The following is a 230,686-nucleotide window of genomic DNA, read 5'->3' on the forward strand; positions in this document are numbered from 1 at the left end:
CAGTGCACCTTGAATTTGGGTCAGGAGGACAAAATGAAGGGAAATTTAATCATGAGTTTACAAAACAAAAGAATATTAACCGTCGCGTGCACTGGTGCATGGCCGAAGAAAGAGATGTTTCCTGACGTCCCTGTGACACCACGTGAACAAGCCGACGAGATCATCGCTTGCCATGCTGCTGGGGCATCCATTGCGCATATTCATGTGCGTGATACACAGCAAAATGCATCGATGGATATCAATGCGTTTCGTGAAACCGTTCAATATATCCGAGAAGCTAAATGCGACATCGTCATCAACTTGACCACATCTGGAGGGCTGGGTCTTGAAGATGAAGTGCGTATGCTACCTTTCCAGGAATTACGCCCTGAAATCGCCACCTTTGATGCGGGTACCATGAATTGGGCTCACAGCTGTATTTTTGAAAATAATCCGGTTTTTCTAGGTAAACTCGCACAACAAATGCCTTTAGTTCAGGTCACCCCTGAAATAGAAATTTTCGACATTGGCATGATCCATAACGTGTTGTTTTATCGCAACAGCATCAACAAACAAAACCAAAAAGCCCAACAGGAAGGTCAACCGGAAGTACACAACCCATTTTTAACACCTCACTTTCAATTTGTGCTCGGAGCGCCTGGTGGCTCACCTGCCGAAGTGCACATCTTACTGCAAATGCTCGATGAAGTACGTCGTCACTGGGGAAGCAACTTCACTTGGGGCGGATTAGGTATTGGACGAGGCCATTTGCCAATTATCAACGCTTGTATTGCACTTGGCGGTCACATACGAGTCGGTATGGAAGACAACGTGTACTACCGTAAAGGCCAATTGGCAAAATCGAATGTTGAATTTGTTGAGCGCACTCAGCGCATGCTTGCCTGTAACGACTTACAAATTGCGACTCCTGATGAAGCGCGACAGATCCTTAAGTTAAACAAAGCTAACTTCCCAAGCTGGAAAAACTATTCGTCTTAAGTCACTCGATTTATACGATGCCTATTGGGGAGGTATTTTAATTAAACTCCCCATTTTTAGAGCTAGAGCTCAATAATGAACATGGATGATTAAGTACAACAGTTAAGTTCAATAAGATACGTCTAACCATTTAATAACTCGAGAACATTATGTTAGATGAAAACTTCAAAAAAGGCTGCACACACAACCAAGCAAATAACATTGACCCACAACAACTTGTAAGAATGTTATTTTTTATTGAACTGATAAATGCTGGTTCCATCACCAAAGCAGCTGAAACACTAAATATATCAACCAGTACCGGTTCGCGTTGGTTGAATGACTTAGAATTAGATCTAGGTATTAGTTTATACCAACGAAATAATCCCAATGAACGATTAACCGAAGCCGGCAATTTTCTATACAGTAAATTTTCTGAAATTACCGATGATATTAATTTAATGATCAACGAACTAACCCATTTCACCACCGAAACACGAGGCAATATACGTGTCTGTTGTACCCCAATTTATGCTGAAAATGTGGTGATGCCAATCGTCAGCGAATTTTTGGAAGATAACCCTTTGGTGAATGTACAACTCACAGTCACGCCCCGCGGCATGGAACATTACAAAGATCACGATTTTATTATTTCGGCCATATCAGGCAACGCCAAAAGCAAAGATGCCGATCTTCTATTAGTTCGGCGAAACTTACTCACTCAAAAATTTATTACGGTAGCCTCGCCAGAGTATATTCGAAAAAATGGAGAACCATTGGTTCTTAACGAATTAAGAAATCACCGTTGCCTTTATTCTAAGGCACTGCAAAACCAAAACATTTGGATCTATAAAGACAATAATGAGGCGGTTCCAATCAAGCTAGAAAAATATGTCGAATTGTCTGACGCAAAAATGATGCTATCGGCCTGCCTACGCTCCTCTGGGATTACCTACCTTCCCGAATTCATCGTCACCAGGCACATTAATGAAGGACGCTTAGTTCGTTTACTTCCCGATTATGACACTGATGATTGGTTTTTAAACATTTATTATTTACCACAACGATTCATGACCCATTCAACTAAGTTATTTAAAGACTTCCTACTCTCTAGAAACAGAGAAAAAATAAATGAAATGAAGTAGCGATCACCACCCATGAAAAAACCATTCCCATGGATGAAATAAAACAATTTTATAAAAGTGATCATCTTAAAAAACTATTTATATGAATAGTTGATAATAAAAAAAACATTATAAACGTGAAACAAGGGGTAAGAAATGAATACCGTTTTAATCATGGTAATAATCTACAATGTGGTCGTTATCGGTGGCATAGGATTATACCTGAATAAACAAGAAAGACAGTCTGGTGTGGTAATGGATATGGCAAACGGCGGACGAGATGCAAATCTTGCGATGTTTTCTATAACCTTGGCCATTACTTACTTGGGCTCTGCGCATGTCTACGGTTTAATGGAAATGTCGTTTAGCGTTGGGGCTGTAGCGCTGTGGTTCAGCTTTGCGCACACCATTCTGATGTGTGTAATCTGCCTTGGCACTGGCCGCTGGGTGCGTCGCCTAGGCTGCTCTACCATTCCCGAACTGATTGGTACCATGTACGGCAAACAACTACGAACGATTACCGCTTGTGTTGGAGCAATGGTGGTGTTTGGTTTGGTGACCTTAGAAACACAAACAATGGGCATAGGTATTTCCGCCATTAGTGGTTGGTCTCTCGGCTGGTCGGCGGTTGTTGGTGCGGCAATTGGCACAGCGTATGTGATGATGGGTGGCATCAAACAAACCATGTGGGTGAACTTAGTCAACGCGGTGATCATGTATGGCTCAATCATCTTAGCTGGCTGTTACCTTACATTTGCCCTTCCAGGGGGGTGGGAAGGCGTACAGCAATACTATGTAGAACACGGTGAAACATTTAAATTAAGCATCTTTGCGACCCCCGATCTATTGTTTGGCTTTGCTTTAGCCGCGATTTTCTCTGTGGTTTTCGCTCAATCGGTTAATCAGCAAGGGATGGCAGCGGCGATGTCGGCCAAAGATGAGCGTACCATTCGTCGCTCATTATGGATAGCCGCCCCCATTAACGGGTTGTTTGGGGTGTTCCCTGTATTATGCGGTTTAGCTGCAGCCACCATTCCAGAGTTTTCCGAATTAGGACCTAAACTTGCGGGGGCAACCATGGTGGTAAAGTTACTGCCAACGTGGTTAGTGGTATTAGTACAAGCAGGATTTTTAGGAGCCTTATTATCCACCTTTGCCATGTCTGCGCTCGCACCCGCAACTATTTTTGCCAAAGATATTGTTGGCGCCAATAGTAAAAAACCACTGAGCCCGTTAAAAGAAAAGCAGATGATCCAAGCTATCATCCTGATTATTGGAATCATTTCTGCTGGACTCACTTTATTCAACCAACCCAATGTGATTAAGGCGATTACTTGGTTATTTGCTTGGTTAGTCCCGTTATTCTTTATTATCTTGGCCGGTTTGTTTTGGAAACGTAATGCTTCTGCAGCCTTTACCGTTGTCGTATGGTCTTGGGCGGTTAACTGCGCATGGTCTATTACACCGCTAAAAAACGCCATTGTTGAACTCTTCCCAGCAATGGGCGTTCTCGAAAACGCTCACCTGGTAGCCATTGTTGCCTCACTAAGCACCCTGATTTTATTTGGTTTAGTCAAACACAGCGACAAACCGCTCTTTGCCAAATCTGATGTCCCTACGATTATCGAAGGAGAAGTACTATGAATATCGCCACCACACTGACCTTAAACGCATTTTGCGTCATCATGATCATCGTGATTTGTTCGGTCACCATCACCAAAGTTTTTAACATGTTCAAGGGAGATTAAAGCATGGATCAAACGACCTATTGGATGTTAGGCGTTATCGCCGTTGGGCTTGTGTTTTACTGTTTTTCCGTCTATTTCGCCAATCAAGCTGAGTAGATTTTTCTCAAAGAGTAACCATCCGGTTACTCTTTTCTATGCCTGTCGCTCAGTTCGCCAATACTTTGAACATCTTCAGATTAATACACTTATGTTCTGTCATTTCAATTAGTTAAAAGATAAATATTGAGCAGGACAGCACCAAATAAGCTATGCTTTGATATCTCTCCTAGCAGCACGGAATTCATTTTGAAGCAGAGTATCGTTCATATCGCCTTGGTCGTGAAAGACTATGACGAAGCCATCGATTTTTACGTCAACAAACTAAAATTTGAGTTACTCGAAGATAGCTATCAAGCCGAACAAGATAAACGTTGGGTGGTGGTTGCGCCGCCAAACTCTCAGGGAGTAAGCTTGTTACTGGCCAAAGCCTCAAAGCCGGAGCAACAGGATTTTATCGGCAATCAGGCCGGTGGACGAGTATTCTTATTTTTAAATACCGATGATTTTTGGCGAGATTATCAGCGTATGCTCGGTGATGGTATTCAGTTTATACGTCAACCCAAGCAGCAAGATTATGGCTTAGTCGCTGTGTTTGAAGATCTATATGGAAACCGTTGGGATCTATTACAACTCAAACCAGATCATCCCATCGCAATACGAACCGCTTAATCGCATCGACTGGCAATGCTTTAGAGCTAAATAAAAGGGATCAGGGATGAAGAAACAAGTGTTCTGCCTACTGCCAAGCCTATGGCTACTCACTGCCTGCTCGGGTAGCGCACCAATGCTTGGCGTGCATCAACAACTGCTGCAAGCCTGTCCCGATTCGCCTAACTGCGTAATCAGCCAAGCGGCAAACGATGGCAACTATATTCAGCCTTTAGTTTACCAAGGAACGATGCTGCAGGCACAACAGCGTTTACTACAGATCCTCAAAGCCGAGAAGCGTAGCCATATAGTGACTCAACAAATCAACTACCTGCGAGTAGAATTTCACTCCGCATTATTTGGCTTTGTTGATGATGTTGAGTTCTATCTGCTTGCTCAACAAAACGAACACATCCTAATCCATGTTCGCTCCGCAGCGCGCCTCGGATATTATGATTTTGGAGTAAATCGCCAACGCATCGAACATATTCGCAGTGAATTAAGCAATCAAACAAAATAGACTGACAACAGCGTCATCATTATCGTGAAATCAACAGAATCCTTAAGTGGCTTGCAATTTAATTAGCAATGCACACTATGACCCATGATTGCCATCAATCTATCGAGTTGTTGCTTTAGGTTTTGATCTAGTGGCCAACCCATATTAAGCCTTAAGCAGTCTTGATAACGTTGCGATGCAGTAAACAGCTGGCCGACGCGAATATCCAATTGAGCACCTTGAGCAAGCTTTATTAGTTTCTGAGGATCTAACCCCGGGATCTGCAACCATAATACTAAGCCACCATCAGGAGCGGTGATGCGACTCGACGGAGGTAAGTGCTGAGTCAGGTAGGCAAGGTAGTGCTGTTTTTGTTGCTGAAGCTGATAACGTACTCGCTTCATATGTTTAGCGTAATCCCCTTTGTCAATGAAATCAGCTAACGCAAATTGGAGTATGGTCGACACCCCAAAACTTCGTTCGATAAACGCCTGTCGATAACGACCAGGACGGCACCATCCAACACGAAGACTGGCTGACAAGGTTTTTGAAACCGAACCACACCAGAGCATATAACCCGATTGATCATAATAGCTGGCTGGCAGTGGCATTTGAGTTTGGTGAGACAGCTCCAAGTATATGTCATCTTCAATCATAGGGGTTTTATAATCTGCAGCAAGCCTCGCCAAGCGTTGCTTCTGCTCAACAGACATGGTGATCCCCTGCGGGTTCATATGGCTAGTACAGAATAAACCCGCTTGCACTGTCCCCTGTTGTAAATGCGCTTCTAATTGGGCTAAATCAATCCCCTCTTTGAGTGAAGGAAGCTCAACAATTTGTAGCCCCAGCACTGACAATAAGTCCAGCAAGCCGTCATAACAGGGCGAGCTTATCGCCACCGAATCGCCCGGCTGAGTACAAACTTCCAAAGCTCGGCGCACCGCATCCATACAACCGTGCGTAATCACCAACTCTTCGGCCTTCAGTAGCAAGCCATTTTGAGTAAAATGTTCGGCCAAAACCTGCCTTAACACCGGCTCACCTTGTCGCGCTGGATAATCACCAAACAACGCACTGGTTTGTCGAATCGCGGCTCGAAGACTTTTATTCACCAATTGCTGCGTACTGTCATCTATCGCCAATTGCGCTCTTCCCAAAGGACCATCTGGCACCTGCGAGCGATGCGCTTGAACTCTAGGTTTAGCCACCTTGCTCGTAAATCCTTGCCAATCTGGTTGCCGCAAATTTTGGCTTCGGGCACTCACAAAAAAGCCAGCTTGGGGACGAGCTACTAACCAGCCTAGAGCTTCCAGCTCTTGATAACAACTCACCGCGGTGGTCATACTAATGCTTTGCTGATTGGCCAACCGGCGTAGCGAGGGCATTTTCACTCCAGCACTCAACTTGCCTGCTTCAATATCATCAATAAATTGTCGAGCGATTTGCTTATATTTTGCCATAGCCAGCCTAACTGTACCCTATATATGATAAATAATTGTATCTGTACTTGTTTTATTCAACAAGTGACACTAGCGATAAATATCGATAAGGGATAAAGCCAGATGAAACTAAGGGATTTATTGTTAAGCCTAAGCGTGATGGCCATATGGGGATTTAATTTCTCGATGATCAAACTGGGGGTCAGCGAGATCGATCCGCTATTGGTTGCTGCAATGCGCTTCTTGTGTGCAACTTTCCCGCTGATTTTATTTATTAAAAGGCCTGAGGTTGCTTGGCGCCATTTAATCGCCTATGGCCTGGTTTTTGGCACTGGTGTCTGGGGTATGGCTTCTTGCGCCATCACCTTTGGCTTATCTTCAGGGATGGCCTCTGTGCTATTGCAAACCGATGTGCTGACTAGCGTATTCGCTGGCGTTTGGTTTTACAAAGAACGAATCTCTTCACGAATGAAGTTGGGCATTGGCATTTCCCTGCTCGGATTAATCGTATCGCTCCTCTACACCAATGGCAATGTCACACCACTCGGCATTCTATTGATCTCAATATCGGCTATTTGCTGGCCGCTCGCCGGGGTGATTATGAAACAATCGGGGACGACTGCACCTTTTGCGTTTAACATTTGGGGAATATTGTTTGCGCCACTACCACTACTCGCTTTAAGCGTGCTCATTAATGGGGTTGATGTGCTCGCAACCAGCTATCAACATTGGACCAGCAAGGCATGGTTATCGGTACTATTTCAAGCCTACCCCACTACCGTATTTGGTTATTGGGTCTGGAACAAAATGTTACTCAAATATCCTATGAGTCTTATGGCACCGTTTACGCTACTGGTCTCTGTATTTGCCTTATTTAGCGGCTACTTAGTCTATGGGGAACAACTTAATCCTACGCAATGGGTGGCTTGCAGCGCCTTCTTACTTGGGATCGCCTTGGTGGTTTACCGCGGTCCCTTGGGTATTACGATAAAATCAGCCTCAACCAAGCCATTATAAAACACAACAACATTGCCCCCCTTGTAAAAAGGGGGCCCGGAACGGCACGCTAGATTCGACAAATGGCTCTCAGCTTAACCATGATCTGGTATCAGTTTTCAGCTCCTTCATTAAATAAAAAAGTATAGGATATATAAGTCATTAGCTTATGATCACACTAACAAATTAGTGGATTAGACATGTCATTTATCTGGTTAGAGACTACAATAACATTTGTCATATCGCAGCTTTGTTCCGCAAGACTTATTGCGTGGTTGAGGGCACAGTACAATTAAGTTAAATTGGTAAAATTATCACTTAATTTAATTGCCAAGCGGTCGATAACTAAGTTGTTGAAAAGAATCGAAAGGAGAGTCAATTCATGTCGATAGCCCCTGTAGGCGGAGCCAATAACGCATATCTAGTGAATGCGGCCATGCAAGCAAAACAGAACAACAACATGGAATCTGCTAAACCACAGCTGTCAGTCGCCAACGATGGGCCAGCCAAGCTTGAACAAAATAAAGTTGAGACCAAGAGCAGCGATTCAGAACCTAGTACTATCACATCTTTTGGTTATGGCGTGTTAGGTATGGATAAACCTAACGAAGTAGAAGAGACAGAAGATGGTGCCTATACCGCTGGGCAAGTGCTGAAAGCCATCGGTACCGTCGGTAGCATTATCGCCATCTTGGTGTAGCAGATAAAGCATCGCGTATGAAGGCATAAAGCCACTTAAGTTTTCTTAAATAGAGCACCAAGTTAAGCGAAGTATTAACGATTAAGAGTATGCGACGACGGGACCTTAACCGCCATCAAGCACCAAAATCATATCTATTTCGCTTTTAAACAGAATTCTTGAATCACATATTTAGCATCTAAGTTCGCAAGATCAATCACTTCAATATTCTTGGTTAATTCTTCCACATCTAATATCACGGTGCAGTTTCTTCCAGCCCGTTTGGCCTCATATAAAGCCAAATCGGCACACTTAATCGAATCTTTAATATCATAATACGGGCTGAGCTGAGTCACTCCAAACGAGGCTGTCACCCCAAGCTCTCGCCCCTGATGTACAATCGACGACTCCGCCAATTTCAACCTAATTCTTTCAATCACTTGCGTCGCCTCTTCAAGCTTCATTTCAGGCATCATAAATAGAAACTCTTCACCACCAAATCGGGCGACGGTATCATGGCGTCGAATTGACTCGCGAAATAACGAAGCGGTATGTGCTAAAACCAAGTCACCAACATCATGTCCATAAGTGTCATTGAAATCTTTAAACTTATCGATATCGGCCAATACAATGCAACAATTTGAGCCGATGACACGTTGCATACGATGCTTTTCATTAGTCAGCACAATATCAAGAGTGCGTCGGTTCATTAGCTTGGTGGTGTCGTCAAACTGGTGCTTATGAATCACCGAAAACTCAAAAATCATCAGCACCATATCCACAAACTCGTTTTGAATTTGAAAGAAGCACTCTAGATCGGCAGGAGAAATTTCCCCTCGTTTAGCCAAATTACTCAACAATACTTTAGCGCAATCATGTAACTGTTGGTGAACGTCATCAATATTAAAAAATGCCTGTTGATGAAATTGCTCATCTTCCAAGACATGTTTCATCCAGCGACCAAAGGAACAATGTGAGTGCGCATCATCGGCGACAAAGTCTTGCTCGTGCATCGGTTGACGTAATACCAAGGCCATACCAATTTTATGGGACCATTTACGATGCTCTAACAGCGCATACTTAATGTCATGAGATAGAACCTCGAACTCTTCTTGGTTTATTCGTTCCAATAAGTGCTCTAGCATTATTTAGATCCCTATCAACTTTATTATCGACACCAACAACCCTAAGCTCACAATTGCGTTACTCACTAACCACTGAATGCTTCACTTTAGCAATCAGTAAGGTTTCGTATTCGGGTGTGGGATGGCGAGGCACCAATAAAGCAAACATCAGCGATAAAATCGCAATCACGGCACCACACCAAAACACCATAGAAGGTGAATATAACCAAATAAATCCTAACAAGGCGGGTAATACCACCGCTGCAATATGATTAATCGTAAAACTCACCCCAGCAGTACTCGCGATATCGGCGGGCGCTGCAATTTTTTGAAAATAACTTTTTATCGCAATCGCCATAGCAAAGAATAGATGGTCAATCACATATAACGTTGCGGCCCATTCGGCTTGCTCAACCAAGGCATAGCCTGCAAACACAAAGAATAACCCACTGTACTCTATGATGAGTGCTTTACGTTCGCCTACACGCCCAATTAAACGACCGATTTTCCCTGCAAAAAAGATATTTAAGACTTGATTGACCAAATACAACAGCGCGATATCGGATACCGAATAACCAAACTTTTCGACCATTAAAAAGCCCGCAAATACCACAAATATTTGGCGGCGCGCACCGCTCAGAAACACCAAGGTATAAAACAGCCAGTAGCGAGAACGCAAAATCAGCGTTTTATGTTGTTCGTGCTCGGCGGTGTAATGTGGAAAACGTAAAGCAATCAATAAGATCGCCAAAATTGTAAGTCCACCAAACATGGCATATAAACTGGAATAGGCAAGGTCACTATATTCCAATAAACTCCATAATAGACTATAAGCAAGCACTGCCGCCGCGCCTCGCACCGCAATTGCTTTTCCCATGAATTCGGGGGTTTCAGATTTTGGGACCCATTGTAAGGTAAGTGATTGGTTCACTGTTTCGAAATAATGAAACCCGACCGACATCAGCACCGTGGTAAAGTACAAACCGTACACACTTGGGAAAAAGCCAGTTAAGCTAATCCCAATCGCCAAGATCAATAAACTTAACAAGGCAAAGGTTTGCTCTTTAAGTAACAACAAAACAAAGATGGCGGTAAAGGATAGGAAACCAGGTACTTCACGTAAGCTTTGTAAGATCCCAATTTCGCGTCCACTAAACTGAGCCACTTCAATCGCAAAATTATTCAGTAAAACCATCCAAATGGAAAAACTAAAAGGCATTAAAAATGCCATCATTAACAACAATTGCTTTTTAGAACGATGCATATACTTCCTTGAATACAAACCAAACGGCTTGCATTAACTAACTGATTTTAGCGAGCGCTAGACGGATCCCAAACCACATAAATAAACCGCCAAGGCAACGATTAAGCCAGTCTCTAAACTGGTCACTCACCCCTACCTTGTCACGAATCACCACACTGCACCAAGCCAGTAAATGACACCAAATCATTCCATTGAGATTGAACACTAAACCCAGAACCAAAAATGCCAAGGCTTTATTGTCGGCGTTAGAGGCAATAAACTGGGGGACAAAAGCCAAGAAAAACAAGGCCACTTTAGGGTTCAAACTGTTACTTAAAAAACCCATGCGGAAAATTTTCAAATAACCGCTGTCTGGTAACGCACATTCCTTGGTGACAATATTAGCTTTGGTGAATATCATGGTTAAGCCCATCAACAATAGATAAAGACAACCAAGTATTTTTATCAGCGTAAAGGCTGTAGCTGAGCTGGCTAATATAGCAGACAAACCAAAAGCCGCAGCAAAAATGTGTACAAAAGTCCCACAACCAATTCCCAAGGCCGCCACTGATCCCGCTTTCAAGCCTTGGCTTGACGCTCGAGCCACAACATAAAGAGAATCCGGTCCGGGAAGCATATTTAGCAAAATCCCAGATCCCACAAACAACCAAAAATCGGTGATCCCTAACATGGTCGTAGAACTCTAATAGTCACCTGCACCTCAAAAAAAAATCAAGCGTAACATAACTGGTATGACAAGTGTTAATGTTAAATCTACCAGCAAAATGCGCAATTTAATTAACACGCGTAAAAACAAAGTATTATTTGAAAAAATATTTCATAAAAATTATCGAGAACCAGCTAAAACAGGAATAAAACAAATAATAAAATTGCTATATGTATCAATCTCATAGACTTAGATGTGATGTTTTATCGCTGTCGCTTATCGCTCCTCTCGTGAAGCCCGGCCATCAAGCAAGTAATATGTCTTGGCAAGCAATTGCACATCCGGCCACGCTTGAATCAAACAATTATTTAACAGCCAAAATTCAATAAGCTTTAAGCTCCGCAATCACGATGACAAGCAATGACAAATTGGCACTATCGAAGCGCATCAAAACCAAGCTGCCTTTACTTCATCTGACTCAAGTCTAATTCGACACCTTACTATACGTAGAAACGACTATACGTAGACACCCAAAAAACATAGGTTAACTATTTAAATAATTAAAGTTATTTCGCAGATAAGTATGGGGCCGACTTGTTAGTGAGCACTACATTCAGAAATGAAATCATCGCCGCAATCGACTTACTGGGAACAAGCATGTCAGAGCTGACTCACCAACAACTCAGTTTTTGCAGGCTCTTTTAGCAAAACCACGACAAGCGTTACGTGCTTAAAATACCACCCTCATATCAACATGACTCAAATCAGCACAAGCGGTAAAAAATTACCCAAGCGATTGAAAATTGAACTCATGATAGAATTTACGCGCAAAAACACCCAACTTTTATGTCCCCCAGCTAAACCAGACTCTTAACCGTTGATTTGCCTAAAACCTGAGTTTAATCATCGCCTTTTAAAAGCTTGTAAGACTAAAAACCGCCATTTAGGAAGCGATGTAAGGCTTAACTGGGAGCATAGGAGCGGTGCTTGCAGTCATCGGTGTGTCCATACATCTGTTGTTTATTTCTATTATGTTTTAGGCATTAAACCTGAACGACACCCAAAACAAATAGAAATGAGAACTACTTTTGTTTGAGTCTATTTTGATGAATAATGAGATCCCCTTTTATCATGGGTTAACCAAGTGGAACGTATTGTCATTGGTCATCAAGATGTAGAACCATTATTTCATCATCAAAGTACTGGTTTAAAATTTAAGGTTTGTAATCCCGCTGGTGCCTTGAGTTTTTACTCTAAGCACTTGTCCGACGATGTCGCATTTAGTCGCAATCAGGTCTTTTTTAAGCAATTTACTCGTATTGAAAGAAGCAGTCTGTTAGGGGCATTTTATGTGTCTATTTTCTTTATGCAAAAAGGAATATCACACTCTAAAATGCAGAGTTGGAAACACCCCGAACATTTTTTCGCGGGTAAATTTTGTTTAAGTTTTTCACCGGAATCATGTGGCTTTTCAGAGTATGCTGCTCATCAACTAAATCTCAGCTATGGGCTTCATATTAAACTACCTTATTGGCGTAATTTTGTTTTACAAGATGAGCGCTTAGGTTTGCACAAGTTGTTTCAAAATATTCTTAACCCTAGCCCTGAACCAATATTGTTGTCTGGAACGATTAACTCACATATCACGCAATTACTCACTTATTGTAATCAAACTCAAGATCTTACTCGTGACCATGATGAACTGATTCAAGACTTGCTTAGTGCTGTATTAGATGAGATTGCAATTCGCTATTGTATCGATGAAAGTCGACTTGTGCTTAATTCACAGGACATACAAAAATTACAAATGGTGAAATACATATTAGAGCAAGAAATGCAGGAGCCACCTTCATTAAAAAACTTAGCTCATCGTGTTGGCTTAAATGACTTTAAACTTAAAAAAGGTTTCAAAACCATCACCCAACAAACGGTTGGTCAGTATTTACTTAGTCTGAGAATGCGCAAAGCAGCGCGCCTTATGCTCGAATCTAATCACCCCATTATTGATATCGCGGGACAAGTTGGATGCAACAATCATGGGCATTTTTCAGTGGCTTTTAAAAAATACTTTGGTCAAAGCCCTCGGTCTTATCGCGCTTAAACGTGGTCGATTGAGAATAGAGTATCATTCCCCCTCCGATAATCCCTTTTTGAGTAGTTCGGTCTTCTGCCCTTGTTTACCATTTAATTCGATTAAATCAATTTCGAGGTAGACTGTGAATAAACAAATCAAACTTTTCCCTTTATTGTTAGCTAGCATGCTATGCGCCGCGACCATGCAAATTTTTGCCGTGGTGATCGGCCCTATCAGTCGAGCGCTGTCTATGCCTGAGTGGCAAAGCGGCCTGATGGTCACAATGGCCGGTTTTGTTTGGTTAATGACTTCGCGAGCATGGGGAATAAAAAGTGATCGTTTAGGCCGAAAGAAAATTCTACTCTGGGGCTCTTTAGGTTTAACTCTAAGTTACCTTGGTTTGGCCATTTTTACGGAATATTCGTTGCAAAATCACAACGAAATTTGGGTGATGTTACTGATTTTTATTGTATTAAGAGGCATGATGGGGGGATTTTTTGCAGCCATTCCGGTTGCGAATAGCGCACTCATCGCCGATCACTATGAACCAGCAACTCGAGGGCCCAAAATGGCATTGCTGGGTGCATCCAACGGCTTTGGTTTGGTTCTTGGCCCACTCATGGCGAGTTTTATTGTTGGCGATGGTTTAACTCACCCCTTATTTCTCGGTGGGTTTCTAGCAATGTTAGCCTTACTCATCGTTTATTTTGGCCTCCCTCAGACACAAGTGATAAGCGCAGCCCCCAAAGCGACCGTTCGCTTGTTTGATCCTCGTTTACGCTTACCCATGTTAAGTGCATTTATTAGTATGAGTTGTGTGATCACTTGCCAAATCGTAGTGGGATTCTTTTGTCTTGATGTGTTGCACCTAGACAATCAATCTGCGGCTAAAGTATCGGCACAAGCGATGGCCTCTGTAGGAGTTGCACTTATATTCACCCAAATAGTCATTACAAAGTTAGTTTATATTCAGCCGAAAACGTGGTTAAGCACTGGGACATTAATCGCTGCGATAGCCATGGTATTGATGTTTTGGGTCTCGACTCCCATTCACCTTATGGCCGTGTATGCCCTTATTGCAGTGGGGCTAGGCATGGTATTTCCTTCTATACAAACTTTAGCGGCTAATGCAGTGACGAATTCAGAGCAAGGGGTTGCGGCAGGAAGCCTAGGTGCGGCGCAAGCGATGGGGACTTGCCTTGCGCCACTCGCTGCGACTCTCATTTATACACTCTCTCCTTCTCTGCCCTATTTGCTATTTGGCTTGAGCTTAGCGGTATTAAGTGTGTTTTCGTTTTATTCCGCAACAGATACTTCTGCAAAGGAGATGTTAGAAAATTAATGACGAATCGTTCATCCATCCCTTTCATTCGCTTTTCTTCGCGACTCAAAACGCAAAATGATGGCTATATTTTTAGTAAACCGTGCCAGCTGCTATACGCTGGCTTCGATTGACCAATGATACAGCCGACCAAATCCCTACTCGATGAGAACAGCCAGCGCTCACTAAATCAGGATGGATGATTCATGGTTTTACGATGCTGGGGAGAGTCTAGCTTTCAAGCTATCTGAACAGGCATCATGAATTCTTAATAAAGAGGGTTTCGCTAATTGCCATATTGCGGCTCAGTTAATCTTCAATGACTCTGAATTATCGGGTGATTACTGAAACTCATCACCTTGGTTTGCGAGCGTTTTACGACCACACTTCTGGCAAACCAAATAACGGTCTATGAGATCCAGTGAAGCACCAACAGGGCTGGCTTGGCCAGCAAAAAAACCTTCGATAAAGGCTTTTATTTGTTCTTTTTTAGTCGTGCCATATTTGGAAGGTTTTTGTTTAAGTAACGGTTGATGCTCAGTTTGTTCACCACATGCCTGACAAAATTGGGTTAACATCTATACACTCCTAGCAGCATATCCCCCCTTAAGCTATGAACGGACATTCATAGCAAAGGCGCAAACCACCGAGGGGAACCAATGATTAATTATGAATTAATCATTAGAAGCTCATGACAGATAAAAAGCAAGATAATACCTTTAATCATCAAATATATAGAATTTTTTTATAGGTTTGCTCATCCCCTCAAGCGCAAGCAATAAGGCGCTCACATCACTAGGGTCATGCCAAGCTTAGCCAGCGTTTAGTCAAATGATTGAAAATAAGTCCTAAATCCATCAGCCAGAGCCTCAAATACCCGCACACATGGCTGGCTGTTACGCAGGTCTTCATGCATGGTGACCCATACATCCATCTTTAGCTGAAAGGCTTCGGCTAAAACAGGCACCAATTTATCATCACCTTTTGCCAAAATCGCCTGACAGATCCCGATGCCAGCTCCTGCACGAATCAACGCTAATTGTGCGAGATCACTGTCACAACTAAAAGCGAAGTTTTCTCGGTCAAGCTCTGGCGGTAAACTTTTAGTCAATTTACGAATAAAATCACTCAATGAATCAAAACCAATAATGGCATGTTGGGCAAGCGCCTCAACACTCTCCGGGTAGCCAAAGTGCTCAAGATAGGCAGGGCTTGCATGTAAAGCTAATACAGAGTGGCCCACTCTACGAGCAACCAGTTGAGTTTGCTTTGGTCGAAACATACGAATCGCAATATCAGCTTCGCGATGCAGTAAGTCTTGTGCTTGGCTCGATAATACCAACTCCAATTTTAAGCCTGGGTACTGCTGCTGTAGTGGTGTAATAATATCCGGCAATAAGGCAACCCCCACCACCTCACTGGCGGTAATTCGAACCACGCCACCTAGCTCCTGCTGTTGACCTGTAGCAACTCGCTCTATTGCTGCAGCGGTGCTCGCCATCACTTCCACCTGGCCGCGTAGTGCTTTGGCTGCATCGGTAGCCAATAATCCGCCCGGAGAACGGATAAACAAGCTAAGTTCCAGTGCCTTCTCAAGAGCGGCAATATGCCGACCGATGGTGGGTTGAGTGGAGTTTAATGCTCTCGCTGCTGCCGATAAGGAGCCCTGCTGTAATACAGCGAGAAATGAACGATAGAGTTCCCAGTCAATATTGCCACTATACATAAATGCATACCTGATCGTTTGTTTTGCTCAATTTCATTTAGCTAACAATAATACTATGCTCTCCCCATCAAATGAATAGAGGTTCAAAACAATGACAAATCAAGCAAAAGTATTAGTGCTCGGCGCAACCGGGGGGATTGGTGGGGAGCTCACTCGACAACTACTTCACGCAAACTGGCAAGTGTGTGCCATGACCAGAAACTTAAGCCGCGCCAAGCAATCACAAGCAGGTGTCCAGTGGATGAAAGGTGACGCACTGAATGCAAGCCAAGTCGAAACTGCAGCCCAAGGCTGTGACGTGATCATTCATGCGGTAAACCCTCCTGGTTATAAAAACTGGGAAAAATGGGTACTCCCAATGTTAGACAATACCATTGCCGCAGCAAGAAAAGTTGGCGCAACCATCGTATTGCCCGGCACCGTTTATAATTTTGGCCCAGAAGTATCTTTACAAATTGATGAAAACACACCGCAGCACCCGCAAACGCGTAAGGGGCGGATCAGAGTCCAACTAGAACAGCGTTTATTCAACTATGCACAAAATGGCGGTCGAGTCATCATTGTTCGCGCTGGAGATTTTTTTGGTGGCCAGCCGGGTAACAACTGGTTTTCCCAAGGACTCATCAAACCTGGCCAAGCGGTAAGCACAATCAATAATCCAAGCCAAAAGGGAACTGGCCATCAATGGTCTTATATACCTGATGTTGCCCAAGTGATGCGACAACTATTAGAACGTCGTCACCAACTTGAAGCCTTCGCGGAATATCATATGGCTGGACACTGGGACGCCAACGGCCGCCAAATGGTGGAGGCCATTCGCGATGTAGTTCTTCAACATAGTGGTAAAACAGCCAATATCCGCAGCTTTCCTTGGGGAGTAGTCAAGCTTATTAGTCCTTTTAATGCCACCATGAGAGAACTACTAGAAATGCGCTATTTATGGCAACGGCCACTTCAGATGAATAATAGCAAACTGCTCGCAGAGCTCGGTGAAGAAGCTCATACACCACTAGCCTTAGCGGTAGAACAGACTCTCATTGGCCTACAATGTTTACCTGCCGCCGCTCCAACTTAAGGAATGTTCATTGAACAAGGCTGTCAAAGTTATCCGAGACCGAGTTATTCGAGACAGCCATCTTAAGGCTTAGCCATCTTAAGGCTTATATTCATCCGCCACCATCAAGCGATATAAATCATCTCTCATCCGCATAAAAGCAGCCTGATGCTGAAAATTGCAATCTTAATACACGTTTTTACGACGAAAATCTGCAACAAGCGAGACGGAAGACACAGCTAGCCTAGATAACCTGAATCACTCGCGAGTCAATGAAATTTAACCTGTAAGTTCTTAACCTAGATCCAGCCAGCGCTTGGCAGCTGCCATGCCTTTAATTCGTTGTTGATTGTGCTCTCGCTTATAGCGTTCTAGTGAATGCCCAGCCCCAACCACGCTGGCGAAGTGATGCTCTAAACCAGTGCTCAAGGCTAACCAGCTTTCTTCATCGATTTGTAAGCGCTGTAAAATGGGCGCTTGTGCATCATCGATATAACCGCGTTTATCTTCTCTGATAACGCGGCCGGTAAGTTCCACCAGTTGCAGGTAGTCTTGTAACTCGAAAGGCAAGCCATTAGGCATGGTTTCTCTGGGGTTACCGACAAAAGGCATTAGCTGCTTGGGTTGCTGACCTTGTTTGGCTTGCTGAATGCGCTGTTTGATACTGGTGTGGTCCGAGGTTTCAGGCGTGCTCGCTATATTTGAGCGAACCGGGTTTAAATCCACATAGGCCATACACGCTGCTAGGGCTGCTTCATCTAAAAGCGCTTGAGATTTAAAACGCCCCTCCCAAAAACGACCGGTACATTGGTCTTCTTTATTGGCAGCTCGAGCAATGTATTCATTCAAATGGCGCATAAACCAGCTTAAATCAAAAAGGCGAGTCCGATAGACTTCTACTGTTGCACTGATAGCCTGTAGTTGCACCTCACTTAACTTCGGACGTAACTCAGAATTAAGATACATTTGAGTCAGTAAGGTGCCTTGGTGCAAACAATGCCAGCGTTCTAAGACTTCATCCATGGACCAGGCTTCGGCTTTGGCCTTATCGATGTGCAATACCACATGGGTATGATTGCTCATAACTGCATAAGCACAGACATCAATGGCAAACACCGCAGTAAGTTGCAATAAATAGTCTTCCACCCACTGGCGTCGGTGCTCATAACTCTTGCCCGTTTGCTTATCTTCGCCACATAAAAAAGCCCGCCGAACACAGCGGGAAACACAGTGATAATAAGATGTATCCGATAAGCTCACTTGCGACTGTCTTGACCGAGGCATGGCAATAACTCCAAAAAAAACACTATTGATAGTTTAGGCTATTACCGAGATCTGGCTAGTTGAGATGGCTGTCTAGTTATTTGCTCCAAGACTTCATCCATGGACCAGGCTTCGGCTTTGGCCTTATCGATGTGCAATACCACATGGGTATGATTGCTCATGACAGCATAGGCACAGACATCAATGGCAAAAACCGCAGTAAGTTGCAATAAATAGTCTTCCACCCACTGGCGTCGGTGCTCATAACTCTTGCCCGTTTGCTTATCTTCGCCACATAAAAAAGCCCGCCGAACACAGCGGGAAACACAGTGATAATAAGATGTATCCGATAAGCTCACTTGCGACTGTCTTGACCGAGGCATGGCAATAACTCCAAAAAAAACACTATTGATAGTTTAGGCTATTACCGAGATCTGGCTAGTTGAGATGGCTGTCTAGTTATTTTCTTCTAGTTATTTGCTCCGATCGCCGGATATATGTCAGCGAACCGATCTTCAATCAGGAGTTGCAAAACATGGGGTGTCCATAAATGTCTCAATAATTCTTTTAACTGGCTATTACTCAAGAACTTTTACGCCTTCCATTTGTGAAATAGTAATATATATGCTCGGCTCTAAAGCCAATACCGAATGATCTGTACTCGCGCTAATAAGAACAAAATCATTTGCGGCATAAATTTCTGAGTTGATTTGTAAACGGCCTTCAAGAACATATATTTGTTCCCAGCCAGGATGATTGTGCAACGGCAGCTCTGCATGAGCTTCAAATTTGAGTATTGCCGTTCTACCATTTTCAGTTTTCTCTGATAACCAAAAAAATTCAACACCAGAAAATGGAGTTTTTGACCATTTTATATTTTCGTTCATACGAGGGCATATCATATATTTTCCTTACATAATTATTAGTGGATATAAGAGGATGGTAAGACAGAAAAAATTCCTAGAATTTATAAAATTTGATTGCCTTTGAAGGCTTTGTAAGTTAACGCTGAATTCTAACGAACCCCTCAGAATTTCTAGTAAATTCAATATATTAGACGCACACCCGTTGTTTGATCTAATTAATTTCGTCAAAACAAATTCTATCTAAACCTACACGGAGGCAGTCAGGATGCGCGAAATTCAAATCCTACACCAAATGCTTATTGAGCTAGGTCGGAATAGTGTGGTAACTCGATACAGCAGCCAACAAACGATGAGGCATTAGAGCAATCTGTCGGTTCGGTCCACAACCAGATGTAAGCACTGACAGGCTAAGTGCTGAGGAATCCACTTAATCACTAAAAGGCAAGCTCAACTGTGCCGACTCTGTTTGCTGCTCGTAAGCTAAACCAATATGTAAGCCAACTAAACGCACCGCTTTGCCCTTACCGCGCGCAAAGGCTTGATGAAACAGCTCCACTAAGGTTGATTCATCAATCTGTTGGCACTGCTGCTCCTTGGTAGTTTGCTGAAAATCGGCGAATTTTACTTTTACCCCTAACTTATTCATCTTAGCCTGTCGTAAATGTTGCTCGCTACGCCGCCGTAACTCGGGTAACAAAGCCAGTAAACGCTCAACTACTAAGCTTTTATCTCGCTCATCTTGGGCAAAAGTTCGTTCTACCGCCACCGACTTACGTTTACGGTCATTACTTACGGCTCGCTCATCGATCCCTTGACAACGCAACCATAACATCTCACCAAACTTACCAAATAAAGTCTGCAGTTTATCGCGTTTGGCACGACGAATATCTCCGCCAGTATATAAGCCATGGTGATGCAGCTTTTCAATACTCACCTTACCAACACCCGATATTTTCTCTAGGGCGAGTGTTTCAATAAATGCCGAAATCTGCTCGGGTTTAATCACATATAGTCCGTTAGGCTTATTCAGGTCGGACGCAATTTTTGCCAAAAATTTGACCGGCGCTACACCAGCCGAAGCGGTTAATCCGGTGCAGTTATAGATATCTTGGCGAATTTGCTCAGCAATTAGAGTCGCCGAACCATGACAAGCCTCACACGCACTCACATCAAGATAAGCTTCATCGAGGGATAAAGGTTCGATCACTTGAGTATAAGTGGCAAAAATAGCCTGTACTTGCCGGCTGACCTCTCGGTACAAACTCAGCCGCGGCGGCACTAAAACCAATTGGGGACACAGTTGTAGCGCTCTATGGGTTGGCATTGCAGAGCGAATACCATATTGACGGGCCAGATAATTACAGGTTGTTAATACGCCTCGACCGCTACTCAAGCCACCTACGGCTAAAGGAAGGTTCGCGAATTCGGGTTGCTCACGCATTTCTACCGCAGCATAGAAACAATCCATATCCACATGAATGATTTTACGATTCATTAAAGTCATAAGTAAGCAAATACGCCACAACAACTGTATATAAAAACAGTATAGTTATGCGTTTACCAAATACAAGCCTTTCCTCATAAGAAATCGCTCATCAGGGTAATTTGAGCTAGCCTCGATGCACCACCTTAAGTAAGATTAAAATTATGAGCAAAGAATAATAAGGCATTATTGTGAGTCAAGCGCAGATCAGCCAGTTAAGCATTTACCCCATAAAATCAACCTTAGGGATTGATTTAAATCACGCTTACGTAGAAGAACATGGCCTAGCATTCGACCGACGTTTTGTGGTTTGCTTACCCGATGGCAAACAACTAACCGCCAGAACTCACCCCAAGTTAGCGCAAATCCACAGTGTTTTACGGCCTGAAGGCTTATATCTGGAAGCTCCTAACATGGCAGGGGTAAACATTAAATACACCGATTTTTCAGATCATTATATTCCAGTAAAGCTTTGGCAGGATACGGTTCAAGCACAACATTGCCATAACGATTACGATCATTGGTTTAGCCAATATTTAGGGGAAAACTGCCACCTAGTATTTTTTGGGGAACAATCTCAGCGTATGGTCAAAAAGCGGGATAGTCAGGTCGCGTTCGCCGACGCCTATCCCCTATTGTTAGTGTCTGAAGCCTCATTAGAAGATCTCAATTCACGCAGCCCAACGCAACACAATATGGCTCAATTTAGACCCAACCTAGTGGTCACAAACACTGCTGCATTTGCCGAAGATGGCTGGAAACGTTTTCGTATTGGAGAAGTGGAATTTGAGGTGCAAAACCCTTGTTCGCGCTGTATTTTTACAACCCTCGATCAAGCCCGTGGAGAGTTTCATCCGCAAAAAGAACCACTATCAACACTCGCTAAGTATCGTAAGGGTAACGATGGAAACGTTTATTTTGGACAAAATGTGGTGGCACTCAATCATGGTAAGATCAGTCTGTATGACACCATAGAAGTACTAGAAACCAAGACGCCAGAACATTATCCCGAGCAAATCAAAAAAACACAATCCAGCCCAACAGTGACTACAAATTGGCAAGCGGGACAAAGCCGCTTACTCAAGTGTATTGCAATACGCGAAGAAACTCATGATGTAAAAACTTTCATTTTGGAGGCTCCAGAGGGCAACATCTGCCATTATCAAGCAGGCCAATATATAGGCATTGAGCTGGAGATAGACGGCAGCCCAGTACACCGAAATTATACGCTGTCGAGTTCTCCTAGTCGCCCCTTAAGCTTAGCAATAACCGTTAAGCGGGTTTCCAACGGACTGGCATCAAATTGGTTACATGACAACTTGAAGCCAGGTATGCAACTCAAAGCCTTAGCCCCTACGGGCGACTTTCATTTACCCGCCAGCCCAAGCAACAAATTATTACTGCTGTCAGCTGGCAGCGGCATCACCCCGATGCTGTCGATGCTGCGCTACCTGAGTGACATCAACAGCCAGCTAGATGTGGTGTTCCTACACAGTGCACATAGCGAACAAGATCTGATCGCTCGAGCCGAACTAGAAGTGCTCGCTCAACAAATGCCACACTGCAGTATTCGTTATAGTTTAAGCCAATCCGTTCAAGGCACTTGGCAAGGCTATCAGGGCAGACTCAATCGCGGGATGTTACTCGATATTGAAGATTTAGAACTACGCTCGGTATTTGTCTGTGGTCCACAGGGCTTTATGGACAGCGCAAAACAGCAGTTGCTCGCCTTAGGGGTGCATCCCGACGATTATTTGTCTGAAAGCTTTGGCCACCAGATCAGCGACTCGGTGGTGAGTAAGAACATTAATATTCTGTTTGATAGTTGGGATAGTCACGTTCAAGGTAATAATCAACAAAGTATCTTAGAACAAGCGGAACAGGCCGGGCTAAATTTGAACTATTCCTGCCGCGGTGGATTTTGTGGTGCCTGTAAAGTCAAACTAGAAAGTGGTGAAGTAAGCATCCTCGAAGACAGTGGTTTAAACGATGAAGAGAAGCAACAAGGCTACATCCTGAGCTGTAGTTGTATTCCACAAACAGACTTATGTATTACCCAAGCGTAATGTTACGCTAGTTTAGATTTATTTAATTTGTAGTCATTAATAATAGGAAGAATAAATGAAGTTTCTACACACCATGGTAAGAGTAAAAGATCTCGATCAATCCATGAATTTTTACTGCAATTTATTGGGCATGAGCGAAGTCCGCCGTTATGAGAGTGACCAAGGCAGATTCAGTTTAATCTATCTCAGTTGTGATGAAGATATTGAACGAGTCAAAACCGAAGATTCCCCATGTTTGGAACTCACTTATAACTGGCCTGATGAAAATGGCCAATCAGAAACCTACACCGGCGGACGTAATTTCGGACACATTGCCGTATCGGTAGAAAATATCTATGCGCTATGCGACAAGTTACAAAAAGCTGGCGTCATCATCAATCGTCCACCTCGTGATGGTCACATGGCCTTTGTCGTATCTCCCGATGGTATTTCGGTGGAGTTACTACAACAAGGTGAATCACTAGCCGTGCAAGAACCTTGGGCTTCGATGGGCAATACCGGAAGCTGGTAAGCCTGCAAAAAAGTGAGTTTTTTACTCAACATATTTAGTGAGGGGAACGGCCATGCTAAGCCATTTCCCGCACTAAATTATTCAGCGAATAAATAAGCGATAGCTATAATGTACAAGGTGTTGATAAAATAAGCACAAATGGTTTACAAATTAATAAAACACTAACTATGGATGATAGTGACCCGAAAATTGTCGAATTACGTCGGCAAAACCAGCAATTGCGTGAGCAACTCAACGAGAACATCAATTTACTTAATATTGTATTGAACGATAGTGGCTTAGTGCTTTGGGAACAACACATTCCCAGTGGGCGGCTCAGTCTGTATAACTCCGAATACGGTAAAATTTGTGGTCTTTCCGCCAATGAGCAAAAAGCCTACTATAAAAATTGGCAATCCAACCTACATCCCGATGATAAAGATTTTGCGATCAAGGCTTTTGAAGCCTTGATCGCAGGCGAAACAGACGAATACGATGTCGAGTATAAAATGCTGCATAAAGACGGTTCAATTCGCTGGGTGAAAGATCGAGGAACCATTCAAGACTATGATGAAAACGGCCACCCCCTGCGTGTTCTGGGGACACACAGCGATATTACTCAACAACGAATCGCTCACCAACGCTTGGCCAAACTGGCTCATCATGATCCCTTAACCGGACTTCTCAATCGGCATGCCTTTCGAAATCAATTCGAACAATATTGTCAAAACATCGGAGCTGAAGGCGGCACTTTGATGTTCATTGATTTAGATAAGTTTAAACCGGTTAATGACCGCTATGGGCATACTGTCGGTGACCGGATCTTAAAATGCTGCGCCGAACGGATCCAACAACATTGCCCAGAACAAGGGCAATGTGGACGAATTGGAGGTGATGAATTTGCCCTACTGATCCCCTTCAGTGAAGTGAGCCAACTGAAACAATTATCTAAGCGTTTACTCGACGCTTTTACACCAGCCATTGACTACCAACAGATCTCGGTCGCGGTGACCATCAGTATTGGAATGTGTCGCTTTCACCGCCACGATGAACAATTTGAACAAACCCTGCATCGCGCCGACCAAGCCATGTATCAAGTCAAAGATGAGGGTAAAAACAACTTTCACTTATGGGGGTTTAATTCTGAGGCGTAAAGCTTTTTATCCATCGTCGTAAGGGAACCCTGCGCATAGACAACAAAACAAAGGTCAAACCTAAATATATAATGGGCTCAATCCATCCAGACTTCAAAGACCACCAAAAATGAATGATTATCGCCAATGTAACGGGATAGATAAATCCGTGAAGTTGCAACCAGACTCGGCCCAGTTTTTGTTGTATGCGCTTAAATGAGGTCAGGCTTTGAGCCAACAATAATATAAAGGCAAACATACCAAACCATATATAGGGCCGATCCAATACTTCTTGTCCAAACAAGGCCCAATCTAAGCCTAAGTCAAACACCAAATAAGCGAGCATGTGTAACAGCGAATAAAAGAATACATATAGGCCCACTAAACGCCTAAAAGCAAACAACACGGGTAAACGAAAACGCCGAGCAAAGGGGGCTAAACACAGCGTAATCAGGAGTATATTCAGCGCTACATTAGCCAAATAGTGGATCAGGGCTTTGACCGGATCGCCCCCCCACCAGCCATCACTAACCGCTAAAAAACAATAAAGCAGTGGGCTTAACAACAATAAATGTAATAGCACCCGCACTTGCCATTGATGCTTAGCTAAATACTGATTAATTTTTTTACTCACACGTCTCTCACTAAAAATACTTATTTAAGTCCATGCCTTGATAAAGATGAGCGACCTGCTCACTATAACCATTAAACATTTCTGTTTTTATTCGTTTACGCCCTAACAAGCCCGTTGAATCAATCCGCCGTTCTGAAGCTTGACTCCAGCGCGGGTGGTCGGCCAGCGGATTCACATTGGCATAAAAACCATACTCATGAGGTGCGAGTCGATTCCAAGTGGTTGGTGGTTGAGTCTCAAGTAAATGGATTTTAACAATCGACTTAATACTCTTAAAACCGTATTTCCATGGCACAACCAAACGTAATGGCGCACCATTTTGTGCGGGTAGGGTTTTGCCGTACATACCTACAGCCATAAACGTGAGTGGATTCGTCGCTTCGTCAATCCGCAAACCTTCAACGTAGGGATAACGGATCCCTCCGCCTGTAAACGAATTTTTCTGTCCCGGCATTTGCTCCGGATCATAAAGCGTTTCAAAGGCAACATAGCGAGCCGACGACAAGGGCTTCACCATTTTCAGCAGATCGGCCAACGAAAACCCCACCCAAGGGATGACCATCGACCAAGCTTCGACACAACGTAAGCGGTAAATCCGTTGTTCTAAAGCCATTTTTGCCATCAATTTATCTAAATCAAGCGTGAGTTCTTGCTCTACCTCTCCGGTAATTTTAATCGTCCATGGCGAAGGATTAAAGCTGCGGCTATTCTTCGCCGGATCATTTTTACCAGTACCAAACTCATAAAAATTATTATGGCTAGTGGCAGTCGACTCTGGGGTTAGCACATCTTGATGGATCGGTGGAATGTCAATTTTGTTCAATGCTCGACGAACCAATGCCACTGGCTCGGGGTCGTCAGCACTAAACCAAGATGCGCCTGCTACACTCGTAGGCAAGGCCGCACCAGCGCCAATAAAACCTAAACCTTTCATAATATTACGGCGCTGTTTAAATAAAGACTCGGGCGTCACCGCCGACTCTGCTTCTTCCCAGTCACGCTTCATTTTAAACCACATAGCATCTCCTTTTTCTATCAGACCTCGCTTGCGGTAAAAAAATTTCACGAGGCTTAATTTTTACTGGCGATCCGCTTGATGTGCTGATATTCCCCGAACACGGGTAAATCAGTGAGGTAACGGCGCAACATGTCCATCGCAACCGCAGTCGCCATCACCCGCACCACCGAGCGACTCCGATTACTAAGCAATAGTTGCTGGCTAATACAACGGTCGCCCTCCGCGAGGCTAAAACAAACGGTACCGACCGGTTTTTGCTCACTACCACCATCCGGACCCGCGATCCCAGTAATTGATAAGGCAATATTGGCGGCACTATTGGCGAGCGCACCGAAAGCCATCGCTTGACTGGTTTCCATGGACACCGCGCCATATTGTTCAAGTAGTGCCTCGGGAACCCCAATGCTTTGTTGCTTCGCTAGATTGCTATAGGTCACAAAGCCACGATCTAAGTAAGCTGAACTCCCCGCTACAGCCACTAGTTCGGCAGCTAACATGCCACCTGTGCAAGATTCAGCTAAAACTAACTTTTTCCCCGCTGCAACCATCAATTGCTGAAGATGCAGGGCCCAATTGCCTTGATCTTCAGTAAAAATATGTGCTGCAAGTTGCGCTCGCAATAATTGGCTCAAGCGCTCAAATTCAGCGTCTTGGCGAGGATAAAACAGCTTCACCTCAATACTGGGTCGTGATGAACGGTAGCCTAAACGTGCTTCGGACGGTAACTCTAGGGGATCAAAACGGTCACTCAATGAAGACTCTGATAAACCGAAAGTATAAAAACGTTTCACTTCACCATTCGATTCTGGCACCGCAGCTTGCAAACGCGGAAACCACTGCTGCTTGACCATTTTCTTGAATTCACTCGGCACGCCAGGTGTAAACAGCAACTGAGCACCAGCATGTTGTACGATAAAACCACAGGCGGTCCCAATGGGGTTATCGACTAATTCCGCCCCTTCCGGCAACATCGCTTGTTTAACATTACTTTCTGGCATCGCTATGTTTTGTAGTTGATACCACGCTTGCAACTGACTTAACCAGTGCTGATTTAACTGTAAGGGCTTACCGATCAGTTGCGCTGCAGCCTCGGCACTTAAATCGTCAGAAGTCGGTCCCAATCCCCCATTCACCAATACCCAATCACTGCGCAGGGCCGCCTGATGGAGGGCATCGACGATATCTTCAAGCTTATCCGCTACCGTTTGCCGACGGCTAAAACTCAAACCGATATCATTCAGCTCTTGACCACACCATGCAGCGTTAGTATCCGCGATATCGCCTTGGAGAACTTCATCGCCGGTACTGAGCATTTCTATTTTCATGATGACTTCCTTAATTAATTCATTGGCCTAGCGGTATTGTTGCTTATCACAGCCGCTGATTCAGCGTAAAAGGCTTTAATCGCGCCAATGAGTTGTTTTATATCTTGTTGATTCACATCAAGATGGGTCAAGAAACGGATCGGCGTCCCGGCGGTAACAAATATCCCCCGTTCGGCTAAATACTCTGCTAAGGCAAAGGATTGTTGGTGACGACAACGCGCATAAACCACATTGGTTTGCACCGAGTGTGCGTCACATTCTAATTCCTCAATTTGCGCCAGTTGTTCCGCCAACAATTGTGCATTAGCGTGATCCTCGGCTAAACGAGCGACATGATGCTCCAAAGCGTATTGGCCAGCGGCTGCAATAATGCCCGCTTGACGCATGCCACCCCCTAACATTTTTCGCAATCGCTTGGCGCGCTCGATTAAGCGTTTATCGCCAAGCAGTAACGAACCAATCGGCGCTCCCAAACCCTTCGATAAACAAATGGTAAAACTGTCGAAAGGCGCTACCAGCAGACGTTCATCGACACCGCTTTGAACCACGGCATTAAACAATCGAGCACCATCCAGGTGCAGCGCCAGCTGATGCTCTGCCACGAAGGAAGGTAAGCTAGCCAAATAATCCATCGGTAATACCCGCCCGCCAATGGTATTTTCCAAAGATAACAGGCGAGTTTGGGCAAAGTGAAAATCATCTTCTTTAATTGCCGCCTGAACCTTGTTGAGACACAGGCTTCCATCAGCACTATTTTCTATTGGCTGTGGCTGCACACTCCCAAGTACTGCGGCACCACCAGCTTCATATCTATAATTATGTGCACTCTGACCACAAATATACTCATCCCCTCGCTGGCAGTGCGCCATAATGGCTAACAGGTTGGCTTGAGTCCCCGAACTACAGAACAAGGCGGCTTCGGTTCCCATTCTCTCGGCAGCATAATCCTGCAAACGATTGACCGTAGGATCATCACCATATACGTCATCCCCCACTTCCGCTTGACTCATTAATAAACGCATTGCTTGCGTAGGACGGGTGACAGTATCACTTCTAAAATCACTCATGACTCAGCCTCTTGTTGATGTTCGATTAACCATTGCATCGGATCGGGGTAGCTAAATTGATAATTCAATACAGCCTTAATTCTATGGTTGTCGATCCGTTTATTACTGACTTCACCGGCGGTAAACGTGGGCGCAACCAGTCCCAACTGCTCAGCCGCTAGCTCATAAAACTCTTGTTTAGTTGGATGTAAATCACTACAGGCATTGAACTGCTCGCCCCAAATATCCCGCTGAATTAAAGCACCAATCAACGCGATACAGTCCTGACGATGGATCACATTCACCGGACTCTTTGCGCCACTCACAGTTTTCCCCGATAAAAATCGTCCAGGTTTACGCTGTCCGCCCAGTAAGCCAGAAAAACGCAGTACACTCGCTTGATAAGCGCGACTAGCGAATAACTTATCTTCAATATGGCTTAAGGCAATACCAGAACGGGTGGTCGGATGACGAGCCGTGTATTCATCTACGATTCCCTGTTGAGGCCCATAAACCGAAGTAGACGAGATAAAGAGGATCTTTTTAACGCCATGCTCTGTAGCGGCATCAAGTAACGCGGTGATTTGGGCGATATGGTAGTCTGCGGTATTTGTTTTACGCCCTGGAGGAATATTTACAATCAGCAAGTCACATGCAAGCAACGCTGCAATATTATTTGACTGTAACTGCGGCGCTAAATCCAACTGATATGCTTCTATGCCTAGATGACCAAGTGATTCCAGCTCTTCAAGCTTACGCCGAGACCCCAATACCCGATAGCCTTCGGCCAACAAAAACTGCGCTAAAGGTAAACCCAACCAACCGCAGCCCACTATACTAATTCGTTTGATCACTCACTGTCCTTTTAAGTTTAGCGGCAATTACACCCCATTCGCGAATGGAGGATCTATTTAGACCGAGGGGAAATAGATGAGAGCAAGCCGTTGATTGCTGGAATACTTTATTAAAAATAGAAAATAAACAACAAAACTAACATTCATTTTAACCAGCGTAAATCAATCGATAATGAATAGAGTTGCTATTCTATCAACCGAGCACAATATCTGAACAATCGATAGCGATTCAAATCATGTTAGACAAGGGGGATGATTGAGTGCGTTTATGCTAATTCTAAAGCAAAAACACTTAGGCCGAAGATTTCATTAAAATGGCCACGGAGTAAACTTGCGTCTTCGCTGTCATAAAAGTGATCTTGAGTTGTATTCGCCAACCGTAAAACGAAGGCAAAAAAAAACGACCCAAAAATTTAGGTCGTAACAGCAAGTTCTTAGAATTGTAGATAGCTAGAAATGCTAGTTAAATCAATCAATTCTATACAGCGGGAAAGTTTCAATTAAGTCATCTCAAACTCAATCTTCAAATGCGGCTAACAATTGCATCCGATGTGAAAACGATACCAGAAAAGCCTTTCATAGCAAAATAAAAAAAGGGCTAAGAACAGCCCTTGCTTAGAATGTTTGATTTAGATCACAGTTTATTGATTACGGAATCACGCACAATCAACTCTGGAATAAATTTAAGCCCGATAATATTAGGCTCAATTTCCTTGCCTTTCTTTTCCAAAATATCGATAGCTAACTGAGCGGCACGCTTGCCCATATCCTCAATAGGATAACGAACGGTGGTGAGCTTAGGATGAACAAAACGCGCATAGTGATTATCATCATAACCCACAACAGAGATTTGCCCGGGAATATCGAAGCCTTTATCACGTAAAGCCGATACGGCTCCAGCAACCATCGAGTCGTTATACCCCACGATGGCAGTAAAACTCATTCCTCGCTCTAATAATTGACTTACTGCTTGGCTCCCCCCAACTTCATCGGGGTAAGCTCGAGCAATCAGCTGCTCATCAATAGGTGCGGATATTTGTTCCATCGCTTGACGATAACCTGATAAACGCTCAACGCCATCGGTGAATGACAGATCATCGGTAGTAATAAAGGCAATATCTTTATGGCCTTTTTCTTGTAAATGGCGAGTCGACTTATACGTCCCCTCACTATTGTCCAAGTACACACAACGATTCTCGAAGCCCGGAACTAAACGGTTAATAAAAATAAACGGGGTCTTACAATCCGCAATTTCTCTTAACTCCTCATTACTTAATGCCATCGAATGAACAATAACTGCATCACACTGACGCTGTAATAATATATCGATCGCATGACGCTCTTTCTCTGCACTATGATGGCCCGACATAACAATGGTATATTTACCGGCCATATCAACAATTTCTTCTATACCCTTCATCATCTGCACAAAGAACGGGCCACCACCGAGATCACCCACCACTAAACCAATACAGTCGGAACGTTTGCTAACCAAGGCTTGGGCAAAACTATTTGGGCGATAATGAAGCTCTTCCATCGCTCGGAGAACGGCCTCTCGTTTCTCTGGTGCTACCTGAGCAGTATCGTTAATCACGCGAGATACGGTTGATATCGACACATTTGCCAACTGAGAAACATCTTTAATTGTGGCCAAATTACTTACCCTCTTATCGTCTGCAAAGCAGAATTAAACTTGAAAAACGATCTGGGTAAAACTATACCAAGACAGAGCAAAACTTGATAGTGAAACCGCGCCACAGAGTGTAAACTATAGTTTAAATTTAGATATCCGTTGCGGCTTCATGCAATGAGTTTTTTTACTTGTTGCATCAACTAATTAAGTAAGTTAATTATGTCATTTGTTAGTAAGTTACGTTGTGCCTTAACCTTGGGTCAAGGAGTGTTGGTCTCGCTTCCTGAGCCGACTGGCAAAGAAGATCCCATAGAGCTATTTGGGGAATGGTTTAAACAAGCCAAAAAATCAGGAATTGTACTGCCTGAGTCAATGACAGTTTCGTCGGTAGGCGCTGATGGTCGTCCTTCGGCTAGAGTCGTATTGTTAAAAGAATTTGACGCAGAGGGCTTTGTTTTTTACACCAATTATTCGAGTAGAAAAGGACAGGAGTTAGAGCTTCATCCTCTCGCTTGTTTAACCTTTCATTGGAATATTTTACAACGCCAAGTTCGCATTGAAGGGCGTGTTGAAAGAGTCAGTCAACAACAGTCCGAGCACTACTTCCATAGCCGCGGACGAGGCAGCCAAATTGGTGCTTGGGCCAGCCACCAAAGCCAAGTCATCGCAAACCGTAGTATTCTTGAAAAACAAGTCAGCAATTGCAAACAAGAGTTTGCAGATAAAGAGGTGCCACTGCCTGAGTTTTGGGGTGGCTACCGAGTCATTCCCGATACAATTGAGTTTTGGCAAGGTAAAGCCGATCGTCTGCATGACCGCTTCCGTTATAGTTGCGACGCCAAGGGCTGGAAAGCGGACCGCCTTAGCCCTTAGGCACACCATAAGAGTAACTTAACTCCTGTGGAGTAAGTAAAGATTGAAGCGGTTGCTTACGCCGATATTGATATACGACTTGATACGCCAATACGCTCTGTACGTAATGGCGTGTTTCTTTAAACGGAATCGACTCTATCCATACATCGGCAGGTACCTTGCCTGACTTGGCAAGCCAACGACTAACCCGCGTCGGGCCAGCATTATAAGCAGCGGCAGCCAAGATACGATTGCCTTGATAACGGTCAAGTAAACTATCTAAATAGGCACTCCCCAAACGAATATTATCTTCCGGTTCAAATAGTTGACTTCGTGAACGATACTTAAAACCAATTTTTTTCGCGGTGTGTTTCGCAGTCGCTGGCATTAACTGCATCAAGCCACGTGCGCCAACCGAACTTTGTGCCAAAGGATACATCGCACTTTCTTGACGCGCTAAGGCGTACAATAAACTAGCTTCTACTTGGCGCTTATTCGCAAAATACTCAAACTCTTGAGCAAAACTCAAAGGAAAACGCATTTGCAGTTGATCCCATTGCTTTGCAATGATTGACGCCTGTACCGCCATGTCTTGCCAGTTATGACTAAGGGCCAGGGCCCCTAAATCTAACTGGCGCGATAACTTGGAGCGCCTTAATAAATGATCCCATTCGGAACGCGCCGAATAATACTCTTCTAGGGCCAATAGCTCTTTGACTTTGAGCACCACGGGATGCTGGTCGATTTGCTTAAGTTCAGCAGCGCTCATACGATGTTGCTGCTCTTGGAGTTGAAATGGCCTGTTTAAATATTGAGCAGCAAGAAAACCATGGTAACTTCGTTCTACGGAAAGTTTATCGAAGCTGGCCTTAGCAAGCTCGGTTTGTCCCAAAGCAAGCATCGAGCGAGCCTGCCAGTAACGCCAACGTTCCTGCCGCTGAATCGCTTCAGGTAATCGCGCTAACCATAGACTAATCTGCGCCCACTGTTGCTGCGCAATCGCTAAACGAACCCGCTGCTCAATACTATGGCTATCAGGATGTAAACGAAGCTGGCGGTCGGCCCACTTCAGCAAAACCGGAGTTGGCTGACCAATCACCTTGCGGACCAAACTTCGCTCACAGTTTAAATACAACTGATTTGACTGACTTAAGGGCTTCGCCCAACGCGTCAAATACCCCACCGCTGCAGCTAAATCACGCCTCGCCAACCTTTTTATTGCTAATAAGGCAATTTGCTGATGAGACCTCGATTGACTAATTTTAAGTTGTCCGGAGCTCAAAACAACAGCCGGCTGAGTATAGGCTTTCACCAATAACTTCACCTCTGGTTGATGTATTTTGGACTGAGATTTACCGAGATATTTTAATAAACTAATCTGCCGCGCTTGAAAAGCCAACAGCATCCGTTGCCAACGTAATTGATCGCTGATTTTAACCGCTTTTTGCCAATGGGTGAATAAAACGTCACAGGCCTTCGGTCTAGAGCGACCGTGCAACCACAGTTTTTTGGCACCTTGCCATGCTTGAGGAGCATCTCCGGTCTTGTATAAGGCATAATAATAATGACATTGTAAGTCGATGCTATTCGGCAACTGAGGGTAAAATTCTAAATAACTTTGCCATTCTCCCCTTCTGGCAAGCTCTAACATAAAACGACGCTGCATCGCATTACTTAAATAAGACAATGAATTCGCGCCGATAAATTGTTCTACTTCGGCGCGACTAACAGTGCGGATCTGTCCTCGTAGCTGGTAATAACGTAGGTAATCAAACAAGGGGTAGTCTTTAAGTTGATTTAAAGATTGCTCTGCTTGTGTCCACTTCGCTGCGCGTTGCAATTGCCGCACGTCTTTATAGGCTTGCTGCTGCGGCGTTAATTGCCCTGCCTGAGCGAAGCCTAAGCCACTACAGAGCAGAAAAACACATAGTTGCCAAAACCACTGTGGCATAGTCTGTCACGCCTAATTGTTGCTACCATCAATCTTTAGATTAACGCAGCATCAATTAATCGGCGAGTATATTCTTGCTGAGGTTGGCAAAAAACTGCTTCAGTTGCGCCCTGCTCCACCACCTGTCCATATTGCATGACCATCACCCGATGACTTAGCGTACGAATAACCGCTAAGTCATGGCTAATAAATAAATAACTTAAGTTGTATTTAAACTGTAACTGACGCAGCAATTCAAGCAATTGCTTTTGTACGGTTCGGTCGAGAGCAGATGTGGGTTCATCCAAAATTAGGACTTCTGGTTTCAGTACCAAAGCACGAGCCAAAGAAATACGTTGACGCTGCCCACCGGAAAATTCGTGAGGATAACGGTGCATCACATCTGGCGTGAGACCAACATCGAGCAACACTTCCGCAACGGCTTGCTTTAATTGCTGTTTGCTCAGGTCAAAATGCAAACTTAAACCTTCACCAATAATTTGCGCTACCGTCATTCGTGGACTCAAACTAGAGAACGGATCTTGAAAGACTATTTGCATAAAACGACGCAGCGGCTGCATCTGTTTGACACCATAAGCTTGAATGGCTTGCTGTTTGAAATAAATTTCACCTTGGCTGTCAATCAGACGCAGTACCGCCTGCGCTAAGGTACTTTTCCCTGAACCGCTTTCCCCAACAATACCTAAGGTTTCACCTCGCTTTAATTCAAAATCAACTAAGTTGACCGCTTTAATATGGTCGACGGTTCGCTGCCAAAAACCCTGTTTAATGGGAAACCATACCTTCAGTTGCTCAACCTTCAGTAAAGTTTCCGCCTGTGCATCACAGAGGCTTTGGCGAACCGGCTCAGAATCGAGCAAAGTTTTAGTATAGGTATGCTGAGGCGCCGCAAACAGCGCCGCGCAATCATTCACTTCAACCAGTTGGCCGGCTTGCATTACTGCCACACGATCGGCGTAACCACGGACCACATTTAAATCATGAGTGATCAGTAAAATCGCCATCCCTAGCTGTTGTTGCAACTGTTTAAGCAAATTTAAAATTTGCTGCTGAATAGTGACATCTAAGGCTGTTGTCGGCTCATCAGCGATTAACAGTTTTGGCTCGGTGGCCAGGGCCATTGCAATCATCACCCGCTGACGTTGCCCTCCCGACAATTGATGAGGAAAGCTAGCCAAACGTTTTTCTGGTTGTTCGATCCCCACTAAGTCGAGTAACTCTAAGACACGCTGCTGCGCCTGCGGCTTATCCATACCACGATGAACATAGAGTACTTCACTAATTTGCTTCTCTACGCTATGCAAGGGGTTGAGCGAGGTTAAAGGTTCCTGAAAAATCATCGCAATTTGGTTACCTCGCAGCGCTTGCAGCGTCTTGCTTGGTTGATTTAACAAGGCTTGCTGCTGCAACCAAATTTGACCACTCACTTTGGCATTCCCGCCCAGTAAAGACAGAATCGACAAGGCGGTTACCGATTTACCCGAGCCACTCTCACCGACCAGAGCTAAGGTTTCACCCTGCATCAACTCCAAGCTGACATCTTTAACCACTGGGTCAGGCAAACCAAAGCACACCGATAGCTGGTTAATTTCTAATAGTTTTTTCACAAGCCGCTACCTAAATACGCTTTCTGGGATCGAAGGCGTCACGCGCCGCTTCGCCAATAAACACCAACAAAATTAAAATAATCGACATCGATAGGAAAGCAGTAATACCGAGCCAAGGTGCCTGTAAGTTGTTTTTACCTTGGGCAACCATCTCTCCCAATGAAGGGGAACCTGGCGGTAAACCAAAACCTAGATAATCTAAACCAGTTAAGGCTGTCAGACCCCCAATGAAAATAAAAGGTAAAAATGTCAAAGTTGCAATCATCGCATTAGGTAAAATATGCCGTGCCATAATCGCTGGATCGCTTACCCCTAAGGCTCGAGCAGCTTTCACATATTCGAGGTTACGACCTCGAAGAAATTCAGCTCGAACCACGTCAACCAGACTCATCCAGCTAAATAACAACAAGATTGTAAGTAGCCACCAAAAACTCGGTTGAATGATGCTCGATAAAATAATGAGTAAAAACAACTGCGGCATCCCCGACCATATTTCGATAAAACGTTGACCCCAAAGGTCAACCCGCCCACCAAAATAACCTTGTATGGCACCAACCGCGACGCCAATCACAGAGCTAGTAACTGCCAATACCAGCGCAAATAATACCGACAAGCGAAAACCGTAAAGTAAGCGAGCAAATACATCGCGTCCTTGATCGTCGGTGCCTAACCAGTTGTCAAATGTAGGGGGTGAGGGGGAAGGCTCCGTCAAATTAAAATTAATGCTGTCGTAAGAAAACTTCACTGGAGGCCATAGCAACCATCCCCCTTGCTGCTCGATTAAACCTTGAATATAAGGATCGGAGTAATCCGCCTCAATATCTAAGTCTCCGCCAAACTGCAGCTCGCTATATTCGGTGATGATCGGCATCATCCACTGTTGCTGATAGGAAATCAGCAACGGTTTATCATTGGCAATAAACTCGGCGAACAAACTAATGAAGAACAGCAACAAAAATAAATAAAAACTCCAATAACCACGTCGATTCGCTTTAAATTGCAACCAACGGCGTTGGGTAATCGGGCTGGCCTTTACTCGCAGCCACTGCGCGACTAAGCCCATGGTTAACGCCTCCCCTCGAAATTAATCCGTGGATCAATCATGGTATAGGTCACATCACTGATTAACTTGAGCAACAAAGCGATAAGGGTTGAGATATACAGAGTACCAAATACCACCGGGTAATCTCGATTAACTACCGACTCAAAACCCAACAGACCAAGACCATCTAAGGAGAAAATCACCTCTATCATGAAAGAACCCGTTAGAAAAATGCTAATCAAGGTAGCTGGTAAACTCGAAATCACCAACAACATCGCATTACGAAATACATGACCATACAACACGCGATTTTCGCTAAGCCCTTTGGCTCTTGCGGTTAATACATATTGCTTATTAATTTCATCAAGGAAGGAGTTTTTAGTCAACATGGTAAGAGTCGCAAAACTACTAATCACCATCGCGGTGACGGGCAAGGCTAGATGCCAAAAGTAATCGCCCACTTTAGCCAACCAGCTTAACTCCTGCCAATTAGCTGAGGTAAGCCCTCGCAGTGGAAACCAATCCCAATAACTGCCCCCTGCAAACAGTACGATCAACATAATCGCAAACAGGAAATTAGGAATAGCAAAACCAACCGTGACCACAGTTGAGCTCCACACATCGAAACGGCTACCGTGTTGCACCGCTTTACGGATCCCAAGCGGGATCGAAATCCCATAAACCAATAGCGAGGTCCACAAGCCTAAGGAGATCGACACCGGCATTTTTTCAATAATGAGGTCAACCACCGAGCTATCCCGATAGAAACTATCCCCAAAATCAAACCGCAAGTAATTCCCCAACATATCAAAATAACGTTCATATAAGGGTCTATCAAAACCGTAGAGCTGTTCTAACTCCGCCACCAGTTCTGGGGGTAAACCTTGCGCGCCACGATATGAACTAGAACTTGCACCAGCGTTAGATTGGATAACTTCGCTATCGACCCCCGAATCTACCCGACGAGTCGCTGAAGTATCAATCCCTTGGATCTTGGCGATAGCTTGCTCAACAGGACCACCGGGGGCTGACTGGATGATCACAAAATTAAGCGTCATAATCCCCAATAAAGTAGGGATCATCAGTAACAGGCGTCGCAGAATATAACTAGTCATGGTCGTTTATTCGACCCACCAAGTATCCAAACCAGGCGAGAATTTGGGGTTACGTGTCGGTCGCTTTAACTTATCCCAGTAGGCGATACGCCAAGTATTAAGGTGCCACTGAGGGACCACATAATAAGACCACAACAAAACCCGATCGAGAGCGCGAGTGGCATCCACCAACGCGGCTCGACTATCAGCAGCAATCACTGCATCAACCAACTCATCAATCACCGAACTTTTCACCCCAATGTAATTGCGTGAACCAAAATGATCAGCAGCTGCACTGCCCCAGTAACCGCGCTGCTCATTACCCGGTGAAGAAGACTGTCCAAAACTACCCACTATCATATCAAAATCAAATTTCTGTACGCGGTTGATATATTGCGAAACATCCACCACCCGAACTTCAGTACTAATCCCAATTTTTTGTAAATTGCGTGTATAGGGCAAAACAATTCGCTCAAAATTCTTCTGATAAATCAAAATTTCGATATGCATTTGTTTACCATGAACATCCACTAACTTACCTTTGCTCAAAGTCCATCCTGCCTTTTTAAGCAAGGCTAAAGCTTCGCGCATTTGCGGGCGAATATTCCCATCGCCTCGGGTGCGTTCGAGCTGAAATGGCTGATTAAATACCTCAGGCGGAAGCTGCGCTTTAAATGGCGTCAGTAAGGCTAACTCGCCCCCTTTAGGTAACCCGGTTGCCGCCAATTCGGAGGCAGCAAAATAGCTCTCTGTACGGGTATAAGCACCATAAAATAACTGCTCGTTAGTCCATTCAAAATCAAACAATAAACCAATAGCCTTGCGCACGCCTCGCTGACTAAACACACTTCGCCGAGTATTAAAGACAAAACCCTGCATCCCCTGCGGATTTTCATTTCTCAGATTATCGGTATGAATTTTACCTTCTGCGAACAACGGACCGTTGTATGCGGTGGCCCAATCTTTGGCGCTGGTTTCTAAGCGAAAATCAATCCGTCCCGATTTAAAGGCTTCTAAAGCCACCGAAGAGTCACGATAATATTCATATGCGATGGTTTGAATATTATGACGACCGCGATTAATCGCTAAGTCTTTGCCCCAATAATCATCGACCAAGCGGTAGCTCACCGCACGCCCAATATCAAACTTATCCAACTGATAAGGCCCTGAACCCAAAGGGGGGGGTAAATCGGCTTTACTAAAGTCATGCTGCTGCCAATAATGCTTGGGTAACACTGGTAACTCACCAAGAATCAGCGGTAATTCGCGATTATTGCCATTAACAAAACTAAATTTCACACTCAGCGGCGACTCTGCCACCACATCTTTCACGCTGGCATAATAGGCCCGATAATGAGGCGCACCCTTTTCCATCAGTAAATGAAAGGTAAAGACCACATCTTCCGCGGTGACTGGGTGACCATCGTGAAAACGAGCTTGTGGGCGTAAATTAAAGCGTACCCAAGAGCGATCGGCTGGTAAATCGACGGTTTCGGCGAGCAGACCATAGCGAGAAAATGCTTCATCATCGTTAGAGGCCATCAAGGTATCGTATATTTGACCAATCCCTGCGGCGGGATTTCCCTTCACAATAAAGGGATTGAAAGTATCAAAGGTTCCCAATGCATCGTAAGTGATACGCCCTTGTTTCGGAGCATCACTGTTCACATAAGGTAAATGAGAAAAATCAGCAGCTAAGGCTGGCTCGCCATGCATCACCAGCGCGTGAGAACGACTAAATTCCTCGGCGTGAGCAAAACCAATAAGCAAAATACAAAGTGCCGATAGCAGTCGTGTCATGATAAGCGCGTCCTCACAAATAAAAATAGAATGTTCAACTTAAGCAGAATCGGTTGAACTGTCCTGGTGAAATAGGCTCAAGTTCACCACAATACTCACTATAAAGGCCATGAATGCAACGAAAAACATCGTGACAAACTTAGCCTGTATAAAAATCCACCCCAGCTGGCAACAGACCCTATGGCTGTAGTTATAACCGACTAGAAACTAAAAGATAAAGAGCTTTTAAGCAAATTTACGCTGAAAACGTTGAATATATCGTTCCATCGCATCGGCAGGGATCGCTTTACTGGATAGAAAACCTTGATAAAAGGTGCAACCTTGTTGCTTCAGAAATTCTAATTGCTGACGCGTTTCCACGCCTTCAGCTGTCACCGTAAAACCAAGATGACGGGCAATTGCTAATACTGCATCAACGATCGCCATATCACGGCTATCACGAGGAATATCACGAATAAAGGAGCGGTCGATTTTCAGCTCATCCACAGGTAAGCGTTTCAGGTAACTTAATGAAGAATAGCCCGCGCCGAAATCATCGATAGCAAAACGCAGCCCTAATTCCTTTAGCTGTTCCATTCTACGAATCGTATCCTCGGCATGCCCGAGCACCACCGACTCGGTCACTTCCAAATTTAACATCGCATTATCGATATCATAACGCATCATCAAATCTTCAACTTTCTCAACAAATTCAGGATGATGGAATTGCTTGGCACTCACATTAACTGAAAGCTCTGGCAGCGTTAAGCCCATCGCTTGCCATTTAGCCATGTGTTTACAGCTTTGTTCAAGTACCCACATGCCAATATCGATTATCAAATCGGATTCTTCAGCGATGGGGATAAATTCGGTCGGCGACACCAAACTCTTCCCCAAAGGCTGCCAACGTACTAAGGCCTCCGCCCCAACTAACTCACCCGTAGCGACCATATGTTGTGGCTGGTAATAAACCAATAATTCTTCATTGGCTAAAGCGCTACGCAATGCATTGTGCATTTGCAAACGTTTATCCGCTTGCCGCTGCATACCATCTTCAAAAAAGATCACGGTACGTCGCCCCGCCGATTTCGCCTGATACATCGCTGTATCAGCTTGCTTGAGCAGATCCTCTGCTGTCTGCCCCTTTCCCGGAAATAAAGTAATCCCCACACTGGCACCAATATGCAACGATTGACCATCGAAGGGATAAGGTGCAGAGATGGTTTTAATAAGACGTTTTCCAACTAAGTGCGCTTGTTGTTCTGCATGAGGCGGACTTCCGCCGAGATCAGCCAGTAACAGGACAAACTCATCGCCACCTAAACGAGCCAATACATCGCCTTGGCGGATCAAACCTTGTAAACGTTGCGCGACCTGCTGTAATACCCAGTCGCCTGCGGCATGCCCTAAAGAATCATTAATATTTTTAAAATGATCTAAATCGATAAACAGCAAGGCTCCAATCACATGGCTCTTTTTAGCGCGGTTAAAACAACTGTCTAACTCTTCACGTAATTTTCGCCGATTTGGTAAACCCGTTAGCTCGTCAAAATAGGCTAAATGTTGAATTTGTTTTTCCGATGCAATATTGGCCGAGATATCTTGAATATTCACCACATAATGACTCTGTCCCGTGTCGGCATTCGTTACCGCGGTAATGGTCTCTGATTGAGTATAACTTTGACCATTTTTTCTCAAGCGCTCGACTTCACCTTTACGCCGAACGGAACCATCCACAGCGTCAATAAACACTGGGTTTGGACTACCAAAAACCTCCGTCAACTCGGCACCTAATACTTCCGATTGGCGATAACCAGTAATTTGCGAGAACGCGGTGTTAACTTTCACGATGCGATAGTCTGCATCGGTAATCAATAAGCCGTCATTACTTTCAAACGCCACCGCTGAGAGCGCCAACGCTTCGCTCTCTTGTAACAAAGAGCATTCGGTCCCAATCCGCTCCATAAATGGCAAACAGAGTTGTTTAACAAATTCCGAATCAAATTCCGAAGCCACAAAAGTTAGCGCTAAATAAGCCACCAGCTTTGCATCATCAACAATTTGTAATGCTAAAAAGCCTGAGGGCTTACGCGCTAGCTCGGAGGGAAGGAAGGCATAATCGGGATACTGCTCTGCTAAATCGCTTGAGAGAGTCATAGCCTGATATCGAATATCAGCCAATAACTGAGGCGTGACAGGGCTTAAGGTTCTAGAAAACAATTGACCATCACGACAATAAGCAATACAGGGTACATTCGCCAAACGAGAATCAAAACGGGCAACATAAACTTCGCAAGCACCACAGCGCTCTGCCAATTGACGAACCAATTCAGAAAAGAAATGTTGACTGGGCTGACGAGCTAATACAAGAGCGAACTCAGATATTGAAACCGCTAACTCGGAAGGACCAGAAGATGAATTCAGCAAAGGTGTAGTATCTATGACGCCATCCATATCGATTAAAATTACAACGACTTTCTTTTTCGGTTACGAACTTAGCGTGACCGACGGGTTAACACCAACTGCTTGTTATCCCATCCAATGTGCCGAATTACCCAACAATATTCAAGCATTATTCAGCAATTTATAATACTTTTCACTAACAAGTCACAATCATACTCGAACAAATTCAAGCGCTAAAAAAATGTGACGAATGTCTGTTTTTTTATTTTTAAAGATCGTATGCTGAAAGTGAAATAATTACTAGATAGTCTTTGGGAGGCTTATGATTATTGATATTACCAGCAAAACAATCTCCATTACCCCAACCATTCGTGAGCATATTGCCACGCGCTTTGAAAAGTTAGAAAAAAACCAAATCCCATTAATCTCACCAAAAGTTATTATTATTAGCGATAACAAGAAGGTTAAGGTAGAAGCTAAAATTAACTTACCCAATGGACAACTATTTGCCAGTGATGAGCATCAGGACCTCATCACCGCCATCAATAATCTTGGACACAAGCTAGAGCGACAATTACATCGCTTCCAAGAGAAGCCAAATGCACATCGAGCGAGTCGCTCAGGAAAAGAATTCCTAAGAGAGCCTGCCGAGATTGATGATGGCGAGCCGAATAACGATGATGAAGAAGCCGCATAGGCTTTCGATAATACAGTAATACCAGGCATCAATTTGCTTGGTATTACTTGACTTTAAGATGATTGCTTTTTAGTCTGGTCGCATGAAAATATTTACAATCCGATTTTTGTTTGGTTTCTTTTTTACTCCACCCTTTTAGGGAGGCGGACGGAATTGGTGTAAAAACGAAAACACACAGATCCATAAAGCCTCCTACCGGGAGGCTTTTTTTTTACAGGGAATAATAAATGGCAGACTTAGAGCAGATCCGAACAAAAATCACCGAGCTCGACCAAAACTTATTAAGCTTATTGACTGAGCGTCGCCAACTCAGCGTTGAAGTGGCTAAAAGTAAAATTGAATCCCCAAAGGCGATTCGCGATCAAGAACGTGAACAACAACTACTGGTTAAACTGATCACCAAAGGGCGCGAACTTGGCCTTGATGCGCACTATGTCACCCAGCTTTATCACACCATCATCGAAGATTCGGTTCTATCACAGCAAGCATTTCTGCAAGGGATAACCAACCCCGATAAACTTGCACCAGCGGTACGTGTCGCCTTCCTGGGCAACAAAGGCTCATATAGCAATATCGCCACCCATCAATACTTCTCACGTTACAAAAAGCAAATTGTTGAATTTGGCTGTAGTGGTTTTCAGGATATTGTCGATACCGTCGAGTCTGGTCAAGCGGATTACGGCATGTTACCGATAGAGAACACCAGTTCTGGTAGTATTAACGAAGTTTATGATGTGCTGCAACACACGAGCCTCTCAATTGTTGGAGAACTATCGATTGCCATTGACCATTGTATTCTTGCAAACCCTGAGGCAAAGTTAGAACAGGTAACCACCTTGTATGCGCATCCCCAACCCTACCAGCAATGCAGTCTATACCTGCGAACACTGCCCGGAACCCGAGTTGATTTTGTCGATAGTTCCTCTAAAGCGATGGAAATGGTCGCCGCCAGTGATGATCTGAGTATCGGCGCGATCGGCAGTAAACTTGGTGGAGAGATGTATGGTCTGCGAGCCTTCAAAACAGATATTGCCAATCAACAACAAAACTATACTCGTTTTATCGTCGTTTCACGCAAGCCGATTGAAGTTGCAGATCAAGTCCCTGCTCGCACGACCTTTATTATGTCAACAGCCCAACAGCCAGGTTCACTGGTTGAAGCCTTGCTGGTATTGCGTGAGCACAGCATTAATATGAGTAAGTTAGAATCTCGCCCGGTACAAGGTAATCCATGGGAAGAAATGTTTTATGTCGATGTATCGGCCAACGTTAATTCCCCACAAATGCAAGCGGCTCTTGCAGAGTTAACCCGCCTAACCCGCTATATTAAGGTGTTAGGCTGTTATCCCAGCGAAAATGTTGATCCAACCCAGATCCCGCTGGCGATACTCGCTCACCAACAAAACTCAGGAACAGAAACACCGAGCTTAATTAAAACCATTCAGGCTGATGGCGCGCTTTCGAGTCGCAGTCATAAACAAGTGAATACCGTGGTACGAGTCGGTGATGTGAAAATAGGAGGGGGAGACTTTATTACTTTTGCTGGCCCCGGAGCAGTTGAGTCGGAGCAACAAATCATCAACTGTGCAGCAACGGTAAAAGAAACAGGAGCCGCTATTCTCGCCGCAGGTTGCTTTAAACCACGCAGTTCACCCTATAGCTTTCAGGGACTAGGAGAAGAAGGTTTAAATTATCTCAATACCGCAGGCAAAAAATATCGGCTCCCCATCATGACGGAAGTGAGTTACGTCGACCAAGTTGCCGCCCTTGCCGCCAAATCAGATATTTTGCATGTTCGTTCACGCCATATGAAAAACTTCCATTTGCTGAAGGAATTAGGCAAGTCGACTCGTCCAATTGTGTTGGAACGTAACAATATGTGCTCCCTAGAGGAATGGTTACATGCTGCTGACTATATTCTAGCGCAGGGCAATCAACAGGTGATTCTGTGTGAAGCCGGCGTTCGAACGCTAGAAGGCAAAACCAAGACCACCCTCGATTTAGGCGCCATCAGCCTGTTACGCGAAAAAACTCACTTACCCATCGTGGTCAATCCAGGAGAAGTAGTAGAGAACATCGAGTCTATCGCCCCCTTGGCCAAGGCCGCAAAATTACTTGGTGCAGACGGAGTAATTTTATGTACTCACCCGGCCCCTAGTGAAGCGAGTGTTGATACCGATAAATCACTGGATTTTAATCAATTCAAACAACTTATGGCGGAGCTTTATTAAACACTTCGCTGGTCATTTATCTTGCTTCAATCAAGCCAGCGCTAAGGCGCTGGCTAATTCAACTCTCCTTTCCAAAGACCAACCTCGCCCTTAGTTGACCCGTTATTTTCCTTCCTATCACCCATTTAGGTGATGCGTGAAAATGGCCTCTTTTATATCTTGAGGTCGCCAAATCTATCACTTTGGCAGATCAACTCATAAAGGGACAATCATGAAAAAACTACATCCTTTAGCCTTAGCAGTTGGGATGGCGATAAGCTTAAGTGGCTGCGGCGGAGGTGAAGATAAACCACCGATTGGCCAGTTAACACTCGAAGCGACCGCCATCGACGGCTATCTACAAAACGCTTCAGTTTGGCTGGATATCAATGGCGATTATATATGGAACAATCGAGAACCAATTGCGACATCAGGAGAAGGCGGCAAAGCGATTCTCATTGTTAGCGACTACCCCGATTACGCAAAATACCCCATTGTAGTCAAGGCAATTGCAGGACAAACTATCGACCAAGACGCGCCAGAGCAAACCATTAGTTTTAGTTATCTCATGGCTGCTCCGGCAGGACAAACCAAGATATCGCCGCTCTCAACCTTAGTGCATCTCGCAATGCAAAATGATAGCGAATTAAGCGTAGAACAAGCCAAGCAGGCAATTGCGAGTGACTTGCATATTGATCCTGAAAGTATCCTCGGTGACTTTATCAGTCAACAAAACAGTGAAACAGCACGCTATGCGCAACTACTCGTTGAAGCGCAATTAATGCCGATTGATAGCCAGTCGGCGGGTGCGGCCAGTCAAATCGTCGAAAGCTATCAACAAAATAAACAATTGCTTGCAAGCGTCACTGAAGAGGAAACCATCATCATTAACAACGGTGAACTGGCAAAGGTGATTGACGACGACGATGACGATAACGATGGCGTATTAGATAAACAAGATCGTTATCCGAATAATGCCAATGAAACAAGCGATAGTGACAACGATGGCATCGGCGATAATGCTGATAAATTCCCCAACAATGCCAGTGAAACCCAAGATGCAGACAACGATGGTGTCGGTGACAACCATGATAATTGTAAAAATGTCGCCAATAGCCAGCAGACCGATAGCAACGACAACGGCATAGGGGATGCTTGTGAGCCCAAGCCAGCCGCAACTTTTGATAAGGCCGTATTTGACCAAGCTACATGGCAATAATTTAAAAATATCTAAAGGACCAGATAATGAAAAAGTTTAATAATTCACTCTCAATGCTCACCTGCTACATCGTACTAAGCACTGGAATAGCTGCCGCCGATACAAGCCCCACAACTTTAACCACGTTTAAAGCAGGAGAGACCATTAAAGCCAATGAGATGAACGGCAATTTTAGCTACCTAGAGCGCTTGGCAAACTCAAGTACCACCCCAAACAATCAGGCCATTACGCTCGATATTGACTGTGCTAGCAATGCCGATGCGCTCAACGATTACTTTGCCAACCCTGGCTCGGAGCGTTTTGTAAGTTTAACGCTAACAGGAACCTGCGCCGGTGATGGCAATGCCGAACTCGTGATCAGTCGTGACAACATTAAAATCACCGGTGGTAGCATTGATAGCTTAATCAAAGTCGTTGGTAAGCAGGATGTGAATATCATCGGCACCAGCATTTTAGGCAACACCGATAGTAATCGTGCAGCCTTCATCGATGCAGGAAGCGCCGTCTATTTTGAAAATAACACTTACCCTGCGGGCAGTGAATTACTGGCGACAGGAACATCATCGATCGTATATAACGATGATGTCGACGGTTTAAAGTTTGTTGCAACTTTATCATCTCGTTTATTCTTTTTTTCTCCCGAAGGTAAAGCGCAACTGATCCTACTTGATACCGCAAGCAGCATGGAATATACCAATTTAAGCAGTGCTGAATTAACCGCAAGTAACGCATCTGGATTCAAGCACCTTGGCGAAGGTTCCTTGCTGGTTGATAACTTGCGAATACGCACCAATGCAGGCGGTACCGTATATAATGCCAGCATGGCAAACGAGTTAGACCTATTTAATAATGGTGGTCTATTAATCGAAGGCGATCTAAGAGCGGACACAGTTTATATCGGTAGCTCTTCCTCTTTGGGCGGAAACACAATGACTGCCAACAATATCGAATTGGAAGGTAATGCCTCGATCGACGTAGATGCTATCGGTACACTCAATGACCCCGTTGCAGAACTCACGCTTCGCTCAGGCTCTAGCCTATGGACCAAGCAAGTCTACGCAGACAAAGTGGAACTTCAATCTGCGAAAGTCGATGCCGCCAATTTCACCATAAACAGTGCTTTGTTTGTACGTAACGCTAGCGTCATTTCAAATGAAAGCTTTGTACTTGGTAGCACCGCGAGCAGCAATAGTGACTTCGGCGGATTTAGCTATTTTGAACTTGCCTACCCGATTGATGCTATGTGTAACAATTTTAACCGCTATGCCAATGTAGATGGCTGGTCATTCGCCAGCAATAAAGGCTTTCCCAACGATTGTCCAAATATGAACTAAATCATGATCAATTGATCTAGATGCTAACTTTTTACAGTTAGCATCTAATTTTACTTTATCTTTGTCGTCGGTCTAGTTAACGTGATTTTCATTTCCGTAGACGAAAGCATCGAATGAAAGGGTATTATGCACAACACGGAGCCACTATCTGAAAACCTTATCGCTAAGATTTATGATACCTCACTAAACCCTGCATTATGGCCTGAATTATTAGAACAAATTGTTGAACTACTGCCCCGATTATCATCTCAACAGCAAGTCAGCGAGCAGACAATGCTGAGTATGGGGGCTGGACAACTGCACACGATAAGCCCCATCTCACCAACTGCGTCATTCGAACACTTAGTCGACCACTTACAACGCAGTGCTCAAATTTGCCAACAACTCACCAAAGAACAAGATCAACAAGCCTTACAGCAACAACTATTTGAGCAACTTCCCTTACCCGCTTTGCTTTTATCCGCAGCGGGTGAAGTATTGCAACTCAATCAACAAGCGCGACATGCCTTAGAAAAAACCACCGCAATAAATTTATACAATAATCGTCTGCAATTAGCCGAACACCATCTTCAGCGACAATTCAATCAAGCGATTGAGCAGCTATCCGCCGCCAACCCTCAACACCACTCATTAACTCTGCAACTCCGTGAAAGTTTCCAAGCGCAACCGATTAGCTTAAACCTCTCAAGAGTCATGGATAGATGGCAACAGACTGGACAAGTACTGGCATTAATCGCCTGCGCGGAAGCACAGGTGGAGCTTGATCTTGAAGGTTTTGCTTTAAGCTACAACATCAGTCCTGCGGAATTACGAATTGTGGCACTACTGCTTGAAGAACGCACTCTGCATCAAATTGCCGAAAAAAATAAAGTCTCAATCAATACCGTACGCAGCCAATTGAAAGCTATTTTTGCGAAAACTGGCTGCCATAGGCAAAGCGAACTGATCAAACTTGCGCTTACAAGTAGCGCCACCAACAAAACATCAGTATCCACTGTCACCAGTTTATTACAACAGCAACACCTGAACGCGCCTTGTTACCACCATCAACTGAAACTCGGCGAACGCCAGCTTGGCTATAGCGATATTGGTCGAAGCAGTGACCTGCCGCTTATCATGTTCCATCCGAGCACGGGTTCAAGGCTGCAACAACACCCCAATAAAAACTTGATATATGAGCAAGGGCTGCGATTAATCACTGCTGATCGCGCTGGGTTTGGCCTCACAACAGCAAGCGATAAACCTTGCTTGGAGCAATCGGCCCAAGACGCTCTACAACTCGCGGACCGATTACAACTGGAAAAGTTTTGCGTCGCGGGGTTCTGCGGCGGCGGACCATTTGCTTTAGCTCTCACAGCACTGGCCCCTGAACGTATCATTCACACAACATTGATTAGTAGCGTGACGCCTTATCAACCAATCAAACTACTACATGGGGTAAAAACCAGTAATAAACTATTGGCTTATATCGCACTCAATGCCCCCAGTATTATCCACCCACTATTTACATTTATTGCGCGTAATGTAATGGACAATCCTGAACGTTACTTCGATCAAGTTTACCAATTTTTATGTGAAAGTGATGCCAATGCCCTTTCAGAGCCAGAGCTGATGAATAACTTTTTATTAGCTTTTCGAGAAGCGATGCGCCAAGGACCGACTGCATTTTCTCATGAACTGACTTTATTAAGTCAAGACTGGTCAATCGACTTTTCAGCCATAGAAACCCCCATCAGCATGTGGCATGGTAGCCAAGACCAGCACGTCCCTGTTCAACTCGCTCGTTTATTGTGTAACGCGCTACCCAATACCAAACTATATGAATTGAAACCACATGGTCATCTGCTGATTTATCATTGCTGGGACAAAATACTCAAGCATATAAAAGAAAGCCACCACATGGCTGAGCAATGCGTCGTGTAGATAGTTCACCTAACGGTCTGCGAGGACAGGTTCATTGCGACGTGACACGCCCCTGAATTTGCCTCTGTTATACATCTAGGTCGCACCTATATTTAACAAAAGCATCCGCTAAAAAGCAAAAACCCAGCAAGGCGCTGGGTTTTAGTCTCAAGGGTCACGACTAAAAACGACCGGGGCCTCTGCCACCGCCGAAGCCGCCCATCCCACCTGGAGGCATCATCCCTTTCATTTGGCCCATCATTTTACGCATGCCACCTTTACCCGACATCTTCTTCATCATTTTCTGCATTTGAGTAAACTGTTTTAATAACTTGTTTACATCTTGAATTTGAGTCCCAGAACCAGCAGCGATTCGACGCTTACGCGAGCCCTTAATGATCTCCGGTTGCTTACGCTCACCCGGCGTCATCGAGTTAATGATAGCTTCCATTTGATTGGTCAACTTATCATTCATTTGATCTTTCACGTTAGCGGGGACTTGTCCCATACCGGGCAACTTATCCAGCATGCCCATCATGCCACCCATATTCTTCATTTGAACCAACTGCTCGCGGAAGTCTTCTAGATCAAACCCCTTACCCTTTTGTACTTTTTTGGCAAGTTTTTGCGCTTGATCTTTATCAACCTTACGCTCAACTTCTTCAATCAACGATAAAACATCACCCATCCCTAAAATACGTGACGCAATACGATCTGGATGGAAGGGTTCTAGAGCGTCGGTTTTTTCACCAACCCCCATAAATTTAATCGGCTTACCAGTGATATGACGGATCGACAGCGCCGCGCCACCACGCGCATCACCATCGGTCTTGGTTAAGATCACACCGGTAAGCGGCAATGCCTGATTAAAGGCTTGAGCCGTATTTGCAGCATCTTGGCCGGTCATCGCATCCACCACAAATAAGGTTTCGACTGGGTCAACCGCTTGATGCAAGGCCTTAATTTCGTCCATCATGTCTTCATCAACATGTAAACGACCAGCGGTATCGACGATTAATACGTCAGCAAACTGTTTTCTCGCTTCTACAATGGCTGCGTTGACAATATCCACCGGGTTTTGTTTTTCGTGACTCGGGTAGAAAATTGCGTCCACTTCTGTGGCGAGGGTTTCTAACTGTTTGATCGCCGCCGGACGATAAACGTCGGCACTGACCACCATCACTTTTTTCTTTTCACGTTCTTTCAGATACTTAGCAAGTTTGGCGACACTGGTGGTTTTACCCGCCCCTTGTAAACCCGCCATCATCACCACGGCTGGCGGTTGTACCGCCAAATTGAGGCTTTCGTTAGAATCCCCCATCGCCGCTTCAAGCTCTTGCTGTACGATTTTAACAAATACCTGGCCTGGGCTAAGGCTCTTGTTAACTTCTTGACCTAAGGCACGTTCTTTTACTTTTTTTACAAACTCACGAACCACAGGTAAAGCAACGTCGGCTTCCAATAAAGCCATCCGAACTTCGCGTAGCGTATCTTTGATATTGTCTTCGGTTAAACGGCCACGGCCACTAATATTTTTTAAGGTTTTCGAGAGTCGATCAGATAAGTTTTCAAACATGCTTTTTCCTGTTGATCATATAACGAGCATCGTTCAGCGCTGGCATTATACCCTAGGGCTTGTTTATCTTTCGAGATTATTTTTGCAGCTGTTTATCGGATCTTGCGAAAAGGTGGAGCCTACACCGCTGAGCCAGTCGACAAAAGCAAGCAATAGCGCGTCGAAAATGGTGAGATATGCCGCATGGAGGCTTCAAGCCAAAGCTTTCAATTAAATTTTTCTCGCTTTAAGGAGAACCTATCACCATGATTTAACGCCTTTTCTCACCGAAAAACACCCATCACCAAAGATCAATGGTTAGCAAGCAACATTTTCTAAACGCTAATTCTAGCTCTGATTGGATAGGCCGAGTATACTGATTTCAAACAATTAGTTAGTTAGCTTTAAATCATGAATGTATTGGTACTCCCTACCACCATATTTTATCTATTAGCATCCTATGTATGCATTTCTGGGCTGCAGAATAAACAGGCTGGCGCCAATAAGTGGCTGTGGCTAAGTGCCGCTTGTGGCATGGCTCTGCATGGCATCTGGGAATTTCAGCATTTATTTTTAGCCCAAGGCCAAGACCTTAGTCTATTCAATGTCGCGGCCTTAGTGAGCCTATTAATTTCCTTGAGTGTCACCGTACTGGCCAAGCCCTTTAAGCTTTGGTTTATCCTTCCAGTTACTTACCTATTTTCGATTATTAGCATATTTTTAGCGGTATTAATTCCAAGTGATTACATTCTTCATCTAGAATTGAAACCACAGGTGCTGATCCATATTTGCGTCGCGCTGGCAGCATTCACGGTGTTAATGATTGCCAGCCTTTATGCCCTGCAAATGGCCTACCTAGATTGGACGTTGAAGCGGCATAAGCCTGGCGCAATCCACCCTGCGTTACCTTCATTAATGAGAATTGAGAAACAACTATTTACTCTAATTCGACTAGGTTTTGTATTACTCAGTATCTCGCTACTCAGCGGCTTCATTTTCTTAAATCAGTTTTTTGCCCATGGGCAGGCTCATAAGGCACTGTTTAGCCTATTGGCCTGGATAATTTACGCTAGTTTATTATGGGGACAACATTATCGGGGATGGCGAGGTAAAACAGTGGTTGTGATGACTGTCAGTGGCTCAATCTTGCTCACTCTCGCCTATTTTGGCTCACGCTTTGTTAAAGAAATCATCATCGGCTCATAAACATCACTTGACAGCCCTTAAACTCAACATATAAATTAGTCCCTTATATTTACCAAGGATTTTCCTGTTTGAACGACATCTCAACGAGTAGCTTATTAATACTGCTCGTGTTCCTCATAGTTTGTTCTGCTTTTTTCTCTAGCTCCGAAACTGGCATGATGTCGCTTAATCGATATCGGCTTCGGCACTTAGTCAATACCAAACATAAAGCGGCAAAACGGGTCGACAAGCTATTACAGCGTCCTGATCGGCTGATCGGTTTGATCCTTATTGGCAATAACTTAGTTAATATTTTGGCATCAGCAATTGCCACCATTATTGGCTTACGCCTATTCGGCGATGTCGGTGTAGCGATCGCAACACTGGCACTAACCTTCGCCATTTTGATTTTTGCTGAAGTCACACCAAAAACCATGGCGGCACTCTACCCTGAACGGATTGCCTTTCCAGCCTCACTGTTACTTCGCCCACTCATGAAATTGCTATTCCCTGTGATTTGGGCCACCAATGCAGTGACGAATGGAATATTACGCCTGTTGGGTGTGAATCCGAATAGTAAGGGCGATGAGGCTTTAAATCCTGATGAATTACGCACCGTAGTCGATGAAGCGGGGACGATGATCCCGAAACGCCACCAAGACATGCTACTCAGTATTCTCGATCTAGAAAAAGTCACCGTTGATGACATTATGATCCCCCGCAACGAAATTGCAGCGATCGACATCAATGACGATTGGGATAGCATTCTTCGGCAACTCACTCAAAGTACGCATACTAAAATCTTGCTATTTCGCGACTCTATCGATGACTCGGTTGGTTTTGTCCACTCTAGGGATGCGCTGAGGCTGCTATCTCGTGAACAATTTGATAAGACCTCAATGTTACGCGCGGCCAAGGAAATTTATTTCATCCCAGAAGGCACCCCACTTAATGTACAGTTATTAAAGTTTCAACGCCGCAAAGAGCGGATTGGGCTAATTGTTGATGAGTATGGTGATATTCAAGGCTTGGTGACGCTTGAAGATATTCTGGAAGAAATTGTGGGTGACTTTACCACGAGCATGGCACCAGCCCCCAGCGATGAAATTCATCCACAAATTGATGGAAGCTACTTAATTGAAGGTACGGTTAACATTCGCGACCTCAATAAAGAAATGGCGTGGTCTTTTCCTATCGATGGTCCTAAAACCTTAAATGGTTTGATCATCGAGTATTTAGAAGATATCCCTGAAGCCAACCTATGCTTGAGACTGAGTGGCTATCCCATAGAAATTGTTGAAATTGAAAATAATACGGTGAGCCTAGCGCGAGTTATGCCTGCTTTTTATAACAAACCCAAATCAAATTAAAGCAACTAAAAAGCCAGCATTTTGCTGGCTTTTTAGTTTTATAAGCGCCTATTGATACCAATCTAACTCATTAGCTATTCATTCTTACGGGTCTAAATCACCGCTAACTGCGTGATGTATCTTGTAATTAAAACCACGAGTTACTTCACTTCATAGCTTGTTATCAGCAGATTTATTCTGCGCAATAAGTTGATCATATAATGAATCAGATTTGGTATTAAAGGGTTCCCAAAATATCTTTAGATAAGGCTAATTGTTCGTTTTTGTTCACACTAATACCACGTTCAATGATCTGACTCGCGATAGCTTTGGCTTCATCCAAAGAGTGCATGGTATAAGTTCCACATTGATACTCATTTAGCTCAGGAATATCATTTTGATTTTTCACCGCCAATACATCATGCATCGAAGCTAACCAAGCTTCAGCCACCTGCTGCTCGGAAGGGCTTCCAATCAAGCTCATATAAAAACCAGTACGACAGCCCATAGGAGAAATGTCGATAATTTCAACCTGCTCAGAATTCAAATGCTCACGCATGAAGCCTGCATACAAGTGCTCTAGCGTGTGAATACCACGCTCTGACAATATCTCTTCATTAGGCACACAATAGCGAAGGTCAAAAACGGTAATCGTATCATTGCTAGGGGTAGCCATGGTTTTGGCGACTCGAACCGCAGGTGCATGCATACGGGTATGATCAACAGTAAAACTATCTAATAAAGGCATGATTATCTCTCTCGGATATACTCAGCTAAGCGGAGTTTAATTTATAGGGTATTCAAGCAAAAAATAGCCGCCATAGCCAGCTACTATCTAGATCTTCTTTACATTTACTATATTGCGCGGCATAACGCTTAGACCGTTGGTCAACCCTATTGGCAACCTTGACGAGCCACTGCTTTTGTTTATAAGAGCCCCGTTTATATCCCCCCCAACCTTCATGGTAGTTAAGATATTGATTGCGAGCATCCCACTTGGAAACACCATTAATTTTATGAGTCTTATAAGTAAACCAGCCCATAAAATCGATGGCATCATCAAAATTACTCCGCGAAGACCATGAGTTACCCGTTTCTCTAACATAGTCTTCCCAAGTCATAGTCTTTGCTTGGCTATAACCATAGGCCGAACTCGCACGCCCCACCGGAATAAAGCCAAACCAATACTCCATCGGTGGTCGAGCATTATGTTTAAAGCTCGACTCTTGGTACATCATTGCCAAAGGAACATGGACCGGCGTTCCCCACTTCTTATTCATTTTTTTGGCCGACTGATACCAATCACTTTTTTCCTCAAAAATACTACATATATTTTCGGGATCTCTCGGCGGGGCACTACTACACCCCGCCAGCATTGCCAGCCCAAGCGAGGCTAATAAACAGCGTGTCATCCGCGTCAGGTTTACAGGTTTATTGATTCGCATTTTCAAAATACTTTATTAAAAATTGGTCAAAATCCATATCATCCGCTGCTTCTATCGACTGCTGCTCGATAAAGCTCCGCTTAGCCATGGCCGCAAAATCTTTTTCTTGCCAGTTAGTCGGTTGATGATTCAGCATCTGTTGACGATATTCTGCCGCCCACCGCAAGCCCAAATGACTATTATCTGCAGCTTGTGTAGTTAACAAGCGTAAAAAATATGCTGAATAGCTATTATCGTTGCTCACATCTTGAATAGCTTCTGCTAAAGCCATCGCAAAATCAGGCTGACTACGCTTGATATCGAGTAGCTCGGCAGCTTGTTTCATATAAAAAAACAGTTCTTCAATATGCTGCGGCAATGGCTGCTGTTTACCTGCAATATTGAGTTCAAGAGAAGGGTTACGCCCTTGAATAGCGACTTGGTTAAAGTTGTCTCGACAAGCTTGTAGTTCGGCATGACTCATCGCCGGTGAGTCCATTAAGGTACAAGCCAATAACAAACAATCAATCACCCTCACTTGTGCTTCGGTGACACCAACCGCACTGTAGGGATTGACATCTAAAGCGCGAATTTCAATGTATTCAATACCGTCTGCTGCCAACGCTTGTGAAGGAGTTTGACCCGGTTTGGCCACTCTCTTAGCTCGGATAGGAGCATATAGCTCATTCTCAATTTGTAAGATATTCGCATTCAGCTGACGATATTCACCATCGACCTTTACCCCTATATCAGCAAAGCCATCAGAGTGAGTACTCACCGCTTCCCGAACACTATGCACGTATTCCTCAACGCTATTATAGTTAATCTCTAACTGGTTTTGATCCGCGCTGGTATAACCCAAATCACTCAAACGTAAGGAGGTTGCAAAGGGAAGGTACAAAGTACCTTTCCCCATGTGCTGAAAGTCTAACTGACTTTCAGCTGCATTCATGAAGGAACCACAAAGAGCTGGAGATGCACCATACAAATACGCAACCATCCAGCCAAAACGGTAGAAATTGCGGATTAATCCCATATAACGTTGCGAGATAAACGCCGATAAATCTTGGCTATCCCCTTCAACTTTTTGCAAAGCTTGCCAAAAACTCGAAGGCAACGAAAAGTTATAATGAACCCCCGAGATCACCTGCATCGCACTCCCATAGCGATGACGTAATCCCTGTCGATAAACATGCTTCATTTTGCCGATATTTGACTGACCATAGTCAGCCAAAATGATATCTTGCTCATTCCCAATATAACAAGGCATGCTAAGCGGCCATAGACACTGTCCATCGAGTTTTTTTAATGCTTGATGATGTATATCAGTTAAACGCGATAACAACTGCTCTACACTATCAGAAACTGGGGTAATAAATTCCAGCAAGTTTTCAGCATAATCGGTGGTAATCAAAGGGTGAGTTAAAGCCGCACCAAGTTCCTTTGGATGACCATTGCTAGCCAACTTACCTTGCTCACCTATTCGCAAAGCTTCTCGCTCGATACCACGTTGAATACCCTGTACGCCGGTATCCGCCATTGCTGCGCTTAATTGCGCAAGCCGTCTAGAAAACTGTTGAGTCAAATTCAAACTCACTATTTGTTAAAGCGCTTGGTGCAGCAAAGCATAACGAGCTTAGCATCCTTTTACCACCCTAAGCGCGGGTCCATTTACAATGCAAGTTGTTGAACAGGCATACCTAATTTGTTTAACTGTGGCAACAACTGTTGCTTGTCACCCACCACAACGATGATCATCTGTTGTGGTGATAAATATTTTGACGCGAACTTTTTCAAGGTCTCACGACTAATTGTCGCGGCAATCTGATTCTGCTGGGCAACAAAGCTGGGATCCAGTTGATGTACCTGCATCTGCATCAAAAATGACGCTTTTTGGGAAGGCGTTGCGTAAGCCAGCGCTTCTTGTTGAGACACCGCACTACGCATATAGGCGAGTTCTTTATCTGTCGGCCCGGTGGTTGAGTAATGTTCCAGCTCGGCAAGTAATTCTTTAATTGCATCAGCGCTTGCATCTTGACGAACATCGGTAGAAATCACAAAACTACCGCCGTCTTCAAAACCGGAGAAGCCACTGCTCACCCCATAGGTGTAGCCCTTATCTTCGCGCAAATTCATATTGATCCGGCTGTTAAAATTGCCACCAAAGTTAAAATTCATTAAGTTGGCTTTGAAGTACTCACCCGTTGCATCATAGGGCATCGCCAAACGACCAATACGGATTACCGATTGCACCGCACCAGGCTTATCAATCAAATAAATCGTCGGCTTACTGACTGATTCGGTAATGCGAAGATGACCACTAGGACTCGCTTGACCACGCCATTTCTGTTGCAAGGGCTGTAAGGCTTGCTCCATTTGAGCTTGCCCCAAGTTACTCACCACAACCAATTGACTTCCCATCGGCTGGTAATGACGCTGCCAAAATTGCTTCACATCCTCGAGACTAAGCGCGCTAACACTCTGCCTCGTCCCGGCACTGGATGTTGCAAGCCGGCTGCTTTCACCAAAAATCAGGCCCTGACTCGCAATACTCGCCAACCAACTAGGTCGGTTATAATTCTGCTCAATGCTTTGCAAATGACGGGCTTTCTCACGTACAAACTCTTGCTCATCGAAGGCCGGCGTTAACAAACGTTGCTGTAAGATATCCAGCACTTGAGGCAGGGTTTCGGTCAGTGAACTCAAACTGATACTTTGACTATACAAACCAGAACCAAAACTAATTGAGGCCCCCAACTCATCTAATTGGTCTGCTAACTCTGCGGCGCTATGGCCTTGAGTGCTTTGCATTAACATTCTTGCGGTTAACTTGGCCAATCCTTCTTGACCAGGCGCTTCGGCGAGACTACCTCCGGGTAAGCGAAACTGTAAGGTGACCGTTGGTGTTGCTTGCGCAGAGGTGCCTAATAGCTGTAAACCATTACGGAGCTGACCGTGCCACAAGGGTGGCAATTTTACCGTTAGCGCCGGTCCCGCACTGGGTTCAATACTTCGGTCAAAACTATCGACGACTTTAGCCTGCTTCAATTGCTGTTCATCGATATGTTGATACACAGGCAGTTGGCGCGCTTTTGGCTGATAATTATCAGGCCCAGCCAATAACTGTCTTTGGCCCTTAGGAACCACACTCATCACGACCCGCGGTTTATCCAAAATATACTGCCGATATGCCTGTTGCACTTGTTGATCATCGACATGGTCAAATTGTTCTAGTACTTTGCTCACATAAAGCGGTTGGCCAAAAAAAGTTTCACCATAAGCCAATTGGCTGACCACATCAGAGACGCTTTCTAAGCTATAAATAGTAGAAGCCTTGAGTGAACCGCGAACTCTTTGTAAGTCAGCCGCATCCATCCCACGCGCAGCCACTTTACTAATGGCTCGGTCAACTTCTTGCTCTAGCTGAGCTAAGCTCAGACCCGCCTGCGGATTAGCCCGAACAGCGATCGACAAGGTACAAGCCATTTCTCGACAATAATGAGAACTATATGCCGATAGTGCTTTACCGCTTTCAACCAATGATTGATACAATAATGAACTTTTTCCACCGCCTAATATCTCAGAAAACATATCCAAGGCGACTTCGTCTTTTGCTCCCGCGAACACCGTTGGGTAGCTGATGTAGAGTAAAGGGATATGCACCCGATCTTCTAAAGAAATATAACGAGTCTCACTCAATTGAGCCGGCCGCGGTTTAATTTTAGGAACTTCTGGTCCGGTCGGGATCGTCGCAAAGTACTTATTAACCCAAGTCAGCGTTTGTTCAATGTTGATGTCACCACCAATACTAAGCACCGCGTTATTCGGACCATACCAACGTAAGAAAAAAGCTTTAAGATCGTTTACATCCACTCGATTTAAATCTTCGATATAACCAATTGGCTGCCAAGAATATGGATGATCTCGAGGATATAAGGCTTCATCGACCCGCTCCGACAATAAACCATAAGGCGCATTATCAACCCGTTGAGCGCGCTCATTTTTAACCGTAGCACGCTGGATTTCGAATTTCTTTTGACTGACCGCATCAAGTAAAAATCCCATCCGGTCGGCTTCCAACCACAACACTTTTTCAAGTTGATTCGCCGGCACGGTTTCATAATAATTAGTACGGTCTTTGGTGGTCGATCCATTCATCGTACCACCAGCCTCATTGATGATCCGAAAGTGCTCCTGATCTCCGACGTGTTTTGAGCCTTGGAACATCATGTGTTCAAAAAAATGAGCAAATCCTGATTTCCCGACCACTTCGCGATTCGAACCGACATGATAAGTCACATCAACATGTGCTAAAGGCGCGGAATCATCTTGATATAAAATGACGGTTAGACCGTTTGCCAAACGATATTTTTTATAGGCAATCTGGAGTGCTCCGTCACTTGCGGGCGAAGCTTCAACTAAGGTCACACCTGCTGGCAACGTTGGCAACTGTTGCGTGTCAAACTGCGAGCATCCAACAACTAAGTAAAGAATGCTAAAAACACTCAACCATCTAAGCACTATTGTTTCCTCATTTATAACAATTTAAATCGACGCGAGTGACGCGCCGAAGGCTAATATCAAACCGTAGCGAGCCGTTTTACCAATCAACATCGCGATCGCGCATTGCCAGACCGACAACTTAGCGGCCCCAGCCAATAAACACAAAAGATCACCCACCAGCGGCAACCAGCTCAACAGTAAGCTCCAAGGGCCGTATTTATTCAACCAGAATTTAACCTTCGCTTGCCGAGCTAAATTCGGAGGGCCAACCAAACGCCGTTTGAGCGAAGCCATTAAGCCCCACCCCATAGCGAAACTGAATAAGCTACCCAAGGTATTGCCAACACTCGCCACAACTAGCAGACTTAACCAACGCTGTGGATATTGTAACAACAATGTACTAAACAACAGTTCCGAGCTTCCTGGCAGCAAAGTCGCCGAACTAAAAGCGCTAAAAAACAGTAAACTTAACAAAATAATGACCGAGCAGCGACCGACTTTTTTTGGACGCCCCTGCAATTTCGTGGACAACACCGACTAGAGCTCTCGCCGCTTTCAGCAGGCAGAGCACTTAAGCAGGCGATGAAAACAGTACTTTCTGCAAGCAACACCAATGCTATTGAACCAACTTAGAGTGAGGCTGTAACTGTTTCAAGCCTTGCAAGACGAGAGCTGCGACAACTTTTGCACCTTCGGGTTGAAAATGAGTATTGTCACTTTTACCCTCTGGGTATGCTTGGTAAATCCCTGCAGGAAGATTCATAAAATAGTGTTCAGTGACATAATCACGCCCCTGCTGTGAAAAATATTTAGCCGAAGAGCTCGTCAAATCAATCAAATCTACCTGGAGTTGTTTCGCGACTTCCTTCATTGCTGCGGGATATGCTCCATGAGCACTCCCTAAAACTGCACCAGACCAAGGATAGTTACGGGTCACTGGGGTAACAAGGATTGGGACAGCCTGCTTTTGACGAGTTTGCGCAACAAATAAACGCAAAAACTGCTGATAACCCTGAATATTGACATAGCGCTCTGGCTTTTCAAGCGCAGCATCATTGTGACCAAATTGAATCAATACCAAATCATTCGGCTGCAAGGCATGGTATACCGCTTCCCAACGGCCTTCTTCAAAAAAAGTTCGACTACTGCGCCCCCCCTTGGCGCGATCATCCACCAGCGCTTGTTCACCAGAAATCAGCGCAATATCCGCCAAATTGTCTTTGGTCAACAAAGGTTGAAGAACTTGCCCCCAACCCGTTAAAGGATAACGATGACTCATATAAGCTGACTCGAGAGAATAGTCAGTCATCGTTGAGTCACCAACTAAATAAATCGTAATACTTGGCATATCCTGCTCTTTACTGCGTACTGAAAAACTAAGGGAGAGTAACATCGCGAGTAATATAGTGATGGTCTTATTCATAATCGTGGACTCTCTGGACAACTTGATAACCGCATTTACTCAAGTGTAAGATGCTGATCAAAGTACTTATTTGGCCACAGTGGTCGTACATCAACAACATCCATAGAAGCCGCCTTCGCCGCCATGATGCCAGCGTCAGCATCTTCAAACACCAAACAGCGCTGAGGCTCAACATTCATTAACTTCGCGCACAACAAGAAAGTATCCGGCGCGGGTTTATGAGCATCGACCAAATCAGCGCCAACAATGGCAACTAATTGCTCAGCGATGCCTAATTTATTGAGCAAGAACTCCGCTTCCTGCTGAGAAGCACCAGTGCCCACAGACATCGGTTTTTTGCCCTGAAAGTGATTAAATACAGTCAATAACGGCGTCGCCTGTATTTCTGCATGAACTAAGTCCTGATAGTGCTGATTTTTCGCTTCTACCACCGCATCCACTTTAATCCGTGTCATATTGGCCTGCGCTAGTAAATTTTCTACAGTTTGTTCCGCTGGCATACCACTCATCGCCAACATTTGCTGCGCGGTGTAAGGAATCGCAAAATGCTTTAATACTCGCTCCCAAGCAGCTTGATGCTGTTGCAACGAATCGATTAAAGTCCCATCCATATCAAAAATAAAAGCGTCATAATCTTGGTATTGTTGGATATTCATTGTCTACTCGAAATTATCTAGAACTAAACAGCAGCCCTTTCAGCCGATCATCATACCAACAAGCCTTCATAAAATAGACAAAAATAATTTGTAAATACCGCCGTACAGCTAAGGCAAACAACAAATCGCTAGCCAGTAGATGCCCACAGAAAGAGTCAACTGAAAAACACACAGTCGCTTTCCACGGGGATAAATTTAAAATGCCCAATGCAGAATCCTTGTCTTAAGCTCTGGTCACCTAAATTTCAAAGTCTTATCTGGGGTTAAGCAGCATGATGTAAAACCAACACGCGAGAAGCGTCTCGAAAATAACACGAAACTAGGTTGAGTTTATATTTTTAGGTTAAACTAACATTATTCAAACAGTTAAGAGTAATAATGGAAAAACTATGGTGCGTTTCTTCTTAGTTCCTTTGCTACTTACAATACTGTGGACGTTATTTTTGTTCCACTACGGTCTAAGTTTTAAACAAGGTCGAAAAGGATATTATTGGATCATCGCAATCAGCAGCCTACTCATTGGCTTTTTCGGCGTCATGATGTGGTTAACACGTTAAGCATAAAAAAAGCTTGCCTAAGCAAGCTTTTTTTAGATGGTTAGAGTATTAGCCACCAACTAAGGATAGTAATACCCCGGCGGCAACTGCGCTACCCAATACTCCGGCAACATTCGGTCCCATCGCATGCATTAATAAGAAGTTATGAGGATTAGCCTCTAAACCGACCTTATTGGCGACTCGGGCCGCCATTGGCACTGCCGATACACCAGCAGCCCCAATCAATGGGTTAATATTCCCCCCCCCGACACGATTCATCACTTTCGCCATCAACACCCCTGAAGCGGTACCAATAGCAAATGCGATCGCCCCAAGCCCCAAAATCCCTAAGGTTTCAACCGTTAAGAACTTGTCAGCTGACAACTTAGAACCAACGGCCAAACCAAGGAAAATGGTTACAATATTAATCAGTTCGTTTTGTGCAGTTTTGCTTAAACGATCAACCACGCCACTCTCACGCATTAAATTCCCCAGACAAAACATCCCAACCAAGGGCGTTGCCGCTGGTAAAAACAGAATCGTTAAGCCAAGCACTGCGATTGGAAAAATTATTTTCTCCCGCATGCTAACTGGGCGTAATTGTTCCATTTGAATTTCACGTTCTTGTTTAGTCGTCAACGCGCGCATAATAGGCGGTTGAATAATCGGAACCAAGGCCATGTAAGAATAAGCAGCTACCGCAATCGCGCCCAATAAATCAGGCGCCAATTTAGAAGCTAAAAAGATAGCCGTAGGTCCGTCGGCACCACCAATAATGGCAATCGCAGATGCGTCGGCAAGCGTAAAGTTAAAACCAGGCACCCAGTTTAAGGCTATCGCGCCAAATAAAGTCGCAAAAATCCCGAATTGAGCGGCGGCACCTAATAACAACATTTTGGGATTAGCAATTAATGCCCCAAAATCCGTTAAAGCCCCCACCCCCATAAAGATCAATAAAGGGAAAACGCCAGTTTCGATCCCCACATGATAAATGTAATACAGTAAACCACCCTCTTCAGTAAAACCTGCGTTAGGAATGTTTGCTAATACTGCACCAAAGCCAATGGGTAATAACAATAAGGGTTCAAATTTACGGACAATCGCCAAATATAGCAGTAATAAACCCACTGCCATCATGACCACCTGACCAAGCTCAAAATTGGCGATACCCGTTTCGAGCCAAAGCTTCATTAATCCTTCCACTGTCGCTCCTTTATGCGATGCTAAGCAGGATTTCGCCTACCGCTACCGCATCACCTTCTTTAACTAGAACCTCTGCAACCACCCCGGTTTTAGCGGAACGAATTTCGGTTTCCATTTTCATTGCTTCCATGATCAACAATACGTCACCTTCCTGAACTTGCACCCCAGGTTTGGCCAAGACTTTAAAAATATTTCCAGCTAATGGTGCCGGCAGTGCTTCACCGCCAGTTGGGACCGCCACAGGGCTTGCAGGCGCAGAAGAACTTACAGCCGCCACTCCATCAATGGAGCCTTCAGGACCGACATCAACGGTGTAAAGCTGCCCATCGACCCGTACCGAATAAGTCTCGACAGAACCTTGCTTAACAGCAACCGCGGGCGCGGGCTTAACGTCATCGGCGCTAGGCATCGGCTCAAAAGCGGATGCATCGCCACGATTCTCCAGAAATTTCAAGCCGATTTGTGGGAATAAGGCATAAGTTAAAGCGTCGTCAATCACCGCATCTGCCAGCTTAAAGCCTTTGTCTGCTGAATGTTGTTTTATTTCAGACTCTAAACGTTCCATTTCAGCTTCGAGTAAATCAGCTGGACGACAAGTAATGGCTTGTTCGCCATCAAGCACTCGTTTTTGTAGTTCACTATTTAGTTCGCCGGGAGCTTTACCGTAATGACCAGTTAAAATACCAGCCGTCTCTTTGGTAATGGTTTTATAGCGCTCCCCGGTAAGCACATTAATCACCGCTTGCGTGCCCACAATTTGTGAGGTTGGCGTGACTAGCGGGATATAACCTAAATCTTTACGAACTTTAGGGATCTCTGCCAGTACTTGGTCCATTTTATCGGCCGCTCCCTGCTCTTTCAGTTGGCCTTCCATGTTCGTCAGCATCCCACCAGGCACTTGCGCAATCAGGATCCGAGAATCAACCCCCTTCAAGCTGCCCTCAAACTTCGCATACTTCTTACGAACTTCACGGAAGTAAGCGGCAATAGCTTCCAATTTCGTCAGATCTAAACCAGTGTCACGCTCAGTCCCTTCTAGCATCGCCACGATAGTTTCTGTTGGGCTATGTCCATAGGTACAGCTCATCGAAGAAATGGCGGTATCAATAATATCCACCCCGGCTTCAATGGCCTTCATATGAGTCGGTAGACTTAAACCCGTGGTCGCATGACAATGCAAAGCTATCTCTACGTCAGTATCGGCTTTCAGACGTTTAATTAATGCCTCAGCTTCATAAGGCTTAAGTAGGCCAGACATATCCTTAATTGCAATCGAATGACAACCAAGGTCTTCCAAGCGCTTCGCCAAATCAACCCAGTTTTCGATAGAGTGAATCGGACTAGTGGTGTAAGAAATCGTTCCTTGGGCATGCGCCCCACAATCAAGCGCCGCTTTTACCGCCGTTTGAAAGTTACGAGGATCGTTCATCGCATCGAAGATACGAAAAACATCCATCCCATTTTTAACTGCGCGCTCTACAAAACGTTCGACCACATCGTCAGCATAATGCCGGTAACCCAATAAATTTTGTCCCCGTAGCAACATCTGTTGCTTGGTATTTGGCATGGCTTTTTTCAGTTCTCGCAGACGCTCCCATGGATCTTCACCCAGATAACGAATACAAGCATCGAAGGTCGCCCCACCCCATGTCTCCAGAGACCAATAACCAATTTGGTCTAATTGCTCAGCAATGGGCAACATATCTTCAATACGAAGACGGGTTGCTAGCAATGATTGGTGCGCATCACGTAGCACAACATCGGTTAAAGCAAGTGGTTTAGACATTGCGTTAAATCCCCTTTAGTTATTGAGCCTTCCGGTACTGTTGAACCGCTGCAGAGATCGCAGCAACAACGGCGGTATTATTGGCTTGTTTAGTCGAAGTAGAAGACGAGTGACTAGGCTTGGTTGGTTCGATCAATGGCGGAGCTAATTTGGCAAGACCTAAAACGGCTAAAATAAGCAACGATAGGAAAGCAAACACGGCGACCATCCCGATCCCCATAAGTGTGGCTGCTTCCAACAACAGCTCGGTCATATCTATCATATTATTAATCCACATCCTTTAAGATTGCCGTAAGAATTACATGCAAACTGACAAAAATCAAACTGGAATTTGAATAAATATTCAAAATATTAGTATTGTTAATTTTATTTTATCAATAGGAAAATTCATAATCTAGTGACGGCGAAACCTGACAAGGCTAAATAAGCTATATATTAACAAGCTGTTAACATTCATCGCGATACAGATTATTGTCCGATTTATAAGCTAATTTACCAGCTTAGCTAAACTAAAAGAAGCCTGCAGGATCACAACAGTTACAAAATGAAGCTGAATAAGAGATGAATACCAATTTCAACTAGAGATCCTAACTTCGTAAGATAAAAATGTCCCCTATAAACCATCAAATTATTCACAAGCAGGTATCACTAAAGGCTAAAAAAATACCCTGATTTAAAAACCTTAGCGCGCTATCAATGATAGCTATGAAGCCAGCTTCGACAAATTAATATCAAATAATAGTGAGGGACTTGGCTTTTAAGCAAAGCGCAACAAAAATGAATCAACTCATTGAAGAGGCCGCCGTCTGCGCGCAGATTCAAAGCTATCGATCAACCAATAACAATTCTAAATATCGATGTCATTCATCGAATGTCGATGATGATTAGCTGAGCGCAAATACAATATTTGTAAGAGCATAAGCGCATCGAAACCGCTTTAGAGCAGTAAACAAAAGAGAAGTCATAGAAAGGAGATGGCGCGCGTGGAAGGATTCGAACCTCCGACCGCCTGGTTCGTAGCCAGGTACTCTATCCAGCTGAGCTACACGCGCACAGATAACACTTGAATAAAAAACTCACATTAATGGTGAGCCTCTTAAAGAATGGCGCGCGTGGAAGGATTCGAACCTCCGACCGCCTGGTTCGTAGCCAGGTACTCTATCCAGCTGAGCTACACGCGCGTTGAAATCGATGGCGGTGAGGGAGGGATTCGAACCCTCGATAGGGCTACAAACCCTATACTCCCTTAGCAGGGGAGCGCCTTCGGCCACTCGGCCACCTCACCACGATTTCACTCCAACAAAATCAGCATAACACTGATTTTAAGAAGAATGGCGCGCGTGGAAGGATTCGAACCTCCGACCGCCTGGTTCGTAGCCAGGTACTCTATCCAGCTGAGCTACACGCGCGCAAAAACACTGCAATATAAGAATGATCACTCATTCTATTGTAAATAATGGCGCGCGTGGAAGGATTCGAACCTCCGACCGCCTGGTTCGTAGCCAGGTACTCTATCCAGCTGAGCTACACGCGCACAGAAACACTTGAATAAAAAAAGCTCACATGAACTATGAGCTTTTAAAATAATGGCGCGCGTGGAAGGATTCGAACCTCCGACCGCCTGGTTCGTAGCCAGGTACTCTATCCAGCTGAGCTACACGCGCACAAAAAAACTGTTTATATAAAAACGACCGAAATCATTCTACTTTAAATATGGCGCGCGTGGAAGGATTCGAACCTCCGACCGCCTGGTTCGTAGCCAGGTACTCTATCCAGCTGAGCTACACGCGCGTTGAAATCGATGGCGGTGAGGGAGGGATTCGAACCCTCGATAGGGCTACAAACCCTATACTCCCTTAGCAGGGGAGCGCCTTCGGCCACTCGGCCACCTCACCGCGATTTCGGATGCAGATATTACTGCTTCCAAAAATATAGTCAAACCTTTTTTGCCAGTTTTCTTTTGTTCGTACAGCTTTCGAACAGTTCGCTGTATTTTTGATAGATATACGTCCAAAAATGCAGCGAGCACAATTCTTTCTGAACCAGCAAGCGAACCGAAGAACACCGCATAAACAACACATCAGGCGATATATCTTGCTGCACTGTTTTCAATCAAATGGTCAAACCAAAGCCCCCGAGAACATCAGATGACACAATAAACTTCAAAACATCATTTACCAAACCCGACAAAGCCGATCGAAGTGAAATCGATTGATGACGATGTGAGCATTACTCATACGCATTTAAATAGCTAAATCGCTAAAAACTAACCAAATACAAATCGCAAATAACGGTGCTTCAATGAGGTAGGTGTTCAAAGTAAGCAAAGGCTGATATCAATGTCTGTGCTTTGCGCTTACTTTAGATAAGCCACAGCAAGCAAATGTCACCGATAACATGATGCATCAACGAAGCCGTGACCAATCACCAGCGACTTGAGGTTCAACTTAAAAGCATTTTTGGAAGTAAACCAAATGGCATACCTTGCGACATCAATGATGGTTCATGAAAAATCAATCAAATGAAGATGAGACATGTTAAACAACAAACAGTTAAAGCTTTTAGGCGCCGACTGAAGGTCTACCTCAACGGCTTGGTTAGAGGGCGCTGCAGTCCCAAAAACACAAAAGGAAGCCTAAGCTTCCTTTTGTAAATTTGAGCACCAACGCGTGCTTATGCGCTGGCATTTTTCTCGGCTTGAATGCGCATATAAATTTCTTCACGGTGAACCGAAACTTCTTTCGGTGCATTAACACCGATACGTACTTGGTTTCCTTTCACACCCAATACGGTCACAGTCACTTCATCCCCAATCATCAAGGTTTCGCCTACACGACGAGTCAAAATTAGCATTTATATCTCCTTAAATTCGATTTCTTATTCTTTAGCGACTTAACAGACTATTATTTTCAATTATTCAGCCTATAGACTAGCCTGTTTAAGTCGCAGAGTCATTATTATTGGTCGAGCTTGTAGGCGCTATGCAACGCACGCACGCCCAGTTCCAAATATTTTTCATCAACCACTACCGATACTTTGATTTCAGAAGTTGAAATAAGTTGCATATTTATTCCTTCTGCACCAAAAGTCTCAAACATAGTTTTAGCGACACCGGGGTGGTTCATCATGCCAACGCCAACAATAGATATTTTTGCTAAAGAATCTTTACCTTGGACTGCTCGGGCACCCAATTTTTCGCAAGTTTGCTCTAGTAAGACTTTGGCGCGTTTATAATCATTACGATGTACCGTAAAAGTAAAGTCAGCTGTACCATCGCCCATTGAGTTTTGAATAATCATATCCACATCAATGTTCGCTTCCCCAATCGGAGTCAAAATTGCCGCTGCCACCGCAGGTTTATCTGGCACACCCAAAATCGTTAAGCTCGCTTCATCCCGATTAAAGGCAATACCAGAAATGACCGGTGATTCCATTTTATTTCCCTCATAGCTAATTAGAGTGCCATTACCTTCTGCAAAACTGGATAATACTCGCAGTGGCACATTATATTTCCCGGCAAATTCCACTGCACGAATTTGCAGAACCTTCGCTCCCAAGCTAGCCATTTCAAGCATTTCTTCAAAAGTAATACTCTCTAAACGGCGCGCCTTAGGCTCAACCCGCGGATCAGTGGTGTATACACCATCCACATCGGTGTAGATCTGGCACTCATCGGCCTTCAGCGCGGCTGCAATGGCAACAGCAGTGGTGTCTGAACCACCACGACCAAGCGTAGTAATATAGTTATCTGGGCTACGCCCCTGAAACCCAGCAATCACCACAACTTTATTCTTCGTTAAGTGAGCCTTGATGTTTTGATCGTCAATGCTAGTAATACGCGCTTTACCATGCGCATTATCAGTATGCATTTGGATCTGATCTCCCGTCATCGAAATCGCATCACAGCCCTTCTTCTGTAAAGCAATACTCAACAAGGCTATTGTCACCTGCTCACCAGTTGATACCAGAACATCCTTTTCACGCTCACTGGCGTTTTCATCGATTTGATTCGCTAAGCCCAACAAGCGATTGGTTTCACCAGACATCGCTGAAAGCACCACAACTAAATCGTCACCCGCTTGTTTATGCTTAATCACTCGGTCAGCCACGGCTTCGATACGCTCTATCGTACCCACCGATGTACCGCCATATTTTTGAACAATTAGTGCCACTTGCTTTCCTTCTTTCTTAACACTGAATGTTGATATGTTTAAAGCTTTTCGCCTAGCCACTGTTTCACTTGTGCCAGCGCATTTGCTATACCATCGGGATTATTACCACCAGCTTGTGCCATATCAGGTCGACCGCCGCCTTTACCGCCAACGCATTGGGCTGCAATATTAACCATTTCACCCGCTTTAACACGGCTTGTTAAATCTTTAGTGACGCCAGCAATTAGACTGACTTTACCGTCGCTTACCGTGCCCAAGAGTACCACGCCACTTTCCAATTTAACTTTCAACTCGTCTACGATGCTGCGCAAGGCTTTGCCTTCAACACCATCGAGGAAGGCAATTAATACTTTCACACCGTTAATCGTTTGTACTTGATCTGCCACATCGTTACTGGCGACACTGGCCAATTTGTCTTTCAATTGGGAGATTTCTTTTTCCAACATCTTGTTTCGGTCAACCAGCTGCATCACTTTTTCACCGATGGTGAATTGATCACCTTTGACCAAGTTAGCTGCCGTTTGAACTTCTTCGGTTAATCGATGGATCAGATCAATCGCAAATTGCCCGGTAACGGCTTCGATACGACGGACGCCAGCTGCAATCCCTGATTCGCTAGTCACTTTGAAAAAGCCAATATCACCAGTATGATTTACATGGGTACCACCACAAAGCTCTGTAGAGAAGTCACCCATGCTCACCACCCGCACGTCATCATCATATTTTTCACCAAATAGCGCCATTGCACCGGCTTGTTTGGCTTCTTCCAAGTTCATCACCTTGGTGAGTACTGGTAGGTTACGGCGAATTTGTTGATTGACTAAATGTTCGATCTGACTAATCGACTTCATCGAAATCGCTTCAAAATGAGAGAAATCAAAGCGTAAACGTTGCGCTTCAACTAACGAACCTTTTTGCGATACATGCTCGCCAAGTGTTTGTCGTAAAGCTGCATGTAATAAATGAGTCACCGAGTGATTAAGTGCCGTGTTCCAGCGGCGACGTGAATCTACTTTGGCCCTTAGTTGCTGCTGGGCAAGACTAGCCCCTTGAACATATCCCTTATGTAGAAAGGCTTTTCCTAACTTAATGGTGTCTTCAACGACAAAGCTACCGCCGTCAAATTGAAGCTCACCAGCATCCCCAGCCTGACCGCCAGATTCAGCATAAAATGGCGTTTTATCAAGCACTAAAATGCCATGATCACCATTCTCTAACACCGACTGTTCCTCACCTTCTTTAAACATTGCAACAATGTTTACCTCGGCTTCTAGATGTTGATAACCTAAAAACTCGGTTTCGGCGTTAATTTGCAGATTATCGTTGTAGTCCGTATCGAAATGACTCGCTTTTTTAGCGCGTTCTCGTTGCGCTTGCATTGCTGCGGTAAACTCAGCCTCATCGACACTAAGCTCACGCTCTCGAGCGATATCGGCAGTTAAGTCCGCAGGGAATCCATAGGTATCATAGAGTTTAAAAACTAACTCACCCGGGATAACGGAGCCCTCTAAGCCCTGAAGCGCCTCATCTAAAATCATTAAGCCGCGATCTAAAGTCTTAGCAAATTGCTCTTCTTCTTGACGTAAGACTCGCTCAATAACAGGCTGCTGCTTGGCCAATTCTGGGTATGCATCCCCCATTTCGGTAATTAAGGCCGCTAACAGTTGATAAAAGAAACCTTCTTGCGCACCAAGCTTATTCCCGTGACGCACAGCTCGACGAATAATTCGACGCAATACATAGCCGCGGCCTTCATTAGCGGGCATAACACCGTCGGCAATCAAGAACCCACATGCTCGAATATGATCAGCAATGACCCGTAACGATTTATTTTCTAAATCATTGGTACCGATGATTTTTGCAGCTGCTGCAATCAAGTTTTGGAAAATATCAATTTCGTAGTTGGAGTGGACCCCTTGTAAAATCGCAGAGATCCGCTCAAGGCCCATGCCGGTATCAACGGATGGGTTTGGTAAAGGCTCCATATGCCCGTTAGCTTGGCGGTTAAACTGCATGAATACGACGTTCCATATCTCGATGAAACGATCTCCATCTTCTTCAGGGGATCCCGGAGGGCCACCCCAAATATGCTCGCCATGATCATAGAAAATTTCGGTACAAGGACCACAGGGTCCTGTGTCACCCATTTGCCAAAAGTTATCAGACTCAAACTTTTTCTCTGGTGACTTGTCACCAATACGAATAATCCGATCTTGTGGTACACCGATTTTATCGGCCCATATATTAAAAGCTTCATCATCCGAGTGATAAACCGTCACCAACAACTTTTCTTTAGGTAACTTAACCACTTCGGTTAAAAACTCCCATGCGTAAGCAATTGCATCTTCTTTGAAGTAATCACCAAAACTGAAGTTGCCTAGCATTTCGAAAAAAGTGTGGTGACGTGCAGTATAGCCAACATTTTCTAAATCATTGTGCTTACCGCCCGCCCGAACACAACGCTGTGAGGTTGTCGCTCGGGTATAACTACGCTTGTCAATTCCGAGAAATACATCTTTAAATTGATTCATACCCGCGTTAGTAAATAGTAAGGTTGGGTCGTCATGTGGCACTAACGAACCACTTGCCACAACTTGGTGATTTTTGCTGTTAAAGAAGCTTAAAAACGCTTCTCTTACTTCAGCTGAAGTCATCTTCATGAAACTCTTTCCTGGGGGTTTGTAGCAACTCGACTTAGTGGTAAAGCTAGTATTACTCGTCGACAAGCGCTGAAAAAAATGAAACTCAAATTAATCGCGACAATATAGCACGCAGACCTTTATAGGCAAAGTGTTCGACACTTATTGCTGCTGCTCGCTAAACAAAAGATTGATCAGTTCAAAATCGAAGCCACGACGATATAGGTAAGCGCTGCATTTTTGCTGTAAAAGTCGTTCGGAGGGGAAGCCTTGACTGAATTTACGTGCAAACAGCTGCTGAAGGGCTTGATACCAATCCCATTCAGGAAGCGCTAACACTTCTGTGACAATCGCCTTATCGATTCCTTTACTGAGCAAGTATTGATAGAGGTAATTACGTCCATAACCTTTAGCAAGGCGGGAGCGAGTTAATTGCATCGCATAATTAATATCATCCAACCAAGCATTCTGCTCAGCATAGTCAATGGCGTCAGCGATATCCGAGGGTGAATAACCCTTTTGTTGCAGTTTTTGCGATAATTGACGGCGACTATAGGCGCGTCGAGAAAGTAAATTGATGGCTGAGTTTAAAGCGCTACGCTGGTTCATCATTAATAAAAAGGAGCCTTACGGCTCCTCTAGATTGGCTTACGCTTCGCTATCGACTGGCAAGTCTTCAACGTTTACCGGCTCTTCCGCAACCACGGGATTAAGAAGGTTATTACGAATGGTCAATTCAATTTCTTGAGCGATTTCTGGATGCTCTTTTAAGTAATTTGAGGCATTCGCCTTACCTTGACCAATTTTTTTACCTTTATAAGAGAACCAAGCACCAGCTTTATCAACTAGTTTTTCAGCCACTCCAAGGTCAATTAATTCACCGTAGCGATTAAAACCTTCACCATACAAAATCTGAAACTCGGCCTGCTTGAACGGAGCCGCTATTTTATTTTTAACAACTTTAACGCGCGTTTCGTTACCAACAATTTCATCACCGCTTTTCACTGCACCGATACGACGAATATCTAAACGAACCGAAGCATAAAACTTCAAGGCATTACCACCCGAAGTGGTTTCAGGGTTACCAAACATCACGCCAATCTTCATCCGGATTTGGTTGATAAAGATACACATACAGTTGGTTTGTTTCAAAGTACCCGTTAACTTACGTAAAGCTTGAGACATTAAGCGTGCTTGCAAGCCAACGTGGCTATCACCCATATCGCCTTCAATTTCGGCTTTTGGTGTCAGTGCGGCCACTGAGTCAATCACTATCATATCAACCGCGCCAGAACGGGCCAACATATCAGTGATTTCTAAGGCTTGCTCACCCGTATCAGGTTGAGAGATAAGTAGCTCATCAACATCGACGCCTAACTTTTTAGCATAGATAGGATCCAGAGCATGCTCAGCATCGACAAAAGCACAAACCTTACCGGCTTTTTGCGCCTGCGCAATGGCTTCTAGTGTTAAGGTTGTTTTACCAGAACTTTCAGGGCCATAGATCTCAATCACCCGGCCCATAGGTAAGCCACCAGCGCCTAAAGCGATATCCAAAGATAACGAACCGGTAGAAACCGTTTCAATATCCATAGTACGGTTATCGCCAAGTTTCATAATTGAACCTTTGCCAAATTGTTTTTCAATTTGACCTAAGGCCGCAGCCAGTGCCTTTTGTTTATTTTGATCCATATCGCCCTCATCAGGTGCTTTAAACAATCTTATTGTCCAGTAGTATACTGTTTATTCATACAGCATCAAGTTTATTCCACTATAAATTAGTAAAAGAGTTTTGCCTAATCCAGCCACAACTTTTATCCTTGCAGCTTCATTTAGCCAGTTCACTATGCAGTTCGATGACCGAAATGACCGATATCAATCTAGAAAAACATACACCGATGATGCGCCAATACCTTAGCTTAAAGGCACAGCACCCCGAAATTTTACTATTTTATCGGATGGGTGACTTCTATGAATTGTTCTATGAAGATGCCAAGCGTGCTTCTGAATTGATGGATATTTCCTTAACCAAACGAGGACAATCTGCGGGCAACCCAATACCAATGGCCGGGATCCCCTATCATGCCGTAGAAACGTACTTATCCCGTCTGGTGCAACTCGGTGAATCGGTCGCGATATGCGAACAGATCGGCGACCCGGCAACCAGTAAAGGTCCAGTAGAACGTAAAGTGGTTCGCATCATCACACCAGGCACAGTCAGCGATGAGGCTTTATTAGAAGAAAAGCAAGAAAACCTATTGGTAAGCGTTGTAAATCAACAGCTGCAGATTGGACTCGCCTATTTAGATATTGCCAGCGGCCGGTTTGTGATTAATCAATTCAGCGGTGAACAACAGCTTCAAGCTGAGTTGCAAAGACTTAAGCCCTCTGAGCTACTATACCCCGATAACTTTGAGTTTGTAGAGATCTTACAAGCGAATAAAGGCCTACGTCGGCGCGGAGAGTGGGAGTACGATCTTGCCAGCGCACAAAAAATATTAAACCTACAATTTGGTACCCGTCACCTAGATGGTTTTGGCGTTAGTGAATACCCATTAGCGATAGCTGCCGCAGGTTGCTTAATGCAATATGTTCAAGATACACAACGCACCGCCTTACCGCATATCAATACGATCATCATCGAAAAGCAAAATCAATTTATTCAACTCGATGCTGCTAGTCGTAAGAACCTTGAACTCACCCGTAATTTGTCTGGCGGGCAAGAGCACACCCTCAGCGCAGTATTAGACCGCAGCGCAACCGCAATGGGGAGTCGGCTGCTAAATCGTTGGCTGCATCAGCCCTTAAGAGATCAGGCTCAAGTCCGTGTGCGTCAAGATTGCATCGCCGAATTAATCCAAGCAGATTTATACGGACAACTACAAACTCAGCTCAAAGCAATTGGAGATATTGAGCGAATTTTAGCGCGTTTGGCGCTGCGCTCAGCGAGGCCTCGAGATCTGGCCAGACTTCGCAATGCATTTAATATCTTGCCCGAATTACAAAGCAACTTACAACAAACTGTCGCTTTAGCACCATTGGCTAAAGACATTGCTGATTTTCCAGAACTACTGGAACTATTACAGCGAGCGCTGATCGATAATCCGCCAGTGTTAATTCGTGACGGTGGGGTAATAGCCGCAGGCTATAATCAGGAGCTTGATGAATGGCGAGATCTAAGTGACGGCGCCAATGACTACCTTCGTCAAATTGAACAACGAGAGCGAGAGCAAACCGGGATTGCCAACTTAAAAATCGGTTATAACCGAGTACACGGCTTCTATATTGAAGTCAGTCGCCTATATGCAGACCAAGTACCGGAGCACTATATTCGTCGTCAAACTTTGAAGAATATGGAGCGTTACATTATTGCCGAACTCAAAGAGCATGAAGAAAAAGTACTCTCCAGCCAAGGCAAAGCACTTGCTCTTGAAAAACAATTATATGACCAATTATTAGATCTACTGCTACCAAAAATCAGTGAATTACAGCGTAGTGCCCAAGCTTTGGCACAGTTGGATGTTCTTAGCTGCCTCGCTGAACGCGCCGAGTATTTAAACTACGTTCGCCCTAGTTTTGTCCAACAAGCTTGTATCAACATTCAAGGTGGGCGCCATCCAGTCGTTGAACAAGTTAACGAAACGCCATTTATTGCTAATCCCGTCCAACTTAATCCGCAACGTAAATTATTGATTGTGACTGGCCCTAACATGGGCGGGAAATCAACCTATATGCGACAAACCGCACTGATTAGTTTAATGGCCTATATTGGTAGCTATGTACCCGCGGATAGTGTCGAAATCGGCCCTATAGACCGAATTTTCACTCGAATTGGCGCATCTGATGACTTAGCGAGTGGGCGTTCTACATTTATGGTTGAAATGACCGAAACCGCTAATATTTTACACAATGCGACCCCCCATAGTCTGGTCCTCATGGATGAGATTGGTCGCGGAACTAGCACTTATGATGGAATGTCCTTAGCATGGGCTGTTGCCGAACAACTCGCCAACATAAGCTCTTTAACTTTATTCGCGACCCATTACTTCGAACTCACTCAATTACCGAAGCTCATCGACGCAGTCGCCAATGTTCACTTAGACGCTGTAGAGCATCATGACACCATTGCATTCATGCATCAGGTTCAAGAAGGTGCAGCCAGCAAAAGCTTTGGTTTACAAGTTGCTGCCTTGGCAGGGATCCCCCAATCGGTGATCTCAAAGGCCAAAATAAAGCTAACACAACTGGAAGCATCAGTGCCACACGATAGTCCGGCTCAGCCACAAGACCAAGCATTTGAACAGCAACTGAACATTGAGCTTCCCCTCCCCCAACAACATCCAGTCATTGAGCAACTTAAAATGCTAGATCCCAATGAACTGTCACCACGAGCGGCCCTAGACTTGCTCTTTATGCTCAAGCAACAAACGAGTCACTAATCTTTAGTGCTCAAATAAAACTCAATCAAAAAAGGAAGCCGAAGCTTCCTTTTTTATTCAAACGATAAAATATTAGACTTTAAATAAAGCGTCTATAGACAAATTTTGTAATGACAAAATATCCCGTAAACGACGCAATGCCTCCACCTGAATTTGTCGAACCCGTTCCCGGGTAAGGCCAATTTCGCGTCCTACATCTTCTAAAGTCGATGCTTCATAGCCGAGTAAGCCAAAACGGCGCGCCAATACTTCACGCTGTTTACTATTCAGTTCACCTAACCAGCCAACAATGCTATTTTTCATATCATCGTCTTGGGTTCGATGCTCTGGACCGTGATCATTTTCATCAGAAATGATATCGAGCAAGGCTTTATCGTTATCTCCGCCAATTGGTGTATCCACAGAGCTAATACGTTCGTTCAAACGCAGCATCTTAGTCACATCTTCAACGGGACGGTCGAGAGTCTCGGCAATTTCTTCTGCGGTTGGTTCATGATCTAAACGATGAGCTAACTCACGTGCTGTACGTAAATAAACATTCAGTTCTTTTACCACGTGAATCGGCAAACGAATGGTACGAGTTTGATTCATGATGGCACGTTCAATGGTTTGACGGATCCACCAAGTTGCGTAAGTCGAGAAACGAAACCCGCGTTCCGGATCAAACTTTTCTACCGCTCGAATCAATCCCAGATTACCCTCTTCAATCAAGTCTAATAACGCTAAACCACGGTTATTATAACGGCGAGCAATTTTAACCACTAAACGTAAGTTACTTTCGATCATTCGTTTACGAGCGGCCTCATCACCACGCAGCGCTCGTCGTGCGTATAAAACTTCTTCCTCTGCAGTTAATAGTGGAGAGAAACCAATTTCACCAAGATAGAGCTGAGTCGCATCTAAACTCTTGGAGACATCGGCTTGCATGATGTCATCTTTTTCAGCGGTACGTTCAACCTTAGTATTACCTGTCGTTGAAACACTTTTTAGTTTTACAGCAGTTTTTGCTTGAGTCATAGCATAGCCTCCCTGAACAGACCTGATTGCTAATTATTATTGTGTGCAATCTAGGCTAGAGTGTCGGTAGAAACCTTGTTGGATCGACCGACTTTCCTTTGAAACGGATCTCAAAATGTAATCGCGTATCAGTTGTCCCTGTATCCCCCATATCAGCGATATGTTGTCCTACTACTACTTGCTGTTTTTCCTTCACTCTTAAACGACTGTTATGTGCATAAGCACTTAAGTAATCGTCATCGTGTTTTATAATTATAAGTTTTCCATAACCTCTTAACGCGCTCCCTGCATAAACCACTTTGCCTGACGCTGACGCTACTACTTTCTGACCTTGCTTGCCACCAATATCGAGTCCCTTATTACCATTGGCTTTAGTTGAGAAGCCTTTGATAATTCTACCCTTTGTAGGCCAAACCCAGCCTTTAGCAGCTTTCGTTGGAGCCTTGGTTACACGCTTGGTCGAGTTTTTAGCGTATGCCTTTGTTGACGTTGATTCAAGTTTTTTTGACGATTCATTAACATATTTGACTTGCGCTTGCGCTGTTTTATGCTTGCTTGGTTTAGCCTTACCGGACTTAACTCCGTTAGATTTCAATTTAATAGTTTGACCTACAAAGATTGTATACGGAGCTGAGATATTGTTTCTTTTTGCTAAAACTTTGGGGTCAAGCCCAGCTCGCCATGCAATGGAGTAAAGAGTCTCTCCTTGCTTAACGGTATAGCGAGTAGAATTTAAGACCCCATGATTATCAGCATTGTAAATTCCAGCATCACTCACTGGCGCTGGCGCGCCCTCTCGACTACAGCCAAATAACAGGCTAAGCGAAATGAAGAAAATGAGATACTGCAATGTTTTCATCTAATTAACGTAATAGTAAATAGGCAACCACTGCTAACACAATAACCAACCAACCCAATAATTCAACGTATTTCCGCAGTTGTTCTTCCATTCTCTTGCCGCCCCACTTCATCAGCCCGGCCACCAAATAGAAGCGCATCCCACGGCCAATGAATGAAATAAGTAAGAATGGAACGAAAGCCATATTCAATATACCAGCTGTTAAAGTAAATACTTTATAGGGGATTGGCGTAAAACTAGCGACAAACACCACCAATACTCCCCAATGCTCAAACCAACGAAAAGCAACCTCCATTTTATCTTGGTAACCGACTGACTTCACCAACGGAGCGACCAGTGGTTCATAGAAAAACTGCCCTAAGCCGTAACCCAAAGCGGCTCCGAGTACTGAAAAGATAGTGGCCAATAAGGCAAAGCGCCAAGCCCTGTATGGTTGCGACAATGCCATCGGTGCTAACATCACATCCACCGGGATTGGCCAGAAAACTGATTCGATAAAGCTCATGCTACAAAGATAGCGAACTGCATGTTTATGCTCTGACCACAACATCACTCGGTCATATAAATGACTAAATATCTTCACGCTAATTCACCATTCACAAGAGGGACAAAACGTACTGGCTCTAAACAGCGCTCGCTGTAACCCTGTACCTGTTTTTCGATCAACAATAAAGTTTGCTGTTGCTGTTGCGCGCCAACTGGAATAATCATCCGCCCACCAACATTTAACTGCTCCACCAGTGCTTGTGGCACCTCGGTTGCTGCGGCCGTCACCAGAATCGCATCAAAAGGCCCCTTACTTGCCCACCCCAGCCAGCCATCACCATGCTTTGTCGCTACATTATGTAAATCGAGTAGTTTGAGACGACGCTTAGCTTGAAACTGTAAAGTTTTGATCCGTTCTACCGAATAAACTTGCTCAACCAGAGCCGCTAATACCGCGGTTTGATAGCCCGAGCCGGTCCCGATTTCCAATACTTTTTTCGGCTTTGCTTCTAGCAACAACTCGGTCATTTTCGCCACGATGTAAGGCTGAGATAAAGTTTGCCCTTGACCAATTGGTAAAGCGGTATTGTCCCAAGCTTGATGAGCTAAAGCTTCATCGATAAAATACTGACGAGGGAGTTTGGCGATGGCGCTAAGTACCTCGCGATTACTAATGCCGTGTTGGCGCAGTTGATTCACTAACTTCAAACTATGAGGGCTTTCGCCAAATTGCATTACAGTGCCTCCCAATCCTTGATCCACATATCGAGTGAGTCCAAATATGCGTGTGCCGTCATGTCGATGGTAAGTGGGGTTATCGATACATAGCCTGCCGCAATGGCGGCAAAGTCGGTTCCCTCACCAGCATCCTGCATGGCTCCCGGAGGACCTAACCAATATATATCGTGCCCTCGCGGATCTTGTTGTTTAACCATCATTTCTGCACGGTGACGACTTCCTAAACGAGTTACTTTTATGCCCTTTATTTGACTTAAAGGCAAATCAGGAACATTAACATTTAAAATTTGATTACTGGGTAAACTCTGTTGACGGAGTTGTTTGACCAATTTCAAGCTGATTGCTGCAGCGCTCTCATAGTGCTTTCCTTCGCTACCAACCAATGAGACCGCAATGGCAGGCAAACCTAAATTGCGACCTTCCATGGCTGCCGCGACAGTCCCCGAATACAATACATCATCGCCCAGATTTGCACCTTCATTTATCCCTGATACCACGAGCTCAGGCAACTCATCAACCAGCTCATTGATCGCGAAGTGCACACAATCGGTCGGCGTTCCTTTTACCGAAATAATATTATTTTCCAGCTCAACGATCCGTAAAGGATTTTCTAAGGTCAATGAGTTACTAGCACCACTGCAATTTCGATCTGGGGCAACCATCATCACTGGAGCGATACTTTGTAAGGCCTCTGCTAAACAGTGGATCCCTGGAGCATATACACCATCATCATTACTCACTAATATGGTCATTATCATCGCCCTCGCAATTAACAATTTCTCGAAGAATACTTGTAGCGTAATTCCCCGCCGTTAAAAAAAAGCTCAGAACTAAATCGTTACCTTCAGCATGATAATTAAATTCTTTAGGCCGTAATGCTATAGCGCGACGTTCCATTTTCAAGCCAGCTTCAGCCAAACCCGCCACAATGTCTGGGTAGGCGGCAAGCACCGCACTTTCAAATGCCAAAGCCTTATCTAAAGATACCAGCTCCCCTTTGCCAACCATGGGCGCCGATAACTCTATTTCCCCTTGCTGAAAACGCTCTACGATGCTTGACTCTGCTTGCTCAGCCACAAAATAAGCATTGCTCGTAGCAAACTTCATCACATCGCCATCGAGTATTTGATTAAATAACTGCTGCTCAATGCGTTGGCTAATCGCATGATTAAACACTAAACTGCGCGCCGCTGATAAATACATACTGCGTTTTTCACGGTTTTTAATCCGTTTGCCTGTAAACATCGCCAAAGCATTATCAATATTCCCTGCTCCCCGGCCGAAGCGCTGTGAGCCAAAATAATTTGGAACGCCCATCTTTGAGACTAACTTAGCCCGGGCCATAGCTTGCTCGATGTCGGAAACATCACGCAGACGGATCACAAAGTTATTCCCCGACAAAGCCCCCCGTTTCAGCTTACGATTATGACGAGCAATCGCGATAACTTTCACGCCCGAGCCCAAATCTTCGGCCAACTCAATATTGGATTTTCCAGGCAATTGGATACTAAACCATTGACGGGTAACCGCATGACGGTCCTTTAAACCCGCGTAGCTCACGTCTTTAGGGCTTACTTGGCAAGCTTCCGCGAGCATCTTGGCAACCCAAGCGGTGTTCTCTCCTGTTTTTTCGATTTGAACCAACATGTGCTCGCCATCACCGCTAAATTCAAACGGCAGCACCTCATCAACCCGAAAATCGACGGCTTGTTGCTTTAACAAACCAGTGCCAGTAGGTTGGCCATGCAGAAAATTAAACTCAGAGATAACTTGTGAATAATTGCTCACTTAACAAGCCTCCAATAACACAACTGCATGACTAGAAATCCCTTCTTTTCGCCCTTCAAAACCGAGCTTTTCAGTAGTGGTGGCTTTTACATTCACGCGGTCAATATCCACATTTAGATCCTCGGCAATGTTTTGACGCATCATTTCAATGTGAGGCGCCATCTTAGGCGCTTGTGCAACAATTGTTAGGTCAAGATTACCGAGTTTATAAGCGCGCTGGCTCACCTCCGCCATCACTTGACGCAGTAAAATACGCGAGTCAATCCCTGCATAAGCGGGGTCATTATCGGGGAAATGATGGCCAATATCACCTAAGGCTAAAGCACCCAGTAATGCGTCGCAGAGAGCATGCAAAGCAACATCACCATCAGAGTGGGCGACAAAACCCTGTGGATAAGGAATGGCAACACCTGCAACCATCAATGGTCCTGGTCCACCAAATTTATGTACATCAAAGCCGTGCCCAATGCGGATGCTCACGCGGTTTCCTCTTTATTAAGTTGTTGACTGACATACCACTCGGCTAACGCTAAATCTTCAGGGCAAGTCACTTTTATATTATCGCTTCGACCAACCACAATGCTCACCGACTGACCCGCCCATTCCATGGCCGAAGCTTCATCAGTAATCTGAACCCCAGCTTTTAAGGCTTGAGAGAGACATTGTTTTAATGGCGCGACTTGAAACATTTGTGGCGTTAATGCATGCCAAAGCTGCTCCCTGGAAACGGTATGCTCAACTTTACCTGAAGCGGCGCGTTTCATGGTATCGCGTACTGGAGTGGCTAAAATAGCGCCATCGGCGTGTAACTCTACATGGCGAATTAACTTGCTAATATCTTGATGAGTAATACATGGCCGAGCGGCATCGTGTACCAAAACCCAAGCATTCTCATCGATAGCCCCCAGCCCAGCCAATACCGAATCGGCTCTTTCTTCTCCACCAAACACCGTTAAAACCTTATCAGAAGCGGCTATAGCTAAGTGCTTAAACCATTGGTCCTCGGGGTGCAACACCACGACCACCCGCGCAATATCGGGGTGAGAAAGGAAAACACCAAGTGTGGTTTCTAAGATTGTTTGCTGACCAATCTTTAAGTATTGCTTGGGAATATCCGCCTGCATTCGCGAACCAATTCCCGCGGCAGGAAGCAATGCAATATATTGCTTCGATATAAAGTTCATCAATAGTAACTACTCAATGGCTGCGATTAGTTCCGTTCGGGGGAAGGAATGATTCGATAAAAGGTTTCACCTTGTTTTATCAGACCGAGTTCGTTTCGAGCGTGTTCCTCAACGGCATCTAAACCATTACGCAAATCCGCAATCTCCGCCTGCAATACAACGTTACGTTGGCTCAACTCCTGATTAGCGAGTAGCTGTTTCGAAACTTGTTCTCGCAAGCCGAAATAATCGTTAAGCGAATTTTTCCCAAACCATAGTTGGTACTGTAATAACATAACGAGCAGTATGAGCAGAATTTTAAACGAACGCATGATTCCTCCGTGAGCTAGATAATCCCATAAAGCCGATTGTTACTCCACTCTTAGTGCGTTGATTTAGCCAATTCAATGGCAAAAAAATCCCTAGTCGTAATTGCGACTAGGGATCCATGGAGGTTCGAGTCAACATTCATATAAAAAAATCCCCGCCTAAGCGAGGATTTTATAATCAAAGTAGCATATTAAGCTTAACCGAAGTTAAGCCTTAATATTACTGACCTTTAACTTCTTTAAGACCATTGTAAGGCGCTTTTGAACCTAGTGCTTCTTCGATTCGTAGCAATTGCTTGCCCGTAGTTAACAAAGAGTAGCAACACGCTCAGAACGGCTCGCCGCTCTTCCACTTTAGCCTCGCCATCAACATTCATTAAAAAAATCCCCGCCTAAGCGAGGATTTTATAATCAAAGTAGCATATTAAGCTTAACCGAGTTAAGCCTTAATATTACTGACCTTTAACTTCTTTAAGACCATTGTAAGGTGCTTTTGAACCTAGTGCTTCTTCGATTCGTAGCAATTGGTTGTATTTAGCAACCCGATCAGAACGGCTCAATGAACCTGTTTTGATTTGGCCAGCAGCAGTACCAACCGCTAGATCAGCGATAGTTGCATCTTCAGTTTCGCCTGAACGGTGAGAGATAACGGCAGTGAAACCAGCATCTTTCGCCATTTTAATAGCAGCCAAAGTTTCGCTTAAAGAACCGATTTGGTTGAATTTAATCAGGATAGAGTTAGCAATACCATTGTCGATACCACGCTTAAGGATCTTAGTGTTAGTTACGAACAAATCGTCACCAACCAATTGGATTTTGTCGCCCAAAAGTTTAGTTTGGTGTGCAAAACCATCCCAATCAGACTCGTCAAGACCGTCTTCAATCGATACGATTGGGTACTGTTCAGTCAAATCTTTAAGGAAGAAGTTGAACTCTTCAGAAGTGAATTTTTTACCTTCGCCTTTAAGGTCGTAGATATTAGCTTCTTTGTCGTAGAACTCAGATGCAGCACAATCCATCGCTAGAGTGATGTCTTTACCTAGTTCGTAACCTGCATTTGCAACCGCAACTTTAATTGCTGCAAGTGCCGCTTCGTTTGAAGCCAAGTTAGGCGCAAAACCACCTTCATCACCAACTGCAGTTGAGTGACCATCAGCTTTAAGTACTTTAGCAAGGCTATGGAATACTTCAGCGCCCATACGTAGGCCTTCACGGAAGTTTGCAGCACCAACGGGTTGAATCATAAATTCTTGGATGTCTACGCTGTTATCTGCATGCTCACCACCATTGATGATGTTCATCATTGGAAGAGGCATAGAGTAAACACCAGGAGTACCATTTAAGTCAGCGATGTGAGCGTATAGTGGTACTTTTTTAGAAGCTGCTGCAGCTTTAGCAGCCGCTAAAGAAACCGCTAGAATAGCGTTTGCGCCAAACTTAGCTTTGTTTTCGGTACCATCAAGATCGATCATGATTTGGTCAAGCTCAGCTTGAGCCAAAGCATCTTTACCAACTAATGCTTCAGCAATTGGGCCGTTTACAGCAGCAACAGCTTTTAATACACCTTTGCCTAAGTAACGAGCTTTATCGCCATCACGCAATTCTAGGGCTTCACGAGAACCAGTTGAAGCACCAGAAGGCGCAGCAGCCATACCGAAAGAACCATCAGCTAGATGAACTTCAGCTTCTACAGTAGGGTTACCGCGTGAATCCATGATTTCGCGACCAAGTACTTTTACGATATTAGACATTACTAATTTCCTCTATAAGTTAATAAACTACAAACTTTCTAAAAATCTCTACTCGCTAGTAGATACTAGCGAGCTTTATTAAATTCGCCAGCGGCTTTCACAAACCCGGCAAATAATGGGTGTCCATCACGCGGGGTAGATGTAAATTCAGGGTGAAACTGTGAAGCAACAAACCAAGGATGAGCAGGGTTTTCGATGATTTCCACTAGTTTCTTGTCTGCCGACAAGCCGGTCACTTTTAGACCTTTTTTGGTGATCTTTGGCAACAAAGTATTATTCACCTCATAACGATGGCGATGACGTTCATAAATTTCTAAACTACCGTACAACTCTGCAACTTTAGAGCCCTTAGTTAAATGGCAAAGCTGAGAGCCAAGGCGCATTGTGCCACCTAAATCTGAATCAATATTCCGCGTTTCTCGTTTGCCATCTTCGTCGATCCACTCGGTAATAAGCCCAACCACGGGTGCCGATGATTCCGCATTAAACTCGGTAGAATGGGCATCTGTCAAGCCAACCACATTCCGCGCGTATTCAATTAAAGCGACTTGCATCCCCAAACAAATACCAAGGTAAGGTACGTTGTTTTCACGAGCATATTGCGCAGCTAAAATCTTACCTTCTACACCACGCTCACCAAAGCCACCAGGCACTAAAATAGCATCCAAGTCTTTAAGGACCTCAGGTCCTTTTACTTCTAGATCTTGAGAGTCGACATATTGAATCTTCACACTCAAGCGATTCTTAAGGCCGGCATGTTTCAAGGCCTCATTCACCGACTTATAGGCATCAGGTAATTCAACATATTTGCCAATCATGCCAATCACAATCTCATTCGTTGGATTCGCTTCTTCGTAAATGACTTGTTCCCATTCACTTAAGTCGGCTTCAGGACATTCAATACCAAAGCGATTGGTGACCAATGCATCTAAGCCCTGAGACTTCAGCAAAGCGGGAATTTTGTAAATACTGTCGACATCTTTCAGCGAGATAACTGCGCGATCGGGTACATTAGTGAACAAAGCGATTTTGGCGCGTTCATTAGCTGGAATCGCTCGGTCACTCCGGCAAATCAAAATATCGGGTTGAATACCGATAGAACGGAGTTCTTTCACTGAGTGTTGAGTCGGCTTCGTTTTTACTTCACCAGCCGCCCCCAAATAAGGCACTAAGGTCAAATGCATATACATCGCGCGTTCACGACCAATTTCAGTGCCTAACTGACGAATTGCTTCTAAAAACGGTTGTGACTCAATATCGCCCACCGTTCCACCAATTTCCACAATAGCAACATCAACACCTTCACCGCCCGCGACAATCCGTTCTTTAATCGCATTGGTAATATGTGGAATGACTTGGATGGTAGCACCTAGATAGTCGCCACGACGCTCTTTACGCAGCACGTCTTCATAGACGCGTCCCGTCGTGAAATTATTACGCTTAGTCATCTTGGTACGAATAAAGCGCTCATAATGACCTAAATCTAGATCGGTTTCGGCACCGTCTTCAGTCACAAATACTTCGCCGTGCTGGATCGGACTCATAGTACCGGGATCTACATTGATGTATGGGTCAAGCTTCATAATGGTCACTTTAAGACCACGAGCTTCTAAAATGGCAGCCAGCGATGCAGCGGCAATACCTTTACCCAAAGAGGACACTACGCCTCCGGTGACGAAAATGTATTTTGTTGTCATGTCGAACCTGAGAAGTTGGATGTGTTAAGGGCGTATCTGCGATACTTGGACGGGGGCATAGTATAGCAAAGCCTCTTTAACACCACAATCGATGTCACTCTATCAAGACTAAGTTTTAGTGTATTTGTTGTAAATCAATTTTTGTAATTTTCTTTCACTTTATCCCACAAGGCATCCATCTCTTGCAGGCTCATGCTGTCAAGTTGCCGCCCTTGGTTTCTTGCCAAAGCCTCTACACCACGAAATCTTCGACTAAATTTATGATTCGCTTGGCGTAACAGCGCTTCAGCATCAAAATCGCAAACCCGTGCCAAATTTACGCAAGAAAACAACAAATCGCCAATTTCTTCGGCAACATCCTGCCGCTGTTTTTCGTCGATAGCCTGTTCGACCTCCGCCAATTCTTCTTTAACCTTGTCGATCACCGGAGCGACGCTGGGCCAGTCAAACCCCACATGAGCACAGCGTTTTTGTAACTTTTGTGCTCGGCTCAAAGCTGGCAATGCTTGCGGCACATCATCTAACACGCTTGGTGCGTGATGATGAGACTTATTTGCCCGCTCTCGCACTTTCTCGGCTTCCCAGTTAACTTTTAGCTGGGCATCATCCAATTGGATTTTTTGTTGCTGATTAAAAACATGTGGATGACGGCGGATCAATTTTTCACAGATCCCATCAACCACTGCTGCAAAGTCAAAGTCTCCTTGCTCTTGAGCAAACTGAGCGTAGTACACCACCTGAAACAGTAAATCACCAAGCTCTAACTTTACTTCAGCAAAATCACCAGAATCCAGCGCTTGGTGAATTGCTTCTACCACCTCGTAAGTCTCTTCTACAGTATGTGGCAAGATAGATTGCCAATCTTGTTTAAGATCCCAAGGACAACCACACTCGGGGTCACGTAATTTCGCCATAATGGCGAGTAAGGTATCAATACGATAAGGACGTTGCAGCATAGAGTTCAAAATTTCCTAAGGATTATTAGCCTTTCATTTTAAATTTTCGATAGCTTCAGATAACGCTGGCGATTCATCACTCTAGCACTTACATAAAGTTCTGGTTAATGAGGCTATTTTCAACATCCTACGATGCGAAAATAGCCCTCGATGATTAGCGTAAACGCCGCGCTTCAATAATATGATTAAGTTGATTTATTTTGGACAATACCCGAGACAGAGTATCGAGATTATAAATTTCAATTTCCATATCGATGGTTGCCGTCTGACTCTTGACGTCAGAGTGACTCTGCATCCCCATAACATTCACCTTATCATTCGCCAACACGGTGGTAATATCCCGCAGCAACCCACTACGATCGTTCGCCACAATGCGAATTGTAAGGTTATAACCTCCCGAGTAATTTTCGCCCCATACCGCGTCAATCACACGTTCTGGTGTGCGACTATGCAATTCAGCAAGTTGTTCACAATCAACATTATGAATTGAAATTCCACGCCCCTGGGTAATAAAGCCTTTAATTGAGTCACCGGGTATCGGTTGACAGCAACGAGCAATATGAGTCATAAGATTGCCAACGCCATCCACCACGATGGAGTCTTTTGCCCGCTTCTTCTTCTGTCCATGGTGCTCGGCTTTCTTCGTGATAGTTTCCAGCGCTTGACGATCGAGTTCTTCCGCAGAAGGCTTATATAGCGTCGCTTGCAAATAATGAATCAATTGATTCAGTCGCACATCACCTGCACCAATAGCGGCTAATAAATCTTCTACAGTTTTCACATTGAAACGCTCAAGACAATGGTCGATATCACTCATTTTAAAACCGTAGCGATTGAGCTCTGCCTCAAGTAAATCTTTACCCGCCAAGAGGTTTTTATCTTTATCTTGCTTCTTAAACCAAGTGGCAATTTTATTACGCGCCCGAGAAGACTTTACAAAGCCTAGATTAGGATTGAGCCAATCACGGCTAGGGCTCGATTCCTTTTGGGTAATAATCTCAACTTGTTCACCTGTATGTAATTGATAGGTAAAAGGCACAATCCGCCCACCAATCTTAGCGCCAATACAACGATGACCGACTTGGCTATGCACGTAATAGGCAAAATCAAGCGGTGTTGAGCCAGCGGGCAAATCAATCACTTCACCACTAGGGGTAAAGACATAAACGCGGTCATCAAATACTTGTGAACGTAACTCTTCGAGCATCGCACCATTTTCAGCGATATCATCCTGCCAAGCCAGTAACTTACGTAACCAGGCAATCTTATCTTCGAAGTCGCTGCGCCCACCAGTTCCGCCTTCTTTATATTTCCAATGCGCCGCAACCCCGAGTTCAGAATCTTCATGCATCTGCCGAGTACGGATCTGTACTTCGATAGATTTACCTTCTGGACCAATGACCACCGTATGGATAGATTGATAACCATTCGGTTTAGGGTTGGCCACATAATCATCAAATTCGCTAGGAATATGATGCCAAGAAGTATGTACGATGCCTAAGATGGCATAACAATCTTGTAGCTTCTCAGCCACGATACGAATCGCCCGTACATCAAACAATTTGTCGAAAGACAAATCTTTCTTTTGCATCTTTCGCCAAATACTATAGATGTGTTTGGGTCGACCATACACCTCGGCATTAATACTGGAAGCTACGATATCCTGCTGTAATTTGGCAACAAAGTCTTCGATATATTGTGTGCGCGCAATCCGCTTTTCATCCAATTGTTTCGCGATTTGTTTATAGGTATCGGGATGCAGATAACGGAAGGTAAAGTCTTCAAGCTCCCATTTGAGTTGACCGATCCCTAAGCGATTTGCTAACGGAGCGTAAATATCTTTGCTTTCTTTTGCGGCCAATACACGAACTTCTTCCGATTCATTTTTAACTTCGCGTAAAAAACAGATCCGCTCTGCCAATTTAATCACGATGGCTCGCACATCGCCTACCATCGCGAGCAGCATTCGTCTCACGTTATCGATTTGTGTCGAAGATAAATTTTTATTTTGCCCGGTATGTAATACCTTCATCGCATCCATTTGGGCAGCATCAAATTGCAACTTAATCACTTCTTCAGAAAAATACTGCGGCAGTTGCTCTTTGCTTAATAGGCCGCTATCCACGAAAGGAAATAACAAAGCAGCTTCCAAGGTCGGTAAATCCATGTTGAGTGTTACAAGGATCTCAACCATCTCCTTGCCCTTCGTCAGACAGATATGGATCTGCTCTTTTTCGGCATCTAAAGCGCGATAAAAATTAGTGGAGCCAAATAAATGCTGCTGGTCTTCAAGCGCAATGCCAAGGCTTTCTACCCATTGATTTTCATCAAACAACAACTGTTGATTAAGATGCGTTTCTCTCACCGAGACCATAACACTACTGTTCCTTATTTTGGTCGCTGACCACTTTTATCTTGTTAAAGTTAACGTTCAAACAGAGCCATTGTCTCGATATGCTCTGTCTGAGGGAACATATCAACAACCGCGAACTTAACCATTTTATAGCCAGCTTCTTTTAGCACCTTGGCATCTCTGGCCAAGGTTGCAGGATTACATGACACATATACTACGGTGCTTAGGCCAAGCTTGGCAACCTGAGTTATGGCCTGTTTTGCTCCCGCGCGGGCCGGATCAAGAAGTACTTTGGTGACTGCTCTCGATTGCCAAAACTTGGCTGTCTCGGGCTGTTCCAAATCCCCACAATAGGCACTGATATTCATTAAGCCATTACGCTTGGCGTTATCCATCACCCGCTGACTCATCGCAGGAACGCCCTCGATAGCAATCACTTGTTTCGCTCGTTGCGCCAAAGGCAAACTAAAATTCCCGATACCAGAGTATAGGTCGAGCACTACATCTTGTGGTTTAAGCTTTAGCCAAGCCAAGGCTTTATTAATCATCAGCTGATTGATAGTGACGTTCACCTGAATAAAATCACCGGGGTGAAAGGCTAAATCAAGCTGCTGGTCATGCAAAGTATAATAAGCTTGCTCGCCAGTGAGCCAAGTATGCTGCTCGGCTTCGGTAAGCAGCATCGCAAAATTAAAACGCTCAGCGATTGCCTGTAATTGAGTTTGCCACTTTGCAGCTAAAGGCTTCGTTAAGCGCACCCGACAAACCACCTTGGGTTCGCAATCAATCAACTCAACATGACCCAAGCCGACATTTTTGGGCCAGCCTTTAAGTAAAGCCTGTAAAGGCTCGAGTAAAACCGACAAGTTCTTACTCAATACCAAACAATCACTAATAGCCACCAATTGTTGACTGCCTTTTTGTCTAAAACCAAGCTGCCAACCAAGAGACTTATCATACCAAGTGCTCAGCCGAGTTACTCTGCGATAATGCCAATCATCGCCACTCAATAGTTCCAGCGCAGTCATCTCTGGGTAGCCCGACAATCGCGAAATCAACTGCGCCACCGCTCTTTGTTTATACTGCCGCTGTGTGGCCGCGTCCAAATGTTGGACACTACAACCACCGCATTGTTGATAAAACTGACAAATTGGCGAGATACGCTGTGCGCTGTCCTTGAGTCGTTTGATTAGCTTTGCTGGTCCAGACTTATGGCTCGGAAAAATATTGACTCGCTCACCGGGCAACGTATTGGGTACAAAGTAAGTTTGCCGCCCCGCTCTTACAATGCCGTGTAAGTGATGATCTAATTGCTCGACTTGACAATCATCGATCCTCTTGAGAGAGGTGGTCTTGGGTTTTGCTTTAAAAAATTGCGCCATAGAAGAGACTTATTTTACCAGTGAATACAAAAAGAGATGGGCTTATGTCATCATAGCCAATTGGAACCATGTCATTTTCCCATAAGAAACGTTTATGACCAAGTATGGCTTACGTGCCCGCGTATATATTCTTACCATTATCCCCACGCTTATTGTGGGAATTTTGCTTGCTAGCTACTTTACGTTTAATCGTAATCAGCAATTAGATAGCTTCGTGATTGAACAGGGAGTTAACGTTATTGAGCCCTTAGCTATCGCCAGCGAAGTGGGCTTAAGTCGTTATAATCGAGAGCGAGTAAAATCACTAATCAGCGTCACCCACCGAAAAATGTCGCCTTTAATTAAAAGCATCGCCGTTTACGATAAACATAACCAATTATTTGTTACCAGTAATTACCATCGTAATATTCGATTGTTGCAAAGCGATCCCGAACTGCCCTTGCCACAATCTACCCAAGTCGAAATTTATCCGGATAAAATCATCCTCCGGGCCCCAATTTGGGCCGAAGCTGAAGGCAGCTTCGCCGCCTTTGCCGATGGGAAACCCGAATTACTCGGTTATATCTCGATGCAATACAATAAAGACCGAGCATTATTGTTACAGTTTCGCGACACCACCGTCGCACTTTTCATCGTTCTGTTTGGCGTATTGATCAGTGTTTTATTTGCGTTCCAATTAAGTAAGCAAGTCACCCAGCCCATCACCAACATGGTGAATATTGTTGACCGGATCCGCCAAGGCCGTTTAGATGCGCGGGTTGAAGGAAGTTACACTGGTGAACTAGGTTTGCTCAAACACGGCATTAATTCGATGGCAAAATCACTTGCCGAATACCACGAGGAGATGCATCAAAGTATTGATCAAGCCACTAGCGATTTACGAGAAACCTTAGAACAAATTGAAATTCAAAATATTGAACTCGATATCGCGAAGAAAGAAGCGCAACAAGCCGCTAAAGCCAAATCGGAATTCCTCGCCAATATGAGTCATGAGCTACGAACCCCGTTAAACGGAGTGATCGGTTTTGCCCGACAGTTGCTGAAAACATCTTTAAATCATAACCAAGCTGATTATCTACTCACCATTGAGAAATCAGCGAATAACCTATTGGCAATCATTAACGATATCCTTGATTTTTCTAAGCTTGAGGCTGGCAAATTAAAACTTGACCGTACCGAGTTTAATTTACACGATACGCTAAACGAAGTTTTAACATTGTTAGGGCCAAGCGCCCAAGACAAAAAGTTAGAACTAAATTTACTGATCGAGCCTAACGTCCCCGACGGCCTGCGTGGTGACCCATTACGTTTACAGCAGGTATTTACCAACTTACTGGGTAATGCCATTAAATTTACCCATAAAGGACAAATTACCGTTAGTGTTGGTTTGGCGAAACAACAAGGCCAGCAAGTGGTATTGCACGCCAGCGTTCGAGATAGTGGTATTGGGATCTCTAAGGAACAACAGTCACAATTATTCCAAGCCTTTAAACAAGCCGATACTAGTATTAACCGCGAATATGGCGGTACAGGTCTAGGTCTGGTGATTACTCAAAAACTAGTCCAACAAATGGGGGGCGATATCCGACTCAGCTCTGAACCAGAGCAAGGCTCGGAGTTCACCTTTAATATCCACCTAGAATTAACCGACATGGTATTAGGGGCACCGCTGCCGATGCAGGCTTTGGGGCAGCTATCGGTATTGCTTTATGAACCTCATCCGGTGAGCCAAGAAGTGATTCAAAGCTTGAGTCAACAATGGCAACTGTCATTCAATAAAGCCACCGATCAACCACAATGGCAGCAAGCCCTGCAACAACACTATGCCAGTATCTTGATTGGTCATAGTGATTGGCAAGACTTAAAACCACTTCTGAGCAAAATCAAGCAAGCTAAACAGCACTGCGACCAAGTCATTGTATTGATAAATAGCAGCGACCCCGATATTCATCAACGCATTACAGATGCAGGAGCCAAGCACTGTATCAGTAAGCCTGTGAACCACCGTAAATTAGCGCAGTCCCTAGTCGATCAACATACCGATCACCCGCCAATACTGGCCCCCATGCCTTCGCTATCACGCGCCAAGTTGATACTAAGAGTATTAGCTGTAGACGATAACGCCGCCAACTTAAAACTCATTTCCGCAATGCTGCATGAACTCGTGACAGAGGTGGATACCTGCAGCAATGGCCTTGAAGCAATTACCCGTACCGAAACCCAGGCTTATGACTTGATCTTAATGGATATTCAGATGCCGATCCTCGATGGAATTAGCGCTACCCAAAAAATCCGTCAACAGAGTAAAAATCAAGAAACGCCAATTATTGCAGTTTCAGCCCACGCCTTAAATGGAGAAAAGGCCCAATTGCTGCGTCAAGGGATTGATGATTATCTGGCAAAGCCAATCGACGAATCGTCTTTAGAGCAAGTGATTCACCGTTGGCAACCCAACGCCAGAGTCATCACAGATAGACCCTTGGAATCCTCTAAACAGCTGAGCTCTACTGTTGAATTCGAACATGCGAGCCTTTCCTGGAAACTCGCCATGCAGCGATCGAATAATAATCAAGCTTTAGCCATCGATATGCTGAATATGTTGCAGCAAAGCTTTCCCGAAATGCAGAGTAACATCGAGCTAATTTTGGCACAGCAGATCAGTTGCAGTGAATTTATTGCGGTCATCCACCGCTTTCGCGGAGGATGTGCTTACAGTGGTTGTTTGCGTCTTGAAAACCTGAGTGCGACTATCGAAGAAAACTTACGCCAGCATAATGATGTTAAGCAAGTGGAACCTGAATTACTCGAATTAAATGATGAGATAGAGAAAGTCCAACAAGCTGCCGAACAACTGATGGCGGCATTCGCTTAAATCGATATTCAATATATAAAAAGCCGCAACTTACAAGATGCGGCTTTTTTGTTGGTTAAATATCGGTTTGACTTTGTTGATCTTTTAGGAAACGCCCGGTCAATATTTGGCCGCGATTCCGCTTACAATACCAATTGTAAAAAGGGTAACTCACCAGCCCAAAAATAGCCGTCACCAAAGCATTGCTAAAAGGAGAGATAATCATAGGAAGCAACACCTGAATTACATTCCCCCCTTGGCTTAAGGTGTAAATCACTAAGGCTAAACCAGCAATAATACCGACCCCAAAACCAACTAAGGCCATGAGTTTCATCAAACCGAATAAATCTAGCTGTACTCGATATCGCTCAATCAATTTTTTTCTCCAAAACTTAACGCTCCAAAATTACCGTCGCAACGGCGTACTCACGTTCATCACTAATACTAATAAATTGGCTGGTGACCCCTAACTGTTCAACTAACGCTAAGGCCGCCCCATAAAATTGCAGTACCGGTTTGCCTAAGGCATCGTTACTAACTTCAATCTGCTGGAAACCAACTCCGTTGGCAATCCCAGTCCCCAAAGCTTTTGCAGCGGCTTCTTTGGCTGCAAAACGTTTCGCCAAAAAGCGTTCTGCGGCATGCGTGTTTTCAAAACGTTGATACTCGGCAAGCGTGAGAATGCGCTTCGCTAAACCCGCCAACTGCTTGCTCTGCGCAATTCGAGCCACTTGCACAATATCGGTGCCCAAACCAACAATTGCCACTAATTAAGCTTCCGCTCTACGAGCTTGCACCATTAAGGCTTTCATTTCACGAACCGCTTCACTCATGCCGACTAACACCGCGCGAGCAATAATGGCGTGACCAATATTTAGCTCAATAACTTCAGGCATAGCGGCTATCGGCAATACGTTGTGATAATGCAAGCCATGACCTGCGTTCACTTTCAGGCCTTTATCACTGGCGTAACTCGCTGCCGCTGCAATTTTTTTAAGCTCCGCTTGCTGCGCCGACTCCGTTGCAGCATCGGCGTAGTGACCCGTATGCAGTTCAATAAAAGGTGCGCCTGAGGCAACAGCTGCATCAATCTGTTCATCATCGGCATCGATAAATAATGAAACGAGGATGCCTGCTTCTGTCAATTTTTCCACAGCGGCGGTAATTTTCTCAAGCTGGCCGACTATATCCAGCCCCCCTTCCGTGGTCAGTTCTTCACGTTTTTCAGGAACTAAGCAGACAAAATGCGGTTTATGCTGGCAGGCTATTTCAATCATTTCATCGGTCACAGCCATTTCTAAATTAAGTCGGGTTTGCACCGTTTGGCTCATGATCGCCACATCACGATCAATAATATGCCGGCGATCTTCTCTCAAGTGAATGGTGATCCCATCGGCGCCTGCAGTTTCAGCGATACCCGCTGCTAATACAGGATCGGGATAAGTGGTTCCACGGGCTTGACGTAAAGTAGCGATGTGGTCGACGTTAACGCCTAATAATATTTCACTCACGAGCTTTCCTTATTCAACAATGCGGTTAACGAACCGCTTTATTGGTTGTTTTAATTTGTTTAAATAATGCACGACTAGTCAATTCACGTCCATTAAGTAATTGTGCAATGACGATACGACAAAAGCGTTTAGCACAGGCCAAATGTTCTGCCTGCTGAGCATCAAAGCTCAGCAACATCAGCACTTCTTGATAACTAAATCCAGCGTTCACAGGAGCCAATGGGCTAGCAATAAATCCCTGCTCGAGACGATATTGATAACTTTGACCTTGAATAAAACCGCTTGGTTCACTTAAAGCAAAGCCGAGTTCGGCGATCAACTGTAATTCAAAGCGACGTAAACTCGCCTCCAAAGGTTGTTGCTTCGCCAATGCCAGTAAACTCTGCTGATATTGTTGATACAAACGAGGATAAGCAGTTTTTTCCTCCAGCAAGTAATATAACAACTCATTTAAGTACAAAGCGCTATATAGATGCTCACCAAATAATGGAAAAGCCAAGTTGGTCGCTTCCGCCTGAGTTAAATTAGCTAACTCCGTCTTTCCCGAAAACCCCACCAGTAAAGGAACTGCGGGTTGTAAGATAGCCCGCCAGCGAGAACGCTTTGCCCTCGCCCCTCTGGCCACCACACTAATTTTCCCTTGTTCCAGAGTAAACAACTGAACCAATAAACTGGTTTCACGGTAGGGTCGAGTATGCAGCACAAACGCGGGGCTAAGCGCTAACTCTGACAAAACTTAGTCGTCTCCGTAACCTAAACTACGCAAGGCTCGTTCGTCATCAGCCCAACCAGATTTAACCTTCACCCACATCTCAAGGAATACTTTGTTATCAAACAATTTTTCCATATCCAATCGCGCTTCTTTACCAATGGTTTTTAGCTTTTCGCCTTTATTCCCGATAATCATTCGTTTTTGGCTGGGCCGCTCAACCAAAATAAGTGCGTTAATTTGGTAAACCCCATTCTCTTGCATTTTAAACTGCTCAATCTCCACGGTAGTGGAATAGGGCAACTCTTGACCAGTAAACCGCATTAACTTCTCTCTCACAATTTCGGCAGCCATAAAACGCGAAGAGCGGTCCGTAATATAGTCTTCGGGAAAGAAGTGCACGTTTTCCGGTAATGTTTGCTGAGCCCACTCGCGCAGCTGCTCAACATTCTTGGCTTGTTTAGCAGAGATAGGCAAAATATGAGAAAACGAATATTTCTCACTCATCGCCTGCATATGTGGGAACAGCAATTCTTTATCTTGAACGTTATCCACCTTGTTAATCGCCAGCACGACAGGCACTTTTAAATGCCGCAATTTACCCAGAACTAATTCATCATCGGCGGTCCATTTAGTGCCTTCAACCACAAAAATCACCATCGACACATCCCCCAAAGAGCTGGTTGCGGCGCGGTTCATCAAGCGATTTATCGCGCGTTGCTCTTCGATATGTAAGCCTGGCGTATCTACAAAGATAGTTTGATAGATATCATGAGTATCGATACCTAAAATTCGATGCCGGGTGGTCTGAGGTTTTTTAGAGGTAATACTGACTTTCTGACCCAACAGGGTATTCAGCAAGGTTGATTTACCCACATTCGGTCGACCAACAATTGCCACAAAACCACAGCGCGTATCATAGTTCATCGTAAATGCTCCAATACCAACTCTGCGGCAACTTGTTCGGCCTTGCGTCGACTGGTACTGGTGCCAATAATCGGTTTATCTAAACCAGCCACGCTGCAGCTCACGGTAAATTGTTGGTTATGTGCTTCCCCCTTAATCTCAACCACTTGATAATCAGGTAAAGCTTGCTTACGAGATTGCAAAATTTCTTGCAAGCGCGTCTTCGGATCTTTTTGACTCAAACCCGGCTCTATTTTATTTAAACGAGGTTGGTACCAACTCAGGAGCAATTGCTTCACGGTTTGGGGGTCACTATCTAAATACACCGCACCAATGATCGCTTCAACTGCGTCGGCTAAAATCGATTCACGACGAAAGCCACCACTCTTTAATTCACCGGGGCCTAATTTAATATACTCGCCTAATTCAAAACTACGCGCTAACTCTGCGAGAGTTTTCCCCTTCACTAAAGTAGAGCGCATTGGACTCAGATCGCCTTCAGAAACCTTAGGAAAACGCTGATACAGTTCTTCGGCAATCACCCAACTTAATACCGCATCACCTAAAAATTCGAGACGTTCGTTGTGAATGCCTCCGGCACTGCGATGAGTCAAAGCCAACGTCAACAAATTAGCATCTTCAAATTGGTAACCAATGATGCGCTGCAGGCGTTCCTGATTGTTGCTATTCATCATGACCCTTTTACTTGATCGCGCCAATGCGATTAAATCGAACCCCAGTTGGGATCCATGTTGGCAAAAATGAATCTTTACCACGCTCAAACTCGAAACTAATCCAGATCGCGACCGCTTTACCTACCAAATTATGTTCTGGCACAAAGCCCCAGTAACGACTATCCATACTGTTGTCTCGGTTGTCTCCAAAAGCCAGATAGTGCCCTTCAGGTACGATCCACTCATCTTTAGCAGTCCCTGGCTGCTGGTAAAAGGAGTGCACTCGGTCTGGAGCCGCAGGGTTAATCAATATTTCGTGATTGACCTCAGCTAACTGCTCTCGATAATTTTCAAGTGGCATTAAGCCTTGCTTAAAGCGTCCAGAAACCTCAAAGTCTAAGGGTACAGGGCGCAACTCTGGGCAAGGCTCTTTTTCACATTTTTCTTGAATAAACAATTGTTTATTACGGTAAATGATACGATCGCCCGGTAAACCCACCACACGTTTGATATAGTCAACGCGGGGATCTTGAGGATATTTAAAAACCGCCACATCACCCCGTTCTGGATGACCGGTTGGTACTAAAGTGGTGCGAGTCACTGGATCTTTTAAACCGTAAGCAAACTTTTCAACCAAGATGAAGTCCCCAACCAATAAGGTTGGCATCATCGAGCCCGAGGGGATCTGAAAAGGTTCATAAATAAACGAGCGTAAGATCATCACCAAGGCGATCACCGGAAATACCGAGCTGCAATTTTCTATCCAGCTCGGCGCGTTGCTAATCGTTTGCTCCGCATTGCTGGGTAACTCACCCCCAGCAGCAATTCGAGCATCTTGCAGCTTAAGCTGTCGCTGTTTTGCCCAATGAAACTTGTCTAAAGCCCAAACAACACCCGTTACAAATGTTGCGATAACTAAAATAAGCGGAAATATAGTGGCCATATTAGTCCTTTCCAATATGTAGAACAGCTAAGAATGCTTCTTGAGGTACTTCAACATTACCCACTTGTTTCATTCGTTTCTTACCTGCTTTTTGTTTAGCGAGTAGTTTTTTCTTACGACTTACATCTCCGCCATAACACTTCGCAATCACATTTTTACGTAACTGCTTAACCGTTGAACGAGCAATGATATGCATGCCTATCGAAGCCTGAATGGCAATATCAAACATTTGCCGAGGGATCAGCTCTTTCATCTTATCGACCACTTGCCGACCTCGAGACTCAGAGTGGTCTTTATGAGTGATAAGCGCTAGCGCGTCAACACGATCACCATTAATCATAATATCAACCCGCACCATACTCGCGGCCTGAAAATGTTTAAAGTTATAGTCCAGTGATGCATAACCGCGGCTGGTTGACTTAAGTTTATCGAAGAAATCGAGCACCACCTCCGCCATTGGAATCTCATAGGTTAATGCGACTTGCTTGCCGTGATAAGCCATATTAGTTTGTAAACCACGTTTTTCCACACATAGCGTAATCACGTTGCCAAGATAATCTTGCGGCACCAAGATATTCACTTCGGCAATCGGTTCGCGAATTTCAGCAATATTATTGGTTGGAGGTAACTTGGCTGGACTATCTACAAATAACTCTTCGCCATTATTCATCACCACTTGATAGACCACGGTCGGCGCGGTCGTGATCAAATCGAGATCATATTCCCGCTCTAAACGCTCTTGGATAATTTCCATGTGCAGCATCCCTAAGAAGCCACAACGGAAACCAAAACCTAAGGCAGTAGAATTCTCTGGTTCATAAAATAACGATGAATCATTTAAGCTTAACTTACCGAGCGCATCACGGAAGTTCTCGTATTCATCTGAACTGGTGGGAAATAAGCCCGCATAAACCTGAGGTTTAACCTTTTTAAAACCAGGTAATGCTTCAGTAGAACCATTTTTTAAGGTCGTAAGCGTATCTCCTACCGGCGCCCCCAAAATATCTTTAATACCCGCGACGATGTAACCCACTTCACCGGTTTTTAATACCCCGGTACTGGTTTGTTTCGGTTTGAAAATGCCCACTTCATTGACCACATGAGACTGACCTGTAGACATCACAAGCATCCGTTCGCCAGCTTTCATTTCACCATTAGTAATGCGAACTAACGAGACCACACCTTGATAGTTATCAAACCAAGAGTCGATAATCAGCGCCTGCAAAGGCCCTTCACTATTACCGACTGGGGGCGGTACATCGCGAACAATCGTTTCCAATACATCTTCAATGCCTAAGCCAGTTTTAGCCGAGCATACGGTGGCATCAGTCGCGTCGATCCCAACAATATCTTCAATCTCTTCAGCAACCCGGTCTGGGTCAGCTTGCGGTAAATCGATTTTATTCAGAACTGGAATAACTTCCAGATCCATTTCCATCGCGGTATAACAGTTGGCGAGAGTTTGAGCCTCTACCCCTTGCGCTGCGTCAACCACCAATAAAGCACCTTCACAGGCCGCCAAAGAACGAGAGACTTCATAGGTGAAGTCGACGTGCCCTGGCGTATCAATAAAGTTGAGCTGATAAGTCTCACCGTCTTTGGCGATGTAATCTAAAGTGACACTTTGCGCTTTAATGGTGATTCCGCGTTCGCGCTCAAGATCCATAGAATCTAATACCTGAGCTTCCATCTCGCGCGCACTCAATCCACCACAGTGCTGAATTAAACGGTCAGATAGGGTCGATTTACCATGGTCAATATGGGCAATAATCGAAAAATTACGAATATTCTTATTTATCAAGGGGGTACCTATGTAAAATCATTGGCTAAAGAATCAAATCTTGCCTTTCTAAAAAATGCGGCAATCGCACATTATATCGTTGACGCGGATACTACCACAATCCATCAAGATCCAAAAAAAATGCGCGACTATTTCAAGGGAATCAGATCCCAGTGAAAGAGAGCGATTGCTCTCTGCTGTTGTAAATTGGTTCGAATTCCAGGCTTTTTAATCGCGGCGAAAAGCACATTAGCAAGAAGGCTAAGCCAATATCGCTCATTAAACAGTAAAAACGATTGAATACAATGCTTCAAAAAACGCTGTTAGCCATTCTACCAATCTAACTCACTATCTGTTCATTCTTGCGGGCCTAAATCACCACGAGCCGCGTGATATAACTTGTAATCAGAGGCACCAGTTACAGGATTATTCAGTCCTGTAACAACGATTGCGAATCGATAATTTTACGCAAATCAACACTAAAGATCATCCGACGAGTGCTCCCCGCAAGCTTAAAGAACTTAAATTTGTATTTTACACCAAATAAGTAACGATAAAACTTGAAAGCACAGTTAGCAAACGCTCGTAAATTGGGAAATAAAGCAAGCTAAGGATCATTACGCCACAGAAGTAGCTAGCTTAAACAAGTCAACAATAACCTTCACTTCCTCTAAAAAAGAAAATAATCCGCGTATTTATATCGAACAAAAACTGTAATAAATACTTAACCTCAACGCATCATAATTCACAATTAATGACAAAAATAAAAACAACCAAAGAGATTTCTAGATAGCAGACTTAATGATATTTCCTTGATAAAAAACAGTTATTCAGTTCGAGTTTGCGAAAAAACATACAAAACATCAAACTAATTGATCTAAATCAACAAAATAGCCAATCCCCAGATAGCTAAATTTTGTCTAAATATGTAAATTAGACTGTCCTAATGTAGGACTACATTTAACCCTCGGAGTCGGTTTATGGATATTATTGAACTCTCACGATTGCAGTTTGCATTCACCGCGATGTACCACTTCTTATTTGTCCCACTCACCCTGGGTATGACCTTTTTACTTGCCATCATGGAATCTGTTTATGTGATGACAGGTAAACAGATTTACAGAGATATGACTAAGTTTTGGGGCAAACTATTTGGTATTAACTTTGCGCTGGGAGTAACGACTGGTTTAGCCATGGAATTCCAGTTTGGTACCAACTGGTCCTATTACTCACATTATGTGGGCGACATTTTTGGTGCGCCATTGGCAATTGAAGGCTTAATGGCCTTTTTCCTTGAATCAACTTTGGTTGGTTTATTCTTTTTTGGTTGGGATCGGCTGACTAAAGTTCAACACTTAGCGGTAACTTGGCTGGTTGCATTGGGCTCTAACTTATCGGCATTATGGATCTTAATCGCCAATGGTTGGATGCAAAACCCTGTCGGAGCAGAGTTTAACTACACCACCATGCGCATGGAAATGACCAGCTTTGCTGAAGTGGTATTTAATCCAGTCGCTCAAGTAAAATTCGTCCATACGGTATCTGCGGGTTATGTGACTGGCGCAATGTTTGTATTGGCCATTTCAGCTTGGTACATGCTTAAAGGCCGCGACTTAGCCTTTGCTCGCCGCAGTTTTGCCATTGCAGCTGCCTTTGGTCTTGCCTCTTCAGTGTCGGTGATTATCCTTGGCGATGAATCAGGTTATGAATTAGGCGATGTGCAACAAGTGAAGCTCGCCGCCGTTGAGGCCGAGTGGGAAACTCATCCAGCCCCCGCTGCATTTACTCTGTTTGGCCTGCCAAATAGTGAAACACAAACCACAGACTACGCAATAAAAATTCCCTATGCATTGGGCCTTATTGCGACACGCTCGGTTGATGAGCAGGTATTAGGTCTCAAAGACTTGAAAGAAATCCACCGCGAACGGATTGTCAACGGTAAAGAAGCCTATCGCTTATTACAATTACTAAGAGCCGGAGATACCACAGAACAAACCAAAGCCGCCTTTGAAGTAGTCAAACAGGATCTGGGGTACGGACTATTGTTAACGGCCTATACAGACAATCCAGCCAACGCAACCGATCAACAGGTACAATTAGCCGTAGACAACAGTATTCCCCAAATTGCGCCAATGTTTTGGTCCTTCCGCATCATGGTCGCCGCAGGCTTTTTGATGTTGTTAGTCTTTGCACTCGCCTTTTGGTTTAGTGCGAAACGGATTCAACACAAACCGAAATGGTTCTTAAAGATGGCTTTATTTAGTTTACCTTTGCCGTGGATTGCCTGTGAAGCTGGTTGGTTTGTCGCTGAATATGGTCGTCAACCTTGGGCCGTTGGTGAGGTACTACCAACGCATTTAGCCGCCTCATTACTTACACCGGCGGAAATTTGGATCAGTCTAGGTCTAATTACCACTTTATATAGCATATTCATTGTCATTGAAGTTTGGCTAATGCAACATTTTGCACGGAAAGGCCCCTCATCATTGCATACCGGTAAATACGCCTTAGAAACGGATCAACTTGGAGAGCTATAACATGGATTATGAATTTTTAAGATTTATCTGGTGGCTGTTAATCGGCGTACTACTGATTGGTTTTTCTGTTACCGATGGCTTTGATATGGGCGTCGGTGCCCTATTAAAAGTGGTTGGTAAAAACGATGAAGAAAGACGCGTCATGATTAACAGCGTTGCTCCCCATTGGGATGGCAACCAGGTCTGGCTAGTTACGGCTGGAGGAGCACTATTTGCCGCTTGGCCACCAGTTTATGCGACAGCATTTAGTGGTTTTTATTTGGCGATGATCTTGACTCTGGCCGCGCTATTTTTACGACCTATTGGATTCGATTATCGCTCCAAATTAGACAATACAAAATGGCGTAGTAATTGGGACTGGGCTCTCACCGTTGGTTCAGCTGTTCCGCCCATTATCTTCGGGGTCGCTTTTGGTAATTTATTACAAGGGGTTCCATTTCATTTTGACGAACTTTTACGGATCCATTACACAGGCTCATTCTTTGCGTTACTGAATCCCTTCGCCTTACTCGTTGGAGTTCTAAGTTTGCTGATGTTTGTCAGCCAAGGCGCTGCTTATCTGCAAATGAAAACCGAAGGTGTCATTTTGCAACGAAGCCAATCTATCGGCGTTATTGCTGGCTTTGGCGCAACGCTAATATTTGTGCTTGCAGGTCTTTGGTTACATATGGGGATCGATGGGTATACCCTTACCAGTACCATTGATACCAACGCGATTAATAATGTAGTGGCTAAAACTGTAGAGGTTCAGCCCGCAGCATGGCTCAGTAATTTTTCCAAGTACCCTATTTTATGGCTATTTCCAATTTTAGGTGTGGGCGCATTCTTATTCACCGGGCTATTTAGCAAGATGGGCAAAGGTGCCATTGCATTTGTTTGCTCCTCGCTCGGCCAAGCGGGTGTTATTATGACTTGTGGCATCGCGATGTTCCCATTCATAATGCCATCGAGCTCGCGACCCAATCATAGTCTAACCATGTGGGATGCAACGTCTAGCGAACTCACTCTCAAGATTATGTTTGTAGTGGCCTGTATTTTTGTTCCCATCGTATTGGCTTACACCATTTGGTGTTATGTCAAAATGTTTGGTCGCCTCAATGAACAAACTATTCGAGATAACTCTCATTCACTATATTAAGGAGCATTCTATGTGGTATTTTACTTGGATTTTAGGTGTACTACTGGCCTGTTCCTTTGGCATTATCAATGCTATGTGGCTAGAATTTAACGGATATTCGGACGACGAACCTGAACAATAATAATTCATCACAACTTCTTAGAAGTTGGTTGCGGCCAATCCGGCCGCAACTATTAATCGCAACCCTACTCGCGCTACTCAGTATCCCTTTGCTTATTCTGCAAATGTACTTTTTGGCGCTCATTTCTAACTCACTGATCCAACTAAACCAACCAGAGCCATTGCTCTGGTATGGTTTTGGTGGTGCATTTTTGATTCGATTAATACTCTTAAGTAGCAAAGACTTTATAGCCCAAGGTGCCAGCCGAAATTTACGTCAGCAATTGCGCAACCAAATTTGGCAAGGTTTATCACTATTAGGGCCCGCGAAGCTCAAATACGGTAGTGATGGCCAGCTATCCAGTTTATTAACTGAGCATATCGACGCACTCGATGGTTACATCTGTCGTTATTGGCCACAGCAATTTCTAGTATTAGTCGCACCACTAACAATCGCTATCGTCGTAAGTCAACACAGCCTATTGGCTAGTGCGTTATTATTATGTACCGCCCCCTTAGTGCCGCTATTTATGATCCTCGTTGGCAAAGAAGCGAGCAAAGCCAGTACCAAACAACTACAAGTACAAAGTCGAATGAGTGGTCGACTGTATGACTTTTTACTAGGTTTGAATATCTTAAAGAGACTCAATGCCAGTCATGTTGCTGAAGCACACCTTGCTAACGCAGCGGAAGGATATCAACGCAGTACCATGCAAGTCCTAAAACTGGCGTTTTTATCCACTGCCGTATTAGAGTTATTTAGCTCATTGGCAATCGCGTTGGTCGCCCTATATTTAGGCTTAGGTCTGTTAGGAGAACTCCCCTGGCTTAAACAGGTGGTTCCTGTAGATTATGCTTCAGCATTATTTATCCTGCTGCTTGCGCCCGAGTTTTATCAACCGCTTCGGCAACTGGGCAACGATTATCATGCCAAAGCACAAGCACAGTCGGCGAGCTTACTACTAGCACCATTATGGCGAGCCATCAGCGAAGCCGAGAGCCGCCAACAAAGCTCAGATTTAGCGACCCATGATTTACCAGAAAAATTACTGCAAGCGAAGCAGTTTTCACTGACACTCTCTCACATTGTGGTGGGACAAACCCAAACGCCTCGACTAGCACTAGAGCAACTAAACATTCCCGCTCAATCTCGACTCCTTATCACTGGCCCAAGTGGCAGCGGCAAGTCCACTCTATTGCAATTATTCGCTGGTTTTCTTCCTTTTCAAGGTAATTTAACAGTCAATGAAATTGATATATCTGCGAGTCAAATGCCCCGACTAAGGCAACACATTGCCTATTTAAACCAGCACGCCGAATTGATGCCCGGTAGCATTGCCGATAACTTGCAACTTGCAAAACGCAACGCCACTGAAACGGAAATGATTCAAGCCCTTACTTCAGTCGGCTTATGGACATGGTTAGCCACCACGCAACAAGGCTTGGACTATCCCATCGGTGAAAGCGGACTCGGGCTATCAGGTGGACAACAACAACGTTTGGCCCTCGCGCGCTTATTACTACAACCTAAAGCCATTTGGCTACTCGATGAACCCTTTGCCGAGCTGGACCAACAAAGTGTTCAACCACTCTGCGAAGTCCTCGCAGAAATAAGCCGAGGAAAAACGCTGCTCATCGCGAGCCATCAATGGCAACACCTTCATTTTTTAGACGCTTGTATTTATCTGAGCGAAGGTAAAATGACTCATTCTGATGAGTTATCACCGCTGCCAAGCAGTTGCCATATACAAGAGCCGACACCATGAAATCATTAAAATTACGTCACTTATTAGTTTGGCAGTGGCGAGGCTGGAGCCTCAGTGGGCTGCTTGGTTTACTCACCGTTGCAGCCACCGTATTACTATTGGCGTATTCTGGTTGGTTTATTAGCGCCGCCGCGATGGCAGGGGTTGCAGCCATTCAAGCAGGCAGCTTCAATTACATGCGGCCGGGAGCCGTGATCAGGTTTTTAGCCATTACCCGAACGGCGGGGCGCTACGCAGAGCGTTTACAATCACACCATACTGTATTATCGCTGCTGAAAAATTTGCGGGTAAACACCTTTCATCGACTGAGTCATCAAAGCATTGCTGATTCTTTGCGATTTGAGCAGCCCGATAGCGCCGAAACCTTGCAACGTTTAATCAGTGACATTGACTTACTTGACCAATTTCCACTACGAGCTATCGCACCTTGGTTCTGGGCTATTGCCCTTGGCGGATTTTTTAGTTTAGCCATCGCCTACTATCTTCCCAGTGCATTGTTCAGCATCGTTTTGCTCCTGCTGATGCGACTTATACTACTCCCCTTTATGATGTTGCCTCTGGGTATTCATTTAGCCAAGCAAGAAGTCAATTACAACGGCCAACGTCGACAAGTCACGCTCATTGGTTTGCAATTATTAACCACCCTTTTAACCTTTGGTCGCTGGCAAGACTATGCTCAAACCGTGGCAGACAATGAACAGACAATCAACCGTTTACAACAACGACTCCAACTCTCTGTTCTCATCGCCGATAGCCTTGCCCAGCTGTTGCTTTTAGTCGGTATAATCTGTTTAGCGATGCCTGGAACATCGATGGTCCTCGAGCAAGCACTGCATCCGGCTATTTTAGTGGCTCTGCTCTTAGCTTGGTTAGGTTTATCTGAGGTCTTTCAAGCTTTATCCTCTCTCCACCTTGCCATCGGTTATAGCGTCGCAGCCAAAAATAGAACCAATCAACTGATCGCAAGCTCACCAAGTGCAAAGACAGAATCGGCAAGCAAAACGGTCGATATTCTTTCTCAAGCGGAGTTGAATTTTAGCATCGCAGATCTATGCTTTGGATTTAAACCACAAGCAATTCTCACTCACCAGCAAAACCAAACCTTTAAGGCTGGCGACGTGGTCTTATTAAGCGGTCCTTCAGGTATTGGCAAGAGTTGTTTATTGCAAACCCTTGCTGGCGATATACCGAAAATAGCAGGTTCGATTGCTCTAAACCAACAATTACAGCACCAGTTTAACGATAACACTTGGCATCAATATGTTGGCTACTTGCCGCAACGTCCGTTTATCTTCCAGCTAACCATCGCTGCCGACTTAAGACTCGCAAAACCCAAAGCAAGTGATACGGAGTTATCCGAAATATTATCATTAGTCGGCTTACAAGAATGGTTAGCCAAACAAAGTCACGGCCTACAAACCATTTTAGGTGAGTACGGTGTCGGCTTATCTGGCGGCGAACTACGTCGCTTCACCTTAGCTCGCCTATTGTTAGCCAAAACCCCAGTTTTACTACTCGATGAACCCTTTTCAGGTTTAGACCAAGCCTCTACAGAGCAACTACTGCAGGGTCTATTGCACTGGCAACGCGATGGTATTTTAATTATCGCGAGCCACCAACAATTAGAACATCCAGCATTTACGAAGCGTTGGCATTTAGGCGTTCAATAATTAAAACCAATCGTTGACGGTATAAGATCCGAGTCGAGCATCAAACAAACAAGCCGAGAGCCGTGAATCCTCTCGGCTTGTTTAATCGTTCGGTTCTTGGTGCACAGGCAACCAATAATCACTCTTCAGCAAATAGAAAAGTCCACGTAGGCTTTTTACAAGCTCAAATTTAAGCATCATTTAGCCAATATCATCGATATTGCGATCACCGTAGACTAGCTGATTAATTTTCACTGTAGTGCCAATTTTGGCCAACGATGACAATCCCTTCACCTTCAAAACCTTAATAATAGGGACAAAATCTCGAGCTTATAATGAGTTGCCGCTAACGTCTTGTGCAACTAATGCCCCCGCATCAACTTCAGACCCGTTACCAGAGCATGCATGGCAAATGATAAGCATAGATAGATTCATCTTGAGGACAAGTCGCAATTGTATCGCTCATTCGCTCATCACATTAAACAAGCATACATTCGATATTCTAGGCCACCCTTACTGTAATAAAGCTAGATAATAAAGCTAGATAATAAAGCAAAGATGATTGCCGTTAATTATAATCGCATTATAATGTAATTGTAATATACCTTTCTAAATTGGAGCGATAAATGATTGCGATTAGCGAAGCGCTAAGAGCGGGATTACTCAAGCCTAAGAACTGGGTAAGTAATATTATTGCAGGCGTCATTGTTGGTGTTGTTGCTCTTCCTCTCGCGATGGCCTTCGCCATCGCCTCCGGCGCCAAACCAGAGCAAGGCTTATATACCGCAATTGTCGCAGGCTTTTTGGTCTCAATTTTTGGCGGTAGCCGGGTACAAATTGCCGGCCCGACCGGCGCCTTCATTGTGGTACTTTCAAGCATCACCGCCCAGCATGGTATTGAAGGATTACAAATAGCCACATTCATGGCTGGACTGATCTTAATGCTTTTGGGGATCACCAAACTAGGAAGTGTCATTAAATTTATTCCAGCGCCTGTTATCGTAGGTTTCACGGCAGGAATAGGGGTCATCATTTGGGTCGGCCAATGGAAGGATTTTTTTGGTTTACCTGAGGTCACTGGTCAGCATTTCCATAACAAGCTATATCATCTGATTAATGTTCTTCCACAATTTCATCTTAGCACTAGCATGCTAGCCATATTTGCCCTATTGCTGGTAATTTATAGTCCGAAAGTACCGCTATTAAAACGAGTCCCTGGCCCCTTAATTGCGCTCGTCCTCACCACCCTTATTCAAGTATTCTTTCAATTTGACGGCGTACGCACAATTGGCTCAGCTTTTGGCGAAATACCACAAGGCTTACCCGAGCTAAGCATTCCTTCACTAAGCTGGACGAAAGTAATAGAACTGATTGGCCCAGCCTTTACCATCGCCATGTTAGGCGCGATTGAATCCTTACTCTCAGCGGTGGTTGCCGATGGGATGGCGGGTACTCGTCATGACTCCAATCAAGAATTAATTGGTCAAGGACTGGCAAATATAGCAGCGCCATTATTTGGCGGTTTCGCGGCAACCGGGGCGATTGCTCGTACCGCAACCAACATTCGTAATGGTGGCAACAGTCCCTTAGCTGGTATTGTCCACTCAATCACTTTATTAGTCATATTGTTAGTGCTTGCCCCCCTAGCAAAACACATTCCTTTAGCGGCCCTTGCGGCCATCTTATTTGTTGTCGCTTGGAATATGAGTGAAGCGAAACACTTCATTAAAATGGTTCGCCGCGCACCACGAGCCGACGTGCTAATCCTATTAATTACCTTTGCTCTTACGGTATTTGCCGATCTCGTTGTAGCAGTCAATATTGGCGTAATATTAGCAACTTTACATTTTTTACGACGTATGGCGAGCAGTGTTGAAGTGAAGCAATCTTCGGCACAAGAACTCGCCTTAGAGTTTGCAGAGAAAGGCTTAGGAGAATTACCAGAGAATATATTGGTATTTGCGGTTGAAGGTCCTTTCTTCTTCGGAGCAGTTGAAAATTTTGAACGAGCGCTAGCCTATACTCACAGCGATCCTGAACACCTTATCATTCGTTTAAAATGGGTTCCATTTATCGATATTACTGGGCTGCAAGCCTTAGAAGAAGTCATCAGCGGCTTACAGCGTCGTGGCGTGAATGTATTGCTATCTGGAGCCAATCAACGGGTCTCGGCCAAATTGAAGAAAGCAGGAATTATCGAGCTAGTTGGCCACGAGCATATGTTTCTGTTATTTGATGAAGCGGTTCGAGTTTTACTAAACAATAACTCAAAACAGCAGCGCTAACGTTTCACTTGTGGGTTATGGGTAGCACTGTCAGCATAACTCACATTATGTTGCTCAAGATATTCTCGGATCAATTGCCTAACGACTTGTGACGGCGTTAAGTCTTGAGAAGCACATAGCTTCTCAAATGCCTGCTTTTTACGCGGGTCCATCAGCACTGTAAAACGCGCGGTCTTGTTTTCCACTGGGGTGTACCTCACTAACATTATAATTTGATTATAACGTTAGTGTAATTAAGATCAGATTTTAATACTAGGGTCTGTTAATCTTTGCTTATTATTTTTGCAGTCGCTTGTCGTTATAGTTAGACAGGACAAACTCAATAAAGAGTCATCGCCACCATGGCTCATACGGGAACGCAGCATCACCAACCGAAGGGCTCGGTTACAATTTATCGCTGAAACAGCAACTACCATCACCGTTCAATCCACTCAGCGGTGACGTCTCAGCATCTTAGGTCGATATTGAAGCTGTCGACTAACACGTTTAGCAAATAAACGAACGAATACAAAACCGAGCCCTAGACTCAGCAAGGCCATCAACACTACGCCCCATTCATTCGATGATTGCTGCGCAAACAAAAACTTCCCAAGACCCGCGCCAACAATTAAACACAACAAAGGCACTAAATAAATCAGTAAAGCACTTGTGAGCATGTTTTTAGCATTTAGGCCTAGGTCTATCTGTTCACCAACTTGCACTTCTTCGGTAAGTTTCACACTGAGCCGATGAACTCGATGAGGAAATGCCTTGGCGATAGAACTATTACCACAATGCTCAGCACTCCCACAGCTGCCACAAGCGCTTTTACTCACGCATTCAACGACTGCATATCCCTGCTCTAGCGCAACAACCTTGGCCGTTTCGATAATTAAATTGGAATTATTGGGCAGGTTCACTTGGCAGCTCCAGATAAGGGCCCAATTTCACAAAATCAGCAATTTTAGAGGCTGTGTCTGGAGGGATCTCTCCGACAACAGTAATTTCAACTCCCTGCCTGACAACCGTATGTAAACTGGTGGCCCCTTGGCGAACCAATTGTTCACGTAAGGGATTGGTTTTACCTATAGCATTTGCATAAACAGAGATATCAAATAAACCATCACTTAACTTGAGATAATCCACTGGCTCAGCTAACAATAATAATGAATGTCGTTCTTTTTGCGCAACTTTCATACCCTCCGGCTGCCAGCCTAAACGCCAGTTAATTTTTTGCTTCGACTCATCAACGGGGAGCTTACCAACCACTGCTTTTGGTAAATCCAAACTAGCAAGTTCATGCATCCAGGCGGTGGGTTGTTCAAATTCGGCTAAATTGACAGCCATTTGCTGTTCAACAAGCTCGCCATCATGGTCAACGATATCTAATCGCAAGGGTAATTGCGTCGCGTAATCAATCCAAAAATACAGGCCATAAAGATCGGAAGACTTAGGAACGATCCGCATCACTTGGGCTGGACGTCCAGCAACCCGACTCTTGCCCGCGATCACTAAATCATAATTCGTGGTTAAACCATCAATATCAATCGCCGCCAAATTACCAAACATGCCCGGTAAACGAGTAGAAGCTAAACTATAAGGTGTTTGTCCTGGTTCAAAAAAAGCCACAACACCTTGACGATAAACCCCTTCATTGGCAGGACCATTGAGATATACACGATGCGCAACTTCAACCCCATCGACAACACCATGAATTAACCGTTCTGGTTCAATATGACCTTGACGTACCGTGATAAAAGACAACTCGTAGTTACGTTGATGAAAGGCTTGTTGATATTCTTGTAATAAATTAATCGCGGGGCTAGTTTGACTGACCTCACTAGGAACGCTAGGGGGACTATCAGTACTCTCTGCCGAAACAGAAAAAGATGCCAGTAATATAATTACTGGCATCAAAAGTTGTTTAAAACGCATAAGTTATATAACTACTCTACTATTCTCTGTTGAAAACGATGATCCTGTAAATAAGCACTAATACGTTTACGTTGTTCAATCATTTCGGCTTCACTTAACTCGCGTGGCTGTGGGCTAGATTGTAAACTAACCGGAGCAACCGAACCACCGACAGGCACGGTATTAAATACCGGTAAAGGTTGCTCTGTATCACTTGCTACTTGTAAAGAATACTGTTGAACACCAACAATAGCAGCCACCGCGACTGATGCCGCAATTGCATACTGTCCCGTATACTTGAAAAACCGCACCAACTTACCAGAAGATTCTTTTTCAGAAGAATGAGAAGGCCGAGGTGCGACAATGGCGGGCTCATCTTCTAAGGCCAACGCGATATTATCAGCAATATTCAAATTAATCTTCTTGGGGGTTTCCCCACGAAGCACATCGCCAATCAAATGGTAATTACTCCATTGCTGAGCACGCTCTGGCTCGTTGGCTAACAGCTCTAACAGTGATGCGTCGGTCGACTCGTTATCAACCAATGCGGATAACTGTTCTTGATTTGCCATATTAGTCACTCATCCCCAAAATTACCTGCTTAAAAGCGGTTGGATCCGCTTCTCTATTGCATCCCTTGCTCGGAATATCCGCGAACGGACAGTACCAACAGGACAATCCATCACACTTGCAATCTCTTCATAACTAAGACCATCTATCTCTCGAAGCGTAATTGCCGTACGTAAATCATCGGGTAGTCCTTCCATTGTAGCAAAAACTACCTCTTTTATTTCTTCAGATAGCAACAAGGTTTCTGGTGTATCAGCTTCTTTCAATGCTTCTGCACCATCGTAAAACTCGGCTTCATCTGCGTCTACATCATTTGCTGGAGGCCTTCTCCCCTGAGCAACAATGTAATTTTTCGCGGTATTCACGGCGATTCGATACAACCATGTATAAAATGCGCTCTCACCACGAAAATTAGGTAACGCTCGGTAAGCCTTAATAAATGCTTCCTGCGTTACATCGGCTACATCACCATGATTCACAATATAACGTGATACCAGGTTAGCCACCTTGTGTTGGTATTTTTGAACCAACAAATTAAATGCCGCCTTATCTCCGCGCTGAGTTCTTTCGACCAACGCTTGATCTGTCCACTGTTCTGACATCAGTAACTACCGACCTCCTAATGCTTGGGTGTCGGTAACTTCTCTGGCGGCACATCTCTTCAGACTACTTGTTTTCAAAAAAGTTCTCTTTTCATCAAATAAATTTTTGCGCCTCTGTGAGACAGTGCAAACTTGAGTAAGTTTCAGTTAAACTACGATATACTCAAATTTCCCTTTAACTTCATATAAGAGCGCATCTAATGGAATACACTAGCGATGTTCTAATAATAGGCAGTGGCGCTGCAGGCTTAACAATGGCGTTAAACTTGGCAGATTATGCCAAAGTCCACGTCCTGAGCAAAGGACCACTAAAAGAAGGCTCCACATATTATGCCCAAGGCGGCATCGCTGCCGTGTTCGATAAGAATGACAGCGTAGAAGAACATGTCAATGATACTCTTATCGCCGGTGATGGCTTATGTGAAGAAGCCACCGTTCGATTCACCGCAGAAAACAGTAAACGCTGTATCGACTGGCTCATCAACCTTGGGGTTCCCTTCGATCAAGAGACCACCAAAGATGGCGAGGCCCAGTATCATCTCACTCGTGAAGGCGGGCATAGTCGACGTCGCATTTTGCACGCTGCCGATGCGACAGGCAAGGCCGTTCAACAAACCTTGGTCAGAGCAGTATTAAGCCACCCTAATATCACGATTCTAGAGCGATTTAATGCGGTCGACTTAATTGTGAAAGAAGGTGACTCGAAAAAAACTGTTGTCGGTGCCTATGTATGGAATCGAAATACCGAACGAGTTGATGTAGTCAAAGCAAAATTTGTGGCGATGGCGACTGGCGGTGCAAGCAAGGTTTATCAGTACACCAGTAACCCTGATGTCAGTAGTGGCGATGGGGTTGCCATGGCTTGGCGCGCCGGCTGTCGAGTTGCGAACATGGAATTTAATCAATTTCACCCCACCTGTTTATACCACCCAGAAGCTCGAAACTTCTTGCTCACTGAGGCACTCCGAGGAGAGGGCGCGTTATTAAAACGTCCCGATGGGACTCGTTTCATGCCTGACTTTGATGCCAGAGAAGAATTAGCCCCTCGTGATGTCGTGGCCCGCGCCATCGATTTCGAAATGAAGCGCCTCGGTGCAGACTGTGTCTACTTAGACATCAGCCATCGCGATGATGAGTTTATCGAATTACACTTTCCCACTATTTTACAACGTTGCTTAGATCTCGGGATCGATATCCGTAAACAAGCGATACCGGTTGTACCAGCAGCCCATTATACTTGTGGTGGTGTAGTCACCAACTTGAATGGCGAAACGGATATTGCAAACTTATATGGCATTGGCGAAGTGGCATACACTGGTTTACATGGCGCCAACCGAATGGCCAGCAACTCTCTATTGGAATGCGTGGTGTTTGCTCATTCCGCTAGCCAGCATATAAAAGCACATCTAAACGAAGTGAGTATATGCAACCAAATTAAGCCTTGGGACGACAGCCAAGTGAGTAATTCAGATGAAGAAGTCATCATTACCCACAATTGGCACGAACTACGGTTATTTATGTGGGATTATGTTGGCATTGTGCGTACCAACAAGCGCTTACAACGTGCCATGCATCGAATCCATTTACTACAGCAAGAAATCTATGAATATTACTCAAACTTTAAAGTGGGGAATAATCTCTTAGAATTACGTAACTTGGTGCAAGTCGCCGAGTTAATCGTGGGCTGTGCCATGCGCCGTCATGAAAGTCGCGGTCTACATTATAATTTGGATTACCCAGATAAACTGGACATCGTGAAGCCGACTATCCTCGATCCAAACACCTTTTATCAAGAACCAGATAACGTAGACTAAATCGATGGATTTAAACAAGGCTTAGCTAAGCTAAGCCTTCATACTATTCACCACCGTTGCAACGATATTCCGCCCTTATGGTTGTTCAGACTCGATGGGAAAGTTAATTACAAAGCACATCCTACGATAAATATCATGCTCAATACTATCTGCAAAAATCACATTTAATTTTAAACGGTCTTGGCCAATACCAATAATAATACAACAAGTAAAAGCCACGCGAGAGTTCGCTAACCATTGGTAAACCTCAGTTTTCCCACCTTGTTGGTAAGCAATCTGTTCCGCAGAAAAATAACCCTTAGGGCGATAGCACCACCAATGCCAATAGCTCAGCACTATCGAAAAAAGACTCAGAGGGAGTAAAGGAAGTAAACGAGGGAAACAAAATAACAACAAGACTTGCGCCGCAGCCATCAGGCAGATCAGCGCAAAATAAGTCGACGAACGAGTCGCCCTAAATTCACACTTTGACGCGCTTGAGAATAACATTAACCATCGCAGCTAACTGTTGGTCTTCACAAGACTTGTGTCCCATAAACCAAGCAAATAAATCAGGATCATCACAGGCGAGTAAGCGTTTAAAGGTTTGTTTTTGCGCCTCACTCAAATCATCATAAGCTTCATCTACAAACGGCATAAACAATACATCAAGTTCCAACATCCCCCGACGACAAGCCCATTTTAAACGTGATTTATTTTCCTGCATGTTGTTCCTTGTATACATCAGTGACACTGGTAAACTCGGTATTAGCCACAGTTAATAACCAGTTAAAAAATGCTGCAAAAGTATTGACGACAATACCATTTCAGCAACAAAATTACACGCTAATAAGCTTGATCTAGCTCTCAACGGAAGCCGACTATGTCTCAACAAACCTTATGCACTCTCCCTCCGCTGTTAGTTCAGCCTCTGGACCAATGGCATTTAGTCAGGGTGAGTGGAATTGACGCCCAAAGCTATTTGCAAGGACAGCTTAGCTGTGACGTAAACAGTCTTGATCCGGGCCAACAAAGTCTGGCAGCGCACTGCGACCCCACAGGTAAAATGTGGTCAGTATTGCGACTGCTACGTTTAAACGATGACTACTTATACCTGCAACCAAAATCGCTTGCCGACAGCCAATTAGCCCAGCTAAAGAAATATGCGGTATTTTCCAAAGTGGCCATCGAAACCGAAACCAAGCTACAGATTATCGCAGTACTTGGCAGTGAAGCCCCACATTACATCGCGGAACATTTTGGCGATGATATCGCCAGCTATGGTGGTTTAATCGATAGTGGCATTTGTGTGCACCTGGATGGTCCCAAACGCCGCTATTTAGTGATTACCGATCTCGCCAATTGGGGAGAAGATGCGCCAGCCAGCCCACTCGACGCCAATCAATTATGGCGCGCGTTACAGATTGTCTCCGGCCTCCCCATGCTGGAGCTGGCCACCAGCCAGCAATTCATTCCTCAAGCCTTAAACCTACAGTGTTTAAACGCCATTAGCTTTTCCAAAGGCTGTTATACCGGTCAGGAAACCATTGCACGCGCCAAGTATCGCGGCAACAACAAGCGAGCGACGCTGCGCTTTGCCGGACATGGCGATCTCTTACCCAAAGCTGGCGACCGTCTAGAACAAAAACTGGGTGAAAACTGGCGAGCCAAAGCCACCGTATTACAGGCCGTTCAGCTCGATCCTGGCTATATTGAACTATTAGCGGTGTTAAATAAGGATACGGATGCCACCGCAAAGTTTCGCTTAGAAGGGGATGAACAGAGTCTCTATACCATTGCTCAGCTACCTTACGGCTTAGAAGATTGAGACAAGGGCAAACACTGAGCGCCCCGCATCTATTCGCTGGTAGCTATACTGTACTTTAGATGCAAAGATCCGTGCATTGATGGTTTTTTTGGCACGCCATTGATCGCCGAAAAAACCGACAATTCAGACCAGGAAAACACAATGAGCGCTCCACAAGCTATCGCATCCCCTTGTATTCGGCATTGCACGTTGGATGACAAAGATCAGTGCGTCGGTTGTTTTCGGCAACTCGATGAAATCTGCGCCTGGAGTGGGCTGGATGAGCAAGCCAAACGGGAAGTTTTACAACGCTGTGAACAACGGCGTCAACAAGCGCCCACCTGGAAATTTAGCAAGCTCAACTCCCGCTTATAGGAATAAAAATGCCGAGTTTTCAAATCACGGCATTTTTATCAAGCCCTCAGCGAGCCTTAGCCGAAGTCTCCATTCACATACCCCTGGGTTCGCTGGTCCTTTGGCGCGCTAAATATTTGCTCAGTATCACCATGCTCCACCAATTCCCCCATCCAGAAGAAAGCGGTCTTATCTGAAATACGCTTCGCCTGCGCCATCGAGTGCGTGACAATCACAATGGTAAACTTTTTACGCAGCGCCTCCATCAACTCCTCAATTTTATGGGTGGCGATGGGATCCAGAGCACTAGTTGGTTCATCCATCAAAATCACATCAGGCTGTATTGCAATGGTCCGCGCGATACATAAACGTTGTTGCTGACCGCCCGACAAACCAAAAGCATGACTCTGTAAGCGATCGCTCACTTCATCCCACAGGGCGGCACTGCGCAAGGCATTTTCAACTACCTCATCGAGTGTCTGCTTATTGCGGATCCCCTGAGCGCGTAACCCATAAGCCACATTCTCGTAAATACTCATGGGAAAGGGATTGGCTTTTTGAAAAACCATTCCCACCTTCATCCGTAGCGCAGCCACATTACGCTCTTGATAAATGTCTTTCCCTTCTAAATGCACACGCCCGGTAATACGCACATTTTCAATTAAATCATTCATCCGATTTAAAGTCCGTAACAGGGTTGATTTACCACAACCAGACGGACCAATAAGTGCCGTAACTTGTTTCTCCGGAATTTCTAAATCAATCGCCTTTAGTGCGTGCGTATCACCGTAATGTAAATCAAGTTGTTGAACATCAAACTTATTCATATCTATCTCTTAGTAAGCAGCTTTGTTGAATCGACTCGCGATCAATTTAGTCAGTAGGTTAATGGCTAAAACCAAGACAATCAGTACCGTGGCAGTTGCATACGCCTGATTCCATTCATGAACGGTGAACAATTCTTGAGTTAATTTATACAAGTGAACGGTTAAAGTTCGCCCTGAATCGAACACCGACTCCGGCAGTCTGGTAACCATACCCGCGGTTAAAAACACAGGGGCTGATTCGCCAATCACTCGCCCGGTACTTAAAATTACCGCGGTGACAATACCAGGCATCGCCGATGGAAGGATCACCCGCCAGATGGTATAGATCCGTGAACAGCCTAAGCCATAAGACGCTTCTCGGTATGCTTGTGGGACTGCAATCAGGGCTTCTTCAGTAGTGCGAATAATCACCGGTAAAATCAAAATGGCTAAGGTGAGCGCGCCCGACAGAATCGAAAAGCCCAAACCAAGAGTGACCACAAAAAAAGTCATCCCAAATAAACCATAAATAATCGATGGAATACCCGCTAAAGACTCCGTGCAAAAACCAATCACCTTGACAACTTTGCTCCCGGGCTTGGCATACTCGGTTAAGTAAAGTGCAGTCATAATGCCAATTGGGGCTGCGATGCCTATCGATAGCAGCACCATATATAAGGTGGCGACAATCATCGAGAAAATACCCGAGGTTTTACCAATCGTGGTGTAGCTTGAACTAATAAACTCCCAACTTACATGGCTTAAACCATTGCTTAAGATGTGCCATAACATCCACAGCAAAAATAAAATAGTCAAGCCTGCTCCGGCCCAAACGAGGCTTAAAGCAGCCAGATCTTCAATACGACGGCGCATTACTTAACCCTCTGACGATTCAAAATTAACAGCGTCCCATTTAACAACATCACAAAAACCAGCAACACAATCCCAGTTGAATACAATGAGCTGGCATGAATTCCACTTGCATAAGACATTTCCAGAGCGATGTTTGCGGTGAGGGAGCGAGCCGAGTCAAGCAGTGAGCCAGGCATCGCAGGGGAGTTTCCCATCACCATAATAATGGCCATGGTTTCGCCGACGGCGCGTGCAATTCCGAGCACCACACCGGCTAAAATCCCTGAGCGGGCAGCCGGCAAGATCACCTTAAAAATGGTAAATATCGGCGAGGCTCCCAGCGCATAAGATCCTTCTTTATAACTGCGAGGAATGGCACGAATAGAAGTCTCAGCAATGGTAATCACCGTGGGTAAAATCATCACCGCCAACACAATAATGGCCGCTAAAATGGTGCTACCCGCGGGTACCTTAAACACCGATTCAATTGCCGGAACAATGATCACCAAGCCAAAAAAACCATAAACAACCGATGGGATCCCCGCCAGCAGCTCTACCGCCGGGCGGATCATATTGGCCAAGCGTTTAGGCGCAACTTCAGCTAAAAATACCGCCGTTAACAACGCAACCGGAACCCCAATGAGCACGGCTCCGAGGGCTGAAACAAGCGATGCCACAATCATCGCCCCGACACCAAATAAGGCCGGCGGATACCAATCAGTTCCGATGAGAAAATGACTTAAACCCGCAAACTGAATGGCTGGTAAGCCCTCAAGCACCAAAAAATAACCAATAATCGCGACCGACAGAACACCAATCAGTGCGCTCAGCAAAAAGAGTAGATTAAAAAAACGTCCAAGCCAGTCAACCTTTTCAGATGACTGCTTGAGCGCTGCAACTAATGCTGGGTTGTTAAACTCAGCCTGTGGCGTAATAACCGTTTGATTCATAAAATTTTATTTCCAAACCCAAGGCACAACAAAGAGGCATGCGCATGCCTCTTTGTTAAGCTTTTAAAGGAAAAACTTAGTTAACTTCGATGTAGCCGTGTTCAGCAACAATGGTTTGGCCTGCATCACTCATAATGTAATCAACAAACTGCTGAGCTTCTGGTGCAGGGTCAGTACTCACTAACAGAATAAAAGGACGGGCAATTCCGTAACTTCCGGCTTGAATATTGGCTTTGCTTGCGGCGACGCCTTCAATGTTTAAGGCGATAAGAGAATCGTCAACCGAACCAAGAGAAATGAAACCAATGGCGTTAGCGTTGTTCGCCACTAAGGTTTTAATGGCACCATTGCCACTGGCCACTTGAGCGCGAGGGGAAATAGCGGTAACGGTTACCCCATTAATTTTTCGAGTGAGCCCCATAATATCTTCAAAGGCACCACGAGTACCGGAACCCACTTCACGAGTGACGGCAACAATCGCCTGATCGGCGCCACCGACTTCTTGCCAGTTTTTAATCTCACCAGAGTAGATTTTTTTAACTTGTTCAATGCTTAGATTTTGAACCGCATTGGCCTTGTTTACGGCCACTGCAATACCGTCCTGCGCCATCACAACTTTCTTAGTATCAGCATTGAGTTCGTCATCTTGTACTTCACGAGAAGACATACCAATCATGCTTGTCCCTTCTTTAACAGCACGGATCCCCGCCGAAGAGCCGGTACTTTGCACTTCAACCACATCATTTTGAGTGCTTTGGTAGTTTTCGGCCAATATTTCCATAATACCAGATACAGAAGTGGAACCTGACACCGTCACTGTATTACTGGCATAAGCATTGGTCGCCAATAGGATAGATGCGATACTTAACGCTGTGATTAACTTATTTCTCATAATATTTCTCTTTGCATTTAAAGAATGACAAACAACTTGTCTAAGGCGGGTGCATTGAAGCAAGCAAAAGTGACAGAAATATTACAAACAGAATATTACACAGGAATTGTGCATTTCGGATGGTTTTATAAACTAAATCAGAAAGAAAAAATGAAATATAGATATATAATATATGCATGAGCGCAAACATTCATTTTTACGCTCATCGCAAATTAAGAACCTCGCCAATGACGGACTCGACCGGTATCGATATGCACAAAACCACTATTTGGATAATAGCCAACCCCACCTAAACCCAACTCTAAAGCGGCGCTGTGAACCTTATTCAGTGCGACATTTTTGACTCTCACATCAACAGCTTGTCCGGTCATATGAAAACTCTTTTTAGCTACACCTGTGGTGCTATTGCGTAACATTTCATTGGTAGCAGGAGAGCGATAGCCAGAAATGATTTCAAATAAGACTTCCCCACCCAAACGTTCTTGTAACAAGGCCATCTGCATGTATAAAGATTTATCCATATTGATAATTTCGTTGCGCCTAAAATCACGCAATAAATTATCTAAACGTTTAACTTGTTTCTCTTGAAATTGACCATCTTTCCAGAAACAGACTTCACAACTTTCATTGGTATGTAAGTTGTTCATATTTAAAACGCGTGTTCCCGGAAGTTCTCTGGCAATACTAGAACTTGCATAGCTTTTTGGTATCCCAAGACCGATAAATCCAGCGCCCAACCCCAATAACAATGACCGCCTATTTAACTTTCGGTCTAACATTTACACTTACCTCAAACGGATTAAAAAAACATCAATTTGGTGTAAAATACCGAAAAGTACCACAAAAAGCAAACAAATCACTACAGTGAGTGATTTTTCAGTGAGCTAAAGTTTAAGTAAAGGTAAGCTAACAAGCTGTTTAAAAAGATGTTTTCAGCTCTGTTATCAGCCAATCTTCGGGTCGAAATTATAAATATCTTTGCGGTAATTCAAGCTACCGGAGCTATCAAACCAAGAAGTAAAATACACTAAATAAACCGGAACACGTTTTCGTAAAGGTAACCATTTAGGCTCACCTTTTGCCATGAGTGACTGCTTGTAACGTTGGCTATAACCATCTTGCTTGAGTAGTTGTTCTGCCAATGATTCAGCAGCTTCAACCCGAACACAGCCAGAACTAAACGCTCGTTGTGACTCAGAAAACAGCTCAGGGGAAGACGTATCATGCAAATAAACCGCAAATTGGTTGGCAAAGTAAAATTTATAGTTACCTAACGCATTTGCTGAGCCTGGCCGCTGACGCATTCGATAGGGAAATCTTCCGGTATCCTTAACCAGAGTCCAATCCACTTGCTCCGGTTCAACCGCCTGACCTTGATAATCAAATAGTTCAAAGCCCAAGCGTTGCACATAGCTGGGATCGAGGCGAAGCTTGGGAATAATATCTCTACGGACAATGGTTCTAGGCACATTCCAATAGGGGTTAATCACCACACTACTGATTTCACTCACTAATAATGGTGTCGCACGAGACGCTCTACCCACCACAACTTTAGAACGAAACAATTCGATATCTTGGTCGATATAGCTCATTTGATAGGCAGGCACATTTACCACGATCCGTTGTTGATTTGGAGGCATCACCAGAAAACGATCTAAAAGCTGCTGCCTGAGTAAGTTTTTGGCAAGCATTTTTGAGCGCTCTAGCGGTTGAAAATTCAACCAATACAATGTGTCTTTACCCACAATACCGTCAGCTTTCAAGCCATGTTGCTGCTGAAAACGTTGCAAAGCATTGTAAGTTTCACTTTCGAATAATGGCAAATTCTGCTCAAGCAGTTGATGATTAGAGTCAAATTCAATTAAACGCTCCCGGATCAAAGGAACCCGCGGATCGGAATCTCCTAAACGAATTAAAGGACCATTTGCAATACGGGTGTTTTCGGTACGCTGTTGAGCCACATTAAGCCAATACAACATTTGTTGGCGATAACGCAGCCGCTCAATGTCTAGTTCACCCCGTAAAGTCATGACTTGCTGATAAACTTGCTGCTGATTAAGATTTGCTATCCAGGCTTGATCGATAAACAATTGTAACGGCAATTCTGCGATATGATTCAAAGCCATACTTTGCGAATAATCCAAAGCCATCAACTGCTGATAACAGGCAATTACACCGAGAAATGCATCGGTGTATAAAGACTCCCATTGAGCATCACTACTATCGATAATGTTTAGCTGAACCAGCCATCGGCTTATTTGTTCTGGTGCACCCGCCAGGCTGAGTTCAAACAGCAACCATTGTAGTTGGTCTCGCGCCTTACGCGCTTGGGCATAACCATACCAAAGCGCCTGAGGATGATAAGCATAGATACGCTGTTGCAGCTGAGGATAGCGTAATTGATAATTATCAGCACGATTGGCTAACCATCTCTGCGATGCCCCACCAGCCTGAGGCCAATCTAAACGGCTGAGTAAACGTTGGCTTACCACATCATCGTCAACCTTAGTGGCAATCACTGCCGCCCCGCCTTTTAATTCAACCATCCCCGCTTGTTCAAGTGTATTTGACTGTACTACAGCTTGTTCTTCTGGCGCTAATAGGCTCACCGCGGCATATAAATGTAGGCTAAATAAATAGACTCCCAGTCCAATGACTACGCTTTTCACCCAACACTCCTGAATGAGATGATATTAATTAAGCATAGCGTGTAAGCCAGTCGCTATGCTTAAAAAATGCTATGCATTTCGCAAGCAGAAGCTTAAGTGCTTGAGAATCCTAAAAAGATGAATTAGGCCCTGCTAAAAATGCTAATTCAGCTGCGCTCGACTGCCGACCCAAAATTTGATTACGATGGGGGTAGCGTCCAAATTTCTCGAGAATGGTTTTATGCTTTAATTCAAATTGGTACTGTTGCTCCAAACCGGGTTGATGAAACAACTGTTCCGCCTGTTGGTGGATCACTAAAGATTCGCTATGCATATAGGGCATATATAAAAATGCACGCATCGTTGGTGTTAGCCGCTGATCAAATTGCTTCGCCACCGCATTTTGCGCCAAGGCTAATGCCAACGGATCGCAAGCAAAAGCTTGGGCAGAACCTCGGTGAATATGACGAGAGAATTGGTCTAATACAATGACTTCCGCAAGACTCCCCTTAGCACTATCACGCCAAGCCCATAGCTCCGCAAAACTAGCGCTTTGCAGTAGCCCCCTATAACTTTCCGTTATTTGCAGATCAACGCTCGCTTCAATCACAAATCGCTGCTCTGCCTGTAAGTGTTCAAACCAAAACTCAAGGATCGCTTGATATTCCATCTAATCCTCTCTAGCTTAAAAAGCTGGCTTTGTCGGGTTTACCCGCTCATTTTAAAGATTGAGAAAAGTATCCAAGCACTCAAACGCAGAGCTCAATCATCAGTGAGCCTAGCAGCCACAATCCCCATGCACCAACCATTGACATTGCTGGTAATTGTCAGCCATGGCAAGTTGGCTCAAATAACCCAGAACTTCACAACCCGCTTCACCCCAAGTACAACCGCGACGAAGCTCGCTATAAAGCTTAATTGAGGTTGCCTGATAGCGAAATTTTTGTTCGCTGACCCAACCCGGCTGAGTGTATAAGGGACGCGCTTTAGCCCCCCACAACTCAACCAGCTGTCCTTCACGCATCATCCTTGGCTGTAGCCCATCCAATTGGGTTTGCAGCACAATCTTCGGTGGCAGTGGTGGTTTGGCGGGGAAGTAATAACTGCAACCGCAGCCCCGCTGCACTTGCGCTGGCGGAATTGCTTGTAATTCACAAGCTTGAGATAAAAAACTCACAATATATAGAGTGGCTCCAAGGGTGACCTTGGGTAGCTGCAGTGTAAAGGTCATTGTTCGCCTTCTATAGGGCTTAAGCGATAAGCACAACGACGAGCCCCCTCAACGATATGCTCAATCCGCTCGACTTGGCAATTGCTGAATAACTTTGCCAGTAACGCTAACTCAGACTGGCACAAACCTTGGTTTTCACTAGCGGCAACACAAATAGGGCAATGATCTTCAATAAACAAGTAGTGCTCTCCCTCACGTTGCCAATTTGCCATATAACCCTCAGCGCCCCGCTTTTGACTCAAAGCTTCTAGCTTGTCTTCTAAACTGCGCTCACCTGCTAACAAAGTTTGGTAAATATTAAAGCTTTGCTGCTCGCGATGAGCCAGCAACTGTTCAATCGCCTGTTCACCAAATACTTGTTGTACCGCACCAAGCAGTTGCACGCTCAAGTCACTATGGCAATCGGGAAAACGACCATGTCCCCCCTCAGTCAATTGCCAATACCGAGTCGGCCGACCTACTTTCACTTTCTTATCAAAATGCTCGATCAAACCTTCTTTTTCTAGTGCTTGTAAATGCTGGCGCACCCCCATGGTTGTAATGTCTAGGTACTCAGCCAGCATTTTAACCGTTTGCACACCTCGACTTTTGATTCGATACAAGATGCTATCTGTGGTTTTCATAATGGGTCTCTGGCTATAACATCAACTGATTATTGTCATTCGCCTAGAGTTTGTAAAGTTAAGGCTTTATAAAGCTCAAAAACAATCGAAATGCTTAAGCCTCCTAAAACGAGACTCTTCCAAAACAAGACAGCCATTTTAAAATCCACTCTTAAAGTCACTTTAACCGCCACCATTAAGCAATAAACATCACATTTCATCCATGTAAAGGCAGCTTGATGTTGAAAAGTTCAGTATTAACAAAGAGGGGGATAATAAAAACTGGCAATCAGCGAGACGGAAGACACAGCTAGCCTAGATAACCTGAATCACTCGCGAGTCAATGAAATTTAACCTGTAAGTTCTTAACCTAGATCCAGCCAGCGCTTGGCAGCTGCCATGCCTTTGATGCGAAGTTGATTGTGCTGACGCTTATAGCGTTCTAGTGAATGCCCAGCCCCAACCACACTGGCAAAGTGATGCTCTAAACCCGTGCTCAAGGCTAACCAGCTTTCTTCATCGATTTGTAAGCGCTGTAAAATGGGCGCTTGTGCATCATCGATATAACCGCGTTTATCTTCTCTGATGACACGGCCGGTGAGTTCTACCAGTTGTAGGTAATCTTGTAACTCAAAGGGTAAACCTTCGGGCATGGTTTCTCTGGGGTTACCAACAAAGGGCATTAGCGGCTTGGGTTGCTGACCTTGTTTGGCTTGCTGAATGCGCTGTTTGATACTGGTGTGGTCCGAGGTTTCAGGCGTGCTCGCTATATTTGAGCGAACCGGGTTTAAATCCACATAGGCCATACACGCTGCTAGGGCTGCTTCATCTAAAAGCGCTTGAGATTTAAAACGCCCCTCCCAAAAACGACCGGTACATTGGTCTTCTTTATTGGCAGCTCGAGCAATGTATTCATTCAAATGGCGCATAAACCAGCTTAAATCAAAAAGGCGAGTCCGATAGACTTCAGCTGTGGCGTGAATGGCCTGTAGTTGCACCTCACTTAATTTCGGACATAACTCAGAATTGAGATACATCTGAGTCAGTAAGGTGCCCTGATGCAGAATATGCCAGCGTTCCAAGACTTCATCCATGGACCAGGCTTCGGCTTTGGCCTTATCGATGTGCAATACCACATGGGTATGATTGCTCATAACTGCATAAGCACAGACATCAATGGCAAACACCGCAGTAAGTTGCAGCAAATAATCTTCCACCCACTGGCGTCGGTGCTCATAACTCTTGCCCGTTTGCTTATCTTCGCCACATAAAAAAGCCCGCCGAACACAGCGGGAAACACAGTGATAATAAGATGTATCCGATAAGCTCACTTGCGACTGTCTGGACCGAGGCATGGCAATAACTCCCCAAAAACCACTATTGATAGTTTAGATTATTACTGGCATTTGGCTAGTTGGGGTAGATGTCTAATTATTTCCACACAAAAAACTCCATAGTACTCTGATACTTGCCACTAAATATCTACTTGATAGGGCCGCCTGCTACTCACTGAATTAGGATGGCTGTTTACTAATCTCGCTGTTATTGCGAACCGAGAGCCTCGTATTTTTAGGTGTCACGCGATACCGAAGATAGAGATTATTAAGAATCAGTGCCGCTCCTGTGATACTGGCCCCAGCGATTTCAGGAAAGCCAGGGTTTATTCCCATCATCGCTGAGATAGAGAAAGCGGTAATAGGCACAATATCCATAAATAAAACACCATTAAGTGGCGTCAGAATCTTGTTACCAATATTCCAACATAGGATCCCGATGAAACTAGCCACAATAGCGGTATAAAAAACATGGGGAATCACATAAACAAAGGCACTAGTCGTCGGCACAGCAACCACACCGCTGGCATATAATATTCCATTTATCACCAATACGCTGGTCATCCCCAAACAAGTTGTCAATGCGGTATATTTAAGCGGTGACCAGCGAGGAAAAAACGAGGCCCCTACGGTATATATAACCCAACACAGTGCACCAAAAATAATGAAAGCATTGGCTTTATAGCTGGTGGGAGAATCAAACAAACTAGCGTAATGGCCTTTTGTAATCACGGTCATTACGCCAAAAAATGACATCATAATCAGCCCTATAGAAATCATCGGAGGCACTACTTTTCGTAAGACACCATTCACCAAAATGCCCAACATTGGCATCGTTGCCATCATGATAGAGGTTGTTAATGCGCCAGTTTCTCCCGCCATTTTCTGACCTAAAAACACAAAAAAACCAAACCCCACAAAAGCGGCAGAGCCGAGTAACCAAGCCAACCCAATGCGCTCCCCTTTCAGATTCAGTCCCTGCTCACCTTCTCGTAGCCATAGTGCGATGGCTAACGCGATACCAGCAAAGCCATAGCGTAGCGTGGTAAATGTATAAGGATCAATGTGTATCAGTGCGCTGGTCATGATTGGAAATGTGGCTCCCCAAGAAAAGGTCGCGATAAGACAGCAGATTACGCCCATCGAATATGAATTTTTCATTTTATATCTCATTTCTCGCTTCAGGCATGTTCAGATGACTCACACCCAGTTGTTGATGAAGAATCGAGCAGAAACAATATTTCTACGTGATCGTTTGTTTAGCCAATACAACAACCATCTGTTGACTATCTGTGGTTTTGATCTGGACTAGCAATGAGTCACTCAGAAGCCACCCAATGGGTGATGAAAATTTATTATATTTAACTCCAAACCCATGATAAATACGTGTTAAGTTGATTGATTTAAAACCTGTAGGTTCTTAATAATGAGTGTACTTTCTGGAATGAAAATGTTTGTCAAAGTGGTGGAATGCGGAAATTTCACCGCCGCAGCCGCGGCTAGTAACGTGTCGCCAACCATGGTTGCCAAGCAGATCAGATTAGTGGAAGAACGGATCGGGGCTCGGTTATTACACCGAACCACTCGACGACAACATCTCACTGAAGTCGGTCAACTCTATTTTGAACGTTGCCTTCGAGTATTGTCTGAAGTTGAATATGCTGAGAATAGCGCAATAGAATTACAGTCGGCACCAAAAGGCCTAGTACGAATGGTTGCCCCGGTCAGTTTTGGTAGTCAATGTTTAGTGCCAGAGCTGAGCCTTTATATGGAACAAAATCCAGATGTGAACGTGATGCTAAATCTGGATAATCGAATTTCAAACCTTAGTAATGACAATTACGAATTAGGCATTCAGATTGGCAAGATATGTGAACCCGGTGTGGTTGCACGCCCCTTACGCGCATATCGCAGGATACTGGCCGCGTCTCCAGCTTATATCCGTCAGCATGGTATGCCCGAGCATCCAAATCAGCTCAGTCATCACAGCTGTCTGGGCCTATCATACTGGCAACGTCAGGATCGCTGGGACTTAATAGGACCTAAAGATGAAACCTTTCAGGTGTATATTCATGGACGCTTTATGTCCAATCAGGGGGATGCTCTCAGAATGGCCGCGATCAATAACTGTGGTGTCGTGATGCAACCCGATTATGTTTTAATAAATGACATTGCTCAAGGCCATCTAGTCCAAGTATTGCCAGACTGGTCCTATAAGCCAACACCCTTGTACCTTACCTATCACCAAGATACTCGTCCGTCCGCTAAGTTGCGTAGTTTGATCGACTTTTTAGTCGAACGTCTGGGGAGCAAGCAATAAGAACATCCCAACCTTTTCTACCAAGTAAGCACTAGTTGGGATAGGTGGCCTTTTATGTCGCTTTAGATAACGACTATTGTTTTACTCGCTGGAGGGTTTTGAGGTGTCTTATGAAGTACCAACTATCCGGTGTTTTTGATAAAAGGCTTGCTTCACCTTGTAATATGCATAAATATAATCAGTATGACATCTTAAATAGAAATAGTGCATATTAGGTCACAAGTAATGACAGAATTTCCTCCAAGTGCCAGAAGTGAAGACGCTTTGAAGCAAATCGATCTCAATCTGCTCAGGGTCTTTGATGTCCTTATGCAAGAACGTAGCGTGACACTAGCGGCTGCCCGTCTAAATCGAACCCAACCGGCCATAAGCCACTCTCTGGCAAGGCTACGGCTATTATTAGACGATGAATTGTTCTCTCGAGAGTCTCGAGCCTTGTTACCAACACCGCGAGCAATGGAACTTTGGCCCGCAATTTCCCAAGCGATCTCGCAAATCCGCGCAGCGATAGACCAGCATTTACAATTTAAGCCAAGCAAAACACAGCGGAACTTCCGGATTGGCGTGAACGACTATACTGCCGTTACTTTCCTACCGGGCTTAATTGAGGCCTTTTCAATCGAAGCACCAAATGCAAGCCTAAACGCAATACATGAACGGGAAAATGACGCAGCATCTTCGTTAAGAAATAAGCAAGTCGACGGTATTATCATTGGCAACTCAACGATGAAAGATGGCATGTTTAGAGTGGTCGAATTGGCTCGCGATAAAATGGTCTGCGCCGGCTGGGCTGGCAATGAAAAGCTCGACCACCTGAATCTGGAAGGCTATCTTTCTGCTCAGCACTTACAAATATCGGCAGACGGAATCTCGCCAGGATTAGCCGATAATGCATTAAAAAATATGGGCAAGTCTCGAAATATCGTGGCAACTGTGCCGCATTACCTCGTCGCACCTTGGGTCATCAAGGGCTCAGACTTACTCACCACCTTTGGCGACGGCATCTTGCCTGTATTATCGCAGGAAAGCGAAATCCGCATCCTGCCCCCGCCGATTTCGTTACCCGACGTCACCCTGTCGCTTATCTATGAGCATGAGATGGAAAACGACCTTGGACATATTTGGTTCCGAAGCCTGCTGCGCTCCGTTGTAGAGAAGCAACGTGAAGGTAAGCAAGCCGCTTATCGTCGCTTTAAACTTTAGCCATTACATAACTCGTCAACCGAAGGGAAATACTTAAAGGTTCACCGTAATTAGTCTTGCTTGAACCATCGTCTTTACGCGACTTCAATAGGATTTCCATCCTCCGCTTACTTTTGCAAATATTGGATAAAAATCAGTCACAAAAATTCCCGTTATGTGATCAACTGCAAGCTTTATATGCATGGTTTGCATGAATGTCATTAAAATTATTTATTTGATTTATGTATTCGCTTGCTTGATAGTCAAATGAATCCAACGGAAGGAAACCCAAATGATCTTACTTAAACCTATCAGCCCCCTGCTCAGCGCCATTTTCATGGTCGCCATAACAAGTCAAGTCAGCGCTCAAGAAATTACCGTAATCAAAGACGTGAAACAGACTGGCAAATTCACCATCGCAAATACCCTGTCTTATGCTCCTTTTGAATATATCGACGAAAACGGTAAGGCCGCCGGCTTCGACATCGAGCTTGCGACCGCCGCGGCCAAGTTGATGGAAGCCAAACTGGAAATTCAAACCATGCCTTTTTCCAACCAAATCCCAGCTTTAGTTGCGGGAAGGAACAAGGTAGCTTGGGCAACCTTCACCGTCACCGAAGAACGTTTAAAGCAGGTAGACTTTGTCTCATTCCTGCAATCTGGGGTCGTCGTGGTCACCACACCTAACAAAGCCGCCGCATTTAAAATGGACAACGCCCTTTGCGGCAAAACGATTGCGCTGCAAACTGGCTCCGCTGCCGATTTTGTAGCAGACAAAGTTTCCGAAAGCTGTACCGCAGCCGGTTTAGAAATTGTCAATAAGGCGCTCTATCCCGAACAAAAGGACACCATCCAAGCGGTCATCTCTGGTCGCGTAGACGCCAGGCTCGACGACTCGACGGCTGCCGGGTATTTTGAAAAAACCACCAACGGCAAACAAGTCGTGGTTGGAGACGCGATGCTGCCCTCGCCTCTGGGCGTTGCGATCCGCAAGGGCGATACCGAGACCGCCAATATGATGAAAGCTATTTTTGATAAGCTTATCGCTGACGGCACCTATGCCAATATCCTTCGTCGCTACAGTCTCACCACCTCTGCCGTCAACACTTCAGTGATCTACACCAATGCCTCTCAACTCGCCGATTAAGGTGATTCACAAGCACCCCGTCATCCTCATATGACGGGGTTAAGTTTCATCCCCCATCAGCCAGGAAACAGCCATGTCCGCCTCCCATACACCGAAACCAAAACTTGATCCCGAAAACCTGATGGTCGTTCCGCTGCGCCATCCTGTCCGGGTGATTGCCAGCATCTTAACTGTTCTCATCGTGGCCTTTCTGATTAATGGCGCTATCTCGAATCCTGAACTTCAATGGCCAGTTGTGAGCAAATACCTGTTTCACCCAATGATTGTGAAGGGGCTGTGGATGACCATCGTCCTAACCATTGTGATTATGCTCCTTGCCACCTCAATTGGCCTGATTGCAGCTCTGATGATGATGTCCTCCAGCAAGTTGCTAACCATCCCCGCACGGATCTTTGTATGGTTCTTTCGCGGCACGCCGGCACTGGTGCAACTGGTTCTGTGGTACAACCTAGCCATTCTCGTAAAAGAATTTTCGCTTTGGCTCCCGGGGCTTGGCACCGTCTTTTCGGTGGCCACTAACGACATCATGACCCCGTTTGTCGCGGCGACGATAGCCTTGTCACTTCATGAGTCTGGCTATATGGCCGAGATCATTCGCAGCGGACTCAATTCAATAGACAAAGGGCAGACCGAAGCCGCAGCCTGTCTCGGCATGACACCAAGCCTGCTGACCCGTCGTATCATTATCCCGCAAGCCATGCGATTGATTATTCCACCGACTGGAAATGAAACGATTAACCTGCTGAAAACCACCTCACTGGTGAGCATCATCGCGGTAGGTGACCTATTCTATTCCGCTCAGGCCATCTATGCTCGGACCTTTGAAACCATTCCCTTGCTGATCGTTGTCACCTTCTGGTACCTCCTCATGGTCTCGCTCATGTCGATGGGGCAATCGTATCTAGAACGCTATTTCGGCCGTGAAGAGCGCAGCCACAGCAAGGGCTTCATAGCTCAGATCCTATCCTTACGAAGCAAGAGTAGCCAAATATGAAAGCTCCAACTAACCATAGAGAAACCTTCGGCGTACCAAGCAATACCATGGTGTACGCTGCCGGTATTCATAAATCCTACGGTAATCTTGAAGTACTAAAGGGCGTTGATATAAGCGTACCAACAGGCTCTGTTGCTTGTATTATTGGCCCGTCAGGCTCTGGTAAAAGTACACTCCTGCGCTGCATCAATCATCTGGAAGAGATAAACGCTGGCCTCATGCTGGTTGATGGGGATTTTGTCGGCTACCGCTTTGATGGCAAAAAGCTACACGAACTCCCCCCTGCGGCAATCTGCCAGCGACGCGCGGAAATCGGCATGGTATTCCAGCAATTTAACCTATTTCAACATATGACCGTGCTTGAAAACTTAATGGAAGCCCCAATACAGGTACGCCGCCAACCCATTGCCGACGCTCGGGCCCATGCCGAAGCCCTGCTCGCTCGCGTGGGCCTGGCAGAAAAGCGAGACGCTTTCCCGCGTCAGCTATCTGGCGGACAACAACAGCGTGTCGCGATTGCTCGAGCCTTGGCAATGAATCCCAAGGTACTACTTTTTGATGAGCCCACCTCGGCGCTCGACCCGGAGCTAGTGGGTGAAGTTCTAGATGTGATGAAGGATCTCGCTCGAGATGGGATCACCATGGTGGTCGTGACACACGAAATCGGTTTTGCTCGCGAAGTCGCAGACCAGTTAATTTTCATGGATGCCGGTGTCGTTGTCGAAAGCGGACAACCACGAGAAATGATTGACAAACCACAATCACCTCGCACCCGTGAATTTCTCGCTAGAGTACTCTAATCCGCATTTCCCTAAAGGTTTACTATAGGCTTAATATGACAAGCAAATTATCTAAAAATGATTTTCAGACCTCGGTGGACGACCCCTACGGTTTTGATACCCCGATAGACCGAACCTATCTCAGCACCAAAAAATGGGAGGCCGAGATAGCCAGAACCAACAATCCGGATCTGCTTTGCTTTGGTACCGCCGAGATGGATTTCGCAGCAGCGCCTGCCATCAACCAAGCGATGCAACGAGTCGTCGAAAACAAGCATTTTGGCTACCCAAGCAAGCGCGATAGCTATTTCGATGCCGTTATCGAATATTTCGAACGCCATTTTGACTGGAGAATCGACAAGGATTGGATTTCAAGTAATGTAGGTGTCTATCCGGCGATGCAGTCATTGATCGAGGAACTCACGGAACCCGGCGACGAAATTCTGTACCAAACGCCAGTTCATCATGTTTTTGAAGAGCTGATCACCGCTAGCGGCCGCGTCGCCGTGCCGAACCAATTGCTAAAACGCAATGGGCATTACGAAATGAATTTCGAAGATCTTGCTCGCTGCGTCACACCCCGTAGCAAACTTTTTCTTTTGTGCAGTCCGCATAATCCTGTCGGTCGCGTGTGGCGCCGAGAAGAACTAGAACAACTCAATAGGTTTTGTCTGGCTCATGGCTTAATCGTTGTTACAGATGAGATTTATTGCGGCCTTCTTTATAAGGGCGTGCCTTTCACCCCCTTTGCAAGCCTATCAGACGAGGCATCTCTCAATAGCGTCACTCTGGTCTCAGCAAGCAAATCATTCAATACCACCGGGCTTAAACATGCACTGATGATCGCCGAAAGCGAACACTTGCAAGCCGCCTATTCACGGGGCCTAAAACGCAGTAACCTGGGCTACGGCGGCAGTATCTTTGGAGAAGCCGCGACCGAAGCCGCCTTCCGAGACTGTGACCACTGGAGTGAGGCACTGATGCACTACATCGAGGGGAACTTTAAACGGCTCAAAAGTAAACTTGCTCAAGATCTGCCACTGGTAACCGCGACTCAACCAGAAGCCACCTACTTTGCCTGGCTGGACTTTAGCGCATTGGGACTAACAGATGCAGCGCTTCTGCGTTTTTTCGAAACCGAAGCACAAGTGAACCTGGTGACGGGAGCTTCCCTTGGCCCAGGGGGAGAAGGCCATGTTCGCTTCAACCTGGCAACCACTCGAGCCTGCCTCTCTGAGGGCTTAAATCGCATCTCTACAGCATGGCGACAGCGCCAGACCCATGATGCTTAAATAGCAATGAAACTGGATGTCCGGTTATCATCGACTGAAAACAAGACATCCACTTAAACATTTCAATAAATGAGTTAGAATGGGTGTCTATGTGATTTTGTCCCACGAGTTAGAGTGGGTGTCTCAATAATTTCGTCTTTGGAAAACAAATATTCTCGTGAAGTTCCTGAACATTTAGAGTCTGTCACAACTGAATATGGTGTTTGTGGGGGAGGAGATTGTAGTGCGTTTTAAAATAATACTAGTACTTTGTGTGTTCTTAAGTTTTATTTTATATTTGTTTTTTTTTCCTGTTTCGGATGCTGGGCTAGAATTTGAAAGTGGTGAGTGGATCGCGCTTAAAAGAAAAGGTGTGATGGATGATAAAACCTACTATGCAGCGTTTAATATAAGCAAGGTTGATTTAATTAATAAAGAATTCACTTATGAGTGGATTATACCTAAGTGTGTTGATACACCAGTTGATGATTTTGATGAGCGGTGTTTTATATTGGGAAGTTCGACGGATAGTATGGTCGGTGAATCCATTTTGTCTTTTGAAGGGTTTTTCTCTGGCATTGCTTATAACGGTAAAGATTGGAAATTATTAGTCGAAACTAAGCATGACATCAGAGACTATTATGCTGTTGGTGTAAAGACCAAGGTTTGGGGAAGCTATATTGACATGAGGGGCTTTATTATAGAATCATTTTTTAACTGAAGATATAAGGCAGGGCGTCCGCATGAATGGTTAGGATTTAACCATTGACGTCAATCCAGCCACAAGAACTTGCTCCAGAAACGCGGGTTTCATCATGCATCGCTTCTGTTTCATTGGCACACTAATCTTGGTTGGCTCAGCTCTGAGCATATTAAGTGCCATGTGCCTTAATCCCGCCAAATTTTCAGCGGCGTTTTCTCGGTAAATCTGGCAAGCATCTTCCCGCATACTGACATCCAAAATCCAATGCATGGACTCAATGCCCCAATGAGCCCGTATGGCATCTCCCGCTTGCTTTGGGGTCAGCTCAGTTGAACTGATGTAGTCGCGATACTCTAACTCTGGCTCTTTGCCTTTTGCTGCGCGGTAATTTTCGACCATCACAATGCTGGTTAGGCCGCTCCAAGCGGAGAAGTCTCCAACCAAGTCACTGGCGCTCAATACATGGTAAGTACGTGCTTCAACCCCGACTGAAAACAAGACATCCACTTAAACAATTCAATAGCTGATTGGCATGGCTGTTTATGCGCTTTACTCAGTCCCACGAGTTAGAGTGGGTGTCTCAATAATTTCACCTCGTAGTCATCATCAGTTCTTATCTGAGCTAGCCAGTGTATTACCAACAGGCTGTACACCGCTCATAGTGACGGATGCGGGTTATCACAATACCTGGTTTAGAGAAGTGGCTTCTTATGGCTGGTATTGGTTGGGTAGGCTACGTGGCGAGGTCTGTTATCAGCTTAGTGACCAATGGGTACTCACCAAAACGCTTTATGCTTCAGCAAACAATAAAGCGCGCTATATAGGCGCAGTGCAAGTCGCGCGAAAGAAACCCATGCCCTGTCACTTATATGTATTTAAATCTAAGGATAAACAGTGAAAACAAGACAGCCACTTGAACATTTCAATAGCTGATGGGCATGACTGTCTATGTGATTTTGTCCCACGAGTTAGAGTGGGTGTCTCAATAATTATCTCAATAATTTCTCTCAATAATTTCTATGAAACTGGATGTCCGGTTATCATCGACTGAAAACAACGACTGAAAACAAGACATCCACTTAAACATTTCAATAAATGAGTTAGAATGGGTGTCTATGTGATTTTTCCGGCTACCCGATTATACGTTTATATCACAACACTATTTATTTAATTCTTTAGCTATATTGGAAGGTGTCCACTGCACTTCAGTATAAGGTATATTCCTTAGCTGACTTGGCACTCCACCATTAGAATTAGGAAAGCGAGAAATTACAATTTTAAGTCCATTAGATATTGCAAGAACAACTTCTCTGTTAATCCAAGGACTATTGTGGTTATTATTCCCTATAACAAAAAAGGCAGAATCACAGCCAGACATAACGCTTTTAATTTCTTTATCTATAGCTGCATCCCCATATGCTGAAACATCATTTTCAACAAAAAAGAAATTACCTCTTACTGGACCTCCATGTGATTGTGTAAAACTTTTAATACTACGACTGATTTCTCGGTCATTAAAATTGTAAGAAACAAAGATTCTATTTGCCACTTTATACTCCTTTATTTAATTGAACAAACTATAAACTAAGAACATTTAATCATTAATTTGTGGATATTAATTTTATCCATTTTTCCTCGCAGACCATTGTGTATGCTCGCGTGAAAAAGCCGATTCGCTGCTCACTACGAAATTAGATAATTCTTTATCTGAAGCAACTGATTCCGCTTCACTTTTTATTAACACTATTTCATGTGCTGCGAGTGAATATGATGAGTTTAACTCATTGTGTTTTTTAGCTTGAAGCCAAGTTAAAACAGCACTTTCTCCTGTTGCAACTACCTCGATGGGCAATGACAGTGATGGTTCTGTGATACGCCATAACAGAAGTGCTATTGCAATTGCGTGTAATACAACAGAAACAATGAACCAATGCTTAGCTCTGCGTTTATTAAAAAGAGATTTTTTTGAATACCAATCAGCTTGGTTTTTTACTCTTTCATTTTTATAAATACTCAACCGTTGTTCTAAAGATAAATTTCGGATGTTGAACATCTGAGTTGAAATGGCATTCCCATTAGTTTTTTCTGACTGTAAATGTGCTGATAAAGACCTATTTTGATCAAGAATTGCTTTCAAGTCAGATAAGAACTCTTTTCTGGTTTGCTCATCCGGTACATTTTGATCATAAGGCTCAGCTTTCATGACCCAGCGCCATGTTCTTGTTTTGACCGATTCAGCGACAGCTCTCCCGTTATACCAAGTATCTTCAGGTTTTTGGACTTTAAGCCAAATTAATATGCATAATGTAATTAGGAATAGTGAAGCAGATGCTAAAGCCCCAATTAAATCTGCCGGATAATAAAATGAAATTAAGGCTGCGATCACAAGTAAAAACAGGTAACTTTTAAGCGCAAAATAATAATTTGACTGTGCTGTTAAAGATGCTTGATCTGCCGATTGGTATCACGCAGGAAAATCATCTTCGTTTAGGTTGTTTTCAGACACTATCAATATCCTAGATTCTTATAGATATGTTCAAGGTAATGATAATTGTCATTATCATTAGGCATACTGTAATTTTCAATTGCATAAGCAACTATCTTAGGGGAGAAAGGTACAAAAATGGCACCAATATCTCGAATGATTGGTGGGCAAGTATCCCTGACCATATTACGTGAGCCATCTAAATTGACACCGATGATTGTGCAACCTTTTTCAATTGCAACTTCGGCTTCCCAGCGCACATATTTATGTCTACTTTTAGTATCGTTCCCAATAAGCATTACATATTTTCCAGCCATATGAATACGTTCACGGCATTTACTTTTTATGTACGCTTCATTTTGTGAATTTAATGCACTACTAAGTTGACAGTCAGCAAAGTTAAAATCAATATTATTATTTGCTTTCCATGCTTGCATTAGCCTGTAGTTATGAATATCTGTGCTACTAAACCCGACAAACGCTCTTGCTAACCCCATCGAATTCTCCATCAGTTAATTGATTAGTTGCCTAAAACGCATAACAGTATATTAATATGCAAATTCCCATCTTTCACGCATGCGAAGTTACCACCTATCACGCACCACAGAAATTCACATAGCCTTTAATATTTAGATTTATCAACAGCATACCAGTCAATCACCATTTTGACCATGCGTGAAAGATGGGATCCCACCAAACTGTATACTTACAGTGGAAATAAAAACAAGCAGTCACTTAAGCATTTTACTAGCGAATGGGAATGGCTGACTATGTGATTGTCACGAGACTTTATGAACAGCTAGCATTCTTTAACTCGCTTGCAAAGAACACGGAGACTTCCTTTAAGATGCCGCTTTTATTGTGTGCGTTTAGGCCCTTGCTAAAGCCTAGCGACTTCACCCTGAAGATCTTGCTCCTGTAAACTATGTTTCGATGGTTTCGCGTAAATACGCATCCAGTGATACAGCGCCTTAGTGCTAACACCTCAACGTTCTGCCACTTGTGCGATGGCATAACCCTGAACAACAATTGAATGAACAGCTTCTTGCTTGAATTCCTGTCGAGTCGCACGTGCCTTTAGCCATAAATGTTAATTCTTATGCTTTAGTTACATTTTTAGCATAAAAAGTGTCGGGGTCTCTCAGGCCTTGCCACTCATGTTGAAGTAACTAAGCGAAACCACTAAAAACAAAGCAAACAATTAACACCCTAAACACAGTGCAAACAATTTACTTCACATTTCGGTAAAGTTTTTGTCACACAACTTTTCTATGTTACTCCGCACTCGTATGGATTAAACCAGCGTAAAACAACGACTCAGGAGAGAGAAATGAGCAAGGAAATATTTAACCCGACTCGCTTTAACAAAAGTGATAATCCAGATTTTGACCAAGTATTAGAAGCCCACTTAGCGCGTCGTAGCGTACTAAAGGGCGGTCTGGGTTTGGGGGCAATGGCCACTTTCGGCGCCTTTGGGTTAGCGGGTTGTAACTCCAGCAGCAGTAATACGGCTGCACCCGCAGTGTCTACAGCCAAATTAGGCTTTAACTCTATTGCGGGTTCCAAAACCGATGCCGTGAGTGTGCCAGAAGGCTATAGCGCACAAGTGCTAGCGCCATGGGGCCAACCGCTTACCGACCAAGCTTCGGCTTGGCAAGCTGACGGCAGCAACAATGCCGTAGATCAAGAGAATGCCATGGGCATGCACCACGACGGCTTGCACTTCTTCCCCTTAAATGACTCTGGTAGCGACGGCCTGTTATGTGTTAACCACGAATACATCGACCAAAACGCTCTGCATCCCAATGGCAGCGATGCCGATGCTAACGGTGTTCGTAGCAGTGTTGATCAAGTGCGCAAAGAAATTAATGCCCACGGCGTTGCGGTAGTACGAATTCAGCAGCAAGATAACGGCCAATGGATGGTGGTAGATAATGATCCACTTAACCGCCGTTATACCGGCGCCACCACCATGGATATTTCAGGCCCACTTGCTTACTCGGATAAATTGGCAACGCCGTTTTCACCCGATGGCAGCCAAGCGCGTGGCACTTTAAACAACTGCGGTAATGGTTATACTCCTTGGGGCACTTACCTTACCTGTGAAGAAAACTGGCCGGGCTACTTCATCAACACCGGCACCACCAGCGCCGACCAAGAGCGCATTGGCATTACCACTGCAGGCACCGGTCGTTATGGCTGGGAAACCCTTGCGGGTAATGCAGCAGAGCGAGTCGATGAATTCTCTCGTTTTAACATCACACCAAGTGGTAACAGCGCCATGGATGACTACCGCAACGAAGCCAACGGCCACGGTTTCATTGTGGAAATTGACCCCTACACCGCAAACTCACGCGCAGTAAAACGTACGGCCTTAGGTCGTTTCCGCCACGAAGGCTGCACCTTTGGTCAGCTAAAAGCAGGCCAACCAATCAGCTTCTATTCTGGCCACGATTCGCGCTTCGAGTATATGTATAAGTTTGTTTCAGCCGCAGCCTGGGATCCAAGCGATGCGAACGCGAGCGACCGCTTAGCCATGGGTAACAAATACATGGACGAAGGAACGCTATATGTGGCTAAGTTTGACGCAGAGGGCGTCGGTAGCTGGCTGCCATTAAGTATGGATGGCGCAACCAAAGACGGTGCAAGCCTAAGCGATCATTTCAACAGCTTAGAAGACATTATCCTCAATACCGCGGGAGCCGCCGATTTAGTGGGTGCCACCCCAATGGACCGTCCAGAATGGTGTGCCGTTGACCCGATCACTGGCGCGGTTTATCTTTCACTCACCAACAACACCCGTCGTAACGAAACCACTGGCACCAACCCTGCTAATCCACGCCTAAACAACAAGTTTGGCCATGTGATCCGTTGGGACGAAGGTGAAACGGTGAGCGAATTTACATGGGATATTTTCGTGTTTGGCTCAGACGCCAACGGCGATGCGGCAACTAACTTGTCTGGTTTGAATGAGTTTAACCAATTTGCTAGCCCAGATGGTTTGAACTTCGATGAGCGAGGCATACTGTGGATCCAAACCGACAACGGTGCCAGTGAAGTCACTAACTATACTAACGACCAAATGTTAGCGGTAGTGCCTTCTAAGCTCACTGACAATGAAGGTAATCTGGATACCATTAACGCCGACAACCAAGGCGAATTACGTCGCTTCTTTGTTGGACCCAACGGCTGTGAAGTCACGGGTTTCACCATCACCCCCGACAACACCACCATGTTTGTTTCGATTCAACATCCAGGTAACTGGCCATACAGTAACAATGCTGCCGAAGCCACGCCGACCGGAGTAAACGTTCGCCCTCGCGCGGCTCTGGTTGCCATTCGCAAAAACGATGGCAGCCCACTAGGGGTTTAATCAGCCCATTTAGCGTCACTAGGCAGGCCTTATGGCCTGCCTATTTTAAACAACTCAAACCTTAAGGAAATAACATGGCAGGAATTAGTATTTGGCAGCTAGCCATCATCGCGGTAATCGTCGTATTGCTATTTGGCACCAAGCGCCTACGCGGACTAGGCGGCGACCTAGGCTCCACCATCAAAGGCTTTAAGCAAGCGATGGCTGAAGATAAAGACCAAGATTTGCTTAGCCAAACCAAGCAGACCACCGCAGAAAGCGCAGAGCTTAAACAACAGCAAGGTAGCTAAAAGTGTTTGATATCGGCTTTTGGGAACTTAGCCTTATTGCCGTTGTGAGCCTGGTAATCATTGGCCCGCAGCGCCTACCCGACACCCTGCGCAATGTGTTTTCAGGCTGGCGACGCGTCAAACAGATGATGAGTCAGCTGGGCGCAACACTAGAGTCTGAATTGGGTTTAGAAGAACTGAATCAGGGGATAAAGCAAGCGCAACAGCCGCTAGCCAGCCCCAAAGTGCGGCCTCGAAAAAGTCCAGCGAGCGAGAGCCAACCAAATCAAGCCCCCCCATCTTCTAATACTGCTATCAAGGAGCAGGCATGAGTCTCAACCGCGCCTTAGTGCAACACCTGGTAGAACTACGCAAGCGCCTATTGCTGGCGCTAGCATCGGTAATATTCTGCTTTGTGAGTTTAGTGTACTTTGCAAACCACATTTATCAGCTACTCGCCAGCCCCTTAATGCGCTACTTACCAGCAGGCACCAGTATGATCGCCACCGATGTGGCGACTCCTTTCTTTACCCCCATCAAGCTCACTTTGTTCTGCGCCGTCGCGTTGTCGGTACCGATGATCTTGTATCAACTTTGGCAATTTATTGCTCCAGGCTTAAAACGACAAGAGCGCAACTTGTTTGCCCCCATGTTGCTATCGGGATCCTTGTTATTTTACCTAGGCATCAGCTTTGCCTACATGGTCGTGCTGCCAGCAGCCTTTAGCTTCTTCACCGCCACTACGCCGCAAGGCGTTACTATGGCGACTGACATCAGTAGCTACCTCGACTTCGTACTGGCGCTGTTCATGGCCTTTGGGCTGGCCTTTGAAATTCCCATCCTCGTATTTCTGCTCTGTAAACTGAGGATCTGCGAAGTCAGCGACTTAACTAAAGCAAGACCACATGTGGTGGTAGCCAGCTTCGTATTGGGCATGCTACTCACTCCACCCGATATTATCTCGCAAACCTTGCTCGCAATACCGATGTGTTTGTTATTTGAACTAGGCATACTGGCTAGCCGCTGCTGGATTAGCACAACGCCAGAGCACACGGCTAAACTAAGCATATAAGCGCTTAAACGCAGCCGGCAAGGGACATTCAAGTCAACACTAGGGCATGTTGCTCTTTCGTGAGTATTTTTTGAGCGACATGATAAGAAGTTATAATTTCTTTCGCCAAAAACAAACCACCGCTCCAAATCATGCCAAGCGGTGAACAAAACGAACCAAAAGACAGCAGATATTAAAATAGCAGTTTTAATTCATGTTGTTATGGTAAAAATCCACGATGTGCAAGCGGATAGCTACAGTGATTAGGGAGAAGCTTAAATACCGACTCCGAGAGAATGATATGAGGTTATCAATGTATAGCCAACATCAAACCAGCGTTTAGCTGCACCCATCCCTTTAATCCGTTGTGATTATGCTGGCGCTTATAATGTCGCAGTGATTGCCCTGCCCCTACTACGCTAGCAAAGTGATATTCTAAGCCCGTACTCAAAGCTAACCAGCTTTCTTCATCAATTTGTAAGCGTTGCAGAATAGGCGTTTGCGCATCATCAATATAACCGCGTTTATCTTTTCTGATGACTCGACCTGTAAGCGCCACCAATTGCAGGTAATCTTGTAGTTCAAAGGGTAGGCCTTTAGGCATGGTTTCATTAGGGTGACCCGCAAAGGGCATCAGAACTTTGGACTATTGGCCTTGCTTGGCTTGCCGAATACGCCATTTGATACTGGTGTGGGCTGAGGTTTCTGGCGTTGCGGCGATACTTGAGCGGATTGGATTTAAGTCGACATAAGCCATGCAAGCCGCAAGCGCTGTTTCATCGAGTAGCGCTTGGGATTTAAAGCGGCCTTCCCAAAAACGTCCCGTACATTTATCTTCCTTATTTACTTCTCGAGCAATATGTTCATTTAAATAGCGCATAAACCAGCTCAAGTCATAGAATCGAGCGCGATAGACTTCTGCAATGGTGTGAACGGCTTGCAGTTGCACTTCATCGAGCTTTGAGCGTAAGTCTGGATTAAGGGACATCTGAGCCAGTAAGGTGCCTTTATGCAAACGATGCCAGCGCTCTAGCACCTTATCTATCAACCACGCTTCGGCTTCGGCTTGAGCCTTATCAATATGCAACACCACATGGCTGTGATTGCTCATGACTGCATAACACAAACAACAATGGCAAACACCGCTGCGAGCTTAAGCAAATAATCTTCGACCCACTGGCGGCGGTGCTCTTAGCTTTTGCCGATTTGCTAGTCTTCGCCACACAAAAACGCCCGTCGAACACAACGCGAAACACAATGATAGTAAGGTGTATCCGATAAGCTTACTTGCGAGCGTCTTGGCCGAGACATAATGATAATTCCCCAAATAAATGGCTATTGATAGTTTAAACTATTGCAAGCGTTTTGTTAGTTGGGTGGGTGTCCTGTTTGATGCTGGGTGTCTTGTTTGATGCTGTGTTTGATGTTGGCCAGTTTTCTAGTGGCATTTGAAGTCGGTTAAGAATGTTTTCAGTACTAGCAAATTAGAATGGGTGTCTCAATAATTCCTTAGAATTCTCAACTAAAAGTGTCCAGTTTGGGTTGACCAGTACAGTGGGTCTTGTTTGATGCTGTGTTTGATGTTAGCCAGCTTTCTAGTGGCATTTGAAGTCGGTTAAGAATGTTTTCAGTACTAGCAAATTAGAATGGGTGTATCAATAATTCCTTGAACTTGCCATAATCTCACCAACTATATCAAGCTTCCAATCTTGATTGACATAAGACCAATAGATCACTGCTGGAATTACTCCAAGCACCGAAGAAACAAACCCACCAGCCACCCAAAATAGAGTCAATTTCGTCTTTGAATATACCATTTCTCTCTCAGGCTACTGACACATAACGCCGTTTTAAGCGGCAAATTGCAGTTGGCTAAAATAAGTGAGGCACGAACAAAAAGCCAACTGTAATTTGTCAGACTTGAAAACCCTTGTTGAACGAAGCCGCTCTGCGGCAGAGTGCATAGCACCTGATATCTCATACTCAATGTGACACGGCCAATCGGTCGTGATGAACCGGAGTATGCAGCATGAACCCTACCCAACAACATCGTTATCATGTTTTATATAAACAACACCTTACCAATTTAACCTTACAAGGGAAACGACCAGCCACCATTGATGCGTACTCGCGTGCGGTACGTCGGATTTCTGCCCACTTTGACCGCTCCCCCGATACCTTAAGCACCGCTGATTTAAAGGCCTATTTTGCTCAACTGATTCGCAGCCATTCTTGGAGCACCGTGAAGCTAGACCGCAATGGCTTGCAATTTTTTTATCGCTACACCCTCGAGAAACAATGGCAGTGGCTAAACATTGTGAAGCCTCCTCAAGTGAAGCGCTTACCCGATATCTTAAGCCCTGCGCAAGTCGGCTTAGTGATAAGCATGACGTCGCAACCGCGCTATCAAGTCTTCTTCTTGGTGTTGTATTCCATGGGGCTGCGATTGAGCGAGGGCTTACACTTAAGTATTCATGATATTGATAGTCAGGCCATGCAAATCCATGTGCGGGATGCTAAAGGCGGTAAAGACCGCTTCGTGCCCATGCCACATCGCACCCTTCAGGTTTTACGTCACCATTGGCAAAGCCATCGCCATGCTCGTCTGCTGTTTCCACGCCAAGGTAAACAGGTGGATGTGCCTATGGATAAAGGCGGCGTACAAAAAGCCTTGAAGCGGGTATTGCGCGATTGCGGTATTCATAAACCCATTAGCCCGCATTCGCTGCGCCATTGTTATGCCACCCATCTGCTTGAACAAGGCTTGGATTTACGCTCCTTGCAACACTTACTGGGACACGCCAGTTTAAATACCACTGCACGTTATACCCAGTTGACCCAAGTGAAGCAACTAGATGCCGTAAAGGCAGTGAATAAACTCACTGACTCTCTCACACTCATGTGGCCGTAACCATGAGCACCTTTATTGATTTACTTCACCAACATGAGGCCGAGCTTGCACCGCTTTTAAGGGCGGATGCTAAACGGGCAATGTATGCCATGCTGCGTTGTAAAACTGAGCAACAAGGTCACAGCCTTTGGCAGTGTGAACATTGCCCGCATCAAGACCAATTGACGCTGTCTTGCGGCCATAGGCATTGCCCGCAGTGCCAACACCATTGCACCACTGGCTGGTTAACTCGCCAACAACACAAGCTGCTACCCACGACTTACTTTATGGTGACCTTCACCCTGCCTCATGAGCTAAGGGCTTTAGCCCGCGTGCAGCCTAAAGCCTTATACCAAATCATGTTCAAGGTGGTATCAAGCCTGTTAAAGGACTTTGCCAAACGCCAGAACCAGGGGGAATTAGGGTTTACCGCCGTACTGCATACCCATAGCCGCCAGCGTAACCTGCATCCCCACTTACATGTATTGGTGGCCGGTGGGCGCTATCACCGTGCGAAGCAGCAGTGGCATCACTGCAACAAGAAGTACTTGTTTAACGCCTTTGCGCTGGCCAAGGTATGGCGAGGGAGAATGCTAGATGCGCTCAATCAACACCCAAACATCAAGTTGCCCCCGCATATCCCCACCAAATGGGTGGTCGATTGTCGCAACGTAGGTTTTGGGCTGCCCGCGCTACAGTACTTATCTCGCTACTTGTATCGCGGGATCTTATCCGATAACGACATCATCAGTACCAATAACGACCAAGTGAGTTTTAGGTATCTAGATAGCCAAAGCCACACCACCAAAATCCGCACCTTACCTACCTTAAGGTTCTTAAGGCTTATCTTGGCGCATGTATTGCCCAAGGGATTACAGCGGGTGAGAGATTATGGTTTTTTACGGGGCAACGCCAAACACATATTGCGGCGCATTCAGTTACTCCTGCGAGTGCCGCAACGCGTGAACCTCGCCGCGCTCCAAACCGACAACCACAGCGCGACCCGGCCATGCCCTTGCTGCCAGCACCCCATGCACTGCACAGGCGTGAGTCGAACGAGCTAGCCGAAAGGCGAACAGGATAAGGAGAATGGCAGGGCTTAACATGAGGATGAATACATACAAAAAATAACAGCTTAGCACCATGTATGACAGGTAAAGGCTTAACGCCATTCACCCAGTCTTAGCCAAACTCGCCTTGTAAAAAGTAACAAGGCCTTGGCCCCGCCAACATCAATACCGTTATTTACTATAGAAGGGAGCATCGGGCTTGTTCAACACCCGAATAAGGTGGCGGCTACGCGACACCTATTCTTATTGTATGGATAATTATTAAGAAATATGAGTAAAGTGAGACTCAGGCTTAAGCAGCAACTTAAGCTTCTATTTAATAGCTCGATATTCTTAAGGCTCCTTTCAAAGGCCGATAACAAACGTGAGCATTAAGTGGAACTCCAAGCACCACACTCGAATAGTCTACAGGGTCTAGAACCCGTATTACGCAATATAGAGTCAGCTTATTATGAATACAGTAACAAATAAATGTATTAACGTCGGTGTCGATACAGGTAAAGAACAACTTGATGTTTATATTAGACCCCTCGACATTTTCTTCACTGTCTCCAACGATGATAAAGGTATCAAGCAAGCCATAAAAATCATTCAAAAACACACGCCATTACGAGTCGTGATTGAAGCTACAGGTCGATTAGAAATGCCTTTTATTATAGCTTGTCACAATGCCAAACTACCGTATGTAATAGCCAACCCTGTTCATGTAAGACGTTTTGCAGGCGCTATCGGGCAGAGGGCTAAAACAGACAAACTTGACGCAAAACTTATCGCGCACTACGCCGAAGCTATAAAGCCCAATTTAACGACACTAAAGCCAGATTCTATGCGACTCATGGCAGATTTAGTCATCCGAAGAAACCAGCTTCTTTCGATGCAAACAATGGAAAAAAATCGCATGAAAATTATGCCCTCGCAACTCATTCTGACGATTAAACCTATTTTAACTGCGTTTAAAAATCAGATAGAGAAAATTGAAAGCAAGATTATCAAGCTAATTGAAAGTAACCCTGAGTATCAAGCCAAGAATGAGATATTACAAAGCATGCCAGGAATAGGGAAAATTGCAGCGGCGTCTATCATTAGTAACCTTCCAGAGTTAGGGTTAATAACCAATAAACAAGCCTCATCTCTCGTCGGAGTGGCCCCAATGAACCGAGAAAGTGGCCGCTATAAAGGGCTCAGAAAAATTCAAGGGGGACGAGCTCAAGTAAGAACCGTTTTATACATGGCCATGATGTCAGCCATCCAATGTAACCCCATTTTTAAGAGCACATATCAGAGGCTTTTAGCTGAAGGGAAACCTAAAAAAGTAGCCATCATTGCATGCGTAAGAAAGATGGTAACCATCCTAAACTCAATGCTACGAGATGGCGCCTTATGGGATGCAAAAATAATTTAATCTAACTTATTGACACCATAGTCGTTTGTTAGGCATTTTTGCCAATAGCCATTAAAACAGGCATGTTACCTTTGGAGCTACTCATTATAAAAGGACTATTAACTCTAGTATTTACAAAGCCATTTGCTATAAATGCTTGTTTAACCCTTTTCTCTGACAACCCCATACCCGATGAGTCATCATTAGAAAGCCAATCCCATTGTACAAAAAATCCACCTTCTTTTATTAGGGATTTTAATAAACTCAAAGTTGCTTCATAGTCAGGTAGAAAACCGCAAACAGAGGACGCCACTATTAGATCAAATTTGTTTTCTAACTCAGGAAGGTTTTGAACTAACTCTTTTGATAAATAATCAGATATAGACGACACATTGTTCAGCGACTTTTTATCCAAATGCTTTATCATTTCTGAAGATGGATCTATCGCAACAATACTTTTAGCGGTTGGACTCATTAGCTGAGTTAATGCACCTGTACCACAGCCAAAATCAAGGACGGTTAAACCATTAATATTGATGTTATCTGAAAGTTCTGAAAATGCATTTTTAGCATACTCTTCAACTGTTGGATCAACATCCCAGTTCTCAGCATACTCGTCCCACTCATTACTCAAAATACTCTCCAAAAACTCATAGTTTACCTAAATGCCTAACGCTAAGTAGGCCGCACGTGCGGTCTATCCCATTCAATGAGCGCGCGTCCTATCACAAAAAATATGATCTTCATCACGTTCGCGCATCACTTTATGATTTGATATTAACCCATTGTCTACCTTAGTTTTTTACTCGGAATCAATCAATCGTCGATCCATTTCTATCATTGATTACTTTGACAAATGACGCAAACGAAACCACAAATACTGTGCACATACAGCCAAAAAGTGCGCATCATGTCAAACACACCATTGCGACTCCAGCTGCGATTTAGAAATACAATTTATCAGCACCATTACAGTATTCGCACCGAGCAAACCTATTGGCATTGGATAAAACGTTTTTTGTATTTTTATCACAAGCAGCACCCAGCAAAGCTCGGAGCTGCTGATATTGAACGATTTCTAACTCATCTAGCGGTCGATAGGCAAGTCGCTCCGGCGGCTCGAAACATCACGTTTAATGCATTCATGATGCGCCGATAAACATTCAATGTTATACAGCGCAAGACTGTTGTTATCTCCGATGAATATTCATTGGTACTTAAAAACGCCTCTCCGTTCGTTTGGTTATCGCTTGGGAATCATTTCCGAGACAGTTTTAAGCGGCGAGCAATTCATTAACCATTCTCTGTGGCCAGTATGTATATCCGTCTGCTCTTGAACAAACGAAAATCCTTGCTGCAAATAAAACTGACAAGCGGGATGATTATTTTTATAAACAGTCAACATCAACTCATGACGCTTGCGTTTCGCATCACCGATCAGCGCCTTACCAATCCCTTGACCTTGCAACGATGGCTTTACAAAGAGAGCTGCCAGCGTATTGCCATGCAGTGCGTAAAAACCACCAACGCTTGATTGCTGCTGGTAAACATAAACTTCCGAATTCGGTAAATAAACATCCCGCATAGTTGCAAGTTGAGCGTGCCAAAAGGAAGATTCAACAAAATCATGGGCGATGCGCGAAGCATCAAGCCAAATATTGAGAATTGAGTCCATATCATCAACTTGGAAAGATCGGATCATAAACTACTCCAATCGGTCAAAACGAGAGATGGCTTTTAGCAAACTTAAAACTAAACAACAGTTTCCCACGCAATGTTTTGTAATTGTTATGCCACACTAGTATTTCTATAGTAATGGCGGTAATAGCCGATTAAGTTGCTGGTGATGAATAGCACTTCCATTAATACTGCAGTTGGTGAACCGACCAGATAATTATGGGCCAGCCAAAAACAGGTGCCAACGATCATCAACTGCCTTAATCTTTGGTCATTGCTGTTGAACGCGGCGACCGTTTGAAAGACCGAGCCTAAGCAACTCAGCATACTAGCGACACCAGCATAAGTCAGCACCGTCGCCAATACAGAAGTGAAACAAAATAGATATTTAAGCTTAGCCGAGCTTGAAAAAATACTCACGAAGTATCGGATCGTAGCTATCCCCATGAGACTGGTGGCCGTCCACTGACCCAGCAGCGCAAAATGCAAAGAGATTAAAATCCCAGCACAAAACAAGCATGTCACTATTTTTGCTCTCTCCCGAAACTGAAACGACATAAAGTCGAAGCAAATAGCGACGGCAACGAATAATTGAGAGATTAGAAATAACGACATAAGGGCCTATTACATATTGATCATTATAGTGTAAATAACTGGGAGCTTATTCAGGCGAAACCGACCGGATTAAAGCTTTGCGACTAGATCCATTCTTGATCTGCATATGCCACTGTCATATCGCTTTCTAAGGCCCCGGTATGCGCGGTACTGGCAGGCTCTATCATCATGAAATGAGTGTCTGGCTCTGCACGAGGGCAATGCTCCACACCTTTTGGTACAACAAACATCTCCCCTACACCGAGCTCAATATCCTTATCTCTCAACTGAATCGTGAGATGGCCTTTAAAAACCATAAATAGCTCATCCTCGTGTTGATGTTGATGCCACACCAGTTCGCCACTACCTTTCGCAATTTTAACGAGTTGTCCGTTAGATTGAGCAATCACCTTAGGCGTCCACTCTTCGCTAAACAATTCAAATTTATGACTAATCGTAATCTTACTCATTTCATTCCTTCAGTTTTATTGGAAATAAAAACAGATAATAAGCAGCATATCTGAGCAAACATGGCCAAAATACATCATCGCTTAAATCATTAAAATGTCATGGAAAGCTTGGCTAGAAAGCACCTTCAATCATTACCGTTTGGGTTCGGGCAAAACCGGAGGCGTGCTATCCATATAAGTTAAGAAATTTTCCCATAGCTGATGCGTCCGCAGTTTGGTCAGCTTGGTTTTACAAGACAGTGCCATCACGCCTCGAATCGATCCCTCCCGCCACTGGGTATACACAGAATCACAGTGCGATTTATAGTATTTCCGCCAATCTTGCTGCGCCAATTTAATCGCGTCAAGCAATTCAGGATCATCCTCATTGTGCTTTAAACTGGTCGCAAGATAGCGTTGCATTTGCTGTTCGGCCAAATCTAATTCGATTCCAGCACAGTAATTAATGTCGAGCGTCGAATAGGCTTTTTCACAATCTATGGTTTGTTCTGTTGCGGAAACTAAAAACACAAAACATAAGCCAAGCAAACACCAATAGCGATTCATCATCTTCCTTTTCACCAATTTCGAATTAAAAATTAGTTTAACAGTAAGTCGATTTAAACACTCACCTTTGATGGATGGCTGAAGCTTTAATCAGTTATTGATGGGCCATCAAGCGTTTATTTTCGCAGCGCCCTTTAAGGCAGCGCTACGTCACTGAACCCGATAGCGCGAGGGATGCTGAAGATGCCGAATTCATCAGAAACCTTCGGCAATTCAGGCACGAGAGATTGAAACACTTCTAATTTAAATGGTCGGGATAAAGAGGTAAATAATACGCCCGGTCATACAAGGCAAGTCGCGCGTTGATGCATCATGATTCATCATTCTCTCGCATACATCACTGAGCTCAGCCTTTAATAAATCAAGCTAAATTGCTTACGATAACCTTTGGGGCTGATCCCATTTAGTTTTTTAAACACTCGAGAAAAATACAGAGGATCGTTATAACCCACCTGTAAGCTAATCCGGCTAATACTCACGTTATTGGTGATCAACAACTGCTTGGCACGGCTAATTCGTTGATCGTCTCGCCATTGAGTAATGGTCATGCCCAGTTCATCACGGAATAAGTGACCCAGACGAGAGCTCGATAAACAGACTGTTTCAGCGATCTCTTGGTATTGAAAGTCTCGCGTTAAATTGCGAGTCATAAAATTAATGGCGGTTTCGATACGTGGATCTAAAGCCTTGCTACGTACATCCGGTTGCATCTGTTTACAGCGCAGTAACAACTGCTCTAATAAATTCAAGGACAACTCTACATCGAAGGGATCGCCAGTTTTCGAATGACGTTCCACATCTTGAAATAGATGTTCTAGTTCAACTTGCTGTTCCACTCCCGGCTTGGGTGAGAAATAAACACCATTTTTGATTTGTGCCCACTGTAGCCAGTCTTGCCAAAAAGCACGCGGACGAAAATAGACCCAGCGATGTTTCCAAGTATCACTGTCAGCCTGTCGACGATAATAATGGGGTACTCCCGGTGGGAATAACAACAGATCGCCAGCACTTACATCAAATTGCTTATCCCCTTGAAAAACTGAACCTTGCCCTTCGCAGGTATAGTTGATGATAAATCCCTTCATCCCTTGAGGACGATCGATACAAAAATCTAAATCTTCACCTTTTGTAATTGGGGTTAAACCAGCGACTAAATGCGCATCAAAATTATAACCCGGCTTAAGAGGATCGTTTTGCATATGCTTTAAATAGGTTTTATTTGAAACAATTGTCGAAATCATAGCATTAGATTCTCAGTAGTTTGTGTTTGTTGGATCGCAGATATGAACAAGGGTTGCTTAGCAACCCTTGTTCGCGGGTGATTAACCCAAAGAGTTCAAACGATAATGCAGATTGTTATGGCGTAACTCCATTTGTAAGGAACGGACATCGGTCGAGTTGTCAATAATAATCAGTTCAATATCATGCACTTGTGCATAATCGATCACCGTTTCCATGCTCAGGGCTTGAGTATATACCGAGTGGTGAGCCCCACCCGCATGGATCCAACTCGCAGCGGCAACCGGTAAATTTGGTTGTGGCTGCCATAGCGCATGCGCAACCGGTAAGTTGGGCATGTCTTCGGGCAAATCAACCGTATCCACCGCATTAGCGATTAAACGGAAGCGATCCCCTAAATCAATTAACGACAAGTTAATTGCTGGTCCAGCCTTCGCCGAGAATTTAAGCCGCGGAATATCACACTTACAGCCAATGGTATGGCGAGCAATAATTAGTTCGGGTTTATTTTCACTAATACTTGGACAAACCTCTAACATATGCGCCCCGAGCACCTGATCAACCGCACCGAAGTCGTAGGTATAATCTTCCATAAAGGAGGTACCACCCGCTTCACCTTCAGTCATTGCCTTCACAATGCGAACCAAAGCTGCGGTTTTCCAATCACCTTCACCGCCATAACCATAACCTTTGGCCATCAAACGTTGGGTAGCGAGGCCTGGCAAGTTAGTCAAACCATGCAGATCTTCAAAGCAGTTGGTGAAGGCCATACAACCATGGTCGCTTAGGAAACGCTCCATACCAATTTCTAAACGGGCTTCGTTCACCAGTAACTGGTAACTTTCTGGATCACTCAATAAAGCTTGATCCACTACGTATGAAGCACAATATTCATCGATGAGGCTGGCACAATCATCGTCTGACACCTTGTCGACATAAACTTTAAGGTCACCGACCCCATAGGCATTGACTTCGTAGCCAAATTTAATTTGTGCCGACACCTTATTTCCATCCGTCACCGCCACCTGACGCATATTGTCACCAAAGCGCGCCACTTTTAGGCTTTCGGATTCATACACACCACGAGTTGCACGGGCCCATTGATCGACTTCTTCCAATACCCGAGGTTCTTGCCAATGCCCAACCACCACTTTACGTGGAACATTCATTCTGGTCACAACAAAGCCAAACTCTCGGCCGCCGTGAGCGCTTTGGTTAGTATTCATAAAGTTCATATCAATACTTTGCCAAGGCAGATTCGCATTAAATTGGGTATGTAAATGCAGCATCGGCTTATTGAGCTGACCTAAACCAGCTATCCACATCTTGGCGGGAGAAAAAGTATGCATCCATAACATGATCCCAGCACAGCTTTCATCGCTATTCGCGCGACGCATCAGTCGACTGATTTCTGCGGCATCGGTGACCACCCCTTGGTCTACAATATTCAGCGAAATCTCTCCGCTGTCATTTAAACCCTGAACAAGCTGATTGCTGTCATTGGCCACTTCTTCGAGCACTTTAGGCCCATACAAGTGTTGCGAACCAGTTACAAACCACAGTGATAGAGTTGAATTAGTCATATAAAAATTTCCTTAATTAACGCGAACCTTTTTGACCGTAATAGGCATTTTTACCGTGCTTACGTAAATAGTGTTTATCAAGCAGCCCCTGATTAAGTGAGCCGACCTGCGGATTCAGTTGACGGGTGTACAGCGCCATTTTTGCTACTTCTTCTAAAACCACTGCGTTATGTACAGCATTCTCGGGACTGGTTCCCCAACTAAACGGACCATGTTCGCTCACCACGATACCGGGCATAGCAAGTGGCGGAGTATCGGCCAGCGTTTCGATAATCACTAAACCGGTATTGGCTTCATAATCGACGTCAATCTCAGACTGAGTGAGTGGCCGAGTACATGGGATATCGCCATAGAAATAGTCAGCATGAGTGGTTCCAAGTGCAGGGATAGCTAAACCCGCTTGTGCCCAGGCACAAGCAAAGGGGGAATGGGTATGTACGATGCCTGCGATCTCTGGGTATTGCTGATACAGAGCCAGATGAGTGGCGGTATCAGAGGAAGGTCGAAGCTCTCCTTCTACGACTTCACCAGCCAAATTGACCACCGCCATATTCTCGGGGCTCAGCTGTTCATAGGCCACGCCACTGGGCTTAATCACCACTAAACCGCGCTGACGGTCGATACCGGAAACATTTCCCCAAGTAAAAGTCACCAACTTGTGCGTTTGCAGCGCCATATTGGCTAAATACACCTGCTCCCGAAGCTGGGCCAGCGTCACCGCGGTATTATCTCGATCAGCCATCAATTTTTCTCCCCTTGCTGAGCGACCAAGTTTTCGACACTCTCACCAAGCTGACGATATTGCAGATGTCGCTGTTGATAGAAAGCTACCCGCTCAGGATTAGGTTGATAGGTTAAATGAACCGCACTAGCCATTGCTTGCTGAGCACTCGCGGTATTGGCATATAGTCCAGCAGCCACCGCCGCAAAAATACCAGCTCCAAGAGCGCAACATTGTTCGCTGTCCATGACCAACAGCTCGCAATTCATCACATCCGCACAAGTTTGCATGACTAAAGGCGATTTTTTGGCAATACCACCAATCGCAATCACCCGCTTCACTTCCACTTGTTGATTCACAAAACAGTCCATGATCGCCTTGGCACCGTGCGCCGTCGCTTCGACCAAGCTATTAAAGATCATTGGCGCACTAGAGCCCAAGTTCAGCCCAGCCACCGTGCCCGTGAGGCGCTGATTAGCGAAGGGTGTCCGACGACCGTTATGCCAATCCATTGCGACCGGATCGGCTAAGCTTTGTGCCTGACAATGTTCGCTAAGCAACGGAATTAAACTTTGTTCAAGCTGTTTGAGGGCTGCCGCCGCTTCGGAACTTTGGCCGGCAATTTGCTGCAGCGGCCACAATAGCACTCGCTTATACCAGGCATATAAATCACCAAAAGCCGATTGACCGGCTTCTAAGGCCACCAACTCTGGCATCGCGCTGCCTAATACCTGACCACAGATCCCTTCAATAGTACGCTCGCCCAGCTCGGCCGGATCGACCATCAAAATATCGCAGGTTGAAGTCCCCATCACTTTCACTAAGTCATGAGCGCCCGCGCCAGCCCCGACCGCGCCCATGTGACAGTCAAATTCACCAACGGCTACCGCAATACCTGCCGGTAAACCGAGTTTATCGGCCCACTGTTCGCTCAAATAACCCGCCACTTGATCGGCGGTGAACACCTGTTGATACATGCGTTCACGCATCCCATCTAAGCTCGGAGAAATAGCACTTAAAAACTGTTGATCAGGCAAGCCGCCCCAAGACTCATGCCAAAGGGCTTTGTGCCCTCCAGCACAGATCCCCCTTTTGATACTATCTGGCGCCAAATTATCGGCCAGTAGCGCGGGAACCCAATCGGCAAGTTCCACCCATGCGTAAATTGATTTCGCCAGTTCGGGATCCTGCTCTGCAACCCAAGCGGCCTTCGCCCAAAACCATTCGCTGGAATAAACACCTCCCACATAACGGGTGTAATCTTCAAATTCTCCACCATGAGCAAGCTGATTAATTAACTCAGCTTTCGTTACACTGGTATGGTCTTTCCATAGAATGAACATTGCATTGGGGTTATCTTTATGTTCATCGAGTAATGCTAATACTCTCCCCTGCGCATCAATCGGTGCGGGAGTTGAGCCGGTGCTATCAACACCAATCCCAACAATATTACCTCGAACGTCTGCACTACAGCCGTCCAGCGCCTGCATAATGGCGGCGCTCATCGCATCGATATAGTCCTGAGGATGATGTCTAAATTGAGAAACTTCGGCCTTGGAATATAAACCTTTCATCCATCGAGGGTATTCACTAACACTGGTACCGACTTCTTGACCATCGTCGGTTCCAATAATTAGAGCCCGTACTGAATCTGATCCAAAATCGAGCCCGATCACATAACGCTGCTTATCCACCCGCCACTCTCCTGATAATTGCTACATTATCAATATAGTGGTCGTTGCTTGGTAAACCTGCCATAAACGATAACGCTATTGTCATGGATATTATCGTTACTTAGAAAATTATCAATCATGGGTCAAAATATTGAGAATCGCTATGAAAAGCCTTTCTTATAGCAAAAATCACGTTTTTTCACGGCAAATATGTACAAATTTGTCAATTCACATACTGGCAACATGTCAATAACAGCTAAATATATGGATAAGAACGCTGTCATGCCAAACTTGTCGTTTTGTTAGCGACTTATTTTTAAAAGATGATGAATACTTGTCCCAGTTAAACGAGAGACGCAATTAGCTCGACCCTTAACTTGGTGAAAGATTAGCTAAATATTTTACACGGAGCGAAAAAATGAAGCTTTATAAAACCCTCATAAGTGCAGCAATGGTGAGCCTGTTGGCGCTTGCGCCATCAATCGCTAGCGCAAAGAAAACCGTTGGTATTGCGATGCCAACCAAATCATCGGCCCGTTGGATCGGTGATGGTAATAATATGAAAGCATTATTTGAAAAAAGTGGATATAGAGTTGTATTGCAATATGCCGGTGATGATATTCCTAATCAATTGGCGCAAATAGAAAACATGGTAGTACGTGGTGTCGACGCGCTGGTGATTGCCTCTATCGATGGGACAACCCTATCGAAGGTACTAGAACAAGCCGCAGAAAGTGATATTCCAGTGGTAGCTTACGATCGCCTCATTAAAGGCTCACCTCACGTGAGTTACTACGCCACCTTTGATAACTTCCAAGTCGGCGTATTACAAGCACAAACCATCGAAAAAGCGCTCGATCTCGCGAACGGCGCTGGACCTTTTAATATTGAGTTATTTGGCGGTTCCCCCGATGATAACAATGCCTACTTCTTCTATAACGGCGCAATCTCTGTACTACAACCTTACCTTGATAGCGGTAAGTTAGTGATCCGTAGTGGTCAAACTGGCATGGAAAAAGTGTCAACCTTACGTTGGGATGGTGCAACCGCACAAGCACGGATGGATAACCTACTCAGTGCCTACTACACCGACGAACCTATTGATGCTGTGTTGTCTCCCTACGATGGCATCAGTATTGGGATCTTATCTTCATTGAAAGGGGTTGGTTACGGTAGTGGCGACTTAAAAATGCCTTATGTCACCGGACAAGACGCTGAACTGCAGTCAATTAAATCAATTATTGCCAACGAGCAGGGCTCTACTATTTTCAAAGATACCCGTGAACTTGCCAAGGTTACAGTTGGCATGGTTGAAGCGTTGTTAAGTGGCTCCGAGCCACAAATCAACGACACTAAAACCTATGACAATGGCTATAAAGTTGTCCCTTCCTTCCTACTCAAACCAGTTCCAGTAGATAAATCAAACTGGGAAGAAATACTTATTGGTAGTGGCTACTACAGTAAAGACCAGCTGTAGTGTCGATTTGAGACCTTTTGATCCATGGATCAAAAGGTCTCGCTTATTCGATCCTTGATTTTTCTGAGGGAACTATGAATACCATTTTAGAAATGCGCAATATCACCAAAACCTTCCCTGGTGTAAAAGCGCTAAACAACGTCAGCCTCAGTTTAGACAATGCTGAAATTCACGCACTAGTGGGCGAAAATGGCGCGGGTAAATCCACGTTGATGAAAGTTCTCAGTGGCGTATATCCACATAGTAGTTTTGATGGTGAGATTGTTTATCGGGGCCAAAAACAACAATTTAATACCATTTCAGATAGTGAACACAAAGGCATCATCATCATTCACCAAGAGCTCGCCTTGGTTCCGATGTTATCGATTGCCGAAAATGTATTTTTAGGGAACGAAATCGAAGACAAAGGTGTCATCGATTGGCCACAAACCTTCCTTAAAACCCAAAAAGTCTTGGCCAAAGTTGGCTTAGGCAATGAAAATCCGCAGACAAAAATTCAGAATTTAGGCGTGGGCAAACAACAATTGGTTGAAATTGCCAAGGCACTTTCCAAAGACGTGGAAGTACTTATCTTAGACGAGCCAACCGCCAGCTTAAACGAAACCGATAGTGATGCCCTGCTCGAATTACTGTTAGAGTTTAAACGCCAAGGCATTGCTTCAATCCTGATTTCCCACAAATTGAATGAAGTGGCCAAAGTCGCCGACAAAATTACGGTGATCCGCGATGGCGGAGCGGTGAGCACCATGGATTGTCGCACCCAGCAGATCAGTGAAGATGACATTATTCGCGATATGGTTGGCCGCGAATTACAAGACCGTTATCCACACCGTAAAGCCACCATTAGTGAAGAAATTCTCAGCGTGAATAACTGGGAAGTTTATCACCCACTACACAGTGAACGGCGAATCATTCATAACATTGATTTTGCGGTAAAACGCGGACAGGTGGTTGGTATCGCTGGACTAATGGGAGCTGGTCGAACCGAATTAGCCCGCAGTATTTTTGGTCACTCTTATGGGCAAAAAATATCGGGCGAATTAAAATTACATGGCAAACCAGTCAAGCTCAATACCATAGAAAAAGCCATTGAAGCAGGTTTAGCCTACGTGACCGAAGACCGGAAGGACTATGGTCTGGTGTTAATCGACAGCATTTTGCACAATATTCCTTTGGCAAATTTGTCGGCTATCTCAAATCATACGGTCATTAATAACGCGCAAGAAACCATGCTTGGCAATGACTACAAGAATAAGATGAACATTCGCTGCTCATCACTCAGCCAGCATACCGATAACTTATCGGGTGGTAATCAGCAAAAAGTTGTGCTTGCCAAATGGTTGTTTGCCGATCCAGAAGTCCTAATCCTCGATGAACCCACTCGGGGCATCGATGTGGGCGCAAAATATGAAATATACACACTGATTAATCACCTCGCAGAGCAAGGAAAAGGCATCGTCATCATCTCTTCTGAAATGCCAGAGCTATTAGGCATGTGTGACCACATCTACGTGATGAATGAAGGGGAGTTCGTGGGTGAACTCACTGCCGAACAGGCATCTCAGGAAAAAATTATGCAATTGATCATTCAATCGGGGAGAGAATGAAATGAGTACCAAAGTTGTAAACAATGCTAAAGATAGCGACAACTCGGTGAGTGGATTTGGCGCTGTCACTCGTCATCTGAGAGAATATGGCATTTTATTAGCCCTGATTGTGATTATGGGATTCTTTCAGATTATTACCGAAGGCACCCTACTCAAACCGGTTAACCTTACCAACTTATTTTTACAAAACTCCTATATCATTATTATGGCCTTAGGCATGTTACTGGTGATTGTTGCAGGTCATATCGACTTATCGGTCGGTTCTGTCTGTGGCTTTGTCGGCGCGCTGGCTGCGGTGTTAATGGTTAACTTTGACTTTAACTGGTTTGTTACGGTAATCATTTGTTTAGCCGCAGGTTTCGTGATTGGAGCAATGCAGGGCTACTGGATCGCTTATCATAAGATCCCAGCGTTTATTGTGACTCTAGCGGGCATGTTAGTCTTTAAAGGTTTAACCATTGCGCTGCTACAAGGGCAATCGGTAGGGCCATTCCCTAGTGAATTTCAGGCTTTAAGTTCGGGGTTCATTGGCGATATCTTTGATATGCACAAATTTAACCTCACTTCTTTCATCTTAGGAATTATTTTAGTCTCAGCTTTTATCGGCTTTAACTTACGCAGTCGCCTCAAACAACAGCAGTTGATGCCCAGCGAAGAACCCACCAATATATTTTTACTCAGAATTGGTTTCATCTCCGCGGCGCTACTCTACTTGGTCTATTTATTGTCTACCTATAAAGGTATTCCCAATATTTTAATGGTAATGGCCCTGCTCATTTCACTGTATGTATTTATTACCAATAACACCACTATCGGACGACGCATCTATGCCATTGGTGGTAACGAAAAAGCGGCCTTGATGTCAGGAATTAATACCAAAAAAATCACCTTCTTAACTTTTGCCAATATGGGAATGTTAGCTGCGCTGGCAGGTTTGGTATTTGCGGCTCGACTTAATACGGCGACACCAAAAGCGGGTTTATCTTTCGAACTGGATGTGATTGCGGCGGTATTTATTGGTGGCGCCTCGGTACATGGCGGCGTTGGTAAAATCATGGGTGCGGTGATTGGTGCATTCATCATGGGCGTGATGAATAACGGTATGTCAATCATGGGCGTTGGCATCGACTGGCAACAAGTCATTAAAGGTTTGGTATTACTGGCTGCGGTTATTTTCGATGTTTACAGCAAAAAACGCAGTGCATAAATTTGAATGCTTAAGCCGAAGGACTTAAGCCTATAAAAAAGAGATTAAGTCCCGACTTAATCTCTTTTTTTATGACCGATACTGCTTAGTGAATGCCGAGGACAAATTAGCCAACAGCAAGCAACTAAGGCATCACAGGAACAAATCCCTCTCATAGCAAAATTCCAAGTCGGCACGCCACTATTTTTAGCCCTAAAGCTGAACGGCGACGACGAAGCGACTTGCTATCAAGCGCCCCTTAGTGAAACACCGATACTTGCTGCTGCAGTGCATCAGCCATAGATTGTAATTGCGTGGCACTGTCGGCGCTTTTCGCCGCGGTATTGCGGCCATCGGCATTTGCCTCACTGAGTTTGGCGGCATTGGCGGCAATCTCTTGAGACACCTGCGCCTGCTGTTCAGTCGTGGCGGCGATAGTCTCCGATTGACTGGCAATTAAACTGACTTGCTCAGTAATCTTGCTCAGAGCCTCACCGGTATTAGCGGCATGCTCGGTAAACAACTCACCCCGTTGTTGGCTCTCACTCATCATGCTCACCGCATTGCCAGTACTGGCTTGCAGTTTCCCAACAATGGCTTCCACTTCTTTCACCGAATCTTGGGTTCGTTTGGCTAAGGTTCGAACTTCATCGGCGACCACCGCAAAACCACGACCTTGTTCACCCGCCCTCGCTGCCTCAATTGCCGCGTTCAAGGCAAGTAAATTGGTTTGGTCTGCAATTTCGTTGATCATTCGTGTTACATCTTGAATATTACGGCTCTCTTCTCCCGCCAAAGCTATCGCATCAGAAGACTGCTTCAGCTGTTGATTCAGCAAGCCAATCTCTGAAATCATCTGCTCAACTAAATGAGAGCCATGTTGGCTACTGCTATCAGCTAAACGCACACTGCCGGCGATATCTTCGACTTGATGCGCCACCGAATTTGCCGATGCAGCCAGTTCTTCTATCGCCGCAGCGACCTGATCCACCTGAAGCTGCTGGCCATCGAGCTGTTGCAAACTATTTTCAGAATCGGTAAATACACTGCTCGCCTGCTGTTGCACACGATTACTCGTGTCTCGAATATGAGTAATCAATTGATTGAGCTCTCTGGCCATTTGGTGCACGCCTGCATTTAAGCGCTCAATCTCGTTATCGGCTTCGGCGTTACCCTCGCCCATCTGTAGGCTCATTTCGCCAGCACCCATGCGTTCAATATTTCCGGTTAAGCTGAGCAAGGGTTTAGTAAAGCGACGCACAAATAAACTGAGCGACACAAAACTCAAAATTGCAGCGAATACAGCAATCATGATCACAATATGCAGTAAATCGCGACTGGCTTCGGTGACTTCCTCCACCAAGGTTCCGCCTAATAGCTTCCAATTCCACCCAGGGACTTCGGCATAAACCAAATACTGTTCAGCAACCTTACCTTGATGCTCAGCAGTAAAGCTAATCACCCCTGAAGCTTGCTCAAAAATCTGTTTAAATAGTTTATGTCCTTGCGCATCGACCCGGTCGATGATCGAAGCTCCATCCTTAATATAGGGATGATAAAGATAGTTCCCTAAGGCCTCACTCGGGCTATTATCCACGACAATACTGTGTCCGGTTTTACCCCAATTAATTTGCGACAAATTAGCGAAAATACGCTGAGTCGGTTCTTCAATGGGGATCCCAATAAAGCTTAAACCCATGACTTTTCCTTGAGGTGTTTTCAAGGGATAGTAATAGGTCAAATAGTCATGACCAAACAATTTGACCTTGGCGTAATAATCTTGACCATTCATCAGACGTTGATAACCCGGATGTTGCTTGCCCAAGCGACTCCCAAGTACCCGTTGACCATCTTGGTTGGTTAATGAGGTGCTCACCCGAATAAAATCATCACCACTGGCAGAAAACAAAGTCGCGACCGCACCAGTATCCTGAGTAAAGCGATCTATTTGACTAAAATCCCCTAACAACGACTGGCCGTTAAGAACAATCTCATAGACCTTAAACTGTTGGTAATTAACCGACTGAGCCAATACTTGAAAGCCGTCGAGATAACCATTTCGAAAGGTTCGCTCCAACACTTTTGCTTGTTTTAAATAATCGTCAAACTCACCAGCGATATTCTCAGCTAAAGCTTCTACTTTAGATCGATGATCGTACATGGTTTGTTCAAACAAAGCTGCAGCGGCTTTTTCATAAACCAGAGAGCTAATCGCACCAAACGCAATCACGATCAATAAACCCACAAATAATTGCAGTTGTAAGCCAATTCGGCGATGGCCAAAACCGTTTAAAATGCAAAATGCTTGCATAAATTTGTAACCTAAAAAAATGTGAATGCGGATGCTACAAAAATGGAAAATTTAAGTAAACACGAGTCACCAATAAATTGCGTTTATTTTGCTATCGATCAATATCAGACAAAAATAAGTATAAGATACCGCACTTGTGAATTTATATTTTTAAAAAAGAATAGAAGGCAATAATTTAAACTAAATTATACGAAATATTTAAAATTAAAGGTTTAATGTAAATAAAACAGACAGTCATTAAACTAAACATCTAAGGAAAGCGCAGGCTTCATCTCAAAACACACTTAAGTTTCGGTCGGCGGCCACAGTGAAACATCCCTTGCTCGCACCAGCAGTAAGCATTTATTCAACTTCGTTATATTTGCAATAGACTGGCGAGGTAGACCCGTATGAAAAAAAACTGAGCGATTGCTTTTAATCCGAAGTACCAGTGAGTGTTTCGAATACCAATATGAAATACTCACAATCACCACAACGTGCCATGAATTGTCCTTAAGGCCGCCAAATTCCTGAAGAAATACAGCAATAGAGAGCTCCTGTTAACGATTCTCTATTGAGCGATATTTTGACAATGATGACGCAGCTTGTCAGGGAAGATATAGACAAATGTAGACTCAAGATTGACACTCTGCGGAACTAACCACCAAGATGGATCGAAGGGGAGTAAATACCAAGCTTGTTGTTGCCAGTGCAACGCTAAATTGGGCTTAAGTTTAGTTGCCGCGAGAGTGATAGCTTGCTGCTGCGACAAGCTTAGATCTTGAATCGCAATGCGCGCCAGCTGCTCCGGACGCAAATCAGCTAAAGCATCGCGAATGCAATGACGCTGCTCATCTGACAAGGCGCTTGCCGCTTCAAATACCGAAAGAGAAGGTGTATTTATCGCAGGCTCCCCCCCCATATCACTGGCGATACTTTGCTTAGCGACTGCTCGCGCTGATTCTTGTAGTATTCGAGCTTGGCTTGTCGACTGTTGAGCTTCCGCCCGTTGCAGCTCGTGGTCTCGCCGCTCCACTCCTCCTACAGAAGACGGACTTGCAACGGAACGAAGGGCTTCGTTTTGATAGCTCAATTCGCTGGGTGTTGCCAGACTTGGATCGTGCATCACGCTCTGCCACAACCACCAGCCCAATACGCCAACACAGCCAATCGAAGCGGCACTGGCCCATAACGGAGCCCCCGCCCAACTTTTGCGACGAACCAAAGGCACTACTTTGGCTTGTTTAGTCTGCTGCTCGGCCAAATTTAAGATCTGCTGATCCAACTCGGGCGAAGGTTGCAGTGGGTCGATGGCTTGCTGAAATGCTTGATCGATTTGCGCGTCACTCGGGGGATTATCAGTATGCTCAGCCATGGTGTTTCTCCCAACATTCACGTAATTGCTGATAAGCAGTGCGTATTCGGCTTTTCACCGCATCGAAGGAGGCATCCAATACCACACTAATTTCGGCAACTGCCAAGCCATTTTGTTTCAACATAAAAACATCCTGCTGCTTTCTCGGCAAGCGCGATACACAGAGCAGAATCACCTGCTTGGCTTGTGCCTGTTGATGACTTAACTCTGGATTTGTGGTCGCCAAAAGCCCCGCTAAGGCCTGTTCATCTTGCTCACCTTGACCACCTTGGCGACGCCAATGATCGGCAATACGGCGACGAGCAATAGTATAAAGGAAGGCCCGAAACTTACCTTCACAGCCCGCATAGACAGAGACCCCCGCCTCACTGGTAACCATCAGGTGGAAACTACTCGCTTGGCTTATCAGCGACTCCCAAATATCCTGAAACACTTCATTAGCAGCTGTTTCAGGCATTTTTTGTCGAACAAAGGCAAATAACGCTTTACGATAACGTTGATACAAGCACTCAAAGGCCGCGAGATCGCCACGCTGTCCATAGTCGAGCATCAGTTGCTCATCACTGGCTAAGCTCATAAGTTTGGGCTTGATTCCTTGCTGGTAAAATACGACCTTGCGGCTGAGAAATGAGGCTTGAGTGGGAATCAAGCAAGGCCGCATTCTGCTGCGCTAAGCTAAACGTTAATCTGACCAATTTAACAAACTCTGCACGATATCCAAAGTTATCCTTACCTTTAGCCTGATTTGCCCAATCAATAATTTGCTGATAGCTAACATCACCAAGGTAGGGAGCGGCAGTTAATTTTTGGCCAAAAGCCGCCACCGCTAACGCAAACCTATCGTCATCTGATATTTTTGAAAGTGCAATAAAGTCATCTTTGTGGACTCTTTGAAGCTGCTTCGCAGAAACTTTAGAGTGAGCAGTTTTATAACGTAGCCTCAGTTCAGCAATCGCAGGACTAGTTTCTGCCGAGGCTTGCTTCGCTTGCGACGCAGACTGAAATACCAGCGGTTCGATTAAGCCTTGATCACCGACTAAGGTGAGTTCATATATGGCGGTCACACTATGGCCGGCACCGATATCGCCAGCATCCTTTTGATCGTTATTAAAATCGGCACGCTCGAGTTGGCGATTCTGATAACCAAGTAAACGATATTCTAAGACCTGCGTTGGATTAAATTCCACTTGAAATTTTACATCATGAGCGACGGTGTACAGGCTACTCCCCAACTGATCCACCAACACCTTCTGCGCTTCATGAAGGGTATCAATATATGCGGAGACGCCGTTGCCAGTATCAGCCAGTTGTTCCATTAAATAATCGTTATAATTTCCCTGACCAAAACCAAGTGTCGAAAATTGAACCCCCGCCTTACGCCGCTCGCCAATCAAATGTTTGAGCGCATCCACATCACTCACCCCAACATTTAAATCGCCATCCGAGATCAAGTAAACTTGATTGATACCGCCGGAGATAAAGCCTTGCTGTGCTTGCTGGTAGGCTAAAGCAATACCCGCTTCACCATTGGTGGCTCCACCAGCCCTTAAACTATCAATCGCTCTTTCGATCGTCTGTCGGCTACTCGCTTTGGTTGCGGGCAGTGCCACACTGGTGCCACTGGCATAGGTGACAATTGCCACACTATCATCGGCTTTAAGTTGGCTGAGCATCAACGACATCGACTGCTTGGCTAGCGTGAGCTTATCACTGGATTGCATCGAACCCGAGACATCCACTAAAAATACTAAGTTAGCTGCAGGGCGTTGCTGTATGTCCGGTTGGTAACTATTAATACCAATCCGCAGTAAATGATTATTGGGGTTCCAAGGCGACGCGGTGAGCAATGTATTCGCAGCAATTGGCTGCGCTTCAGTCAGAGAATGCGGCATCAGATAATCATAGGAAAAGTAGTTAAGCAGCTCTTCAACCCGCACAGCGGCTTTAGGTGGCATTTGCCCCTGATTAATGAAACGTCGAACATTGGCATAACTAGCCGTATCTACATCAGCGCTAAAAGTAGACACCGGCTGCTCACTCACCAAGTGCACAGTTGAGTCTTCAAGCACTTGATAGTTTTCCTGATTGCTTACTTTAGGCAATGATTGTATCTGTGAAACATAACGAAGGTCTGCTTGTGGCGAAAGTTTGGCGTGGCGAGTCAATTGTTGAACCGCCGCGGCTTGCTCTAACCTTTGCCGGGGAATGGCAGCGTCTTCGGCTAAAATCAGCGGCTCGGCGGTGGGCGCTACTGGCGCTTTAGACTGCTCTGCTTGCGTATCGCTGTATTGGCCACAGGCGACCAAAGCTGATACAGCTAGCACCAAACCCACAGCGCGCGCCACCGGAGAAAAAGTAGAAACAGAAGAAAATTGCATCATCGATTACCTTATTTAAGAAAGTCTCAACTTAGTAATCGTTGCAAGTCCAAAAACGAGGCTAAAAAAATGAAAAATATTAATCTGGGCCAATTTTACCTAGCATTTGGCTAAGGCAGTTTGCGGTTTAAGAACACAAAAAATTTCACCTCGATAGTAAGTAGAATAAATACTAAGGTTAAACGAATCAGTACATGAAGCAACACGGGCTCGCTCGTTTCACTGCCCTCTATTGCTGCCATAATCAGTGCATAAATAGATGAAAGATCCATGTTAACTCCCAAGTGTTATGATCCATGTTCGGCCATGTAATAATCAGCGTCGGTCAACTCTGCAGCATGAGTGAAGCTGAAATTTAGCGGTTTAAACAACGCTTTGAGATCATTGCTTGATTGACAATCAACATAAATCAACACGACAAAAACCATCAACACAATCAACTTTACCAACACAACAGTTTTCATTTGCTATCAATTATTCATCTAAAAGTTGCCCCCAAAACCAGAGATTTCGAGGGCACTAAGGTCTATTTATAAGGCTTGTTTATAAAGCTGCATCACTTGATCAGGGCTGGGTTGGCGAGGGTTCCCCGGTAAACAAGGGTCCTGCATCGCTTTATCAATCCATTGACCAAAATCAGTCTCGCGGATCCCTAACTCAGCAAAGCCTGACGGAATTTCAACTGTCGCCGACAACTGACGAACCAAAGCGACCGCGAGGGCTGCCGCGTCTTTATCATTGAGATCAAAGGTTCTACCGCCCATTGCCTCGGCAACCGCGCGAAACGGCTCAGGGCAGGTTTCAGCGTTAAATTCACACACTTCCGGCAACAAAATTGCGTTGCATACACCATGCGGTAGATTATGCGTCGCACCGGGTTGGTGAGCCATCGCATGCACTAAACCAAGACCTGCGCTATTAAACGCCATCCCCGCCAAAAACTGAGCACATGCTAAGTTATCACGTGCCTCAAAGTTTTGGCCCTCTGCAACAGCTACTGGCAACCATTTGCTAATTAAGCGGATCGCCTCTAAGGCTGTCGGCCGGGTTAAAATATGCGCCCCCGGCGTCACGTAGGCTTCAATCGCATGAGTGAGAGCGTCCATACCAGTAGCAGCCGTGGTTGCCGCCGGTAAACCAAGCATCAAGCTGGGATCATTCACCGCAATATCCGGGATTTGTTTGGCATCGATAATCACCATTTTGACTTGGTTTTCTTCATCGGTAATCACCGAATTAGAAGTCATCTCTGCAGCCGTACCTGCGGTGGTATTAATGGCAACAAAATATGCCCCAGAGTGAGTCACCTTGCCGACGCCATTAAAATCACAAATATCACCGTCGTTAGAGGCCATAATACGAATGGCTTTAGCACAATCGACTGGGCTGCCCCCACCCACTGCGATAAAACAATCACACTCGGCTTTTTGATATACAGCAAGACCCCGCCGCACCAGAGATGCAGTAGGATTTGGTAAGACTTCATCGAACATCTCATAAGCAATCGAATAGCTATCTAGGGCACTCAACAAAGTATCTAACAAACCTAATTTAACTAAATTAGTATCCGTGACAATCAAGGCTTTTTTTACAAATTGCTGACTCAGTACCGTCACCGCATCTTCAACGGCCCCGCTACCCGCTAAACTTAACTTTGGAAGATTCAATGCAAATGCCATGGCTATTCCCTCTCATAATTTACAATTAAGTAACACCAATAGTTACGCTAGGCACATTGTATGTAGCGAGCGAGGGGGAGTTTGTGCTCGGTTTTTCAAAACTACCGACTAGCCAATATATTGTTACAAGTCGACAATTTTGTACTATTCAACTCGCGTCTCTTCAGGCGGCAAGTCTCGCGTCAATCAAAGCTTTCACGACTTAAAAAATACGTCCAAAAATCCAACACAGACACGCTTTACAAACTATTCTTTGAGTGGTCGGTCAAGTGACTACCCGCAGCAAACTGTTGTGACTGCAAGTTGATATCGACAAGGAGCGCTAGCCATGGTTAGCAGCGATACAGGTATCTTCTTTATTTTATTCGCAATTGTGGCTCTCTTGCTGGGGGCCCTACTGCGTTCTGTATTAAAGAAAAGTATTCTGCCCTACAGCGTTGCCCTGCTGCTGCTTGGTTTGGCGGCAGGTCTGGTACTGCGTTCTTTCAACTTCAAGCTTGAAGGCTTATCAGAGGCCTTAATTACCGTGACCTCTATCGACCCACATCTGATCCTATTTATGTTTTTACCCACCTTGATCTTTGAGTCCGCCTTCGCCATGGAAACCCATTTGTTTCGACGGATCTTCAGCCAAATTGCACTACTCGCAGTTCCCGGATTAATGCTCGCGATGCTCGCAACCGCTGGGCTGGTTCACGCTGTATTACCTCTGGATTGGAGTTGGGCGCTGTGTTTACTGTTTGGCGCTTTAATCAGCGCCACCGACCCGGTAGCGGTGGTGGCCCTGCTTAAAGAAGTCAGCTCTAGAAAACGCTTGGAAACCCTAATCGAAGGTGAATCACTACTCAACGACGGAACTGCCATTGTACTGTTCTCGCTGTTTCTTGGTTTACTGAGTCATACTGAATCACTTACCTTTTTCGAAGGCGTGAATGAATTTTTTCGAGTGGTACTGGCGGGCTTACTGCTTGGCTTAACCATTGGTTATCTGGCACTGTTATGGATGGACCGACTATTTAATAATCCAATGGTCGAAATCAGTATCAGCATTGCCAGTGCCTATTTGGTTTACTTTATAGCTGAAAATGTGTTGCATGTTTCCGGTGTGGTGGCTGTCGTCACCATGGCTATCCTATTTGCAGGCCCCGGTCGCACTCGAATATCCGTCCAAAGCGCCGATTTTCTGCACTCATTTTGGCAAATGATGGCTTATATCGCCAATACGCTAATTTTTTTACTGGTCGGATTAATCGTTGCTCTCAAGGTGCGTTTGGATTTACTTGAGTGGTGGTGGACCTTAGCCGCATTATACCTCGGGGTAATGCTCATACGAGCCCTTTCAATCGCCATTTTAATGCCGATATTAGGTCGAATTAGTATTGGACTCTCTTGGCAAAAAGCCAGCGTATTAACTTGGGGGGGACTACGCGGTGCGGTTTCTCTGGCACTGGCACTGACCTTAGTCAACCACCCACAAATCGAGCCACTTGTTGGTCAACAGATCCTATTTATGACCGCTGGAATCGTGGTACTGACAATTGTGATCAACGGCAGCAGCATGGGCTGGCTGCTAAATAAATTGCAGCTAAGTGGCTTACCCCACTCAAAGCAGGTCACCGTAAATAAGGCCCAACACCTTATCTACCGCGAGCTGAATCAGGAAATCAAAGTATTAAAACAAGACCCTCTCACCATTCGTGCAGACTGGACAAAAATAGCCAAAGGGCTCCAGCTCAGTGAAAACGACCTCGATGACAGCTTAGGCGGCGATGCCGAGTCGGGTGAACTCAGGATTGCTTATCAACGGCGCTTACTGGAAACCGAACGTCAATTTTACTGGAAACTCTATCGCAGCGGCGGTCTTGAAAGACTCGCGGTAAGTAAGTTGGTCGATGGCGTAGATCGCGCCCTCGATGGCGCGCCTTCCATCGGTCCAAGAGAAGTCTTGTTCCACTACTGGAAAACACCACTATTGGTGAAATTACTTGGGCGTATCTCCTGGCTTAGCCGACTCTCGCTTAGTCTGTCTTTCAACCAAATGGCCTTAGGTTATGAAGTGGCTCGCGGGTATATTTTGGCCCAAGATCATATCCTACAAATCGCCACCGAGTTAGCACCAACCCCGCAATTAGCAGACGTATTCACCCAGCAAATTGCCCATAACAAAACCAAAGTCTTAGAGATGATCTGGCAATTACAAGAAAGCTTTCCGGAAGTAGCCTACAGCTTAGAAACCCAAACGGCCAGCCGCCAACTGCATAATAAAGAGCGCTTTTTAATCACTCAGCTGGTCGAAGAAGCACAACTCGAGCAGGCCGAAGCCCAGAAAATGTTAGATGACGTAGAACGGCGTTTAATGGCACTGCGTAATATGCCCAGATTCACCACTCCCAGTGATTTTTGTAGCATACTCAAACAGGTGACTTGGCTTGCACAGGCCAAGGAGCGCTCTCTATTAAGCTTAAGCCGTCACGCCTGGCGACGGATCTACCCGCAAGGCGAGTTACTCCAGAGAAGAGGCGAGCAAGCCGATGCAATCGCCATTTTATGTCGTGGAAAAATCCAGCAACACCAGCAAAAAATCGACACTTTAGGCAGCTGTTTAGGACTGGAAGCACTACTGACAGGCCATTTTCAACAGGATATCTACAGCGAAGGTCCCTGTGATCTTATCTGGATAGATTTAAACGTATTAAGAAGCGTATCTAGTGAAGACCCCAAGCTGGCGGAACGATTAAGTGTAGAGCTACAACAACAACTATCGCAGCAGCAAGCTGTCACCTCACCTGAGCCTATAAATCCAAACCAGTAAAAAACGCTCACCAGCCAGTAGTGCCCCAAAGCCCGCAGAAATTAAGTGGATTGAGGACAAAGCGCATGACTCATGTTGACCTTAAAGGCTTTCACTGCCTTAAGTTTGCTTACCATTCTTCTCTATAACTTTGTAAACTAACGGTGCTGAAAAGGGGACATATTACGCCGAGTAAACGACTTGCTTGGAATTCGAGTCATCACAAGCATACTCCCGGATACAACTTAACTCATAATGAGCGCCAGTCTGTTATTATCGACACGCATCGTAAAATGGCTATCAATATCGAGGCTTACTAAGCTAAATACACTCGGTAAATTATTTGATGAGCTTAAAACCAACTGTAATCGCTAGTGATCACATAAAGCCTTGCTCGGATTATTGAAGGTGAAACATGATAAAAACCATCTCATGGATAACTGTAGCAATCACTCTCTTTTCAAGCCAGTTAACGGCCCAAGAGATGCTTGGCTACACCATCCATGCTCCCCCACTAAACTTTGTGCTTACACCAAAACAAGGAGAGCCAGGCGAGCCTGAAATAACAGGTTTCACCACCGACGTGATTAAGGAAATCTTCCATCGAACCAGAGATATAGTAAACATTGAAATCATCCCCTGGGCACGCGCTTATCGTAACGCGAAAACCATCAACAATAATTTCATTTTTAGTATTGCCCGAACCGCTAAACGTGAAGCGCAATTTAAATGGGTAGGCCCTATCGCACGTAAAAAAGCACGCCTGTTTGCTAAAAGCGATAGTCTAATTTCGATAAATAGTTTAGCCGACGCCAAAAAGGTTGCGAGCATAGGGACCATGCGCGAAGACTCAAAAGAACAATACTTGAAACAACAAGGCTTTACTAATCTGCAAAGCACCACCCATTGGGAACAGGGATTAGGGAAATTATTATTAGGGCGAACCACCTTATTTGCAGCCACCGATCTCGATATCCAAGCCATTTCACGAGAAGCTCAAATCAATCCTCATCTCATGAAAGCAGTGTTTACCATGTATGGTTACAATATTTATATCGGCTTTTCTCAACTCACCTCAGATAGGCTGATTGCTCGCTGGCAAGCGGCCTTAGATGACATGAAAAACGATGGCTCTTTTCAAAAGCTCGTCGACAAATGGGCCGCTTATTACCAAGCTCCTAACTGGGAGGTAAAAGATGGCATGTTACAAGTCAAATAAGCACCTCGGCAAACGAGCCCCAAGCAATCATTAGCGGTTACACATCCATTCCAAAAATCAACGCCCCTAGTCTTGAGCAGCAAGTTGCAATGTTAAGGCTCTGGCAGAAATATTTTTACATCCAGTGGTATTTTGCCCACACCACAGTGGAGAAAAAGCATCAGAATTTAACTTTTCAGCTTCGCTACGGAGTTGAGTCATCTCAATTGAAGCATAAGGAAAGCTTGGAGCCAGCGGATGCATATAACCGAGCTCTTTCATCACTCGATTCACGATGCCACGAGCAGGCCTGCCAGAGAACACATTGGTTAACGCCGTATGCTGTGATTTACGACTCTTTATCGCAGCACGATGTAAGCGAGACGTTTTAGCTTCAGAGCAAAGTAAATAAGTGGTGCCAATCAATACTGCACCCGCCCCCAGCTGCAAAGCGGCTTGAACACCTTGGCTATCAGCGATGCCACCCGCGGCAATTACTGGCACGCTAACTTTATTTACAATTTGAGGGACCAGCGCAGACATCCCCATTTGGGTCGAAATATCGTCTGACAGGAACATCCCTCGATGTCCCCCCGCTTCCAAGCCTTGAGCAATAATCCCATCAACACCTTTAGATTCCAGCCACAATGCCTCTTTGATAGTGGTCGCTGAAGATACAATCTTGGTTCCCCATCCTTTTATCCGAGCCAGCAATGACTGCTCGGGCAGACCAAAATGAAAACTTATAAATTCCGGCTTAAATGGCTCTATCGCATCAGCAATATCATGATTAAATGGAGTTCTATTAACATAATGAGGCAAACTTTCGCTGTGGATCGCCAATTCTTCAAAATATGGCTTTAACTTTTCTCGCCACAACATATGCTGATATTCAGCATATGCCTGCATCTTATGGCAGAAAAAATTAAGATTATAAGGTTTATCGGTGGCCTGTTTAATGAAACCTATTTCGCTAACGATTTGTTCTATGCTTAACATGCCACAGGGCAAAGAACCTAATCCCCCTGCCTCACTTACCGCGATAGTTAACGCGCTATCTTGAACGCCTGCCATCGGCGACTGAATAATTGGTAATTGAGTCCCCAGTAGTGCTTTCATATTTTCTTTATACATATTCGCTTTCCATAACGCCGCCCCTTTCATCAGCCACTTTATCACCAGCGTCACGCATATTTAAAGCGCTCGCTTTTGAAGCCATCACCCCAAATATTCGTCACCTTCAGCGTTTCAAGAGCTCTGTGTATTCAATGGAACAGTTGCCCTTGATGGCAAGACCTTGCGCGACTCTTATAACAGAGACGACAAACAAAGCACTATCCATATGGTGAATATCCACGCCAGCGCCAAACAGTTGCTCTATGGCCAACTAAAAACCGACAACAAAAGCAATAAAATCAACACGATATAGACGCTGATTCAAACGCTCGACTTGCATAACTCCATCGCGACAATTGCTGCCATCACCTGTCAGACCCAAATTGCCAAGGCAATCACCCGTAAGGTGGCTGATGACTTATTAGCAGTGAGGGGTAAACAGAGCAAGTGAACCGCAGCCCAGCAGACCGCCTTTCCCCCACACCGCGGCGCCCCGCTTGACAAAAGCACGGGTCAAATTGAAACGCTAAAAAGCCGGGATAAAGCCCCATCAGCCATAAACTGAATGCCAGTGAGCTGGGCACTCACCTCCACTTGGAGCAGGTTGAGCAGCTGTGTAATCGTCGAAAACTATCCAGCGGTAAAAGGCGCAAGAAATTCAAGCCACCGATCTAAACCCTTATCAAGACAAGTCGCTTCGTAATATATTCTTGGTGTTCAGATATATTTACATTATAAACAATAATGAATTCATTCACTTTTATAAGATAATTGCTTTGCATTAATTTGACTACTAATCTGGCGGCTTACCAAATAAACAACCTATTGTTTGTTTTTTTAAGAAGTTCAAGAGGTAGCAAATGATATTTACCATAAAGAGAAAACTTTTATTTATACTAAGTATATTCGTTCTAATTATTATCGTATTAGGAACATTAACAACCGTTCAAATCCAACAACAAGCATATCAAACTAAGATCGTACGAGAATTAAACCAAGCAGATACTTCACTTTATCTTGCTCGCCTAGCACAAGCCGACTACATGATTTCAGAAAAATCTAAATTTAAAGAGAATGCTTATATACAAACCGAGAAAACACGGTCAATTCTCAACCAAGTTAAATCGATGATGGAAGTAGTTTCCAGTAAAAAAGAAGTTGAAAATATAACCAACAGCGTTGAAGATTTCATTGACGCATTTAGTCATTTTTCAACATCAAAACAAAATGCAATCAAAGCTCGCGGAGAATTTAGCCAAGCAGCGGCCAGTATCTCTTCGAACATCGATAACACACTGCTCTCCATTGATGATTTTTACTCGAAGAATCAGCATCTTTTTGATGAATTTGGACGATACAAGCGAGCCAAAGAATTAAAAGACAAATTCAACGATCTTAGAGTGAACATTTGGACTTACAATGCAAAATATAATCAAGAATCAGAAGGTAAAATCATCAATGAAATTGAAAACCTAAACACTCAAGCATCAGAAATAAAAAATGTCATGTTATCTGATGATACAAAAAACACTATTTCTCTCTTAGAAAGAAACTTACAAAACTATTTAGCATTATTTAAAAGGATCAAAACGGAAAATAGCAACTTAAACCAAGCCACGGATTCTATGTTAAGTTCAGCCATGATGGCGTCAAAAAAAATGACTCAACTAGTATCGATAGAACTTGGAATCGCTGAACAAAAACGCCAACAAGCAATCACCTTAATTGTCTTGGCGATTGGAATATCTATTGTGGCTGCTATTAGTATGGGATATTGGTTAATTCGTTCAATTATGAGCCCATTAAATCAATCTATATATTTTGCTCAAAGAATATCATCAGGGGATTTAACAAAAGATATCGAAATTGCCGTAAATGATGAGTTTGGTTCATTAAATACAGCCCTAAATGAATCGGCTTTGGCATTACGTAAAATTATTTCACGCTTGTCCGACTTAACAAATATTATTTCGGAATCCAGTACCATCATCAGCGGCTCAGCCAAAAAATCAACCGAATCAGTCCAAATTCAGTTATCTCAAACAGATATGCTCGCCTCCGCTATACATGAAATGGCAATGTCGACAAACGATATCTCTGAGAATGCACAAAATGCTTCAGATCAAAGCCAAACTGCAGAAAACGAGGCCAAAAGTGGTATTGATAAAGTCAAACAAACATTAGGTGCGATCAATCATCTATCTCAGGAAATGACATCATCAACGACCTTAGTAAGCAAGCTAAGTGACGACAGTCATAACATTGCCAGCATACTCAATGTTATCCGCAGTATTGCCGATCAAACCAACTTGTTAGCGCTGAATGCTGCTATTGAAGCCGCCAGAGCAGGAGAGCAAGGAAGAGGTTTTTCCGTCGTAGCCGATGAAGTGCGTAGCTTAGCTCAGAAAACTCAAAATTCTATCGCAGAAATAACAAACATTATTAATACTATTCAAGTCGGTGCAAAAAATGTCGTGCAAGCCATTTCTTCATCATCAGAGAGTACCAAAGAAGTGGTCGGCTTAATGGAGCTATCTGGTTCAGCCTATGATTCGATTGTAAATGCAATTGATGAAGTATCGCAGATGAATACCCAAGTATCTGTTGCAACAGAAGAGCAAACATCCGTCGCTAAAGAAATCAGTATGAATGTAGAACAGATCAAAACACTTTTAGAAGATAATGTGCAGACGCTCACCGAGATCGAAACACAAATAATCAAACAGCATCAGCAATCAGATGATTTGGTCAATTTGGTCTCATTTTTTAAATTATAAACTGTTGGGCCTGATACGATAATGCCCATAAATAGGATCGAGTGTCATTTCGAAAAACATACGGAATGACACCCCACAGTTCAGCAATAATTAGAGGCTACAAAGAGCTACGCCTCCGGCTTTCCGCTTTTACAAACAAGTACTCTATGTTCTTCGTTCCTACAGAGTAAGCATTGATGGAATATTTAGGTCATTAACCACCAATGCTTGTTCGCCCGTTGAGAAGATCTCTAGACATGTATAACGGCAGTGACACTAGAATATATGGGGATTAGTTAGGGTCTTCCGTCGGTTCATCATCAATCCGATGAGTCCAAGTGATAATAGAAATATTGAGCTTGGTTCAGGGACCTGAACATCGTTAGGAATATCTGAAGCTACAATTAGAAGGTTGTCTATCGCTGCATAACCGCCCCCTAACAAATCAATTCTCAATGTAACATTGCCGTTGGTATTACCATCCGTTTCAAGAGGAAGCAAAACGCTACTCCAGTCAAAAGTATCGACGTCAGAAGCCGTTCCTGATGCAACACCACTATCGAGAACCTTCCCTGAACCAGTGCCATTCACACCCGTCGGATTGTCAAACAGAGTGAACTCAAATATAGGAGTACCTATAACACCATGAGGCCCCCAAGAGCTAAGCTCAATGCTTGATATATCAGCCATAAAATTTAGAAAATCGTAATGACCAACATTAAATGACAAACCAATTAAATCGTTTTGCGGGCTATTCTGCATCCCCAAGGCATAATTCCCACCTTGGCGAGACGAGTCTAAATACCCTGTACCATAGGCTTCGTTCCCCGATATATATAGCGTTTCGACCGTCTTTTTTTGAGCGAAAGAAAAACCTGTGGGTTGATCACCATACAAGGCATTAACAGACTGCAGACTCGCATCGCCATTCCCATTAATATAACCCGTCGGATTTTCGAAATCTTGTTCGTATAAAACAACATTTGAAAATGCGCTAACTGAAATGATGCTTAATAATAAAGATAAAATTGATAGCATAATTATTTTCATTTCTACTCCATATAATAGTTTTGATTTTCCATAAGAGCGATTTAAATAGATCGCTCTCCCAAGATCTCTATACACGAACCGCAAAAAAAATCAACAAAAACAAGTGGTTATATATTGATTAATTCAACGCTAACATGCTAGGCTGAAATGAAATAAAACTGAAATATTGATTTAATCATCCCGAAGAATAGAAATATAAAAACCACAACATTCCCACTAGCAATCAAACCAACAAAATGAGAACATTTATATATATTCCTTAACAAAGAATAATGTAAGTTCGTTATTTATAAGGCTGAATGAGGGTCATTCCAATCAAGAAAATAAACGCTGACATTGAAAAAAGTGAAAAAATATCAAAGTAGACCATCAGTTAATGCAAGAGCATCAGTACATGAACAACTTTGTGCTAATACGACTACTCTTTCCGTGGTTGGAAGCTGAATTTTCTATTTCCTGTTATACAGCAATATTTAGGGTTCGAAGATGTCTATAAAACCAATAAATGAAGCCACTTGGTCAGAAATTTTAAAGCTTCAAGCCGAAGCTTATGCTCTGGTCGATCCGGAAAGTTTGGAAGTTCTGAAAAGTAAGTGGTTGTGTTCTCCAGAATGTTGCTTCGTGTATGAAAAAGCAGGCAACGTAATTGGATACTTGTTGGCTCATTCATGGAATAAGGATACCCCACCAAAGCTCTTTCAAGCTCTGCCAGTTGGCTCAGAGGGAACAATTCTTTTTTTACATGATTTGGCTATTTCGAGTACTGCTGCAGGTCACGGCCTAGGCAAAAAGATGGTGGGGAATTTGCTAAACATTGCGAAAAATTCCGGTTTTCAGCAGATTCGCTTGGTTGCAGTGCAAGACTCTTCTGAGTTCTGGAAAAAGCAAGGCTTTTCATCTTTAGGAAGCCAAGCGGTAGACCCCAGTTACGGTGTAGGTGCTCAGCTTATGCTTCATGAACTTTCGACATAACAATGCCAAGCACAACCAAAGCTGCTTTGTTGCGACTTCGCTTTCACCACAAAGCAGCGCGTTTGGTTAACCTGACCAAATATGCGTAGCGGCTGCCAGCGTTATGTCTATTAGTTGCGAGCGTGTTATGTCTAATAATAGCTATAAATCAGGAAATATGAATGAAAAAGTCAGCTGGAATCATCATTGAAAATAAGTCTTTATTGGTTTTGCGCTCCAAAGGGAACGATACTTTTTTGCCCCAGGAGGAAAGCCTGATATGGGAGAGTCTCCAGAAGACGCCTTAGTGAGAGAGTTAAAAGAAGAAGTTGGAATCACCATAAAAAAGGGCGACTTTTCATTTTTTAACTCATATAAAGCGCCAGCTTCAGCTATTGAAAAAATTGAGCTCGAGATGGATGTTTATGTAGTCCATTCATATCAAGGTAAGCTGAAAGAAGCAGCTGAAATTGCTGAGCTAAAGTGGATCAATACCTCCAATATCAAGCAAGTTCAGGTTAGTTCAATATTCGAAACCAAGGAATTTCCAATGCTTGTTGAAAAAAATTGGTATCCTAGTCAAAAATACCCATAACAAAATTATAAAGACAGTTACTGCAACTCGTTTAATTGATGCTTTAAAATCGCTGTCTTTAACAAAAATGCGGGAAAGATGGAACATCTCCTTGTTATCACAAGGAAATTTTCTTCATAACGACCCTTATCTGTTTATATATTGCAAAGTGAAAATAAACAATGACTGATGTTCCAGATAAAATTACGTTTTATGAATTTCTTACGCCATTGATTACATCAGGTAAAAAGACAATCACGATCCGAGACAAATCTGAAAGCCATTATGTTGTCGGCTCTCAAGTCGAAGTTTTCACCTTGGAAACCGATCAAAAAGTTTGCGACATAGAAATTGAATCTGTAGCACCAATAAAGTTTGATGAGATCAATGAATTCCATGCTCAACAAGAGTTTTTGGAATTACCAAGACTTAAAGAGCTCATCAAAGAAATCTACCCAGATACCAATGAATTGTTTGTGATTACATATCAGTTACGGCCAACAACGCATAACAACTTGCGCCACGCAGGGGAAAAAATGACCCGGGGCGGCCAACTTTTCAGCGACTAAACTTTGTCTGAGCAAATAAAAATGGCGGTACCGTCAAAGCAAAACAGCAATCAACAGCACTCGCCAAACTAACCAACATTGAAACAAGTATTCGCCAGGGAGCGAAGTGCTGCTGATGAAGGGGCATAAAAGCCACCCCACCGCATCGGCTTTAACTCAACCAATATAATAAAAACAGATAACAGAGCAATTCTGATAACTGCTGAATCGCACCCAGCGCATCACCGGTATAGCCACCGATCTGTGCATGCAACCAACGGTCGAAACCAAACCGCGCCAGTAACAATACACCAACTAAAGCCACCGCTAGGCCCAAGCTTGGCAACAAGCTTAACGACAGCAGACTAATCAACAACAATACCAGGCGATCATTGTTACGGCTTGGGCTGTGAGCAATGTTTAACTTCGACTGTTCACTTTGGCGCACATAACCATGGCTGTAGATAAAACTCACCGCAACACTGCGGCTTAAGGTATGGGCAATCATCAAGGCTAAGGGCACTTGATGCAACTCACTGAGACTGACATATTTGAGCAATAACACCAACACCATGCCTATCAGCGCGTAAGCGCCCACCCGCGAATCCTTCATAATTTCCAGCTTGCGGAGCGGAGTAAAACCACCGCCAAAACCATCGCAGGTATCGGCAAAGCCGTCTTCATGAAAAGCACCAGTCATATAAATACTGGCAATCATCGATAACACCACCGCCACACTTTGCGGCCACAGCTGGGCGCTGAGCGAATACACCAAAGCGCTTAAACAACCCACCAGCAAGCCCACCAGGGGGCTGAATTTATAAGACTCGTTCTTGCGATCTTCGCTATAAGGCAGATCCGCAGGAACTGGCAAACGGGTAAAAATAGAAATCGCCAGTAGCAGAACCTGCCATTGATAGGTGATTTTAGAAGCAATTGTCATGTAAAACTTACCTGAGGCCAAAGTTGGCCATCTGAATCGTGAAAAACCGAAATGGAGATTCTTGCTGCATAGCCAATCTCCAAGCGTTGCAAGTAACTGGCAGTTCTTGGCAGCTGCAAGACGTAACGCAAAATTTGTTTAATCACCCCGCCATGGGTGACTAACAACACGCGCTTACCCCGATGTTGTTTGAGTAGCGCCTTCCAGGCACTCACAATCCGCTGTTCATAGGCCAATAAACTCTCGCCCCCGGGCGGCGTCACATGCCAGGGATCGGCCCAAAAGGCACTCAAGACTTGCTGCTCTCGCTCCCAAACCTGCTGCTTGGGCAGACCGTCCCAATCGCCAAAATCAATTTCCATGAATTGTTTGGCCTGCTGCAGTTCTAATTCATGCTGTTGCGCGTATTGCTCGGCAAAATCACGGCAACGACGGAGCGGCGAACTCACCAATCGCTCTGCCACGGGGGCATGTTGCATGGCGGCAAACATTTGCGCCATCCCCTCTTCGGTTAAGGCAAAATCACTATGGCCGCGAAAGCAGTCTGCCCCTTTGGGTAAACCATGGCGCAGTAAATCAATGCTGGTAGTGCTCATCTAAATCATTCTTATGTTATAGGTAAATGCGCCAATCGCTCCATTCAAGCACTGCATTGCAGTCCCGAGTGCTGTATTGGAAAGTCCAGCCTTTGGACTTTCCCATTGCTACCAATGCCTTGACCTTCTGCCCAGGAGCATTGCCCGCGCAGAATATTGCTCAAGGCACGTAACCACTCGCCGTGACCGACGATGATAATGTCGTGTTGCTCAGCGAAAGGGGCCAGAGAGATTAAGAAAGAATGAATTCTCGCCGCAAAATCAGCTTCCGACTCGAGCCCGGCCACACCCTGCATTTGTCGTTGATAACGTTGCTGGTAGACTCGCCACTGCTCACTTAAGTGCTGATTTTGATCGATCACCTCACTCTGTAGTTCACCAAAACAGCGTTCGCGAAGCCGCACATCAACGCTTGGTTTCAAGCCTAAACGCTTTCCCAATAGCTGAGCGCTGTGATAAGCGCGAGCTAAATCGCTGCAAAACAACAGCGGCAGATGACAAGCGGGCAAAGGCAGCGTAATCAATTGCTGCAGCGCTTGCTCGGTTAAGGGGCTATCCAGCCAGCCTTGGATGCGCCGCTGCGCATTCCACTGCGTTTGACCGTGGCGGATCAATATAAGGCTCACAACTCCCCCTTAAAGATACTGGCAACTAACCGAGGATTATAGGGAAAGTACCAATGAATATAAGAGGCTATCAACTTTTCTTGCTGCCACACCGGATCCATCTCGCGGCCCGATTGGGCAATCGGCGTGCATAATACCCACTGCTGCGACTGGGTTTTAGAATAATGAAAACTGTGACCGCGCAGTTTTTGACCGGAAAAATCAGCTTCCACCAGACCCAAGGCGCAGAGCCTATCCTGCATTTGCGCCGTGGCATCCAGCACCCCACAGAGCTCGGCGCTCACCCCATCGACATCACTTAGACTTCGATTGAGATAAAGCATACCGCCGCATTCTGCCAAAATCGGCTTGCTCTGGGCATGCAGTCTGATCTGCTGCATCAATACTTGGTTATCCTGCAACGCTTGCAAGTGCAACTCAGGATAACCGCCGGGCAAATACAGCGCATCGCAGAGTGGGAGTTCATCACCTGCAATGGGCGAGAAAAATACTAAGTGAGCGCCCAGTTGCTGCAATACATCTAAATTCGCCTGATAGATGAAACTAAAAGCCTTATCGCGAGCAATCGCGATGGTGCAGTTGACCAATAAGAGGGGCAGAGGTTCTGCCTGGGGGACCTGTAAGGCGACTGGGGGAGGCAACTTGAGCTTGGCGGTTTCGGAGAGCATCGCGGCGGCCAAATCCAATCGTTGATCGAGATCGGCCAACTCTTCGGCTTGCACTAAACCTAAATGACGCTCTGGCAAGGTAAGGCCTGAATTTTTTTGCAGATAACCACAAAATGCCAATGAATCGGCCAAGGCATCTTTAAGCATTTGTGCATGACCCGCAGAACCAACCCGGTTGGCAAACACGCCATACATTGCAACATCCTGACGATAATGACTCAGACCAAAGGCGATCGCCGCAAAGGTTTGTGCCATGGCGGCGGCGTCGATTACCGCCAGTACCGGGATCCCCAACACCGCTGCAATATCGGCGCTAGAACATTGGCCATCAAACATGCCCATCACCCCTTCAATCAGGATCAAATCGGCCTGTTGCGCAGCCTCGGCCACCAGAGCTTTACAGTGGGCTTCACCGCACATCCAAAAATCCAATTGATACACTGGCTGCCCGCTGGCAAAGGCCAGAAAGTTAGGATCGATAAAATCGGGGCCAGTTTTAAATACTCGTACGGTTTTACCCAAGTTAGTAAAATACCGGGCGATGGCCGCAACCACCGTGGTTTTACCACTGCCCGAACTAGGCGCGGCGACCACTAAGGCCGGACATAGGTGTTGTTGCTTAGGCAATGTTGACTCCAGTGGCTTGTGGAACGCTGGGAGCGGCTGGAGATGAAAAATCAAACTCTGGCCACAGCTTTTGTAAATCGAGATGTTGTTCTATGGCATCAGCCACCCGGTTAATGCCCTGCTCGCGCAGCGCCTCAAAATCCAGCCCCTTGGCATCGCTTAAACCAGCCCAGCGTAAAATGGCGGCACAGGCTTCGCTGGATTCAAAGATGCCATGTAAATAAGTTGCAAACACCTGTTGCTCCATTCCAAATGCACCGTCGGGGCCAGAGTCTAAACTCAGCGGTGCCTGAGGACCAATCCCCGAGGTGCGGCCAGCATGGATTTCATATCCAAATACTGCTACGGATTCGGCCCCTGGCATCGTCAGAATACCCTTGCTACGCCGCAGCTGCTTGTTGTTCTGCAATTCAGTTTGTAAAGGCAAATATCCCAAACCTTCGCTTTCACCCGCAACGCCCTCGATACCGAGTGGATCCGCAATCACTTCCCCCAACATCTGCAAACCACCACAAATTCCCATCAACTTACCGCCAAACCGCAAATGCCGCTCGATTTGCTTATCCCAGCCTTGGTCGCGTAAAAATGCCAAATCACTGCGAACACTCTTTGAACCGGGCAAGATAATTAAATCCGCAGCTGGCAATGGTTGATGTTTAGCGACAAACACCAGATCCACATTGGGGTGTAAGCGCAATGGATCAAAGTCAGTGTGATTGCTAATGCGCGGTAAAATTGGCACCACCACCTTCAAGGGATGTTCCGCCTGTTTCAGCTGATTCACATTAATTGCATCTTCAGCTTCCAGCATCAAACCATGTAAATAAGGCAATACGCCTAATACTGGCTTGCCCGTTTTCTGCTCCAGCCATTGCAAACCACTCTCCAATAAGGCTTTATCACCGCGAAAGCGATTAATCACAAAGCCCACCACCTGCGCCTGTTCCGCCTCGGTGAGTAATGCAAGAGTACCGTACAAATGCGCAAATACCCCGCCGCGATCGATATCAGCCACAATAATCACCGGCACATTGGCGGCTTGAGCAAAGCCCATATTGGCAATGTCATGCTCACGCAAGTTGATCTCGGCTGGGCTTCCCGCGCCTTCAATGAGTACGCTTTGATATTTCGCCTGTAAACGAGCAAAAGACTCCAACACATACTTCATCGCCTTAGGTTTATAGGCATGATAAGACACTGCATCCATCTCCGCATGCGCCTTACCATGAATAATCACCTGCGCCCCCACATCGGTATTGGGCTTCAGTAAAATCGGATTCATATCGGTGCTTGGCTCAATACCGCAAGCATAAGCCTGTACCGCTTGGGCGCGGCCTATTTCGCCATGGTCGATGGTAACCGCACTATTCAAAGCCATATTCTGTGGCTTAAAAGGCGCAACCTGAACGCCCCTGCGTGCCAGTACGCGACACAAACCGGCCACCAACACCGATTTACCCGCATCTGAAGTAGTGCCTTGAACCATCAGGGCTTTAGTGCATGCTTGCATGAGCGGATCCTTGTTGCTGTTGTTGCGGTTTCAACCATGGCGTCACCGCACGATCGAGGCTGGCGAGTAGCTGTTGTGGCTTAATTGCCTGCTGCTCGGCAAATACCAAACAAGCACCTAAACCACAGCCTTCAATCACGTAGCCTCTTTCATACATTTGCAATGCCTTAAACTTCGAGCCATCAAAACGTAGTTCGGGAGTCAATACACGACAATTCGCAGGCAGTGCCGCGGCGATAATTTGCGAATCACCGGAGGCCATCACCCAGCGCGTAGTGGCAATGCTCAATTGTTTATCACGAAGTTGATGTTGCATGGCAATCACTGGTGCAAACATCATCACGCCTCCGGCAAAGTCGAGACGAACTAACTCCGAGTCGAGTAGTGCACAACAGGCTCGCTGAATGGGATCCGACCATTGTAAACTAGCCACATAAGGCTCCACCGCCAGCGGCAGTTGTGCGGTCTGACTCAGCAGAGATTCAATCAATTGTTCTTTTACTCGCAACTTTTCCGGATCTTTGGTACTCCCAGCAAAACTCAAGACTTGACCCAACCAACGTCGTAACCAAAGGCTGGCAAAGCTAGTGCCTCCTATTCCCGACTCGGCGATCAGATGCCGCTCGCCCGCTGCCGCCTGACGTTTCAACTCAGGAATCAACTGTTGTTGCATCAGCTGTTGCTCTGCACCCAGCGCACAGTGATGCACCACTAGGTGATCAACCATGCTGCCATTAAAATCAGGTTCATGCTCCAGGCCTAATTGATAACAATGCAGTCGAATTTTATAACCTTTGGCCTGCAGGGCGCGAAATATTCCATGAACCAAAATCGCCGGAGTCACCGAGCCGTTGGCCAATTCCGGAGAAGGCAAAAATTGGCCATCCAGTAAGGTATTCGCCTGACCACAGGCAATCAACTCGGTATCGCGCGAGGGGTGCAATTGCATCAGCCCGTCACCTGCGCCCGCGTCACTAATCTGATGTAGGTTTGGGATCGGAGCAACCGAGTTTAAAGTTATAAAATTCAACCACATAATATTCATCCTTTGAGATGCATGGGAAGGCCAGCGGTGACCAACGTCACCTTGTTTACTTGGGCTGCAATCGCTTGATGTAGCCAGCCAGCTTGATCTACAAAACGACGCGATGACTCACCCATCGGCACAATGCCACAACCCACTTCGTTGCTAACTAAAATCACTTGTCCGGGAAGTTGGGCCAAGCTGGTCAGTAAACTTTGCTTACGCTCGGGCCATTGCACCTGGTCAAACTCAAACAGGCAATTGCTCAACCACAGGGTTAAACAATCCACCAAAATGCAATTATCGGCGCGGCTATGGGCGAGTAATGCCTCGGACAATGCAACTGGCTCTTCAATCACTTGCCAGTGGGCTGGACGCTGCTGTTGATGCATTGCCACCCGCTGCGCCATCTCGGGATCACGCACCTGAGAGGTGGCAAGATAAATCACGCTTTTGCCCGATAGCTGCGCCTGTTGCTCGGCGTAAGCACTTTTCCCGGAACGGGCACCACCCAAAACTAGTTCAATCCGATTCGCCATCGCTGGTCTCCTTGATGGCGTGGCTTAGCTGTTGCAACGCCTTGGTTAATTTTGTCCAATCAGCCTCACTGGCGGGTAAACCAAAGCGCAGCGCATCCCCTTCGTCACATAAACGGGTGTAAATTTGGGCTTCACAGAGTTGCCTATGCCAGTCACTTGCTTGCACCAGATAAGCGCTGGTAAATAGCTGGCTGCCCGCCAGCCGACAGTTTAAATATTTCGCTAATAATTGATTAAGGCGCTGCGAGGCTACGCCTAACGCACGCTTGGTTTGCTGCTGCCAGGGTTTATCGAGCAGTGCCTGTTGTACCACCCAGCGACAAGGACCAGCCACCGTCCAAGGACCCAGCCGATGCGCCAACGCTACCTGCATGGCCAGCTCGGCAAATACAAAACCAACCCGTGCCCCTGCTAAACCAAAAAATTTACCTACCGAGCGCAGCACCACCAGATGCGATAAATCCAGCTCAGGGTGCAATAACGAGCACTGCGGTGTGCAATCCATAAAGGCTTCGTCCACCAGTAAATACCCGCCTCTGGCAGCCAGATGCTGGCGCAACTCAAGCAGTTGCTGCACCGAATAGCGCTCCCCGCTTGGGTTATTGGGATGGATCACCACCAGTACATCGCTGCGAGCCACCAGCTGCGGGCTAGGGAAATCATCATAAAACAGCAACTCGCACCCGCCGCACTGTTGCCAAGCATGTTGGTGCTCTTTATAGCCAACTCTAGGCAGCGCCACCACGGCCTTGGAACACTCGAGACGCGCCAAAATAATACTAGGTAAGGCCATAATCGCCGCCTGAGAGCCAGCCACCGCCAGCGGTTTAAACGGCGCATTATAATAACGAAGAGCGGCCTGTTCTAAACCGTCATCGATTTGCGGCAAATGCTGCCAAACCTCGGCAGGCAGGCTGCCCACCGGATAGGCAAAAGGGCTCACCCCAGTGGAAAGATCCAGCCAGTCGGTCAATGCTCCGCCGTAACGAGCCACCTGCTCACGCAAATTCCCACCATGCTGTGGCGCGACTGCCTTCATTCTCTGCTCCTCAATCAAGTCATCCCCTCAAACTTCCGTTCACCAAAAACTCAATCAACTCATCAATTAACCAATGCCAAGCCCAAAGCTCAGCAGGCCAATAGCCAAATCAACCACACCAGCGCTAAGCCAATGCAGCCCCTTTCAACCAAGGCAATAGCCCTTGGAATTGCCTGTGGCGGTGATAAAGGCCCATGCCCCATCGGCGGCTTTTGGTGCAGCACGCCATGATAATAGGTGGGCCCACCAATACTGATCCCCAAAGCGCCAGCTCCGCTGGTCATGGTGACGCCTCCATTGGGGCTGGCACAATGCCGAGCCTGCTGTTGCCAGCACTGTAGCGCCAATTTGAAATCGCCCTGAACCGCATAGCTCAGCGCAGTGAGCCGTGCGGGCAGCCATGCCAGTAGATCATCGAGTCTGGCACTAACATAACCAAACTCTAAATACTGAGAGGTTTTATAGCCCCACATCGCATCCAAGGTATTGGCTAAGCGAAATAACAACGCACCAGGTGCGCCCAAGAGCACAAACCAAAGCATCGGTGCGATCACCGCATCATTCCCATTTTCCAGCACCGATTCGATGGTCGATGAGCTAATCGCAGTGGCATCCATACGCTCGGTATCACGACTCACGATTTGCGCCAACTGATACCGCGCCTGCGCCATATCGCCCTGCTGTAAAGGCCGATAAATCTGTTGGGCATGTTCACTTAAGCTACGGCCACCCATACTTAGATAGAGGATCAGGCTGCTGGCGACAAACCACGCCAAAGGCGAGCGCACCAACAGCCAATGACAAGCGCCAAAGCATAGCAATACCGGCGGCAGCACCGCGAAGCTCCAAGCCAAAGCACCTTGTTGTTTTTCACTCAAGCAAACCATCGCGCGACAGCGCCGCTCAATGTATTGCGCCAAATTGCCAAACACGACCAAAGGATGACAACGGCTAGGCTCGCCTAGGGCTTTATCTAAACCCAGCGCCAGCAGTAAGGCCAATGCGCTGGCTAAACTTCGATCGGCGAGGAGCGCTTCAAGCCACATCGGCGGCCTCGTATACCAAGGCCTCGGGTAAATCAAACAGGCTCAGCGCTTCGGCTTCACCAAGTACATGGCCTTGCTGAGTAGCCCAATCCCGGACCCGCTCATTCAAGGCGATCAACTTGGCTCCTTGCAGGGCCTCGGCATGATGTTTATAGAGCGAGGCGGCAATCGCACTATCTTCCACCAATAACCAGTCAACCGACGGCAATGGATAAGCCAAGGCTTGACTCAATCGCTGACCAATATTGTGGTAACGACTGTTAGGATCTCGCTCCAAGGCATCCAGCGTTAAGATCAATGCATGTTCCGACAGTACTGCAGGGGCAATCCCCAACGCTTCTAAAGCCCGACAAACCGCTGGATCATCACTCCCCATTGGCATCCTAAATTGACGAATATCCCGCTGCTGCTGTTTTAAGCTCTGCCACCACAGTTTAAAACTACTTAGATCGGCAAATCCCAGCTCCACTTGATTGGCAAAAAATCGCCAATCTTCAGCATGAATGCTCGACTCGCAAGGTAAACTATCCACCTGAATCACCTCAGCCCCAAGCTCGGAAATCGCCTGCTGTTGTGGGTAGTCACCACACAGCAGCACTCTTGAGCCAAACAAGGGCAAACGAGCACACCAGTCAAATTCCTTGGCTTGGGCAACCACTTCTCCAACAATCACTAAAGCAGGGCCAGCCTGTTGTAAGCCTGCGACTTTATCGGCGATACTCGCCAGCGTCGCCACAACACAGTGATGGTCGGCACTAGTCGCCGAAAATATCAGCGCGATCGGCGTCTCTGGCGAGCGTCCCTGACGAATAAAATTCTGCACATGTTTGGCCAATTGTTTAGCCCCCATATACAACACCAGAGTGCCGCCGTCTTGTCCAAGCGCACCCCAAGAAGCAATGCTATCACTAGATTTATGACCACTCACAAAGGTCACACTCGAAGCGATCCCGCCACTGGTTAAAGGAAAGCCAGAATAGGCAGCAGCACCTAAGGCAGCGGTGATGCCGGGCACTAACTCGTAGTCAATCTGATGAGCTTCCAAATCGCGGCATTCTTCGGTCATTCGACCAAAAATACAAGGGTCGCCCGCTTTTAAACGCGCCACTCGTTTACCTGAATGGGCGAAAGCCAATACATCGGGATGCATCCCGTAATCAATATGACAGCCCTGATAGCCACGATAGCCCACCTGATAGAGCTGCACATGCGCAGGTACCACCGATAATATGGCGGCACTCACCAGTTTGTCGTAGCACACCACATCACAATCACTGAGTAGTTGTTTGGCGCGACAGGTGAGTAGGCCGGGATCGCCGGGACCCGCACCAATTAGATAAACTTTACCCTTACTCATCGAAAGCCTCCTCGCTTAACGGCGCAATGCTTGCCTGACGGCAGGCGTGGGAAAAACTGGGGTCATATAACTTTGAATCGACAAAATCATCGATGGCCAAAACCTTGCTCACGATGATCATCGCTGTGGAACGGATCTTCGCCTGATGCATCTTGTCGGCAATATCGGCCAGCGTACCCCGAATGATCCGTTGCTCTGGATGTGAGGCCTTTTCAACCACCGCCACTGGCCAGCTCAAGGGATAAACTTCACTCAATTCACGGACCACCTTACGGATCAAAGTTGCGCTGAGAAACAAACACAGGGTGGCTTCGTGCTGCGCCAAAGATTTAAGGTTTTCCTTCTCCGGCACCGGAGTGCGCCCCGACATGCGACTTAGAATAATGGTTTGGCACTGCTCAGGCAGGGTCAGTTCCTGACCGAGCGCAGCGGCGGATGCTTGAAACGAAGACACTCCCGGCACCACCTGCCAATCAATCTCCAGCGCATCCAAACGGCGAACCTGCTCGGCCAGCGAAGAATAAATCGATAGGTCGCCAGTTTGCACTCTGGCCACATCCTTGCCTTGCTGCTTCGCCTCAAGGTAAACCTGAGTGATAGCATCCAGATCCATATCTGCAGAATTCAAAACTAAAGCGTCGACGCGCGCACGCTCAATCACCGCTTTGGGCACTAAACTGCCGGTATACAGCACCACTGGACAAGTCTCGACCAACTTCGCGCCTTTCACCGTAATCAGATCCGGGTCACCGGGCCCCGCACCAATAAAAAATACCGTCATCACTGTTCCTCTTGTCGCTGCTGTAGTGCCCGCCCGGGCGTTTGTCCGTCTCGGGTTTCACCATCTTGCAAGGTATATTTGTTGTCGTAACCACGCGGGGTTACGATCCAATCTTTAAAACGAAAACTGCTATTATTGCCAACAATCACCGCAGCGTTCATGGCAAACTCTAAGTCAGTAAATTTGTCCAAAGTCGATAATTGCACCGACTGCTCTGGGCGATAAGCCGCATTCACAATCGCCACCGGGGTTTTGGGGTGACGGTGTTGCAGCAAAATTTGCTGTGCTTCAACAATCTGTTGCTGGCGCTTACGTGAACGTGGGTTATAAAAAGTAATCGCAAAGTCGGCAAGTGCCGCCGCTTCAATGCGCTTCACAATGACTGGCCAGGGGGTGAGTAAGTCCGATAAGGAAATAGTGCAACTATCGTGGCCCAATGGGGCTCCGACTAAAGAAGCGCAGGCATTGGCGGCGGTAATTCCGGGCACAATTTCCAGCTCAATATTAAGATCGTTGGTGCTCACTAACTCGAGGATCAGCGGCGCCATGGCGTACATCCCCGCGTCACCCGAACAAACCATCGCCACATTGTGACCTAACTGCACTTGCGATATCGCGGCATCGGCACGTTGCCACTCTTTAGTCATACCACTGCGTACAATGGTTTGCTGACCCAATAAGGGCTGAATCAATTTGATGTACAAGCCGTAACCCACCACCACGTCAACCGACCGAATCACCTGCTGGGCCTTCACCGACATCAAATCTAAGCTGCCAGGGCCTAAACCCACTAAATATAACTTAGCCAAAAGCTTGCTCCTGCTTTGCCAACTTCATTTGAAGTGGTCTTTTGAACCCATATTTGATTAACATGCAGCGACTCCCGATTGTCGCTCAAGGATATCTTCAACGGCGGCAAAATGTTCCACGGAAAATAACGCCCGCAAAGGCCGATCCTCGGCCAGCGCTTGAAATAGCGTTTTCCATTGCGCCTCAGAAAACTGTTCAATATTTTTTAACCATAAAGCGTGATTGGCCTGACTGGCCGGATCCACATGGCGTTGATAAATCACCATAGTGGCACGCTGTCGACAAGCACCAACGCAATGGCTACGACTGATTTTGATCCGCTGTTCACCACTGGCCAAACCCATCGTCTTCAGAATAGCGCGCAAGTCGTGGGCTAAAGATTGACTGCCGGCCTTGGCGCAACGACTACCTTCACATAAAAAGATATGTTGACGGTGATGCAACATTGGACGATTTAAGTCGACATGCTCAGGCTTGCAGCGGCAGCCTTCAACAACCGGATTACCATGCGCGTTCAGTTTAGGCTCTGCGCCATGGCGCGCTTGGCCAAACCAATTTTTCCGTTGTTGTTGCTTAAGCGGTTCACTAAAGCGCAAGCGGCAACAGGCTAAGGTAAGATTATATCCCTGCTGAGTGAACACCCACTTACTTACAAGTAGCTGCTCACTGTGGGCCTGGCGTAATGCCGCAGCTTCGGCGACCGAATCACTCCCGGTGATTTTTTTCACATAGGTTGAAGGATTTTCCACCCCAGCTAAACCATCAAGCTGGGGAGCCGGATAAGTCACAAACGGCCACTGTCGCTTAGCCGATAAGGCGAGCAAGGCCGACTCATCGGCTTTGAGGTCGATGCTGGCAAATCCCACCACCGAATCCAGACTCAGATGAAACTGTTGGCTAAACTGCGCAAGCCCGGCCTCAATGACCGCCAATGGCGTGTTTCGGTCACAACCAATCCCCAAGACCAGCGACTTTGGCCGCCATAACACCAGCTTATCTTGCCAACCCGCAGCAATAGGGCTTAAGTCATCACTGATTAACACTGCCCCGTGAAAGTCCGCTGCCGACAAATCGTCAAGTTTGCTGTGACAAATCAAATGAGCAGGCATCCGTTTCTCGAAGGTCCACCAGCGTTTATCACCCGCTTGTTGCACGATTGCCACTGGCTGCTGATTCACCACCGCCGCAGAAACACGAGTAATTGAGGCCTCGCATGTCGGGTCGAGCTGCCAAGCAAAGGGCGCACCCAACATATCCACCGCAAGGGTTTCAGACACATCGGAGGCGGTGGTTAATACTGGCTGCGCCTTCAGTACATAAGCGATACGTTCGGCCAGTTGATTGGCCCCTCCTCGATGCCCCGATAACAGCGGGATCACAAAATTAGCCTGCTCATCAATACACAGCACCGCAGGATCGTGGCGTTTATCCTGGATCAAGGGTGCAATCACTCGGCTTACAATGCCGGTCGCACAAATGAAAATATGTCCATCATAGTCTGCAAAACGTTCACTGAGCGCTTGGCTCAAGGGAAACGACAAGGGGTTCACCCGCTCTGGCGTGGCGTCAAACAGCTCTAAACCCACCGCGGAGATAAATAGCTCGGCAAAGGGTAAGTGCTTGGCAAGCCGACGGGCTTGCTTGGCGCCGTTTAAGGTAATGGCGTAAATGGCTAGTTTCATCGGGATTTAGGCCACCGCAATATGTTTCGAAGCGCCATCCGCGTGGCGCAATACGCCACGGCGCGAACGAATAGAAATCTGTACCATCGAGAAGTAGCGATGCTCGGTGGGTACCTCATCGAGTCGATGATAGATTTCTTGCTGCTCACTACTGGCATGAGACACATAGGTGGCCGCATCCTCCAAACCCAGCAGTTTTAACTTGGCTGATAACTGGCTAATCATTCGTCCCGCTTTAATCAGAATAATCGTGTCGAATTCTTCTACTAAGCTAGCTAAACACTCGATGCCATAGGTGGCGGGAACCACACAAAAACGCTCTTGACCATCGGCTAAAGGAATTTTGGTGGCTGCGGGCACCGCAGTAATCGAGGTAATCCCGGGCACAATCACCGGTTCCAAGCTCGGGGCAAGCTCCGCCAGCTCTTCCTGAATGTAGGCCCAGGTGCTATACACCGATGGGTCGCCTTCGGTGACAAAAACCACCGACTTGCCCTGCTGCAAGTACCCAAGAATTTGCTCGGCCGCCGCTTGCCAGGCGGGCACATTTTGCAAGGGGTCACGGGTCATCGGAAAATGTAAAAAGCAGGCTTCACCATGGAGTTCGTCTTCACTGACCGCGCCACCGACAATTTGCCAGGCGAAGGAGTCAGCCTTACCCTTGGTTTTTTCTGGGATGGCAATGATATCCGCCTGTTTGATTAAACGAACCGCCTTCAAGGTGAGTAACTCACTGTCGCCGGTACCCACGCCAACGGCGTAGAGTTGGCCGTAATGATGATGTTTTGCTTGATTCACAATAGGTCTCCTGACACTGGTTTGCTAATCGAAAATAAATGAATAGGATTTTCCGCCTGATAGCGCTGATAGTTAGCCAGCGGCTGCGTTTGCGCCACGTTCACCAACTGCACCTGAAACCTCAGATTTTGCTGTTTTCCCCACTGGTAAAGTTCTGCCACGGTGTCCAAGGTAACCGCCGAAATCAGTAGTCGACCCTGTGGCTTCAGCACCTGCCAACAATGGTCGAGGATCAACTGCATTTGCCCACGACTACCACCAATAAAAATCGCATCGGGTGGGGCTAAATCTTGCAGCGCCTGCGGTGCTTTTGCTTGCACCAAACAAACATTATCGGTGCTATGAGCGTGTATATTGTGTTCAATGCCGGCATAACACTCGGGATTAGATTCAATCGCAAATACCTGGCCCTGCCAGCAAAATTTTGCCGCTTCGATAGCGATAGAACCGGAGCCTGCACCGATATCCCAGACCGTATCTGCGGGACGAATTCTCATTGCGGCCAGCGCCAAATGACGCACTGGCTGTTTACTAATCAAACCGTGTTGTGGGCTCCGTTTGCTAAAACAACTATCTTCAGAAAACTGGCCATAGCCGCCCCAGACCTGTTCACTTTGCCGCTGCGCGATAATCAGGTTTAAGGGGGAAAACGGCTCGGGGTGGGCGGCTAATTGCGCCACACTAAACTCACTGATCTGTTCATTTACATCCGCTAACTGCTCACACACGCTTAAGCGCCAGTCCGCTTGATTAAACTTGGCTAAGTGCTGAGCAATCACCTGAGGGGGATTTTTATCATCGGTCAAAATCGCAAACAAACTGGCTTGCTGCATTTGACTCACCAAGCCTGCCAGAGCTCGGCCATGGCAGGAAATGAACTGAGCCTGCGACCAAGGCAGTGCCAACTTGGCAAAGGCCAATTGGACCGAGCTTAAGGCCGGAATAAAAGCCAATTCTTCGCGCTTCACTCGTTTGAGTAGCGCATGACCAATCCCGTAAAATAAGGGGTCGCCAGAAGCTAGAATCACCACTGCGCCCTCTTCGCTCTCATCAATTAACTCGTTCAACCATTCACTAAAACCCTGGCTCATATCGAGAAATAGCCCGTCAAATTGCGGAAACCATGCCATATGACGCGGATGCCCCGCCACCACCCGGGCCTGTGCAATCGCATTTACTGCGCGACTGGAAAGGCTAATGCAACCGTCTTCGTTCACCCCGACTACCGTAATGTTATTCATCATCATTACACCGACTGATATAACAAGGCGTGAACCGCAGACACCACTATCGGGCTGCCGCCTTTACTGCCCACACTGGCAATATAAGGCACTTGGTCTTGCTCGATCAGTGCCTGCTTAGATTCCGCCGCCTTCACAAATCCCACCGGGATCCCAATCACCAGCGCAGGCTTTATTTCGCCTTTCTCAACCAAATCAAGCACTTCAAACAGTGCCGTTGGCGCATTCCCAATGGCGATAATGGCACCATCCAATAAACCCAAATCCCGAGCCTTACGCATCGCCCAGACGGCACGGGTATCGCCATGTTGTTTGGCGCTGGTAATCACCCCTTTGTCACTAATAAAGCAATACACTTGATTTTGATAAACCGATAAACGTTGCTCACTAATCCCCGAGCTAATCATCGATACATCACTCACAATTGGGCAACCTTGTTTGAGCGCATTCACCCCCGAGACAATGGCATCAGCGCTAAACTTAAACAATTGAGCAAACTCAAAATCTCCAGTGGTATGGATGGCACGCCGCACCACTGGCCACTGACTGTCGCTGAAGGAATGTCCGCCATGAATTTGGGCGATTTCGCGATCGATAATCGCGAACGAGTCATTCTCTATTTCATGACCACGAGCGGTCATCTGTTGCATTCTATCCATCGGCCGAGATTCCTTTACTACTTTAAATTTTTTAAACGGTTCGGTATGCCCCAGTGGGCGACCATCAAAATCAATCAGCATCAGCTCGATGCGCAATTGTTGAGCGGTATATTGTTGGGCATGCTGCTGCGCCTGCTGACACATTCTTAGAAAAAAGGGCAGCTTGAGAAATTGTTGTGGGTACTCGTCGCGGATCAACTCGAGCATTTGCCTTGCGGTATTCGCTTTGGCGATCTGCTCAGACAGTGCCAATTCCAAGCCCGATTGCTTGGCCAATTCACTCAAACTCTCAAAATCAATCGCATGGCCGGAGACATGGGTCATCATCCGACCCGAGACCAACTTGGCCATTTTGCCAATCATCGCAACAATGGTGACTTTTTTGACCCGATAACGTTTTGCCGCCCGTAAACCAACCCCAATGAAATCCCCCGCTTGGATAAAAGCCAGGCTAGCTAAATCAGGAAATTGCTGCATCGCTGCCTGTTCAGAGCGACTGCCTGTGGTCAAAATTACATGTGCCGCCTGATGAGTTTTCGCTAACTGAATGGCTTGTCGAACTGAGGCCGCAAAAGCAGAGGTTGAAAAGGGTTTAACCGTGCCACGGGTGCCTAAAATAGAAATACCACCTATCAAACCGAGACGTTGATTAATGGTTTGTTTGGCGGCTTGTTCACCGCCCGGTACCGATATCGTCAACTCTAAACCCAAGGAACCCTGCTGCGCCGCAGCTGAGGGTTGCCATTCCAGCATCGCCATATCGATAATATTTTGCCGGGGTACCGGATTAATTGCCGGTTCACCCACAGCAAGCTCCAAGCCTTCCAGAGTGACCGTTGCAACGCCGCTGCCGCCCCGGATTTGGATCCCCGGTTGACCCGATAAACTCGCGGTACACTGAATTTCTAAACCATGAGTACAGTCGGGATCATCCCCCGCGTCCTTAATCACTCCAGCGGTAACATGACTAGAACCACTGAGACTGGCAATGGCAAAACTGACAAATTCACGATTCGGGAGCTGGATTTCGATTTCTGAAACCGGCTGTTGACTGAGTAAGCACCTCACCGCAGCGCGTGCGGCGGCTGCCGCACAGGCACCGGTGGTATATCCACCTCTCAGTTCTTTATTACTGGCAGAACGCTTTAATCTAGCCACGGGAGCCCCCCGCAGGATCAACAATAAGCGCCAAATAGGGGTCGTCTCGACCGCAAAAGTAATGGTCGGTGTGATATTGATGGCTTTTTAGGACAAGACTAGCCGATACAACGGCGAACACCGCGTTTAGCATAGACACAAGTATTCCTTCCTCGTTTAACAACCAAGTAAATCGTCATCGATAAATGACGGACACTTAAAAAACAAACAGCACGGAAGGAACTCATGAGAATAATCGTTCACTGAGAAATCCCGCCCAGAATCTTTGAAATACATTTACACCAACTTTTATCATTGAATACTTAGCAGGTTCTGGCTTGTGATCACGAGATCACTTACAGTTGCGGGAACAGCTTAGGAATTGAACCTAATTCACTTTTAACCAAATAAGGACACTGGCACTAAGTATTTTTAAAAAATCCGTTAAGACATATAACCCTCAACAAAACTAAACATTAACAAGCGTTTCACCCTCATGATTTAAACTATTCCTAAATTCTTGAGGGGTTATATTGTAAGCATTTCTAAAAACCTTACAGAAATAGCTAGAGCAGGAGTAACCCAAATTGTGAGCAATCCTAGAAATAGACCAATCGCTATACTGTAGCATTTTTTTAGCACCAATTAGACGCTGCTGATTCACGTATGAATTAAACCCCACACCCATTTCTTTCTTAAACAATTTACTAAAGTAATGTGGACTTAAATAAACATAATCAGCAATATCCTCTAAAGATATATCTTCAAAATAATGGGCTTCAATATAACGAACCGCTTTCTTTATTTTACTATCATAAGAATGATTTGAATCATGCGATTTAAATATATTTTTTATATCATACTTGTCATTAATGACCACAAAATCCAAATGTTTCTTAATTGAATCATCGACCAAAGTTTTTAATAAATCTGCTGCAGAAAATAACTTGGGATAATCTACCGTGATGATTTTTTCATAATCTTCAACTAACTCGGCATTTTGCATCCATTTTTTATCCACTGGTTGAATATCACCCAAAGATACAAAGTTATTCACCCGAACCTGACCACAAAGCACAAAGCCAACTAAGTGCCCATTCACCTCCAGTGGGATTGAAAAATCAGTCAAACCCGCATGACAACGGTAAACACAAGGTTTATTCACCTTAGAAGCTTCTAGACCACCACAACGATCGCTATTCTTACAGCGGGCATATAAATCTGGGTCCTGGCGGATCCGTTGACAAAAATCAGTAAAGTTAAAACTGGCTGACACTTCACGTCCATCAATATCAACCAATACCACCGCCAAGCCCGTTGCATTGGCAAAATCTTGCAGTATTTTATTAATACCTTGAGATTCTAAAAAACTATCTGGTTTCATTGTCTAAGCAACTCCCTGTTTATTTAGAATGACCATCCATTACAACATCGCAGACTTTACAATATTGAACATTTATAACTTTGATTTAGCATTGATTTAAGTCATCGGATACCCAAATATTTATCACGCTAAACGCTTTCTACAACACTCTCTTTTTCAGTCTCGGTATCATCGGCCAAATGACGGGTAATAAAGTAGCGATAGCCAGCACCACCCAGACAAGCACCAATCAGCGGAGCCACAATTGGAATAATAAAATAGGGAAGCTCACGTGCTCCGGTAAAGCTCACTTTTCCCCAACCCGCCACAAAGGCAAATACTTTAGGACCGAAATCACGCGCTGGATTCATCGCAAAGCCAGTTAAGGGGCCTGTTGCAGCGCCAATCACCGCCACCAAGATCCCAATCAATAACGGCGCCAGCGGCCCTTTGGGAACGCCGTTGCCATCATCAGTTAAGGCTAAAATTAAACCCATTAAGGTCGCAGAAATAATCACTTCTACAGCGGCTGCACGCCAAGTCGGAAGATCGGGATGTGGATAAGTACTAAAAATACTCGCAAGATACAGGCTTTCGTCACTGCCGCGTAGCATATTATGGCTTTGTTCAAACACCGTAAACAGATCCGCATAAATGAAATAGCACACCGCAACCCCAAAGAAAGCACCAGCGACCTGGGCGAGAATGTAAGGTACAACTTTTTGTTTATCAAAGTTGGCAAACAACCATAAACCCACGGTCACCGCAGGATTAAGATGCGCCCCAGAAATTCCCGCGGTTAAGTAAACTGCAAGTGCAATCCCCAAGCCCCATACAATACAAATCTCCCATAAACCAAATTGTGCGCCTGCCAATTTGACTGCGCATAAACAAGCCGCGCCAAAGAACAAAAATAAGCCAGTGCCTAAAAACTCCGCGATACATTGGCCTTTTAATGAATCCTTCATAGCTATTCCTTCACTTCGTATTCTCAGTAAAATTTAATTTGCACCACCATAAATTAATCGCTTTGGTTATTTATATTGTTTCAGCAAGAAATGGATGGTACCCAATAATCACGCTGCTAATGTTAATCCTGAATAATCTTATGTCATGCTAATAAATTGTCATCTATACACTAAGTAAATGTAACTCTGCGCCTTAGGAATGCTAAAAAATTGTTTTAAATACACCTCATCCTAACTTTTATCTTTTATATTCATGGAGATAACACAACGCCACCGATGCTATTTTTTTGTCATGAACAAATTCTTTAATTGTCGTATAGCTCATGTTTTCGCTATTTATTTAACCAATGTCTCGATTTCAACAAGTCGGACTGAGTGATTTATTCGCCTATCCGAATGACGAGCAAAGCCTTTATATTCCGTCTAAACCTGCAAATTGATGACAAATTTTTATTGTCAGCACCGCAGATTATTTCCATTCCACACCTTCAAATGGACAATTTTTTTGCTTAAACAAAGGCTAGATTAATGCCGAGAGTTTTACTGTCTGTTCACACATAGCAAATATAAATAGAGGTTTATTATGCAACAAGAAGCATTAGGAATGGTTGAAACCAAAGGACTAACCGCCGCAATTGAAGCCGCTGACACCATGGTTAAATCAGCTAACGTCGATTTAGTCGGTTACGAAAAAATTGGCTCAGGCTTAGTCACTGTGATTGTTCGTGGCGATGTGGGTGCTGTGAAAGCTGCCGTTGACGCAGGCTCATCTGCAGCGGCCAATGTTGGTGAAATCGTCGCCACTCATGTAATTCCTCGTCCCCATACTGACGTAGAAAAAATTCTACCAAAAGGACTTGAATAATGAACAGCAACCTGGTCGATACCGTCATGGCTCAGGTGATGGCGAAAGTAAATGATCAAACGGATGTAACTCCTCCACAACCCAACCAGCAACGAGGCGAAAAAATGGTCGAGAAAACCTGTGGTTTAACAGAATTTGTCGGTACGGCAATTGGCGACACCATTGGCTTAGTCATTGCGAATGTCGATAACGAAGTACTCGACGCGATGAAGCTAGAGAAACGTTACCGCTCTATCGGTATTTTAGGTGCCCGCACCGGTGCAGGCCCGCACATTATGGCAGCCGATGAAGCGGTAAAAAGTACCAACACTGAAGTCGTCAGCATTGAACTACCGCGCGATACCAAAGGTGGCGCAGGTCATGGTTCTTTAATCGTATTTGGCGGCGAAGATGTATCTGACGTAAGACGCGCAATCGAAGTCGCACTTAAAGAACTCGACCGCACCTTTGGCGATGTATATGCCAATGAGGCCGGTCATATTGAGTTGCAATACAGCGCTCGCGCCAGTTACGCCTTAGAGAAAGCCTTTGGAGCCCCACTCGGAAAAGCCTGCGGCATCATTGTTGGCGCCCCTGCGGCTGTTGGCGTATTGATGGCCGATACAGCGGTGAAATCAGCCAATGTTGAAACTGTCGCTTATAGCTCCCCAGCCAACGGAACCAGCTTTAGTAATGAAGCCATCTTAGTGGTTTCTGGTGACTCAGGCGCAGTTCGTCAAGCGGTGATTTCAGCTCGTGAAGTTGGCAAAACCCTACTTGCAACAATGGGTGACGAGCCAAGCAACGATCGTCCGTCTTACATCTAAGCCACGCAGAGGTTGTTCCATGAAATCAAAACGATTTGAAGCATTAGCAAAACGCCCGGTCAACCAGGATGGTTTTGTGAAAGAGTGGATCGAAGAAGGGTTTATCGCAATGGATAGCCCGAATGATCCAAAACCATCGATTAAAATAGTCAATGGTGACGTGGTTGAGCTCGATGGCAAAACCAAAGCCGACTTCGATTTAATCGACCATTTTATCGCCCGCTACGGCATTAACTTGGCCAACGCTGAAAAAGTGATGGCAATGGATTCGGTGAAACTCGCCAATATGTTGTGCGATCCAAATGTGCCACGCAAAGAAATTGTGCCACTGACTACCGCGATGACACCCGCCAAGATTGTCCAGGTAATGTCACATATGAATGTAGTTGAGATGATGATGTCGATGCAGAAAATGCGCGCCAGAAAATCACCTTCTCAACAAGCTCACGTCACCAACATCAAAGACAACCCAGTACAAATTGCTGCGGATGCTGCCGAAGGTGCATTACGTGGCTTTGATGAACAAGAAACCACCGTGGCGGTTGCCCGTTACGCGCCGTTTAACGCCATTGCCTTACTCGTCGGTTCACAAGTTGGCCGTCCAGGGGTATTAACTCAATGTTCATTAGAAGAAGCCACCGAATTGAAGCTCGGCATGTTAGGCCATACCTGCTATGCCGAAACTATTTCAGTTTATGGTACAGAGCCGGTATTTACTGACGGCGATGATACGCCTTGGTCGAAGGGTTTTCTTGCCTCTTCTTATGCCTCTCGTGGCCTAAAAATGCGTTTTACCTCTGGCAGTGGCTCAGAAGTTCAAATGGGTTATGCCGAAGGCAAATCGATGCTATATCTGGAAGCGCGGTGTATCTACATCACCAAAGCAGCCGGTGTTCAAGGCTTACAAAATGGCTCTGTGAGCTGTATTGGTGTTCCTTCAGCGGTCCCTTCAGGTATTCGTGCAGTATTGGCCGAAAACTTAATTTGTTCAGCGCTAGATTTAGAATGTGCATCGAGTAACGACCAAACCTTTACCCACTCAGATATGCGCCGTACCGCGCGTTTATTGATGCAGTTTCTGCCTGGAACTGACTTTATTTCTTCTGGTTATTCAGCAACGCCAAACTACGACAACATGTTTGCCGGTTCTAACGAAGATGCCGAAGATTTCGATGATTACAACGTAATTCAACGCGACTTAAAAGTTGACGGCGGATTAAACCCAGTGCGTGAAGAAGATGTGGTGGCGACTCGTAACAAAGCTGCCCGCGCCTTACAAGCCATCTTCAAAGGCATGGGTCTACCAGCCATCACCGATGAAGAAGTGACGGCAGCTACTTACGCTCACGGCTCTAAAGATATGCCAGAACGCAACATGGTTGAAGACATTAAAGCAGCACAAGAAATCATTGATCAAAACCGGACGGGTTTAGAAGTAGTGCAAGCCTTGGCAAAAGGCGGTTTCGAAGATATCGCGCAAAATATGTTGGATATCCAAAAAGCTAAACTAAGCGGCGATTACTTGCATACCTCAGCCATCATCGTTGGCGACAACCAAGTCCTTTCTGCAGTCAATCATCTCAATGACTATGCCGGACCCGGTACCGGTTATCAACTTGAAGGTGAGCGTTGGGAACTGTTGAAGAACATTCCAAATGCCTTAGACCCGAATGAGTTTAATTAAGGAAGCTGACTATGGAAATCAATGAAAAACTATTGCGTCAGATTATTGAAGACGTAATCGGCAACATGCAAACGCAGCCGCAAGCGGTGTCGTTTGATAGCACGCCGAATCAGCGTGCAAGCTCAGGCTTTTTACAAGACATGGGCGAAGCAAAAATCAGTACCAAACGTGATGAAGTTGTCATTGCGGTTGGTCCAGCCTTTGGCTTATCACAAACCGAAAGCATTGTTGGCGTGCCGCACCAAGCGATTTTACGCGAAATGATTGCAGGTATTGAAGAAGAAGGTCTCAGTGCGCGCGTGGTACGTTGCTTTAAATCATCGGATGTGGCCTTTGTTGCCGTGGAAGGTGAAGAGTTATGTGGTTCTGGTATTTGCGTGGGGATCCAATCTAAGGGCACCACCGTGATTCACCAAAAAGGCTTGCCACCACTTTCTAACTTAGAGCTATTTCCACAGGCACCTTTGCTCACCCAGGAAACCTATCGCCACATAGGTAAAAACGCCGCCAAATATGCAAAAGGTGAAACACCACAACCGGTGCCTACCATGAACGATCAGATGGCGCGACCTAAGTATCAAGCCAAATCTGCAGTCTTACATATCAAAGAAACCAAACATGTGGTGACTGGTAAAAAAGCCGTCGAACTGAAAGTTGCCGTTTAATAAGGATGATGAAATGAATTCAGAAGCGATTGAATCAATGGTTCGAGACGTGCTGGAAAAAATGACCAACCAGCAAGCCTCGATACCGAGTGCCAGTGCAACACCGAAGAGTTCCGGCGGAGTCACAGTGGATGATTACCCTTTAGTCACCAAACATCCTGACTGGATCAAAACCCCAACCGGTAAAACCGCCGAAGACATCACGCTTGCCAACGTGTTAAACGGCTCGGTAACCAATCAGGACATGCGGATCACCCCTGAAATTTTAAGAATTCAGGCTGAGGTCGCAAGAGATGCTGGGCGTGATCGACTCGCGCTCAACTTCGAGCGTGCCGCTGAACTCACCGCGGTACCCGATGACAAGGTATTAGATATTTACAATGCCCTGCGTCCCTACCGCTCAAGCAAGCAAGAGCTAATGGACATTGCTCAAGAGTTAGAGAGCAAGTACCAAGCAAAAATCTGTGCCGATTTTGTTAGAGAAGCTGCAGAACTCTACGTACCGAGAAAGAAACTGAAAGGCGACAACTAATTTCTTTTTCATTCGACAGATTATTTGAAAATAAAAACGGAAAGATTATGAGCTACATTGTTGGTGTTGATATTGGCAACTCATCCACAGAAGTCACTTTAGCAAAACAAAGTGAGGGTAATGAGGTGCAGTTCATCTGTGCTTCGATTACCGAAACGACTGGGATCAAAGGCACTAAACAAAACCTCATGGGGATTTATAAAGCGCTAAATCAATTAGTCGCCAAAGCTGGGATCGCCCTCGAGGATCTTAATCTTATCCGTATTAACGAAGCCACGCCGGTGATCGGTGATGTTGCCATGGAGATGATTACCGAAACCATCATCACCGAGTCAACCATGATCGGCCACAACCCTAAAACGCCTGGCGGTTTAGGGGTTGGCGTAGGCATCACGATTACCTTTGATGAATTATTAAAGCGCGACAGTTCAGAACCTTATCTGCTGGTAGTGCCAAAAAATATCGACTTTGCCGATGCCGCCCAGATGATCAATGCCGCCAGTCAAGCGGGTTACCAGATTGTCGGTGCAATTCTACAAAATGACGATGGCGTGTTGGTCAATAACCGCCTCGACAAAGTGATTCCAATCGTTGACGAGGTCAGCTTCATTGAGAAAATCCCGATGGGGATGCGCGCCGCAATTGAAGTTGCCCAGCAAGGCCAAGTGATTAAAACTCTGGCCAATCCTTATGGAATTGCCACCCTATTTTCACTCAGTGCCGAAGAGACCAAAAGCGTGGTGCCGGTAGCGCGCGCCTTAATTGGTACGCGTTCGGCGGTGGTGGTTAAAACGCCCAAAGGCGATGTGAAAGCGCGGACCATTCCCGCTGGACAACTTTCCTTATTTAGTCGCGGTCGTAGTCTCAATATTGATATTACCCAAGGTAGCGAAGCGATCATGGACGCTGTTACCTCATTTGAACACTTAGATAACGCTTCCGGTGAAGCTGGCACCAACATTGGTGGCATGTTAGAGAATGTTCGCCAAACCATGGCCGAACTCACCAATAAACCCAGCAACGAAGTATTTATTCAAGACTTACTGGCGGTTGATACCTTTGTCCCCATGAATGTACAAGGCGGTCTGGCTGGTGAATTTTCCTTAGAGCATGCCGTGGGTATCGCCTCCATGGTGAAATCAGATCATCTACAGATGGCCCGCATCGCTGAAGAGATCCATCACACCCTAAACATCGAGGTACAAATTGGAGGGGCCGAAGCCGAAGCAGCTATTTTAGGTGCACTCACTACCCCTGGTACCGATAAACCGATGGCGATCCTCGACTTAGGCGCGGGTTCTACCGATGCCTCCATCATAAATGGCAAAGGCGACATCATTGCCATCCACTTAGCGGGTGCTGGTGAAATGGTCACCATGATCATTGCCGCTGAATTGGATTTACAAGACCGCTACTTAGCCGAAGACATCAAACGTTATCCGCTCGCGAAAGTCGAAAGCCTATTCCATATTCGTCACGAAGATGGCTCAGTTCAATTCTTCGATAAAGCGCTGCCTTCGGAAGTTTTTGCCCGAGTGGTGGTGGTCAAAGAAGACAACTTTATCCCGCTTGATGGTGAACTCACTTTAGAAAAAGTGAAGGCCATCCGGCAAAGCGCTAAATCTCGGGTTTTTGTCACGAATTCTCTGCGCGCTCTCAAGTCCGTGAGCCCTACGGGCAACATTCGCGATATACCTTTCGTGGTTTTGGTCGGCGGCTCTTCACTCGACTTCGAAGTGCCACAATTAGTGACCGACGCCCTTGCCCATTACCAACTGGTTGCAGGCCAAGGCAATGTTCGTGGCTGTGAAGGGCCACGCAACGCGGTTGCCACGGGTTTAATTTTGTCTTTAGCTAAAAGAGCCCCCACCAATGACATTGAATAACAAGCCCAGCATCTTGATATGTAGTTCGGAAATTGACTTTCCAGAAACATGGCAACAAGTACTTTTAGGGATTGAAGAAGAAGGGATCCCCTACCAAATTCGCCATGATGATGAACCGCAAATAAACCATCGAGCCTATCGTGCTGCACAAGCATCAGCGCTGGCGGTGGGCATTGCCTGCTCATCACAGGAATTGATCGTACATCATCGTAACTTACCCGAACAGCAACCTTTGTTTCGAGCGCAATTAACGCCCACACCGCCACCAAGTCAACTCAGAGAGTTGGGGAGCAATGCGGCACGTTTAGTCAAAGGTATTCCGTTTAAGAACACGCTTTACCAGCAAGGAGAATAACAGGTGAAAGTCTCTCTCGGTTTATTAGAAGTGAAAGGATTAGCGCTCGCCATCAATACTGCCGATGCCATGGCCAAATCGGCTGCTATTCGCATCGCAGATGTGGAAAGCAGCAAGGGCTCTGGCTGGACATTGATCAAAATTACCGGTGATGTTGCAGCAGTACAAGCAGCCATTAGCACTGGCGCAGCCCTCGCTGAAAAATGTGGTGGTTTAGTCTCGAAAAAAGTTTTGTCTCGCCCAGACGTGAAGCTGCTGGCGATGACATTACCCACTCCCGCTAAGCCAAAAGCCGCGCCAGCTGCCAATAAAGTGAAAGCGAGTCGTGTGACCAAAGCCGCAAGCCCTACCGCTGCAATCATTGACCAGCCAGAACCAACAGTGGAACCAACCGCTGTCGTCACAGAATTGCCGGAGCAACATGCGGAGCCGGTCACTGCAAGCACAGAGCTGCCTGAGCAAACAACGGAGCCAGTCACTGCAAGCACAGAGCCGCTTGAGCCAACAGCAGAGCCAGCCGCTACAAACACTGAACAGCCTGAACAAGCGCCAGAATTAGCAGCAACGGAACTCGATACCGAACAAAATCAACAAGCCGAGTCGGCACAAGTCGCCAGCTGTAACTTATGTCACGACATCGCTTGTCCAAGAAAAAAAGGCGAGCCAAGACGAGACTGTATTAATGGAGGAAAAGTGAAATGATTGACGAAATACTCGTCAGAAAAACCATTGAAAATGTGATGCTTGAAATGCGCAATCGGCCAATTCCGGTCGGTATTTCTAACCGTCATATTCATCTTGCAGCAGCCGATTTTCAACAACTATTTCCTGGCCGTGATTTAACGGTCAAAAAGATGTTACTGCAACCCGGTCAGTATGCCGCCGAAGAAATCGTCACCCTTTGCGGTCCTAAAGGCTGCATTGAAAGGGTACGAGTACTCGGCCCATTGCGCAGTAAAACTCAAGTGGAATTATCGGCCACCGATGCCCGTAGCATTGGGGTAAAAGCGCCCTTGCGTTTATCTGGGCAGCTCAAAGACACGCCTGGCGTCAAACTGGTCAGTGAATTCGGCGAAGTAATGCTGGAACAAGGTGTCATTGTGGCCCTACGCCACATCCATATGTCGCCAGTCGATGCCCTGCTCTATCAAGTAGAAGACGGCGATTCTGTGAAAATTGCCATTGAAGGCACCCAGCGCAAAGCAATCTTTGATGATGTAGCCATTCGCGTTTCTCCCGATATGAAGCTTGAAATGCATATCGATACCGATGAGGCCAATGCCGCCGATGTTGGCAGTGGTTCCGCCTTCGCGATTTTGCTCAAGTAAGCATGGAGTCTAGTGTGAGTACTCAAGCCTTAAACATAAGCTACTTGGTCGATGCCGTGCTGCAACAACTTCAGCAAAGGGAAGGCTCAATCTATCAAGTCGACCTCGATATCTTAGCCAAGGGCCTATCGGCGTCTACTTATGCTTGTCACAGCCATTTAGCCTTGTGCTTAGCCGATTTACAGTTTTTGCAACAACTGGCATCCGCGGGCAAACGCCAAGTGACGCCAGCAGCCGTGATGACTCTGTTAGATGCCTTTGCCTATGGCATCAAACTCAACATCAGCGTGCATCAACAGCTGCTCCCAGCACTGCCGATCCAAGGCTTAAGTGTATTGCCAGTTGCGCTGAGTGATCAGCACGGCGCAACCATTCATCTAGACACTCGGGCACTAATTAGTTACCAGCATGTCGCGCAACTCAACGGAAAATGGCTGGTCACGCCCAAGCTGAGTTTAGTCACGCAGTTAGCCAAGGACTACTTGGTTCAACGTCATATTCAACTGATTAAAACGGAGTAAATCATGCAATTAGCAAAAGTCGTCGGTTCCGTTGTTTCGACTCAAAAATCACCGTCTTTAGTGGGTAAGAAGTTGCTAATCGTACGCCGAGTGAATGGTGACCAACAACAGCGAGCGAATCCCGAATGGTCAGATGAAATCGCCGTGGATTGTGTTGGTGCAGGCGAAGGTGAATTGGTATTTGTCACCCGCAGTTCATCCGCCAGAATGATTGTGGATGGAGCCAACGAAGCGGTTGATTTAGCCGTTTGCGGCATCGTCGACTCCCTCAGTTATCAACAAGGAGCCTAGCCTGCGATGAGTATTTACACCAAAAAAGGCGATGCTGGTTCAACTTCATTAGTGGGCGGCGTGCGAGTGCATAAATCAGACATCAGAGTCGATGCCTACGGCACCGTAGACGAACTGAATGCGAGCCTGAGCCTGGCCAGCAAAGCGATGCGAGATGCCAGTAACATCCAGCTGATAGAAGCGATTGAACACCAACTATTTTACTTAGGTGCCGAAGTTGCTAGTGCCGATAACAGTCCAATAAAAGCCAATCAACGCTTGCTGGAGGCCGAACATATCACGGCCATGGAACAAGCCATTGACCGCTGTATGTCTGCCCTCCCCCCAGTCAACAGTTTCGTATTGCCCGGTAGCTCTGAAGCAGGTAGTCGACTTCATGTTAGCCGAACCATTGCACGCCGCGCCGAACGACGTTTGGTTGAGCTTGCCCAATTCACCGAGCTACGACCACTGTTGCTGAAATACATCAATCGCTTGTCTGATCTGTTGTATGCCATCGCTCGCTTCGAAGATCAGCAAGTTTTATATAGTGAAGTGGTTGAACGAGTGATTGCTGAATACCTCAAGGCCAGTACCAACACATCAACCCCCGACACTCTGCCAGAAAATGCATCGGTTAAGCTGGCTGAACATTCTCTAGGGTTTGTTACCGTGCATCGCATCATGCAACAAGCCGTTGCTGCAGCCTTGAAACATCAAGTACCGATCGTGATTGCCGTTGTGGATCAACACGGCAATATGATCATGAGCTACCGGATGCCTGACGCCCTATTGGTGAGCAGCGAATTGGCACCAAAGAAAGCCTATAGTGCGATCGCCCTAAAAAGCCCAACCCATCAGCTTTCCGCCCTAGTTCAACCGGGCCAAGATTTGTATCAATTGGAAACCATTTGCGATGGCAAAATCGTCACCTTTGGCGGTGGTTTCCCTTTGTATCAAGCACACCAATTAATCGGTGCCATCGGCATTAGCGGTGGCAGCGTCACACAAGACATAGATATCGCTCTCGCAGCGATCCATGGTTTAGATTTAGAGGATAAATAACAATGGACACAATGGAATTAGAAAACATCGTTCGCAGTATTATCAGCGAAAAATTTGCGCAAGCGCCAAGCCCAGAATCGAACGACAGCGGAAGCATCGCGCTATTTGATGATGTTGACTGTGCCATTCAAGCAACAAGTCAAGCTTACAAGCGCTACCAACAATGCCCGCTAAAAACCCGTAGTGCGATCATCGATGCCTTTCGCAAAGAGCTTGCACCGCTGATCCCTAAACTATCTGCTGATGCGGCGGCCGAAACCGGCATGGGTTGTAGCGAACACAAGATCCTAAAGAATCAAGCAGCCTTAGATAATACCCCAGGGGTGGAAGATTTAACAACTCAAGCGCTCACTGGTGACGGCGGTATGGTGTTATTTGAATACTCACCTTTCGGTGTCATTGGCTCTATTTCTCCCAGTACCAACCCTACCGAAACCATTATCAATAACTGTATTAGCATGCTGGCAGCGGGCAATACCGTGTACTTCTCGCCTCACCCCGGAGCCAAACAAGTATCACTGTGGTTAATTCAAAAAATGGAAGCGATTGCCTTTAAAGCTTGTGGTATTCGCAATCTGGTGGTGACCACCAAACAGCCGAGCATTGAAGCGACTCAAGCCATGATGGCCCACCCCGATATCGCCTTATTAGCAGTCACCGGTGGCCCAGCGATTGTCGCCTCAGCCATGAAAACTGGTAAAAAAGTGATTGGTGCAGGTGCCGGTAACCCTCCTTGTTTGGTAGACGAAACCGCAGAAATTATTAATGCGGCTCAAAGTATCGTAGCGGGCGCTTCTCTGGACTACAACCTGCCTTGTATTGCAGAGAAATCGGTGGTGGTGGTCGACAGTGTTGCCGACCAATTGATCCAACAAATGCAGGCCTTTGGCGCTTACTTGGTGAGCAAGCCTGAAGATATTCAGCGTTTGCACGATACCTGTTTTAAAGGGACCACCGTGAATAAAGCGTTTGTTGGTAAAAGCCCTGCAGCTATTTTGCAGGCTGCCGGTATTCATTGCCCCGAAAAAGAACCAGAACTGGTAATTTTTGAAGCCGAAGCAAATGACTTATTTGTGCTGGAAGAACAGTTAATGCCAGTGATGCCAGTAGTTCGTGTGAAAGACTTTGAAGCGGGCTTAGCGCTTTCTCTGCGCATTGAAAACAACTTACATCATACCGCGATCATGCATTCACAAAATGTCTCTCGCTTAAACAAAGTTGCCCAGATGATGCAAACCTCTATTTTCGTTAAAAATGGTCCTTCTTACGGCGGGATTGGAGTCGGCGCAGAGGGTTTCACCACCTTTACGATTGCCACTCCAACGGGTGAAGGAACCACTTCGGCAAGAAGCTTTGCTCGCAGTCGTCGTTGTGTGCTGCATAACGGATTTTCCATTCGCTAATTGATGTTAAGAGATAGGCTCATGAAAAAGTTTTCGGTTAAAACTCGGGTATACAGTGGCATTGGCAGCCTCGAATATCTAAAGCGTTTCAAAAATAAAAAGATCTGGATTGTCTGTGATGGCTTTTTAGCCACCAGCCCTTTGTATACACGTTTAGCCGGGTTGTTGGAGCAGCATAATCAGCTCTTTCTATTTTCAGAGATCACTGCCGATCCGGATATCTCGACCATCGTCAAGGGGATCGCTGAACTACAGAAAATACAACCTCAAATCATTATTGGCTTTGGTGGCGGCTCGGCGATTGACGCCGCCAAAGCGATCCGCTTTTTTGTGGAACAAAGCCAGAGCCTGCCTTTGGAAGCTTGCATCGCGATCCCAACGACTAGTGGCACGGGCTCGGAGGTGACTTCGGCAACCGTGATTAGCGACAAGCAAAAAGGGATAAAATATCCACTATTTCATCCCAGTATTTTCCCAACCATTGCGATCCTCGATCCCGAATTGGTGCTAACCGTCCCCGCTGAGATCACCGCCAATACCGGCATGGATGTACTCACTCATGCCATTGAAGCCTATGTATCTAAAGATGCCAACGATTTTGCCGATGCCTTGGCTGAGAAAGCAGTACAAACCATCTTTCAATACTTACCAACGGCCTATGTGAACGGCCAATGCATCGCCACTCGGAACAAGGTGCATAACGCCTCTAGCATGGCTGGTATGGCATTTAGTCAGGCCGGACTGGGACTGAACCATGCTATTGCTCACCAATTGGGCGGTCAGTTTAAGCTGGCGCATGGTTTAGCCAACGCAATTTTACTGCCGCATGTGATCCGGCATAACGCCAAGGACATTCGTGCCCGTAAGCGCTACGCCAGACTGGCGAAACATTGCCAACTCAGCCCCAAATCACTGAACGATATGGCAGCCGTCAATCAGTTGATTTTTCATATAAATCAACTTCTTCAACAGCTTAAAATAAAATCGTCGCTGCGCAAGTTGGGGATCTATGAAAGCAAAGTGAAGGAAAAACTAGCCACCATCATTAGTGCCACCCATGCCGATAGTACACTCAGTACTAATCCTTGTGCGGTGAGCGATAAAGACATTCGACATATTGTAGAGGCGATCTTATGAGTAATGCTTCCACTACGGTTGCTGAAATGACCGACGCCAATCAGCAGATCGTCGAAAAAACGCTTGCTCAAACTAATTCAGAGCAGATGCTAAAACAAGTTCGTCAAGCAGGTATCGTGGGCGCCGGCGGCGCGGGCTTTCCAACTTACGTGAAGCTACAAGCCAAGGCAGAGATCTTCTTAGTGAATGCGGCAGAATGTGAGCCGATGTTAAAAGTAGATCAACAATTAATGGCACAACACCCAGACAAGCTGATCCGAGGACTACTCTACGGGATGTTTCTGACTGGCGCCAAACAGGGCATTATCGCTCTCAAACAGAAGTATCAAGCTGCCATTAATGCACTCACACCGCAACTGCCGGACAACATTCGGATCCACATCTTGCCCGATGTTTATCCCGCAGGGGATGAAGTGATTACCATCTGGTTTGCTACCGGACGGCGAGTGCCACCTGCGGCATTGCCAATTAGCGTTGGGGTATTGGTGAATAATGTGCAAACCCTGATGCAAGTCGCGGATGCCTTGGAACAAGATAAAACCGTGACTCAACGTACTTTAACCGTGAATGGTGCCGTAAACAAAGCACTCACGGTAACCGTGCCGATTGGGATTAGTTTGGCCGAAGTGCTCAATTTGGCTGGAGGCGCGAGCATCGCCAATCCAGCTTACATTGTTGGCGGCCCAATGATGGGCAAAATGATTGAAGATCTCAATCAACCAGTCACTAAAACCACTGGTGGCCTGCTAGTACTGCCGCAAGATCATATTCTCATCCAACGCCAAACCCGGTCTTTAGACGCCATTATGAATATGGCTCGAAATGTATGTGAGCAATGCCGGATGTGTACCGAGCTTTGCCCAAGACACTTGGTGGGCCATGAATTATCACCTAGCGAAATCGTTAAAGCTGTGTGTTATGAAAAAGTGGCGCAACCTTCGGTCTTATTATCTGCATTGACCTGTTCTGAATGTGGTATTTGCGAAGCCTATGCCTGCCCGGTTGAGATTTCACCAATGCGAGTCAATCGGATGCTCAAGCAGCAATTTAGACAACAGGGGATGAAATATGAGGGCGAACTTCATCCAGCAGACCCAATGATTGACTATCGTTTTGTGCCGATTAAACGTTTGGTCTCACGATTAAACTTAGAGGCCTACAATCACGACGCGCCGCTGCAGCCTTTAAACTGGCAGCCTAAGCAAGTCATCATCCCGGTGCAACAACATATTGGGCAACCTTCAACCCCCATTGTTCAGGTTGGTGATAGTGTCAGCCAGGGCCAATGCATCGCCATGCCCGATGAGCAAACCTTAGGCGTCGCCATTCATGCCAGCCTAGCGGGTACCGTTCGTCAGGTTTCGACCAGCAGCATTCACATCGTAGGGGAATAACACATGTATCACGCAATTGGCTTAGTTGAACTCAGTAGTATCGCCAAAGGCATAGAAGCCAGCGACCTTATGCTAAAAAGTGCCAATGTTGAATTATTGTTGGCCAAAACCATCTGCCCCGGTAAATACATCGTATTGGTGGGCGGGGAAATTGGCGCAGTCAAGCAAGCGGTAGAAAACGGCAAACATGCCAGTGGCCATCTTTGTGTCGATAGCTTTGTGATCGCTAACATACACGCTTCGGTCTTGCCTGCCCTGAGTGGGGTGAGTGAAGTGAATCATAAAAAAGCCGTGGGAGTGGTTGAAACCTACAGTGTTGCAGCCTGTATCACCGCCGCCGACAGTGCGGTGAAATCGGCCAATGTACAACTGGTAAGGATCCATATGGCCTTTGGTATTGGCGGAAAGTGCTACATGGTGCTCAACGGCGAAATTGCCGATGTAAAAACCGCAGTGACCTCGGCTTCCCAAGATGCCGGCAGTCAGGGTTTACTGGTACAAAACTGCGTTATACCTAAGCCCGATAAAGCCCTATGGCAAAGCTTGCTATAAACGCAAAAGGATTTCCATCATGCAAAACGATAGCAAAGAGCGCGTCATTCAAGAGTATGTACCGGGTAAACAAATCACCCTGGTGCACCTCATCGCGAACCCCAATAAAATGCTTTATAAAAAATTGGGCTTAAACAATCAGTCTAATGCCATTGGTATTATGACCATCACGCCCAGTGAGGCCGCCATTATCGCAGGAGACATCGCCACAAAATCTGGGGCCATCGAACTCGGCTTTGTCGACCGATTCACCGGTTCGGTGGTGATCACTGGTGATGTCTCATCAGTAGAATATGCCTTAAAACAAGTCATATACACCCTTGGTGACATGATGAAATTCAGTGCTTGCCAACTCACGCGGACTTAAAATGATGCCGAAACGATTGATGTTAATCGGCCAAAGTGAATGTGGCAAAACCACGTTGATCCAAAGCTTACAGCAACAACCACTGCACTATCAAAAGACTCAAACCTTAGACTTTGTGTCGAGTGCCATCGATACGCCCGGTGAATACTTGGAGAACCCACGCCTCTATAGCGCCTTAATCAATGCTTCTTACGATGCTGATGTGATTGCCTTTGTCCAAAGCGCCAGCAACCCCTACAGTATTTTTGCGCCCCAATTTGCCTCCGCTTTTAATAAGCCGGTGATAGGCGTGGTGACTAAAGTTGACACCTTAGCGACCTCTGCCACTGAAGCAGCCCAACAACAACTGGAAAATGCCGGTGTTAGCTGCCTATTTAAAACATCCTCTTACCAGCATGTTGGTATTCACCAACTTCGCCAATACCTCAACTGGAGTTAACGGAAAGAACCATGAAGCACAACATAATCGCGATTAATGCGGGTAGCTCAACCCTAAAGTTTCAACTTTATTCAATGCCAGAAGAGCGGATCATCGCCAAAGGCATGATTGATAAAATAGGCAAAGAAGATGCGCTATTTGTCATGGAATACCATCAACAAAAACTTGAAGCGAACAATATCCAACTCGACGATGCTCAACAAGCCATCGACTATTTACTGGAACAACTATTAAGTCTCAAAATATTGACCGGTTTAGATGACATTGATGGGGTTGGCCATCGAGTTGCGCATGGCGGAGACCATTTCAAGCAATCGGTACGTATCGATCAAGAAGTAATCGCAAAACTCACTGACTTATGTGAGCTAGCGCCGCTACATAATCCAGTAAACCTTGCTTTTATTAAAGCGATGCGCCTGCGTTTGCCCAATTGTAAACAAGTGGCAGTATTTGATACTTCCTTTCATCAAACCATGGCAAAACCGCAATACTTGTATGCGCTGCCTTATCGCTTCTACCAAGAAGACCAAATCCGCCGCTATGGTTTTCATGGCACCAGCCATCACTACGTGAGCCAAGAGTGTGCCAAACAACTGCAACGCCCAGTTGAGCAACTTAAAATTATCAGCTGTCATTTAGGTAGCGGCGCTAGCATTTGCGCCATCGAAAATGGTCAATCGGTAAATACTTCAATGGGCTTTACACCACTGGCTGGGCTTGCCATGGGGACGCGCTGCGGTGACATAGACCCGTCCATTCTGCTTTATATTGCTAAAAAGCATCAACTTAGTCTGGATGAGGTGAATCACATCATGAATAGTGAGTCTGGCTTATTAGGGATCTCTGGGGTGTCCAATGACTGTCGCAGCGTTCAACAAGCTGGCGCGCAGGGCAATCAACGCGCCCAGCTAGCCATCGATATTTTTGTACAGCGGATCCGTGATTTTATTGGGGCTTACATGATTCAGATGGGGGGCGTGGATGTGATCTTATTTACTGGTGGCATCGGCGAAAACTCGGCATCAATACGCCAAGCCGTGTGTCAAAACCTGCAAGCCCTCGGAATGAAGCTAGACCCAGAAAAAAATGCCAGTAGCCAACGCTTTATCCATCAGGCTGATTCAAAGATTGCCTTAGCCGTGATCAATACCAATGAAGAACTGATGATGGCGCGACAAACCATGGCCTTATAAGAACCTAAGATCTTAATACCAGCCAGCCTTTTGGGGCTGGCTGCCAACCTTCACACATCGCTTGAGAGCACGTTTGGCGCTCTGACTTTTTTGCTCACAAAACTTCAACAACAGCGTTTAGGTAAACAGGCATACCTTCCAGCGCCTTGGCATAGCGATGAATCGCAAAAATAAGCATGAGGTTTTAGCCTGTTTTGATGAAAGCATGGCACTTACGACCCAACCGCCGATTCAGCTCCCAGACATTACCAGCACAGTTTGCTAATCCCAGCCCTAGCAGATAGCTTTAGTATCCTTTCACCAACTTGGACAAATAAGGCACATTTCTTAATTTATCTTGCCAAGGCAAGCCGTATCCAACCAGCAAGTCATCATTTGGCATTTCATAAGCAAAATATTGCGGCACCGCGATAATTTCTCGACCCGGTTTAACAAACAGCGTAGCGATGGATAAGGACTTCGCTTTATAGTGATCCGATAAATGCTGGATCAAGCGTTTCATGGTACCGCCAGATTCAATCGCATCATCGATAACAATTACATGCTTGCCTTCAATACAAATATTCTGATGATAAACAATTTTTGAGGCATTACTGCGATCACCGGGTGTATGCGGGCAAGAAATATAATCCATACTCAGCTCAAACATTAACTGCCGCACTAAATCAGCCGTAAATAAAATGCCGCCCGGAACAACGCTGATGATCACCGCATCTTGAAATTGAGCATTGAGTTTACTCGCCACAATTTTAACGCCGTCTTGGATCTGAGCCTCGTTTAATACTAACTCTCCAATATGTTCGCTTTTCATCTGAAGTACGCTCTCTGTTTTATTAGACAGAACTGCAACAATAGCGTTAGGGTTTAGCCCTATGTTATACCTGTCTAACTCATTATCTGTTGATTCTTACTGGCCTAAATCAGCGCTAACTGGGTGATGTATCTTGTCATTAGAGCCACTACTTACAGCTCTTCATGCCTCGTTATCTACAGATTTATTCTGCGCAGCAAGTTGATCATATAATGGATCAGATTGCTATTACCTGAGTAAATTGCTGGGTAAATTCAAATCAGCATCATACAGAAGTAGCCCTCCCATTGATTTTGGAATTGAGTGAGCTATTGATTCGAGAACTTCGCAGGTAATCAATGGAATATGCTCACAGCTCAATCCTTTTGAGTCAATCAACTCAGCTAGAATAGCTTGATGCTCGTTAAATATGTTATGGAAAAATACGCCTAATAGTAAAACGTGCTGGCAATAGTCTCTGTTAGATGCAAGTTTGCTAGCCTCGGTAAACCGTCGAGTAATATGCGCCAATCCATGCATACTGTCTTTATTATCATAGAAGTCTTTTACAGACTTTGAAGTGCAACTCGATCAAACATGATACTCCTATAAAATTAACGCTCAACATCAGGTCATCACAAAGGAACAAAGAAAAAGCAGCCATGGTAAGCTGTATCCAAACCGCTCACTTAAGATTGTCTTATGCTAGGTATCGTTAATCTTTTAGCTACATTTTTATGAGAAATAAGCCATTATTTCAGCGGTTGTCATTTCTTTAGTTTCATTTGAAAAACAGTAGTAACTCGGCCGCATATCACTAAAGTACTGCATATCCATTTCCAGCCCTTCCAATTCAGAGAACAAACCTAGTGACATATTGTATTCACCAGTTTCTTTAAATTTGTAGAACAAGTGAGTACCACACTCAGTACAAAAACCCCGAGATGCCCAAGAGGACGACGCATACATTTTTACTTTATCTTCCCCTTCAATTTTAACTTTCGTACCGCACTTAACAGCAAAGAACGGAGCCCCACCCCAAGTTCGGCATGATTGGCAATGACACACCGTGAATTTAGGATTGATTTCCTCCGCGGTAATTTTTACAGCACCACAAAGACAGCTAGTTTCTGAATGCGACATTTTGATATCTCTAATCAACCAAAGAAAAGGCAGTAATATTAGCAGTAATATAAATAACCCACCATTTACGATGACTATATACGCAGCAGTGGCTCACTTTAAAACCAATCGCTCTGCTGCGAGATGTAGGACACCTCAACGTGTTATGTAGACAAAAATGCCACCCTAAAAATATCGCTCAAACTTTTGATCTGTTTTATAAGCGGGCATAAACACCTCATCTTATTTGAATGAGGTGTCTACTCAACCGGAGCTACGACCAAGTCCGAATTAGCCATTTGTTAGGTTTTTCTTAGATATCCGGGCGCTTTTTCGTGGTTCTCAAACCCCCCGTACTTGACCGAAGAGGGGTAATATTCTGCGGCAAACTGTATTTGTCCCGCGGTGGTTTCACCAGCGACATTTGCGATGAAAGCCAGCATTAAATCTGTGCCAGCGGAAACCCCCGCAGAAGACCAGACATTACCGTCTTGCACGTAGCGCTGTTCAACCACGGTAACATCACCAAGTGCCCGTAAACGTTCCAATGATTGCCAATGAGTGGTTGCCTTTTTGCCAGACAAAAGCCCCGCGGCATGCAGCACAAAAGATCCTGTGCAAACCGATAAAACCGCCTTGCAGTTCTTTGCTTGATTGGCAACGAAATCGATTAGCACCGGGTTATCAACTTCAGTTCGTGTACCTTCACCTCCAGGAATAAGTAAATAATCAAGCGGCGGGCAAGATGAAAATGAAGCATGTGGGTTGATCGACAAACCCTTTGCACAAGTAACGGGGTCAAGCGTTTCATTCACAATGATGCAATTTTCTGGACCGTTGGCATTTTTTCGCCACATCGTGAGCATTTCCCACGGCCCGACAAAATCGAGTTCTTCTACCTGATCAAATACAAGAATGCCAAAATTCATAATTATCTCCTATACATCTAGACATAATGCCCGCTCGAGGTGCTAGCCTCCATATTCGGGGGGTTTAGTTTGAAGCCAGAGCCATGATTCGTGTGCAAACGACTAATCATGTAGGCAATCTGAACAACGATACCATGATTTTCATAGGCTTAGATACGCGCAAGAGATTTATTCAAGTTGCCGAATGACTGAAGCATAGCAGTTCACAAGCTCAGATCTTCGACCGTATTAAATCCAACAAGGCAGGGTTTTAGTCACTACGAAAGTGACGTTCACCAGTTAGAAGCTGAGTATTATTTAGTTATATATGCACTTAGAGGGCTTGGTCGTTTTTCCAAACATGAGTTACGGGACTTTAATTAGATTTTTACGAAAAAAATAAATCATATCGGTGTTAAATTTTTTGTGAAAAGCGGCTCGGTCAAAATTTGGTTTGTCTATACAAAGCTCTGGTAATGTTTTAGCTAACTTGGGGGGACATGTGGTCAAAAAAGAGAAATGGCCTGCATTGGGAACAAGATGGAAAGTTGGCTTCATGGGCAGATTATGCGCGATAGCGGGAACATCTTTTGGGGACACACCATGCCCCCCTTCTTGAGATGCCCAGAGCTCGATTGGCTTAGTGATATGTTTCAAACTGTCTGATGTTGCAAAGATATTGCTCAAAGGATCGGCAATCACATAAGCCATGATCCGAGGATCGCTGCTGGGGGGTAACATAGGTAATTGCTTTATGTTTGCATGGTCACACGTTGCGCCGGTCCTGTCGGAACATGGAATGAGTAGTTTCTCAAAATCAGGAACCGCCCCTGCTAGGACAAGACCGGTATAACCACCACGTGAAAAGCCAAAAAAACCAATAGAATTTGGGTTTATTGATGCTGCGTCTGGTGATGAGGTTAGCATGAAGTTAATGAGCCGTTTGACATCCATCGGGCGAGTAATCAAAGCTTTAAGATTATGAAATCTTGTTTTATTTGTAGATGTATCATCAGGATGGTTGAGTGACACCACTATAAAGCCTGCATTAGCGAGAGCTGTTGCTGTGTCATGATGGCTGAGGCTCGACCCGCCAAACCCATGTGAAATAATAATGAGAGGCAAGTGTTCTCCAGCAACGGGACAATCACGAACCCCAAGAAGAACAAACGGTCCGGCCAGTATTTCACCTGAGGCGCTAGAGCATGGTGACCATTGCACGGCGTTTATTGCAGGGCCTTTGTTATCAGCAGGAACTACTATTTTTTTTATACCAACGGAATGCGCGATGGATGCTGTAAAACAGAGTACAACAGCGAGGAGCATCATTGTAAATTGCATTGCTCTTTCCTAAAGACGATATCCAACCAAGCGAAGTATGGACATCCATGATAAATACGAAGTATGGACATCCATGATAAAAACTATAGGACAGTAACAGTATTAGTGAAGTGAACACAACTGCAATCATTTTACGAAGTATGGACATCCATGATAAAAACTACAGGGACAGTAACAACGTTAGTGAAGTGAACACCACTACAATCATTTAGTTCTGAGGCGATTGTCATGCCGATTAACGGCTAAATTCACAGTAGGTGACTCAGTTTGGTGATTTCTGGGCCAATGTGCGCCTCAGCAAGGTATCACCACCGATACAATACTGATGATTAAGACATAGTTCGCAAGTAAGCTCGCGCCTAAGCGCGATTTAGCAAACGTTTACTGCAACTTAAACCGGCCGTTCGTTGACAAGCGAAGTATGGACATCCATGATAAAAACACAAAGACAGTAACAACGTTAGTGAAGTGAAGTACGAAGTATGGACATCCATGATAAAAACTACAGGGACAGTAACAGCGTTAGTGAAGTGAACACCACTGCAATCATTTAGTCCTCAGGCTATTGTCATGCCGATCAATGGGTAAATTCACAGTAGGTGACTCAGTTTGGTGATTTCTGGGCCAATGTGCGCCTCAGCAAGGCAAGGTATCCCCCCATACAAGGCTGATGGTTCAGACATAGTTCGAAAGTAAGCTCGCGCTTAAGCGCGGTTTAGCAAACGTTTGCTGCAACTTAAACCGGCCGTTCGTTGATGCCCCATATGCCGATGATATTGTCTGAGCAAGCGCTCTTGACCGACTGCGCCAGAAAAGTGCCGTTCAAACTCACCGCTTAAAGTCAGCCACTGTGCTTCATTTATCCCTAAGCGTTGGATGATGGAACTTTCGCCACTGTCGATGTCACCCCGTTTATCTTCTCTTACCATGTGTCCAGTCATATCGACTAACTCAAGGTAGTCTTTCAGCTCAAAGGGTAAGCCTTGGGGCATCGGCTCTCTTGGGTTACCCACAAAGGGAAACAGGTTTGTTGCCTGGGCTTGTTTTAGCTGAGCTGCTTTTGCTCGTCGCTGTACGCTGGTATGGGCAGAGTCCTCTGGTGTGCTCGCCATCTTGGCTCTGATGGGGTTTAGGTCTACGTAAGCCATACACGCCATGAGGGCGGCTTCATCCAAAAGCGCTTGGGATTTAAAGCGTCCTTCCCAAAATCGACCGGTACATTGGTCTTCTTGATTGGCGGCTCGCGCAATGTGTTCGTTTAAATGGCGCATAAACCAGCTTAAGTCATACAGGCGAGTCCGATACACTTCGGCGGTGGCGCGAATGGCTTGTAGTTGCACCTCACTCAACTGCGGACGTAATTCAAGGTTGAGATACATCTGAGTCAGTAAGGTGCCCTGATGCAAGCTATGCCAGCGTTCTAAGACTTCATCCATTGACCAGGCTTCTGCTTGTTGCGGATTAACATGTAGCACGAGGTGGGTATGATTACTCATGACAGCATAAGCACAAACATCAATGGCGAACACCGACGCCAATTTGAGTAGATAATCCTCGACCCACTGGCGGCGGTGCTCATAGCTTTTACCACTTACCTTGTCTTCGCCACACAGAAACGCCCGTCGAACACAACGGGAAACACAATGATAGTAGAGTGTATCCGATAAGCTCACCTGCGAGCGTCTTGACCGAGGCATAATAATAACTCCCCAAATAAACCACTATTGATAGTTTAGACTATTAATAGCGTTTCGTTAGTTGAGGTGGGTGTCATGATTATTCCATAGTGATTAATATTCGTTTCGATTCTCTTGCAACAAGGTAATTCCTTGATTCACCCAATGAAGAAGTTGCTTGATGGCTTTGGATAAAATCTGGTTTTGCCGAACAATGTAACCCAACTCTGTCGTAGGAAAATCAGCTAAAGGTGTGACTAATGACTTGAGATAACGCGGCGTTGATAGTGCAAACTCTGGAACAATAGCCACTCCGAACCCCGCTTCTGCCCAATCAATTTGCGCATCTACGCTGCCAACCTCCATCACTCTATAATTAGTTAAATTGAGCGTAGGTAATGCGTTATCAATGAGATCTCTGGTACGGGTATCATGACCGAGCAAGATCAAGGTTAACTCTTTGTCTTGCTCTGTACCTCGTTCAAACCCAAAGCCTAATGCAACCCACTTTACCTGCTGTAATTCAACAAAATGCAATGGTTGCGTCTGTTTTTGGGAGATAACAAACCCTAGGTCAGCCTCAGCATTTCTAACAAGTTCAGAAGCTTGCGATGACGTGGTATTTAATAACACGATATCGATTCCTGGGTACTCACCTTTAAACAACTTAAACGCTTCAATGAGTAACATACGAGAGATAATGTCGCTGGCCGCGATAGTAATCGTACCTTTATTCAGATCATTGAGAGCATTAAGATCAGCTTGGCAAACCTGTAATTCTTGTAGCGTTCGTTGGCTACTTTCAAGTAAGCGTTCACCCGCTTGAGTTAAGTGGAATGGGCTACGTTCAATGAGCTTAACGCTAGTAGCTTGCTCTAATTGTTTAAGGTGTAAACTGACATTTGGTTGAGTCATATGCAATGCAATTGCAGCGTTGCCAAAATGCTTGCATTCCGCCAACGTAACAAAAGTTTTAAGCCAATGGATATCCAGCATCGTTTCACCTTTTATGTGGGCTAAGCTAAGCGATATGAATATTAATCATATGAAATTATTATCAAGTTAATCACTATAATTAATTTCTCTTATTAGATCGACAAGTTTAAGATGATTTCACAATCAAATCGGAGATATATTATGTCGTCTATTGTCATTGTGGGTGCCAATTGGGGAGATGAAGGTAAAGGCCGTATTGTTGACTTTTTAGCATCAGATGCTTCTGCCAGTATTCGTTTTCAAGGTGGCAATAATGCCGGACATACCGTTGTTAATGACTTCGGCACGTTCAAACTGCACCAGCTGCCAAGCGGAATTTTCAATCCGAACTGTATTGCTGTTCTTGGCCCAGGCATGGTGATTAGCCCAGCGGCACTAACTGAAGAGATTGAAGAAGTTAAGGCAACGGGAGTGGATGTGAATTTGTGTATCTCAGATCGTGCTACCTTGTGTCTACCTCTACATGCACTTGAAGATACATTAGAAGAACAAAGACTCGGTGATGCAGCCTACGGCTCTACTCGTCAGGGTATTGCACCGGCTTACGGCGATCGTGTAATGAAGAAAGGCATTTTAGTTGGTTGGTTGAATCAGCCAGACGTACTAGAGCAGCGAATTCAATTTATGCTAGATTGGAAAATTCCTCAGTTAAAAGCCTTATACCCAGATTGCGATTACTCGCAAAGTGCAGCAGAACTTACGGCATGGTTATTAGACATAACGAAATCTTGGCGTCCATTTATTTGTAACGTCACCGAGCCTCTTAAAGCGCTGCAAGCGACCAAAGCACAGCTATTATTTGAAGCTCAATTGGGCGCTGGCCGTGATCTCGTTTATGGGGAGTACCCTTGGACAACGTCATCAAATGTGACCGCTGCCTATGCCGGTATTGGCAGTGGTTTACCAGCATTGAGGCCAGAGCGTATTATCGCTGTCGCTAAGTCGTTTAGTTCATCAGTGGGTACAGGAACCTTAGTTACAGCGATGGACGAACAAGATAACTTCCGAGAAAGTTCGAATGAGTACGGCGCGGTTACAGGCCGCCCACGAGATATGGGGTACTTTGATGCGGTGGCGACTCGAAATGGGGTTGAACTGCAAGCCGCAACTGAGATTGCATTAACTAAAATAGACTGCTTAAGCGGTATGAAGGACCTTAGAATCTGTATTGCTTACAATGGCGAACACAGTGAAAATCCAATTTGGCCTCAAACTGCAGAGCTGCAACCTGTTTATGAAAAAATGCAGGGGTGGGATGAAGATATCACCGCTTGTCGTACTTTCGAGAGCCTTCCTCAAAGCGCGCAGGATTATATAACTCGCATCGAGGCGTTAATGGGAGTTCCGATCGTCATGGTTTCGGTTGGACCAGAACGAGAGCAAATGATCGTTCGTAGATAACGGTTTATTTAGCTAAGCCGTTCAATAAAAATCTAAGCTAGAACTAGCTATAGTAGCTTAGATTTTTATCTTCTTCGTATTACGACGACTTTAAAACACACTTCTGAATATAAATGAGTTTGGGCAGGAACAAATACCGCGAGTTAACAATGGGTGTCTTAGATATAGCCTTAGATATACACCTTCCATGGAGCTGCGCTTGAGCGAGGGCTTACACTTAAGCATTCATGATATTAACAGTCAGGCCATGCAAATCCATGTGCGGGATGCCAAAGGCGGGAACACCACAATCATGGGTGTCTTATATAATTGCATCTTATATAATTGCATTAGCTTCTGGAGCAGCCAACTTGATCAATCTCCTAGCAAAGTAATTTCCTTTAGATATAATCACATGCAAATTTTTCACATATGAGCACACTATGATAAGGCATGTACAACATTTAATTTACTTAGTCTTAATTATCATCTCATTTAACACAATCGGCGCTTCACTAAAAATTGATGGGCGAGGCTATTGTTCTCCACCTGAACTAGATATAACTAATGGTCAGTATTTTGTTACTTTTTACGCAACATCGGCTTCACTTGAATCTTTATCTCCAGGACACGCATACATCTCTTTATATGCACCAAACGACGCACATAACAATATTTGTGTCCCCGAAAAAGGCTTCGGTCAATACCCTTCCGATAACAAGAGCATCATAGCCATGTTTAAAAAGAGTAATGGAAGCGGTGTTAAACAAGAAAACCTTATGATTATGAAGCCTGCACACCAACTCCAAGTTAGGGTCACTTATGAAACTTACACCAAAGTCCAGCGTTTAACTAAAGAATGGGACGATGCTAAATACGTTCTGGGTGTCAAGGATTGTATTACATTCGTAAACGCAGTAGCTAAATCGACTCCTTGGCTCAATGTACCAGACAGAAAGTTAAATCAACTCCCGTTCGATTATCTCAATAACCTGATTGCTATGAACCAGTAAAGGAAGCTAACGCCTTAATAAGTGGCTGTAACCACTGAATTTACCGAGCTTATCAGGCTCCAAGCCGCAAATGCCCAGCGTTGATAAGTCCACTTAATTAATTTGTAGAACGAAGCCGCTCTGCGGCAGAGTGCATAGCACCTGATATCTCATACTCAATGTGACACGGCCAATCGGTCGTGATGAATCGGAGTATGCAGCATGAACCCTACCCAACAACATCGTTATCATGTTTTATATAAACAAGACCTTACCAATTTAACCTTACAAGGGAAACGACCAGCCACCATTGATGCGTACTCGCGTGCGGTACGTCGGATTTCTGCCCACTTTGACCGCTCCCCCGATACCTTAAGCACCGCTGATTTAAAGGCCTATTTTGCTCAACTGATTAGCAGCCATTCTTGGAGCACCGTGAAGCTAGACCGCAATGGCTTGCAATTTTTTTATCGCTACACCCTCGAGAAACAATGGCAGTGGTTAAACATTGTAAAGCCTCCTCAAGTGAAGCGCTTACCCGATATCTTAAGCCCTGCGCAAGTCGGCTTCGTGATTAGCATGACGTCGCAACCCCGCTATCAAGTCTTCTTCTTGGTGTTGTATTCCATGGGGCTGCGCTTGAGCGAGGGCTTACACTTAAGCATTCATGATATTGATAGTCAGGCCATGCAAATCCATGTGCGGGATGCTAAAGGCGGGAACACCACAATCATGGGTGTCTTATATAATTTAAATGAGTTTGGACTGGAACAAATATCGCTAGTTAACGATGGGGGTCTTGGATAGGCAATTGGCCTCAAACTGCAGAGCTGCAACCTGTTTATGAAAAAATGCAGGGGTGGGATGAAGATATCACCGCTTGTCGTACTTTCGAGAGCCTTCCTCAAAGCGCGCAGGATTATATAACTCGCATCGAGGCGTTAATGGGAGTTCCGATCGTCATGGTTTCGGTTGGACCAGAACGAGAGCAAATGATCGTTCGTAGATAACGGTTTATTTAGCTAAGCCGTTCAATAAAAATCTAAGCTAGAACTAGCTATAGTAGCTTAGATTTTTATCTTCTTCGTATTACGACGACTTTAAAACACACTTCTGAATATAAATGAGTTTGGGCAGGAACAAATACCGCGAGTTAACAATGGGTGTCTTAGATATAGCCATTCGTATTACGACGACTTTAAAACACACTTCTGAATATAAATGAGTTTGGGCAGGAACAAATACCGCGAGTTAACAATGGGTGTCTTAGATATAGCCAGCCAGCACCCCATGCACTGCACAGGCGTGAGTCGAACGAGCTAGCCGAAAGGCGAACAGGATAAGGAGAATGGCAGGGCTTAACATGAGGATGAATACATACAAAAAATAACAGCTTAGCACCATGTATGACAGGTAAAGGCTTAACGCCATTCACCCAGTCTTAGCCAAACTCGCCTTGTAAAAAGTAACAAGGCCTTGGCCCCGCCAACATCAATACCGTTATTTACTATAGAAGGGAGCATCGGGCTTGTTCAACACCCGAATAAGGTGGCGGCTACGCGACACCTATTCTTATTGTATGGATAATTATTAAGAAATATGAGTAAAGTGAGACTCAGGCTTAAGCAGCAACTTAAGCTTCTATTTAATAGCTCGATATTCTTAAGGCTCCTTTCAAAGGCCGATAACAAACGTGAGCATTAAGTGGAACTCCAAGCACCACACTCGAATAGTCTACAGGGTCTAGAACCCGTATTACGCAATATAGAGTCAGCTTATTATGAATACAGTAACAAATAAATGTATTAACGTCGGTGTCGATACAGGTAAAGAACAACTTGATGTTTATATTAGACCCCTCGACATTTTCTTCACTGTCTCCAACGATGATAAAGGTATCAAGCAAGCCATAAAAATCATTCAAAAACACACGCCATTACGAGTCGTGATTGAAGCTACAGGTCGATTAGAAATGCCTTTTATTATAGCTTGTCACAATGCCAAACTACCGTATGTAATAGCCAACCCTGTTCATGTAAGACGTTTTGCAGGCGCTATCGGGCAGAGGGCTAAAACAGACAAACTTGACGCAAAACTTATCGCGCACTACGCCGAAGCTATAAAGCCCAATTTAACGACACTAAAGCCAGATTCTATGCGACTCATGGCAGATTTAGTCATCCGAAGAAACCAGCTTCTTTCGATGCAAACAATGGAAAAAAATCGCATGAAAATTATGCCCTCGCAACTCATTCTGACGATTAAACCTATTTTAACTGCGTTTAAAAATCAGATAGAGAAAATTGAAAGCAAGATTATCAAGCTAATTGAAAGTAACCCTGAGTATCAAGCCAAGAATGAGATATTACAAAGCATGCCAGGAATAGGGAAAATTGCAGCGGCGTCTATCATTAGTAACCTTCCAGAGTTAGGGTTAATAACCAATAAACAAGCCTCATCTCTCGTCGGAGTGGCCCCAATGAACCGAGAAAGTGGCCGCTATAAAGGGCTCAGAAAAATTCAAGGGGGACGAGCTCAAGTAAGAACCGTTTTATACATGGCCATGATGTCAGCCATCCAATGTAACCCCATTTTTAAGAGCACATATCAGAGGCTTTTAGCTGAAGGGAAACCTAAAAAAGTAGCCATCATTGCATGCGTAAGAAAGATGGTAACCATCCTAAACTCAATGCTACGAGATGGCGCCTTATGGGATGCAAAAATAATTTAATCTAACTTATTGACACCATAGTCGTTTGTTATGCGCCAAATAATTTATTAGGGTGTACAACGGCATAACCTCTAAAGTTATTATCATAATTCAGCTTTTGAATTTTAAGAGTAACATTTTCGTATTTAGCAAAGTCTTTTTTTATGATATTTGACATTCTATCTGCATTCTTCATTCCTATTTCTAAAACTGATCCTGACTTATCAGCTTTAGCAAACCCTAATGTTACGTTTCTAGGTAGGTAAAAGTCTAAATAATAAGCTGATTCTCGACTATTTATATTTTCATGAAGCCCAAGTTCATGATCTGTTACTACTAAAACTTGTTTATCATCTCCTATGCTTTCAAAATATTTTCGTGTACTTTCAATGAATAGATGCCAACCAATTCTTTCTCCCTTTGCTTCTTCTAAAACGTCAAACTGATAGTAACCCACTAAAAATTTAAGATTCAAATTTCCTTGGCATTTCTCAAGAGCATTTTTAAAATAAAACAATTCATAGACAGCTGTTGAGCAACTTTTATTCCCTCTGAATATAGAATCATTTGTATCAATAAAATATATCCTTTCGAAATTCTCAAAAGCAAACCTTTCTTGGTTAAAAGAGGGAGTTTCCCCAGAGCCTATAACTGATAGCTTTTTCTCTCTACTTTCTCCTTTGTAACTTCGAATATGTTTAAAGGGACTATCTTTCAGGTTATCGATACCCGAAAGATCACCAAATTTATCGATAGAATAATTTAATTCAATTTCACCATTTTGATTAGTTTCAGTAATAAACTCTATCCACTCTTCTCTTGGATATTCTTTCTTTTTATTAGACATAGTGTAAAACCTCAAACTGGCGCATAACAGTATATTAATATGCAAATTCCCATCTTTCACGCATGCGAAGTTACCACCTATCACGCAGCACAGAAATTCACACAGCCTTTAATATTCAATTTTATCAACAGCATATCAGTGAATCACCATTTTGACCATGCGCGAAAGATGGTAATGCATTTGCAGAAAGATGGGAATCCACTTAACTGTGTATAATTGGCTCTTCACCGAATGTAGTGGAAACACTTTCAACAAACATTAATGAGCGAGATAATAAGTAAACGTTCATGAATACCTCGCGACCATGCAAGACACGACGCTTTATCAATCCATTCTTGGATTAACTCATCCTTGGGCTGTTTCATCTGTTGAACTCAATGAGTCAACCCAAACCATCACCGTACGCGTTGACTATGACCGAGCTTCATTAACGGCTTGCCCCTCTTGCGGTAAGGCTGTTCGTCGACACGATACTCGGCGGCGGGTTTGGCGACATTTAGATACCTGTCAGTTTGAAACACGTATTGAGGCTGAAGTCCCTCGAGCTGATTGCCCAGAGCATGGAGTGCAAACACTTCAAGTGCCTTGGGCGACAAGTAACAGTCGCTACACAGAGCTGTTTGAGGCTCGCGTTATAGAGATGCTTAAAGTCAGTTCCTTATACGCGGTGAGTAAAACCTATCGGCTTAGCTGGGGAGCCATCGACCGTATTATGGCACGAGCCGTTCAACGCGGTCTGACAGCCAGAACCACCATCAACTACCAAGACCTGTTGGTCGATGAAACGGCATTTAAGAAAGGCCATGACTATGTCACGGTATTATCCAATAGTGATGGTCAGGTGATATCGGTTGAAGACGGTCGAACAGGCATGAGCCTATCTGCTTGCTTTAAGGCATTGCCCCCTGAGTCAACAATGGTTACACGTTCCATATCGATGGACATGAGCAGAGCATATATAAACGCAGCATATGACTACTTCGGTGAGCGGGCTAAGCAAATGATAGCCATAGACCATTTTCATATCGCAAAGGTGCTCACTAAAGCGGTGAATGAAGTGAGAAAAAGCGAACTCATGGCGTTGCCCCAGCATTTAAAAAGAGAGTGCCACCAAACACGGTATGGATGGTTAAAACGAAACAGCCACCTACATGGGACATTGAGAGAAAGAGTGAATGCGCTGGCCAAAATGATGCAAAATACTGGCTTGAGCTGGATATTCAAAGAGCAAGCAAGAGCCATTTGGTATGGCGATGCAGCTAACGCCAAAGCGGCTTGGAATGATTGGTTGGCACTCATAAAGGTCAGTCAAATCAGGCCGATGATGACAGCAGCAGAAACCGTGAAAACGCACTTAAAGGGCATCATCAATGCGATGCGTTATAAGGTATCAAATGGCTTAGCGGAAGCGATAAATGGAAACATTCAGCGCCTAAAAATACGTTCGATGGGTTTTAGAAATAAAGAACGCTTTAAGCGAGCTATTTTATTTCACTTTGGAGGGCTTGATATGACTTTCCACCAAGAACGGTGAAGAGCCATATAATAACAGTATAAAGGTCGACATATGAGCCCAGCATATCTCGCATTTATCGAGGTAAAAATGCGCTTAACACGCTTTAGAGATACAACAACTCGAAGGGATTTAGCATGGATATGGCGCTTTATTTTATTCAAGCAAAACGCCATCCCAAAGACATGCACAACCGAGAGGTTGAGCGCTTTTTAAGCGAGCTCGCTAACCAAAGGGAGCTCGCACCACAAAGTCAGACCCTTGCCTTAAATGCACTGGTATTTTTAAGCCAGTTTATTTGCCAGTCGCCACTGCCGCGGTAAAATGCGCTGCCGCCTTACAGCTCGCTTGACGCCAACGGCTGCTAAACCACGAGCTCCAAAACTTTCGCGGATGTAAGATAAAACCCTGTTGCAAACTTAGCCCTGACTCGATCCCAATATCGCCTCGCACAGCACTATTGGGCAGGCTCAGGACCCAATCTTCACTAACCACTTGCTCGCCAGCTTTCAAGCGCTCAGATACCGCTTTACTATAAACCACCAAGCGGATCGGCTTGGCTTTGGCAATCTCGATCCCCTGACCATCAAAGCCACCCGCAATCACTGGAAATGATGGGATCACGCACACTTCGCCGGGCTCGCCTTTGGCCACATAGATCCCTTTGCCACTGATCCCATGCAAGTACAACAACTGTCCTTCGCTGGCATTTTCAACATAAACCACGCCCTGTGCGCCAGCAGGAATGCTTGGCAAGTCGACTTCTTTCGCCACAATAAAGGGAATATGCGTTAATAAATAAATCAAGCTGATTAGCAACGATAAGTTCACTCCAGCATTCATCAATTTGTGATTCATAAATGGCTCCCTTGTAACGGAAATTGATCAAATGCATGGCGACCCGGTAATCCGGGCTGGGCCAAAAGAAACAATAGCAACAAGGGCCCAACCAGCGGAATCACCATCAATAACAAGTACCATCCCGAACGCCCAGTATCATGTAAACGTCGAACAGTTAGCGCAAGCATCGGGAGAAAACAGCTCAAACTATACACAATATCGACCCAAGCGGGCGTCACTCCAGTGAGCTCCAAAATCAGTACGCTTAGCCCCACCAACAGGTTTACCGCAAAAAACATCCAAAATGCTTCTCTGGAACTTCGCCCACTAAACACCAACGCATATTTCCATGCTTGCCAATACCATTTCATGATTCATTCTCCACAATTAAACGCTAAGCGATACGCAGCAAAGATGCTGCAGAACCACCCGAGAATGCGGTAATTGGGGGAATGAAGCGTCCTAGAACAGGTTCGAGGACGCCCTAAAACGGGTTTAAGGACGCGGGGCGCTTCTCCCCACCGCTGAAGCTAGGTATGCTTGCCTAATGAAAATGACAACTTAGCCTTGAAAGGAAAATGGAATTGTTATGTTGGCTATCCCCTTACCCATGGTGGTATCTCTGTTATTGGTGATGCTGGCGCTGAGCCTGATGGTGCAAAACCCCGAGCAAGCAAAAAATGGTGGCTTATTTTTACTGCTGTGTGCTTTAACCACCGCGGTGGTTGGCTTACGTTGGACAGTTGATGCGACGATTTTGCATTTCCTAGCCCCCATTTTGGCGTCTTTGATCCCGGTTGCCGCCTGGTATTACTTTAGCAAAGCCCATCACGCCAAAGGTTTATCACGATTACATGCCTTGGGCCCAATACTGGTGACCCTCGCCTGGTTTATTCATAGCTGGCTCCCCCTATTAGATATCGCCTTAACCACACTTTACCTGGCTTATGGGCTTGCATTGCTGCGAAGTTCCCTGGCCAAGGATGAACTGCCGGAACAAGTACAATTATCGGCGATTGAATGGGCAAGAAAGTCGGAGCGCATCGCCGGGCTGATGTTGTTATTTTCGGCGATGATCGATACCAGTATTTCATTAGATTTTGTCTGGTACCAAGGACAACATGCTCGCTATATTCTGAGCCTTGGGCACGCATTTTTGTTACCGATGCTGTCGTTGGCGGTGGTTTTTGTGAGCCTGAGTACCCGCGCCAGTGACCAGCAAACTGGTGCCGCAGCGCTTAAGCCCAGCGATTTGCAAAGCGCGGCTAAAGACCAAAACGCGCCTCCCTTAAGCCAGCAACAAGCCCAGCAAATAGTGCAACAGCTCGATCAACTGATGCTAAATAAACAAGCCTTTCTCGACCCCGATTTAACCCTTGATCGCTTATCTCGTAAACTGGGGATCCCGGCGCGAAAAATATCGATTGCAGTAAATCAAATATACGGCCGCAACGTGTCCAAGGTGGTTAACGAATACCGTATCACCCAAGC

General features: G+C 45.2%; 208 protein-coding genes, 8 tRNA genes, 6 pseudogenes, 1 riboswitch and 1 other annotated feature (1 of these 224 running past the window's edge). Of the genes and pseudogenes, 84 read left to right on the top strand and 138 right to left on the bottom strand.

All coding sequences use genetic code 11. The features are described from left to right. Positions 1-33 precede the first annotated feature (33 nt). The 5 genes from ACRRS0_RS14155 (at position 34) to ACRRS0_RS14175 (ending at position 5,036) form a co-directional block, all read left to right on the top strand. Complete coding sequence (locus ACRRS0_RS14155) at positions 34-978, top strand: 3-keto-5-aminohexanoate cleavage protein (protein WP_432452544.1); 945 nt, start codon at positions 34-36, stop codon at positions 976-978. 149 nt (positions 979-1,127) lie between these two features. After that, a complete protein-coding gene (locus tag ACRRS0_RS14160) occupies positions 1,128-2,102 on the top strand; it encodes a LysR family transcriptional regulator (RefSeq protein ID WP_432452543.1) in 975 nt (324 codons plus the stop codon). A 135-nt stretch (positions 2,103-2,237) separates the two neighbouring features. Beyond that, positions 2,238-3,725 carry a sodium:solute symporter family protein gene (locus tag ACRRS0_RS14165; protein ID WP_432452542.1) on the top strand — a complete coding sequence of 496 codons (1,488 nt, stop codon included), beginning with the start codon at positions 2,238-2,240 and terminating at the stop codon, positions 3,723-3,725. A 389-nt stretch (positions 3,726-4,114) separates the two neighbouring features. Further along, positions 4,115-4,537 (top strand): VOC family protein, encoded by a 423-nt coding sequence (locus ACRRS0_RS14170; RefSeq protein WP_432452541.1) that lies wholly within the window; start codon positions 4,115-4,117, stop codon positions 4,535-4,537. A 46-nt stretch (positions 4,538-4,583) separates the two neighbouring features. After that, positions 4,584-5,036, top strand: a complete 453-nt coding sequence (locus ACRRS0_RS14175; protein ID WP_432452540.1) for a DUF1499 domain-containing protein — start codon at positions 4,584-4,586, stop codon at positions 5,034-5,036. A 62-nt stretch (positions 5,037-5,098) separates the two neighbouring features. Here the strand turns inward: ACRRS0_RS14175 and ACRRS0_RS14180 are convergent, their stop codons facing one another. After that, positions 5,099-6,475 (bottom strand): PLP-dependent aminotransferase family protein, encoded by a 1,377-nt coding sequence (locus ACRRS0_RS14180; RefSeq protein ID WP_432452539.1) that lies wholly within the window; start codon positions 6,473-6,475, stop codon positions 5,099-5,101. A gap of 102 nt (positions 6,476-6,577) precedes the next feature. On the opposite strand from ACRRS0_RS14180, the gene ACRRS0_RS14185 reads away from it, so the two are divergent. Both ACRRS0_RS14185 and ACRRS0_RS14190 read left to right on the top strand, forming a co-directional pair. Beyond that, positions 6,578-7,471, top strand: coding sequence for an EamA family transporter (locus tag ACRRS0_RS14185; protein WP_432452538.1), 894 nt, complete (start codon positions 6,578-6,580; stop codon positions 7,469-7,471). 361 nt (positions 7,472-7,832) lie between these two features. Beyond that, a complete protein-coding gene (locus tag ACRRS0_RS14190) occupies positions 7,833-8,150 on the top strand; it encodes a hypothetical protein (RefSeq protein WP_432452537.1) in 318 nt (105 codons plus the stop codon). Between the two features lie 134 nt (positions 8,151-8,284). On the opposite strand, the gene ACRRS0_RS14195 is transcribed toward ACRRS0_RS14190, so the two are convergent. Genes ACRRS0_RS14195 through ACRRS0_RS14205 form a run of 3 tightly spaced genes read right to left on the bottom strand, consistent with a single transcriptional unit; the run spans position 8,285 to position 11,187 of the window. Further along, positions 8,285-9,274 carry a diguanylate cyclase gene (locus ACRRS0_RS14195; RefSeq protein ID WP_432452536.1) on the bottom strand — a complete coding sequence of 330 codons (990 nt, stop codon included), beginning with the start codon at positions 9,272-9,274 and terminating at the stop codon, positions 8,285-8,287. Between the two features lie 58 nt (positions 9,275-9,332). Next, on the bottom strand, positions 9,333-10,517 hold the full coding sequence (locus ACRRS0_RS14200; RefSeq protein ID WP_432452535.1) for an MFS transporter: 1,185 nt from the start codon (positions 10,515-10,517) through the stop codon (positions 9,333-9,335). Between the two features lie 37 nt (positions 10,518-10,554). Next, positions 10,555-11,187 (bottom strand): LysE family translocator, encoded by a 633-nt coding sequence (locus ACRRS0_RS14205; RefSeq protein ID WP_432452534.1) that lies wholly within the window; start codon positions 11,185-11,187, stop codon positions 10,555-10,557. A 1,120-nt stretch (positions 11,188-12,307) separates the two neighbouring features. Here ACRRS0_RS14205 and ACRRS0_RS14210 point away from each other — a divergent pair. Together ACRRS0_RS14210 and ACRRS0_RS14215 are read left to right on the top strand one after the other, a co-directional pair. Then, a complete protein-coding gene (locus ACRRS0_RS14210) occupies positions 12,308-13,264 on the top strand; it encodes a helix-turn-helix transcriptional regulator (RefSeq protein WP_432452533.1) in 957 nt (318 codons plus the stop codon). Positions 13,265-13,379: 115 nt separating this feature from the next. Then, positions 13,380-14,579, top strand: coding sequence for an MFS transporter (locus tag ACRRS0_RS14215; protein WP_432452532.1), 1,200 nt, complete (start codon positions 13,380-13,382; stop codon positions 14,577-14,579). Positions 14,580-14,899: 320 nt separating this feature from the next. Here ACRRS0_RS14215 and ACRRS0_RS14220 read toward each other — a convergent pair whose 3' ends face one another. Beyond that, the gene (locus ACRRS0_RS14220; protein WP_432452531.1) at positions 14,900-15,136 is read right to left on the bottom strand and encodes a hypothetical protein; all 237 of its coding nucleotides are present in this window, start codon (positions 15,134-15,136) and stop codon (positions 14,900-14,902) included. 245 nt (positions 15,137-15,381) lie between these two features. Beyond that, the gene (locus ACRRS0_RS14225) at positions 15,382-16,284 is read right to left on the bottom strand and encodes a LysR family transcriptional regulator (protein WP_432452530.1); all 903 of its coding nucleotides are present in this window, start codon (positions 16,282-16,284) and stop codon (positions 15,382-15,384) included. 91 nt (positions 16,285-16,375) lie between these two features. Between ACRRS0_RS14225 and ACRRS0_RS14230 the strand changes: the two genes are divergently transcribed. Beyond that, positions 16,376-17,359: an NAD(P)H-binding protein gene (locus ACRRS0_RS14230; protein ID WP_432452529.1), complete on the top strand. Its 984-nt coding sequence runs from the start codon at positions 16,376-16,378 to the stop codon at positions 17,357-17,359. Between the two features lie 273 nt (positions 17,360-17,632). On the opposite strand, the gene ACRRS0_RS14235 is transcribed toward ACRRS0_RS14230, so the two are convergent. The 4 genes and pseudogenes from ACRRS0_RS14235 to dinB all read right to left on the bottom strand — a co-directional run bounded on the left by ACRRS0_RS14235 (position 17,633) and on the right by dinB (position 20,962). Further along, the gene (locus ACRRS0_RS14235) at positions 17,633-18,622 is read right to left on the bottom strand and encodes a transposase (RefSeq protein WP_432452528.1); all 990 of its coding nucleotides are present in this window, start codon (positions 18,620-18,622) and stop codon (positions 17,633-17,635) included. 80 nt (positions 18,623-18,702) lie between these two features. Then, positions 18,703-18,984: pseudogene (locus ACRRS0_RS14240) on the bottom strand (transposase); the annotation flags it as partial. A gap of 195 nt (positions 18,985-19,179) precedes the next feature. Then, complete coding sequence (locus ACRRS0_RS14245; RefSeq protein ID WP_432452527.1) at positions 19,180-19,488, bottom strand: cupin domain-containing protein; 309 nt, start codon at positions 19,486-19,488, stop codon at positions 19,180-19,182. Between the two features lie 406 nt (positions 19,489-19,894). Then, positions 19,895-20,962, bottom strand: coding sequence for a DNA polymerase IV (gene dinB, locus ACRRS0_RS14250; RefSeq protein WP_432452526.1), 1,068 nt, complete (start codon positions 20,960-20,962; stop codon positions 19,895-19,897). A 179-nt stretch (positions 20,963-21,141) separates the two neighbouring features. On the opposite strand from dinB, the gene ACRRS0_RS14255 reads away from it, so the two are divergent. The 3 genes from ACRRS0_RS14255 (at position 21,142) to ACRRS0_RS14265 (ending at position 24,660) form a co-directional block, all read left to right on the top strand. Next, on the top strand, positions 21,142-23,016 hold the full coding sequence (locus ACRRS0_RS14255; RefSeq protein WP_432452525.1) for an MOSC N-terminal beta barrel domain-containing protein: 1,875 nt from the start codon (positions 21,142-21,144) through the stop codon (positions 23,014-23,016). A gap of 55 nt (positions 23,017-23,071) precedes the next feature. Beyond that, the gene (gene gloA, locus ACRRS0_RS14260; protein ID WP_432452524.1) at positions 23,072-23,527 is read left to right on the top strand and encodes a lactoylglutathione lyase; all 456 of its coding nucleotides are present in this window, start codon (positions 23,072-23,074) and stop codon (positions 23,525-23,527) included. Between the two features lie 167 nt (positions 23,528-23,694). Further along, entirely contained in the window at positions 23,695-24,660 is a 966-nt protein-coding gene (locus tag ACRRS0_RS14265; RefSeq protein ID WP_432452523.1) for a sensor domain-containing diguanylate cyclase, read from the top strand. On the opposite strand, the gene ACRRS0_RS14270 is transcribed toward ACRRS0_RS14265, so the two are convergent. The 6 genes from ACRRS0_RS14270 to ACRRS0_RS14295 all read right to left on the bottom strand — a co-directional run bounded on the left by ACRRS0_RS14270 (position 24,644) and on the right by ACRRS0_RS14295 (position 31,170). Further along, complete coding sequence (locus ACRRS0_RS14270) at positions 24,644-25,273, bottom strand: protein-methionine-sulfoxide reductase heme-binding subunit MsrQ (RefSeq protein ID WP_432452522.1); 630 nt, start codon at positions 25,271-25,273, stop codon at positions 24,644-24,646. The two genes, ACRRS0_RS14265 and ACRRS0_RS14270, sit on opposite strands and share 17 nt — an antisense overlap. A gap of 10 nt (positions 25,274-25,283) precedes the next feature. Further along, a complete protein-coding gene (msrP, locus tag ACRRS0_RS14275; RefSeq protein ID WP_432452521.1) occupies positions 25,284-26,291 on the bottom strand; it encodes a protein-methionine-sulfoxide reductase catalytic subunit MsrP in 1,008 nt (335 codons plus the stop codon). 53 nt (positions 26,292-26,344) lie between these two features. After that, positions 26,345-27,616: a CinA family nicotinamide mononucleotide deamidase-related protein gene (locus ACRRS0_RS14280; RefSeq protein ID WP_432452520.1), complete on the bottom strand. Its 1,272-nt coding sequence runs from the start codon at positions 27,614-27,616 to the stop codon at positions 26,345-26,347. A 14-nt stretch (positions 27,617-27,630) separates the two neighbouring features. Beyond that, a complete protein-coding gene (ltaE, locus tag ACRRS0_RS14285; protein WP_432452519.1) occupies positions 27,631-28,683 on the bottom strand; it encodes a low-specificity L-threonine aldolase in 1,053 nt (350 codons plus the stop codon). Continuing rightward, entirely contained in the window at positions 28,680-29,516 is an 837-nt protein-coding gene (locus tag ACRRS0_RS14290; RefSeq protein ID WP_432452518.1) for an SDR family oxidoreductase, read from the bottom strand. The genes ltaE and ACRRS0_RS14290 overlap by 4 nt, the downstream gene beginning before the upstream one ends. Before the next feature lie 634 nt (positions 29,517-30,150). Beyond that, the gene (locus tag ACRRS0_RS14295; RefSeq protein WP_432452517.1) at positions 30,151-31,170 is read right to left on the bottom strand and encodes a LacI family DNA-binding transcriptional regulator; all 1,020 of its coding nucleotides are present in this window, start codon (positions 31,168-31,170) and stop codon (positions 30,151-30,153) included. A gap of 198 nt (positions 31,171-31,368) precedes the next feature. Between ACRRS0_RS14295 and pdxH the strand changes: the two genes are divergently transcribed. Further along, positions 31,369-32,022 (top strand): pyridoxamine 5'-phosphate oxidase, encoded by a 654-nt coding sequence (gene pdxH / locus ACRRS0_RS14300; RefSeq protein WP_432452516.1) that lies wholly within the window; start codon positions 31,369-31,371, stop codon positions 32,020-32,022. Here pdxH and ACRRS0_RS14305 read toward each other — a convergent pair. The 6 genes from ACRRS0_RS14305 to ACRRS0_RS14330 all read right to left on the bottom strand — a co-directional run bounded on the left by ACRRS0_RS14305 (position 32,012) and on the right by ACRRS0_RS14330 (position 41,928). Beyond that, positions 32,012-33,952, bottom strand: coding sequence for a transglycosylase SLT domain-containing protein (locus ACRRS0_RS14305; protein WP_432452515.1), 1,941 nt, complete (start codon positions 33,950-33,952; stop codon positions 32,012-32,014). The two genes, pdxH and ACRRS0_RS14305, sit on opposite strands and share 11 nt — an antisense overlap. A gap of 35 nt (positions 33,953-33,987) precedes the next feature. Beyond that, positions 33,988-35,559, bottom strand: a complete 1,572-nt coding sequence (locus tag ACRRS0_RS14310; RefSeq protein WP_432452514.1) for an ABC transporter ATP-binding protein — start codon at positions 35,557-35,559, stop codon at positions 33,988-33,990. A gap of 10 nt (positions 35,560-35,569) precedes the next feature. After that, positions 35,570-36,622 carry an ABC transporter permease gene (locus tag ACRRS0_RS14315; protein ID WP_432452513.1) on the bottom strand — a complete coding sequence of 351 codons (1,053 nt, stop codon included), beginning with the start codon at positions 36,620-36,622 and terminating at the stop codon, positions 35,570-35,572. Positions 36,623-36,624: 2 nt separating this feature from the next. Further along, positions 36,625-37,716: a microcin C ABC transporter permease YejB gene (locus tag ACRRS0_RS14320; protein ID WP_432452512.1), complete on the bottom strand. Its 1,092-nt coding sequence runs from the start codon at positions 37,714-37,716 to the stop codon at positions 36,625-36,627. Between the two features lie 6 nt (positions 37,717-37,722). After that, positions 37,723-39,495, bottom strand: a complete 1,773-nt coding sequence (locus ACRRS0_RS14325; RefSeq protein WP_432452511.1) for an extracellular solute-binding protein — start codon at positions 39,493-39,495, stop codon at positions 37,723-37,725. A gap of 225 nt (positions 39,496-39,720) precedes the next feature. Then, positions 39,721-41,928: a putative bifunctional diguanylate cyclase/phosphodiesterase gene (locus ACRRS0_RS14330; RefSeq protein WP_432452510.1), complete on the bottom strand. Its 2,208-nt coding sequence runs from the start codon at positions 41,926-41,928 to the stop codon at positions 39,721-39,723. A gap of 271 nt (positions 41,929-42,199) precedes the next feature. Here ACRRS0_RS14330 and hpf point away from each other — a divergent pair, with 271 nt between their 5' ends. From hpf to ACRRS0_RS14355, 5 genes are all read left to right on the top strand, one after another. Further along, positions 42,200-42,574 carry a ribosome hibernation-promoting factor, HPF/YfiA family gene (hpf, locus tag ACRRS0_RS14335; protein WP_432452509.1) on the top strand — a complete coding sequence of 125 codons (375 nt, stop codon included), beginning with the start codon at positions 42,200-42,202 and terminating at the stop codon, positions 42,572-42,574. A gap of 86 nt (positions 42,575-42,660) precedes the next feature. Next, positions 42,661-42,787: a sequence feature (Phe leader region), on the top strand. A gap of 14 nt (positions 42,788-42,801) precedes the next feature. Then, positions 42,802-44,805: a 3-deoxy-7-phosphoheptulonate synthase gene (aroF, locus tag ACRRS0_RS14340; protein WP_432452508.1), complete on the top strand. Its 2,004-nt coding sequence runs from the start codon at positions 42,802-42,804 to the stop codon at positions 44,803-44,805. 211 nt (positions 44,806-45,016) lie between these two features. Further along, positions 45,017-46,003, top strand: a complete 987-nt coding sequence (locus tag ACRRS0_RS14345) for a thrombospondin type 3 repeat-containing protein (RefSeq protein WP_432452507.1) — start codon at positions 45,017-45,019, stop codon at positions 46,001-46,003. A 26-nt stretch (positions 46,004-46,029) separates the two neighbouring features. Continuing rightward, positions 46,030-47,337: a hypothetical protein gene (locus tag ACRRS0_RS14350; RefSeq protein ID WP_432452506.1), complete on the top strand. Its 1,308-nt coding sequence runs from the start codon at positions 46,030-46,032 to the stop codon at positions 47,335-47,337. A 126-nt stretch (positions 47,338-47,463) separates the two neighbouring features. Continuing rightward, a complete protein-coding gene (locus tag ACRRS0_RS14355) occupies positions 47,464-49,260 on the top strand; it encodes an alpha/beta fold hydrolase (protein WP_432452505.1) in 1,797 nt (598 codons plus the stop codon). Positions 49,261-49,420: 160 nt separating this feature from the next. Here the strand turns inward: ACRRS0_RS14355 and ffh are convergent, their stop codons facing one another. After that, positions 49,421-50,815, bottom strand: a complete 1,395-nt coding sequence (gene ffh, locus ACRRS0_RS14360; RefSeq protein WP_432452504.1) for a signal recognition particle protein — start codon at positions 50,813-50,815, stop codon at positions 49,421-49,423. A 390-nt stretch (positions 50,816-51,205) separates the two neighbouring features. Here ffh and ACRRS0_RS14365 point away from each other — a divergent pair, with 390 nt between their 5' ends. Together ACRRS0_RS14365 and ACRRS0_RS14370 are read left to right on the top strand one after the other, a co-directional pair. Continuing rightward, the gene (locus ACRRS0_RS14365; protein ID WP_432452503.1) at positions 51,206-52,000 is read left to right on the top strand and encodes a cytochrome C assembly family protein; all 795 of its coding nucleotides are present in this window, start codon (positions 51,206-51,208) and stop codon (positions 51,998-52,000) included. Positions 52,001-52,068: 68 nt separating this feature from the next. Then, a complete protein-coding gene (locus ACRRS0_RS14370) occupies positions 52,069-53,349 on the top strand; it encodes an HlyC/CorC family transporter (RefSeq protein WP_432452502.1) in 1,281 nt (426 codons plus the stop codon). A 217-nt stretch (positions 53,350-53,566) separates the two neighbouring features. Here the strand turns inward: ACRRS0_RS14370 and luxS are convergent, their stop codons facing one another. From luxS to recA, 23 genes are all read right to left on the bottom strand, one after another. Beyond that, complete coding sequence (gene luxS, locus ACRRS0_RS14375; RefSeq protein ID WP_432452501.1) at positions 53,567-54,076, bottom strand: S-ribosylhomocysteine lyase; 510 nt, start codon at positions 54,074-54,076, stop codon at positions 53,567-53,569. A gap of 52 nt (positions 54,077-54,128) precedes the next feature. After that, positions 54,129-54,740, bottom strand: coding sequence for a hypothetical protein (locus ACRRS0_RS14380; protein ID WP_432456169.1), 612 nt, complete (start codon positions 54,738-54,740; stop codon positions 54,129-54,131). A 19-nt stretch (positions 54,741-54,759) separates the two neighbouring features. After that, positions 54,760-56,337, bottom strand: coding sequence for a glutamate--cysteine ligase (gshA, locus tag ACRRS0_RS14385; RefSeq protein ID WP_432452500.1), 1,578 nt, complete (start codon positions 56,335-56,337; stop codon positions 54,760-54,762). A gap of 86 nt (positions 56,338-56,423) precedes the next feature. Next, the gene (locus ACRRS0_RS14390) at positions 56,424-59,273 is read right to left on the bottom strand and encodes a M16 family metallopeptidase (RefSeq protein WP_432452499.1); all 2,850 of its coding nucleotides are present in this window, start codon (positions 59,271-59,273) and stop codon (positions 56,424-56,426) included. 24 nt (positions 59,274-59,297) lie between these two features. Next, complete coding sequence (locus ACRRS0_RS14395; RefSeq protein WP_432452498.1) at positions 59,298-59,789, bottom strand: YqaA family protein; 492 nt, start codon at positions 59,787-59,789, stop codon at positions 59,298-59,300. Between the two features lie 82 nt (positions 59,790-59,871). Continuing rightward, positions 59,872-60,678 (bottom strand): rhamnogalacturonan acetylesterase, encoded by an 807-nt coding sequence (locus ACRRS0_RS14400; protein ID WP_432452497.1) that lies wholly within the window; start codon positions 60,676-60,678, stop codon positions 59,872-59,874. Positions 60,679-60,713: 35 nt separating this feature from the next. Then, a complete protein-coding gene (locus ACRRS0_RS14405; protein WP_432452496.1) occupies positions 60,714-61,334 on the bottom strand; it encodes a beta-phosphoglucomutase family hydrolase in 621 nt (206 codons plus the stop codon). Between the two features lie 605 nt (positions 61,335-61,939). Then, positions 61,940-63,073, bottom strand: a complete 1,134-nt coding sequence (locus ACRRS0_RS14410; protein WP_432452495.1) for a sodium ion-translocating decarboxylase subunit beta — start codon at positions 63,071-63,073, stop codon at positions 61,940-61,942. Between the two features lie 10 nt (positions 63,074-63,083). Next, positions 63,084-64,859, bottom strand: a complete 1,776-nt coding sequence (gene oadA, locus ACRRS0_RS14415) for a sodium-extruding oxaloacetate decarboxylase subunit alpha (protein ID WP_432452494.1) — start codon at positions 64,857-64,859, stop codon at positions 63,084-63,086. Positions 64,860-64,878: 19 nt separating this feature from the next. Then, positions 64,879-65,121, bottom strand: a complete 243-nt coding sequence (locus tag ACRRS0_RS14420; protein ID WP_432452493.1) for an OadG family transporter subunit — start codon at positions 65,119-65,121, stop codon at positions 64,879-64,881. A 713-nt stretch (positions 65,122-65,834) separates the two neighbouring features. Continuing rightward, positions 65,835-65,911 (bottom strand) — tRNA-Arg (locus ACRRS0_RS14425). A 52-nt stretch (positions 65,912-65,963) separates the two neighbouring features. Beyond that, positions 65,964-66,040, bottom strand: a tRNA-Arg gene (locus ACRRS0_RS14430). Between the two features lie 11 nt (positions 66,041-66,051). Further along, positions 66,052-66,144, bottom strand: a tRNA-Ser gene (locus ACRRS0_RS14435). Positions 66,145-66,191: 47 nt separating this feature from the next. Continuing rightward, positions 66,192-66,268 (bottom strand) — tRNA-Arg (locus tag ACRRS0_RS14440). Between the two features lie 48 nt (positions 66,269-66,316). Next, positions 66,317-66,393, bottom strand: a tRNA-Arg gene (locus tag ACRRS0_RS14445). 53 nt (positions 66,394-66,446) lie between these two features. Further along, a tRNA-Arg gene (locus ACRRS0_RS14450) sits at positions 66,447-66,523 on the bottom strand. Positions 66,524-66,573: 50 nt separating this feature from the next. Further along, positions 66,574-66,650: transfer RNA gene (locus ACRRS0_RS14455), tRNA-Arg, on the bottom strand. A gap of 11 nt (positions 66,651-66,661) precedes the next feature. Further along, positions 66,662-66,754, bottom strand: a tRNA-Ser gene (locus tag ACRRS0_RS14460). A 778-nt stretch (positions 66,755-67,532) separates the two neighbouring features. Further along, positions 67,533-67,712 (bottom strand): carbon storage regulator CsrA, encoded by a 180-nt coding sequence (gene csrA, locus ACRRS0_RS14465; protein ID WP_137671596.1) that lies wholly within the window; start codon positions 67,710-67,712, stop codon positions 67,533-67,535. 104 nt (positions 67,713-67,816) lie between these two features. Beyond that, on the bottom strand, positions 67,817-69,031 hold the full coding sequence (locus tag ACRRS0_RS14470) for an aspartate kinase (protein WP_432452492.1): 1,215 nt from the start codon (positions 69,029-69,031) through the stop codon (positions 67,817-67,819). A 38-nt stretch (positions 69,032-69,069) separates the two neighbouring features. Continuing rightward, complete coding sequence (gene alaS, locus ACRRS0_RS14475) at positions 69,070-71,691, bottom strand: alanine--tRNA ligase (protein ID WP_432452491.1); 2,622 nt, start codon at positions 71,689-71,691, stop codon at positions 69,070-69,072. 141 nt (positions 71,692-71,832) lie between these two features. Then, entirely contained in the window at positions 71,833-72,282 is a 450-nt protein-coding gene (locus ACRRS0_RS14480) for a regulatory protein RecX (RefSeq protein ID WP_432452490.1), read from the bottom strand. A 36-nt stretch (positions 72,283-72,318) separates the two neighbouring features. Further along, entirely contained in the window at positions 72,319-73,362 is a 1,044-nt protein-coding gene (gene recA / locus ACRRS0_RS14485; RefSeq protein ID WP_432452489.1) for a recombinase RecA, read from the bottom strand. Positions 73,363-73,526: 164 nt separating this feature from the next. Here recA and mutS point away from each other — a divergent pair, with 164 nt between their 5' ends. Further along, positions 73,527-76,109, top strand: coding sequence for a DNA mismatch repair protein MutS (mutS, locus tag ACRRS0_RS14490; RefSeq protein ID WP_432452488.1), 2,583 nt, complete (start codon positions 73,527-73,529; stop codon positions 76,107-76,109). 72 nt (positions 76,110-76,181) lie between these two features. Here the strand turns inward: mutS and rpoS are convergent, their stop codons facing one another. The 14 genes from rpoS to rlmD all read right to left on the bottom strand — a co-directional run bounded on the left by rpoS (position 76,182) and on the right by rlmD (position 90,628). Then, positions 76,182-77,036 carry an RNA polymerase sigma factor RpoS gene (rpoS, locus tag ACRRS0_RS14495; protein WP_432456168.1) on the bottom strand — a complete coding sequence of 285 codons (855 nt, stop codon included), beginning with the start codon at positions 77,034-77,036 and terminating at the stop codon, positions 76,182-76,184. A 145-nt stretch (positions 77,037-77,181) separates the two neighbouring features. Next, complete coding sequence (locus ACRRS0_RS14500; protein WP_432452487.1) at positions 77,182-77,985, bottom strand: peptidoglycan DD-metalloendopeptidase family protein; 804 nt, start codon at positions 77,983-77,985, stop codon at positions 77,182-77,184. A 4-nt stretch (positions 77,986-77,989) separates the two neighbouring features. After that, complete coding sequence (locus ACRRS0_RS14505) at positions 77,990-78,568, bottom strand: YqaA family protein (RefSeq protein ID WP_432452486.1); 579 nt, start codon at positions 78,566-78,568, stop codon at positions 77,990-77,992. Then, a complete protein-coding gene (locus ACRRS0_RS14510; protein ID WP_432452485.1) occupies positions 78,565-79,206 on the bottom strand; it encodes a protein-L-isoaspartate(D-aspartate) O-methyltransferase in 642 nt (213 codons plus the stop codon). Before ACRRS0_RS14510 ends, ACRRS0_RS14505 begins: the two co-directional genes overlap by 4 nt. After that, complete coding sequence (gene surE / locus ACRRS0_RS14515) at positions 79,206-79,964, bottom strand: 5'/3'-nucleotidase SurE (RefSeq protein ID WP_432456167.1); 759 nt, start codon at positions 79,962-79,964, stop codon at positions 79,206-79,208. The genes ACRRS0_RS14510 and surE overlap by 1 nt, the downstream gene beginning before the upstream one ends. Next, positions 79,942-80,997: a tRNA pseudouridine(13) synthase TruD gene (truD, locus tag ACRRS0_RS14520; protein ID WP_432452484.1), complete on the bottom strand. Its 1,056-nt coding sequence runs from the start codon at positions 80,995-80,997 to the stop codon at positions 79,942-79,944. Before truD ends, surE begins: the two co-directional genes overlap by 23 nt. Then, positions 80,998-81,477, bottom strand: coding sequence for a 2-C-methyl-D-erythritol 2,4-cyclodiphosphate synthase (gene ispF / locus ACRRS0_RS14525; RefSeq protein ID WP_432452483.1), 480 nt, complete (start codon positions 81,475-81,477; stop codon positions 80,998-81,000). Continuing rightward, entirely contained in the window at positions 81,474-82,181 is a 708-nt protein-coding gene (gene ispD, locus ACRRS0_RS14530) for a 2-C-methyl-D-erythritol 4-phosphate cytidylyltransferase (protein WP_432456166.1), read from the bottom strand. The genes ispF and ispD overlap by 4 nt, the downstream gene beginning before the upstream one ends. 26 nt (positions 82,182-82,207) lie before the next feature. After that, complete coding sequence (gene ftsB, locus ACRRS0_RS14535) at positions 82,208-82,492, bottom strand: cell division protein FtsB (RefSeq protein WP_432452482.1); 285 nt, start codon at positions 82,490-82,492, stop codon at positions 82,208-82,210. Between the two features lie 449 nt (positions 82,493-82,941). Beyond that, the gene (gene eno, locus ACRRS0_RS14540; protein WP_432452481.1) at positions 82,942-84,240 is read right to left on the bottom strand and encodes a phosphopyruvate hydratase; all 1,299 of its coding nucleotides are present in this window, start codon (positions 84,238-84,240) and stop codon (positions 82,942-82,944) included. Positions 84,241-84,305: 65 nt separating this feature from the next. Further along, positions 84,306-85,937, bottom strand: coding sequence for a CTP synthase (locus ACRRS0_RS14545; RefSeq protein WP_432452480.1), 1,632 nt, complete (start codon positions 85,935-85,937; stop codon positions 84,306-84,308). Between the two features lie 134 nt (positions 85,938-86,071). After that, entirely contained in the window at positions 86,072-86,893 is an 822-nt protein-coding gene (mazG, locus tag ACRRS0_RS14550; protein WP_432452479.1) for a nucleoside triphosphate pyrophosphohydrolase, read from the bottom strand. A 154-nt stretch (positions 86,894-87,047) separates the two neighbouring features. After that, the gene (relA, locus tag ACRRS0_RS14555) at positions 87,048-89,267 is read right to left on the bottom strand and encodes a GTP diphosphokinase (protein ID WP_432452478.1); all 2,220 of its coding nucleotides are present in this window, start codon (positions 89,265-89,267) and stop codon (positions 87,048-87,050) included. A 50-nt stretch (positions 89,268-89,317) separates the two neighbouring features. Next, on the bottom strand, positions 89,318-90,628 hold the full coding sequence (gene rlmD / locus ACRRS0_RS14560; RefSeq protein ID WP_432452477.1) for a 23S rRNA (uracil(1939)-C(5))-methyltransferase RlmD: 1,311 nt from the start codon (positions 90,626-90,628) through the stop codon (positions 89,318-89,320). A 94-nt stretch (positions 90,629-90,722) separates the two neighbouring features. Between rlmD and barA the strand changes: the two genes are divergently transcribed. Next, on the top strand, positions 90,723-93,500 hold the full coding sequence (gene barA / locus ACRRS0_RS14565; protein ID WP_432452476.1) for a two-component sensor histidine kinase BarA: 2,778 nt from the start codon (positions 90,723-90,725) through the stop codon (positions 93,498-93,500). A gap of 55 nt (positions 93,501-93,555) precedes the next feature. Here the strand turns inward: barA and ACRRS0_RS14570 are convergent, their stop codons facing one another. The 8 genes from ACRRS0_RS14570 to lepA are packed head-to-tail and all read right to left on the bottom strand — an operon-like array spanning position 93,556 to position 100,023. Next, positions 93,556-93,855, bottom strand: a complete 300-nt coding sequence (locus ACRRS0_RS14570) for a hypothetical protein (RefSeq protein WP_432452475.1) — start codon at positions 93,853-93,855, stop codon at positions 93,556-93,558. A 16-nt stretch (positions 93,856-93,871) separates the two neighbouring features. Continuing rightward, positions 93,872-94,246: a holo-ACP synthase gene (acpS, locus tag ACRRS0_RS14575; RefSeq protein WP_432452474.1), complete on the bottom strand. Its 375-nt coding sequence runs from the start codon at positions 94,244-94,246 to the stop codon at positions 93,872-93,874. A gap of 3 nt (positions 94,247-94,249) precedes the next feature. After that, the gene (gene pdxJ / locus ACRRS0_RS14580) at positions 94,250-94,990 is read right to left on the bottom strand and encodes a pyridoxine 5'-phosphate synthase (protein WP_432452473.1); all 741 of its coding nucleotides are present in this window, start codon (positions 94,988-94,990) and stop codon (positions 94,250-94,252) included. A 25-nt stretch (positions 94,991-95,015) separates the two neighbouring features. Then, positions 95,016-95,723, bottom strand: a complete 708-nt coding sequence (gene recO / locus ACRRS0_RS14585; RefSeq protein WP_432452472.1) for a DNA repair protein RecO — start codon at positions 95,721-95,723, stop codon at positions 95,016-95,018. A 3-nt stretch (positions 95,724-95,726) separates the two neighbouring features. Beyond that, a complete protein-coding gene (gene era, locus ACRRS0_RS14590) occupies positions 95,727-96,626 on the bottom strand; it encodes a GTPase Era (protein WP_432452471.1) in 900 nt (299 codons plus the stop codon). After that, the gene (gene rnc / locus ACRRS0_RS14595; protein ID WP_432456165.1) at positions 96,623-97,297 is read right to left on the bottom strand and encodes a ribonuclease III; all 675 of its coding nucleotides are present in this window, start codon (positions 97,295-97,297) and stop codon (positions 96,623-96,625) included. The genes era and rnc overlap by 4 nt, the downstream gene beginning before the upstream one ends. Positions 97,298-97,307: 10 nt before the next feature. Next, complete coding sequence (lepB, locus tag ACRRS0_RS14600; RefSeq protein WP_432452470.1) at positions 97,308-98,222, bottom strand: signal peptidase I; 915 nt, start codon at positions 98,220-98,222, stop codon at positions 97,308-97,310. Between the two features lies 1 nt (position 98,223). Beyond that, positions 98,224-100,023: a translation elongation factor 4 gene (lepA, locus tag ACRRS0_RS14605; protein ID WP_432452469.1), complete on the bottom strand. Its 1,800-nt coding sequence runs from the start codon at positions 100,021-100,023 to the stop codon at positions 98,224-98,226. 959 nt (positions 100,024-100,982) lie between these two features. On the opposite strand from lepA, the gene ACRRS0_RS14610 reads away from it, so the two are divergent. The 5 genes from ACRRS0_RS14610 to ACRRS0_RS14630 are packed head-to-tail and all read left to right on the top strand — an operon-like array spanning position 100,983 to position 107,212. Further along, positions 100,983-102,539 (top strand): cytochrome ubiquinol oxidase subunit I, encoded by a 1,557-nt coding sequence (locus tag ACRRS0_RS14610; RefSeq protein ID WP_432452468.1) that lies wholly within the window; start codon positions 100,983-100,985, stop codon positions 102,537-102,539. A gap of 1 nt (position 102,540) precedes the next feature. Next, the gene (cydB, locus tag ACRRS0_RS14615; RefSeq protein ID WP_432452467.1) at positions 102,541-103,677 is read left to right on the top strand and encodes a cytochrome d ubiquinol oxidase subunit II; all 1,137 of its coding nucleotides are present in this window, start codon (positions 102,541-102,543) and stop codon (positions 103,675-103,677) included. 10 nt (positions 103,678-103,687) lie between these two features. Beyond that, positions 103,688-103,798 carry a cytochrome bd-I oxidase subunit CydX gene (gene cydX / locus ACRRS0_RS14620; protein ID WP_432452466.1) on the top strand — a complete coding sequence of 37 codons (111 nt, stop codon included), beginning with the start codon at positions 103,688-103,690 and terminating at the stop codon, positions 103,796-103,798. Between the two features lie 28 nt (positions 103,799-103,826). Then, positions 103,827-105,542, top strand: coding sequence for a thiol reductant ABC exporter subunit CydD (gene cydD, locus ACRRS0_RS14625; protein ID WP_432452465.1), 1,716 nt, complete (start codon positions 103,827-103,829; stop codon positions 105,540-105,542). Further along, positions 105,539-107,212 carry an amino acid ABC transporter ATP-binding/permease protein gene (locus ACRRS0_RS14630; protein WP_432452464.1) on the top strand — a complete coding sequence of 558 codons (1,674 nt, stop codon included), beginning with the start codon at positions 105,539-105,541 and terminating at the stop codon, positions 107,210-107,212. The genes cydD and ACRRS0_RS14630 overlap by 4 nt, the downstream gene beginning before the upstream one ends. Before the next feature lie 180 nt (positions 107,213-107,392). On the opposite strand, the gene ACRRS0_RS14635 is transcribed toward ACRRS0_RS14630, so the two are convergent. Then, complete coding sequence (locus tag ACRRS0_RS14635) at positions 107,393-107,485, bottom strand: hypothetical protein (protein WP_432469366.1); 93 nt, start codon at positions 107,483-107,485, stop codon at positions 107,393-107,395. Positions 107,486-107,817: 332 nt separating this feature from the next. On the opposite strand from ACRRS0_RS14635, the gene ACRRS0_RS14640 reads away from it, so the two are divergent. Beyond that, entirely contained in the window at positions 107,818-109,476 is a 1,659-nt protein-coding gene (locus ACRRS0_RS14640) for a SulP family inorganic anion transporter (RefSeq protein WP_432452463.1), read from the top strand. Here ACRRS0_RS14640 and ACRRS0_RS14645 read toward each other — a convergent pair. The 5 genes from ACRRS0_RS14645 to rpoE all read right to left on the bottom strand — a co-directional run bounded on the left by ACRRS0_RS14645 (position 109,473) and on the right by rpoE (position 112,541). After that, a complete protein-coding gene (locus tag ACRRS0_RS14645; protein WP_432452462.1) occupies positions 109,473-109,661 on the bottom strand; it encodes a CopG family transcriptional regulator in 189 nt (62 codons plus the stop codon). The two genes, ACRRS0_RS14640 and ACRRS0_RS14645, sit on opposite strands and share 4 nt — an antisense overlap. A 246-nt stretch (positions 109,662-109,907) precedes the next feature. Further along, entirely contained in the window at positions 109,908-110,375 is a 468-nt protein-coding gene (locus ACRRS0_RS14650; RefSeq protein ID WP_432452461.1) for a SoxR reducing system RseC family protein, read from the bottom strand. Continuing rightward, positions 110,359-111,369 carry a MucB/RseB C-terminal domain-containing protein gene (locus ACRRS0_RS14655; RefSeq protein ID WP_432452460.1) on the bottom strand — a complete coding sequence of 337 codons (1,011 nt, stop codon included), beginning with the start codon at positions 111,367-111,369 and terminating at the stop codon, positions 110,359-110,361. The genes ACRRS0_RS14650 and ACRRS0_RS14655 overlap by 17 nt, the downstream gene beginning before the upstream one ends. Positions 111,370-111,401: 32 nt before the next feature. Further along, positions 111,402-111,941 carry a sigma-E factor negative regulatory protein gene (locus ACRRS0_RS14660; protein WP_432452459.1) on the bottom strand — a complete coding sequence of 180 codons (540 nt, stop codon included), beginning with the start codon at positions 111,939-111,941 and terminating at the stop codon, positions 111,402-111,404. A gap of 21 nt (positions 111,942-111,962) precedes the next feature. Continuing rightward, positions 111,963-112,541 carry an RNA polymerase sigma factor RpoE gene (gene rpoE, locus ACRRS0_RS14665; protein WP_432452458.1) on the bottom strand — a complete coding sequence of 193 codons (579 nt, stop codon included), beginning with the start codon at positions 112,539-112,541 and terminating at the stop codon, positions 111,963-111,965. A gap of 200 nt (positions 112,542-112,741) precedes the next feature. On the opposite strand from rpoE, the gene nadB reads away from it, so the two are divergent. Continuing rightward, positions 112,742-114,355, top strand: a complete 1,614-nt coding sequence (gene nadB, locus ACRRS0_RS14670) for an L-aspartate oxidase (RefSeq protein ID WP_432452457.1) — start codon at positions 112,742-112,744, stop codon at positions 114,353-114,355. Positions 114,356-114,430: 75 nt separating this feature from the next. Here the strand turns inward: nadB and ACRRS0_RS14675 are convergent, their stop codons facing one another. Then, positions 114,431-114,844, bottom strand: coding sequence for a hypothetical protein (locus ACRRS0_RS14675; RefSeq protein WP_432452456.1), 414 nt, complete (start codon positions 114,842-114,844; stop codon positions 114,431-114,433). Beyond that, positions 114,816-115,061 carry a succinate dehydrogenase assembly factor 2 gene (locus ACRRS0_RS14680; protein ID WP_432452455.1) on the bottom strand — a complete coding sequence of 82 codons (246 nt, stop codon included), beginning with the start codon at positions 115,059-115,061 and terminating at the stop codon, positions 114,816-114,818. Before ACRRS0_RS14680 ends, ACRRS0_RS14675 begins: the two co-directional genes overlap by 29 nt. 156 nt (positions 115,062-115,217) lie before the next feature. On the opposite strand from ACRRS0_RS14680, the gene ygfZ reads away from it, so the two are divergent. After that, the gene (gene ygfZ, locus ACRRS0_RS14685) at positions 115,218-116,162 is read left to right on the top strand and encodes a tRNA-modifying protein YgfZ (protein ID WP_432452454.1); all 945 of its coding nucleotides are present in this window, start codon (positions 115,218-115,220) and stop codon (positions 116,160-116,162) included. Positions 116,163-116,303: 141 nt separating this feature from the next. Then, positions 116,304-116,516, top strand: coding sequence for a DUF1289 domain-containing protein (locus ACRRS0_RS14690; protein ID WP_432452453.1), 213 nt, complete (start codon positions 116,304-116,306; stop codon positions 116,514-116,516). Between the two features lie 56 nt (positions 116,517-116,572). Here the strand turns inward: ACRRS0_RS14690 and pstB are convergent, their stop codons facing one another. The 11 genes from pstB to ACRRS0_RS14745 form a co-directional block, all read right to left on the bottom strand. After that, the gene (gene pstB / locus ACRRS0_RS14695; protein ID WP_432452452.1) at positions 116,573-117,322 is read right to left on the bottom strand and encodes a phosphate ABC transporter ATP-binding protein PstB; all 750 of its coding nucleotides are present in this window, start codon (positions 117,320-117,322) and stop codon (positions 116,573-116,575) included. A 9-nt stretch (positions 117,323-117,331) separates the two neighbouring features. Continuing rightward, complete coding sequence (gene pstA / locus ACRRS0_RS14700; protein WP_432452451.1) at positions 117,332-118,174, bottom strand: phosphate ABC transporter permease PstA; 843 nt, start codon at positions 118,172-118,174, stop codon at positions 117,332-117,334. Further along, positions 118,174-119,103 (bottom strand): phosphate ABC transporter permease subunit PstC, encoded by a 930-nt coding sequence (gene pstC, locus ACRRS0_RS14705; protein ID WP_432452450.1) that lies wholly within the window; start codon positions 119,101-119,103, stop codon positions 118,174-118,176. Before pstC ends, pstA begins: the two co-directional genes overlap by 1 nt. 76 nt (positions 119,104-119,179) lie before the next feature. Beyond that, complete coding sequence (locus tag ACRRS0_RS14710) at positions 119,180-119,995, bottom strand: phosphate ABC transporter substrate-binding protein (protein ID WP_432452449.1); 816 nt, start codon at positions 119,993-119,995, stop codon at positions 119,180-119,182. Between the two features lie 212 nt (positions 119,996-120,207). Further along, positions 120,208-120,774, bottom strand: coding sequence for a DUF882 domain-containing protein (locus ACRRS0_RS14715; RefSeq protein ID WP_432469365.1), 567 nt, complete (start codon positions 120,772-120,774; stop codon positions 120,208-120,210). A 165-nt stretch (positions 120,775-120,939) separates the two neighbouring features. After that, a complete protein-coding gene (locus tag ACRRS0_RS14720; RefSeq protein ID WP_432452447.1) occupies positions 120,940-122,664 on the bottom strand; it encodes a L,D-transpeptidase family protein in 1,725 nt (574 codons plus the stop codon). A 109-nt stretch (positions 122,665-122,773) separates the two neighbouring features. Then, a complete protein-coding gene (locus ACRRS0_RS14725; protein WP_432452446.1) occupies positions 122,774-123,313 on the bottom strand; it encodes a DUF924 family protein in 540 nt (179 codons plus the stop codon). A gap of 108 nt (positions 123,314-123,421) precedes the next feature. Further along, positions 123,422-123,874, bottom strand: a complete 453-nt coding sequence (locus tag ACRRS0_RS14730; RefSeq protein ID WP_432452445.1) for a hypothetical protein — start codon at positions 123,872-123,874, stop codon at positions 123,422-123,424. Further along, the gene (locus tag ACRRS0_RS14735) at positions 123,871-124,497 is read right to left on the bottom strand and encodes a helix-turn-helix transcriptional regulator (RefSeq protein WP_432452444.1); all 627 of its coding nucleotides are present in this window, start codon (positions 124,495-124,497) and stop codon (positions 123,871-123,873) included. The genes ACRRS0_RS14730 and ACRRS0_RS14735 overlap by 4 nt, the downstream gene beginning before the upstream one ends. Positions 124,498-124,841: 344 nt before the next feature. Next, the gene (locus ACRRS0_RS14740; protein WP_432452443.1) at positions 124,842-125,831 is read right to left on the bottom strand and encodes a transposase; all 990 of its coding nucleotides are present in this window, start codon (positions 125,829-125,831) and stop codon (positions 124,842-124,844) included. 159 nt (positions 125,832-125,990) lie between these two features. Beyond that, positions 125,991-126,971 carry a DMT family transporter gene (locus tag ACRRS0_RS14745; protein WP_432452442.1) on the bottom strand — a complete coding sequence of 327 codons (981 nt, stop codon included), beginning with the start codon at positions 126,969-126,971 and terminating at the stop codon, positions 125,991-125,993. A gap of 265 nt (positions 126,972-127,236) precedes the next feature. Here ACRRS0_RS14745 and ACRRS0_RS14750 point away from each other — a divergent pair, with 265 nt between their 5' ends. The 7 genes from ACRRS0_RS14750 to ACRRS0_RS14780 all read left to right on the top strand — a co-directional run bounded on the left by ACRRS0_RS14750 (position 127,237) and on the right by ACRRS0_RS14780 (position 134,224). After that, positions 127,237-128,130, top strand: coding sequence for a LysR family transcriptional regulator (locus ACRRS0_RS14750; protein WP_432452441.1), 894 nt, complete (start codon positions 127,237-127,239; stop codon positions 128,128-128,130). Positions 128,131-128,355: 225 nt separating this feature from the next. After that, positions 128,356-129,333, top strand: a complete 978-nt coding sequence (locus ACRRS0_RS14755) for a LysR family transcriptional regulator (RefSeq protein ID WP_432452440.1) — start codon at positions 128,356-128,358, stop codon at positions 129,331-129,333. A 271-nt stretch (positions 129,334-129,604) separates the two neighbouring features. After that, a complete protein-coding gene (locus tag ACRRS0_RS14760; protein WP_432452439.1) occupies positions 129,605-130,459 on the top strand; it encodes an ABC transporter substrate-binding protein in 855 nt (284 codons plus the stop codon). Between the two features lie 73 nt (positions 130,460-130,532). Beyond that, positions 130,533-131,453 carry an amino acid ABC transporter permease gene (locus ACRRS0_RS14765; RefSeq protein WP_432452438.1) on the top strand — a complete coding sequence of 307 codons (921 nt, stop codon included), beginning with the start codon at positions 130,533-130,535 and terminating at the stop codon, positions 131,451-131,453. 47 nt (positions 131,454-131,500) lie between these two features. Then, positions 131,501-132,253, top strand: a complete 753-nt coding sequence (locus ACRRS0_RS14770) for an amino acid ABC transporter ATP-binding protein (RefSeq protein WP_432456163.1) — start codon at positions 131,501-131,503, stop codon at positions 132,251-132,253. A 35-nt stretch (positions 132,254-132,288) separates the two neighbouring features. Further along, on the top strand, positions 132,289-133,524 hold the full coding sequence (locus ACRRS0_RS14775) for a MalY/PatB family protein (RefSeq protein WP_432452437.1): 1,236 nt from the start codon (positions 132,289-132,291) through the stop codon (positions 133,522-133,524). 223 nt (positions 133,525-133,747) lie between these two features. Beyond that, entirely contained in the window at positions 133,748-134,224 is a 477-nt protein-coding gene (locus ACRRS0_RS14780; RefSeq protein ID WP_432452436.1) for a hypothetical protein, read from the top strand. A 30-nt stretch (positions 134,225-134,254) separates the two neighbouring features. Here ACRRS0_RS14780 and ACRRS0_RS14785 read toward each other — a convergent pair. Beyond that, positions 134,255-134,689 (bottom strand): annotated as a pseudogene (locus ACRRS0_RS14785) (ISAs1 family transposase); the annotation flags it as partial. A 106-nt stretch (positions 134,690-134,795) separates the two neighbouring features. Here ACRRS0_RS14785 and ACRRS0_RS14790 point away from each other — a divergent pair. After that, a pseudogene (locus ACRRS0_RS14790) lies at positions 134,796-135,098 on the top strand (IS4 family transposase); the annotation flags it as partial. Positions 135,099-135,365: 267 nt separating this feature from the next. Here the strand turns inward: ACRRS0_RS14790 and ACRRS0_RS14795 are convergent. From ACRRS0_RS14795 to ACRRS0_RS14810, 4 genes and pseudogenes are all read right to left on the bottom strand, one after another. Continuing rightward, positions 135,366-135,755: a TIR domain-containing protein gene (locus ACRRS0_RS14795; RefSeq protein ID WP_432452435.1), complete on the bottom strand. Its 390-nt coding sequence runs from the start codon at positions 135,753-135,755 to the stop codon at positions 135,366-135,368. A gap of 72 nt (positions 135,756-135,827) precedes the next feature. Continuing rightward, on the bottom strand, positions 135,828-136,259 hold the full coding sequence (locus ACRRS0_RS14800) for an SLATT domain-containing protein (protein ID WP_432456162.1): 432 nt from the start codon (positions 136,257-136,259) through the stop codon (positions 135,828-135,830). Further along, positions 136,248-136,610 (bottom strand): annotated as a pseudogene (locus ACRRS0_RS14805) (DUF4231 domain-containing protein); the annotation flags it as partial. The pseudogene ACRRS0_RS14805 and the gene ACRRS0_RS14800, both read right to left, overlap by 12 nt. 104 nt (positions 136,611-136,714) lie before the next feature. Further along, positions 136,715-137,188 (bottom strand): TIR domain-containing protein, encoded by a 474-nt coding sequence (locus ACRRS0_RS14810; protein WP_432452434.1) that lies wholly within the window; start codon positions 137,186-137,188, stop codon positions 136,715-136,717. An 833-nt stretch (positions 137,189-138,021) separates the two neighbouring features. Here ACRRS0_RS14810 and ACRRS0_RS14815 point away from each other — a divergent pair. The 4 genes from ACRRS0_RS14815 to tatC all read left to right on the top strand — a co-directional run bounded on the left by ACRRS0_RS14815 (position 138,022) and on the right by tatC (position 141,405). Beyond that, on the top strand, positions 138,022-140,064 hold the full coding sequence (locus tag ACRRS0_RS14815) for a PhoX family protein (RefSeq protein WP_432452433.1): 2,043 nt from the start codon (positions 138,022-138,024) through the stop codon (positions 140,062-140,064). 74 nt (positions 140,065-140,138) lie between these two features. Next, positions 140,139-140,354: a twin-arginine translocase TatA/TatE family subunit gene (gene tatA, locus ACRRS0_RS14820; protein ID WP_432452432.1), complete on the top strand. Its 216-nt coding sequence runs from the start codon at positions 140,139-140,141 to the stop codon at positions 140,352-140,354. A 2-nt stretch (positions 140,355-140,356) separates the two neighbouring features. Then, positions 140,357-140,665: a Sec-independent protein translocase protein TatB gene (gene tatB, locus ACRRS0_RS14825; RefSeq protein ID WP_432452431.1), complete on the top strand. Its 309-nt coding sequence runs from the start codon at positions 140,357-140,359 to the stop codon at positions 140,663-140,665. Continuing rightward, the gene (gene tatC, locus ACRRS0_RS14830; protein WP_432452430.1) at positions 140,662-141,405 is read left to right on the top strand and encodes a twin-arginine translocase subunit TatC; all 744 of its coding nucleotides are present in this window, start codon (positions 140,662-140,664) and stop codon (positions 141,403-141,405) included. Before tatB ends, tatC begins: the two co-directional genes overlap by 4 nt. A 289-nt stretch (positions 141,406-141,694) precedes the next feature. Here tatC and ACRRS0_RS14835 read toward each other — a convergent pair. After that, positions 141,695-142,527, bottom strand: a pseudogene (locus ACRRS0_RS14835) (transposase). A gap of 886 nt (positions 142,528-143,413) precedes the next feature. On the opposite strand from ACRRS0_RS14835, the gene ACRRS0_RS14840 reads away from it, so the two are divergent. The 3 genes from ACRRS0_RS14840 to ACRRS0_RS14850 all read left to right on the top strand — a co-directional run bounded on the left by ACRRS0_RS14840 (position 143,414) and on the right by ACRRS0_RS14850 (position 146,746). After that, positions 143,414-144,295 carry a site-specific integrase gene (locus ACRRS0_RS14840; protein WP_432452429.1) on the top strand — a complete coding sequence of 294 codons (882 nt, stop codon included), beginning with the start codon at positions 143,414-143,416 and terminating at the stop codon, positions 144,293-144,295. Positions 144,296-144,297: 2 nt separating this feature from the next. After that, positions 144,298-145,338, top strand: a complete 1,041-nt coding sequence (locus ACRRS0_RS14845; RefSeq protein WP_432452428.1) for an IS91 family transposase — start codon at positions 144,298-144,300, stop codon at positions 145,336-145,338. A 457-nt stretch (positions 145,339-145,795) separates the two neighbouring features. Further along, positions 145,796-146,746, top strand: coding sequence for an IS110 family transposase (locus ACRRS0_RS14850; RefSeq protein ID WP_432452353.1), 951 nt, complete (start codon positions 145,796-145,798; stop codon positions 146,744-146,746). A 28-nt stretch (positions 146,747-146,774) separates the two neighbouring features. On the opposite strand, the gene ACRRS0_RS14855 is transcribed toward ACRRS0_RS14850, so the two are convergent. Next, positions 146,775-147,359 carry a class I SAM-dependent DNA methyltransferase gene (locus ACRRS0_RS14855; RefSeq protein WP_432452427.1) on the bottom strand — a complete coding sequence of 195 codons (585 nt, stop codon included), beginning with the start codon at positions 147,357-147,359 and terminating at the stop codon, positions 146,775-146,777. Positions 147,360-147,635: 276 nt separating this feature from the next. Here ACRRS0_RS14855 and ACRRS0_RS14860 point away from each other — a divergent pair, with 276 nt between their 5' ends. Then, on the top strand, positions 147,636-147,884 hold the full coding sequence (locus ACRRS0_RS14860) for a phage integrase N-terminal SAM-like domain-containing protein (protein WP_432452426.1): 249 nt from the start codon (positions 147,636-147,638) through the stop codon (positions 147,882-147,884). An 84-nt stretch (positions 147,885-147,968) separates the two neighbouring features. Here ACRRS0_RS14860 and ACRRS0_RS14865 read toward each other — a convergent pair whose 3' ends face one another. The 8 genes from ACRRS0_RS14865 to ACRRS0_RS14900 all read right to left on the bottom strand — a co-directional run bounded on the left by ACRRS0_RS14865 (position 147,969) and on the right by ACRRS0_RS14900 (position 155,249). After that, positions 147,969-148,427, bottom strand: coding sequence for an N-acetyltransferase (locus ACRRS0_RS14865; protein ID WP_432452425.1), 459 nt, complete (start codon positions 148,425-148,427; stop codon positions 147,969-147,971). Between the two features lie 86 nt (positions 148,428-148,513). Further along, positions 148,514-149,017 carry a YgjV family protein gene (locus ACRRS0_RS14870; protein WP_432452424.1) on the bottom strand — a complete coding sequence of 168 codons (504 nt, stop codon included), beginning with the start codon at positions 149,015-149,017 and terminating at the stop codon, positions 148,514-148,516. A gap of 83 nt (positions 149,018-149,100) precedes the next feature. Beyond that, positions 149,101-149,466: a cupin domain-containing protein gene (locus ACRRS0_RS14875; protein ID WP_432452423.1), complete on the bottom strand. Its 366-nt coding sequence runs from the start codon at positions 149,464-149,466 to the stop codon at positions 149,101-149,103. 132 nt (positions 149,467-149,598) lie between these two features. Further along, positions 149,599-150,015 (bottom strand): lysozyme inhibitor LprI family protein, encoded by a 417-nt coding sequence (locus tag ACRRS0_RS14880; protein WP_432452422.1) that lies wholly within the window; start codon positions 150,013-150,015, stop codon positions 149,599-149,601. 350 nt (positions 150,016-150,365) lie between these two features. Further along, positions 150,366-151,253 (bottom strand): arabinose operon transcriptional regulator AraC, encoded by an 888-nt coding sequence (gene araC / locus ACRRS0_RS14885; protein ID WP_432452421.1) that lies wholly within the window; start codon positions 151,251-151,253, stop codon positions 150,366-150,368. An 81-nt stretch (positions 151,254-151,334) separates the two neighbouring features. Further along, positions 151,335-152,834, bottom strand: coding sequence for an L-arabinose isomerase (gene araA, locus ACRRS0_RS14890; RefSeq protein WP_432452420.1), 1,500 nt, complete (start codon positions 152,832-152,834; stop codon positions 151,335-151,337). Positions 152,835-152,850: 16 nt separating this feature from the next. Further along, complete coding sequence (locus ACRRS0_RS14895; protein ID WP_432452419.1) at positions 152,851-153,576, bottom strand: L-ribulose-5-phosphate 4-epimerase; 726 nt, start codon at positions 153,574-153,576, stop codon at positions 152,851-152,853. Then, positions 153,576-155,249: a ribulokinase gene (locus ACRRS0_RS14900; RefSeq protein ID WP_432452418.1), complete on the bottom strand. Its 1,674-nt coding sequence runs from the start codon at positions 155,247-155,249 to the stop codon at positions 153,576-153,578. Before ACRRS0_RS14900 ends, ACRRS0_RS14895 begins: the two co-directional genes overlap by 1 nt. 397 nt (positions 155,250-155,646) lie before the next feature. Between ACRRS0_RS14900 and chvE the strand changes: the two genes are divergently transcribed. The 3 genes from chvE to mmsB all read left to right on the top strand — a co-directional run bounded on the left by chvE (position 155,647) and on the right by mmsB (position 159,519). Further along, positions 155,647-156,705, top strand: coding sequence for a multiple monosaccharide ABC transporter substrate-binding protein (gene chvE / locus ACRRS0_RS14905; protein ID WP_432452417.1), 1,059 nt, complete (start codon positions 155,647-155,649; stop codon positions 156,703-156,705). A gap of 74 nt (positions 156,706-156,779) precedes the next feature. Beyond that, complete coding sequence (gene mmsA / locus ACRRS0_RS14910) at positions 156,780-158,312, top strand: multiple monosaccharide ABC transporter ATP-binding protein (RefSeq protein ID WP_432452416.1); 1,533 nt, start codon at positions 156,780-156,782, stop codon at positions 158,310-158,312. A gap of 1 nt (position 158,313) precedes the next feature. Next, positions 158,314-159,519, top strand: coding sequence for a multiple monosaccharide ABC transporter permease (gene mmsB / locus ACRRS0_RS14915; RefSeq protein ID WP_432452415.1), 1,206 nt, complete (start codon positions 158,314-158,316; stop codon positions 159,517-159,519). A 238-nt stretch (positions 159,520-159,757) separates the two neighbouring features. Here the strand turns inward: mmsB and ACRRS0_RS14920 are convergent, their stop codons facing one another. The 6 genes from ACRRS0_RS14920 to fucO all read right to left on the bottom strand — a co-directional run bounded on the left by ACRRS0_RS14920 (position 159,758) and on the right by fucO (position 167,220). Continuing rightward, positions 159,758-161,809 carry a methyl-accepting chemotaxis protein gene (locus ACRRS0_RS14920; protein ID WP_432452414.1) on the bottom strand — a complete coding sequence of 684 codons (2,052 nt, stop codon included), beginning with the start codon at positions 161,807-161,809 and terminating at the stop codon, positions 159,758-159,760. A 550-nt stretch (positions 161,810-162,359) separates the two neighbouring features. Beyond that, positions 162,360-163,163 (bottom strand): hypothetical protein, encoded by an 804-nt coding sequence (locus ACRRS0_RS14925; protein WP_432452413.1) that lies wholly within the window; start codon positions 163,161-163,163, stop codon positions 162,360-162,362. After that, the gene (locus ACRRS0_RS14930; protein WP_432452412.1) at positions 163,156-163,740 is read right to left on the bottom strand and encodes a sigma-70 family RNA polymerase sigma factor; all 585 of its coding nucleotides are present in this window, start codon (positions 163,738-163,740) and stop codon (positions 163,156-163,158) included. The genes ACRRS0_RS14925 and ACRRS0_RS14930 overlap by 8 nt, the downstream gene beginning before the upstream one ends. Further along, entirely contained in the window at positions 163,724-165,544 is a 1,821-nt protein-coding gene (locus ACRRS0_RS14935; RefSeq protein WP_432452411.1) for a vWA domain-containing protein, read from the bottom strand. The genes ACRRS0_RS14930 and ACRRS0_RS14935 overlap by 17 nt, the downstream gene beginning before the upstream one ends. A gap of 107 nt (positions 165,545-165,651) precedes the next feature. After that, positions 165,652-165,813, bottom strand: a complete 162-nt coding sequence (locus tag ACRRS0_RS14940; RefSeq protein WP_432452410.1) for a hypothetical protein — start codon at positions 165,811-165,813, stop codon at positions 165,652-165,654. A 258-nt stretch (positions 165,814-166,071) separates the two neighbouring features. Continuing rightward, the gene (gene fucO, locus ACRRS0_RS14945; protein WP_432452409.1) at positions 166,072-167,220 is read right to left on the bottom strand and encodes a lactaldehyde reductase; all 1,149 of its coding nucleotides are present in this window, start codon (positions 167,218-167,220) and stop codon (positions 166,072-166,074) included. Between the two features lie 328 nt (positions 167,221-167,548). Here fucO and ACRRS0_RS14950 point away from each other — a divergent pair, with 328 nt between their 5' ends. After that, positions 167,549-170,032 (top strand): cation:proton antiporter domain-containing protein, encoded by a 2,484-nt coding sequence (locus tag ACRRS0_RS14950; protein WP_432452408.1) that lies wholly within the window; start codon positions 167,549-167,551, stop codon positions 170,030-170,032. Positions 170,033-170,426: 394 nt separating this feature from the next. After that, positions 170,427-171,230, top strand: a complete 804-nt coding sequence (locus tag ACRRS0_RS14955; RefSeq protein ID WP_432452407.1) for a substrate-binding periplasmic protein — start codon at positions 170,427-170,429, stop codon at positions 171,228-171,230. Between the two features lie 66 nt (positions 171,231-171,296). Here ACRRS0_RS14955 and ACRRS0_RS14960 read toward each other — a convergent pair whose 3' ends face one another. Beyond that, positions 171,297-172,343, bottom strand: coding sequence for an NAD(P)H-dependent flavin oxidoreductase (locus ACRRS0_RS14960; RefSeq protein ID WP_432452406.1), 1,047 nt, complete (start codon positions 172,341-172,343; stop codon positions 171,297-171,299). Positions 172,344-173,185: 842 nt separating this feature from the next. Between ACRRS0_RS14960 and ACRRS0_RS14965 the strand changes: the two genes are divergently transcribed. Continuing rightward, complete coding sequence (locus ACRRS0_RS14965; protein WP_432452405.1) at positions 173,186-175,102, top strand: methyl-accepting chemotaxis protein; 1,917 nt, start codon at positions 173,186-173,188, stop codon at positions 175,100-175,102. A 255-nt stretch (positions 175,103-175,357) separates the two neighbouring features. Here the strand turns inward: ACRRS0_RS14965 and ACRRS0_RS14970 are convergent, their stop codons facing one another. Continuing rightward, on the bottom strand, positions 175,358-176,131 hold the full coding sequence (locus ACRRS0_RS14970; RefSeq protein ID WP_432452404.1) for a PEP-CTERM sorting domain-containing protein: 774 nt from the start codon (positions 176,129-176,131) through the stop codon (positions 175,358-175,360). Positions 176,132-176,617: 486 nt separating this feature from the next. On the opposite strand from ACRRS0_RS14970, the gene ACRRS0_RS14975 reads away from it, so the two are divergent. The 3 genes from ACRRS0_RS14975 to yqfB all read left to right on the top strand — a co-directional run bounded on the left by ACRRS0_RS14975 (position 176,618) and on the right by yqfB (position 178,225). Continuing rightward, complete coding sequence (locus ACRRS0_RS14975; RefSeq protein WP_432452403.1) at positions 176,618-177,103, top strand: GNAT family N-acetyltransferase; 486 nt, start codon at positions 176,618-176,620, stop codon at positions 177,101-177,103. A 259-nt stretch (positions 177,104-177,362) separates the two neighbouring features. Next, positions 177,363-177,677 carry an NUDIX domain-containing protein gene (locus tag ACRRS0_RS14980; protein WP_432452402.1) on the top strand — a complete coding sequence of 105 codons (315 nt, stop codon included), beginning with the start codon at positions 177,363-177,365 and terminating at the stop codon, positions 177,675-177,677. A 161-nt stretch (positions 177,678-177,838) separates the two neighbouring features. Further along, the gene (gene yqfB, locus ACRRS0_RS14985) at positions 177,839-178,225 is read left to right on the top strand and encodes a N(4)-acetylcytidine aminohydrolase (RefSeq protein WP_432452401.1); all 387 of its coding nucleotides are present in this window, start codon (positions 177,839-177,841) and stop codon (positions 178,223-178,225) included. Between the two features lie 151 nt (positions 178,226-178,376). Here the strand turns inward: yqfB and ACRRS0_RS14990 are convergent, their stop codons facing one another. The 19 genes from ACRRS0_RS14990 to ACRRS0_RS15080 all read right to left on the bottom strand — a co-directional run bounded on the left by ACRRS0_RS14990 (position 178,377) and on the right by ACRRS0_RS15080 (position 197,618). Next, positions 178,377-179,147 carry an adenosylcobinamide-GDP ribazoletransferase gene (locus ACRRS0_RS14990; RefSeq protein ID WP_432452400.1) on the bottom strand — a complete coding sequence of 257 codons (771 nt, stop codon included), beginning with the start codon at positions 179,145-179,147 and terminating at the stop codon, positions 178,377-178,379. After that, on the bottom strand, positions 179,144-179,743 hold the full coding sequence (locus tag ACRRS0_RS14995) for a histidine phosphatase family protein (protein ID WP_432452399.1): 600 nt from the start codon (positions 179,741-179,743) through the stop codon (positions 179,144-179,146). The genes ACRRS0_RS14990 and ACRRS0_RS14995 overlap by 4 nt, the downstream gene beginning before the upstream one ends. Before the next feature lie 44 nt (positions 179,744-179,787). Beyond that, on the bottom strand, positions 179,788-180,369 hold the full coding sequence (locus ACRRS0_RS15000) for a histidine phosphatase family protein (RefSeq protein ID WP_432452398.1): 582 nt from the start codon (positions 180,367-180,369) through the stop codon (positions 179,788-179,790). Continuing rightward, positions 180,366-181,664: a cobyrinate a,c-diamide synthase gene (locus ACRRS0_RS15005; protein ID WP_432452397.1), complete on the bottom strand. Its 1,299-nt coding sequence runs from the start codon at positions 181,662-181,664 to the stop codon at positions 180,366-180,368. The genes ACRRS0_RS15000 and ACRRS0_RS15005 overlap by 4 nt, the downstream gene beginning before the upstream one ends. Then, a complete protein-coding gene (locus tag ACRRS0_RS15010; RefSeq protein ID WP_432452396.1) occupies positions 181,657-183,174 on the bottom strand; it encodes a cobyric acid synthase in 1,518 nt (505 codons plus the stop codon). Before ACRRS0_RS15010 ends, ACRRS0_RS15005 begins: the two co-directional genes overlap by 8 nt. Beyond that, positions 183,158-184,210, bottom strand: a complete 1,053-nt coding sequence (locus tag ACRRS0_RS15015; RefSeq protein ID WP_432452395.1) for a hypothetical protein — start codon at positions 184,208-184,210, stop codon at positions 183,158-183,160. Before ACRRS0_RS15015 ends, ACRRS0_RS15010 begins: the two co-directional genes overlap by 17 nt. Positions 184,211-184,215: 5 nt before the next feature. Then, a complete protein-coding gene (cobU, locus tag ACRRS0_RS15020) occupies positions 184,216-184,737 on the bottom strand; it encodes a bifunctional adenosylcobinamide kinase/adenosylcobinamide-phosphate guanylyltransferase (RefSeq protein WP_432452394.1) in 522 nt (173 codons plus the stop codon). Beyond that, entirely contained in the window at positions 184,721-185,776 is a 1,056-nt protein-coding gene (gene cobD, locus ACRRS0_RS15025) for a threonine-phosphate decarboxylase CobD (protein ID WP_432452393.1), read from the bottom strand. Before cobD ends, cobU begins: the two co-directional genes overlap by 17 nt. An 89-nt stretch (positions 185,777-185,865) precedes the next feature. Then, positions 185,866-186,822, bottom strand: a complete 957-nt coding sequence (gene cbiB, locus ACRRS0_RS15030; protein ID WP_432452392.1) for an adenosylcobinamide-phosphate synthase CbiB — start codon at positions 186,820-186,822, stop codon at positions 185,866-185,868. Further along, entirely contained in the window at positions 186,812-188,179 is a 1,368-nt protein-coding gene (cobA, locus tag ACRRS0_RS15035; RefSeq protein WP_432452391.1) for a uroporphyrinogen-III C-methyltransferase, read from the bottom strand. The genes cbiB and cobA overlap by 11 nt, the downstream gene beginning before the upstream one ends. Next, the gene (gene cobM, locus ACRRS0_RS15040; RefSeq protein ID WP_432452390.1) at positions 188,172-188,960 is read right to left on the bottom strand and encodes a precorrin-4 C(11)-methyltransferase; all 789 of its coding nucleotides are present in this window, start codon (positions 188,958-188,960) and stop codon (positions 188,172-188,174) included. The genes cobA and cobM overlap by 8 nt, the downstream gene beginning before the upstream one ends. Then, complete coding sequence (gene cobJ / locus ACRRS0_RS15045; protein ID WP_432452389.1) at positions 188,960-189,769, bottom strand: precorrin-3B C(17)-methyltransferase; 810 nt, start codon at positions 189,767-189,769, stop codon at positions 188,960-188,962. Before cobJ ends, cobM begins: the two co-directional genes overlap by 1 nt. Before the next feature lie 57 nt (positions 189,770-189,826). Further along, the gene (locus tag ACRRS0_RS15050) at positions 189,827-191,452 is read right to left on the bottom strand and encodes a cobalamin biosynthesis protein (protein WP_432452388.1); all 1,626 of its coding nucleotides are present in this window, start codon (positions 191,450-191,452) and stop codon (positions 189,827-189,829) included. Positions 191,453-191,458: 6 nt separating this feature from the next. Then, entirely contained in the window at positions 191,459-192,250 is a 792-nt protein-coding gene (cobI, locus tag ACRRS0_RS15055) for a precorrin-2 C(20)-methyltransferase (protein ID WP_432452387.1), read from the bottom strand. Next, a complete protein-coding gene (gene cbiE / locus ACRRS0_RS15060) occupies positions 192,247-193,497 on the bottom strand; it encodes a precorrin-6y C5,15-methyltransferase (decarboxylating) subunit CbiE (RefSeq protein WP_432452386.1) in 1,251 nt (416 codons plus the stop codon). The genes cobI and cbiE overlap by 4 nt, the downstream gene beginning before the upstream one ends. Beyond that, positions 193,497-195,308, bottom strand: a complete 1,812-nt coding sequence (locus tag ACRRS0_RS15065) for a cobalt-precorrin-5B (C(1))-methyltransferase (protein ID WP_432452385.1) — start codon at positions 195,306-195,308, stop codon at positions 193,497-193,499. Before ACRRS0_RS15065 ends, cbiE begins: the two co-directional genes overlap by 1 nt. Next, complete coding sequence (locus tag ACRRS0_RS15070) at positions 195,301-195,447, bottom strand: hypothetical protein (protein WP_432452384.1); 147 nt, start codon at positions 195,445-195,447, stop codon at positions 195,301-195,303. Before ACRRS0_RS15070 ends, ACRRS0_RS15065 begins: the two co-directional genes overlap by 8 nt. 148 nt (positions 195,448-195,595) lie before the next feature. Then, positions 195,596-195,729, bottom strand: a riboswitch (cobalamin riboswitch). A gap of 27 nt (positions 195,730-195,756) precedes the next feature. Then, positions 195,757-196,671, bottom strand: a complete 915-nt coding sequence (locus tag ACRRS0_RS15075; RefSeq protein WP_432452383.1) for a PocR ligand-binding domain-containing protein — start codon at positions 196,669-196,671, stop codon at positions 195,757-195,759. Positions 196,672-196,799: 128 nt separating this feature from the next. Next, positions 196,800-197,618 carry an MIP/aquaporin family protein gene (locus ACRRS0_RS15080; RefSeq protein WP_432452382.1) on the bottom strand — a complete coding sequence of 273 codons (819 nt, stop codon included), beginning with the start codon at positions 197,616-197,618 and terminating at the stop codon, positions 196,800-196,802. 583 nt (positions 197,619-198,201) lie between these two features. On the opposite strand from ACRRS0_RS15080, the gene pduA reads away from it, so the two are divergent. From pduA to ACRRS0_RS15175, 19 genes are read left to right on the top strand one after another with little or no spacing between them, the layout of a single operon-like run. Then, positions 198,202-198,483, top strand: coding sequence for a propanediol utilization microcompartment protein PduA (gene pduA, locus ACRRS0_RS15085; RefSeq protein WP_432452381.1), 282 nt, complete (start codon positions 198,202-198,204; stop codon positions 198,481-198,483). Beyond that, positions 198,483-199,289 (top strand): propanediol utilization microcompartment protein PduB, encoded by an 807-nt coding sequence (pduB, locus tag ACRRS0_RS15090; RefSeq protein WP_432452380.1) that lies wholly within the window; start codon positions 198,483-198,485, stop codon positions 199,287-199,289. Before pduA ends, pduB begins: the two co-directional genes overlap by 1 nt. A 19-nt stretch (positions 199,290-199,308) precedes the next feature. Continuing rightward, entirely contained in the window at positions 199,309-200,973 is a 1,665-nt protein-coding gene (gene pduC, locus ACRRS0_RS15095; protein ID WP_432452379.1) for a propanediol dehydratase large subunit PduC, read from the top strand. An 11-nt stretch (positions 200,974-200,984) separates the two neighbouring features. Beyond that, complete coding sequence (locus ACRRS0_RS15100; RefSeq protein WP_432452378.1) at positions 200,985-201,638, top strand: propanediol/glycerol family dehydratase medium subunit; 654 nt, start codon at positions 200,985-200,987, stop codon at positions 201,636-201,638. A gap of 13 nt (positions 201,639-201,651) precedes the next feature. Then, entirely contained in the window at positions 201,652-202,170 is a 519-nt protein-coding gene (gene pduE, locus ACRRS0_RS15105; RefSeq protein WP_432452377.1) for a propanediol dehydratase small subunit PduE, read from the top strand. A gap of 47 nt (positions 202,171-202,217) precedes the next feature. Next, positions 202,218-204,056 carry a diol dehydratase reactivase subunit alpha gene (locus tag ACRRS0_RS15110; RefSeq protein WP_432452376.1) on the top strand — a complete coding sequence of 613 codons (1,839 nt, stop codon included), beginning with the start codon at positions 202,218-202,220 and terminating at the stop codon, positions 204,054-204,056. Next, positions 204,043-204,411: a glycerol dehydratase reactivase beta/small subunit family protein gene (locus ACRRS0_RS15115; RefSeq protein ID WP_432452375.1), complete on the top strand. Its 369-nt coding sequence runs from the start codon at positions 204,043-204,045 to the stop codon at positions 204,409-204,411. Before ACRRS0_RS15110 ends, ACRRS0_RS15115 begins: the two co-directional genes overlap by 14 nt. Before the next feature lie 3 nt (positions 204,412-204,414). Beyond that, positions 204,415-205,113: a BMC domain-containing protein gene (locus ACRRS0_RS15120; protein WP_432452374.1), complete on the top strand. Its 699-nt coding sequence runs from the start codon at positions 204,415-204,417 to the stop codon at positions 205,111-205,113. Continuing rightward, the gene (locus ACRRS0_RS15125) at positions 205,110-205,739 is read left to right on the top strand and encodes a phosphate propanoyltransferase (RefSeq protein ID WP_432452373.1); all 630 of its coding nucleotides are present in this window, start codon (positions 205,110-205,112) and stop codon (positions 205,737-205,739) included. The genes ACRRS0_RS15120 and ACRRS0_RS15125 overlap by 4 nt, the downstream gene beginning before the upstream one ends. Positions 205,740-205,753: 14 nt before the next feature. Further along, positions 205,754-206,260 carry a PduM family microcompartment protein gene (gene pduM / locus ACRRS0_RS15130; RefSeq protein ID WP_432452372.1) on the top strand — a complete coding sequence of 169 codons (507 nt, stop codon included), beginning with the start codon at positions 205,754-205,756 and terminating at the stop codon, positions 206,258-206,260. A gap of 3 nt (positions 206,261-206,263) precedes the next feature. Next, positions 206,264-206,551 (top strand): EutN/CcmL family microcompartment protein, encoded by a 288-nt coding sequence (locus ACRRS0_RS15135; protein ID WP_432452371.1) that lies wholly within the window; start codon positions 206,264-206,266, stop codon positions 206,549-206,551. A 6-nt stretch (positions 206,552-206,557) separates the two neighbouring features. Further along, positions 206,558-207,595 (top strand): cob(I)yrinic acid a,c-diamide adenosyltransferase, encoded by a 1,038-nt coding sequence (locus ACRRS0_RS15140; RefSeq protein WP_432452370.1) that lies wholly within the window; start codon positions 206,558-206,560, stop codon positions 207,593-207,595. A 2-nt stretch (positions 207,596-207,597) separates the two neighbouring features. Next, complete coding sequence (locus tag ACRRS0_RS15145; protein WP_432452369.1) at positions 207,598-208,998, top strand: aldehyde dehydrogenase family protein; 1,401 nt, start codon at positions 207,598-207,600, stop codon at positions 208,996-208,998. Positions 208,999-209,019: 21 nt separating this feature from the next. Beyond that, the gene (locus ACRRS0_RS15150; RefSeq protein ID WP_432452368.1) at positions 209,020-210,135 is read left to right on the top strand and encodes a 1-propanol dehydrogenase PduQ; all 1,116 of its coding nucleotides are present in this window, start codon (positions 209,020-209,022) and stop codon (positions 210,133-210,135) included. Then, complete coding sequence (locus ACRRS0_RS15155) at positions 210,132-211,529, top strand: 4Fe-4S dicluster domain-containing protein (protein ID WP_432452367.1); 1,398 nt, start codon at positions 210,132-210,134, stop codon at positions 211,527-211,529. Before ACRRS0_RS15150 ends, ACRRS0_RS15155 begins: the two co-directional genes overlap by 4 nt. A 3-nt stretch (positions 211,530-211,532) precedes the next feature. Continuing rightward, complete coding sequence (locus ACRRS0_RS15160; RefSeq protein WP_432452366.1) at positions 211,533-212,081, top strand: BMC domain-containing protein; 549 nt, start codon at positions 211,533-211,535, stop codon at positions 212,079-212,081. 19 nt (positions 212,082-212,100) lie between these two features. After that, on the top strand, positions 212,101-212,448 hold the full coding sequence (gene eutS / locus ACRRS0_RS15165; protein WP_432452365.1) for an ethanolamine utilization microcompartment protein EutS: 348 nt from the start codon (positions 212,101-212,103) through the stop codon (positions 212,446-212,448). 1 nt (position 212,449) lies between these two features. Next, the gene (locus ACRRS0_RS15170) at positions 212,450-212,887 is read left to right on the top strand and encodes a EutP/PduV family microcompartment system protein (protein ID WP_432452364.1); all 438 of its coding nucleotides are present in this window, start codon (positions 212,450-212,452) and stop codon (positions 212,885-212,887) included. An 11-nt stretch (positions 212,888-212,898) separates the two neighbouring features. Then, positions 212,899-214,080, top strand: a complete 1,182-nt coding sequence (locus tag ACRRS0_RS15175; RefSeq protein ID WP_432452363.1) for an acetate/propionate family kinase — start codon at positions 212,899-212,901, stop codon at positions 214,078-214,080. Positions 214,081-214,366: 286 nt separating this feature from the next. On the opposite strand, the gene ACRRS0_RS15180 is transcribed toward ACRRS0_RS15175, so the two are convergent. The 6 genes from ACRRS0_RS15180 to ACRRS0_RS15205 form a co-directional block, all read right to left on the bottom strand. Continuing rightward, positions 214,367-214,891: a phosphoribosyltransferase gene (locus ACRRS0_RS15180; protein ID WP_432452362.1), complete on the bottom strand. Its 525-nt coding sequence runs from the start codon at positions 214,889-214,891 to the stop codon at positions 214,367-214,369. Positions 214,892-215,605: 714 nt separating this feature from the next. Beyond that, complete coding sequence (locus ACRRS0_RS15185) at positions 215,606-216,013, bottom strand: GFA family protein (protein WP_432452361.1); 408 nt, start codon at positions 216,011-216,013, stop codon at positions 215,606-215,608. Positions 216,014-216,294: 281 nt separating this feature from the next. After that, positions 216,295-216,921, bottom strand: coding sequence for a DJ-1/PfpI family protein (locus ACRRS0_RS15190; RefSeq protein ID WP_432452360.1), 627 nt, complete (start codon positions 216,919-216,921; stop codon positions 216,295-216,297). A gap of 345 nt (positions 216,922-217,266) precedes the next feature. Continuing rightward, positions 217,267-218,241 (bottom strand): alpha/beta hydrolase family protein, encoded by a 975-nt coding sequence (locus tag ACRRS0_RS15195; RefSeq protein WP_432452359.1) that lies wholly within the window; start codon positions 218,239-218,241, stop codon positions 217,267-217,269. 704 nt (positions 218,242-218,945) lie between these two features. Continuing rightward, positions 218,946-219,938, bottom strand: a complete 993-nt coding sequence (locus tag ACRRS0_RS15200; protein ID WP_432452358.1) for a transposase — start codon at positions 219,936-219,938, stop codon at positions 218,946-218,948. 93 nt (positions 219,939-220,031) lie between these two features. Next, a complete protein-coding gene (locus ACRRS0_RS15205; protein WP_432452357.1) occupies positions 220,032-220,913 on the bottom strand; it encodes a LysR family transcriptional regulator in 882 nt (293 codons plus the stop codon). A 141-nt stretch (positions 220,914-221,054) separates the two neighbouring features. Here ACRRS0_RS15205 and ACRRS0_RS15210 point away from each other — a divergent pair, with 141 nt between their 5' ends. The 5 genes and pseudogenes from ACRRS0_RS15210 to ACRRS0_RS15230 all read left to right on the top strand — a co-directional run bounded on the left by ACRRS0_RS15210 (position 221,055) and on the right by ACRRS0_RS15230 (position 226,016). Then, positions 221,055-222,314: an adenylosuccinate synthase gene (locus ACRRS0_RS15210; RefSeq protein WP_432452356.1), complete on the top strand. Its 1,260-nt coding sequence runs from the start codon at positions 221,055-221,057 to the stop codon at positions 222,312-222,314. A gap of 422 nt (positions 222,315-222,736) precedes the next feature. Next, entirely contained in the window at positions 222,737-223,306 is a 570-nt protein-coding gene (locus ACRRS0_RS15215) for a hypothetical protein (protein WP_432452355.1), read from the top strand. Between the two features lie 201 nt (positions 223,307-223,507). Then, a complete protein-coding gene (locus tag ACRRS0_RS15220; RefSeq protein ID WP_432452354.1) occupies positions 223,508-224,092 on the top strand; it encodes a tyrosine-type recombinase/integrase in 585 nt (194 codons plus the stop codon). 5 nt (positions 224,093-224,097) lie between these two features. Then, positions 224,098-224,295, top strand: a pseudogene (locus ACRRS0_RS15225) (adenylosuccinate synthetase); the annotation flags it as partial. Between the two features lie 770 nt (positions 224,296-225,065). Further along, entirely contained in the window at positions 225,066-226,016 is a 951-nt protein-coding gene (locus tag ACRRS0_RS15230) for an IS110 family transposase (protein WP_432452353.1), read from the top strand. Positions 226,017-226,044: 28 nt separating this feature from the next. Here ACRRS0_RS15230 and ACRRS0_RS15235 read toward each other — a convergent pair whose 3' ends face one another. After that, on the bottom strand, positions 226,045-226,842 hold the full coding sequence (locus tag ACRRS0_RS15235; RefSeq protein ID WP_432452352.1) for a hypothetical protein: 798 nt from the start codon (positions 226,840-226,842) through the stop codon (positions 226,045-226,047). Positions 226,843-227,146: 304 nt separating this feature from the next. On the opposite strand from ACRRS0_RS15235, the gene ACRRS0_RS15240 reads away from it, so the two are divergent. Continuing rightward, positions 227,147-228,376, top strand: coding sequence for an ISL3 family transposase (locus tag ACRRS0_RS15240; RefSeq protein ID WP_432452351.1), 1,230 nt, complete (start codon positions 227,147-227,149; stop codon positions 228,374-228,376). 116 nt (positions 228,377-228,492) lie between these two features. After that, positions 228,493-228,678, top strand: a complete 186-nt coding sequence (locus tag ACRRS0_RS15245) for a phage integrase N-terminal SAM-like domain-containing protein (RefSeq protein WP_432452350.1) — start codon at positions 228,493-228,495, stop codon at positions 228,676-228,678. Here ACRRS0_RS15245 and ACRRS0_RS15250 read toward each other — a convergent pair. Continuing rightward, positions 228,650-229,213: a hypothetical protein gene (locus ACRRS0_RS15250; protein WP_432452349.1), complete on the bottom strand. Its 564-nt coding sequence runs from the start codon at positions 229,211-229,213 to the stop codon at positions 228,650-228,652. The two genes, ACRRS0_RS15245 and ACRRS0_RS15250, sit on opposite strands and share 29 nt — an antisense overlap. Then, on the bottom strand, positions 229,210-229,566 hold the full coding sequence (locus tag ACRRS0_RS15255) for a DUF805 domain-containing protein (protein WP_432452348.1): 357 nt from the start codon (positions 229,564-229,566) through the stop codon (positions 229,210-229,212). Before ACRRS0_RS15255 ends, ACRRS0_RS15250 begins: the two co-directional genes overlap by 4 nt. 218 nt (positions 229,567-229,784) lie before the next feature. Here ACRRS0_RS15255 and ACRRS0_RS15260 point away from each other — a divergent pair, with 218 nt between their 5' ends. Next, a protein-coding gene (locus tag ACRRS0_RS15260; RefSeq protein WP_432452347.1) for a helix-turn-helix domain-containing protein crosses the window boundary here: on the top strand, positions 229,785-230,686 show its 5' portion. Its footprint extends 154 nt past the window's final position; only the first 902 of its 1,056 coding nucleotides appear in the window; its start codon is at positions 229,785-229,787; its stop codon lies beyond the right edge, outside the window.

The organism is Agarivorans sp. QJM3NY_29 (genome assembly GCF_050870835.2).
GTDB lineage: Bacteria > Pseudomonadota > Gammaproteobacteria > Enterobacterales > Celerinatantimonadaceae > Agarivorans.

Coding starts and splice junctions, on each gene's coding strand:
- ACRRS0_RS14155 (WP_432452544.1), top strand. CDS start 34: ATGAAGGGAAATTTAATCATGAGTTTACAAAACAAAAGAATATTAACC.
- ACRRS0_RS14160 (WP_432452543.1), top strand. CDS start 1,128: ATGTTAGATGAAAACTTCAAAAAAGGCTGCACACACAACCAAGCAAAT.
- ACRRS0_RS14165 (WP_432452542.1), top strand. CDS start 2,238: ATGAATACCGTTTTAATCATGGTAATAATCTACAATGTGGTCGTTATC.
- ACRRS0_RS14175 (WP_432452540.1), top strand. CDS start 4,584: ATGAAGAAACAAGTGTTCTGCCTACTGCCAAGCCTATGGCTACTCACT.
- ACRRS0_RS14180 (WP_432452539.1), bottom strand. CDS start 6,475: ATGGCAAAATATAAGCAAATCGCTCGACAATTTATTGATGATATTGAA.
- ACRRS0_RS14185 (WP_432452538.1), top strand. CDS start 6,578: ATGAAACTAAGGGATTTATTGTTAAGCCTAAGCGTGATGGCCATATGG.
- ACRRS0_RS14190 (WP_432452537.1), top strand. CDS start 7,833: ATGTCGATAGCCCCTGTAGGCGGAGCCAATAACGCATATCTAGTGAAT.
- ACRRS0_RS14195 (WP_432452536.1), bottom strand. CDS start 9,274: ATGCTAGAGCACTTATTGGAACGAATAAACCAAGAAGAGTTCGAGGTT.
- ACRRS0_RS14200 (WP_432452535.1), bottom strand. CDS start 10,517: ATGCATCGTTCTAAAAAGCAATTGTTGTTAATGATGGCATTTTTAATG.
- ACRRS0_RS14205 (WP_432452534.1), bottom strand. CDS start 11,187: ATGTTAGGGATCACCGATTTTTGGTTGTTTGTGGGATCTGGGATTTTG.
- ACRRS0_RS14220 (WP_432452531.1), bottom strand. CDS start 15,136: ATGTTAACCCAATTTTGTCAGGCATGTGGTGAACAAACTGAGCATCAA.
- ACRRS0_RS14225 (WP_432452530.1), bottom strand. CDS start 16,284: ATGTATAGTGGCAATATTGACTGGGAACTCTATCGTTCATTTCTCGCT.
- ACRRS0_RS14230 (WP_432452529.1), top strand. CDS start 16,376: ATGACAAATCAAGCAAAAGTATTAGTGCTCGGCGCAACCGGGGGGATT.
- ACRRS0_RS14235 (WP_432452528.1), bottom strand. CDS start 18,622: ATGCCTCGGTCAAGACAGTCGCAAGTGAGCTTATCGGATACATCTTAT.
- ACRRS0_RS14245 (WP_432452527.1), bottom strand. CDS start 19,488: ATGAACGAAAATATAAAATGGTCAAAAACTCCATTTTCTGGTGTTGAA.
- dinB (WP_432452526.1), bottom strand. CDS start 20,962: ATGAATCGTAAAATCATTCATGTGGATATGGATTGTTTCTATGCTGCG.
- gloA (WP_432452524.1), top strand. CDS start 23,072: ATGAAGTTTCTACACACCATGGTAAGAGTAAAAGATCTCGATCAATCC.
- ACRRS0_RS14265 (WP_432452523.1), top strand. CDS start 23,695: ATGGATGATAGTGACCCGAAAATTGTCGAATTACGTCGGCAAAACCAG.
- msrP (WP_432452521.1), bottom strand. CDS start 26,291: ATGTGGTTTAAAATGAAGCGTGACTGGGAAGAAGCAGAGTCGGCGGTG.
- ACRRS0_RS14280 (WP_432452520.1), bottom strand. CDS start 27,616: ATGAAAATAGAAATGCTCAGTACCGGCGATGAAGTTCTCCAAGGCGAT.
- ltaE (WP_432452519.1), bottom strand. CDS start 28,683: ATGAGTGATTTTAGAAGTGATACTGTCACCCGTCCTACGCAAGCAATG.
- pdxH (WP_432452516.1), top strand. CDS start 31,369: ATGTCATTTGTTAGTAAGTTACGTTGTGCCTTAACCTTGGGTCAAGGA.
- ACRRS0_RS14305 (WP_432452515.1), bottom strand. CDS start 33,952: ATGCCACAGTGGTTTTGGCAACTATGTGTTTTTCTGCTCTGTAGTGGC.
- ACRRS0_RS14315 (WP_432452513.1), bottom strand. CDS start 36,622: ATGGGCTTAGTCGCGCAGTGGCTGCGAGTAAAGGCCAGCCCGATTACC.
- ACRRS0_RS14320 (WP_432452512.1), bottom strand. CDS start 37,716: ATGACTAGTTATATTCTGCGACGCCTGTTACTGATGATCCCTACTTTA.
- ACRRS0_RS14325 (WP_432452511.1), bottom strand. CDS start 39,495: ATGACACGACTGCTATCGGCACTTTGTATTTTGCTTATTGGTTTTGCT.
- ACRRS0_RS14330 (WP_432452510.1), bottom strand. CDS start 41,928: ATGGATGGCGTCATAGATACTACACCTTTGCTGAATTCATCTTCTGGT.
- hpf (WP_432452509.1), top strand. CDS start 42,200: ATGATTATTGATATTACCAGCAAAACAATCTCCATTACCCCAACCATT.
- aroF (WP_432452508.1), top strand. CDS start 42,802: ATGGCAGACTTAGAGCAGATCCGAACAAAAATCACCGAGCTCGACCAA.
- ACRRS0_RS14345 (WP_432452507.1), top strand. CDS start 45,017: ATGAAAAAACTACATCCTTTAGCCTTAGCAGTTGGGATGGCGATAAGC.
- ACRRS0_RS14350 (WP_432452506.1), top strand. CDS start 46,030: ATGAAAAAGTTTAATAATTCACTCTCAATGCTCACCTGCTACATCGTA.
- ACRRS0_RS14355 (WP_432452505.1), top strand. CDS start 47,464: ATGCACAACACGGAGCCACTATCTGAAAACCTTATCGCTAAGATTTAT.
- ffh (WP_432452504.1), bottom strand. CDS start 50,815: ATGTTTGAAAACTTATCTGATCGACTCTCGAAAACCTTAAAAAATATT.
- ACRRS0_RS14365 (WP_432452503.1), top strand. CDS start 51,206: ATGAATGTATTGGTACTCCCTACCACCATATTTTATCTATTAGCATCC.
- luxS (WP_432452501.1), bottom strand. CDS start 54,076: ATGCCTTTATTAGATAGTTTTACTGTTGATCATACCCGTATGCATGCA.
- ACRRS0_RS14380 (WP_432456169.1), bottom strand. CDS start 54,740: ATGACACGCTGTTTATTAGCCTCGCTTGGGCTGGCAATGCTGGCGGGG.
- ACRRS0_RS14400 (WP_432452497.1), bottom strand. CDS start 60,678: ATGAATAAGACCATCACTATATTACTCGCGATGTTACTCTCCCTTAGT.
- ACRRS0_RS14405 (WP_432452496.1), bottom strand. CDS start 61,334: ATGAATATCCAACAATACCAAGATTATGACGCTTTTATTTTTGATATG.
- oadA (WP_432452494.1), bottom strand. CDS start 64,859: ATGTCTAAACCACTTGCTTTAACCGATGTTGTGCTACGTGATGCGCAC.
- ACRRS0_RS14420 (WP_432452493.1), bottom strand. CDS start 65,121: ATGATAGATATGACCGAGCTGTTGTTGGAAGCAGCCACACTTATGGGG.
- csrA (WP_137671596.1), bottom strand. CDS start 67,712: ATGCTAATTTTGACTCGTCGTGTAGGCGAAACCTTGATGATTGGGGAT.
- alaS (WP_432452491.1), bottom strand. CDS start 71,691: ATGAAGATGACTTCAGCTGAAGTAAGAGAAGCGTTTTTAAGCTTCTTT.
- ACRRS0_RS14480 (WP_432452490.1), bottom strand. CDS start 72,282: ATGATGAACCAGCGTAGCGCTTTAAACTCAGCCATCAATTTACTTTCT.
- recA (WP_432452489.1), bottom strand. CDS start 73,362: ATGGATCAAAATAAACAAAAGGCACTGGCTGCGGCCTTAGGTCAAATT.
- mutS (WP_432452488.1), top strand. CDS start 73,527: ATGACCGAAATGACCGATATCAATCTAGAAAAACATACACCGATGATG.
- rpoS (WP_432456168.1), bottom strand. CDS start 77,036: ATGCAAGCCGATGTCTCCAAGAGTTTAGATGCGACTCAGCTCTATCTT.
- ACRRS0_RS14500 (WP_432452487.1), bottom strand. CDS start 77,985: ATGAAAACATTGCAGTATCTCATTTTCTTCATTTCGCTTAGCCTGTTA.
- ACRRS0_RS14510 (WP_432452485.1), bottom strand. CDS start 79,206: ATGCAATTTGGCGAAAGCCCTCATAGTTTGAAGTTAGTGAATCAACTG.
- ispD (WP_432456166.1), bottom strand. CDS start 82,181: ATGAACTTTATATCGAAGCAATATATTGCATTGCTTCCTGCCGCGGGA.
- ftsB (WP_432452482.1), bottom strand. CDS start 82,492: ATGCGTTCGTTTAAAATTCTGCTCATACTGCTCGTTATGTTATTACAG.
- eno (WP_432452481.1), bottom strand. CDS start 84,240: ATGTCTAATATCGTAAAAGTACTTGGTCGCGAAATCATGGATTCACGC.
- ACRRS0_RS14545 (WP_432452480.1), bottom strand. CDS start 85,937: ATGACAACAAAATACATTTTCGTCACCGGAGGCGTAGTGTCCTCTTTG.
- mazG (WP_432452479.1), bottom strand. CDS start 86,893: ATGCTGCAACGTCCTTATCGTATTGATACCTTACTCGCCATTATGGCG.
- relA (WP_432452478.1), bottom strand. CDS start 89,267: ATGGTCTCGGTGAGAGAAACGCATCTTAATCAACAGTTGTTGTTTGAT.
- rlmD (WP_432452477.1), bottom strand. CDS start 90,628: ATGGCGCAATTTTTTAAAGCAAAACCCAAGACCACCTCTCTCAAGAGG.
- barA (WP_432452476.1), top strand. CDS start 90,723: ATGACCAAGTATGGCTTACGTGCCCGCGTATATATTCTTACCATTATC.
- era (WP_432452471.1), bottom strand. CDS start 96,626: ATGAACTATGATACGCGCTGTGGTTTTGTGGCAATTGTTGGTCGACCG.
- rnc (WP_432456165.1), bottom strand. CDS start 97,297: ATGAATAGCAACAATCAGGAACGCCTGCAGCGCATCATTGGTTACCAA.
- lepB (WP_432452470.1), bottom strand. CDS start 98,222: ATGGCCACTATATTTCCGCTTATTTTAGTTATCGCAACATTTGTAACG.
- ACRRS0_RS14610 (WP_432452468.1), top strand. CDS start 100,983: ATGGATATTATTGAACTCTCACGATTGCAGTTTGCATTCACCGCGATG.
- cydB (WP_432452467.1), top strand. CDS start 102,541: ATGGATTATGAATTTTTAAGATTTATCTGGTGGCTGTTAATCGGCGTA.
- cydX (WP_432452466.1), top strand. CDS start 103,688: ATGTGGTATTTTACTTGGATTTTAGGTGTACTACTGGCCTGTTCCTTT.
- ACRRS0_RS14630 (WP_432452464.1), top strand. CDS start 105,539: ATGAAATCATTAAAATTACGTCACTTATTAGTTTGGCAGTGGCGAGGC.
- ACRRS0_RS14640 (WP_432452463.1), top strand. CDS start 107,818: ATGATTGCGATTAGCGAAGCGCTAAGAGCGGGATTACTCAAGCCTAAG.
- ACRRS0_RS14655 (WP_432452460.1), bottom strand. CDS start 111,369: ATGCCAGTAATTATATTACTGGCATCTTTTTCTGTTTCGGCAGAGAGT.
- ACRRS0_RS14660 (WP_432452459.1), bottom strand. CDS start 111,941: ATGGCAAATCAAGAACAGTTATCCGCATTGGTTGATAACGAGTCGACC.
- rpoE (WP_432452458.1), bottom strand. CDS start 112,541: ATGTCAGAACAGTGGACAGATCAAGCGTTGGTCGAAAGAACTCAGCGC.
- nadB (WP_432452457.1), top strand. CDS start 112,742: ATGGAATACACTAGCGATGTTCTAATAATAGGCAGTGGCGCTGCAGGC.
- ACRRS0_RS14675 (WP_432452456.1), bottom strand. CDS start 114,844: ATGTTATTCTCAAGCGCGTCAAAGTGTGAATTTAGGGCGACTCGTTCG.
- ACRRS0_RS14680 (WP_432452455.1), bottom strand. CDS start 115,061: ATGCAGGAAAATAAATCACGTTTAAAATGGGCTTGTCGTCGGGGGATG.
- ygfZ (WP_432452454.1), top strand. CDS start 115,218: ATGTCTCAACAAACCTTATGCACTCTCCCTCCGCTGTTAGTTCAGCCT.
- ACRRS0_RS14690 (WP_432452453.1), top strand. CDS start 116,304: ATGAGCGCTCCACAAGCTATCGCATCCCCTTGTATTCGGCATTGCACG.
- pstB (WP_432452452.1), bottom strand. CDS start 117,322: ATGAATAAGTTTGATGTTCAACAACTTGATTTACATTACGGTGATACG.
- pstA (WP_432452451.1), bottom strand. CDS start 118,174: ATGCGCCGTCGTATTGAAGATCTGGCTGCTTTAAGCCTCGTTTGGGCC.
- pstC (WP_432452450.1), bottom strand. CDS start 119,103: ATGAATCAAACGGTTATTACGCCACAGGCTGAGTTTAACAACCCAGCA.
- ACRRS0_RS14710 (WP_432452449.1), bottom strand. CDS start 119,995: ATGAGAAATAAGTTAATCACAGCGTTAAGTATCGCATCTATCCTATTG.
- ACRRS0_RS14715 (WP_432469365.1), bottom strand. CDS start 120,774: ATGTTAGACCGAAAGTTAAATAGGCGGTCATTGTTATTGGGGTTGGGC.
- ACRRS0_RS14725 (WP_432452446.1), bottom strand. CDS start 123,313: ATGGAATATCAAGCGATCCTTGAGTTTTGGTTTGAACACTTACAGGCA.
- ACRRS0_RS14730 (WP_432452445.1), bottom strand. CDS start 123,874: ATGACCTTTACACTGCAGCTACCCAAGGTCACCCTTGGAGCCACTCTA.
- ACRRS0_RS14735 (WP_432452444.1), bottom strand. CDS start 124,497: ATGAAAACCACAGATAGCATCTTGTATCGAATCAAAAGTCGAGGTGTG.
- ACRRS0_RS14740 (WP_432452443.1), bottom strand. CDS start 125,831: ATGCCTCGGTCCAGACAGTCGCAAGTGAGCTTATCGGATACATCTTAT.
- ACRRS0_RS14745 (WP_432452442.1), bottom strand. CDS start 126,971: ATGAAAAATTCATATTCGATGGGCGTAATCTGCTGTCTTATCGCGACC.
- ACRRS0_RS14750 (WP_432452441.1), top strand. CDS start 127,237: ATGAGTGTACTTTCTGGAATGAAAATGTTTGTCAAAGTGGTGGAATGC.
- ACRRS0_RS14755 (WP_432452440.1), top strand. CDS start 128,356: ATGACAGAATTTCCTCCAAGTGCCAGAAGTGAAGACGCTTTGAAGCAA.
- ACRRS0_RS14760 (WP_432452439.1), top strand. CDS start 129,605: ATGATCTTACTTAAACCTATCAGCCCCCTGCTCAGCGCCATTTTCATG.
- ACRRS0_RS14765 (WP_432452438.1), top strand. CDS start 130,533: ATGTCCGCCTCCCATACACCGAAACCAAAACTTGATCCCGAAAACCTG.
- ACRRS0_RS14770 (WP_432456163.1), top strand. CDS start 131,501: ATGGTGTACGCTGCCGGTATTCATAAATCCTACGGTAATCTTGAAGTA.
- ACRRS0_RS14775 (WP_432452437.1), top strand. CDS start 132,289: ATGACAAGCAAATTATCTAAAAATGATTTTCAGACCTCGGTGGACGAC.
- ACRRS0_RS14800 (WP_432456162.1), bottom strand. CDS start 136,259: ATGTTCAACATCCGAAATTTATCTTTAGAACAACGGTTGAGTATTTAT.
- ACRRS0_RS14810 (WP_432452434.1), bottom strand. CDS start 137,188: ATGGGGTTAGCAAGAGCGTTTGTCGGGTTTAGTAGCACAGATATTCAT.
- ACRRS0_RS14815 (WP_432452433.1), top strand. CDS start 138,022: ATGAGCAAGGAAATATTTAACCCGACTCGCTTTAACAAAAGTGATAAT.
- tatA (WP_432452432.1), top strand. CDS start 140,139: ATGGCAGGAATTAGTATTTGGCAGCTAGCCATCATCGCGGTAATCGTC.
- tatC (WP_432452430.1), top strand. CDS start 140,662: ATGAGTCTCAACCGCGCCTTAGTGCAACACCTGGTAGAACTACGCAAG.
- ACRRS0_RS14840 (WP_432452429.1), top strand. CDS start 143,414: ATGAACCCTACCCAACAACATCGTTATCATGTTTTATATAAACAACAC.
- ACRRS0_RS14845 (WP_432452428.1), top strand. CDS start 144,298: ATGAGCACCTTTATTGATTTACTTCACCAACATGAGGCCGAGCTTGCA.
- ACRRS0_RS14850 (WP_432452353.1), top strand. CDS start 145,796: ATGAATACAGTAACAAATAAATGTATTAACGTCGGTGTCGATACAGGT.
- ACRRS0_RS14860 (WP_432452426.1), top strand. CDS start 147,636: ATGTCAAACACACCATTGCGACTCCAGCTGCGATTTAGAAATACAATT.
- ACRRS0_RS14865 (WP_432452425.1), bottom strand. CDS start 148,427: ATGATCCGATCTTTCCAAGTTGATGATATGGACTCAATTCTCAATATT.
- ACRRS0_RS14870 (WP_432452424.1), bottom strand. CDS start 149,017: ATGTCGTTATTTCTAATCTCTCAATTATTCGTTGCCGTCGCTATTTGC.
- ACRRS0_RS14875 (WP_432452423.1), bottom strand. CDS start 149,466: ATGAGTAAGATTACGATTAGTCATAAATTTGAATTGTTTAGCGAAGAG.
- ACRRS0_RS14880 (WP_432452422.1), bottom strand. CDS start 150,015: ATGATGAATCGCTATTGGTGTTTGCTTGGCTTATGTTTTGTGTTTTTA.
- araC (WP_432452421.1), bottom strand. CDS start 151,253: ATGATTTCGACAATTGTTTCAAATAAAACCTATTTAAAGCATATGCAA.
- araA (WP_432452420.1), bottom strand. CDS start 152,834: ATGACTAATTCAACTCTATCACTGTGGTTTGTAACTGGTTCGCAACAC.
- ACRRS0_RS14895 (WP_432452419.1), bottom strand. CDS start 153,576: ATGGCTGATCGAGATAATACCGCGGTGACGCTGGCCCAGCTTCGGGAG.
- chvE (WP_432452417.1), top strand. CDS start 155,647: ATGAAGCTTTATAAAACCCTCATAAGTGCAGCAATGGTGAGCCTGTTG.
- mmsA (WP_432452416.1), top strand. CDS start 156,780: ATGAATACCATTTTAGAAATGCGCAATATCACCAAAACCTTCCCTGGT.
- mmsB (WP_432452415.1), top strand. CDS start 158,314: ATGAGTACCAAAGTTGTAAACAATGCTAAAGATAGCGACAACTCGGTG.
- ACRRS0_RS14920 (WP_432452414.1), bottom strand. CDS start 161,809: ATGCAAGCATTTTGCATTTTAAACGGTTTTGGCCATCGCCGAATTGGC.
- ACRRS0_RS14925 (WP_432452413.1), bottom strand. CDS start 163,163: ATGGCTGAGCATACTGATAATCCCCCGAGTGACGCGCAAATCGATCAA.
- ACRRS0_RS14930 (WP_432452412.1), bottom strand. CDS start 163,740: ATGAGCTTAGCCAGTGATGAGCAACTGATGCTCGACTATGGACAGCGT.
- ACRRS0_RS14935 (WP_432452411.1), bottom strand. CDS start 165,544: ATGATGCAATTTTCTTCTGTTTCTACTTTTTCTCCGGTGGCGCGCGCT.
- ACRRS0_RS14940 (WP_432452410.1), bottom strand. CDS start 165,813: ATGGATCTTTCATCTATTTATGCACTGATTATGGCAGCAATAGAGGGC.
- fucO (WP_432452409.1), bottom strand. CDS start 167,220: ATGGCATTTGCATTGAATCTTCCAAAGTTAAGTTTAGCGGGTAGCGGG.
- ACRRS0_RS14950 (WP_432452408.1), top strand. CDS start 167,549: ATGGTTAGCAGCGATACAGGTATCTTCTTTATTTTATTCGCAATTGTG.
- ACRRS0_RS14955 (WP_432452407.1), top strand. CDS start 170,427: ATGATAAAAACCATCTCATGGATAACTGTAGCAATCACTCTCTTTTCA.
- ACRRS0_RS14960 (WP_432452406.1), bottom strand. CDS start 172,343: ATGTATAAAGAAAATATGAAAGCACTACTGGGGACTCAATTACCAATT.
- ACRRS0_RS14965 (WP_432452405.1), top strand. CDS start 173,186: ATGATATTTACCATAAAGAGAAAACTTTTATTTATACTAAGTATATTC.
- ACRRS0_RS14970 (WP_432452404.1), bottom strand. CDS start 176,131: ATGAAAATAATTATGCTATCAATTTTATCTTTATTATTAAGCATCATT.
- ACRRS0_RS14975 (WP_432452403.1), top strand. CDS start 176,618: ATGTCTATAAAACCAATAAATGAAGCCACTTGGTCAGAAATTTTAAAG.
- ACRRS0_RS14980 (WP_432452402.1), top strand. CDS start 177,363: ATGGGAGAGTCTCCAGAAGACGCCTTAGTGAGAGAGTTAAAAGAAGAA.
- yqfB (WP_432452401.1), top strand. CDS start 177,839: ATGACTGATGTTCCAGATAAAATTACGTTTTATGAATTTCTTACGCCA.
- ACRRS0_RS14990 (WP_432452400.1), bottom strand. CDS start 179,147: ATGACAATTGCTTCTAAAATCACCTATCAATGGCAGGTTCTGCTACTG.
- ACRRS0_RS14995 (WP_432452399.1), bottom strand. CDS start 179,743: ATGAGCACTACCAGCATTGATTTACTGCGCCATGGTTTACCCAAAGGG.
- ACRRS0_RS15010 (WP_432452396.1), bottom strand. CDS start 183,174: ATGCAAGCATGCACTAAAGCCCTGATGGTTCAAGGCACTACTTCAGAT.
- ACRRS0_RS15015 (WP_432452395.1), bottom strand. CDS start 184,210: ATGTGGTTGAATTTTATAACTTTAAACTCGGTTGCTCCGATCCCAAAC.
- cobU (WP_432452394.1), bottom strand. CDS start 184,737: ATGGCGAATCGGATTGAACTAGTTTTGGGTGGTGCCCGTTCCGGGAAA.
- cobD (WP_432452393.1), bottom strand. CDS start 185,776: ATGAAGGCAGTCGCGCCACAGCATGGTGGGAATTTGCGTGAGCAGGTG.
- cbiB (WP_432452392.1), bottom strand. CDS start 186,822: ATGTGGCTTGAAGCGCTCCTCGCCGATCGAAGTTTAGCCAGCGCATTG.
- cobA (WP_432452391.1), bottom strand. CDS start 188,179: ATGAGTAAGGGTAAAGTTTATCTAATTGGTGCGGGTCCCGGCGATCCC.
- cobM (WP_432452390.1), bottom strand. CDS start 188,960: ATGACGGTATTTTTTATTGGTGCGGGGCCCGGTGACCCGGATCTGATT.
- ACRRS0_RS15050 (WP_432452388.1), bottom strand. CDS start 191,452: ATGAAACTAGCCATTTACGCCATTACCTTAAACGGCGCCAAGCAAGCC.
- cbiE (WP_432452386.1), bottom strand. CDS start 193,497: ATGATGATGAATAACATTACGGTAGTCGGGGTGAACGAAGACGGTTGC.
- ACRRS0_RS15075 (WP_432452383.1), bottom strand. CDS start 196,671: ATGAAACCAGATAGTTTTTTAGAATCTCAAGGTATTAATAAAATACTG.
- ACRRS0_RS15080 (WP_432452382.1), bottom strand. CDS start 197,618: ATGAAGGATTCATTAAAAGGCCAATGTATCGCGGAGTTTTTAGGCACT.
- pduA (WP_432452381.1), top strand. CDS start 198,202: ATGCAACAAGAAGCATTAGGAATGGTTGAAACCAAAGGACTAACCGCC.
- pduB (WP_432452380.1), top strand. CDS start 198,483: ATGAACAGCAACCTGGTCGATACCGTCATGGCTCAGGTGATGGCGAAA.
- pduC (WP_432452379.1), top strand. CDS start 199,309: ATGAAATCAAAACGATTTGAAGCATTAGCAAAACGCCCGGTCAACCAG.
- ACRRS0_RS15100 (WP_432452378.1), top strand. CDS start 200,985: ATGGAAATCAATGAAAAACTATTGCGTCAGATTATTGAAGACGTAATC.
- pduE (WP_432452377.1), top strand. CDS start 201,652: ATGAATTCAGAAGCGATTGAATCAATGGTTCGAGACGTGCTGGAAAAA.
- ACRRS0_RS15110 (WP_432452376.1), top strand. CDS start 202,218: ATGAGCTACATTGTTGGTGTTGATATTGGCAACTCATCCACAGAAGTC.
- ACRRS0_RS15115 (WP_432452375.1), top strand. CDS start 204,043: ATGACATTGAATAACAAGCCCAGCATCTTGATATGTAGTTCGGAAATT.
- ACRRS0_RS15125 (WP_432452373.1), top strand. CDS start 205,110: ATGATTGACGAAATACTCGTCAGAAAAACCATTGAAAATGTGATGCTT.
- ACRRS0_RS15135 (WP_432452371.1), top strand. CDS start 206,264: ATGCAATTAGCAAAAGTCGTCGGTTCCGTTGTTTCGACTCAAAAATCA.
- ACRRS0_RS15140 (WP_432452370.1), top strand. CDS start 206,558: ATGAGTATTTACACCAAAAAAGGCGATGCTGGTTCAACTTCATTAGTG.
- ACRRS0_RS15145 (WP_432452369.1), top strand. CDS start 207,598: ATGGACACAATGGAATTAGAAAACATCGTTCGCAGTATTATCAGCGAA.
- ACRRS0_RS15150 (WP_432452368.1), top strand. CDS start 209,020: ATGAAAAAGTTTTCGGTTAAAACTCGGGTATACAGTGGCATTGGCAGC.
- ACRRS0_RS15155 (WP_432452367.1), top strand. CDS start 210,132: ATGAGTAATGCTTCCACTACGGTTGCTGAAATGACCGACGCCAATCAG.
- ACRRS0_RS15160 (WP_432452366.1), top strand. CDS start 211,533: ATGTATCACGCAATTGGCTTAGTTGAACTCAGTAGTATCGCCAAAGGC.
- eutS (WP_432452365.1), top strand. CDS start 212,101: ATGCAAAACGATAGCAAAGAGCGCGTCATTCAAGAGTATGTACCGGGT.
- ACRRS0_RS15170 (WP_432452364.1), top strand. CDS start 212,450: ATGATGCCGAAACGATTGATGTTAATCGGCCAAAGTGAATGTGGCAAA.
- ACRRS0_RS15175 (WP_432452363.1), top strand. CDS start 212,899: ATGAAGCACAACATAATCGCGATTAATGCGGGTAGCTCAACCCTAAAG.
- ACRRS0_RS15180 (WP_432452362.1), bottom strand. CDS start 214,891: ATGAAAAGCGAACATATTGGAGAGTTAGTATTAAACGAGGCTCAGATC.
- ACRRS0_RS15185 (WP_432452361.1), bottom strand. CDS start 216,013: ATGTCGCATTCAGAAACTAGCTGTCTTTGTGGTGCTGTAAAAATTACC.
- ACRRS0_RS15190 (WP_432452360.1), bottom strand. CDS start 216,921: ATGAATTTTGGCATTCTTGTATTTGATCAGGTAGAAGAACTCGATTTT.
- ACRRS0_RS15195 (WP_432452359.1), bottom strand. CDS start 218,241: ATGCAATTTACAATGATGCTCCTCGCTGTTGTACTCTGTTTTACAGCA.
- ACRRS0_RS15200 (WP_432452358.1), bottom strand. CDS start 219,938: ATGCCTCGGTCAAGACGCTCGCAGGTGAGCTTATCGGATACACTCTAC.
- ACRRS0_RS15205 (WP_432452357.1), bottom strand. CDS start 220,913: ATGCTGGATATCCATTGGCTTAAAACTTTTGTTACGTTGGCGGAATGC.
- ACRRS0_RS15210 (WP_432452356.1), top strand. CDS start 221,055: ATGTCGTCTATTGTCATTGTGGGTGCCAATTGGGGAGATGAAGGTAAA.
- ACRRS0_RS15215 (WP_432452355.1), top strand. CDS start 222,737: ATGATAAGGCATGTACAACATTTAATTTACTTAGTCTTAATTATCATC.
- ACRRS0_RS15220 (WP_432452354.1), top strand. CDS start 223,508: ATGAACCCTACCCAACAACATCGTTATCATGTTTTATATAAACAAGAC.
- ACRRS0_RS15230 (WP_432452353.1), top strand. CDS start 225,066: ATGAATACAGTAACAAATAAATGTATTAACGTCGGTGTCGATACAGGT.
- ACRRS0_RS15235 (WP_432452352.1), bottom strand. CDS start 226,842: ATGTCTAATAAAAAGAAAGAATATCCAAGAGAAGAGTGGATAGAGTTT.
- ACRRS0_RS15240 (WP_432452351.1), top strand. CDS start 227,147: ATGCAAGACACGACGCTTTATCAATCCATTCTTGGATTAACTCATCCT.
- ACRRS0_RS15245 (WP_432452350.1), top strand. CDS start 228,493: ATGGATATGGCGCTTTATTTTATTCAAGCAAAACGCCATCCCAAAGAC.
- ACRRS0_RS15250 (WP_432452349.1), bottom strand. CDS start 229,213: ATGAATCACAAATTGATGAATGCTGGAGTGAACTTATCGTTGCTAATC.
- ACRRS0_RS15255 (WP_432452348.1), bottom strand. CDS start 229,566: ATGAAATGGTATTGGCAAGCATGGAAATATGCGTTGGTGTTTAGTGGG.